This is a genomic window from Denitratisoma sp. (genome assembly GCA_032027165.1).
In the GTDB taxonomy this organism is placed as follows: domain Bacteria; phylum Pseudomonadota; class Gammaproteobacteria; order Burkholderiales; family Rhodocyclaceae; genus Desulfobacillus.
The window spans coordinates 1,579,683-1,799,305 of record JAVSMO010000001.1 but is presented as its reverse complement, the minus strand read 5'-3'; the positions used below and the strand labels follow the sequence as shown (position 1 = coordinate 1,799,305).

Below are 219,623 nucleotides of genomic sequence, written 5' to 3'. Positions count from 1 at the left end.
GTCCGCCTGCGCCTCGCCCGCCTTGCGCGGCACCGGCGACCTCGGCATCGTCATCGAGCGCGCCAGCGGCAGCGTCGCCGTGGTCGACACCAGCGCCCGCGCCATCCTCGGCCGCGTCGAAGGGTTGGGCGACCTCTCGCACGCCTCCGCCGTGTATGGGCGCGACGGCCGCTACGCTTACGTCTTTGGCCGTGACGGCGGACTGACCAAGGTCGACCTGCTCGAGCGCAAGATCGCCAAGCGCATCATCCAGGCCGGCAATTCCATCGGCGGCGCCATCTCGCAGGACGGCCGCCTGGTTGCCGCGCAGAACTATCAGCCCGGGGGCGTGAAGGTATTCGATGCCGAAACGCTGGAGCTCCTTGCCGACATTCCCGCGACCTTCGGCGACGGCAAGCAGCGCGCCAAGGTGGTCGGCCTTGCCGACGTGCCGGGCAACCGGTTCGCCTACGCGCTGTTCGAAGCCGGCGAGATCTGGGTTGCCGATCTGTCGACGCCGCGCGAACCCAAAGTCACGAAGTTCAGCAACATCGGCAACCAGCCCTACGACGGCCTGGTGACGCCGAACGGACGCCACTACATCGCGGGACTCTTCGGCGAGGATGGCCTCGCCCTGGTCGACCTGTGGAAGCCGGAGCAGGGCGCGAAGAAGATCCTCGCCAACTACGGCAAGGGCACCGAGAAGCTGCCGGTGTTCAAGATGCCGCACCTGCGCGGCTGGGCGGTCGCCGGCGGGCGCGCCTACCTGCCCGCCATCGGCAGGCACGAAGTGCTGGTGGTGGACACCACGACATGGCAGGAAGTCGGCCGCATTTCCGTCAAGGGCCAGCCGGTGTTCGTCATGGCGCGGCCGGACGGCCGCCAGGTCTGGGTGAACTTCGCCTTCCCCGACTACGGCCAGGTGCAGGTCATCGACACGCTCGAGCAGAAAGTCGTGCAGACGCTCGCGCCCGGCAAGGCCGTGCTGCACATGGAGTTCACGCCGCGCGGCGAGCATGTCTGGATCTCGGCGCGCGACGACAACCGCGTCGTGGTGTACGACACCGCCAGCTTCGCCAGGCTGACGGAGCTGCCGGTGCAGAACCCCTCGGGCATCTTCTTCACCAGCCGCGCTGCGCGCACCGGATTCTAGCGGACCCTATGGACTCCCTCGACTTCCGCCTGATCAACGAATTCCAGCGCGACTTTCCGCTGGAGCCGCAGCCCTTCGCGGAGATCGCCTGGCGGCTGTGCACGGACGAAGAAACCGTTCTGGCCGCCCTGCAGCGCCTGCGCGGCGAGGGCGTGGTCAGCCGCGTCGGCGCCGTCTTCGCGCCGCGCCGCGTCGGCGCCAGCACGTTGGCCGCGCTGGCGGCGCCGCCCGAGAAACTCGAAGAGATCGCCGCGCGCGTCAGCGCCCGGCCCGAGGTCAACCACAACTACGAGCGCGAGCACCGCTACAACCTGTGGTTCGTCGTCACCGCGCGCGACGAGGCGCACCTGAACGAGGCGCTGGCCGCCGTCGAGCGCGACACCGGCTGCAAGGTCATCTCCCTGCCGCTCGAGCACGAGTTCTACATCGACCTCGGTTTCGACCTCGCCGGCGTCTGCAAGGCGCCGTGCACCACGCGCCGCATCGAGGCCGGCGACCTGCGCGAACTGACTTTGCCCGAGCAGAAGCTGATGGGCGCCCTGCAGCACGGCCTGGAACTGGTGCCGCAGCCCTTCGCCCGCCTCGGCGAGCAGGCCGGCCTCGACGAGCAGGAAGTCATCGCCACGCTCAAGCGCTGGCGCGGCGAGGGGCTGATCAAGCGCTTCGGCGTCGTCGTGCGCCACCATGAGCTCGGCTACACCGCCAACGCCATGGTCGTCTGGGACCTGCCGGACGAGGACGTCGAGCGCGTCGGCAGCCTGCTCGCCGCCGAGCCGGAAGTGACGCTGTGCTACCGCCGCCGCCGTCACGCGCCGGAATGGCCCTACAACCTGTTCTGCATGATCCACGGCCGCGCCCGCGGCGAGGTCGAGGCCGCCGCCGCCCGCCTGCGCGAGCGCCTAGGCCTGACGCAGGTGCCGTACGCCGTACTCTTCTCGCGGCGCCGCTTCAAGCAGCGCGGCGCCCATTACATCCCGCAGGCCGAAGCCGCCCATGGATGAGCTCGACCGCGCCATCGTCAATGCCCTGCAGGGCGGCTTTCCGATCAGCGACGAGCCCTACCGCGAGGTGGCGGACAAGCTCGGCCTGGCGGAAGCCGAACTGATCGCCCGCCTGCAGCGCATGCTGGAATCGAAGACGCTGACGCGCTTCGGCCCGATGTTTCAGGTCGAGCGCATGGGCGGCGCCTTCGTGCTGGCGGCGCTGGCCGTGCCGGAGGCCGATTACGAACGCGTGGCGGAGCAGGTGAATGCCCTGTCCGAGGTGGCGCACAACTACCGCCGCGAGCACACCCTCAACATGTGGTTCGTGCTGGCCACCGAGACGCCGGAAGGCATCCCCGCCGCCATCGAGAAGATCGAACGCGCGACGGGATTGCAGGTCTACGCCTTTCCCAAGCTGAAAGAGTATTTCGTGGAAATGAAGCTGGCGGCGTGATGGACAGCCTGACTCTCGATGCGGACGACCGCCGCCTGATCGTGGCCACCCAGGGCGGCCTGCCGCTGGTGCCGCGGCCCTATCACGCGCTTGCCGAACAGCTCGGTCTGGCGGCGGAGGAGGTGATGGTACGCCTGCGCCGCCTGCTGGAGGGCGGCATCATCCGCCGCATCGGCGCCGTGCCCAACCACTACGCCCTCGGCTACACCGCCAACGGCATGAGCGTGTGGGACGTGCCCGACGAACGGATCGACGCGCTGGGCGAGCAGGTCGGGCAATTGCCCTTCGTCACCCACTGCTACCATCGCCCGCGCGCCTTGCCGCTGTGGCCCTACAACCTGTTCGCCATGGTGCATGGCAAGAGCCGCGACGAGGTCGAGGCGCAGGTGAAGCAGATCGAGGCGCTGCTCGGTGTCGACTGCCGCGCCCACGATGTGCTCTACAGCAGCCGGATTCTGAAGAAGACCGGCCTGCGCATCGGAAGCTGATCATGTTCAGAATCTCGCAGTACATGGAAGAGATCGCCCATCCGACGCCGCTGGGCGAGAAGCGCAATCCGCCCGGGCCGGTGGTGATCTGGAACCTGATCCGCCGCTGCAACCTCACCTGCAAGCACTGCTACTCGATCTCCGCCGACAAGGATTTCCCCGGCGAATTGAGTACGCAGGAGGTCTACGGCGTGATGGACGACCTCAAGCGCTTCCGCGTGCCGGTGCTGATCCTCTCCGGCGGCGAGCCGCTGCTGCGGCCAGACATCTTCGACATCGCGCAGCGCGCCAAGGGCCTGGGCTTCTACGTCGGCCTCTCCTCCAACGGCACGCTGATCGACGAATCCAACATCCGCCGCATCGCGGAGACTGACTTTAACTACGTCGGCGTCAGCCTCGACGGCATCCGCGAGACGCACGACAAGTTCCGCCGCATGCAGGGCGCCTTCGAGAAGTCCCTGCACGGCATCCGCCTCTGCCGCGACGCCGGCCTCAAGATCGGCGTGCGCTTCACCATGACGCAGGACAACGCCCACGACCTGCCGGGGCTGCTGAAACTGGTCGAGGACGAGGGCATCGACCGCTTCTACTTCTCGCACCTCAACTATGCCGGCCGCGGCAACAAGAACCGCAAGGACGACGCCCACCACCAGATGACGCGCCAGGCCATGGATCTCCTCTTCGACACCTGCTGGGAGTACCAGCAGCGCGGATTGAACAAGGAGTTCACCACCGGCAACAACGACGCCGACGGCGTGTACTTCCTGCACTGGGTGGCGAAGCACTTCCCCGACCGGGCGGCGCACCTCCGCGCCAAGCTCGCGCAGTGGGGCGGCAATTCCTCCGGCGTGAACGTCGCCAACATCGACAACCTCGGCAACGTGCACCCCGACACCATGTGGTGGCACCACACCCTGGGCAACGTGCGCGAGCGGCCCTTCTCGGAAATCTGGGTGGATGTCTCCGATCCGATCATGGCCGGCCTCAAGGCCAAGCCGCGCAAGGTCGGCGGCCGCTGCGGCGCCTGCCTGCACTTCGACATCTGCGACGGCAACACCCGCGTGCGCGCCCAGCAGCTCACCGGCGACCCCTGGGCGGAAGACCCGGGCTGCTATCTCACCGACGAGGAAATCGGCATCTCATGAAATACGGATTCATCCTGCGCGGCCTGCTGCCGCTGTTGCTGGCCGTACCGGCGCTGCCAACCCTTGCCGCCGAGCCGGCGCCCGAGCTCTACCGCAAGCATTGTTCGGAATGCCATGGCGCCGACCGCTTCGGCCTGATGGGCCCGGCGCTGTTGCCGGAGAACCTTTCGCGCCTGAGGAAGGACGCCGCCGCCGCGATGATCCGCGACAGCCGCGCCGCCGTGCAGATGCCGGCCTTCAAGGACGTGCTCAAGCCCGAGGAGATCAAGGCGCTCGCCGACTACATCTACACGCCGGTGCCGATGCCGCAGTGGGGCGAGGCGGAGATCCGCGCCTCGCGCATCGTGCATCACGCCCCCGGCACGCTGCCCGACAAGCCGCAGTTCGCCGCCGACATGATGAACCTCTTCATCGTGGTGGAAGGCGGCGACCACCACGTCACGCTGCTCGACGGCGACAAGCTCGAGCCGATCCACCGCTTTCCCTCGCGCTTCGCCCTGCACGGCGGGCCGAAGTTCACGCCGGACGGGCGCTACGTCTTCTTCGCCTCGCGCGACGGCTGGATCTCGAAGTTCGACATCTGGAGCCTGAAGGTGGTGGCCGAGGTGCGCGCCGGCATCAACACGCGCAACGCCGCCGTCTCCGGCGACGGCAAATACGTGGCCGTCGCCAACTACCTGCCGCACAGCCTGGTCATCCTCGACGCCGACCTGAACCCGCTGAAGATCCACGCCGTGCGCGACAAGGACGGCAAGCAGAGCTCGCGCGTCTCCGCCGTGTACACCGCCGAGCCGCGCCACAGCTTCGTCGCGGCACTGAAGGACGTCAAGGAGGCCTGGGAGATCAGCTACGACCCGAAGTCGCCGGAGATTCCCGCCGGCATGATCCACGACTTCCAGTACCGCGAGGGCGCCTTCATCCCGGGCTTCCTCAACCCGCGGCGCTCGATCCTCGACGACTACCTCGACGACTTCTTCTTCACGCAGGACTACAACGAGGTGATGGGCGCGAGCCGGGAAGCCGGCAAGGGGCAGGTGGTGCACCTGGATGTCCGCCGCAGCATCGCCACGCTCGACCTGCCCGGCATGCCGCACCTCGGCTCCGGCATCACCTGGGACTGGCAGGGCCGCCGCGTCATGGCGACGCCGAACCTGAAGGAAGGCGTCGTCAGCATCATCGACATGAAGACCTGGAAGACCATCAAGCAGATCAAGACGCCGGGCCCCGGCTTCTTCATGCGCAGCCACGAGAACTCGCGCTACGCCTGGGTGGACTCCATGATGAGCCGGGAAAACAAGGACACGCTGACGGTGATCGACAAGCAGACGCTGGAAGTCGCCGCCCAGCTCAGGCCCGTGCCGGGCAAGACCCTGGCCCACATCGAGTTCACCAAGGACGGCAAATACGCGCTGGCCAGCCTGTGGGAGAACGACGGTGCCCTCATCGTCTTCGACGCCGCCACGCTGAAGGAAGTCAAGCGCATCCCGGCGAAGAAGCCGGTCGGCAAGTACAACGTCTGGAACAAGATCACCCGTTCCGAGGGCACCAGCCACTAATTCGCCGCCGCCCGCGCCTTGGCGATGCGCTCCTGCGTCACCGGGTGGGTGGACAGGAAGCCCGAGGACGGATCCGCTTCCGCTTCCCCCTCGCCGCAGCTGGCACTGGCGGAGGACATCCGCCCCATGATGTCGGCGAAGGCGTTCGGCGAGATGCCCTTCGCCTTCATCAGCCGGAAGCCGTAGTCGTCGGCCTCCGACTCGAAATCCCGCGAATACTTCGTCTGCGCCAGCAGCACCGGAAAGCCGGCCACCGCCGTGCTCATCGTCGCCGCGTCGCCCGCCAGCGTGGCGGCGATGGCGGCCGTCGCCGAGCCCTGCAGCAGCTGGCGCAGGGCATGGCGCCGCTCGACGTGGCCGATCTCGTGCGCCAGCACCGCCAGCACCTCGTCCGGCGTCTGCGACAGCGCCACCAGTTCGTCGGTGAGGACGATGGTGCCGCCGGGCAGGGCGAGCGCGTTCGGGCCGATGCCGGGCGCGGCGCGGAAGGCGAGCTGCAGGTGCGCCGCCTGCGGCAATCCCTGGCCGAGGCGGGCGAAGCCCTCGCGCAGGACCGCCTGCTTCTTCAACTCCAGCTTGCTCGGCTGCAGCATCCGGTTGTCGTCCAGCCACTGCAGGGCGTGCTTGCCGAGGCGCACTTCATACTCGATCGGCACCCGCTCCGCCATGCCGTCCGCCAGCACCGGCAGCCCGTACTGGTAGAGGGCCGCGAGGCCGCCGATCAGCGCCACCAGCGCGACCAGCGCCACGCCCCACTGGCGCTCCAGCCAGGCCACCGCGCCTTCCGAGCGGCTCTCCTGCGGCAGGGCGTCGAGCAGCGGGCCGTCGGCGCACTGCAGCTGGCCGCCGTCGGGCAGGGCGATGAAGCGGTCGGCCGCGCCCACGCGCGGCGAGACGCGCAGCGTGCCCAGCGCGTAGCGCGCCGCCACGCTGGCGCCGATCAGGGTCGCCTCGCGCCCGCGCCACAGCAGCGTCGCCGGTGCGCCGAGCGGATGGCGGCCGTCGTAATGCGTCACCGTCAGCGTCTGCGTCATAGCGAGAGATCCAGGTCGAAGAACTCGCCCATCTCGGCGCCGGTGGCGCGCACCGCCGAGGCGGCCGCGCCCTCGAACTCCCGCAGGTCGCCTTCCGGCAGCACCTTCATGCAGCTCACGCGGTAGGCCAGGGTGCGCATCACCGCCCAGGGAATCAGCAGCCCGGCCGAGGCGATGATCGCCAGCGCGTTCACCACATACAGCTTCGCCAGCCCGCGCCCGCTCAGCGTCGACGCGAAGCGCAGCGGGCCGAGCCGCGTGCTGTTCCACACCAGGTTGCCGACCTTGGCCTGGGCATAGGCGAAGGCCAGCACGTAGCCGAGGTAGATCGGCAGCAGGAAGGCGGCCATCGACAGCATCGGATTCTTGAAGGCSGCCGTSAGSAYGCCGCCGARCAGCGCCGTCAGCATGCCGAYKCCSGACAGSAYCAGGCCGGCGAYGAAGTAGATGCGGAAGAACTGCCCGCCCTTCGCCGAGAARTCGCCRCGGTGGTCGCCGAAGCTCATGTTGCCGACKAKGAAGGCCTTGGTGCGCCGCTGCCACCAGGGAAAGATCAGRCCGAAGATGCCGAACATSGCSCCGGCSAGSATSGGRTTGTTGCTGTGCGTGGCGTAGCCCAGCCCCACCGCCGCCGCCACCAGCAGGCCGCTGAAGGTGACCGCCCGGAAGGCCGCGCGGTAGTCGCGGTCGAAGGCGAAGGTCATGTTGCGGTAGGCCGAGTAGCGCGCGTTGAAGGCCGCCGAGCCGGCCACCACCCACGGCGCCAGCAGCGCGCCGGCGACCAGCACGTAGGGCAGCAGCGCGGTGAAGAAGTGGCTGGTGAAATAGTAGAAGACGAACAGCACTGCGGCGACGATGCGCCCCTTGAGGATGGGGATCGGCTGGCCGAGGTACTGGAAGGGCGTGCCGTCGAGCGTCGTGTGCGAGTAGAAGTAGCGCTTCTTGCGCACCTTCGCCCACGCCGAGAAGATGCCCAGCGTCGCTAGCGTCAGGAACAGGTTCACCACCCAGATGCGGAAATACTCGCCCGCCCGGCCGTGAAAGCGCAGGGCCAGTTCGGCGGGCGCTGCCGCCGTTTCCAGGGTTGTTGGTTCGGGTGCGTTCATGTTCTCGTGCGGCGCGGCTGCGGCGCCGATTTGCTCGGGCCTTGTCCGGGCCAAGGGCGAGTATAGCCTATGCACAATGGATAGCGGCGGGAAGAATTTCCTCCTCCCCCGCCTAGGCGGGAGGGGGCCGGGGAGAGGGCAGCGGGTGCCTCGTGCATATTCTGGTGGTATATTGGCTGCGGGAATATACAAGGAGCGCAGGTGTCCGGATATGGATACTCGCGGTTGCCACATATAGACACTTGTATCCATATGTGGATGCTTGTATCCACTAATGGCAACCTTTTAATGGTGTCTACTTCATTCATTATGCCCCATGAAGGCCATTGGTCGCTTCGTTTCTAGGCTTGGACTTCGCGCGGTTTTCGCGCGTCCATGCGGTTCATCGGTCGCGCGCTCCGGCGAGGAAGGCGAGAAGGCAAACTGCTTTTTCGTCGCGGTCGATAAAGGCGATCAACCCTACCTTGCCGTTGAGGCAATCGATCAAGACAATCTAAAGTGCCTTGAGTGGAATGGCTCACGTTTCCAAATCGATCGCAGCATTCCGCTGTCTTCCTTCTCTCTAAGAGACTTTCGAATCACCCACTACTACGGCCTATCCACCATCGAGTACCAAGGGATTCTTGATCTCCTGGTGAATCGACTTACCGCTTGGCCATATATTAAGGTTCACGTTGTTCGGACCCTCAGCAGGTTTGACCAATTCCTCTTCAACAAGAAGAAGCTGATCACGAAGCAGAGAATGGAACTCTTGCAGTTCCTCGTTGGCCGTGCGCTTGACGGAAAAACTGAAAGCGAACCCCTTGACCTTATGACCGATCTTTACTCGCTCCGGTGGGTCTTACACCCCGACGGCGAACAGCAGCAACAACGCCTTGAGTTCTATCTTGAGTCGCTGGTTGAGACAGGTGATTTGAAGAAGATCAACTACAAGTACATCGTTGCCGGCCGCGCGCTGAAGACGATCGAAGAATACGAAGAACAGGAACGCAAGCACACCGAGAACGTCAAGATGCAGTGGCGAACATTTTGGCTTGCCTATGCCGTCGCCTTCCTCACTGCGGTGCAGGCCGGTCTCGTGAAGCTACCAACAATCATCGACTGGGCGACCAAGTGACGTCATTCCCCCTGTGGCATAACCCTGCGTATATGGACTCCCCCGCAAAAGCAACCGACTGATCGATGTTTGTGGCGGCAGGATGGCGCATGCAGTCGTATATCCGGCATCGTAAGTGGGCTCTCGTTGGCCCGTGCCGACATGGAATCTGCTCACGGTGCGCCAATCGGTACAAGCGGCAAGCGGTACGCTGCCGGCAGAGTTATCGGCGTCAATCCGTGCGGGTGCGACCCTGTTTGCCATGATGGGCGATCAGTCTCGTTGCAAGCGCGTGAGGGTGGAACGCAGGTTCATTGATTCCTGAAGACCTAGGCGGCGATGGCGAAGGACGTGCGGGCGATCTTGCGCGGCCCGCGCGCTGCCGGCTGCCCGTAGGGCGCACCGTCTCTTAGCGTGGCGTAGCAGATCCGCGCCAGCTTGTTGGCGAGCGCGCAGGCGGCCTTGTTGTGGTTGCTGCGCCCCTCCAGCGCCGTGGCCCAGGTGCGCAGCCCATCGACGGATCGCCCGGCGCGCCGCGCCACCGTGGCGGCGCGCAAGACCGAGCGCGCCCCGTGCGTGAGCAGCATGCGCAGGTAGCGGTCGCCGCGCTTGGAGATGCGCCCGAGCCGGCGCGTGGAACCCGAGGAGGATTCCTTGGGGGTGAGCCCGAACCAGCTGGCGAAGTGGCGCGCGCTCCTGAAATGCCCCACCTCGCCGCCGGTGGCCGCTACCATCGCCGTGGCGGTCAAAAGCCCGATGCCCGGGACCGAGAGCAGCGTGGTGCAGGCGGGACTCTGTTTGGCCAGGATGGAGAGCTCGCGCTCCAGTTGCCCAATTCTCGCCTCAAGCAGTCGGATCTCCTCGACGAGCAGCTGCATCGTGCGGCGGATGAGTGTCGGCACGGGCGAGTTCGGGTCGGCCAGCACCCGGCTGATCGCCTCCACGCCGGTGCGTGCACCCGCCGGGATCGCCAGACCGAACTCGCGGCAGAAGCCGCGCAGGGCGTTGATGCGGGAAGTGCGCGTGCCCATCCACAGGGAGCGGGTGCGGTGCAGGCCCTGCAGCGCCTGCTGTTCGACGGATTTGACGCGCACCGGCACGATGTCGGCGGCGCGCGCCGCTTCCAGCAGCGCCGCGGCGTCGGCCGCGTCGGTCTTGTTGCGCCGGACATAGGCGCGGACATAGGCCGCCGGCAGGAGCTTCACTTCGATGCCCTGGCCGTTCAGCCACCGCGCCCAGTGGTGTGCCGAGCCGCAGGCTTCCATGATGACGAGACCCACCTCGCGGTTGGCAAACCAGCGCTCGAACTGCGTGCGGGTCAGGCGGTGGGTCTCGGTCACGCGCCAATGGGCATCGGCCACGGCCAGTTGGAAGACGGATTTTGCAAGATCGACGGCAACGGTAGTAGTATGCATTCTGGATTCCCCCTCGGAGTTGATAGGTGCTGATCCCCACGTCCAATGAGTCTCAGCTGCGCACAATGTGCGACAACAAAAAGGGGGAGTCCATCCCATCAGTCCACCGGACGCTGCGCGATAAAGCCGCGCAGCGCCGGTGACCTCCACGTTAGCCAGCAATGACAGATCGCGCGAGTCTCAAGGAGATTCTTAAAGCCTCCGAGGCCTTCAAGTCGCTCAGAGCTGAGCAGGAGGTCGCTGCTTGTTTGGCGCGACTGGGGTGGCGTACTACGCAGAGTCCGTACTACCACGATGGAAAGACTGACAAGTTACGAGAGCTAGATGTCGTCGCCTCTGGCTACTGGAAGAAGCCGCGCAAGGCTGGCGATCTCGTGGCGAAAGTGAATCTCTTCATAGAAGTGAAGTCGAACAGTGACTTTCATATTCTTTGCGCAGGATCAACGGCAATGCCCGCTGCCTTCGGAAACAATGAATATTGGATTGGCTACAGCGAGGAAACGCTTAAGCGGGTCGAGGAGCAACTATCAAGGTTTCACATGGAGCATGAAGACGTCTTAGACTTCCTTCACAAGTTAGAAAAAATTGCGTTCCCGCGGAGCACTATGCGTACATCTGTGCTTCGCGTAAAACCGCCTCCGGTAAAACATTGCTTTTCCGCGTTCCGAGAGACGAACGGAAAGTCCGATAAGGGTCTCGACAATTCCGTCCTATGGCGGGCTACTTCAGCACTCCGATCAGCAGTAGCCGCCGCGAAAACCGAAAAAATGGATGGACTGGCAGCTGACCTCGGTACTGATCTCGAAGTTGCTCGGCGCCTAAAGCTACCTTTTCCAAGTGCCATGGGCGCCATTGAGAGCCACACGTGCAGAATAAACCAGTACCTTCCGATTGTTGTTATCCAGAGTCGGCTCTGGTCAGCCGAATTGGCGGATCCAGAGGAGCTCAAGTGGATTAGGTTGATTCAATTTGGAACATTCGGTGACACTCAAGGCTGGGTTGATGTCGTCAATTTCGATCACATTGAAGAATATTTGCGGACGCAAAGCGAACACTTTGAGCAAACCTTTCGAAGGGTGCGTGCGAAACGATGGATGTGACGGGCTGCTGTCTAACATGGCGCTCAATCTCGCTCCCTCCGGTCGCTGGACGCTGCGCGATAAAGCCGCGCAGCGCCGGTGAGCTCTACGTTAGCCGCTCAAATTAAATCTCACACTATGCTAAACACTTACGTCCGTTTTGACAGTTCATCCGTCCCGCCGCAAGTCCTTAATCACCTCATCCCATCATGCGGGTCGCTTGCGCATGTGGTGGAGCATGACTACCTGTTGTCTCTTGATCCTGCCCGCTTCACGCACGCCCACTTGGTGCTTGGGTCAAATCCAAATCGTTTCGGAGCCGACCTCTCTCCTCACCTCGTGACGGTCATGGATTTCTTCTCAAAAGCGCCAAAGAGCAAATTCATAACCCTCAATTTCGGCACATCTGATTTCAAGAGGCGCCACTCTGAAGATCTCGGCGTTGCAATGGCCTCTCTTTTGATGGTGGATTTGTTTGACATTGATTGGTCCACGATTTGCCAAATTCCAGAAAATCGAAAGCTGTCGAAAAAGCGTCCAGATTTTGAGGGGTTCAATAGCAAGGATGAACGATTTCTGTATGAAGCAAAAGGCACATGCCGACTCGAAACCGTAATTCCAACCATTGAAAAAGCAATCGGTCAGGTGAAGAACTACCCTGAGCCAGCGTTACGAAAAATCGCTATTGCCTCATATTTCTGTAGCAACCCGAGGGCGTTTCCGAGCTTCTCTTTTTTTGTTGACCCTGAACTTCCAGATATCGTCCCGCCAGATAAAGGCCACGCGCAACTGCTGCACATTGAGAAAGTCCTTGAGTTTGTAGGCTGCAAGAGCTCAGCCAGTTCTTACCTGAAGTATTTGGCAGCAAAGTTCACGCTTGAGAGAAAGATTGCATCTGAGTACCCCGACATGATTGCGCGTTACGCTCCTCCAACTCGTGGCGACACCAAGATTGAGTCGGCCTTCGACGAATTTAAGGGGAGTTTTCAACGAGAAACGAGTTCGCTTGAGACAGTTTCCGAGGGAAATCGCCGCTATCAAGTACAACGCCGCATCGTCACTCTTGAGGACGTAAAGTACGAGTGCGTTGCAGGAATAGATTCCACGGTCATTGCAGCGATTTTAGAGGACGCCGAGTTTGAAAAGATTGAGTCAGTCAGCTACAGCGAACCCGATAACGCTTTGAGCCAATTCTCGGATGGCACGATCTTTCAACTCCGCAGACTGACCGGTCGGGGTGATAGGTAACAAAAAAGTCTGGGCACATAGGTAACAGATCATTCCTATGTTTTTTGTGCAGCCCCAAGCCAGCAAACCCATCCGCGCCATCCTAGTCCACGGCATGGGCCGCACACCGGCTGCCATGCTGGTGCTGGCGGCGCGCCTGCGGGCGGCGGGGCTGCGTCCCGACCTGTTCGCCTATTCGGCGGCGCTGGAGGGGTGGGAGGGCTGCGTCGGGCGGCTCGGGGCGTTCATCGATCGCCGTGCTGCGGGGACTGACTTTGTGCTCGTCGGTCATTCGCTCGGCACCGTGCTGATCCGCGCCGCCCTGCCGCGGCTGGCCCGTCCGCCGCTCGGCTGCTTCCTGCTGGCGCCGCCGACGCGCGCCAGCCGGGCGGCGCGGAAATTCGCGCCCCGGCGCCTGTACAGGCTTTTCACCGGGGAGATGGGGCAGAAGCTGGCCAGCCCGGACTTCATGGAGGCCTTGCCGGTGCCGGCGGTGCCGACCCGCATCTACGCTGGCACGGGCGGCCCGCGCGGCCGCCTGGGGCCCTTCGGCGACGTGCCGAACGATGGCGTGCTGGCGCTCGACGAGACGCGGCTGCCGGGCGTTCCGCTGCGGACGGTGCCGTCCCTGCATACCTTCATCATGAATTCCCGGGAGGTGGCCGGGGATATTGCGGCGTTCGTACGCGCCGGGCCTCATGGATTTCCGCTTCCGCGGGAATGACGGCGGCCGGATATCCCTTTAGTTAGCATTGAAATTCCGCGTTTTCCGGGTGTAAGCGCCCGGCCATGGCGTAAAATGTCGCCTTTTGCGCCGGGGGTAGTCCGCCCGTTCCGGCTGTATTCCAGAGGCTTCGATGAAATGCGTGGATGATTTCCGCCTGCGGCTCGGCGGACGGGAACTGGTGCCGATCATGATCGGCGGCATGGGCGTGGACATCTCCACGGCGGAACTCGCGCTGGAGGCGGCCCGCCTGGGCGGCGTCGGCCACATCTCGGACGCCATGATCAAGACGGTCTCCGACCGCCGCTACGACACCAAGTTCGTCAGCGTCAAGCAGAAGCGCTACAAGCACAACGTCGCCAACGTCGACAAGTCCGAGGTGAAGTTCGACCTCGCCGACGTCGCCGAAGCGACCCGGCTGCATGTGCAGACCACCATGGAGGCGAAGCGCGGCGACGGGCTGATCTTCATCAACTGCATGGAAAAGCTCACCATGAACGCGCCGAAGGAGACGCTGCGCGTGCGCCTCACGGCCGCCATGGACGCCGGCATCGACGGCATCACGCTCGCCGCCGGCCTGCACCTGGGCTCCTTCGGCCTGATCGAGGACCATCCGCGTTTCAAGGACGTCCAGCTCGGCATCATCGTCTCGTCGCTGCGTGCGCTGCAGCTGTTCCTGCGCAAGAGCGCGCGCACCGGGCGGCTGCCCGACTACGTGGTGGTGGAGGGGCCGCTCGCCGGCGGCCACCTCGGCTTCGGCCTCGACGACTGGATGAAGTACGACCTGCGCGTCATCACGACGGAAATCCTCGACTGGCTGCGCCAGGAGAAGCTGGACATCCCGGTGATCCCGGCCGGCGGCATTTTCACCGGCACGGATGCGGTGAGCTATCTGGACACCGGCTCGGCCGCCGTGCAGGTGGCGACGCGCTTCACCGTCGCCAAGGAATGCGGCCTGCCGGCGAAGGTGCAGCAGGAGTACTTCAAGGCCGGCGAGGAGGACATCGAGGTCAACGGCATTTCGCCGACCGGCTATCCGATGCGCATGCTGAAGAGCAGCCCGGCCATCGGTTCGGGCATCCGGCCGAACTGCGAGGCCTACGGCTACCTGCTCGACTCGAGCGGCCACTGCGCCTACATCGACGCCTACTACCGCGAGGTGGCATTGCATCCCGGGGCCAAGAAGCTCGAGGTGTGGGACAAGACCTGCCTGTGCACCCACATGCGCAACTTCGACTGCTGGACCTGCGGCCACTACACCTACCGGCTGAAGGACACCTCGCGCAAGCTCGAGGACGGCAGCTACCAGCTGCTCAGCGCAGAGCACATCTTCCGCGACTACCAGTACAGCAAGGACGGCAAGGTCGCGCTGCCGGAGTGAAGCCCCGCCTCCTCAAAAGAAAACGGCCTCTTGCGAGGCCGTTTTTCATTTCGGCAATGGCGTCTCAGACCTTCGGTTCCTCCGCCGGCACCTGCAGCGCCATCGAGCGCGCCGAGATCGTGAAGGCATCGGAGAAGCACATGCCTTCCTCGGCGCCCTGGTCCTTCAGCTTCGGGAAGATCGCCTCGACCATCCTCACCGAGCCGCAGGCGTAGATCTCGTTGCCGGCGAGGCTGGGGAAGTCCTGCAGGATGGCCTCGTGCACCAGGCCGGTGCGGCCGGTCCAGGCGTCGTCCGGCCCCGGCTCGGAGAGCACCGGGATGAACTTGAAGTTGTCGTGGTCGCGCTGCCACTGCTCGGGCAGGTCGGCGAGGTACATGTCGCGGCGCTGCTTGACGCCCCAGTAGAGGCGGATCGGCCGCTTCAGGCCGCGGTGGAAGGCGTCCTCGACCATGCTCTTCACCGGGGCGAAGCCGGTGGCGCCGGCGACGAAGATGATCGGCCGGCTCGATTCGCGCAGCACGAAGTCGCCGAGCGGGCCCTCGAAGCGGATCGGGTCGCCCACCTTCATCTTCTCGAAGACGTGGGTGGTGAAGCGTCCGCCCGGCACCAGGCGGATCTGCAGCTCGATGTTCTGCGCTTCGTGCGGCGCGCTGGCGAAGGAGAAGGCGCGGCGCTCGCCGTCCTCGAGGATGATGTTGATGTACTGGCCGGCGGTGAAGGCGATGTGCTGGCCCTCGGGCAGTTTGATCGTCACGCCCATGACGTCGTAGGTCAGCTTCTCCAGCTTGTCGACGACGCCGACGTATTCCTTCACCGGGGCGCGCGCCAGGGCGAACTGCGGCTCGTATTCGATCTCGATGTCGGTGAGCGGGCTGGCGCAGCACATCAGCACCTTGCCCATGGCGCGCTCGGCGGGGCTGAGCACGCTGGGCTGGTAGATGCCGGGGTCGACCTCGCCCTGCAGCACGGAACACTTGCACATGCCGCAGCCGCCGTTGCGGCATTCGTAGGGCAGGTTGATCTCGCCGCGCAGGCCGGCGTCGAGGATGGTCTCGCCGAAGCGGGCCTTCACCGTCCTGTTGTCGGGATGCACGCTGATGTCCAGCTCGGCCTTGGCGCTGCCGCGCCGCTTCGGCGGCAGCCAGGGCGTCAGGTAGAGCAGGCCGGTCAGTCCGAACAGCATGCCCCACAGGTACTCGAGCGGCCAGTCGTAGATGAGCGGGTAGATCGCCAGCAGGAACCAGTCGAAGTCGATCTGGCCGACCTCGACGGACAGGTTGGCCGGCCCCTGGCTCACCACCGGCTTGACCAGCGAGAGCACGACGAAAGTGAGCGTGACCCAGATAGCGATGGCCTTCGGCGGGTTGATGTGGGCGCGCGGCACGCGCTGGACGTGGATCCACATCAGCATCAGCACCAGCAGCGGCGCGCCGAGGTGGATGAAGGCGATCAGGGTGAACAGGCGGTCGTTGACGTGGCCCTCGAAGATGAAGTTGCGGATCACCACGCCCTTGAACATCGGGAACCAGTCGAGCATCTCGGCGGTGGCGACGGTGACGAACTGGGCCAGCTGGTCCCACACCAGCATGAAGCCGTTGATGCCGGTGATGTACATCAGCCAGATGAGGACGACGCCGGTGATCCAGGAGAACCAGCGGAAGCCGCGGTACTTGTCGAAGGCGAAGTGGCGCACCATGTGCAGCAGCATGGTGAGGATCATGCCGTCGGTGGCGTAGCGGTGCACGCTGCGCATGATGCCGCCGGCCCACCACTGGTCATGGGTGAGCTCCTGCACCGACTGGTAGGCGTCGTTGACGCCGGTATCGGTGAACACGAAGAGGTAGAGACCGCTGATGCACACCAGCCAGAACTGCCAGAAGGTGATGGTGCCGAGGTGGTAGAGCGGGTTCAGCTTGTCGCCGAAGGCGATGTTGAAGACGCCTTCGACGCGCATGAAGAACCATTGCAGCGTTCTTTGTATGAGTTTGAGCATTGCGGGCTTCCGGGGTGGGGCGGCGATAACCTTAAGGAATGTGCGGGAATATAAGGGTTTAATAATTTACCTTCCATGATTTGCATCAAGGCCGCTGAAGTATGCGGCAAGGACAATCTCGCCGCCATGCATGCTGCGTGGCGAATAACCCCGACAGGAGAATAGATATGAACCATCCGCACCTGCACCTGCAAGCCGACCAGCTCTATCCCTTCGACGCGCGCGGCATCGCCAAGCGCTTCCGCCATGCCGCCATTTTCGGCGCGCTCGATGCGCTGTTCGCCGGCGAGACCATGCGTTTCTGCAACGACCACGATCCGCTGCCGCTGCTCGACCAGCTGCGCGCCCGCTACGGCGAGAAGGTCGACATCCAGTACGTGCAGCGCGAGCCGGGCGCGATCGTCATCGACTTCATCAAGAAGCAGGCCTGATCGGGGCGGCGCCCCGTGCTGCCGTTTCTCGTCGCCGCCGCCGTCGTCGCCTTCGCGACGGCGCTGGGACTGATCCTCTCCGGCGTGGCATCTCCCGCCGCCGCGGCGCATGTCGCCTTTGCGGCGGGCATCCTGCCGCTGATCTTCGGGGCCATGCTGCATTTCGTGCCGGTGCTCACGCGCAGCGGCGCGCCGGTGCCGGCGATGCGGCGGCTGCCGTTGGCGTTTCTCGCCGCCGGCGTCCTGGCGGCGCTCGCTTTCCTCCAGCCGGCCTGGTTCAACCCGCTGGTGCACGCCGGCGCTGGACTGGCTTTCATCGCCGCGCTCGTCATGGCCGTCTGGATCGTGCGCCGCGGCCGTGCCGCGCTCGGCGCGCCGCATCCCGGCCTGTACTGGTATCTCGCAGCGGTGCTGTGCCTCGCGCTCGCCCTGGCGGCGGTGCTGGCGATGCCGGCGTTGCCCGCGCAGCGCGCTGCATTGCGCCTGCTCCATCTCCACCTCAACACGCTCGGCTTCATCGGCCTCACCGCTCTAGGGACGCTCGCCGTGCTGCTGCCCACCGCCGCCGGGCGGCCCGATCCGGACGCGGCCGGCTGGCTGCGCCGCATGTTGGCGCCGGCGCTGACCGGCGTGCTGCTGATCGCGGCCGGCTCGGCGTGGTGGCAGCCCGCCGCCTATCTCGGCGCGCTGCTGCTGTTCGTGCCGGTGGCACTCCTCGGCACGGCCTGGGTGGCGCGCTTCCCCGCCGAGATCCTGCGCGCGCATGGTGCCGCGCCCTCGTTGGCGCTGGCGCTGGCCGGACTGCTGGCGCTGTTGTCCTTCGGCGCGCTGCACGCGCAGCGCCGCCTCGAAGGAGGCGATGCCGTCTTCGGTTTCTTCCTGGCGTTCCTATTGCCGCTGGTGACGGGCGCCGTGAGCCAACTGCTGCCGATCTGGCTGAGGCCCGGCGTGCAGACCGACTGGCACCGCGCCGCGCGCGTGCGGCTGGGCCGCTTCGCCGTGCTGCGGGGACTGACTTTTGTGGTGGCCGGCTGGCTGGTGGCGTTCGGCTGGGCGCCGGGCGCCTGGCTGGCGGCCGTTGCGCTGGCGGCCTTCGCCGCGCAGGCGCTGCCGGTGTCGGCGAAGCGCTAATCCTTCTTTTCGGCGGCGGCAATCGCCGCCGCGACGTCCAGCGTGCGCACTGCCTCGATGGCGACTTCCCACGCACCCTCGCGGCACAAGCCGCGGATCTGGGCATCCTCGTAGGCTTCCAGCGCCGCCTCGACGCAGGCGCGGCGCACGGCTTCGGCGATGTCCCGCGGCTCGGCCATGGCGCTCAATGCCTGGCGCGGCGGATCGCCATCAGCACGACGACGACGAAGACCAAGCCGCCGATGATGGCGACGAGGCCGCCCATGCCCATGATGCCCATGGCGACGATCTCGCTGGTGCTCCTCAGCGCCTGCTCGGCGCCGGCCACCTTGCGCTGCACGCCGTAGCCGCCCGACCACATCAGGCCGCCGATGTGCATGGCCTGCCCCACCGCATAGCAGTAGGAGGAGAACGTCGCCCACTTGCGCGAAGGCATGCCGTAGCCGAGGCGCGGCAGCAGGTGGTAGACGAGCCCCATCAGCGCCAGCGTCACGCCGACGATGCAGCCGTGGTAGTGCGCCGGGATCTTGACGTTGCTGCCGGCGATGGTGAACCCGATCAGGCCGCCGAAGCAGAACAGGGCGATCGAGGAATACAGCGCGGCGCGCAGCGGGCGCGCCTCGTCGGCGATGGGCTGGCCGGGACGCACCGCCAGCAGCACGGCCAGGGCCACCGGCAGGATCGGCAATCCGCCGCCAAGGCCCATGGCGAAGGTGAGCAGGTTGCGGTGCTCGACGGCATGGGCCGGCCACAGCAGGTAGGCGACGGGAATCGCCAGCGCGCACACCGTGGCAAGCGCGAAGCAGAGCACGGCGACGCGCGGGCTCATCGGCACGCGTGCGCCGCAGGCGCTTGCCAGCCACAGCCAGGCGACCAGCATGAATACCGTCCAGATGAACTGCAGGGCGTGGCCGCCGCCCCAGAAGAGGATCTCGTAATAGGCCTTTCCGTCGAGTCCGCCCGGCATGGTCAGCCAGGACCAGGCGAAGGCGACGATGGCGATGACGGCCGGCAGCAGGCCGAGGGTGAGGCCCGCCTGCAGCGCCTCGGCACCGTTCTGCGGCACCGACCATGCAGGCGCGGCGAGCAGGCTGCGCGCGACCAGCAGCACCGAACCGGCACCGAAGATCACCAGGCCCCAGAGGAACACCGGGTCTTCCAGCACGGGAATGTAGTTGGCCATCACCGGACCGCCGCGGCCGATGAAGGGCGACAGCGTCATGAGCAGGGTGCCCAGTCCGGCGACGGCGAGGGCGGCGCGGTTGAGGCCGAGGGCGCGCGTGCCGCCGGAGAGGGTCCACAGGATGCCGCCGAGGGAGACGAACCACACCAGCACCGAGAGATCGACGTGCACCACCAGGGTGACGCGGAAGAAGTCGCCGGCCGGCAGGAGGTTCTGGAACTGCGGCGCGCGCGAGAGGACGAGGACGATCGAGAGGACGCCGGAGCCGATCAGGGCGAGCAGGCCGAGCCAGAGCCAGCCGCGCGCCACGCCGGCCAGTCGGGCGTCGGCCTCAGGCAGGCTGAAGTCGGTGGTGGCGGAAGCGGGTTGGGCGAGTGCGGCCAGGCTCATTCAAAGAAGATGCCGCCGCGGTCCTTGCGCAGGTCGATGACGAGGATCTGCGCCGGCTTCAGCGTCATCTTCTCTTCGCGCACGTGGTTGAAGTCCGGGATGCGGGCGTTGTCGTTCATCTTTACCGAGATCAGGTGTTCGCCTGCCGGCACCTCGAAGCGCTTGTAGAGGGTCGAGGCGCCGTCCTTGGACAGGCCGGATGGCTGTGCCACGCCTTCGAACAAGGGCTCGCCGTTAAGGGCGATGTTGACCTTGATCGGGGAGCGCTCGCGCGGGCAGATCCTGGTGGCGCGCATGTTCGGCGCCAGCTTGGCGAGTTCCTCCGGCGTGCGTTCGCGGCATTCGCCGACCGGCTCGCCCTGGGTGCTGAAGGAGAGCTTGATGAGGGACTTGCCCGGTTCGATGTGGGTGAAGTCGGGCGAAGTGGAGAAGTAGCCGATGATCACGGCGAACAAGCCATAGAAAAGGGCCTGGCCTGCGAGCACCAGCGGGTTGGTGGGCGATTTGCTAACCATGTTGGGCGATCCTCCGGGGAGTATAAGCGCGCGGGCGTTTTTCGTCCGCGCTTAAAGTCTGCAAATGTTTGCGGAAATCATCGAGTGCCGCCTTGAGGTGGCTCATTTCGTGGCCGTCCGCCCATGCAAGGCGCAGGCGCTCGGACGGCACCGATGGGCGCAGGTGCGGCTCGCGACGGCCGGTGAGGCGCTCCTCCGTCCATTGCGTGCCGAAGCGGTAGGCGCAGCTGCCTTCGCGACATCCTGTGACGAGCACGCCATCGGCGCCGCTGCGCAGGGCGTATTCGACGAAGCTGGGCGGCAGCAGGCCGGTGCACATCAGGTTCAGCACGGCCGTGTCGGCATTTTCGAGACGGGATGCCTGGGCGGCGCACTCGCAGCCGAAGACGGCAATCTTCACCGGGCCGCTGAGGGCGGCGATCTTGCGTTCCATCTCCTCGCGCAATGCGCCGATCGGCTGCTGCGGCATGTCGATGCCGGTGACGAGCTTGTCCACACTGCGGAAGGGGGTGGAGGAGGGGCAGGCGCCGGCGCAGATGCCGCAGGAGGCGCACAGATCCGGAATCACGCGCGCCAGCTCGTGGCCGGGCTTGTCCGGGTGCGGCAGCATGGCGACGGCGCCGTAGGGGCAATCGACGAAGCAGCGGCGGCAGCCGTTGCAGTTGGGCGGATTGACGACGGCGACCGGACCCTGCTTCGGGTGCGGCAGCAGCGGCAGGGCCAGCAGCAGCAGGGTGAGGAGGCCGGCGATGGCCCACAGACCCGCCGGCGAGGTGGCGTACATCAGCGGGTGGATGAACAGGTAGTACCAATCGATGTGGAGCGTGCTGGATGCCATGGAGAGGTCGGCCTTGCCGTGCGAGACGGTCGGCTTGACCAGCGCCAGCACGATCAGCATGGCCAGCGTGCCGAGGGACAGGGCGCGTGCAGGAAAGACGTCGGATTGCGAGACGCGCTGGATGTGCACCCACAGGGCGAGCAGCAGGGACAGCGGAATGCCGATGTGCAGGAACACCAGCAGCGAAAAGAAACGGTCGGTGAGCAGGCCCGGCAGGAAGTTGCGCGTGGCCGGCGTGCTGAAGATCGGCAGCCAGTCGAACCACTCGGCGCTGGCGACGGCGGAGAACAGGCCGAGCTGGTCCCACACCAGCCAGTAGCCGCCGATGCCGGAGGCGTAGACCAGCCAGACCGTCGGCACGCCGGTGATCCAGGAATACCAGCGGAAGCCGTAGAAGCGGCCGTAGAGGAATTCGCGCAGGATGTGCAGCAGCATCACCAGCACGAGGCCGTCGGCGGCATAACGGTGCAGGCTGCGGATGATGCCGCCCAGCCACCATTGCTCGTGGGTGTAGTACTCGATCGAGGTGTGGATCTCCTCGATGCCGGTGTCGAGCACGATGAAAAGGTAGATGCCGGTAGCGAGGGCGATCCAGAGGAAATAGAAGCCGAGCGCGCCCAAGTGGCGCCACGGATTGGCGGCGGTGCCGAAGAAGGCATCGAAGAAGCTTTCGATGCGCTGCATCAGGGCGAGGCCGCCCTGGCGGATGGAACTGGACAGACTCACGTCGGGGCCCGCGGACGGGTTTATTAGAGTTTTATGATATTAACTTGAAGCTTTCGGCGACTTGACCGGAGTCAAACGCCCTCGGATTTCTTGCTGCGCAGGCCTCTCCATATATACCAGCTGATGTAGAGGAAAAAGGTGAGGAAGCCGGCGATCTCGACGATGAGGGCGTAGTCGACCCGATACTGGCCGGTTTTCGGGTCGTAGATCGAGCAGAGGATGCGCACGCGGTCGAGGATGTCGGCAATGGCGCCGGTCTGCGCCACGGGCGCGCCGGTGACGAGCTGCTTGAGCGGCTCGACCAGCAGGTCGGCGCTGGGCGCCTCGCCGTAGATTTGCCGATAGACTTTTCCATTGGCATCGACGATCGTGACCTGCACGATGTGGTCGAAGCCGGCCGGCGTCGGCGCATAGCTGAAGCCGAAGCTTTTCGTCAGATCGTCGACGATGGCGGGCGCCGGACTGAGGAACTCCCAATTCGGAAAGACGATGCCGTTCTGCGCGGCGAACGCCTTCATTGCGGACGGCGAGTCGAAAGGCTGGTTGAAGCCGATGCTGACGACGTTGAAACGGTCGGCACCGAGCACGGCGACGGTGTTGGTGACGGCTTTCTGCAGGTTCCTGGTGGTGGTCGGGCAGACATCGAAGCAGCCGGTGTACATGAAGCTGACCAGCAGTGGCTTGCCGCGGTAATTCGCCAGTCGCACCGGCTTCTCGCTGCGATCGAGCAGGGTGAAATCGCCGATGGGCTGGTTGACGACGGATTGCGACAGCTTGAGCGCCTTTTCCTCGTCGAGCACCGCCACGTTTGGCGCCGCTGCCGGATCGAGCGGGCGCGAGGCGACCTTGCCGTCATGCTGGGCGGCGAGCACCGTGGCGCAGCAGGAAAGCACAAGCGCAGAACAGAAAATCCGCGTGTATCGTGAAATTCGCATGGCCCGCATGATCTCTGTCGTACGTCGCAGCGTCAAGCGAAGAGATCAAATAAAAAAGGGCCGCTTGCGCGGCCCTTTTCCGGATCGCCCGGCCTTGCGGCCGGGGCGGTCGGTATTACGCCAGACCCCACAGGGAGGACAGGTACTTCCAGTTCACGAAGTAGTACAGGATGAAGGCCGTGAGGAAGATCAGGGCCAGCACCAGCGTGCCCGGGGTGGCGGGCGGATGCGCCGCGCCGCCGGGGGTCGGGGCCGGCAGGGTCAGCGGGATCGGCGTGCTGCGCGTCTCGCCTTCCTCCAGCTTCTTGCCGAAGAGGATGGACAGGACGATCTGCAGGATCCAGCCTGCGCCGCCGACGATGGCGATGCAGCTGAAGATGCCCGTCAGGCCCATCATCAGGTAGGCCGCACCCGGCCACTCGTAGGCCATCGGCGCGCCGGCGAAGGCCATGTCCCAGTGACGGCGGGAAACGCCCAGGGTACCGGCGCCCATCATCACCAGCGCCACGACGTACATCGCGAGGCCGAAGAGATAGGGCTGGATCTTGGCGAAGCCGGGGAACAGGACTTCACGCTTGAACAGCACCGGGACCAGGAAGTAGGTCAGGCCCATGAACGCCAGCGTGGTGCCGATGACGACCGTCGCGTGGAAGTGGCCCGGCACGTAGATGGTGTTGTGGATCAGCATGTTCAGCTGTTCCGCGCCCATCATGACGCCGGAGATGCCGCCAAGGAAGCCGAAGCCGATCAGCGAGAGGAACATCGACGAGAAGGCCGGGTTGCCCCAGGGTGCCTTCCGCAGCCACTCGAAGAGGCCCTTGTTGTAGCCCTTCAGGCGCTGCGCCTGCTCGATGGCGCCCGGCACCGTCATGCCGTGGATCATGGAGGCCAGCACCGCGAAGTACATGAAGTACGAGGTGTTGACCACCTTCCACTCGGAGCCCATGCCCGGGTCGGACAGCAGGTGGTGCGCGCAGGCCAGCTGCAGGAACAGGATGTAGAGGAAGTAGGCCGAGCGGCTCACCTTCTCGGACATCGGCTTGGCGCCGAACACGATGGCGGCGATGGCGTACCAGATCGCCACGTGGGCGGAGACGTTGATCTGCTGCGAGCTGTGGCCCATGGCCCACCAGACGACGCGGTACATCAGCGAATCGATCTCGCGGATGTAGCCGAGCGACCAGAGCAGCGTCGGGATCAGGATGATGGCGCCGCCGGCGATGGTGAAGATGGCGATGATGCAGGCGGTCAGCGCGCCGAAGGTCACCAGCGGGATCGAGCCTTCATAGGTCTTCTCCGCCTTGGCGATCACCAGGGTGCCGAGGAAGATGAAGCAGATGATCAGCGCGCCCACGGCGAACAGGATCAGGCCGAGGTAGAAATGCCACTTGGCCTGCATCGGCACGTAGGAGGTGAACATCACGCTCGACTCGCCCTGGAAGATGGCGACGTTGGTCATGATTGCGCCGATGGCCATCAGCACGGATGCGGCCCAGGCCAGCTTCGGCGTCGCCAACCGGCAATGCAGCAGCGTCGAGGAGGCGAAGATCAGCACGGCCATCTCGAAGAAGATGATCCAGAAGATCAGCATGTCGATGCCGTGCGCGGTGAGCACCATGTAGAAGGTGTCGGCCGACAGCAGGTGAACGGCCGGCCAGCGCGTCAGGATGACGCCGAGCGCCATGATGCCGCCGACGAGCAGCGAAAGCACGCCGGCGACGGCGTGGAAGCGCATCAGCTTCTCGGCCTCGGTGTCGAATTGCAGCCCGGAACGCGGGCAGATGCGGTAAGTCGTAGCCATTTACGCGCCCCCTTATTTCACGTAGATGCGACCGACCATCGTGTGATGGCCGATGCCGCAGTATTCGTTGCAGACGATGGAGTAGGTGCCGGCCTGGTTCGGCGTGATCTTGATCACGTGGTCGTAGTTCGGATGCACCTGGATGTTGATGTTCTGCGGCTGCAGCGAGAAGCCGTGCATGTAGTCCATCGCCGAGAGGTGGAGCTTGTAGGTCTTGTCCTTCTCAAGCTCGTAGATCGGCCACCAGTCCCAGAGACGGCCGATCAGGTAGATGTCGGAGCCGGCGGGCGGCTTGACGACGGGAATCTGCTTGTCGGTCTCGGTGCGCACCGTGTACTTGTCGACCACGGCTTGCGTCTTGGCGGCGTACATCTCCTTGGTCGTCTTGTAGGTTTCGTTGGCCAGGTTCTGGTTGCCGTAGATATGCCACCAGATCATCATCACGAACATGGTCAGCGACCAGATCAGCGCGATGGCGATCCAGGTGTACTCCAGCTTGTCGATCGGGTGCTTCCACCAGATCCGGTCTGCGGGCGGCAGGATTGCGCTCATCAGTTTCTCCCTGAAAATGAAAGGCTGCCGGTCAGCTGGCGACCGGAATGTTGGCGATTTCCATCACGCCCCACAGGATGTAGAGCACGGTGGGGATGGTGATACCCAGAAACAGCAGCAGGAACGGATTGTCCAGCACCTGCTGCATGACGGGTACGCGTTCTTCTTGATCAGCCATTTAAGCCTCCTTTTTTTGCGCCGCGGACGGCGGTTTTTCGACAAATTTTCCGAAAGACAAACTACGGGGATTTAACGGGCGATAAGCTACGCCGGAGGTAATATGAATAGTTTGATCTAGGTTAAGAAACGCCCAAATACGCAATCACTTGCATGCGGCAGTGCGGCACGTTGTCGCATATAATTTCGGTTCAAATTTCAAGCCGTAAAATCGCAGAAAAACACCGGTTTCCGAAAAATGAATCCCGTTGCGCGCCGCCAGATCGCGATCTGGCTTTTTCTTTGCTCCGCCATGGTTTTTGCCACCCTGGTCGTCGGTGGCGTAACGCGCCTGACGCACTCCGGGCTGTCCATCGTCGAATGGCAGCCGCTGGTGGGAACCCTGCCGCCCCTGACCCAGGCCGACTGGCTCGAAGTCTTTGAAAAATATAAGCAGACGCCGGAGTACCAGCAGGTCAACCACAGCATGTCCCTCGATGAATTCAAGGGTATTTTCTGGTGGGAATATTTCCATCGCGTGCTCGGCAGGACCATTGGCCTGGTTTTCTTTGTGCCCTTCCTCTATTTCTTGCTGCGGCGCAAGATCGATCGCAAGCTGGTGCCTAAGCTGGTCGGCATCTTCATCCTCGGCGGCCTGCAGGGCGCCATGGGCTGGTACATGGTGAAGAGCGGGTTGGTGGACGATCCGCGCGTCAGCCAGTACCGGCTCACTGCACACCTGTCGCTCGCCTTCATCATTTTTATCGCGATGATGTGGGTGGCGCTGGGACTGATCGAGGAGCGCTCGCATTATTTCGCCCATGAGGGTTACCGCCGGCTGCAGCGCCTCGGCTTCTGGCTGTTCGTGCTGGCCTGCTACATGGTCGTCACCGGCGGCTTCGTCGCCGGCATCCGGGCGGGCAAGGCCTACAACACCTTCCCGCTCATGAATGGCCATTTCGTGCCGCCGGAAATCTTCATGATCGAGCCCTGGTACCTGAACTTCTTCAACAACATGGCGACGGTGCAGTTCGATCACCGGCTCGGCGCCTGGCTGCTGGCCTTCCTCGCGCCCTGGTTCTGGATCAGGCTGCGCCAGTTTCCCGATCGCCTGCGGGCGCAACGGGTCGCCACCCTGATGCTGGCCGTGCTGGCCGGGCAGATCACGCTCGGCATCCTGACGGTGCTGCATGCCGTCCCGGTTGCACTGGGCGCCGCGCATCAGGGAGGGTCCATGGTGCTGATGGCGGCCCTCCTCTGGCTCAACCACGAACTCCGGGTGCCGGCCCAATTGCGGTCTTCCTGAGCCGGATGGGGTTCGCATCCGATACTTCGCTGTACCTGCGCACCCGGCGCATCCGCGCCTTGGCGGTCTTCACCTGCGTGCTGTCCGTTCTGGTCGTGACGGTCAGTGCCTACTTGCGCCTCTCCGGCGCCGGCCTCGGTTGCGCCGACTGGCCCGCCTGCTATGGAAGCGTCCTGGCCGGTGTGTCGAACGCGCCATGGGTGGGCGCGCGGCTCGCGCATCGCATTGTCGCCACGATGGCGCTGCTGGCGGGCATCGTGCTGGTGTGGCGCTGCTGGCGGCCGCAGCCCCTGCAGCCGGCTGCCCGATACGCGACCCTCCTGCTGGCGCTGATGCTGTTCCTGTCGGTCGTCGGTGTCTGGAGTGCGGATCCGCGCATGGCATGGGTGAATTTCATCAACCTGATCGGCGGCCTCGGCCTGGTGACGTTTTCCTGGAGGGTGGCGATCACCTCGGAACCGTCGCGTTGGGTCGATCAGGGGCCGGGCGGGCCGTTTTGCCGGCTTGCGTTGGCGGCACTGACGCTGACGGTGCTGCTCGGTGGCCTCATCGGCGCCCGTTACGCAGCGCCGGCCTGCGGCACGCTGCCCGGCTGCCCGGGCGTATGGTGGCCGGTGGCCGGCTGGTCCGCGCTGAATCCCTTTGTCACGCTGGCGGGGCCGACCGGGCCGGGCGAGGCCGGCGGGGTTACGCTGCACCTGCTGCATCGCTACGCCGCCGTGCTGGCGGCCGCGTTGCTTGCCGTCGTGGCCCTGCGCCTGCGTAACGTGCGGCGGGCGCGCAACACCGCCTTGGCGGTACTGACTTTGCTGCTGCTGGAAGGCCTGCTCGGCGCGCTGACGGTGGCGAGCGGCTTCTCGCTCTGGCTGGCCGTCGCCCACAACGTCGGCGCGGCCCTCCTGCTCGCCGCTGCGGCGAGCCTGATGCACGCAGTCCGGAAATAAAAAAGCCCGCGGGTCGCGCGGGCTTTCACTCCCAAGGGGCCTCGGTCAGGCCAATTGCACGGGAATCTTGTGACGCTGGTTCATCATGCGATTCCGTGAATCGACGTAAACCAGATCCGGCTCGAACTTCGCCAGTTCCGCCTCGTCGTACATCGCATAGGTGGCAATGATGAGCAGGTCGCCGGGCGCGGCCTTGCGGGCCGCAGCGCCGTTCACCGAAATGATGCCGCTGCCGCGCTCGGCGGAGATGGCATAGGTGGTGAAGCGCTCGCCGTTATTGACGTTGTAGATGTCGATCTGCTGGTACTCGCGGATGTCCGCGGCATCGAGCAGATCCTGATCGATCGCGCAGGAACCTTCGTAATGCAGTTCCGAATGCGTAACCGTCACGCGGTGCAGCTTGGATTTCAACATCGTCCGTTGCATCGTGGTCGCTCCTTCTCTCAGTCTCAGTAGCTGGCAGGTTGCGGTTTCCTCTCCCGCAAGGTGCGCTGCTGGTGCACCGACGGCCTGAGCGCAAGACGGTACCCTAAACTTCCAGGTTGTCGATCAGGCGCGTGCTCCCCAGGAGTGCCGCGCCCAGCACCACCAACCTAGAATCGTGAGCGGCTGGCAATTGTAGATCAAGTTGTTTTCGCACCGCAACATACTGCGGAATCCAGCCATGGGCGCGGAGTTCCGCCATGGCCCCCTGCTCAAGCCGCGCCAGATCTCGTTCTCCGGCCTGTATGGCCCGCCGAACGGCTTCCAGAGCCCGATACAGCCGGGGAGCCTCGGCCCGTTCGGCCGCGGACAGGTAGCCGTTGCGCGAGGACAGGGCCAGCCCGTCGTCTGCCCGCACCGTCTCGCCGGGAACGATCTCGATGGGCAGCGCGAACTCGCCCACCATGTTGCGGATGACCATCAGCTGCTGGTAGTCCTTCTTGCCGAAGACGGCCACCTGCGGCTGCACGATGGAGAAGAGCTTCATCACCACCGTGGCGACGCCGCGGAAGAAGCCGGGGCGGAATTCGCCCTCGAGGATGTCGGCCTGGGCCGGGTCGGGCTGCACATGGTAGGCCTGCGGCGTCGGGTACATTTCGCGCTCGTCGGGCGCAAACAGGTGCGACACGCCGGCCGCCGACATCTTCTCGCAGTCGGCCTCGAAGGTGCGGGGGTACTTGTCGAAGTCCTCCTTCGGGCCGAACTGCAGGCGGTTCACGAAGAGGCTGGAGACGACGCAGTCGCCGAGCGGGCCCGCCTGGCGCATGAGGGCGATGTGGCCTTCGTGCAGGTTGCCCATGGTGGGGACAAAGGCGACGCGGCCGGCGCCCTTCAGCGCCGCGCGGAAGCCGGCGATGGTGGTGTGGATCTGCATTTCAGTAGCAGTGTTCGGGGGCGGGGAAGGAGCCGTCCTTGACGGCCGCGACGTAGGCCTTGACGGCGTCGTCGATGCTGGCGGTGCCTTCCATGAAGTTCTTCACGAAGCGCGCCTTCCTGCCCGGATAGATACCGAGCATGTCGTGCAGCACCAGTACTTGTCCGTGGCAGTCCTTGCCGGCGCCGATGCCGATGGTGGCCATCGAGGTCAGGCTCTGCGTGATCTCGGCGGCGAGCGGTGCGGGCACCATCTCCAGCACGATCAGCGCGGCGCCGGCGTCCTGCAGCGCCGCGGCGTCGCGCTTCATCTGCTGCGCGCCGGCATCGGTCTTGCCCTGCACGCGGTAGCCGCCGAGCTGGTGCACCGACTGCGGCGTGAGGCCGATGTGGGCGCACACCGGCACGCCGCGCTCGACGAGGAAGCGCACCGTCTCCGCCATGAAGGCGCCGCCCTCGAGCTTGACCATCTGCGCGCCGGCGGCCATCAGCGGCACCGCCGAGCGCATCGCCTGCGCCGGGCTTTCCTGATACGAGCCGAAGGGCATGTCGGCGACGATGAAGGGGCGCTTTGCCCCGCGTGACACGCAGCCTGTGTGGTAGGCCATCTGCTCCAGCGTCACCGGCAGCGTGGAGGAATGCCCCTGCAGCACGTTGCCGAGGGAATCGCCGACGAGGGCGACGTCCACGCCGCAGCGGTCGAGCAGGGCGGCAAAGCTGGAGTCGTAGCAGGTCAGCACCGCGATCTTCTCGCCCTCGGCGCGCATGCGCGCGAGTTCGGCGAGGGTCACTGGCTTGGTGTTCTCAAGGTAGCTCATGTCAATGCCCGTAGAGGGGTCGAGCGCGCATGATAGCCGTTCGCCGCCTGCAGAAAAACCCCGCAGGATCATGGCGGGCCCCGCCGGAACAACGGACCGGCGTCAGCTTCCCGTCACGGCTTCAAGTCGGGCCAGCACCTGGTCGCTGACGCCGGGCAGCAGCGCGGCGGCCGGCCCATGGCCGGGTATCGTCGCCTCCGGCGCGATCTCGACGAGCGGCTGCAGGACGAAAGCGCGCTCGTGCATGCGCGGGTGCGGCAGCGTCAGCCGCGCCGTGCTGCGCGTTTCGCTGCCGTGGAGAAGGAGGTCGAGATCGAGGGTGCGCGGGGCATGGTGGAACTCCCGCTTGCGTCCGAAGCGCTCCTCGATGGCGAACAATGCGTCGAGCAGGTCTTCGGCGGAGAGTTGCGTATCGAGTGCGGCGACGGCGTTGATGAAGTCCGGTTGGTTCTTCAGGCCGACCGGCGCAGTGCGATAGAGCGAGGAGACCGCCGCCAGTTTGCTGCCGGGCAGCGCCTGCAGCGCCTGCAGCGCCGCCTGGACGGTCGCCTGCGGGTCGCCGAGATTGCTGCCCAGCGCCACATACGCCCGTACCGTCATGCGCCTTCTTCCGGACCGGTGCCTGCCCCGCCGCCCTTGCGTCCCCGCCGCCTCCGGCGGGCTGACTTTTTTTCGGGCGTGAGCATGGCCAGCCGCGCATCGGTGTCGGCGTCGAGGAAGGTCCGCCACCAGTCGGCCAGCTCGCGGTCCAGTTCGCCGCTCTCGGCGCGCAGCAGCAGGAAATCGTAGCCGGCCTTGAAGCGCGGCTGCTCGATCGCCCGCAGCGGACGCCGTCCGCTGCGGTTCTCCAGGCGCGGCTGCAGCGCCCAGATGTCCTTGATGTCGGCGGCGATGCGGCGCGTGATGGCGAGCTTGCCGCCCTGGATGTCGAGGACTTCGTCCATGGCCGCATGCAGCGCCGGGATGGCCGGTTCGCCGTTCTGCTTGCGCGCTTCCCAGGCGGCAAGCACTTCGTGCCAGAGCAGGGTGGCGAAGAGGAAGCCGGGCGAAGTCGGCTTGCCGGCCTTCACCCGCGCATCGGTGCTGGCCAGCGACAGCCAGACGAAGCGCTCGCCCAGCGGCTGCTCCATGATGACGTCGAGCAGCGGCAGCAGGCCGTGGTGCAGGCCTTCCTCGCGCAGCTGCTTGAGGCATTCGACCGAGTGGCCGGAGAGCAGCAGCTTGAGCATCTCGTCGAAGAGGCGCGCCGCCGGCACGTTCTCGAGCAGATCCGCCATCTCGCGGATCGGCGCGCGCGCGGCGGGGTCGATGGCCAGCCCCAGCTTGGCCGCCATGCGCACGGCGCGCAGCATGCGCACGGGATCCTCGCGGTAGCGCTTGCGCGGGTCGCCGATCATGCGCAGGGTCTTCTGCTTCAGGTCGGCGACGCCGTGGTGGTAGTCGGTGATGGTCTCGTCGCCGGGGTTGTAGTAGAGCGCGTTGACGGTGAAGTCGCGCCGCGCCGCATCCTCCTCGACGCTGCCGAAGACGTTGTCGCGCAGCACGCGGCCGTGCTCGTCGGTCTCGGAGTCGACGTCGTTGCCGGCGCGGAAGGTGGACACCTCCATGGTCTCGCCGCCCGCCATGACATGGACGATGCGGAAGCGGCGGCCGATGATGCGCGAGCGGCGGAAGATGCCGCGCACCTGCTCGGGCGTGGCGTCGGTGGCGATGTCGAAATCCTTCGGCACGATGCCGGCGAGCAGGTCGCGCACCGCGCCGCCGACGATGAAGGCGGCGTGGCCGTGCTCCTGCAGGCGCGCGACCGTCTGGCGCGCGCCGGGCGAGATCGACTCGCGGCGGATGTGGTGTTTCTCGACGGGGATCAGCGCCGGTTCGTGCGTGGGCGGGGCCTTGCTGAACACGCGGCGCAACAGCTTGCGGATCATGCTACGTCTTGGATGTTGCGAAAGGGCGCAATGATACAGCAGATCAAGGCGTTATCTCAGGCTGATGATCGGCCAGCCGCGTTCGCGCGCTTGGCGCTCGAGGGTCGGGTCGGGGTCCACCGCGACCGGGTCGGTGACCTTCTCCAGCAGGGGCAGGTCGTTGAGCGAGTCGCTGTAGAACCAGCTGCGCGCGAAGCTGCGCCAGTCATGCCCGAAGCCGGCGAGCCAGGCTTCGACGCGCGCGATCTTGCCCTCGCGGAAGCTGGGGACGCCGCTGACGCCGCCGGTGAATTCGCCGGCCGCCTGTTCCGGCTCGGTGGCGACCAGGTGGACGATGCCGAACTCGCGGGCGATGGGTGCGGTGACGAAGCTGTTGGTGGCGGTGACGATGGCGGTGAGCGCGCCTTCCGCCTGGTGGCGGCGCACCAGCTCGCGGCCCTTGGCGGTGACGATGGGCAGGATGCGCGTGGCCATGAAGTCGGCGTGCCAGGCATCGAGTTCGCGGCGCGGGTGGCGCGACAGCGGCTTCAGCTGGAAATCGAGGAATTCGTGGATGTCGAGCGTGCCGGCCTTGTACTGCTCGTAGAAATCCAGGTTGCGCGCCTCGTACACCTCGCGGTCGAGCACGCCGCGGGAAATCAGGTATTGCGCCCACTCGAAATCCGAGTCGCCGGCGAGGAGCGTGTTGTCGAGGTCGAATAAGGCGAGATTCATGAAGACTTGGGATTCCGGTTGAACTTGTTGAGCATTTCCTTGAGCAGCGGCACTGTGACCGGACGCTTGCGTTCGAGCGAGGCGCGGTCGAGGGCGTCCAGCACCGCCATCAGCGAGGGCAGGTCGCGCGCGGTGTGGCGCAGCATGTAGCCGAACACCTCGTCCTCGACGCGCAGGCCGCGCTGGCTGGCCTGGCTCTGCAGGGTGGCGGCCTTATCCTCGTCGCTGAGCGGCTTGACCTGGTAGACGAGGGCCTGGCCGATGCGCGTGCGCAGGTCCTCGCGCAGCTTCAGTTCCAGCGGTGCCGCCGGTCCGGCGATGAGCAGGGCCAGCCCGGCCAGACGGGCCGAGTTGAAGGCACGGAAGAGGGCAATCTGGGCAGTGTCGTCGAGGCGATCGACGTCGTCGACGATGAGCAGTCCGCCGGGCGGGCAGGGCAGCTCGGCGCCGGCCTCCTCGCCGGCGACCAGGACGACCCGGCGGGCAGCCGCTTCGGCGGCCGCCAGCGCGGCCCGCAGCAGGTGCGTGCGGCCGCTGCCCGGCGGCCCCCACAGGTAGACCGCATCGAAGGCCTTCGGCTGGGCCAGGGCGCGCAGGCGCGCCACCAGCTCGGCGTTGGCGCCGGCGATGAAGTTCTCCAGGGTCGGGTGCTGCTCGGGCCGGATGTCGAGCGTCAGCTGCTGGGGCATGTTCGTGGTGATTGACGGGGGCGGATACGTTAAAATTCGCCCTTTCCTGCGCGAAGCGCAACTTTATCACGAAGCGGACAGCCCCTTGACCTCCCTTACCTACCGCGATGCCGGCGTCGATATCGATGCCGGCGACTCCCTCGTCGAACGCATCAAACCCTTCGCCAAGCGCACCCTGCGGCCCGAGGTGATGGCCGGCATCGGCGGCTTCGGCGCCCTCTTCGAGATCTCGAAGAAATACCGGGAGCCGGTGCTGGTCTCCGGCACCGACGGCGTCGGCACCAAGCTCAAGCTGGCCTTCCAGCTCAACCGCCACGACACCGTTGGCCAGGACCTGGTGGCGATGAGCGTGAACGACATTCTGGTGCAGGGCGCCGAGCCGCTGTTCTTCCTCGACTACTTCGCCTGCGGCCGCCTCGACGTGGACACCGCCGCAAGCGTCATCCAGGGCATCGCGAAAGGCTGCGAGCTGGCCGGCTGCGCGCTGATCGGCGGCGAGACGGCCGAGATGCCCGGCATGTACCCGGACGGCGAGTACGACCTCGCCGGCTTCGCCGTCGGCGCCGTCGAGAAATCGAAGATCATCGACGGCCGCGGCATCGAGCCGGGCGACGTCGTCATCGGGCTGGCCTCCAGCGGCGCGCATTCCAACGGCTATTCCCTGGTGCGCAAGATCCTCGAGCGGGCCAAACCCGACATGAATGCCGATTTCGACGGGCGCCCGCTCGCCGAGGCGGTGATGGCGCCGACGCGCATCTACGTCAAGCCGCTGCTCGCCCTGATGGAGGCCTTGCCGGTGAAGGGCCTCGCCCACATCACCGGCGGCGGCCTGCTCGACAACGTGCCGCGCATCCTCGGCGCCTCGCTGACGGCGACGCTCGACAGCAAGGCGTGGACGCGGCCGAAGCTGTTCGACTGGCTGCAGGAGCAGGGCCAGGTGGCCGACGCCGAGATGCATCGCGTCTTCAACTGCGGCATCGGCATGGTCGTCGTCGTCTCGCAGGCGCACGAGGAGCAGGCCCTCAGGCTGCTGCGCGAGGCCGGCGAGACGGCCTGGAGCATCGGCATGATCTGCCGCCGCGGCGCGGACCAGGCGCAGACGATCGTCGCTTGAGTCCGGCCGCCCGCCCGATCGGCGTTTTCGATTCCGGCGTCGGCGGGCTCACCGTCCTGCGCCACATCCGCGCGGCGCTGCCGGCGGAAGACCTGCTCTACGTCGCCGATTCCGCCCACGCGCCCTATGGCGTCAAGTCGCCGCAGTTCATCGAGGCGCGCGCCTTCGCCATCGCCGAATTCCTCGTCGCCCGCGACGCCAAGGCCCTGGTCGTCGCCTGCAACACCGCCACGGCGGCGGCCATTTCCCGCCTGCGCGAGCGCTTCGACCTGCCCATCGTCGGCATGGAGCCGGCCGTCAAGCCGGCCGCCGAGGCGACGCGCGCCGGCGTCATCGGCGTGCTCGCCACCAGCGGCACGCTGGAGAGCGGCAAGTTCGCCGAACTGGTCGGCCGCTTCGGCTCGCAGGCGCGGGTCATCGTCCAGCCCTGTCCGGGCCTGGTGGAACGGATAGAAGCGGGGGATCTGGCGGGGCCGCTGACGCGCCGCCTGCTGGAAGGCTTCGTCGCGCCGCTGCTGGAAGCGGGGGCGGACACCCTGGTGCTGGGCTGCACGCATTACCCGTTTCTTGCCCCGCTGCTGCGCGAGCTTGTCGGGCCGCAGGCGGAGATCGTCGAATCGGGCGCCGCCGTCGCGCGCCAGCTTGCTCGCCGTCTTGCGGAGACTGACTTTTTATCCGGGCAGCCCCAGGGGACGGAGCGCTTCTTCAGCAGCGGCGAGCCCGCCCGGCTGGAGGCGCTCCTGCCAAGGCTGTGGGGTGCTGCCGCCCCGGTCGAACGGCTTACGGACGGTTGAATTCGGCCAGGCAGTCCTTCAGCGTGCTGCCGATGCTGCCCGGCCGCAGCGTGCAGTCCCCCGCCTTGCCGGGCGGGCCGGCGGCGGCCTGCGCCGGTGCGCCGCGCTCGACGGCTGCAGGCTGCCGCGTCAGGTCGGCCTGGGCCATCGCCAGGCGATTTTCCAGCGCCACCCGCTTGCTTTGCTCCTCTTCCAGCTTTTTCCTGTTCTGCAGGACCAGCTGGTCGTAGCCGGCGACCAGGCCCTTCAGTCGCGCGACTTCCGCCTGCTGCTCGTCGAGTACCGCCGCCTGGCGGGCGATGACCTGGGCCGAGAGCCAATACATTCCGCCGCCGCCGGCACCGGCGCCGGCCAACAGCACCAGGCCGTAGGGCAGCAGGCGGTGCCACCGCGACGGGGCAGCGGGAACCTCCGCTTCCTCATCGCTCTCCTCGCGCCGTGTGTCGCGGCGGTCCGGCACGGCTTCCGTCGCCGCCTCTTCCTCGGTCTCCTCCTTGGGTCGGCGCAGGCGGCGTAGCAGCAGCAGGGGCGCGGCCAGCAGGCGCTTCAGGCGCAGGACGAGGCCCGGCCGGGGCATCGCCTCTTCCCCCGCTTCATCGACGGTTTCGCTGGCAGTGGACAAGCCGGTCTCCGTTATCTCCCGCAACCAGGGAAATAACGGCGGGCTGGAACGGAACTTAAGCCAGCGCCCGCTCGACGGTCCGGGTGACCTGGGCGACGAGATCCGCCGCCAGGCAGTCGAAGGCCTCGACATCCGGCCAGCTGCGCAGCCAGGTCAGCTGGCGCTTGGCCAGCTGGCGCGTGGCGGCGATGCCCTTCTCGCGCAGCGCGGCGCGGTCGCACATCCCCTCGAGGTGGTCCCAGGCCTGGCGGTAGCCGACGCAGCGCATCGACGGCAGCCCGGCGTGCAGGCGGTATTTTTTCCGCAGTGCCCTCACCTCGTCGATCAGCCCGGCTTCCAGCATGGCATCGAATCGCCGGGCGATGCGTTCGTGCAGCACGGCGCGGTCGGAAGGCAGCAGCGCGAGCTGGACGAGGCGGAAGGGCAGGACGGCATCCGGCCTGCGCGCGAGACTCTCCGCCAGCGGCGCACCGGTCAGGCGCACCACCTCGAGTGCGCGCTGGATGCGCTGGGCGTCGGTGGGCTTCAGCCGCGCCGCCGCTTCCGGGTCGAGCGCCGCCAGCTCGGCATGCAGTGCCGGCCAGCCGCGTGTCTGCGCATCCGCGTCGATGGCGCGCCGCAGTTCGGCATCGGCCTGCGGCAAATCGGAGAGGCCCTCGCGCAGCGCCTTGAAGTAGAGCATGGTGCCGCCGGCGAGCAGCGGTATTTTTCCGCGCGCCGCGATTTCCCCCATCGCGCGCAGCGCGTCGGCGCGGAAGCGCGCGGCGGAATAGCTTTCCTCGGGGGAGATCAGGTCGATCAGGTGGTGCGGATACTTCGCCAGCGTGGCGCGATCCGGCTTGGCTGTGCCGATGTCCATGTCGATGAACACCTGCGCCGAATCGACGCTGACGATCTCCAGCGGCAACCGGTCGGCCAATTCGAACACCACGGCGGTCTTGCCGCTCGCCGTCGGCCCCATGAGGCAGATGGCCGGCGGCAGGGATGAGCTAGCGGCCACGGAGGAACAGGCGGTCCAGGTCTTCCATGGAGAGCTGCGCCCACGTCGGCCGGCCGTGGTTGCACTGGTCGGCGCGCTCGGTCTCCTCCATCTGCCGCAGCAGGGCGTTCATCTCCGGCAGGGTCAGTGCGCGGTGTGCGCGCACCGCGCCGTGGCAGGCCATCGTCGCCAGCAGTTCGTTGCGGCGCTCGGCGGCAACGCGGCTGGCACCGAACTTCTCCAGATCGGCGAGAAGGGCGCGCACGAGGTCGGCAATGCGGCCGCTGGCGAGCAGCGCCGGCACGGCGCGCACCACCAGCTCGCGCGGGCCGGCTGCGGCGATTTCGAAGCCGAGGCGCTCGAGCGCCTCGGCGTGTTCCTCCGCAGCGGCGGCCTCCTCGCCGCTGGCCGAGATCACCACCGGCACCAGCAGCGGCTGCACCGCCGGGCGCTCATCCAGCGCCGTCTTCAGCTTCTCGTAGAGGATGCGCTCGTGGGCGGCGTGCATGTCGACCAGCACCAGCCCCTCGGCGTTCTGCGCCAGGATGTAGACGCCGTGCAGCTGGGCGAGGGCGAAACCGAGCGGCGGCGCGCCGGCTTCGGCCTCGGGCATCGGTGTGCTCGGGGCCTGCCGAACGAAGTCGTAGTAGGCAGCGGCCGACTGGGCGACGGCGAGCGTCCGTTGCTGCGGCGCGGCCGCGGCAAAAGTCAGTCCCGCCGGCACGGCGGCGGGCGCGGGTGCGCCGGAGGCGGCATGCGCCAGCGGCGCCGCCAGCGCGCGCTGCAGGGCGTGGAAGACGAACTGGTGCACGGCGCGGCCGTCGCGGAAGCGCACCTCGGTCTTGGCCGGATGCACGTTGACGTCGACGCCGCGCGGGTCGATTTCGAGGAACAGCGCGTAGACCGGGTGACGCTGGCCGTGCAGGATATCGGCGTAGGCTTCGCGCACCGCGTGCGAGAGCAGCTTGTCGCGCACGAAGCGGCCGTTCACGAAGAAGTACTGGGCATCGGCGCGGGCGCGCGAATAGGCCGGCAGGGCGGCGCAACCGGCGAGATGCAGGCTGCCCGCCGCCGCGTCGACCGCACGCGACTGGGCGGCGAATTCCGCGCCGAGGATGTCGGCGATGCGCCGCGCGGGATCGCCGGCGGCCAGGTGCAGCGCCGTGCGTCCGTTGTGCTGCAGCAGGAAGGAAACCTGCGGATGCGCCAGCGCGATGCGGCGCACGGCTTCTTCGCAATGGGCGAACTCGGTGTGCTCGCTCTTGAGGAATTTGCGCCGCGCCGGCGTGTTGAAATAGAGATCGTCGACCTCGATCACGGTGCCGCCTCCGAGCGCGGCCGGGGCGACCTCCTGCTCCGGGCCGATGCGCCAGGCGTGCGGCGCCTCGCGGATGCGGCTCAGCAAAGTCAGCCGCGCCACGGCGGCGATGGAGGCCAGCGCCTCGCCGCGGAAGCCGAGCGAGGCCACGCTTTCGAGGTCCTCGAGGGAGGCGATCTTGCTGGTGGCGTGGCGGGCCAGCGCCAGCGGCAGCTCCTCCTTCGGAATGCCGCCGCCGTCGTCGACGATGCGGATCTGCCGCACGCCGCCCTCGAGCAGTTGGACGGAAATGTTTCGCGCGCCGGCGTCGATGCCGTTTTCCAGCAGCTCCTTCACCACCGAGGCCGGGCGCTCGACCACCTCGCCGGCGGCGATCTGGCTGATGAGGAGGTCGGGAAGCGGCTTGATGGCGGGCATGGGAGCGGGATGAATTATACTCTGCGGGCTTTTTCGCCTTCAGAAACCATGGAATACCTCGCACTCGCCTGGGACATCGCCGTCCACCTCGACAAGCACCTCGCTGCCTTGCTCGCCCAGTATGGCACCTGGGTGTACGCCATCCTCTTCCTGATCGTCTTTGCCGAGACCGGCTTCGTCGTCACGCCCTTCCTGCCGGGCGACTCGCTGCTCTTCGTCGCCGGCGCGCTGTGCGGGGCGGGCAGCATGGACCTGTGGGTACTCAACGCCACGCTCATCGCCGCCGCCATCCTCGGCAACAGCGTGAACTACTCGATCGGCCGCTATCTCGGCCCGAAGGTCTTCCACTGGGAAAACTCGCGTTTCTTCAACAAGGCGGCGCTGATGAAGACCCACGTCTTCTACGAGCAGCATGGCGGCAAGACCCTGGTGATCACGCGCTTCATCCCGATCCTGCGCACCTTCGCCCCCTTTGTCGCCGGCATCGGCGCCATGACCTACGTGCGCTTCCAGGCCTACAACATCGGCGGCGCCGTGCTGTGGGTCGGCTCGCTCTCCGTCGCCGGCTACCTGTTCGGCAACCTGCCGGTCATCCAGAACAACCTCAGCCTGGTGATCCTCGCCATCATCGTCGTGTCGATGCTGCCGGCGGCGATCGCCTGGCTCAAGCACCGCCGCGCCCCCCATTAGCCCTTTGCCGACAGGGGCTTGGCGCGGCACAAGGCCTTTGCGCTATGATGTCGCATGATTTCTCGGCTTATCCCGTTGATTTTCCTGCCCTTGTTGGCGGGCTGCGTGACCACGGGAACGACCCCGCGCAAGCCGGTTTCCGGCTTCGATCCGAACCAGATCGCCAAGTCCGACATCGACCGCGTCGCCGAGGCGCACCAGCGCGAGGTGTTCGCCAGCTTGAAGCTCCTCGCCGAGAAGCTCTACCGGCGCAATCCGCGCGAGTGGAGGAAGGGCGGCCAGCCCAGCCTCGAGGCGGCGGTGGCGCGCATCTTCGAGGCCAACCATGGCTGGGCGTTCAAGGAGTTGGAGAACAGGCGCGGCACCGACGCCATCCACCTCGCCTTCCGCGAGGACTTCGCCGGCGACCGCGTGCTGGCCTTCATCGCCGGCCTCGGCGGCATGGTGCAGACCGCCTTCAACGACAAGACGGAACTGTTCCTCCTCGACGACCTCGATCCGCAGGCGCTGTTCAACGCGGCGCGCAACGTCGAGATCGCCGTGTGGAAGCTCTCCAACGCGGCGACGCCGGGCGGCGAGCCCTACCTGCTCTCCAACGAAGGCGCCGGCCCGGTGAGGAACCTCTCCTTCGAGCGCGAGTTCGGCAAGGTCATCGGCAGCCTCGACCTGCTCTCGAAGATCGTCGCCGACAAGACCAACCGCATCGTGGCGAAAGTGTTCCAGAACCTCGCCAGCGCGATCTTTCTCCCCGTCAAATTCTGACCATGAAGAGCATCGTCATCCTCATCTCCGGCCGCGGCAGCAACATGGAAGCCATGCTCGACGCGAAGTTGCCCTGCCGCATCGCCGCGGTCATCAGCAACAAGGCCGACGCCAAGGGCCTCGAGACCGCCCGCGCCCATGGCATCCATACCGCCGTGGTGGCCCATGCCGAACACGCCTCGCGCGAGCTGTTCGACGCCGCGCTCGCCGCCGAGATCGACCGCCACGCGCCGGACCTCGTCGTCCTGGCCGGCTTCATGCGCATCCTCGGCGAGGATTTCGTGCGGCGCTACGAGGGCCGCCTGATGAACATCCACCCCTCGCTGCTGCCGGCCTTTCCCGGCCTGCACACGCACCGGCGCGCGCTGGAAGCCGGCTGCCGCGTGCACGGCTGCACGGTGCACTTCGTCACGCCGGCGCTCGACAACGGACCCGTCATCATCCAGGCGGCCGTGCCGGTGAGCCCCGACGACAGCGAGGACGCGCTCGCCGCGCGCGTGCTGGCCCAGGAGCACGTCGCCTACCCGCAGGCGGTGCGCTGGTTCGTCGAGGGGCGCCTGAGCCTCGGCGCGGACGGCCGCGTGCGCCTCGCCGGGGAGCGCACGGCCGGCGGTGCCCTGCTGTCGCCACTGCCGGATGCACATTGATCGTCGCCTCCTGGCCGCATTGCTGCTCTCGCTGCTGGTGCATGTGCTGGCGGTGAGCAGCGCGGGCTGGCGCCTGCCTTTCCTCGACGAGCCCGAGGCGAACGGCGTGCTGGAGGCGCGCCTGGCGCCCAAGCCGGCGGCGCGGCTCGAGCCGGCGCCGGTGGCGCCGCCGTCCAGGCCGGCGCCGAAGCCGAAGGCCGAACCCCGGCCGCGTCTGCCGCAGCCGGCGCCAGCGGAACACATGCCGGCCCCGGCGGCAGCCGAGGCGCCTGCATCCGCACCAACTCCCGAGCCGGCGCCTGCCGCTGCGGCCGCTCCGGCCAAGGCCGAGATCGACTGGCCGCGCAAGGGCCGCATCCGCTTCGTCGTCACGCGCGGCGAGGGCGATCAGGGCATGCTGATCGGCGAATCGACGCACACCTGGCGCTATGACGACGGACGCTACGCCTTGCGGACGGTGACGGAAACGACGGGGCTCGTCGCGCTGTTCCGGGAGGTGCGCATCGTGCAGTCGAGCGAAGGCGCGGTCGGGCCCGAGGGACTGGTGCCGCAAATCTTCGAGGTCGAGCGCAAGGGCAAGCCGGCAGAGGGCGTGCGCTTCGACTGGGGCAGCGGCAAGGCGGCGCTGACCGTCGGTGGCCAGCTGCGGCGCGAGGTGGCGCTCACGCCGGGCGCGCAGGACATCCTTTCGCAGATCTACCAGATGGGCCTGGCCGGTGCGGCGGCGCGCCTCGAGATGATGATCGCCACCGGCAAGAATTACGGCCGCTATGCTTACGAGGCGGTCGGCGACGAGACGCTCGCCACGCCGTTCGGAGAGCTGCGCACCTGGCATGTCAAGACGCCGGCGGTGCCGGGGGAACAGGCCATGGAACTGTGGCTGGCGTCGGATTACCGCAACCTGCCGGTGCGCATCCGCTTCATCGACCGCAAGGGCGAGGTGTTCGACCAGAACGCGGTCGAACTGGAAATCGACGGCGCGCGGCTCGCCGCACAGGAGAAATAGAAAGTCAGTATGCGCATTACGGCGAAACTCATCGACGCGGCGACGACGGCACTCAACCTGCTCCTGAAGTTAGAGCATCCGGCCGATGCCGTGCTGTCGAAATTCTTCCGCGATAACCGCCTGCTCGGCCAGAACGACCGCGGCTTCATCGCCGAGACGGCCTACGCCGTGCTGCGGCGCCGGCGCCTGCTGGAACACCTGCTCGGCGCCGAGGCGAATCCGCGCCGGCTGGTGCTGGCGGCGCTGACGCGCCTGTCGGGCGTCAGCCAGCGGCAGCTCGAAGGCGCCATCAGCGAGAAGGAACTGAAGTGGGTGGCCGAACTGAAGGGTCGCCAGGCGGGCGAACTCAGCCTCGCCGAACAGGCCGACTTCCCCGACTGGCTGGCCGAGCGCCTGCTGTCCCACATGGAAGCGGACGCGCTGCTCACACTGGCGCAGGGCCTCAACCAGGCCGCACCGCTCGACCTGCGGGTGAACCCGCTCAAGGCCGGGCGCGACGCCGTGCTGGCGCGCCTCGCCGGGGAGGGCATCGCCGCCGAAGCGGGGAGGCTGTCGCCCCTGTGCATCCGCCTCAAGGCCAAGCCGGCGCTGCAGAAGCACCCGCTCTACCTCGACGGCTCCATCGAGGTGCAGGACGAGGGCAGCCAGCTGCTCGGCATCCTGCTCGCGCCGAAGCGCGGCGAGATGGTCGCCGACTTCTGCGCCGGCGCCGGCGGCAAGACCCTGCTGCTGGGTGCGCTGATGCGTTCGACCGGCCGGCTCTATGCCTTCGACGTCTCCGACAAGCGCCTGGCGCGGCTGAAGGACCGCATGGCGCGCGCCGGCCTCTCCAATGTGCACCCGGTGACGATCGCCAACGAGAACGACATCCGCATCAAGCGTCTCGCCGGCAAGCTCGACCGCGTGCTGGTCGATGCCCCCTGCAGCGGCCTCGGCACGCTGCGCCGCAACCCCGACCTCAAGTGGCGGCAGACGCCGGAGGGCGTGGCCGAACTGTCGCGCAAGCAGCACGACATCCTCAAGGGCGCCTCGCGCCTGGTGAAAAAAGGCGGGCGGCTTGTCTACGCCACCTGCAGCATCCTGCCCGAGGAGAACGAAGCCATCGTCGCCGGCTTCCTCGCCGCGCATCCGGACTTCAGGCAGGTGTCCGCGCAGGATATCCTGGAGAAGCAGGGCATCGCCCTGGCCTGCGGCGAGACGCTGCGCCTGGCGCCGCACACGCACGGGACGGACGGGTTCTTTGCAGCAGTGCTGGAACGCAATCAAGTTGAGGAGAAGCCATGAGATACCCCGATTTCTTCGATCAGGTCCCGAGCATCACGGTCTACGATCCGCTCGCCAGGTTTCTCGGCGCGGCGGAGGGCGGCATCTTCGAATACCGTTATATCGACGCCGTCAAGGCGGCCGGGCATTCCTGTCCCACCGTGGCCTCCGCCTGGCTGATGACGATCCGGGCGCTGGAGGCGCTCTATCCGAAGGACCTGCCCGAACGCGGCGCCATCCGCGTCGATTTCCGCCACGACAGCACCAGCGGCGTCACCGGCGTCATCGCCAACATCGTCACCCTGGTCACCGGGGCGACGCACGACACCGGCTTCAAGGGGCTGGCCGGCCGCTACGACCGGCGCAACCTGCTGTTCTTCAATGCCGCGGTGAGCGAGGAGATCCGCTTCACGCGCAAGGACAACGGCGCGGCGGTGGATGTCGCGGCGCACTTGGAGCACGTGCCGGGCGTGCCGCACATGGGCGAGCTGATGGGCGCCTGCATCACCGGCCGCGCCAGCGAGGAGATGCAACGCGAGTTCGGCCGCCTCTGGCAGGAGCGGGTGCGTGCCATCCTCATTAACCATGCGCGCGATCCGCAGGTCATCAGCATTCGCCCCGCCGGCGCCGCATGACGGGGACTGACTTTTCCCGGCTGCGAAACGATTTCCCGCTGCTCGCCCGCCCGGTGCGCGGCCGGCGCCTCGCCTACCTCGACAGCGCCGCCACGACGCAGAAACCGGCGGAGGTGATCGAGGCGCTGCGCCGCTATTACCTGGAAGACAACGCCAATACCCACCGCGGCGTGCATTTCCTCAGCGACCGCGCCACCGACCTCTACGAGGCGGCGCGTGAGCGGGTGCGGCGTTTCGTCAATGCCGAGCGGGCCGACGAGATCGTCTTCGTGCGCGGCACCACCGAGGCCATCAACCTGGTCGCCGCCACGTTCGGCCGCGCCTTCCTGCGCGCAGGCGACGAGGTCATCGTCTCGGCGATGGAGCATCATTCCAACCTCGTGCCCTGGCAGATCGCCTGCGAGCAGGCCGGTGCCGGGCTGCGCGTCGTGCCGATCGACGACGACGGCGAATTCGACCTCGGCGCCTACGAGCAGCTGATCGGGCCGCGCACCCGCCTGGTGGCGGTGACGCATGTCTCGAATGCGCTGGGCACGGTGACGCCGGTACGGCGCATCGTCGCGCGGGCCCACGCCGCCGGCGTGCCGGTGCTGCTGGATGGCGCCCAGGCGATTGCCCACGCCGCCGTGGATGTGCGGGACATCGGCTGCGACTTCTACGCCTTCTCCGGCCACAAGCTCTATGCGCCGATGGGCATCGGCGTGCTCTACGGCAAGGCGGAGTGGCTGGCGAAGCTGCCGCCGTACCAGGGTGGCGGCCACATGATCCGCGACGTGACCTTCGAGCGCACGACCTACGAGGCGGCGCCGCGCAAGTACGAGGCCGGCACGCCGAACGTGGAAGGCGCAGTGGGGCTGGCCGCGGCGCTGGACTATGTGGACCGCATCGGCATGGAGGCCATCGGCGCGCACGAGCAGGCGCTGCTCGACTATGCCACGGCGCGCGTCGGCGAAATCGACGGGTTGCGCGTCATCGGTACGGCGCGGGAGAAGGGCGCCATCCTGTCCTTCGTCATCGACGGCTTTGCGGCGCAGGAGGTCGGCGCGGCGCTCGACCGCCACGGCGTGGCGGTGAGGAGCGGCCACCATTGCGCGCTGCCGGCGATGCGCCGCTTCGGCGTCGAGGGCACGGCGCGCGCCTCCTTCGCCCTCTATAACGACCGCGCGGACGTCGATCAGCTGATCGAGGCGCTGCGGGCGGTGCGCCAATGACCGAAGGAGGCGCAAGGCCCCGCGGGACGTGGCGGAACGTCGGTTTTGTCGCCGTCCTGGCGGGACTGACTTTCCTGCTGGTGCAGCCGGCCCGGGCCTTCGATCCGCGCCCGGCCGCCTCGCCTGCCGCGCACGGCACGGCCGAGGTGCTGTTCGCCCCGCACGACGACATCGAGGCGGCCATCCTGCGCGTGCTGCGCGGGGCACGCCATAGCATCCACGTGCAGGCATACCTGTTCACCAGCCGTTCATTGGCCGCCGCGCTGATCGAGGCCAGGGCGCGCGGCGTCCACGTCGAGGTGCTGGCCGACCGTGAGCAGACGGCACGGGGGGAGAACAGCCAGATTCCGCGACTGGTCGAGGCCGGCATCCCCGTTGCGCTCGAGGTGCGCTATGCCGCCGCGCACAACAAGGTCATCCTGGTCGATGCGGCCGAGGCCGGTGGTGCGGTCATCACCGGTTCCTACAACTTCACCTGGTCGGCACGGACGCGCAATGCGGAGAACGTGTTGATCCTGCGCCACAATCCGCCGGTGCTGCGCGCCTACCTCGGCAACTGGAAGCGCCATCGCGCCGAGGCCCTGCCCTACGCCGAAGCCATTCTGTCCGATTGACGGGAAGGTTAAGGTGTAAAGTAATACCCGGGTTTTCCAGCATTTCCGGGCTTACCGATGCTTTCAGGCATTTTCAATCTTCCCTGGTGGGGCCATGCCCTCGTCGCACTGGCGCTCACGCACGTCACCATTGCCGGCGTGACCATCTATCTGCACCGCCACCAGGCGCACCGCGCACTCGACCTCGGGCCGGTGCCGAGCCACTTCTTCCGTTTCTGGCTGTGGCTGACCACCGGCATGGTGACGAAGGAATGGGCCGCCATCCACCGCAAGCACCACGCCAAATGCGAGACGGCGGACGACCCGCACAGCCCGCAGGTGCTGGGACTGAACCGCGTGCTGTGGGGCGGCGTCTTCCTCTATGTGAAGGAGTCGCACAACCGGGAGACGATGGAGCGCTATGGCCACGGCACGCCGGACGACTGGCTGGAACGGCATCTCTATACGCCGGGGCAGAAGCTCGGCATCCTGCTGATGCTGGCCATCGATCTCGCCCTGTTCGGGCTGGTACCGGGGGCGCTGATCTGGGGCGTGCAGATGCTCTGGATCCCGTTCTGGGCCGCCGGCGTCATCAACGGCATCGGCCATTTCGTCGGCTACCGCAACTTCGCCTGTGCCGATGCCAGCACCAACCTCCTGCCCTGGGGCATCCTCATCGGCGGCGAGGAACTGCACAACAACCACCATGCCTATGCCACCTCGGCACGGCTGTCGAACAAGTGGTACGAATTCGACATCGGCTGGCTCTACATCCGCCTGCTGGAGATGCTTGGCCAGGCCAAGGTGAAGAAGGTTGCGCCGACGCCGCGCCTGGCTGCGGCGCGTCCGGCCGTCGACCTCGACACCCTGCAGGCGGTCGTCACGCATCGCTACGACGTCATGGCCAAGTATCTGAAGTCGCTGCGGCAGATCTACCGCGAGGAGGCGAAGCAGCTGAAGCCCTCGCTGGATGCGGCTTCGCTCAGGGCGCTCAAGCGCGCGCTGGTGCGCGATGCCGAGGAGTTGCCCGAATCGGAAAGGCAGCGCTGCGCGGCGGCGCTCGAGCACAGCCGCCGCCTGTCGTTGGGGGTCGAGATGCGGCGCGAGCTCGTCGCGCTCTGGCAGCGCTCGACCGCCACGCGCGAGGAACTGCTCGCCCGACTGCAGGACTGGTGCCGTCGCGCCGAGGACTCCGGCGTCCGCCAGCTCGAGGAATTTTCCCTGCGCTTGCGCCGCTACACCATCTAGGTCTAGGCTGCGCCGGCGCAGGCAACAAAAAACCCGCCGAGCGGCGGGTTTTTTGTTGAATCGGGCCAGGCCTACTTCAGCTTGGTTTCCTTGTACGTGACGTGCTTGCGCGCCTTGGGATCGAACTTCTTGATCTCCAGCTTTTCGGGCATGGTGCGCTTGTTCTTGGTCGTCGTGTAGAAGTGGCCGGTGCCGGCCGTGCTTTCCAGCTTGATCTTCTCGCGGGGCATGTCGTATCTCCTTAGATGGTGCCCTTGGCGCGCAGCTCGGCCAGGACGACGTCGATGCCCTTCTTGTCGATGGTGCGCAGGCCGGCGTTGGATACGCGCAGGCTCACCCAGCGGTTTTCGGACTCGACCCAGAAGCGGCGGTTCTGCAGGTTGGGCAGAAAGCGGCGCTTGGTCTTGTTGTTGGCATGGGAAACGTGATTTCCCACCATCGGTGCCTTACCGGTCACTTGGCAAACGCGGGCCATGTTGTGCTCCAGAATTCGGATTTAGCAAAGCCGCGCATTATACGCGATCCTTTCCGGGAAAATCAACTCGATGTTTCTTCTGGGATTTCCCCCTCCGACAGGCGGGGGTGGGAGGCCGCCTGAGCGGGAGGCGACAGGCTTTCAGGAGCGGCGAAGCCGCGCTAGAATCCCGTCATAAGTTCGGCGCGTCCGTCGGGACGTACAAAAAACTGCCGCAAGGGGGAGGGGATGGAAACATTGGGGACGGCCCAGTATGCCTACGCGTTTGCCGTGCTCTCGGCGGCCTATTTCGTGCGCGGCGTCGCCGGCTTCGGTTCCGGGCTCATTGCCATCCCGCTGCTCCTGATGTGGTTTCCCCTGCCGGTGGCGGTCCCGCTGGTGGTGGCATTGGACTACCTGGCCTCCGCCAGCCAGGGCATCCGGGACCGGCAGGCGATCTGCTGGGCCGAGATCTGGCCCATCCTGCCGTTTGCCGTGCTGGGCGTTGCGGCGGCCCTCTACCTGCTGCAAACGGTCGATACGCGGCTGCTGCTGAAGGCCCTGGCCGTCTTCATCATCTTCTACGCCATGTACACCCTGTCGGGGAAGACGCCCGAGGGCGCGCACAGCCGCTGGTGGGCGGTGTCGGCGGGCGGATTGGGCGGGCTGGTCGGCACGGCATTCGGTACCGGCGGACCGTTCTACGTGGCCTATCTGCAGATGCGGAAGCTGGACAAGACGCAGTTCCGCGCCACTTTCGCCGCCATCTTCCTGCTCGACGGCGCAAACCGTCTGGCGGGCTATTTCCTGACGGGGATATTGACACTGGAGTTTCTCAAGATGCTGGCGATGGCGCTGCCGGTGATGTTGGCAGGCATCTATCTCGGGGGCAAGGTGCATGCCTCGATCGGCCAGGAGGCCTTTCGCCGCGGCATCAGCCTCCTGCTGCTCTGCAGCGGCGCTGCCCTGCTGGCGAAGTGAGCGCTATCGTTCGGCCTGCCAGCGTACGCGCAACAGCCTGAGCGCGACGAAAGGCAGGGCCAGCAGGCAGAAGGCGGCCAGAAGTTCCTGGGGTGGAAGGTCGGCGAGGCTGGCGGCAAGGCCATGGCGGGCGATCAGCCGGCCGACATACCAGACCAGCGGAGCGCAAAGGCCGACCATGAGCAGAATCGTTGCCGCTACTTCCTGTTTAGACCGCGGCTCCGGCAGGACCGGCGCCTGCTTGCTCGGGGTTTGACGATCCATGTTTCCTCCTTGCCGCGAACCTGGATATCCGGGTTAACGGCGTGGGGGAGGCCGGCTTTAGAGCAATCCGCGCTCGGCGAAGGAGAGCGGTTCGGCGGCGCCGGCGACGATGAAGTGGTCGAGCAGCTTGACGTCGACCAGGGCGAGGGCCTGCTTCAGCGCCTGGGTGAGGGCCTCGTCGGCGCGGCTCGGCTCGGCGACGCCGGAGGGATGGTTGTGGGCGAGGATGGCGCCGGCGGCGTTGTGCGACAGGGCCAGCTTGACCACCTCGCGCGGATGCACGCTGGTCTGCGTCAGCGTGCCGCGGAAGAGTTCCTCGGCGGCGACCAGACGGTTCTGTGCATCCAGCAGGAGCACCATGAACACCTCGTGCGGCAACGCGGCAAGCGTCAGGCGCAGCCAGTCGCGTACGGCGCGCGGCGAGGAGAGCGCGTCGCCGGCGGCAATCTCTTCGCGCAGGGCGCGGCGCGCCAGTTCCAGCACCGCCTGCAGCTGGGCGTACTTGGCGCTGCCCATGCCGGGGATGGTCGAGAACTCCTGCGCGGAGGCGGCGAACAGGCGGTTGAGGCTGCCGAAATGGCCGAGCAGCGTGCGGGCGAGGTCGACGGCGCTGGCGCCCTTCACGCCGACGCGCAGGAAGATGGCGAGCAGCTCGGCATCGGAGAGCGCGCCGGCGCCGTGCCGCAGGAGCCGCTCGCGCGGGCGTTCGCTTTCCGGCCAGTCCGTGATCGCCATGCTTGGGCCAATCCAGTAGAATCGTTCGTCGGAATTTCGATTCTATCTCATTGTCATGGCTGAACTGAACGGAAAACGGCTGGTGCTCGGCGTCACCGGCGGCATTGCCGCCTACAAGGCGGCGGAGCTGGCGCGGCTGTTCGTCAAGGACGGTGCGGAAGTGCACGCCGTCCTGACGCGCTCAGGCGCGCAGTTCGTCACGCCGGTGACCTTTCAGGCGCTCACCGGAAAGCTGGCCTGGTGCGACCAGTGGGATGCGCGCATGCCCGACAACATGGCGCACATCGAATTGTCGCGCGCGGCCGATGCCGTCGTCGTCGCGCCGGCCTCTGCGGATTTCCTCGCCAAGCTGGCGCACGGCCTCGCCGACGACCTGCTGTCGACGCTGTGCCTGGCGCGCGACTGCCCCTTGATCGTGGCGCCGGCCATGAACCGCCAGATGTGGGAGAACCCCGCCACGCAGCGGAACAAAAGTCAGCTCCTGCAGGACGGCGTGGTCGTGCTTGGGCCGGCCTCGGGTGCGCAGGCCTGCGGCGAGACCGGCATGGGGCGCATGCTGGAGCCGGAGGAGATCCACGATGCGGTGGTCGGCTTCTTCCAGCCCAAGGTGCTGGCGGGCCGGCGCGTCCTGCTCACCGCCGGGCCGACCTTCGAGGCGCTCGACGCGGTGCGCGGCCTGACCAACCTCAGTTCCGGCAAGATGGGCTTCGCGCTGGCGCGCGCGGCGCGCGACGCCGGCGCCGAAGTCACCCTGGTGTGCGGGCCGGTGGCGCAGCCGACGCCGGCCGGCGTGAGCCGCGTCGACGTGACGAGCGCACTGGAAATGCATGCGGCGGTGATGCAGCGCGCCGCCGCCTGCGACATCTTCATCGGCGTGGCGGCGGTGGCCGACTACCGGCCGGCCGAGCCGGTGCAGGAGAAGATCAAGAAGCAAGACAAGCCGTTGCAGATCACGCTGGCGCCCAACCCGGACATCCTGGCCGAGGTGGCGGCGCGCCCGAAGGCGCCGTTCTGCGTCGGCTTTGCCGCGGAGAGCCGCGACCTGGAGAAGTACGCCGAGGGCAAGCGGCAGAAAAAGAAGCTGGCCCTGGTGGTCGGCAACCTGGTGAAGGACGGCCTCGGCGGCGACAGCAACGCGGTGGTCCTGTTCGACGAGCAGGGCCGGCATCCGCTGGGTCCCGCGCCGAAGATCGAAATCGCCCGCGGCATCGTCGCCCACATCGGCGCCATGCTCGCCGGCAACGGCGGAGAGTAAGGCAACCATGCATCGCATCGACGTGCGGATCCTCGATCCGCGGCTGAAGGACAACCCGCCCCATTACGCCACGCCGGGTTCCGCCGGCCTCGACCTGCGCGCCTGCGTCGAGGCGCCGGTCAAGCTGCATCCGGGCGACACCCGGCTGATTCCCTCGGGCATCGCCATCCACCTGGCCGACCCGGGCCTGGCGGCACTGATCCTGCCGCGCTCGGGGCTGGGCCACAAGCACGGCATCGTGCTGGGCAACCTCACCGGCCTGATCGATTCCGACTACCAGGGCGAGATCTTCGTCTCCACCTGGAATCGCGGCCGCGAGACCTTCACCATCAATCCGATGGACCGTCTGGCGCAGATGATCGTCGTGCCGGTGCTGCAGGTGGCGTTCAACATCGTCGATGCGTTCGAGGAAACCCATCGCGGCGAGGGCGGTTTCGGCAGCACCGGCAAGCATTAAGGCCCTTATGTGGGCCTAATGCGGTTTTATCCACGGCCGCCCGACCCTCTGCTAGCATCTTGAGGTTTCAACGATTCCGGAGTTCGACGTGAACAAGACCTTATTCGCAGCCGCCCTCGCGCTTGTACTGCTGACGCCGGCCGCATTTGCCCAGACAGCCAAATCCCAGCCGCAGGCGGCCAAGGCGCCGGCGGCGAACGTGGACCTCAAGCGTGCGCAGGAGATCGTCAATGGCCGCTGCTCGCTGTGCCACGGCGCGGAAGGCGAGAGCGCCAGCCCGATTTTCCCGCGCCTGGCCGGCCAGCATCCCGAATACATCGCCAAGCAGCTTGCCGACTTCAAGAACGGCCGGCGCAAGGGCACCATGAACGACCAGGCCGCCGAACTGACCGAAGACGAGATGAAGGCGCTCGGCGTGTTCTTCGGCGACAAGAAGCCCAAGTCCTACACCGTCCGTGACGAGGACTTCGGTGCCGTCGGCCGCTACATCTACCACAAGGGCAACCCCTTCTCGGGCGTGGCCGCCTGCGCCAGCTGCCACGGGCCGAAGGGCGACGGCACAGTGCAGCTGCCGCGCCTGGCCGGCCAGCATGCCGCCTACCTGGAAGGACAACTGAAGGAGTTCAACAAGCGCGAGCGCACCAACGACAACGCCGTCATGCATGCCATCGCGTCGAAGCTCACCGAACTGGAAGTCAAGGCCGTTTCGCTGTATCTCAGCGGCATGTAACCCGGCCGGCAGAAATGGAAACGGCGGCGGGAGTCCTGCTCCCGCCGCCGTTTCGTTTTCAGACGATGGCTATTTGATGTTCAGCATTTTCGCCAGTTCGTCGTAATCCGAGAGCTTGGCGGACTCGAAGCCGGGGAAGCTGCTGAAGCGAAGGAACTCCTGGGCGTCCTTGTCCTGCGTCGACTTGAGGAGGGCGTCGGTGATCGTCCGCCTCTCCGCTTCGGGCAGGTCGCCGCGCACGGCGAAGGTGAGGTGCGGTACGCCCTTCCCGCTGTGGATCAGGTTCATGTTCTCCCCCTTGTTGGTCCACACGTTGAACAGGCCCGAGTTCGCAACGCCGATGTCGATCAGGTTCATCTGCATGCCGGCCAGCACGCCGTCGGCGTCGTTGTAGTAGGCGATGCTGCTGAAATACTTTTCCGGGTCCTTGATGCCGAGCGCCTGCAGTTCGGCGAAGGCCAGCTTGGTGATCATGGCGTCCTTGCCGGTGAAGCCGATGCGCTTGCCCTTCATGTCCTCGGGGAAGGCGATGTTGGTTCTTCCCGGCGCCATGAAGGCGACCGAGAGCAGGCCGGGCACTTTGGCGACCGGGAGGTAGCCAGCCGACTTGTTCGCCTCGAGGATGGCCGAAGGCGCAGCGAAGATCATGTGGTAGCGCTTGGCCTTGGCGCGCTCGCCGATGGTGGTGAAGTCGCGCGCGCCCTCGACGCGCACGGGGCGCTTGAGCACCTTGCTGAGGTAGACCGTCAGTCCTTCGTATTCCGAGGCGATCATCTGGGCGCTCTCGCCGTAGCTGATGACGCCGAGCAGGTAGGCTCTCTCCTGTGCCCGGGCCGGAAGCCAGGACAAGGCGACGACCAGGAGGCTCGCCAGCAGTATGTGCCTTTTCATGTGCTCTCCCTCACTTCATGTCCGCCGGGGTGAAAAAAACGGCGGCGTGCCTAGCCGGACGCGCCGCCGTGTCTTGCAGACTGACTATTACAGCAGCGAATCGGCCCAGATGTTCTTGGCCCAGGCCATCGCGTACTTCGCCTCCAACTCGTTGCGCGCGGCGGAGACGCCGCCGGCACCCTTCGGCACGGCGAACTCCTTGCCGTTATAGACGTAGGGATGGGCGACGTGGATCACCTCCTTCGCCGAAACGAAGCTGTAGCAGGTGTTGGCGATAACCATGGGCTCGGGGGCCTGCTCGCCCGACATCAGGGCGACGATGGCGCCAGCCGCAACCTTGGCGTGCTGCGTCGTCATGTGTCCCGACTTCGGCATGCCGGCCGTGGCCGCCGTCGAGTCGCCGAGCACATGGACGTTCTTGTGCGCGGTCGACTCGAGCGTCTTCCAGTCGACGCCGCACCAGCGGCCGCCCACGTTGGTCAGGCCGGCGGCGCTGGCGATGAGGCCGGCCTTCTGCGCGGGGACGATGTTGAGCACGTTCGCTTTGACCTTGTCGCCGAACTCGAACTCGACGGTCTGGCTGGCGGCGTCCAGCTTGGTGATGCCGTGGTTGCCGCGATATTCGAGTATGCCGCCGTAGAGGTCCGCCCAAGCCTTCTTGAAGAGCGGGCCCTTCGAGGTGACGTCGGCGTTGGCGTCGAGGATCAGCACCTTGGACTTCGGTTTTTTCGTCTTGAAATAGTGGGCGATCATCGAGGCGCGCTCGTAGGGTCCGGGCGGGCAGCGGTAGGGGGCCTTCGGGATGCACAGGGCATAGACGCCGCCGTCGGGCATCGACTCGAGCTGCTTGCGCAGCGCCACGGTCTGCGGGCCGGCCTTCCAGGCGTGAAGGATCTTGCCGTCGGACAGCGCCGGCGTCAGGCCGGGCACGCTCTCCCACATGAAATCGATGCCGGGGGACACCACCACGCGGTCATAGCTCAGCGTACCGCTCCTGGACAGGGTGACCACGCGCTTGGCCGGATCGATGCCGATGGCCGTGTCGTGGACGATCTTCACGCCGTGCTTCTTGAGGCCGTCGTAGCTGGTGGTGATGTCGGCGATGGTCTTCTCGCCGGCCAGCACCAGGTTGGAGATCGGGCAGGAGACGAAAGCCGGGTTCGGTTCGACCAGGGTGACGTCGATGCCGCCGTTCGACCACATGCGGATGTACTTGGCGACGGTGGCGCCGCCGTAGCCGCCGCCGATCACCACGACATGGCCGGAGCCCTTGCCGCCGCCGGCGCAGCCGTAGAGCGAGCCGAAGGCGACCGTCGCGCCCGCGGCCTTGATGAAATCGCGTCTGTTCAGTGTCATGTTCTCCCCCCTTATTTCTGCGCCGCGAAGTAATTCGCGATCATCTCGATCTGCTGGTCGGTATAGCCCTTGGCCAGTTGATGCATGACGGTTGCAGGCTTGGCGCCGGAACGGAAATCCCTGACCTTGCGGATCATTTCGTCCTTCGGCATGCCGGCGAGGGGATCCATGCCGCCGACGCTGTTGCCGTTGGTGCCGTGGCAGCTGGCACAGGCCGAGGCCATGTTGCGGCTGAGGGTGTGGTTGTCCGCGTACGCTGCACTGGCGAGGCCCAGCAGCGAAACGGCGAGCGCGATCTTGCGATACTTCATCGGCTTCCTCCTTAGTGAATGATGCTTTGGTAAGCGCTGTTCCCGCCCCCATGAGCACGAACTGTGCATGGAAGCTTGTTGTTGTCCCTGCAAATCTAAAGGATATTCCCATGGGTAGCAATTAATTTTCTTATTGTGCCAATCACGGAACATATTTGAGCCTTATCCTATTGGGCGGAAAGTGGTTCTGCCATCCCATGAGCGAATTGATCGAAGTACGCATGCCGAAATACCCGGATTGCTGGGAAACCTGCGGTTCCTGTGCCAGTGGCGACGTCGTGGTTCTTGAGGTCCTGGTCAGGCCCGGCGACAAAATCGGGTTCGATGACAACATCCTGACGCTGGAAACCGGCAAGGTGGCACTGGACATTCCCAGCCCGCATGCCGGACAAGTCGTCGAAGTGTTCGTCGCCGAGGGCGATGCCGTGGCCGAGGGACAGATCCTGTTGACGCTCGAGCTCTCCTGAGAGCCTGTTAAAATTCCCGCTTTCCCCTATTGCAGGTTCAATCGCGCATGGCCCAATACGTTTTCACCATGAACCGCGTGGGCAAGATCGTCCCGCCCAAGCGCCACATCCTCAAGGACATCTCGCTCAGTTTCTTCCCCGGCGCCAAGATCGGCGTGCTCGGCCTGAACGGCTCGGGCAAGTCGACGCTGCTGAAAATCATGGCCGGGGTGGACAAGGACATCGAGGGCGAAGCCACGCCGATGCCGAACCTCTCCATCGGCTACCTGCCGCAGGAACCGCAACTCGATCCGGAAAAGACGGTGCGCCAGTCCGTCGAGGAAGGCCTCGGCGAGGTCTTCGAGGCGCAGCAGAAGCTCGATGCCGTGTACGCCGCCTACGCCGAGCCGGACGCCGATTTCGACGCGCTGGCGGCCGAGCAGGCGCGCCTGGAGGCGATCATCGCCGCCTCCGACGGCCACACCGCCGAGCAGCAGCTGGAAGTCGCCGCCGACGCCCTGCGCCTGCCGCCCTGGGAGGCGAAGATCGGCCATCTCTCCGGAGGCGAGAAGCGCCGCGTCGCGCTGTGCCGCCTCTTGCTCTCCAAGCCGGACATGCTGCTGCTCGACGAGCCGACCAACCACCTCGACGCCGAATCGGTGGACTGGCTGGAGCAGTTCCTGACGCGCTTCCCCGGCACCGTGGTGGCGGTGACCCACGACCGCTACTTCCTCGACAACGCCGCCGAATGGATCCTCGAGCTCGACCGCGGCCACGGCATTCCCTGGAAGGGCAACTACAGTTCCTGGCTTGAGCAGAAGGAGGAGCGCCTCAAGCAGGAGGAGGCCTCCGAGTCCGCGCGCCAGAAGGCGATCAAGAAGGAACTCGAGTGGGTGCGGCAGAACCCGAAGGGCCGCCAGGCGAAGAGCAAGGCGCGCCTGGCGCGCTTCGACGAGCTGTCGAGCCAGGAATACCAGAAGCGCAACGAGACGCAGGAGATCTTCATCCCGGTGGCCGAGCGCCTCGGCGACAAGGTCATCGAGTTCAAGGGCGTCTCGAAAGGCTACGGCGAGCGCCTGCTCATCGACAACCTCAGCTTCCAGATCCCGCCCGGCGCCATCGTCGGCATCATCGGCCCGAACGGCGCCGGCAAGTCGACGCTGTTCCGCATGCTCAGCGGCAAGGAGCAGCCGGATGCCGGCGAGATCGTGACCGGCCCGACCGTCAAGCTGGTCTCGGTGGATCAGTCGCGCGATGCGCTGCCCAACGACAAGAGCGTGTGGGAGGCTATCTCCGGCGGCGCAGACATCCTCACCGTCGGCAAGTTCGAGACGCCCTCGCGCGCCTACATCGGCCGCTTCAACTTCAAGGGCGCCGACCAGCAGAAGATCGTCGGCAACCTCTCCGGCGGCGAGCGCGGCCGCCTGCACCTGGCCAAGACGCTGATCGCCGGCGGCAACGTGCTGCTGCTCGACGAGCCGTCGAACGACCTCGACGTCGAGACCCTGCGCGCGCTGGAGGATGCCCTGCTCGAGTTCGCCGGCTGCGTGCTGGTGATCTCGCACGACCGCTGGTTCCTCGACCGCATCGCCACCCACATCCTGGCCTGCGAGGGCGAGTCGCAGTGGACCTTCTTCAACGGCAACTACCACGAGTACGAGGCCGACAAGGTCAAGCGCCTGGGCGAAGAGGGCGCCAAACCGAAGCGCCTGCGCTACAAACCCTTGAAAGGCTGACATGCGCGACAAACTGCTCGCCGTACTGTGCGGACTGACTTTTTCCGCCATGGCATGGGCCTCCGACGAGGCCGGTCTCGCCGCCGTGCGCGACCTGGGCCGGCTCAACGGCCAGACGCTCGCTTGCGGCCAGAAGGACACCGCCGCCTGGGTGCGCGTGCTCATGCTCAACCACGCGCCGAAGACGCGCGCCTATGGCGAGGCCTACGAGGAGGGCACCAACGAGGCCTTCGCAAGCCACAATCGGGGCAAACCCTGCCTGGCCCCTGCCGAGCTGTCGCTGCGGCTCGAGGAAATCACGCAACGCCTCAAAAAAGTGCTTCCGGCGCCCGGCCAGGTGCCGCAGGGGCACAACGCGGGGGAGTCGATGCCGAACGCCGTCGTGCCGCGCTACCTGCTGCAGGACCCGAACGGCCGGGCGGTGACCAACGAGGATTTCCTCGGCCGTTTCCAGTTGATCGCCTTCGGCTACACCTCCTGCCCGGACGTCTGCCCGACGACGCTGCTGGAAATGAAGGAGGTGCTCAAGCACCTCGGCGACAAGGCGTCGCAGCTGCAGCCGATCTTCATCACCGTCGATCCGGAGCGCGACAGTGCCCAGGTGATGCGCGAGTACACCTCCGCCTTCGACCCGCGCATTCTCGGTCTGCGGGGATCGGAGGATCTGACGCGCCGCGCCGCCACCGAGTTCAGGGTGCGCTACGAGAAGGTGCGCGATCCCGCGGCACCGCCCGGAAGCTATACCGTGGACCACTCCGCCGGCATGATCCTGCTTGGCCCGGACGGGCGCGCCGTCGTCCGCTTCGCTTATGCTTCGCCGTCGAAGCAGGTGGCCGAGCGGATCGATGCCCTGATGCAGGAGCATGGCGCGCGACAGCTGCCGCGCCGGCAGTGAAGGGGCGGACGCCGGTCCTGCCGCAGCGGCAATCGGGGGCTAAAATTCAATCGGTCACTTGATTCGCCAAAGGAGCCCATCATGGCCGCATCGAAATCGCAGCGCTGGCTGGTTGTCGGCCTCGCCGTTCTCATCAGCCTGGTTGTCCTGTTTGCCGCGGGGCTGTACTTCGGCGCCAAGGCGCTGAAGGGCAAGGTGGAGGAAGCGCTTGGACCCGAGAGCGAGGTTGGCGAGATCCGCCTCGGTCTGACTGCCGTCGAGGTGCACAAGCTGCGCATCAAGGCGCCCGCGGGCTGGCCGGCACCCGACACGCTGCGCGCCGAGCGCATCCGCATCGCGCCCGACCTGCTCGTCCTGCTTTCGGCGAGGGTGGGCATTTCCAGCATCGTCGTCGAAGGCGGCTATGTCTCCGCGCTGCGCAGCACCGACGGCAAGCTGCGCGTCGTGCCGAGCCTGCTGGAGAAGAAGGAAGACAAGAAGGAGGCCGGCAAGGGGCCGGAGGTAAGCATCGGCTCCATCGAGCTGAAGGACGGTGTCCTCGAGTTCTTCGACGCCACCGTGAAGCGGCCGGCGCACAAGATCCGCCTCGAGCAGCTGCAGGTGAAAATCACCGACCTCCAGCTGCCGGAACTCAAGGCCAGATCGAATGTGCATCTCGACGGCGTGCTGAAGGGCGTCAGGAGCGACGGCAAGATGCTGATCGACGGCTGGATGGTGTTCGCCAGCAAGGATTCCGAACTGCGCAACAGCATGCGCAGCGTCGACCTGATCGCCCTGCAGCCCTATCTGCTGAAAGCGACCGAGGGCGGCGTGAAGAAGGGGACGCTCGATTTCGATCTGCAGCCCACCGTCAAGGCCAACCATCTCCACGCGCCCGGCACGCTGACGCTGAACGGGCTGGAACTCGAGTCCGGCGGCACCTTCATGGGTATGCCGCGCGCCGCGGTGGTCGGCATGATGAAGGACAAGAACGACCGGATCACCATCAAGTTCACGCTCGACGGCAAGCTCGACGACCCGAACTTCAAGCTGAACGAGGGCTTCTCGAAGCAGATCACCGCCTCGTTCGGCAACGTGCTGGGCGTCAGCGTCGAAGGGCTGGCCAAGGGCGCCGGCGCCATCGGCCAGGCGGCCGGCGGCGTGGCCGAGGGCGTCGGCAAGGCGGTCAAGGGCCTCTTCGGCAAGTAGCAGGCGGAGGAGAGGCTGCGGCCGGCCGCCCCGACCGGAGGGCGCGCCGATCAGGCGGGCGGTGCGATCCCGCGCTGCTTGAGGAATTCGGCCATCGGCCGGTCCGCGGTCCGGATATGCTGCAGCAGCCAGGCTTCCATGTACTCGGCGATCGCCTTGCTGCCCGCGATTTCGTCCTTGCCCATCGCGTCGAGCAGCCCGCCGATCTTGCCTTTGAGAAATTCGTGCTCGGCCTTGTGCCGCTGGAAATCCGGATAACCATGGGCGAGCATGAACTCCTCCTCCACGACAAAATGACGTCCCGTGTAATCGTCGATGGCCTGTATGACTTCGGGCCGGGTGGCGGCGCGATGTTTCAGGCTTTCAATGAAATGAAGAATCTTTTCGTGCTGATAATCAACGACGGGTATGGCCAGCGTCAGTTCGGGACTCATCGTACCTCCGGGGGTCGGCACCCCGCCTAACCTGCGGGGCTCCCTTTAATTTACGACAAGGGCGGGTGATTCTTGAGCCAGCCATTGCCTGATCCGCGCATACACCGCCAGGCTGCCGAGCAGGTCCAGATGACCCGTTTCGCAGGCAATCCATTGCCTGTCCTGCGGGAACATCAGGTTGCGGTCGTGCTCGGCATGGCAGCCTAATGCGCTCGCCAGCGGCACCAGTCCATCGCCGATCAGCCGGTCCTTGAGGTCGCCCGCCTGTTTGCCGGTCGTGGCGGCAATCGCATAACACTGCACGCCTTCCGGCAAGGGAACGGCGGCGTGGCGGATGGCGGAACGGGCGAAGCGGTCGCGGCCGTGCCAGTCCTCGTCCAGCAGAAAGGTGTGGCGCAGGTCCGTGATGCCTGCGCTGCGGATCTTGCCCAGGCGGGACAGGGGCGCGGTATAGGGGCTGGCGCCGAGCAGGGTGTCGATCCAGTTGCCGCCGCGTTCCATCGGCGCGCCGTGGTGGGGCGTGCCGAGGAAGACGAGCTTTTTGAGCTGCCGCGGCCAGGTGTGGCCGGCCGCCGTGCCGTAATGCCAGGCGCTGCGCGCCAGCAGGCCGCCCATGCTGTGGCCGAGGATTGCCAGTTCCTCGACCGGGACCGGCCAGTTGCCGAGCAGGGCCTCCAGCGAATCGGCGAACTCTCGCCCGTTGGTGGAGATATGGCGGCCGCTGTTGTAGTACAGATAAACGGGCGTATAGCCCAGGTCGCGTTGCAGTGCGGCGCCATGGTCATGGCTCTGGCGCGTCCACTGCAGATCGTTCATGCACAATCCGTGCGCCAGGATCAGCAATTTGCCGCCGGCATCCGGGATGGCGGACAGGGCCGCCTTCTCCAGCGACAGCGGGCGGCCGCCGCGGCGCAGGCACATGCGGATGGCCAGCGGGTTCCCGCTGGCTTCGAGGTAATCGCCCAGAACGCCATTCAGAATCGCCAGAACCGCTTCGCGCTCGGGCGAGGACGTCTCTTCGCCGAAGAGGGGCACCAGCCTTCCCAGCACGGCATCGAGTCCGCCGCCCACCAGCCGCGTCACGCCGCGGATGCTCCGGTACACGAATCCGGTGATGCCCCGCGTGCGGCCGGGAGGCATTTTGCCGAGGATGGCCGGCTTGACGGCGATGTTGTGATGCATCGCCTCCACCAGATCGGTCAGTCCGACGACGGCATCGATCGTCATGCGGCCGATGCCGCGAAGATCGGAAGAGCGCAGGTGGGATGGCTTGGCCATGGGTTCGATGGTGCCGTTGTGCAGGCGGACCCCGAATGGAGGGACGTTACATTCTATTGCAATTGCTTACAGCAGCGGCCGGACCGGCCGGCTAGCATGGCGGTGCTGAAAATGAAAATACGGAAGGAGACTCTGATGAAAACGAGGATTCGTGCCACGCTCACTGCTGTTCTTGGCGCCTTTGCCCTGGCGGCGTCGACGGGCGCCCTGGCGCATGATCGTGGAAGGCACGATGGGCACCGCGGTCACGGCTGGGGGCATGCCAAGCACTACTACTCTCACCACCATTACCCTCGCCACCAGGTGATTCGCGAGCGGATCATCGTCCGGCAGCCGCCGCCGGTCTATTACGAGCGCCGTGCCTACTATGCACAACCGGCCATCGTGATCGGCGTCGACATCCCGCCGCTGGTGGTGCGGCTGCGTTAAAGGGGCCGGGTCCGGCGGTCAGGCTTCCCCCGTCCCTTGCAGATGGAGGATGTCGACGGTGTGCTCCGTCACATTGACCTTGGCGTCGAAACGGAATCCGCCGCCGCAGAAGTTCTTCAGGCAATACAGGCCGGGGCTGGCCAGGTCGAACACGTGGCTGCCGGTGCCTTCGGCGGCCTTCCTCGGCGAAAGCCGCTGTCGCTGGCCGGCTTCATCCGCCCGGAAATAGACCTCGGGCGTTCCAGTGCATTTCCCGCAATCGACTGACCAGAAGTATTCCCGGTTGAGAATGGCCGAGCCGATTTTCACATGATCCGTCATCGTTGATGCCAATCCTGCTTTTTGAGTTTCCACCTTCTTGTTATTTTCGTCGGGCATTATCTCCGGTTCGCCGGTGTCGGTGGCGGAAATCCGGTTTTATTTTGACTAAAGTCAATGTGTGGATCAGGCGGGGAAATTTTCGGGTTCAACAATCCGGCACCAAGTGTGTATGATTTCCGCGCCGACATTGAAGGGATCGCCGCCATGGCCGACTGCTCCGACCACACTTCTGCCGCCGCTCCAGCGGGCATCGGCATTCCGCGCCAGAACGCCTTCGATCCTGCCGCCTTCGAGCAGGCGGTGAGCGATTTGCTCGCCGCCTGCGGCATTGCGCCGGACATGAAACACATGGGTCGCACGGCGGAACGGGTGCGCACGCTCTGGCAGCGGCGCCTGCTCGGCGGCTATGACATGGATCCGGCCGAGGCGCTGGGCGAAGGCTTCGAGGATGCGCGCCGCGACATGGTGGTGGTGCGCGGCATCGCCGTGCATGGCGTGTGTCCGCACCACCTGGTGCCCTTTCGCGGCGTGGCGCACGTTGCCTACCTGCCGGGCGGGCGCCTGCACGGCTTCGGCCGCATCGCCCGCATGGTGGATGCCATCGGCCACCGCTTCACCTACCAGGAGTGGATGACGCGCGACATCGCCGAGGCGCTGGTGACGCACGGCAAGGCAGCCGGCGGCGCCTGCGTGATCGAGGCGGAACAATTGTGCCTGCTGCTGGGCGAGGACCGCCGCGGCGACGAGCGCGTGGTGACGCAGGCCTTCACCGGCATCTTCGAGCAATCGGATCAGTTGCGCAGCGAATTCCTGCGCGCCATCGGCGGCAGGATGCCGTGACAGCTAGAGTTTCTTGTGCGAGCCGTCGCAGAGCGGCTTGTTCGCGCTGTGCTTGCAGCCGCAGAACCACACCTTCTCCGTTTTTTCCGCGGTGAATTCGACGGGCGCAAAGGCGGTGCCCTTGTGCGAGCCGTCGCAGAAGGGCTGACTTTTGCTCCTGCCGCAGGCGCACCACCAGTACTTCCTGCCGGCTTCCACCTCCACGGCGTAGGGCGCCTTCTGCGGCATGTCGGGGCTACTCATGTTGGTCTCCTCTTGATGGGGGTATCAGGAAATTGTTTTGACATTGAATAATTCCCGACTAATAATGTCAAGTATAAAAAATATCCCCAACCCCAACAGAGAGAAAACATCATGATCGTCATCAACGGCAAAGAGATCGAAACCGACGCCGAAGGCTATCTGGCCCAGCTCGACGACTGGTCCGAGGACATCGCCAGCCATCTCGCGCAGCAGGACCACCTGCAGCTCACCGAGGACCACTGGAAGCTGCTCAACTGGATCCGTGCCTACTACCAGGAGAACGGCACGGCGCCCAACCTGCGCGTCATGCAGAAGCTGCTGAAGGAAGACCTGGGCGAGGAATGGGCCGACAAGAAGCGGCTGTTCGACCTCTTCCCCTACGGCCCGGCCAAGCAGGGCGCGCGCTACGCCGGCATGCCGAAGCCGACCGGCTGCGTCTGATACCATTCCTGGATGGATTATCTCTGCGACGTCACTGAAGCCGATTTCGAGGAGCGCGTCGTGGCGCGTTCGCATCAGGTCCCGGTGCTGGTGGACATCGGCGCCGGCTGGTGCGGGCCCTGCCGCGTTCTGACGCCGCTGCTCGAGCGCCTGGCGAAGGACTATGCCGGCGCCTTCGTGCTGGCGAACGTGGATGCCGACGAGAACATGAAGCTGGCCGGGCGCCACAAGGTGCGCGGCTTCCCGACCGTGATCGTCTACAGCCGTGGCGTCGAGATCGACCGCTTCCACAGCGCGCAGACCGAAGGCTTCCTGCGCCGCTTCATCGAACGGGCGATCGCCCGGCATGCGTCGGCGGGCGCCGTGGAGATTCCGGCAAGCCTGCCTACACCCTGAAATTCCCTACCGCCAGCTCCAGGTTCCTGGAGAGCTGCTCGAGTTCGAGCACCGCCTGGCTGGTCTGCCGGGTGGCGTTGCTGTTCTCCTCGACCATCCGCGCGATCTCGTCGACATTCCTGGCGATGTCGTTGCTGCCCGTGCTCTGCTCGCGCACGGCCGCGGCGATCTCGTCCATGCCGCGGCTTGCATTGGAGACGGACTCCTTGGCCATCCGGATGATCTGTTCCAGTTCTGCGAGGTGCTTCTGGCTCGACTCCAGCGAGTGCGTGCCTTCGTTCAGCGACTGTTCCACGACCCCCGACTGGCCGCCCAGGGTCCGCGTTACTTCCTCGATGTGAACGGCGGCTTCCGTCGACCGCTCGGCGAGCTTGCGTACCTCGTCCGCCACCACGGCGAAGCCGCGTCCCTGCTCTCCGGCCCGGGCAGCCTCGATCGCCGCGTTCAGCGCGAGCAGGTTGGTCTGATCGGCCAGGTCCTTGACCTGCCGGGTCATGTCGTTGATCGAGGCGGTGCTGCGCACAAATTCCCCAACCGAGGTGTTGATGTCCTTGAAAGCCAGCCCGACGCGGGAAATCTCCTCGAGCAGTTCGACGAGATGGTCGCCGCCCGCCTGGGTGTTCTCCAGGCTGGTGCGCGAGGTGCCCTTGACGTGCTCGGCGTTTTCGGAAATCGACGAAATGCTGACGGTCACCTCCTCCATCGTCGCCGCGACGGCGGAGGTGGCATCCGCCTGGCGGGCCGACCTCTCGGCAACGACCCGAGCCGTCGCCCCCAGCTCCTGCGAGGCGAGCGACACGGCCCGCGCCTCGCCGAGCACCTGGCGCACCGCCTGCTGGAAGCTTGCGATGAGATCGTTGAAGGCATTGGCCGTTTGCGCGATTTCGTCGCTGCCCTCCAGCCCGACGCGCCTGGTCAGGTCGCCGCCCTTCAATTCCATGGCGGCCGACTTGATGCGCTCGACGGCGGCGATCATGTGGCGGCGCACGAAGAAGCTGACCGTGAGCGCCAGGAAAATCGAAACGGCGGCGACCAGCACCAGCATGCCCACGACGAATCCCGAGACTTGTCCGGCCGCGTCATAGGCCGCGTTGCTGAGTTTCTGTTCCAGATCGAGGAGCGCCCTGAAGCGCTTGTCGAGCGCATCGAATTCGTTGGCGGTGAGGCTCATGACGCTGGTGGCGCTGGCGTAATCCACCGCCGCGATATCCAGGACATCCGCCGTTGATTTGCGGAAGCCCGCGAACTGCGCGGCGACCGTCGCCAGCTCCGACCTTTCCGATTCGGCAAGATCCGCGCTGCCGGCGACTTCGTCGAGCAGCCGCTCGACGAGCTTCAGCCGCTCATGGAGATCCTTGACCATGGCTTCGAGGCGCTGGGCGGGGAAATTCGCGGCGGCGGAAGAGAGCAGCTGGTAGGTGTTGCCATATATTCCCTGCGTGACGCCGGACGCTTCCGAAACCAGTCGGTAGTTCTTGAAGCGGACTTGGTAGATATTGTTCAGGGCTTCCTGCTGCCTTTGGATGCCATGATAGGCCGTGATGGCCAGGAGCAGCAGCAGCGCCAGCACGACCATTGGCGCGAGCAGCAGCTTGGCGCCGACGCTGAGTTTGGAGAGGACATTCATCTGGGCCTCCGGGGACGTTCATTGACCGCGGTTCCGGGCGGTCTCGAAAATTGGATCCGTTCGCGAATCCGTCCGATGCGGCTTCGGCCGCGGCGGCGGAGTCGCGAGCGCTTCGGTCGTTGCGCGGGTGCGGCTATTTGTAGATGCCGACGCCGATGAAGCCTTCGTAGCCGGGAATTCTGACGACATACGAGGATTTCGACTCGACCTTCTTGGTCTGCGGGTTGGTCCACATATAATCCACCCAGCTGGTTCCCTTGGTCTTCGCCGCATCGGCCATCGACTTGATGAAGGTCTGTCCGTTGGCATCCTTGAGGTCGAGCATGTTCTTCCCGATCAGGCCCTTGTTGCCGCCGTGCGCGACGGTGACGCCGTCGAACTTGACCACGAAAATGTAGAGGTCCTTTTCCTGCCATTTGCCGTCCTTGGCGGTGAAGTCCTCGAATGCCTTGTCCATCCCGGCCGATTTGATATGGGCCAGGCCCTTGTCTACGAGCGCCTTGGCCTGATCGGCCGTGCCGCGGTCTTGCGCGAACGCGCTGCCGCAGGTGACAAGAATCAGAAGAACTGCTTTTCTTAGGAAGTTCATGATGTTTGCTCCATGCAATATAGTGTGTGGCTGCCTTGCAGAATGACCTCTCCTCCCCACTAGAACGACAATAAATGGAATTTCTTTAGCGATTAAATGCATGAAATATAAATCAGATGAAATATGATGCATGCGAGCTTTGCGCCGACGCAGGAAGGGGCAGTCAGGCGATCTAGTCGCCTACCGGGTGTTGCGGGGAGGTTCTTGCGAGCCTATTTAGACGGATCTTGATAAATCAGGCACGCTGGTGCGACAAGTACGGTGCTCGCGCCATCGGTAAGCCAGGCCTGTCCGTCCTGGATGGTGCATTGCAGACTCATGTTGCGTCGGGCCAGGCCGGCGAGGGCCTGCGTGGCGTCCGCCGGCAGGTTCAGCACACTGAGGTTGCCAAGTTTCTCCAGTCTTTCGCGGTTCTGGTTCCACCAGAGGTCGGCGCCGCGTCCGCCGTAGCACAGCACCACGATGCGATTCGCCTTGCCGCAGGCCTTGCGGATCTCGCGCTCGTCGGGCAGGCCGACCTCGATCCACAGCTCGATGGCGCCGGTGAGATCCTTTCGCCAGAGCGCCGGCTCGTCCTCCGTCGACAGGCCGCGGCCGAACTCGAGCCGTTCGTCGGCGAAGAGGGCGAAGGCGAGCAGGCGCACCATCATGCGCTCGTCGGTTTCGGAGGGGTGGCGGGCCAGCGTGAGGGCGTGCTCCTGGTAGTGGTTGCGGTCCATGTCCGCAATCTGCAAGCTTGCCTTGAAGATGGTTGCCTTGAGTGCCATGCGGCGCATCTTAACGGATCGGACCGCTGCGCGGCCTTGCCTGAGGTCAGGCGCAGCTTAAGAAAGTTTTAGGCTTTGCTTAAGCAGCATTTAACAACGCCTTGTCGCCTGCCCCCCTAAGCTTCCTCCAGCCGAATCGAGGCCGATACCAACCAGATCAAGGAGAGCAAGATGATGGAAGCGATGGAGTTCGTTGCGCAATCGAACATGAGCGAAAACACCCGGGGGGCGGATGCGCGGCGGCATAACATGTACCGCCCCGTGCACAAGGGACTGCGCAGCCTGATGTGCGACGTGCTGGGCCGCGTCGGCCGTCTGGACGCCGATGACGCCGCGGAGACTGCCGAAACGGTCGGCCGCGTGCGTGAAATGCTCTTCCTGTGCCGCAGTCACCTGCATCACGAGAACCAGTTCATCCACCCGGCGCTGGAAGCGCGCTGCGCCGGTTCTGCCGTGGCGACGGCCGGAGACCATGTGCACCACGAAACGGCCCTCGAGCGGCTGGAGGGCAGCCTGCGCCAAGTTGAGCGCGGCGCCGGCGAGGCGCGCCGGCAGGCGGCGCAGGCACTCTACGGCGAACTGACGCTGTTCGTCGCCGAGAACTTCCGCCACATGCAGGTCGAGGAGACGGAGAACAACGCGGCGCTCTGGGAAGCCTATGCGGACGAGGAGCTTGAGGCGATCCACGATGCCCTGGTGGCCTCGATCCCGCCCGAGAAGATGATGGTCTACCTGCGCTGGATGGTGCCGGCGATGGCGCCGGACGAGCGGGCCGAACTGCTTGGCGGCATCCGGCAGAAGCTTCCCGCCGAGGCCTTTGTCGGCGTGCTGGCCACGGTGAAGCCGGTCCTGGCGCTGCGCGACTGGAGCAAGCTGATGGTGGCGTTGGGCGAATTGCCGATGGCCGCGTGAGCCGGTTCAGCCGATTTCGACCAGGCGGAAGGGGCGGCCGACATTGAACCGGAAGCGCCCCCGTCCGGTCTTGTCGATGCGCAAGAAAGTGCAGCGTTCGGCGAGCCGGCGTTCGAGCAGGATCAGGCGGGCTTCCAGGTTGTCGGAGAGATCCGGCAGGCCGATCGAAGGGTCGAGACGCAATTCCCGGTTGGTGAACTCGGTGCGCTGCCCGTCCGTGTAGTCGCGCAGCAGCTTGCAGAAGATGGCGCCGGCCACGCCCTTGATCAGGTAGTCGTCGTCGATGAACACGCTGTCGTCGGCGGCGTAGTGGCGCACGACCATCGGCGCGCCGGCGGCCGGCGCATCATTGCCTGCGGCGGGGGCCGCCTCCTCCGGCGCATCGGAGAATTGCTGCAGGGTGTTGATGGCCATGCCGAGCTGGGCGGCGATCGCGACAAGGGCATCCTCGTCGTCGTACCAGAAGCGCTTGTCCTCCGGGCTTTCGACGTAGAGGACCCCGAGAAGCCTTCCGCCGGCGAGAATGGGAGCCGCCATCTGGCTGCGCGAGTCGGGCAGGCCCGGCAGCGGAATGGCCGTTTCCAGGCGGCCGCCCAACCCCTCCTGCTCCACGCTTTCGCGAATGGCGCGGCCATAGGAGTAGTCGGCGGTCATGTGCATGATGCGTATCGGCGTGCGCTGTTCCGCGGCAACGCCAATGACGCCGCAGCCGATGGCGATCTCCGAGCCGACCCCGGACTGCTCATAACCCCGGCTTGCCACGGTATAGAGCCGTTGGCCGGAGCCGTCGAGCATCAGCACCATGGCATGGTGGACGTCGAACAGGTCGCGCAGGCAGGTGAGCGCGTCGTCGAGCAGCTTCGCCAGGTCGTTGCATTGCGTCAGGCGCTCCGCGCAGACGCGCAAGGCCGAGAGCAGATTACGCCGTGCCGGCGGCAAAGGCAGTTCCCTCCCGGGCACTTTTTCAATGCTGCGCACACGATAGATGTCCGATCCCTGCAGGCGGAATACCCCGGTCATGCCGGTATGCGAGGCGATGCCGGCGAGCTTGGCCTTCATGCGTTCGAACAGCGGACCCTGGGTTTCCGTGTGCAGGTATTCCAGGTCCATGCTGTAGCGCGCGCCGGTGACGGGATGGATCACCTGCACCACGGCATGGGGATTCGCCAGCACGTTTTCCCGTGTCTTGTTGAAGAACTGAAAGGACAGCGCAACGTGCGTGCTGTCCACGAAATGCACGTGCGAAACGATGCTGATGTTGGGCGTGCCGTCCAGCGAGCAGGTGGCGATGCCGGCGGGTATCGTGCCTTCGAGGCACTCGCGGATGGCGTCGAGGGAGATATGCATGTCAGGCCACCAGGGGCTCGCCGGCCCGCGGTCCCGGCGTCTGACTGTAAGCCGTGGATATGGAGAACGTTACTGCGACATAGTCGTCCGACTCGCACGACAATACGGCCCGTATCTGTTCGGGGTGATGGCCGAGCGGCGCGAGTTCCTCGCAGAAGGCGCGCGTGTAAGCGGCAATCAGGTCGCGGTCGCTCTCCTGCGGGGGTGCAAGCTCGGCATCGGTTCCCTTGAACTGGATGGTGCGATGGGTGCTCGGCTGGCTGAATACCGTGGCGATCGCGCGCGTGCTGCGGATGCCTTCCAGGAAGGCAGCAGCCTGCGAGGATGCGACCAGGAGGGTGATCTGGCGCCGGTTCGGCGAAACGCGGCAGCCGACGGCGCGGGCAATGGCCGGCGAGCGCTTGGCTACCCGGGAGGCGGCGAGGATGGAAACCCCTCCCTGCACGAATGCCGCAAGTTCGGCATCGAGGCAGGGCACTTTGTCTTTCGGGGCGGCCATCTGTATTCGCGAGCGGCGGTCATGGCAGTCGAATATGCAATTCTAGCATTTAGTTGAGGTCTAAATCATCCGTGTCGGACCGCCGCTCAGGCGGCGAATGCCGGGACGACGAGCTTTCGGGCGGCTTCTATGATCGCGCCGGGCTGCGGGATGAAGGCTTGCTCGAGGACGTAGCTGGACGGCGCCGGCGCATCGGGGCCGGTCAGGCGCAGCACCGGGGCCTTCAGCGCATCGAAGGCTTTTTCCGCAACGATGGCCGCCACCTCGGCGCCGACGCCGCACATCCGGCTGGCCTCGTGCACCACCACCACGCGCCCCGTCTTGCGGGCGGAGGCGAGGATGGCCTTCTCGTCGAGGGGCTTCAATGAGCGCAGGTCGATCACCTCGGCGGAGATGCCGGCTTTGGCGAGATCGTCAGCGGCCTGCAGGCAGTGGTGCACCGTCTTGGCGTATGAGATGAGCGTGACATCGCGGCCCTCGCGCCGCGTGACCGCCTTGCCGAGGGGGACGATGTGCTCCCCGGCGGGAACTTCGCCGGGCTCGAAGCCCAGGGCCAGGTCGATGAAGAACAGCACCGGGTTGTCGTCGCGGATGGCCGCCTTGAGCAGACCCTTGAAGTCGGCGGCCGTCGACGGCATGACCACCTTGAGGCCGGGGCTGTGCACGAACCAGGACTCGACGTTGTGGTTGTGCTGCGCGCCGACCGTCCAGCCGCCGCCGGTCATGGCGATGGCGACGAGCGGGAAGGCGAACTGGCCGCCCGACATGTAGCGCAGCTTGCCGGCGCTGTTCACGATCTCGTCCATGGAGAAGCAGAGGAAGGGCGCGAAGAGCAGGTCGACCACCGGCCGCAGTCCGGTGGCGGCCGCGCCGACGGCGGTGCCGGCGATGATGCCCTCGGCGAGCGGCGTGTTGCGCACGCGCCGGTCGCCGAACTCCGCGACCAGTTCGCGCCGCTTGGTGGCGACGCCTTCGCCGAACATGACGACGCGGGGGTCGCGGCGCATTTCCTCCGCCAGGGCCTGGCTGACGGCTTCGTTAACGGTGATAGCGGACATGGTGTGTTCCTCAGGCATAAACGTCGGTGGTGAGTTCGGCGGTTTCCGGAAACGGCGAGGCCGCCGCGAAGGCGACGGCATCCTCGATGGCGACGGCAACGCGCTGCCGCATCTCTTGCAGTCCGGCCTCGGTCAGGGCGCCGGCCGCGAGGAGCTGCGTCCGCAGCCTGTCGATCGGATCCCTGGCGCGCCAGCTGGACAGCTCACCCGGGTCGACATACGACTGGTCGTCCGGCTCGTAGTGCCCGCGCAGCCGGTAGGTGTAGGTCTCGAGCAGGAAGGGCTTGCCGGTGCGACGGATGCTCGCGACGGCCTCGGTCGCGGCGGCATGCACGGCTTCCACGTCGTTGCCGTCGACCGTGCGTCCTTCGATGCCGTATGACGCTGCCCGGTCGCTGATGCGGTCGCCGAGCATCGTTTCGCTCCGGTGCACAAAGGCCTGCCACTGGTTGTTCTCGCAGACGTAGAGGATGGGCAGCTTCCATACAGCCGCGAGATTCAGCGACTCGTGGAAGATGCCCTCGCAGGCCGCGCCGTCGCCGAAGAAGCAGGCGACGATGCCCTTCTCGCCAAGCAGCGTATGCGACAGCCCGACGCCGGTGGCGAGCGAGAGTTCGCCGCCGACGATTGTCGACGTCAGGACGACGCCCAGCTCCTTGACGGAGACGTGCAGCGATCCGCTCTTGCCCTTGCAGTAGCCGCCGCTTTTCCCCATCACTTCGGCCATGATGCGGCCGGGATCGGCGCCGCGCGCGAGCAGATGGCCGGCGCTGCGGTGGTTGGTGAGGATACGGTCGTCCGGCCCGAGCGCGCGGACGACGCCGACGGCGGAGGCTTCCTGGCCGACGGAGGTGCAGGTTCCGGCGGCCTGTCCTGCGGCCTGCATCGCCGCCAGCTGTTCTTCGTAGGCCCGGATCAGCATCATGCATTCGAGCATGGCCTCCGGCCGGGTGTCGCTTGCGATCTGTTCCATGGTTGCCTCGCCTTCGTCGTGATTGATTCGCGGCGAAGTCTAAGGCGGATGGCTGACGCCGGAACGCGCTTAAGAAACTCTTAGGGTTTCTTGAGCGAAGATTTAGGGATTCGGGGCAATGACGGCCGGGGATCAGCCGAGCCAGCGCTGCAGCAAGGGGATCAGCAACGGCACCAGCAGCGCGGTGAGGAGGGCGTTCAGGCCCATCGCCAGGCCGGAGAAGGCGCCGGCCTGCTCGCTCACCTGGAAGGCGCGGGCGGTGCCGATGCCGTGCGAGGCGACGCCGATGGCGAAGCCGCGCACGGCGTGGTCGGCGATGCCGAGCGCCTGGTAGATGAAGCGGGCGCTGATCGCGCCGAGGATGCCGGTGCTGATGACCAGCACCGCCGTCAGCGAGGGCAGGCCGCCGATGCGCTCGGCGATGCCCATGGCGATCGGCGTGGTGACGGACTTCGGCGCCAGCGACAGCAGCGAGGCCTCGCTGGCGCCGAACAGCTTGCCGATGGCCACGGCACTGACACTGGCGGTGAGCGAGCCGGCGACGAGCGCCGCCAGCAGCGGGCCCGCCATCGCGCGCAGTTTCGGCAACTGGGTGTAGAGCGGAATCGCCAGCGCCACCGTCGCCGGGCCGAGCAGGAAGTGCGCGAACTGGGCGCCGTCGAAATAGGTCGGATACGGCGTGCCGGTGAGCTGCAACAAGAGCACCAGCGCCGCCACGGCGAGCAGCACCGGGTTGGCGAGCGGATGGAAGCCGGCGCGTCTGTAGAGCCACCAGGCGCCCTGGTAGGCGAGCAGCGTGACGGTCAGGCCCAGCAGCGGCGAGGCCGACAGGTAGACCCAGATCTCGGCGAGTTGGGCGGGGGCGCGCATGGCTACTTGCCGCCTTCCGTGCGCCGCATCAGGGCGCGCAGGACGAGGGCGGTGACGGCGATGGTGAGGAACGTGCTGCCGACCAGCGAAGCCGCCAGCGGCAGCCATTCGTCGCCGATGCGATGGAAGTGCAGCATGACGCCGACGCCGGCCGGCACGAACAGCAGCGACAGGTGCTGCAGCAGGTTCTGCGCCGTGTCGCGCAGTTCCGGCGACGGCCCGCCGCGCAGCGCCAGCGCGGCGAACAGCAGCGCCATGCCGATCACCGGCCCCGGGATCGGCAGCGCGAACAGCTGGGCGATCACTTCGCCGATCAGCTGGAAGACGAGCAGCAGGGTGAGGGCGCCGAGCATGATCGCGTCTCCAAGAAAACACGGCGGCACACTGGCCGCCGTGTTGCAGGGACTGACTTTTCCCGCTTACTCCATCGCCTCGTACAGCGGCAGGGTGAGGAACTCCGGGTAGTCGGGCGACAGGCTCATCTTCTCGAAGATGCCCGCGGCCTGGTCGTAGGTCTCCGTCTTCTCGCCGGCGGCGGAGACGGTGGCCTTGACCTTGGCGAGTTCCTCGACGATGAAGCCCTTCACCATCTCGGCGGTGACCTTGCGGCCATCGTCGAGTTTGCCCTTCGGGCTGACCACCCACTGCCACACCTGCGAGCGCGAGATCTCGGCGGTGGCGGCGTCTTCCATCAGGTTGTGGATGGGCACGCAGCCGTTGCCGGCGAGCCAGGAGCCGAGGTAGTGGATGCCGACGTTGATGTTGTTGCGCACGCCGGCCTCGGTGATGGGCTGTTCGGGCTGGAAGTTGAGCCAGTCCTTCGGGCCGTAGGTGTCGGTGCGCTGCTTCTCCCACTGGTTGGGCTTGTCGCCGAGCACCTTGACGAACTCTTCCATGGCGATGGAGACGAGGCCCGGGTGGGCCACCCAGCCGCCGTCGTAGCCGTCGTTGGCGTCGCGCGTCTTGTCGTGGCGGATGCCGGCGAGCGCCTTCTCGTTGGCGGCCGGATCGTTCTTGATCGGGATCAGCGCGCTCATGCCGCCGATGGCCGGCGCGCCGCGCTTGTGGCAGGCCTTCACCAGCGCCAGGGCGTAGCTGCGCATGAAGGGCACTTCCATGGTGATGGCGCCGCGGTTGGCCAGGCAAAAATCCTTGTTCTTCTTGAACTTCTTGATGCAGGAGAAGATGTAGTCCCAGCGCCCGGCGTTGAGGCCGGCGGAATGCTCGCGCAGTTCGTAGAGGATCTCTTCCAGTTCGAAGGTGGCGAGGATGGTCTCCACCAGCACGGTGGCCTTGATGGTGCCGCGCGGCAGGCCGATCTCGTCCTGCGCCATGCAGAAGATGTCGTTCCACAGGCGCGCCTCGAGGTGCGATTCCATCTTCGGCAGGTAGTAGAAGGGGCCGGCGCCGCGGGCGATCTGCTCCTTGGCGTTGTGGAAGAACACCAGGCCGAAGTCGAAGATGCCGCCGGAGACGCGCTGGCCGTCGACCAGCACGTGCTTCTCGTCGAGGTGCCAGCCGCGCGGGCGGATCTGCAGGACGGCGATCTTGTCGTTGAGCTTGTAGGTCTTGCCGCCGGACTCCAGGCTGATGGTGCGGCGGATGGCGTCCTTCAGGTTCACCTGGCCCTGCACCTGGTTGAACCAGTTCGGGCTGTTGGAATCCTCGAAGTCGGTCATGTAGGAGTCGGCGCCGGAGTTGAAGGCGTTGATGATCATCTTGCGCTCGACCGGGCCGGTGATCTCGACGCGGCGGCACTCCAGTGCCTTCGGCAGCGGCGCGACCTTCCAGTCGCCTTCGCGGATGTGCTTGGTCTCGGGCAGGAAGTCCGGCATCTCGCCGGCGTCGATGCGCGCCTGGCGCTCGACGCGCTTGGCGAGCAGCTCCTTGCGGCGCGGCTCGAAGGCGCGGTGCAGCTTGGCGACGAAGGCCAGCGCCTCGGGCGTGAGGATTTCGTCGAAGCGGGGATGCAGGGGGGCGTTGATCTGAACGCCTGAAGGGAGGTTGAGGCTCATGTCGGCTCCTTGATTGAATTTTTCACGTACGCAACCACATCGGTCAGCAGGCGGCCCTGGGCCGCGGGTTGCGCGCCCAGTTCCTCGAGCGGCTGGCCGCTGCGGTTGATCCAGAAAGTCGTGTAGCCGAACCAGGCGGCGCCGATGGCGTCCCAGCAGTTCGACGACACGAAGAGAATCTCCCTCGTGGGGAGCTTGAAGGCATCCGGCCCGAGCTGGTAGGCCTCGGGCGCGGTCTTGTACTTTTTCACCGCTTCGACCGAGAGGATGTGGTCGAAGAGGCCGCTCATGCCGGCGCTCTTCACGGCGATGTCGAGCATGTCGGGCGTGCCGTTGGACAGGATGGCCAGCGGCACGCCCATTTTCTTCAGTTCCTTCAGCGCGCCGAGGTTCTCCGGGAAGGCGGAGAGGCAGGCGTACTGGCTCATCAGGCGCCGGCGCGAGTCGTCCGTCAGGTCGAGCCCCAGCTTGCGCGCGGAGAAGACCAGCGCGTCCTCCGTAACCTGCCAGAACGGCACGTAACGGTTCGACAGGGTGCGCAGGCGCGTGTAGCCGACCTGCACGTCGCGCCACAGCGCGGCGAGTTCCGCACCCTTGCCGGGGAAGAGCTGCTCGGCGAGCGCACCGACGGAATACACGTCGAACAGCGTGCCGTAGGCGTCGAAGGCGATGGCGCGGATCATGATTTGTTCATCCAGCCGAGGCCGGCTTCGGTGGTGGCGGCGGGCTTGTATTCGCAGCCCACCCATCCTTTATAGCCGATGCGGTCGAGGTGGGCGAAAAGGAAATCGAAATTGATCTCGCCCGTGCCCGGCTCGTGGCGGCCCGGGTTGTCGGCGATCTGGATGTGGGCGATTTTTCCGAGGTTCGCGGCGAGCGTGTGGGCGAGGTCGCCCTCCATGCGCTGCATGTGGTAGACGTCGTATTGCAGGAACAGGTTGTCGGCGTCGACTTCCTTGATCAATTCGAACGCTTGCCGCGTGCCGTTCAGGAAAAAGCCGGGGATGTCGTGCGTGTTGATCGGCTCGATCAGCAGTTTCATCCCGTGGGCCTGCAGCCTCAAGGCAGCGTAACGCAGGTTGCCGAGCAGCACGTGGCGCGCGGTGTCGGCCGGCACGTTCGCCGGCCTGATTCCGGCGAGGCAGTTCAACTGCGGCGTGCCGAGCGCGGCAGCGTAGGCGAGGGCGGCATCGATGCCCTGCCTGAATTCGTCGACGCGGTCGGGATGGCAGGCGATGCCGCGCTCGCCCGCGGCCCAGTCGCCGGCCGGCAGGTTGTGCAGCACCAGCGTGAGCTTGTTGCGGAACAGCGCCTGCTGCAGTTGCTCGGCCGGAGTGTCGTAGGGGAACTGGATTTCCACCGCCGTGAAGCCGGCGCGCGCGGCCCGCTCGAAACGCTCGAGCAGGGGCGCCTCGGTGAACAGCATCGACAGGTTGGCGGCGAATTGGGGCATGGAAGGAAGATACCCCGGTTGGTTTGTCAATAAAATACCGTTAAAATCAAATCATTGTTGCTTTTTGAGCAAAAATCCCATGAGCCGCCTGAAGCAGATCGAAACCTTCGTTTCCGTCGCCAGCCGTGGCAGCCTGACCGCCGCCGCCGCCGCCGAGGGCGTGGCGCCGGGCGTGGTGAGCCGGCGGCTGGATGCGCTGGAAGCGAGACTGGGGGTGAAGCTGCTGCTGCGCACGACGCGGCGCGTGACCCTCACCTTCGAGGGCAGCGCCTACCTGGAGGACTGCCAGCGCATCCTGCGCGAGCTGGGCGATGCCGAGGCCTCGGTGAGCCTCGGCGGCGTCAAGGCGCGCGGTCATTTGCGCATTTCGGCGCCGGCCGGCTTCGGCCGCCGGCACGTCGCGCCGCTGGTCATGCAGTTCCTCGACGCCCATCCCGAGGTCACGGTGAACCTCGATCTGACGGACCGGCTGGTCGACCTGGTGAACGAGGGCGTCGACTGCGCCATCCGCGTCGGCGAGTTGTCCGATTCCAGCCTGGTCAGCATCCGCCTGGCGGAGAACCGGCGCGTGGTGGTGGCGAGCCCCGAGTACCTGGCGCGCCATGTCACGCCGCGCACGCTGGCGGACCTCGCCGGCCACAACTGCCTGTCGCTCGGCCAGCAGCGCGGCTGGCTGTTCCGCGACGGCGAAGAAATCGTCAGCATCAAGGTCTCCGGCCAGCTCGAATGCAACGACGGCGCCGTGCTGCACGAGTGGGCGCTGGCGGGCCGGGGACTCGCCTGGCGCTCGATGTGGGAAGTGGGCGAGGACCTGCAGCGCGGTGCGCTGGTGCCTGTGCTGGACGAATTCGCCGCGCCGCCGACCGGCATCTATGCGGTGTTCCCGCAGCGCAAGTACCTGCCGCTGCGCGTGCGCCTGCTCATCGACCACCTGAAGCACAGCTACGGCAATCCCGACTACTGGGGCTTGGCGAATGCTACCTGAACGGTCGCCGTATCAGCGCGACTGACTTTTTTCCGCGAGCTTTGCCTTCTCGTAAAGCGGCATCACCGCGGGCAGGTGACGCTCGATTTCGCCGATGCGATTTTTACCTGAAGGGTGGGTCGACAGCCACTGCGGCGGCGCGCCCTTGTTGGCGGCCGTCATCTTCTGCCACAGCGTGATGCCGGCGCGCGGGTCGTATCCGGCGCGGGCGGCGAGCTCCAGGCCGACGGTGTCGGCCTCGGTCTCGTCGTCGCGCGAAAACTTCAGGGTCATCAGCTGGCCCCCCGCGCTGAACAGCCCGGAATACTTGCCGCCGCCGACGAACTCGCTGAGCACGCTGGCGCCGAGGCGCGTCAGCTCCGTCTTGGCAATGCGCTCGCGCGCATGCTCGCGCAAGGCGTGGGCGATCTCGTGGCCCATCACCATGGCGGCTTCGTCGTCGGTCAGCTGCAGGCCGAGCAGCAGGCCGCTGAAGACGGCGATCTTGCCGCCCGGCATGCAGAAAGCGTTGACCTGCTGCGAGCCGATGAGGATGACCTCCCACTGCCACTGCTGCGCCCGCGAATTGAAACGGGCGGCATGGGGAACCAGGCGGGCGGCGATCTGACGCAGCCGGCGTGTCTGCGGATGGTCGTCGGGCGCCAGCGCCTTCTTCGCCGCGGCCTGCTGCTTGAGCTGGGAGAATTCCTGGACGGCCTGGCGCTCGAGGCCTTCGGCCGGCACGAGCTTGCGCACCGCCGAGGGCTGGCCGACGTTCACGCCTTCGCGCGGTTCGGCCGCGGCGAGCGGGCCGGCGGCGAGGCCGCAAAGAAAAAGGGCGATGAGGCTGCGCGCGTTCATCGCCCTATCTTAACGCAAGCGGACAGCGGCTCAGGCGGCGGCTTGGTTCTCCAGCCGGACTTCATCCTGCGCCGCGGCCTTGGCCGGGCGTTCGATCGATACCTCGGCCAGGCGGTTGGCGATGTGGGCGAGCGCTTCCTCGACCTGGTCGATGAGGATCAGGCACAGTTCGCCGGGCTGGATGCGCGCCAGCGCCGTGTCGATGGCGAGGAACTCGCCGCGGATCTCTTCCACCGCGGTGGTGCGCTTGGCACGTGCCAGACCGGCGCGCAGCAGGCCGAGCACCTCGCCGTCGGCGCGGCCGCGCTGGCACTGGTCCTGGTAGAGGATGACTTCGTCGAAGGCGTCGCCGAGGATCTCGGTCTGCTTGCGGATGTCCTCGTCGCGGCGGTCGCCGGCGCCGCTGATGACGATCATGCGCCGCTCGGCCGGCATGGCCTCGACGGCGCGCACCAGCGCCAGGATGGCGTCGGGGTTGTGGCCGTAGTCGGCGATCAGCGTGGCGCCGCGGTAGCTGAAGACGTTGAAGCGGCCCGGCGCCGTGTCGGCGTCGCTGGCGAAGGATTTCAGGGCGGCACGCACCGCGCTCCAGTCGAGGTTCAACGCCCAGGCGGCGGCGACGGAGGCCATGGCGTTCTCCACCTGGAAGCTGATGGTGCCCTTGCGCGTGAGCGGCACGTTGTCGAGGGGGATCTGCTGCACGACCTCGCCGCTCTCGGCACAGACGATGGACTGGCCGTCGATGTAGACGACGCGCTTGCCCTGGGCGTTGTGCGTGGCCATCACCGGGTGGTGGCGGTCGGCGGCGAAGAAGGTCACCGCGCCGGGGCAGTTTTTCGCCATCCTGGCGACGATCGGGTCGGCGGCGTTGAGCACCGCCATGCCGTCCGGCGCAACGTTCTGCACGATGACGCGCTTGAGCACGGCGAGGTCTTCCACCGTGGTGATGTAGTTGAGGCCGAGGTGGTCGCCCTCGCCGATGTTGGTGACGACCGCCACCTTGCAGCGGTCGAAGGCGAGGCCCTCGCGCAGCAGGCCGCCGCGCGCGGTCTCGAACACCGCGGCGTCGACGTCCGGGTGCATCAGTACGTTGCGCGCGCTCTTCGGGCCGCTGCAGTCGCCGGTGTCGAGGCGGCGCTCGCCGACGTAAACGCCGTCGGTGCAGGTCATGCCGGTGCGCAGCCCCGTGCCTTCGAGCAGGTGGGCGATCAGGCGCACGGTGGTGGTCTTGCCGTTGGTGCCGGTCACCGCCACCACCGGGATGCGGCCGTCTTCGTTGCCCGGGTACATGTCGGCAATCACCGCCTCGCCGACGGCGCGGCCCTTGCCGAAGGAGGGCGCCAGGTGCATGCGCAGGCCAGGGGCGGCGTTCACCTCGACCACGGCGCCGGCCTGCTCCTCGAGCGGCTTCTGCATGGTTTCGCAGACGACGTCGACGCCGGCGATGTCGAGGCCGATCATCTGCGCCGCGGCGACGGCGCGCGCCGCCACCTCGGGATGGACTTCGTCGGTGACGTCGGTGGCGGTGCCGCCGGTGGAGAGATTCGCGTTGTTGCGCAGGACGACGCGCGTGCCCTGCGGCGGCACGGATTCGGCGGTGAGGCCCTGCAGGGCCAGGCGGCCGAGGGCGATGTCGTCGAAGCGGATTTTCGTCAGGGAGGTGGCATGGCCGTCGCCGCGGCGCGGGTCGCTGTTCACTTCGTCGACCAGCTGGCGCACGGTATGCACGCCGTCGCCGATGACGTGCGGCGGGTCGCGCCGCGCGGCGGCCACCAGCTTGTTGCCGACCACCAGCAGGCGGAAGTCGTGGCCGGGCACGAAGCGCTCGACCATCACGGTCGAGCCGTATTCGGCGGCGGTGGCGAAGGCGGCGTCGAGCTGCTCGCGCGTGGTGACGTTCACCGTGACGCCCTTGCCCTGGTTGCCGTCCTGCGGCTTGACGACGACGGCGGAGCCGATGTCCTGCATGGCGGCCCAGGCGTCGTCGGCGTCGACGACCGGCCGGCCCTGCGGCACCGGCACGCCGGCGGCTTCCAGCAGGTGCTTGGTGAGCTGCTTGTCCTGGGCGATGGTTTCGGCGATGGCGCCGGTGCGGTCGACCTCGGCAGCCTGGATGCGGCGCTGCTTGGAGCCCCAGCCGAACTGCACCAGGCTGCCTTGCGTCAGGCGGCGGAAGGGAATGCCGCGCGCGGCAGCGGCATGCACGATGGCCCCGGTGCTGGGGCCGAGGCGCACGTCCTCGTCTAGTTCGCGCAGCTGGGCGAGGGCGGCAGCGAGGTCGAAGGACACGTCGTCGAGGGCAGCGCGGCAGAGCTGCTCGGCCAGTTCGACGGCGAGGCGGCCGACTTCCTCCTCGGAATATTCGACGACGACCTGGAAGATGCAGCGCTCGATGGTCTGCGTGACGCGTGTGAAGGTGACCGGGCAGCCGGCCTGGGCCTGCAGGCCGAGGGCGGCGAAAGCGAGGGCATGGGCGACGGAGATCTCGCCCTCGTGGCCGATCGGACGCATCGGCCCGATGTTCGGGAAGCGCGCGCGCAGGCGGTCCTCGAAGTCGGGCAGGGCGCTGATGGCGCATTCGGCGCCGTCGCAGCGCACCACCGCCTCGATCGCGGTGTGGCGGCTCCACAGGTTGGGGCCGCGCAGGGCTCGGATACGGGAGACTTCCATGATGGATTTCCTGAGAGAAATGTCGGTTACTGGTTGGCCACCCGGCGCGGGCGGCTGCGTGCAGGGCGCTTGCGGTCCTGCTCGAAGGTTTCGATGCCGACGCGGATCATCTCGACCGGAATGTCGAGGGCCACGGCGGCGCCCACCGCGGCCAGCAGGCTGGCATTGCGGTCGGCGTCGGTTTCGTCCTTGCGGGCGGTGAATACGGGCAGTTCGAGGAAGGGGCCCTCCACGGCGCCGGTCGCCAGCATGATGCGGTTGTCGCGCAGGTATAGCGCGCGGCCGCCCCGGGCGCGGTGCTCGGCGATGGCCGGCAACTCCGGCCCAAGGCCGTAGAAGATCACTTCGCCGTCGCACAGCTCGGCCATGCGCACGACGTGGGGATCGGCGGCATTCAGCACGGCCGTGCCTTCCGGCAGGACGATGTCCACCTGGGTGCGCAGCACATGGTAGAGCTGCTCGGCGGTGTGGATGTCGAAGTGGCCGAGCGCTTCCGCGCCTTCTGTGTCGGTGACGATGCCGACCTGGCAGCGGTCGTAGGCGATGCCCTCGCCGAGAATCATGGCTGCGCCGTTCTCGAACACGGCGGCATCGACCGAGCGGTTGATGAGCAGGCGCTGGCCGGCCGCCCAGTTGGCGCTGTCCTTCTTGTCCACCGGCCGCTTGTCGAGGAACAGGCCGTCGCGGCAGGCCAGGCCGACATGCTTGCCGGTGAGCTGGAGCAGCCAGGAGACGAGGCGTCCGATCAGGGCCGTGCCCTGGGTGCCGGCGATGCCGACGATGGGGATGCGGCCCTTGTCGCCGGCCGGGAACAGGTTGTCCACGATGGCCTGGCCGACCGGGCGCGGCTTGCCCCGCGCCGGCTTGAGGTGCATCAGCAGGCCGGGGCCGGCATTCACTTCGACGATGGCGCCGCGCTGCGCTTCCAGCGGGCGGGAAATGTCCTCGGCGACGATGTCGATGCCGGCGATGTCGAGGCCGACGACGCGGGCGGCGAGGGTGGCGGCTTCGGCGACTTCCGGATGCACTTCGTCGGTGACGTCGTCGGCGAGGTTGCCGTAGCGGATGATGAGGACCTTCTTGCCGGCCGGCGGGATCGATTCGGGGCCGAAGCCCTGGCGCTGCAGTTCAAGCTGCACGGCGGGTTCGCGCTCCACCCGCACCGGCTCGAGCGGGAACGACTCGTCCTCGCCGCAGCGCGGGTCGCTGTTGATCTGGGTTTCGATGAGCTGCGCAATGGTCGACTTGCCGTCGCCGACGACCGATGCGGTCTCGCCGCGCGAGGCGGCGACGAGGCGGTTGCCGACCACCAGCAGGCGGTGCTCGACGCCGGGGACGTAGCGCTCCACCATGACCTCGCTGCCTTCCTCCTCGGCCACGCGATAGGCGGCCTCGACCTGCTCGCGCAAAGTCAGTTCCAGCGAGACGCCGCGGGCATGGTTGGCGTCGGTCGGCTTGACCGCCACCGGCACGCCGATCTCCTCGGCGGCTTCCCAGGCGTCCTCGGGGCTGGTGACGACGCGGCCTTCCGGCACCGGCAGGCCGCAGGAGGTGAGCAGGGTCTTGGTGAGGTCCTTGTCGCGCGAGATGCTTTCGGCGATGGCGGAGGTGGAATCGGTCTCGGCGGTCCAGATGCGGCGCTGGCGGGCGCCGTGGCCGAGCTGCACCAGGTTGCCTTCATTCAGGCGGATGAAGGGGATGCCGCGTTCGACGGCGCCGTCCACGATGCTGCTGGTGCTGGGGCCGAGGCAGAGCTTGTCGGCCAGCTCGCGCAGTTTCTCGATGGCGCCCGGCACGTCGTAGTGCGTGTCGTTGATGGCGGCCATGACGAGGTCGCGGCCGGCGGCGAGGCAGGCGCGCGTCACCTGTTCCTGGCGCGAGCGCACGACGACTTTATAGACGCCGTGCTGCGAGGTCTGGCGGGCCTTGCCGAAGCCGGTGCGCTGGCCGGCCAGGTTCTGCAGTTCGAGGGTGACGTGTTCGAGGATGTGGGCGGCCCAGGTACCTTCGCGCAGGCGCTGCAGGAAGCCGCCGCGCTCGCCCTCGCTGCAGCGGTGCTCGATGAGGGAAGGCAGCCAGGCGGAGAGGCGTTCGTAGAAGCCGGGGATCTTGTTGGAGGGGGCTTCCTCCAGTTCGCCGATGTCGACCCAGGCCTCGATGATCGGGCGGTAGGTCCAGATGTTTGGCCCGCGGAGCGGGGTGATGCGCAGGAATTCGATGTCTCTGTATTTCATATATCCCTGCCGCAAAGCCGGTCGCTCCGGCAGGGGATGTGTCAAGCTTGGGGTGAATAACGAGGCATTTGGTATTAGGTTTACTTGGGCAATGAAAAATCTTGCTTTCACCCCTGGGGCTTGTATCCCTGCCAGGGGCCGGCTGCGTTACTAACGATATACTTGTTCCGGCGCATTTATGCTGCGCCGCAGCAAGACATTATCAAAGCCCGCCAGAAGGCAATATAACCATATGAATTCAAATAATTATGATTTGGCGAGCAATGGCCCGCCAGTCGAACCGTGGCGCGCCGAGGCGGTTGCCCGGCTGGCTTCCGGAGAAGCCCTGGAAGCCGGGCTGGCACTCGATCTGGACGAGTCTTTGCATTTTGGTGAAGGCGTGCTGGCCGTCACCGACAGGCGGCTGCTGGCCCGATCGCCGGGAGAATCGGACTGGCGGGAATGGCCTTACCGGGCCGGATTGCAGCTGTTGCACCACGACCACGCCGGCGTCGGCAGCCTGGAGTTGCTGGACGAAACGGGCCGGCTGGGCGGCTGGCGCTTCACCATCGGGCACAACCCTGCCGCCCTGCGGCTGGTCGATGCCTTCGAACGGCAGTTGGCAAGCCATCTGACCGGCCAGCCGGTCGAACGGCCGGAAGCGGATGTTTGCCCGAAATGCGGTGCCCCCCTCGATGGCGAAGAGGAATGCCCGGTCTGCGCCCGGGAGATCCATGCGCCGCCGTCGCCGCGCACCCTGCTGCGCCTGGGACGGTTCGCCCGGCCCTATCGCTGGCAACTGTTCTGGGGATTCACCCTCACCCTGGTGTCGACGGGCGCCGCCATGGTGCCGCCCTACCTGACCATGCCGCTGATGGACGATGTGCTGATTCCCTACCAGAACGGCAAGCCGATCGACATCGATCTCGTCATGCTGCTGCTGGGCGGCCTGCTCGGCGCGGCGCTCGTGGCCTGGGGCCTGGGCTGGGCGCGCACCTACATCCTGTCGCTGGTGGCCGAGCACATCGGCAAGGACTTGCGCACCGTCACTTTCGAGCACCTGATGGGGCTGTCGCTGGAATACTACGGCGGCAAGCGCACCGGCGACCTGATGGCGCGCATCGGCTCCGAATCGGACCGCATCTGCCAGTTCCTCTCGGTGCAGGTGCTCGACTTCGCCACCGACGTGCTGATGATCGCGATGACCGCCGTCATCCTGTTCTCCATCAGCCCCTGGCTGGCGCTGGTGACGCTGCTGCCGCTGCCCTTCATCGCCTGGATGATCCAACTGGTGCGCGACCGCCTGCGCACCGGCTTCGAGAAGGCCGACCGCATCTGGTCGGAGATCTCCAACGTGCTGGCCGACACCATTCCGGGCGTGCGCGTCGTCAAGGCTTTCGCCCAGGAGCGACGCGAGACCCAGCGCTTCCGCGCCGCCAACGAAATCAACCTGGCGGTGAACGACCGCGTGAACCGCGTCTGGTCGCTGTTCTCGCCGTCGGTGACCCTGCTCACGGAAATCGGCCTGCTGGTGGTGTGGGCCTTCGGCATCTGGCAGGTGTCGAAGGACCAGATCACGGTGGGCGTGCTGACGGCCTTCCTTGCCTACATCACGCGCTTCTACACGCGGCTGGACTCGATGAGCCGCATCGTCTCCTCGACCCAGCGCGCCGCCGCCGGCGCCAAGCGCCTGTTCGACATCCTCGACCATGTGTCGAGCGTGCCCGAGCCGACCAGCCCGGTGCGCCTGCCCGAGGTGAAGGGCCGCATCGAACTGAGCGATGTCGCCTTCCGCTACGGCAACCGCTCGGTGCTGCGCGGCGTCGACCTCGAGATCGCGCCGGGCGAGATGATCGGCCTGGTCGGCCACAGCGGCTCGGGCAAGACCACGCTGGTCAACCTCATCTGCCGCTTCTACGACGTGACCGAGGGCGCCATCCGCCTGGAGGGCGTGGACATCCGCCAGCTGGCGGTGGCCGACTACCGGCGCAACATCGGGCTGGTGCTGCAGGAGCCCTTCCTCTTCTTCGGCACCATCGCCGAGAACATCGCCTATGGCAAGCCGGAGGCCACGCGCGCGGAGGTCGTCGCCGCGGCGCGCGCCGCGCATGCCCACGAGTTCATCCTGCGCCTGCCGCAGGGCTACGATTCTCTGGTCGGCGAGCGCGGCCAGGGACTCTCCGGCGGCGAGCGCCAGCGCATCTCCATCGCCCGCGCGCTGCTCATCGATCCGCGCATCCTCATCCTCGACGAAGCCACTTCGTCGGTGGATACCGAGACGGAGAAGGAAATCCAGAAGGCGCTCGACAACCTGGTGCGCGGGCGCACCACCATCGCCATCGCCCACCGGCTGTCCACGCTGCGCAAGGCCGATCGCCTGGTGGTGATGGACCGCGGTCGCATCGTCGAGGTCGGCAACCACGACGAATTGATGGCGCGCGAAGGCGCCTACTACCGCCTCTATCAGGCACAGGCGCGCAACGTCGACACCGACATAGGGGAAACGGGCGAGGAAGTGCCGCGCCTCGAACACAAGGCGAAGGGACAGTGACCATGGAAACGGATTTTCAGCTCACGCGCAACGCCTTCGGCCGCCTGGTGCTCACCACCGCCGCGGGCGACGTCTGCGAAGGCGTCGTGCCGGTGCGCGCCTTTCCCATCGCCGCGCCCGGCGAGGGCATCTCGCTGGTCGGGCCGGACGGCCACGAGGCCGGCTGGATCGAGCGCCTCGACCGGCTGCCTGCGCCGCAGCGGCAGCTGGTGGAAGAAGAACTCGACCGGCGCGAATTCATGCCGGAGATCCGCCGCATCCGCAACGTCTCCAGCTTCGCCACGCCGAGCACCTGGCAGGTCGACACCGACCGCGGCGAGACGAGCCTCGTGCTGTGGGGCGAGGAGTTCATCCGCCGCCTCGGCAAGTCCGGCCTGCTGATCGAGGACAGCCACGGCATCCATTTCCTGGTGCGCGACCTCAATGGCCTCGATGTCGCCAGCCGCAAATTGCTTGATCGTTTCTTATAGGAGTACGCACATGACACAGCATTTCGTTCGTCCGCTTCGATTTGCCGTACTGGCCCTGTCTGCCGCACTTGCCGCAGGATCGGCGCTCGCCGACAAGCCCGACTGGGCCGGCAACGGCAAGGGCAAGGGAAAGAAAAACGAGGATCGCGTCGAGCAGCGCGGCGGCTCCTCGGCTTCCCGCTTCACCGACCAGCACCGCCGCCTGATCGCCGAGTATTACGGCGGGCAACAGGCACAGCCGGGCAGGAAATGCCCGCCGGGCCTGGCCAAGAAGAACAACGGCTGCCTGCCGCCGGGCCAGGCGAAGAAATGGGGCATGGGGCGTCCGCTGCCGGGCGACCTGCGCTACTACGACCTGCCGGGCGACCTGCTGCGGCGCCTGCCACCTGCGCCCGCCGGCCACCGCTACGTGCGCGTCGCCGCCGACATCCTGCTCATCGCCGTCGGCAGCAGCATGGTCATCGACGCCGTCGAGGATCTCGTGCGCTGATCGTCGCCTGCCCCTCTCCCCTCCAGTGGGACGGGGGCTCCCTGTTTCGTCGCCGTGCTGCAGGGACTGACTTTTAGTTCCGGCATAACGCCCGCATCTCGGGCATTAGTCTCCTCTGAAACGCGGGGGCGTTTTCCTGCGCCGACCTAGCTTCTTTTCACGAGCTTCACTGCTCCCCATAGCGCCAGCCCGGCGAGGGCGGCCGCGGCGCACAGCACGTGCAGGCCGTCCACCGACAGCCAGCCATGCCAGGGATTCGTGCCGACGGCGGGCCAGAGGGGGCGCACGTCGACGTGCATCGCCATGTCGAGGATGAGGTGGCTCCAGGCGCCAAGCAGGGCGCCGATGAGTGCCTGCCTGACGCCGATCGACGGCGCACAGCCAAGCCACCGCGCCTGCGCCGGACTGAGTTGCCGGTTCCAGAAGCGCAGCCAGGACTCGCAGGCGATCCGCCCCGGCCAGACGGCGGCGAGGGCGGCCAGCGTGGCGCCGGGCAGGGTGTGGAAGAAACGGTGCGCCGGCTCCCCGGTGAAGAGAAAGAGCAGGATGGGTTCGAGGTCGATGAGCCCGTTGGCCAGCGCGAAGGCCGTCCAGCTGACCTGTTGCGGCGCGATCGCCTTGAGGAGGGCGCCCGGTCCGAAGTGAAAGGGTGTGATCGGCATGGGCCTGAGGCAGCCTGTGGCCGGATCAGCCGCCGCCCAAGGCCTTGTACAGGCTGGCGCCGGTGGCGGCGAGCGCCCGCCGCGCCGCCAGCGCCGACTGCTGCGCAGCGTAGAGTTCGCGCTGCGCATCGAGCAGTTCGAGATAGCTCGACATGCCGACCTTGTAGCGGGCATCGACCCGCTGCAGGCGCTCGCCCTGCGCCGCGCTGGCGGCTTCCAGCGCCTGCATCTGCTCGGCGTAGCGCTGGCGCGCGTCGAGCAGGTCGGCGACTTCGCGGAAGGCCTGCTGGATCGTCTTCTCGTATTCGGCCACGGCGATGTGCTTGCGCGCCTCTGCGAGGTCGACGTTGCTCTCGGCGCGGCCGGCGTCGAACAGCGGGTACTTCAGCAGAGGCACGAAATTCCATGCGCTGCTGCCGCCCTGGAAGAGGCCGGAGAGGGCCGGGCTGGCGCTGCCGGCGACGATGGTGAGCAGGATGCGCGGCAGGAAGGCGGCGCGCGCGGCGCCGATGTTGGCGTTGGCGGCGATCAGCTTCTGTTCGGCCGCCAGCACGTCGGGACGCCGCAGCAGCACCTCGGAGGGCAGGCCGACGCGCAGCGCCGGCGCTTCCGCCACGGCGGCGGATCCCGCAGGCGACGGTGGCAGGCTGGTGCCGGCCAGGAGGTTCAGGGCGTTTTCGGCGGCGGCCTTCTGCCGCGCGAGATTGGCGGCCTCGGCGCGGGCGCCGGCCCAGGCGCCGTCGGCGGCGTAGTAGTCGAGGTCGCCGGCGAGGCCGACGTCGCGCCGCTGCTCGATCAGCTTGCGGCTCTCGGCGCGGCTGGCGACGGTGGCCTCGGCCAGCGCGCTGCGCGCCTCCAGCTCCCGCAGGGCGTACCAGGCCGACGCCACGTCGCTGATCAGCGTCAGGCGGAAGGCGCGCTGGGCGTATTCGCTGGCGAGGAAGTTCGCGCGCGCCGCCTCGTCGAGGTTCTTCACGCGCCCCCAGAAATCAAGTTCGAAGGCGGCGATGCCGAGGTTGGCGTCGAAGCGCTGGCTGAAAGTCCGGCGACCTGTCGGCGCCAGGTCGCCGGGGGTTAGCGAAGCCTGGCGCTGCAGGTTGGCGTCGACGGCCGGGAAGCGGTCCGCGCGGGCGAGGCCGGCCAAGGCGCGCGCCTCGTCCACGCGGCCAATTGCGATCTTCAGGTCGCGGTTGTGCTCGAGCGCAGCGGCGATCGGCGCCTGCAGGCGCGCATCCGTGAAATAGGCGCGCCAGTCTTCCGGCACCGGCTGCGCGGCGGCGCTGTCGGCGACCTGCGTCGGCCAGGCGACGGGCACGGGTGCTGCGGGGCGCAGAAAGTCGGGCGCCAGCGAACAGCCGGCGAGGGCAATGGAGAGGCTCAGGGCGAGCGGCAGGGGCTTAGTCATGGCTGGATTCCGCATGATGGCGCGCATGGCCGGGGAAGAAGCGCCGGACGACGACGAAGAACACCGGCACGAGGAACACCGCCAGCGCGGTGGCGGCGAGCATGCCGCCGATGACGCCGGTGCCGATGGCGTGGCGGCTGTTGGCGCCGGCGCCGGTGGATACCGCCAGGGGCAGCACGCCGAACATGAAGGCGATGGAGGTCATCAGGATCGGCCGGAAGCGCAGGCGGCAGGCTTCGAGCGTGGCCTCGACCAGTTCCTTGCCCTGCTCCTGCAGCTCGCGGGCGAACTCGATGATCAGGATGGCGTTCTTCGCCGACAGGCCGATGATGGCGATCAGCCCCACCTTGAAGTAGACGTCGTTGGGCAGGCCGCGCAGGGTGACGGCCAGCACGGCGCCGAAGATGCCCAGCGGCACCACCAGCATCACCGCGAAGGGCACCGACCAGCTTTCGTACAGCGCCGCCAGACAGAGGAAGACCACGAACAGCGAGACGGCGAAGAGGAAGGGCGCCTGCGCGCCGGAGAGCCGTTCCTCGAAGGAACTGCCCGACCATTCGAAGCCGATGCCGGGCGGCAGCTTGGCGGCGATTTCCTCCATCGCCGACAGGGCGTCGCCAGTGGAACGGCCGGGCGCCGGGTTGCCGGCGATCTTCATCGACGGCAGGCCGTTGTAGCGGTCGAGCTTCGGACTGCCGACGATCCACTTCGCCGTCGCGATCTCGGCGAGCGGGATCATGTCGCCGCGCGCGTTCTTCACCGGCAGCCGCAGGAGGTCCTCCGGCGTGCGCCGCGTGTCGGCTTCGGCCTGCATCTGCACGCGCAGGATGCGGCCCTCGCGCACGAAGTCGTTGATGTAGGCGGCGCCGAGGGTGGCCTGCAGCGTGTCGTTGAGCTCGCCCAGGTCGATGCCCAGTGCGCGCGCCTTGACGCGGTCGACGCCGAGATAAATCTGCGGGGCGGGCTCCTGGCCTTCCGGTCGCACGCCCGCCAGCGCCGGATGCTGGCCGGCCAGGCCGAGCGCCATGTTGCGCGCTTCCATCAGCTTGTCGCGGCCCAGGCCGCCGCGGTCCTGAAGGCGGAAGTCGAAGCCGCCGACGGCGGCCAGCTCGGGGATCGGCGGCACGTTGATGGCGAAGATCATCGCCTGCTTGATGCGGAAGAAGGCCATGTTGGCGCGCTGCACCACCGAGTCGGCCTCGTTTTCCTTGTTCGGCCGCTCGTCCCAGCTTTTCAGGCGGATGAAGGCGATGGCGGCGTTCTGGCCGCGCCCGAAGAAGGAGAAGCCGGCGACGCCGATGACGTGGGCGACTTCCTCCTGCGCCAGATAGTGCTTCTCGACGGTGTCGAGCACCTCGAGGGTCCGCTCGCGCGTCGCGCCGGCAGGCAGCTGGACGATGCTGAGGAAGTAGCCCTGGTCCTCGCTCGGCAGGAAGCTGCCCGGCAGCCGGGCGAACAGCCAGCCGGTCGCGGCGAGGATCGCCGCATACACGATGAGCCAGCGGCCGGGCCGGCCGAGGATGCGGCGCGTGGCGCCGACGTAGCGCTGCACGGTGGCGGCGAAGAAGCGGTTGAACCAGCCGAAGAAGCCGGTCGAGGGCATCACGTCCTTGCCGGGCTGGTGCTTGAGCATCGAGGCGCACAGGGCCGGCGTCAGCGTCAGCGCCATCATGGCCGAGAAGGCCATGGTCAGGATCAGGGTCACGGCGAACTGGCGGTAGATGGCGCCCACCGAGCCGCCGAAGAAGAGCAGGGGCACGAACACCGCCGTCAGCACCAGGGTGATGGCGATGACGGCGTTGATGATCTGTCCCATCGCCTTGCGCGTGGCGGCGCGCGGGTCGAGGCCCTCCTCGCTCATGATGCGCTCGACGTTCTCGATCACCACGATGGCGTCGTCCACCACGATGGCGATCGCCAGCACCATAGCGAACAGGGTCAGCACGTTGATCGAATAGCCGAGCAGGTAGAGCCCGATCATCGCGCCGAACAGCGACACCGGCACGACGACGGTGGGGATGAATGTGGCGCGCACGTTCTCGAGGAACAGGTACATCACCAGCACCACCAGGATCATCGCCTCGATCAGCGTCTTGACCACTTCGCGGATGGAGATGTCGACGAAGGTCGAGGTGTCGTAGGGCACCATCCAGGAGATGTTGGACGGGAAATACCGGGCCAGCTCGGCCATCCTGTCCTTGACCGCCTTGGCGGTGTCGAGCGCGTTGGCCCCGGGCGCCATGCGCACGGCGATGGCCGCGGTGGGCTGGCCGTCGACCCGCGCGGCAATCGTGTAGTCCTGCGCGCCGAGCTCGACGCGGGCGACGTCCTTCACGCGCACGGAGGCGCCGCGCTCGTCGCTCTTGATGATGATGTTGCCGAACTCGGCCGGGGTGGCCAGGCGGCCCTGCGTGATGATGGTGGCGCTGTATTCCTGGCCGGGCACCGCCGGCACCTGGCCGAGCTCGCCGGTGGCGATCTGCGCGTTCTGCGCGCGCACCGCCTTCGCCACGTCGGCCGGCGTCAGGCCGAAGGCCTGCAGGCGCTCCGGCTTGAGCCACAGGCGCATCGAGTACTCGGTGCCGAACAGGATCGCCTCGCCCACGCCCGGCGTGCGGCGGATGCTCTCCAGCACGTTGGCGGCGGCGAAGCTGCCGAGCGCCACGTTGTCGAGCGACTTGTCCGGCGAGAACAGGGTGAGGAACAGCAGGTAGTTGCGCGCCGATTTGACGACCGTGACGCCGAGGCGCCGCGCTTCCTCGGGCAGGCGCGGCTCGGCGCGCTTGATGCGGTTCTGCGTTTCCACCGAGGCCAGGTCGAGGTTGGTGCCGGCCTTGAAAGTCAGCGTGATGGTGCCGAGGTTCTGCTCGGAGGCCGAATCCATGTAGAGCAGGTTCTCGATGCCGTTCAGCTCCTGCTCGATGAGCGCCACCGCGGTTTCCTCGACGACCTTGGCGGAGGCGCCGGGGTAGTTGACGGTGATGGCCAGCGCGGGCGGTGCTACGGCCGGATAGCTGGCCACCGGCAGCTGGCGCAGGGCGAGGGCGCCGCCGAGCAGGATCATGATGGCGATGACCCAGGCGAAGATGGGCCGGTCGATGAAGAAGTTGGCGAACATGGCTTACTTCTTTTCGGCTGCCGGCGGCGCAGTCGGCGCTCCTGGCAGGAGGGGCGTGCCGGGGTTCCACGGCACCGGCTTCACGATGCTGCCGGGGCGCGCCTTCTGCAGGCCGTTGACGATCACCTGTTCGCCGCCCTGGAGGCCGCCGGTGACGATGAAGTCGGGACCGGCCATCGTGCCGGTCGTGATCGGCCGCGGGACCACCTTGCCCTCGGCGTCGACGGTCATCACCATCTGGCCGCCGGGACCGCCCTGCACGGCGCGCTGCGGCACGCGGATGGCCTTGTCGAGATCGGCCTGCGGGAAGCGCACGCGCACGAAGGTGCCGGGCAGCAGTTCGCGCCTTGGGTTCGGGAACTCGGCGCGCAGCACCACGGCGCCGCTGGCCGGGTCGACGGCCATGTCGGCGAACAGCAGCCGGCCCTTTTCCGGGTAGATCGAGCCGTCCTCCAGCAGCAACTGGACCTCGGCCGAATCCGATTTCTTTTGCGTGCCGGCCTTCACCGCCTGCTGCAACCGCAGCACGTCGGAATAGGTTTGCGAGAACTCGACGCGGACCGGGTCGAGTTGCTCGATGGTGACCAGATGTGTGGCTTCGCCCTTGCCGACGAGGGCGCCCTCGGTGACCAGTGCGCGGCCGGCGCGGCCCGAGATGGGCGCGCGCGGCACGGCATTCTCGAGGTCGAGCCGGGCGCGCGCCAGCGCCGCCTCGGCCTGCTTGTAGCGCGCCAGTGCCCCGTCGTATTCCTGCTGGCTGACCGCCCGTGTCTCCAGCAGCGGCTTGTAGCGTTCGAAGGTGGCCTTGGCCGCCGCCACGTCGGCGGCAGCCGCAGCGGCGGCCGCCTGGTAGGTACGGGCGTCGATCTGGAACAGCGGCGTCCCGGCGGCGATGTCGCTGCCCTCCTTGTAGAGCCGCTTTTCCAGTACGCCTTCGACGCGTGCACGGACCTGTGCCGAGCGGACCGCCTGCAGCCGCCCCGGCAGGTCCTGGGTGAGTGTGGCGCTGCCGACGGACACGGTGATCACGTCGACCTCGGGGGGCGGCGGCATGCCGCCGGCGGGCGCGGCGGCGGCCGGCGCCTTGTTGTCGCCGTTGCCGCAGGCGGCCGCGAGCAGCGCGGCGGTCAGCAGAGCGAGCAAGGTGTGCTTGTTTCTCATGGAATGTTCCGTTCGGCGGCGAGGGGGGAGTTTTCCGGCGCGAAGGCGCGCAGGAAGCAATCGACGATTTCACCGGCGCGCATTGAATTCGTGCGCGGCGGTTGTTCGCCGGAAAAGAGGAAGCGGGTGCGCTCGGCGCCCACCAGCATCGACAGCAGGGTGGTGGCGGCGAAGTCGGCATCGGTGTCGCGCAGTTCGCCGCGGTCCATGGCGGCCTGCAGGACGGCGGCGAGTCGCGCGGTGGTGCGCGCCGGTCCGGTCCGGTAGACCGTCTTCGCGAGGTCGGGAAAGCGCGCCGCCTCTGCGGCGAGCACGCGGAACAATCCGAGTCCGGCGGCGCTCAGCGCCTTGTCGCGATAGACGATGCCGAAGCGGGTCAGTCGTTCGCGCAGGTTCCGGCCGTCGTCGTCGAGCGCGATCAGCAGGTCGGCTGTCGCCTGGCGGATCACCTCGCCGAACAGGTCGGCCTTGTGCGGGAAGTGGTTGTAGAAAGTCTGCTTCGCCACGCCGGCACGGGCGGCGATGCGATCGACGCTGGCGCGATAGCCTTCCTCGAGGAAGGCCGCATGGGCCGCGGACAACAGGCGCGAGCGGCAATCATCGGGAGCAGCTGCGGGAGGAGCGGCCATACCTGGCAGGCATACATGCGGAGTGATTGGACTGCGCAGTCTACTCGCGCACGAATTGGCTCGCAACCCTTTGTTCCGTATGGTCGGCCCGTTATACCAGGCTCAATTGCAGTCGGCCTGGCAGGCGGCCGGATCGACGGCGCAGTTGCCGTCGCCCCGCACCTTGCATTCGGCCTTGGTGCGGTAGGTGAAGGTCACGCCTTCCGGGTAGCTGCAGGCGAGGCGCGTCAGCTTGCCTTGCCGGGTGGCGGCGATGGACATGGGCTTGAGCCTGTTCAGCGTGCCGGCCGGCAGGTCGCAAGATATATAGGCCTGGAAGGCGCCGTCCTTCGACTCCCACAGCGCGATGTTCTTCGCCTTGCGGTAGCTCTCGTAGGTGGCGCAGGTTTCCTTGTCCTTGCCGTACATGCGCGCGTTGTCGGCGCAAAAGCCGGTGTAGGTGTATTTCAACTCCTCTTCCGAAGGACAGGTGGCGACCTGCACGGCGGCGGCCGCATCGGGGCAGGCGAGGGTTTCGGCGCGGGCGGGGAGCGCCGCGCCAAGCGCCATGGCGAGTGCAAGCAGGGTGCGTTTCATCGGGACTCCTTTCGGCTGCCATTCTACCTGCGAAAAAAAGCCACCCCGCAGGGTGGCTTTTTCCCGAAGCGTACGAGACTCAGTGGCTGGCAGCCTTCTTGTCGAAGAACTGCTCGTCTTCCGTCGAGCCCTTGAGGGCGGCGGTGGAGGCGTCGCGCTCGATGGTCGTGGTGACGGCGTCGAAGTAGCCGGTGCCGACTTCGCGCTGGTGCTTGACGGCCGTGAAGCCCTTCTCGGCGGCGGCGAACTCGGCCTCCTGCAACTCGACGAATGCACTCATCTGGTTGCGGGCATAGCCGTGGGCCAGGTTGAACATCGAGTAGTTGAGGCTGTGGAAGCCGGCCAGGGTGATGAACTGGAACTTGTAGCCCATGGCGCCGAGTTCCTTCTGGAACTTGGCGATGGTGGCGTCGTCCAGATTCTTCTTCCAGTTGAAGGAAGGCGAGCAGTTGTAGGCGAGCAGCTTGCCGGGGAACTGCTTGTGGATGCCTTCGGCGAATTTCTTGGCGAAGGCGAGGTCCGGCTTGCCGGTCTCGCACCACACCAGGTCGGCATAGGGTGCGTAGGCGAGGCCGCGCGAGATGGCCTGGTCGATGCCGGGCTTGGTCTTGTAGAAACCCTCGACGGTGCGCTCGCCGGTGCAGAACGGCTTGTCGTTGGCGTCGACGTCGGAGGTCAGCAGGTCGGCGGCCTCGGCGTCGGTGCGGGCGATGACCAGGGTCGGCACGCCCATGACGTCGGCAGCGAGGCGCGCGGCGACCAGCTTGGCGACGGCTTCGCGCGAGGGCACGAGCACCTTGCCGCCCATGTGGCCGCACTTCTTCACGGAGGCGAGTTGGTCTTCCCAGTGCACGCCGGCGGCGCCGGCTTCGATCATGGCCTTCATCAGTTCGAAGGCGTTCAGCACGCCTCCGAAGCCGGCTTCGGCGTCGGCGACGATTGGCGCGAAGAAGTCGAGGTAGCCTTCATCGCCCGGGCGCTTGCCCTCGGACCACTGGATCTGGTCGCAGCGCTGGAAGGTGTTGTTGATGCGCTTGACCACCAGCGGCACCGAGTTGGCCGGGTAGAGCGACTGGTCGGGATACATCTCGCCGGCAATGTTGGCGTCGCCGGCGACCTGCCAGCCCGAGAGGTAGATGGCCTTCAGGCCGGCCTTGACCTGCTGCATGGCCTGGTTGCCGGTGAGGGCGCCCAAGGCGTTGACGAAGGGCTCGCTGTTCACCAGGTTCCACAGCTTCTCGGCGCCGCGACGGGCCAGGGTGTGCTCGATCTGCAGGGAGCCGCGCAGCCTGACGACATCCTCTGCGGTGTAGCCGCGCTTGATGTTCTTCCAGCGGGGGTTCTCGGCCCATTCCTTCTTGAGCTTGGCAACTTCGAGTTCGTTGTTCATCGCAATCCTCTTCGTCAGTGCGTGGGTGTTTGAAAAAGGCCCGCCCGGAGGGGCGCCGGACGGCGGTTGTTTCAGGGCGAAAGTATAGAGGGGATTTTGCGCAGCAACAACAGAAAACCAAGTCTTATATATAATTTATTTTTCTTTAATTAACATAGTATTGCAAGAAATTTACCGGATTATAAAACTCCGTTCATTTCGTGAAATGAAACGCCTGCTGCGTCGCAGCAAAACGAAGTTTCAGGCATGGCAAACGCCCGCGTGAGCAAGCGTTTGCCGGAACCAGAAGTCAGTCCCCACGGTACGGCGGGGAGGGGGTCAGGGCTGGAGTTCGGTCGGCGACACCAGGATGCCGTCCTCGTCGGCATACAGGTAGTGGCCGGGTGTGAAGGTGGTGCCGCCGAAGCTGACGGCGATTTCGGTCTCGCCCACATTTTTCTTGATGCTCTTCAGCGGATGCGTGTCGAGCGCCATCACGCCGATGTCCATCTCGCCGATGGCGCGTGAATCGCGGATGCAGCCGTACACGACGATGCCGGCCCAGCCGTTCTTCACGCCGAGCGCCGCCAGCTGGTCGCCGACCAGGGCGCAGCGCAGGCTGCCGCCGCCGTCGATGACCAGCACGCGGCCTCCGCCATCGGATTCCAGCGCCTTGCGCACGAGGGAGTTGTCCTCGAAGAGTTTCAGCGTGGCGATGCGGCCGTGGAAGGCATCGCGCCCGCCGTAGGCATTCAGCATCGGCTCGATTACGCGCACCTGGCCGGCACGCACTTGTTCTTCGTATTTGTCGCAGAGATCGGCGGTTTGGAAATCCATTTGCGGCTCCGAAAAAAGAAACGGCGGCATTCTAGCCGCCGTTGGTCAAGGCGTGGCGGAAATCAGGCGACCGGTTCGGCCACCTCGTCGAAGAGCAGCTGCACCTTCTGGCTGTCGTCGAGGTCGATGGTGACGCGCCCGCCGCTGGACAGCCGGCCGAACAGCAGCTCGTCGGCGAGCGCGGAGCGGATGGTGTCCTGGATCAGGCGCGCCATCGGCCGCGCGCCCATGAGCGGGTCGAAACCTTTCTCGGCCAGCCAGTCCTTGAGCTTGTCGGTGAACACCGCCTCGACCTTCTTCTCGTGCAGCTGCGCCTCCAGCTGCATGAGGAACTTGTCCACCACGCGCAGGATGACCTCGTGGTCGAGCGCCGCGAAGGAAATGATGGCGTCGAGCCGGTTGCGGAATTCCGGCGAGAACATGCGCTTGATCTCCGCCATCTCGTCGCCCGCCTCGCGCGAGATCGAGAAGCCGATGCCGCCCTTCTGCAGCATCTCGGCGCCGGCGTTGGTGGTCATGACGATGACGACGTTGCGGAAATCGGTCTGGCGGCCGTTGTTGTCCGTCAGCGTGCCGTGGTCCATCACCTGCAGCAGGATGTTGTAGATGTCCGGGTGCGCCTTTTCGATCTCGTCGAGCAGCAGCACCGCATGCGGCTTCTTGGTGATGGCCTCGGTGAGCTGGCCGCCCTGGTCGAAGCCGACGTAGCCGGGCGGCGCGCCGATCAGGCGCGAGACGGCATGCCGCTCCATGTATTCGGACATGTCGAAGCGCACCAGCTCGATGCCCATGCAGTAGGCGAGCTGGCGGGCGACCTCGGTCTTGCCGACGCCGGTCGGGCCGGAGAAGAGGAAGCTGCCGATCGGCTTGGTCGGATTGCCGAGGCCGGAGCGCGACATCTTGATCGCCTTGGCGAGCGCCTCGATGGCCTTGTCCTGGCCGAAGACGACCGACTTCAGGTCGCGGTCGAGGTTTTTCAGCGCGGCGCGGTCGTCCGAGGAAACGTGCTGCGAGGGCACGCGGGCGATCTTGGCGACGATCTCCTCGATCTCGGTCTTGCCGATGACCTTCTTCTGCTTCGACTTCGGCAGGATGCGCTGCGCGGCGCCGGCCTCGTCGATGACATCGATGGCCTTGTCCGGCAGGTGGCGGTCGCCAATGTAGCGCGCGGAGAGCTCGGCGGCGCTGGAGATGGCCTGCGTCGAATACTTCACGCCGTGGTGCTGCTCGAAGCGCGTCTTCAGCCCCTTCAGGATGGAGACGGTCTCCTCGACGGAAGGCTCGTTGACGTCGATCTTCTGGAAGCGTCGCGACAGGGCGTGATCCTTCTCGAAGACGCCGCGGTATTCGGTATAGGTGGTCGCTCCGATGCACTTCATCTGGCCGGAGGCGAGCGCCGGCTTGAGCAGGTTGGAAGCGTCGAGCGTGCCGCCTGAAGCGGCGCCGGCGCCGATCAGGGTGTGGATCTCGTCGATGAAGAGGATGGCGTTGTGGTTGTCCACCAGCTGCTTCAGCACCGCCTTCAGTCGCTGTTCGAAATCGCCGCGGTACTTCGTGCCGGCCAGCAGCGCGCCCATGTCGAGGGCGTAGATCTGGGCGTGCGCCAGGATTTCCGGCACGCGGCCCTCGACGATGCGCCGCGCCAGGCCCTCGGCGATGGCGGTTTTGCCGACGCCGGCCTCGCCGACCAGCAGCGGGTTGTTCTTGCGACGGCGGCAGAGCGTCTGGATGACGCGCTCGAGCTCCTTGTCGCGACCGATGAGCGGGTCGATCTTGCCCATCAGGGCCTGGGCGTTGAGGTTCTGCGTGTAGTTCTCTAGCGCACCGCCGGCCTGCTGGCCCTCTGGCTCCTGCTCCTGCTGTTCGCCTTCGCTGCGCGGGCTGCCCTGGGCAGGCGCCTTGGTGATGCCGTGCGAGATGAAGTTGACCACGTCGAGTCGGGTGATGCCCTGGCGCTGCAGGAAATAGACGGCATGCGAATCCTTTTCGCCGAAGATGGCGACGAGGACGTTGGCGCCGGTGACCTCCTTCTTGCCGGAGGATTGCACATGCAGGATGGCGCGCTGTATCACCCGTTGGAAGCCCAGCGTCGGCTGGGTGTCGATCTCGTCCGTGCCGGCGACCGTGGGCGTGTGCTCGGTGATGAAGGCGATGAGTTCCTTGCGCAGTTCCTCGATGTTGGCGGCGCAGGCGCGCAAAACCTCGGCGGCAGAAGGGTTGTCGAGCAGCGCCAGCAGCAGATGCTCCACGGTAATGAACTCGTGGCGCTTCTGCCTCGCCTCGACGAAGGCCATGTGCAAACTGACTTCCAGTTCCTGCGCAATCATCTCAACTTTCCTCCATGACGCACGCCAGCGGATGCTGGTGCTCCCGGGCGAAGCCGGTCACCAGTTCGACCTTGGTGGCGGCCACATCCCGCGGGAAGATGCCGCAGGTGCCGACACCTTCCTTATGCACTTTGAGCATGATCCGCGTCGCTTGTTCGCGATTCATGCCGAAAAATCTTTGCAGCACGACGACCACGAAGTCCATGGGCGTGTAATCGTCATTTAACAGCAAAACCTTGAACAGCGGCGGCGGCTTGGTCTTGGTCCGCTCCGCTTCGAGCACCGATTCGCTCTGCTTGCGCGTAGCCATGATTCAATTCTAATCAGAAAAAGCGAATCTGCAACACGCCGCGAGGAACGGCAGCGGATGCGGGATGCGGGGCGGCTCGCACATGCGTAAAAGTGCAGCCGCGCGTGGGCGTGTCAAAAAGCTACAAATTGCTGTTATGCAGCATGAAAAAAGCCGGCAAAGGTCTTGACGCGCCATATTTGTTTGGCGTAAAAATCAATGCGTGTTTGTCACAAAGTCTATGCAATACCGCTGGTTGGACGCCGTGTTTCTTCCCGAATCCCGCTTCGCTCCCGTGGTTGTCGCGTGCTTTCAAAACAAACATCCGGGCTCATCGAATTGATGATGCCCGGCCAAGACGTTTAACACGAGGAAAGAGCTTTATGGCAACAGGTACTGTCAAGTGGTTCAACGACGCCAAGGGTTACGGATTCATCACGCCGGATGACGGCAGCGAGGATCTGTTCGCCCATTTCTCGGCGATCCAGATGGGCGGCTTCAAGACGCTCAAGGAGGGGCAGAAAGTCTCCTTCGAGGTGACGCAGGGTCCGAAAGGCAAGCAAGCCTCGAACATCCAGGCTGCCTAAGGCGGCTTTGGGCCGGTTGCGGGTGCGCCCGCAGCCGGTTGGCAATCCGGATTTGCGGAAGCCCGTTCCCTTGCGGGATGCGGGCTTTTTCTTTTTTTCTGTTTGCCGCGGCCAACAAAAAGGGCCGGCGGAGGCCGGCCCTTTTTGTTGGCGTGACGGGCCTCAGGCGACGCCGGCCCCCCAGCCGGACTGCTCGACGAGGCGGAACAGGTCCGCCTCGGTGACGATGCCGAGCGGCACGCCTTGTTCCATCACGACGATGCGGCGGATGCCGTTGTTCATCATCTGCCGCGCGACATGGAGCAGGGGGGTGTCGCGCGTGCAGGTGATGAGATAGCGGTTGGCGATCTCGTCGACCGTCATGCCGCCCGGCCGGCGGTTGGGCACGATGATCTTGCGCAGCACGTCGCGCTTGGTCATGATGCCCCACTCGCCTTCGGCGTTCGGCTCGACCAGGATGGCGTTCAGGCCGTGCTCGCGCATGACGTGCATGGCCGAATCCACGGTTTCGCCGCCGCCCACCATCTGGAAGGGCGACATGATGGCGCCGACGCTGCGCTCGGTCTTCATCGCCAGACTTACATCCTGTCGATCATCGCCTGGCCGAAGGCCGAGCACTTGACCTCGGTGGCGCCTTCCATCAGGCGCGCGAAGTCGTAGGTGACGATCTTGTCGGCGATGGCGGCTTCCATGGAGCGGATGATGAGGTCGGCGGCTTCCTTCCAGCCCAGGTGGCGCAGCATCATTTCCGCGGAGAGGATCAGCGAACCGGGGTTCACGTAGTCCTTGCCGGCGTACTTCGGCGCCGTGCCGTGGGTGGCCTCGAAGCAGGCGTACTGGTCGGAGATGTTGGCGCCGGGGGCGATGCCGATGCCGCCGACCTGGGCCGCCAGCGCGTCGGAGATGTAGTCGCCGTTGAGGTTCAGCGTGGCGATCACGTCGTACTCGGCCGGGCGCAACAGGATCTGCTGCAGGAAGGCGTCGGCGATCATGTCCTTGATAATGATCTCGCGCCCGGTATTCGGGTTCTTGAAGGAGCACCACGGGCCGCCATCGAGTAGCTTGGCGCCGAACTCCTTCTGCGCCACTTCGTAGCCCCAGTCGCGGAAGGCGCCCTCGGTGTACTTCTGGATGTTGCCCTTGTGCACGATCGTCACCGACTTGCGGTCATTGTCGATGGCGTACTTGATGGCGGCTCGCATCAGGCGGGAAGTGCCCTCGCGCGAAACCGGCTTGATGCCGATGCCGGAGGTGTTCGGGAAGCGGATCTTCTTGACCCCCATCTCCTCCTGCAGGAACTTGATTATTTTCTTGCAGGCATCCGTCTCGGCGGCCCATTCGATGCCGGCGTAGATGTCTTCGGTGTTCTCGCGGTAGATCACCATGTCGACCTTGCTCGGGTCCTTGAGCGGGCTGGGCACGCCCTTGAAATAGCGCACGGGCCGCACGCACTGGTAGAGGTCGAGTTCCTGGCGCAGGGCGACGTTGAGGGAGCGGATGCCGCCGCCGACCGGGGTGGTCATCGGGCCCTTGATCGAGACGGAGTATTCCTTGAGCAGGCTCAGCGTCTCCTCGGACAGCCAGACGTCGCCGCCGTATTTCTGCGTCGATTTTTCGCCCGCGTAAACTTCCATCCAATGGATCTTCTTCTTGCCGCCGTAGGCCTTGGCCACCGCGGCGTCGACCACCTTGAGCATCACCGGCGTGATGTCCACGCCGATGCCGTCGCCCTCGATGTAGGGGATGATCGGATTGTCCGGCACCGGCTGGCCGGGGACGATTTTCTTGCCATCCTGGGGAATCTTGATCAGAGAACTCGCGCCCATTGCAACTCCATCAGTAGTGGTGAGACGAAAAAGCAGGCCATAAAATAATATTATCCGCCTTTCTGAATCTTTGTGCCAGTTCGCCCCTTCGTTGCTCCAAGCCGGGCTTTCCCGCTATTCTCCGCAGTGCAGCATCATTGATTCATAGGTAAAAACGAAATGGATATTCCATCCGGCGAAAATCCGGTTGCTCAGTCGATTGCCCAGACCCTGGTCGATGGTTTCAACAAGCATTACCGCCTGTTTCGAGAAAGCAGCGCCCAGGCCAAGATGCGTTTCGAGACGGGCGACTGGCTGACGGCGCAACGCGCCGTGCGCGAGCGCATTGCCTTCTACGACGAGCGCGTCGACGAGACGGTGCAACTCCTGCAGGACCAGTATCGTGCGGACAGGATCGACGCCAATACCTGGCAGCTGGCCAAGCTGCTCTACATCGGCCTGCTGATCAACCACAAGCAGCCGGAGCTTGCGGAAACCTTTTTCAATTCGGTTTTCTGCAAGATCATGCACCGGACGTATTTCCATAACGACTTCATTTTCGTGCGACCGGGCGTGTCGACCGACTTCATCGAGGCGGACCCCCCGGTCTATCGCAGCTACTACCCGAACAAGACCGGCCTGCGCCAGGTCATTCGCGACATCTGCAAGGATTTCGCCTGGCAGTGCCCATTCGCCGACCTGGATCGCGATGTCGAGTACATCATCCAGGCCGTCATGCTGCAGATGGGGGGCAGGCTGCCCACCGCGGAGGCCAACTTCCAGTTGCAGGTGTTGCACTCGGCCTTTTATCGCAACAAGGGCGCCTACATCGTCGGCAAGGCCATCAACGGCGATTACGAATACCCCTTCGTCGTGCCGGTCCTGCATGACGACCGCGGACAGTTGTTCGTGGATGCGATATTGATGGATCCGGCGCAGATCCGAACCCTGTTCAGCCTCAGTCGCGCCTATTTCATGACGGACATGGAGGTGCCTTCCGCCTACGTAAAGTTCCTCTCCGGGCTGATGCCGCACAAGCCGCAGGCGGAGCTATACACCATGCTCGGCCTGGCGAAGCAGGGCAAGACGATGTTCTATCGCGACCTCATGCATCACCTGCGGCATTCGCAGGACGAGTTCATCGTTGCACCCGGCATTCGCGGCCTGGTGATGGCAGTGTTTACCCTGCCCTCCTTTCCCTACGTCTTCAAGGTGATCAAGGACGTCTTTGCGCCGCCGAAGGAAGTCGACCATGCCACCGTCAAGGCAAAGTACCTGCTGGTGAAGCAGCACGACCGGGTCGGGCGCATGGCCGACACCCTGGAGTTTTCCAACGTCGCCCTGCCGAAAGCCCGCTTCAGCCGGGAGCTTGTCGAGGAATTGCGGCGGGATTGCCCATCGCTCCTCGAGGAGGATGAGAACGAGATTGTCATCAAGCATGCGTATATCGAGCGGCGGATGAAGCCACTCAACCTCTATCTGGACAATGCCGACGAGGAGAAGCGGGAAGCGGCCGTCATGGAATACGGCAACGCCATCAAGGAACTGGCCTACGCCAACATCTTCCCCGGCGACATGCTCTTCAAGAATTTCGGCGTGACCCGCTTTGGCCGCGTGGTGTTCTACGACTACGACGAGATCGAGTACATGACGGACTGCAATTTCCGCCGCATCCCGCCGGCGCCCACCCCGGAGGCGGAGATGTCCGGCGAGCCCTGGTATTCGGTGGCCCGCAACGACGTCTTCCCGGAGGAGTTCGGCACCTTCCTGCTCGGCAACCCGGAAACGCGGCGGATGTTCCTGAAACACCATGCCGACTTGCTTGAGCCGGAGTTCTGGCAGCTGACCAAGCAAAAGATCCTGGACGGCTTCGTGCCCGACTTCTTTCCTTATCCGGAAGAAATGCGCTTCTGCAGGATGTTTGCCGGCGGATCCGAGCAGGCGTCGCAGAAGCGAGAGGTCGAGGCGGCGTGAGCCGTCTTGTCCTTTTCAACAAGCCCTACGGCGTCCTTAGCCAGTTCACGCCGGAAGCGGGGCACCGTTGCCTGGCCGACTTCATTCCCATTCCCGGCGTCTATGCAGCCGGTCGGCTGGATGCCGACAGCGAGGGTCTGCTGGTGCTGACCGACGATGGCCGCCTGCAGAAGCGCATCGCCGATCCGCAGCACAAGCTGCCGAAGACTTACTGGGCGCAGGTGGAAGGCGAGCCGACTGAGGCGGCGCTGCAGCGGCTGCGGCAGGGCGTCGACCTCGGCGACTTCGTCACGCGGCCCTGCGAAGCCGCGCGCATCGACGAGCCGGCCGGCTTGTGGCCGCGCGATCCGCCGATCCGCCGACGCAAGCACATCCCGACCGCCTGGCTTCGGATCGTCCTGCGCGAGGGCAAGAACCGCCAGGTGCGGCGCATGACGGCCAAGGTCGGGTTGCCGACCCTGCGTCTGGTGCGCGCTTCGATCGGGCCGTTTCCCCTGGCAGGATTGCAGCCCGGCGAATGGCGCGAGGCGGATGCCGCTCAGCTTTGACATGCGTCAATATGGCAGTCGCGACGGCTCTCAGAATGCAATGAAGGAACATACGGAACGGAGCGAATGAAGCAAGCCTTGGCCGCCGCCGCGTTGACTTTCCTCGTCAGCGTCGGTTTCTTGCTGTGGATCGCCGAGGACATGGCGCCGCGGGCGGAGTTCGTTCCCCATGTCGAGCCGCCGCAGGCAACCGAGTCCGACTATCTGCGCGCCGTCTACAGTCCGCTGCACTTCCGGCCGGCGATCGAGACGGCAAGCGATGCGCAATGCCTGGCCTGCCACCGTGAGGTGATCGAGGACAAGGTGCGCCCGGCCTCGCCTTCGGGACTGAAGACCGAAACGTTGCGCGCCTGGTACCAGGAGACGCCGACCTATGCCGGCGAGCAGGACACCTTCCATCGCCGCCATCTCGTCACGCCGCTGGCCAAGCGGCTGATGGACCTGCGCTGCAACACCTGCCACCAGGGCCACGAGCCGCGCGAGGAGGCGCAGGGCGCCGCGGCCGATTCGGCACGGCAGGACGATGTTGGGTTCACGCTGCGCAAGCAGGTGAATCCGGAAACCACCTGCCTGAAGTGCCATGGCCAGTTTCCCTGGCAGTTGATGGGCCTGCCCGGTCCGTGGGAAACGCACAAGGCCGCCTTCGGCGACAACTGCCTGACCTGTCATGCCGCCATCCGCACCAAGCGGCACGAAGTGAGCTACCTGAATGCGGCAGCGATCGAACAGGCCGGCAAGGAGGGCGCAGACGCCTGTTACGGCTGCCACGGCGGGCGCGCCTGGTACCGCATCGGCTATCCCTATCCGCGCACGCCCTGGCCGGACATGCCGGCCGAAGTGCCGGAGTGGGCAAAGAACCGTCCGACGCAATCCGAGGCACGTTTCCTCAGGAGCGTTGCGCAAGGAACCCGCCCATGAACGACAGCGACAAGAACGCTCACGATCCTTTGCTGAATCCGCAGCGGCGCAGCTTCCTCAGGACGGCCGCCGCCGGCGGTGCCGTCGCGGCAGCCGGCGGGTTGACGGGACTGACTTTCGTGAGCAAGGAAGCGCAGGCCCACGCCTACGAGCCCTATCCGACCGACGACCAGCTGACGACGGTGGTGACGAGCTGCGACCACAACTGCGGCTCGCGCCACATGCTGGTGGCGCACAAGAAGGGCGATGTCATCGTGCGCCTGTCGACCGACGACGGCCGCTATCAGGCCGGCGGCGCTTCCGGCTTCGAGAACGAGCAGGTGCCGCAGTTGCGCGCCTGCCTGCGCGGCCGTTCCTACCGCTCGCGCATCTATTCGCCGGAGCGCCTGCTTTACCCGATGCTGCGCGTCGGGGCGCGCGGCGAGGGCAAGTTCAAGCGCGTCTCCTGGGACGAGGCGCTCGATTTCATCGCGAAGAAGATGGTCGAACTGAAGGCCAAGTACGGCCCGACGGCGATCCTCGACCAGGCTTATGCCGGCACCTCCTACTGCGTGCTGCACAAGTCCGACCAGATCGAGGGCCTGCTGGCGCGCTTCCTCGGCATGTTCGGCTGCCGCACCAATTCCTGGTCGGTGCCGTCCTACCAGGGCACCACCTTCTCCAGTCGCATCACCTTCGGCACCATCGACGACGGCAACGAGGACGATGCCTTCGCCCACTCCAAGCTCATCATCATGTGGGGCTGGAACCCGGCCTACACCTTCCACGGCGGCAACACCTTCTACTACATGCGGCTGGCCAAGCAGCGCGGCTGCAAGTTCGTGTTGGTCGATCCGCAATACACGGACTCCGCCGCCAGCTACGACGCCTGGTGGATTCCCATCAAGCCGGGCACCGACGCCGCCATGCTGGCCGGCATGGCGCACCACATCTTCGCTAATAATCTCCAGGACCAGACCTTCATCGACAAGTTCGTGCAGGGCATGGATGCCGGCACCATGCCGGACTGGGCCAAGGGCAAGGAAAGCTTCAAGGATTACATCCTCGGCACTTCCGACGGCACGCCGAAGACGCCGGAGTGGGCCGAGCGGATCTGCGGCGTGAAGGCGGATGACATCCGGAAGCTTGCGCAGATGTACGCCACCACCAAGCCGGCGGCGTTGAAAGCCTCCTGGGCGCCGGGGCGTGCCGCCTACGGCGAGCAGTACAACCGCATGGCGGCGGCGCTGCAGGCGATGACGGGCAACATCGGCATCCTCGGCGGCAGCGCCGAGGGCGTCGGCAAGGGCTGGCACGCCGAGAGCGTCGCCTATCCCTACGACGAGTACGCCAACGTCTGGTACGCCTCGATCAAGTCCGACCGCTGGGCGCACTGCGTGCTGAACTACCCGAACGTCAAGCGCGAGGAAGTCGGCCTGTGGCCGCGCACCGACAAGCTCGATGGAGTGATCCCGAACATCAAGGCGATCTGGTGGCACGGCTCCGACTGGTTCAACCAGCTCACCAACATCAACAAGGAAATCGAGGCGATCAAGAAGCTGGAGCTGGTGGTCTGCCAGGATTCCACCATCACGCCCTCCGGGCTGTGGGCCGACGTGCTGCTGCCGATCGCCACGCACTTCGAGCGCCACGGCGTGGCGCTGCCCTGGTACAAGGGGCATTACTACATCCATCGGCCCAAGGCGATCGCGCCGCTCGGTGAGTCGAAGACCGACATCCAGGTGTTCACCGAGCTGGCCTGGCGGCTGGAGAAGCTCGATCCTTCGCTGAAGGACTTCGGCAAGCGCTACAACCCGCGCGCCGACCGCAGCTATTTCGACGACCCGGATGCGGTCGACGAGGCCTATCTCGCCGCCTGGTGGAAGGACAAGGTGCAGGTCCACCAGGGGGTGACGATGTCCTGGGAGGAGTTCAAGCGCCGCGGCGTCTACAAGTTCGTATTCAAGGAGCCGCTGGTGGCCTTCCGCGAGCAGGTCGAGCGGGGCAAGCCGTTCCGGACGCCTTCCGGCAAGATCGAGGTCTTCTCGACGACGCTGGCCAAGGTCACCGACTGGACGAAGACGCAGTGGGGCTACGCGATCCCCGCCATCCCGAAATGGATCGAGCCCTTCGAATCGCTCAACCACCCGCTGGCGAAGATCTACCCCTTCCACATGATCACGCCGCATCCGCGCTGGCGCACTCATTCGATCTTCCACAACATTCCCTGGCTGCGCGAGACCTACCAGCAGGAGATCACGCTGAATGCCAGCGATGCGAAACGGCTCGGCATCCGCACCGGCGACACCGTCGAGGTGTGGAACGCGCGCGGCCGCATCGTGCTGCCGGCCTATGTCACCGAGCGCTGCATGCCGGGCGTGGTGGTGGTGTACGAGGGCGCCTGGATGGACCGCGACGCCGCGGGCATCGACCGCGCCGGCAACCCGGATTTCCTCACCCTGGACGAGCCTTCGCCGGCCGGCGCCTTCGCCTACAACACCATCCTGTGCAACGTGAAGAAGACGGAGCGGGCGCACAAGCCGGGCTGGGACGTGCAGGCCACCTCCCGTTCGCACGTTTTCCGCCGGGATTACTGACATGGCGAAGAAACTCGACAAGGCCGAAGTCAAGAAAGCGCTGGAGCGCAAGGTCGCTCAGACCCGGCAGCCGGTGCAGCCGAAGACCCAGCTCGGCTTCATCCACCACAACGTCGACTGCATCGGCTGCCGCGCCTGCGAGATCGCCTGCAAGGACAAGAACAACCTGCCGCCCGGGCCGCGCTTCCGCCGGGTGATGTACGTCGAGGGCGGCAGCTTCCCCGACGTGTACGCCTACAAGGTGAACATGTCCTGCAACCATTGCGCCGATCCTGCCTGCCTGCCGGCCTGTCCCTCAGGGGCCATCTGGAAGCGGGCCGACAACGGCGTGGTCGACATCGACTCGACGCTGTGCATCGGCTGCCGCCGCTGCGAGGCGGCCTGCCCCTACGGCGCGCCGCAATGGGACCCGAAGGAGCAGATCATCAAGAAGTGCAACATGTGCATCGACGAACTGGAGGCCGGCCGCAAGCCCTATTGCGTGATGGCCTGCATGATGCGCGTGCTCGACATCGGTCCGATTGACGAGCTCGCCGCCGGTACCTGGAAGACCACCGCCCTGGGACCGGACGACAAGCCGGTGCGCCAGGTAAAGAACATGGCCGATCCCGCGCTGACCCGGCCTTCCATCGTCTTCATCCCGCACAGCAAGGGTCGGGTGGAGGGCAAGTCGTGAGTGGCGAATTGTCGCGCGAGCTGGCCGAGGCCCTGGCGGAGGATGCCGAGGCACTGGCCGCCCTGCACGACCGCGAACTGACGAGGGGTACGATCGCCGCCCTGCGCGAGGTCGGTTTTCCGGCGAATCTCGGCCTGCTGCCGGCGAACGAGCGCGGGCGGCAGACCTGGCGGATGATGGCCGCCGCCCTGCCGCGCGAAGCGGACCCGGCGACGCTGGACCGGCTGGCCGCCGACTACGCGGCGATCTACCTCACCGGCGCCTATGGCGCCTCGCCCTGCGAGTCAGTGTGGCTGGACGACGACCACCTGGCCTGCCAGGGGCCGATGTTCGCATTGCGCCAGCTGTATGCCGCGGCGGGGCTGGCGGCAGAGAACTGGCGCAAGCGGCCGGATGATCACCTCGTCCTGCAACTGCTCTACCTGGCCCACGCGGTGCGACGGGCGGCCGGGCCGGACGATCTGCGCCGACTGGCAGCAATGATGGACGAACATCTGCTGCGCTGGCTGCCGGATTTCGCCGAGCGCGTGTCGGTGCGCTGCGAACAACCTTTCTTCGCCGTGCTGGCGGGACTGACTTTGCTCTGGTGCGAACAGTTGCGCGACCTGCTCGCCGAACGCCTCGGCGAGCCGCGTCCCACGCGCGAGGAGATCGAGGTCCGGCTCAGACCGTCGCAGCGCACCGAGGCCGTACCGCTCGCCTACATGCCTGGCACTGCGCCAAGCTGGTAAGCTCTCGCTCCTTGATCCGGGAGCACCTCACGATGACCTTGCGATTCTTGCTTGCGGCCGCGATCGGCCTGATGACCTTCGGCGCAGCGCTGGCCGCGCCGACCATCGAGCTTTCCGCCGGCATGCATCGCATCGAGGCGGAGGTGGCGAGCACGCCGGGCGACCGCGCCACCGGCCTGATGAACCGGCCGTCGATGCCCGCCCATCGCGGCATGCTGTTCGTTTTCCCCGAGGCCGGCGTGCAGTGCTTCTGGATGAAGAACACCCTGATCCCACTGAGCATCGCCTTCCTCGACGACGACGGGCGCATCGTGCAGATCGCCGACATGCAGCCGCAGTCGCTCGACAATCATTGCTCGTCGAAGCCGGTGCGGTTCGCGCTGGAGATGAACGCCGGGTGGTTCAAAAGCCGCGGCCTGGCCGCCGGCGCCAAGATCAACGGCATTGGCAAGGCGCCGCCGGCCAGATACTGAAAACCCGAAAAGTCAGTCCCTGGAGAACGGCGCTTCCGTGCCGCTGCCTGCCGGGTCGTAGCCGGGCAGGGCGCGCACGGCGCGGCGGAAGCCGTTCCCCTTCAGCAGCGCGATCAGCGATTCGAAGGCCGGTTGGCGCAGCTGGTCGCGCCGCGTGACGAGGAAGTAATCCTCCTTCAGCAAGGGCACGAAGCCGAGGTCGAACTGGCGGGCCGCCGCCTCGACGCCAAGACCGGCGTCGGCATGGCCGCTGGCGATCATCGCCGCGACGGCCGAGTGGGTGAGTTCGACATCGCCATAGCCGGCGATGGTCCGCGCCGCGATGCCGTTCTCCCGCAGCAGCCAGTCGAGCAGCAGGCGCGTGCCGGCGCCGCTTTGGCGGTTGAGGAAGCGCACGTTCGGCCGCGTCAGGTCTCGGATGCCGCGCAGCTTCTTCGGATTGCCGGGCGCGACCATGATGCCCTGGGTGCGCTTCGCCACCCGGATGAGCACCTGCTGGCGCGGCCTGAGGTAGGGTTTGTACTGCTGCCACAGCGTCGCGCCGACGGCACCTTCAGGGCAATGGAAACCGGCCATTTCGCAGCGGCCCTCTGAGAAGGAGGCCAGGCTTTCCAGGCTGCCATGGAACTGCAGATCGACCTGCTGCTCCAGCTTGGCCAGGCGCGCGGGAAGCAGCGCCAGCGCCAGATCGTGGCTGGCATGGATGCGCGGCACCGTCCGGCCGGGCGTGACGGCCTCGGCCAATCCCTGCGCCATCTTTTCGGCAGCGGCCGCCAGTTGGGGCGCCAGCTGCTCGCGGATCTGTGCATCGAGCTCGAGCAGGCGCGTGGAGAACGGCGTCAACCGGGTGCCCAGCCCGCGCGCCGGGATCAGCAGCGGATGGCCGAAGTTCGCCTCCCAGCGCGCCAGCATGCCCCATGCATTGCGGTAGGAGATGCCGGCTTCACGCGCCGCCGAAGCGATGGAGCCGGTACGCCGGATGCGCTCAAGCAACCCCAGCAGCCGCGCCTCCTCGGGCTGCACCGGGCTGCCTCCGAAGGTCCAGCTGCAGGCCAGTGCCAGGCCTTTTATGCTGTCTGACGACATATTTGTGTCTCCAACGACTTTGGCTATTGTACGGGACGGCTGGCGAGCCACCATATGCAGAGATGTGCATATTAGACGGACCCGTCCGACACCCACAAGGAGACCTTACCCATGAGAAGCACAAACCTTTGGCGAGGCTTGCTGCTCGGCTTTCTGGTGGCGGCACTGCAGCCGGCACTGGCGCGCGACATCCGACTGTCTACCACCACCAGCACGGAGAATTCCGGGCTGCTCAAAACCCTGCTGCCGGCGTTCGAGAAGAAGCACGGGGTCAAGGTGCACGTCATTTCGGTCGGCACCGGCAAGGCGCTCGAACTGGGCAAGAACGGCGACGTCGACGTCGTGCTGGTGCATGCGCGGCCGTCCGAGGACAAGTTCGTCGCCGAAGGCCACGGCGTGAACCGCCGCGACGTGATGTACAACGACTTCATCCTGGTGGGCGCGCAGGAGGATCCGCTTGGTCTGCGGGGCATGCGCGACGTCATTGCCGCCTTCCGCAAACTGGGCGAGGGACGCGCCAAGTTCATCTCGCGCGGCGACAACTCCGGCACGGATCTGATGGAGAAGGCCTACTGGAAGGAAGCGGGCGTTGTACCAAGGGGGACCTGGTTTGTTTCCGCCGGCCTCGGCATGGGTGAGGTGCTCACCATGGCCGGCGAGATGAAGGCCTACACGCTGAGCGATCGCGCTACCTTCGGCGCCTATCGTGCCAAGACCGGCCTGGGAATCCTCGTGCAGGGCGACAAGAGAATGTTCAACCCCTACGGCATCATCGCCGTCAGCCCGAAGAAATATCCGGACATCAATTACGACGGGGCCATGAAGCTGATCGAGTGGATCACCTCGCCCGAGGGTCAGAATCTCATCGCCGGCTTCAAGGTGAACGGCGAGCAACTGTTCTTCCCTTCTTACGGAAAATAGGCAACAAAAAACCGCAGCTGCAAGTGTTTCGCAGCTGCGGTTCGGGTGAGGCAGGAGGTCAACCGGCGAAATTCTTCGCCGCGAAGTCCCAGTTGGCCAGGCTGGCGAGGAAGGTTTCGACGAACTTCGGACGGGCATTGCGGTAGTCGATGTAGTAGGCGTGCTCCCACACGTCTACGGTGAGCAGCGCCTTGCTGTCGCTGGTCAGCGGGGTGGCGGCATTGCTGGTGTTGACGATGTCCAACGAGCCGTCCGGCTTCTTCACCAGCCAGGTCCAGCCGGAGCCGAAGTTGCCGACGGCCGAGGCCTGGAACGCCTTTTTGAACTCGTCGAAGCTGCCCCACTTCTTGTTGATGGCCTCGGCCAGGGCGCCGGTCGGTGCGCCGCCGCCGGCAGGCTTCATGCTGCTCCAGAAGAAAGTGTGGTTCCAAACCTGAGCGGCGTTGTTGAAGATGCCGCCGGACGCTTTCTTGACGATCGTCTCGAGGCCGGCATTCTCGAACTCGGTGCCCTTGATCAGGTTGTTCAGGTTGGTCACGTAGGCCTGGTGGTGCTTGCCATAGTGGTATTCGAAGGTCTCCTTCGAGATGTGCGGCGCGAGCGCGTCCATCGCGTAGGGAAGCGGCGGAAGGGTGTGTTCCATGGTAGGTCTCCGATTTCAGTCAGGGTTGCTAAAACCCGAGCATTTTAGTCGGGTTAAATTCATTTGGCAATAATTGCGTTTTCAACTTTCCATTTTCCGGGTGACCTGCGCATCGGCTTCGCCCTCGCCGAATGTGAGGTGCAGCGCATCGCCTGCGGTCAGTTGCGTGCTGGTGCGGACAATGCTGCCGTCCGCTTTGCGGACGAGGCTGTAGCCGCGCAGCAGGACGGCCCGCGGGCTGAGGTGGGCGAGGCTGGCGGAAAGGTTTTCCAGTCGGGTGACTCGTCGCGACAGTCCCGCTGCAGCCGATGAGCGCAGGCGTGCAGCAAACTCATCCAGGTCGCGCCGTGCGTGGCGCAAATCCGGCCGGCGAAGGGCCAGGCGCGACTGGAGACGCTGCAAGTCGCCGGCACTTGCACCGACTCGCTGGCGCAGGCCGGCATCGAGCCGGGTGGAGAGGTGCGCCGTCTCTGCGCGCAAACGGCCCAGGCGCTCACCAGGATGCGTCAGTCTGCGCGCCAGCAGGTCGACGCGCTGCATGCGCTCCTGCAGGCGCTGCCGCATTTCCGTGCGCAGGAGAGCGGCAAGGCGCGACAACTCGCCTTGCGCCTCAAAATAGCCTGCGCTCGCCAGTTCGGCAGCCGCGGTGGGTGTGGCGGCGCGGCAGTCGGCCACCAGGTCGGCGATGGTGGTATCCGTTTCGTGGCCGATCCCGGTTATGACCGGCAGGGGACAGTCGTCGATGGCACGGGCAACCGTTTCTTCGTTGAAGGCCCAGAGATCCTCGATGCTGCCGCCCCCGCGAACGACGATGAGGACATCGCATTCGCCGCGGCTTGCCGCCGTTCGGATGGCTTCTGCGATATTCGCGGCGGCCCCATCGCCCTGCACGAGGGTGGGGTAGATCATTACGGGAAGATGCGGTGCGCGTCGCGCAAGGGCGGCCAGCACGTCGCGGAGGGCGGCTGCCTGCAGCGAGGTAACGACGCCGACGCGATACGGGAAGCGCGGCAACGGCCGCCTGCGTTCCGGCGCAAACAGTCCTTCCGTCTCCAGCTGGGTGCGCAGGCGGACGAATGCCTCGAACAGTGCGCCAATGCCGGCATGACGCAGAGCTTCGACGCTGAGTTGAAAGCCCCCACGCGCTTCATAAAGCGTGACGAGGGCGTGCGCTTCGACGCGCATGCCGTCCTGCAGCCGGAAAGGCAACAACTGAGCCCGGCTGCGGAACATGACGCAATCGACTTGCGCACATTCATCCTTCATTGCGAAGTAAAGATGGCCGGAAGCCGGCCGTCGCAGGTTGGAAATTTCGCCGCTGACCCAAAGCAGCGGAAAACGGCTTTCGAGCGTCTGGCGAGCCATGCGATTGAGCGCCGACACGCTAAGAATCTCTGCGCCTGAACTCGCTGTATCGTCTGTTTCCGCGGGCATTTGAGGATTCTAGCCGACGCCTGCCATTGCCTCCGTTATTCGCAGATGCCGATAGATAAGCCCCCTCTGGCGTATTGCTGCAACATGTTGATATTCATGAACAAAAAATTAAGCTTCATTTTGTATCGAAGTAAGAAAAAGTCTTATGGGTGGCCGACTTACTCAAAACACCCACGCATAATTCACACACTTATCCACAAGATTTGTGGATAAAGAAATCGAGTTTCCTGTGGAGCCGGAAGCCAGCCTGGTTTTGGTGCCGTCAAGCGCAGTTGCCGCAACTTTTATGTCGCCATGCACCGACAACGTGTCCGCGGTTTTTCTTGCCGAAACAGGATCGCCAAGATAAAGTTCGCCGTTATTAAAAAAGGAGCCTTGCGTGTTCGCCATCATCCAAGCTGCAGGCTGGCCCATCTGGCCGCTCTTGCTCGCCTCGATTCTCGCCGTCGCCTTCATCATCGAGCGATCAATCGCGCTGCGCCGAAGCAAGGTTGTGCCGGAAGGATTGCTGCAGAGCATCGTGGCCGACTATCGCCAGGGTGGCGCAACGGAGGAGCTGATTGCGCGCGTGGCCAAGCACTCGCCACTGGGACGTGTGCTGGCAGCAGGTCTGCGCAACGTCAAGAGCACGCGTGAGGCCATGAAGGAAGCCATCGAAGAAGCGGGACGCGGCGTCACGCATGAGCTTGAGCGCTTCCTCACCAGCCTGGGCACCATCGCTTCAATCGCGCCGCTGATGGGCCTGTTCGGCACGATCGTCGGCATGATCGAGATTTTTGGCGCGCAAAGCCCGGCAACGGCGAATCCTCAGCAACTTGCCCATGGCATCTCGATAGCGCTGTATAACGCAGGCTTCGGCATCCTCATCGCCATACCTGCGATGATTTTCTATCGGCATTTCCGCGCCTTGGTGGACAGCCTCGTGATTGAAATGGAGCAGCAGGCGGTGAAGCTGGTCGAGCTGGTACATGGCCAACGGGCGAACTGAGGACGAAGCGGCATGAACTTCCAGCGCGGGCATTTCCGGGAGGAGCCGGAAATCAACCTGATTCCGATGATCGACGTGCTGCTCGTCATACTCATCTTCCTGATGATCACGACGACGTACTCGAAGTTTTCCGGCTTGGAAATCAACCTGCCCACGGCGGATGCCACACAGTCGCCGGACAAGCCGAATGAAATCAATGTCGTGGTGAGCGCGAACGGCGATGTCATGGTCAACCGCGTAGCCGTCGGAGCCAAGGATGTCGAAGCCATCAGTGTGGCGTTGCGCCGCGCTGGCGGCAGCGAGAAGGAACCGGTGGTGGTGATCAATGCCGATGCGAAGGCGGCCCATCAGAGCGTGATCGATGTCATGCAGGCAGCGCAGCAATCCGGATACAGCCACATCTCCTTCGCTACGCAGAATCCTTTGCGTTGAGCGCCGGGGCAGTATCATGCGCCACACGCTAGCGTGTGGCGTTTTCATTTCTGGCGGAATAGTCATGGAAGTGCAGCGGCGGATAGCGGCAGGATGGCAGAAGCGGGGCATTCCCGCTGTTCTGTTGCTGCCGCCTGCCTTGCTGTTTGCGCTTTTCGTCAATATTCGTCGGATGGCGTATCGCCTGGGTTGGTTGTCATCCGTGAAGTTGCCTGTGCCCGTGGTGGTGGTCGGCAATGTCACCGTTGGCGGCAGCGGCAAGACGCCTTTGGTCCTGCATCTGGCGCAGGAACTGACCAAGCGCGGTTGGCGGCCGGGCATCGTCAGCCGCGGTCACGGCGGCACCGCCATGGGTGTCGAGGCCGTGTCTGCCGCAAGCGCCCCAGTACGCGTTGGTGACGAGCCGTTGCTGCTGGCGCGCCGCGCAGGTTGCCCGGTTTTCGTTGGCCGCGACCGCGTCGCCGCCGCACGCGCCCTGCTGGCAACACACGCCGACTGCAATGTCCTGATTGCTGATGACGGGCTGCAGCATCTGCGTCTTGCGCGCGATGTCGAGATAGTCGTGATGGATGAGCGCGGCATCGGCAACGGCTGGCCGCTGCCTGCTGGCCCTTTGCGCGAGTGCCCGGCACGCGCCGCCGAAGCACACGCCCTGGTAATGAATGGCGAGGCACCGCTTCCGCCGGATGTGCGTCCTCAGCGCGTATTCCGCATGCGCCTGACCGGGGAACGATTCTTCAATCTGCATGATCCCCAGCGCAGCTGCAGTGCGGAGGAGTTGCGTGGCCGGCGCCTGCATGCACTGGCCGGCATTGGTCATCCTGATCGTTTCTTTCGCCAACTTGAGCGGATGGGCCTGCAAGCTGAGACGCATGCTTTCCCCGATCACCATGACTTTCAGCCGTCCGACCTCGCGTTTGCCGGCGCCGATGTGCTGCTGATGACGGAGAAAGATGCGGTAAAATGCAAAGAGTTTGCGCCGCAGGAAGCCTGGGTGCTTCCAGTCGAGGCGCGACTGGAACCCGATCTTGCACAATGGGTAGTGGAGAAACTCAATGGACAGCCGCCTGCTTGAAATCCTCGTCTGCCCGGTCTGCAAGGGACCGCTCGATGTCCGCAAGGCCAATCAGGAACTGGTATGCAAGGCCTGTAAGCTGGCCTATCCGATCCGCGATGACATCCCGGTGATGCTGGAAGAGGAGGCGCGCCAGTTGAGTCAGGAGGAAGCAGCGGGCTGACTTTCCCGCGGCGGGCGCAAGATGTCTTTCAAGGTCGTCATTCCCGCCCGCTACGCTTCCAGCCGACTTCCCGGCAAGCCGCTGGCGGATATCGCCGGCAAACCCATGGTGGTGAGAGTGGTGGAGCGCGCCAAGCAAAGCGGTGCGACGGAAGTGCTGGTCGCGACCGACCACGAGAAAGTGCGCGTTGCCGTCGAACGGCATGGATTTTCCGCAGTAATGACGCGCGCCGATCACGCCAGCGGGACGGATCGCATTGCCGAAGTCGCCACGCAGCTTGGCTGGAGCGACAATGTCCTTGTCGTCAATGTTCAGGGTGACGAACCCTTCATCGAGCCAGAATTGATCAAGCAGGTGGCGGAAGAACTTGCGGCCGATGCCGACGCTGCCGTCGCCACCGCCTGCCATCCTGTCGGCAGTGCGGAGGAGTTCTTCAATCCCAACGTCGTCAAGGTCGTCTGCGATGTCCGTGGCCGTGCGCTGTATTTCAGTCGCGCGCCGATTCCCTGGCCGCGCGATGCCTTCGCTGCGGACCGCACGCAGTTGCCGGCGGACTTGCCGGCCAAGCGCCACATCGGAATTTATGCCTATCGCTGCGGCTTCCTGCGTCGCTACAGTGCCCTGTCGCCGTCGCCGCTGGAGCGGCTCGAGGCGCTGGAGCAGTTGCGCGTGCTCTGGCATGGCTTCCACATCCGCGTTGCGGAATGCAAGCAGGCACCCGAAGCCGGTGTGGATACGCCGGAGGATTTGCAGCGCGCTCGCCAGCGATTCACCGAAGTTTGACCAAGCCGGAAAAACACGGTATCGTTTTCGAAACATAAAAAAACAATATAAATCAACTGGTTAATAAAATCACCTTGGGGGAGTAGTTATGAAATTAATTCTGCTCGGCGCACCCGGCGCCGGGAAGGGTACGCAGGCCGCTTTCATCACCGAGAAATACGGTATTCCGCAAATTTCCACTGGCGACATGTTGCGTGCCGCAGTCAAGGCGGGCACGCCGCTGGGACTGGAGGCCAAGAAGGTGATGGATGCCGGCCAACTTGTGTCCGATGAAATCATCCTCGGGCTTATCAAGGAACGTCTGCAGCAGCCCGATTGCGCCAAGGGCTTCCTTTTCGATGGCTTTCCGCGCACCATTCCGCAAGCTGAAGCCTTGCGTACGCAAGGCGTCGATCTCGACCTCGTACTGGAGATCGACGTTCCCGACGAAGAGATCATCAAGCGGATGAGCGGACGGCGGGTGCATACGGCCTCGGGCCGCACTTACCATACCGTGTTCAATCCGCCCAAAGTTGCCGGAAAGGATGATGTCACCGGCGAAGACCTGATTCAGCGCGAGGACGACAAGGAGGAGACCGTGAGGAAGCGTTTGGACGTCTATCACAGCCAGACCAAGCCGCTGGTCGAGTTCTATTCCAAGTGGGCCGCTACGGGCGATGCGCGTGCGCCGAAATACCGCAGAGTGAATGGCGTCGGTCCCCTTGACGGGATTCGCGAGGCGATCCTAGCTGCACTGAAATAACTAAACAAATCAAATAAATCAAATGATTCCGATCCCTTGCCCACGCAGACAGGGGACGCCCACACTGGTATAATTAGGAGTTAAGGCATGAAAAACGCTTTTTATGCCCAGTCGGGCGGAGTGACTTCGGTCATCAACGCCAGCGCCTGCGGGGTCATCGAAACGGCGCGCAAGCACAAGGGCAAGATTGGCAAGGTATTTGCGGGGCGAAACGGCATCATAGGTGCCCTAGCGGAAGACCTGATCGACACGAGCAAGGAATCGGCTAAGGCCATTGCGGCGTTACGCCACACGCCGGCAGGTGCCTTCGGCTCCTGCCGCTACAAGCTGAAGAGCATCGAGGAGCACAGGGCACAGTACGAACGCCTGATCGAGGTGTTCAGGGCGCACAACATCGGCTACTTCTTCTACAACGGCGGCGGCGATTCCGCCGACACCTGCCTCAAGGTGTCGCAGCTGTCGGAGACGCTGGGGTACCCGATCACCGCGGTGCACGTGCCGAAGACGGTCGACAACGACCTGCCGATCACGGACAACTGCCCCGGCTTCGGCTCGGTGGCGAAGTACATCGCGGTATCCACACGCGAGGCCACGCTTGACGTGGCGAGCATGGCGAAGACCTCGACCAAGGTGTTCGTCATCGAGGTGATGGGGCGCCATGCCGGCTGGATTGCCGCGGCGGGTGCGCTGGCTTCGGACAAGGACATGGAGTTGCCGATCGTCGTCCTGTTCCCGGAGATTGCCTTCAACCAGGCGAAATTCCTGGCCAAGGTGGATGCGACGGTGAAGAAGTTCGGTTACTGCACCGTGGTGGTGTCGGAGGGCGTGAAGGGGGCGGATGGCAAGTTCCTCTCCGACCAGGGTTTGCGTGACGCCTTCGGCCATGCCCAGCTGGGGGGGGTGGCGCCGGTGATCGCCGGCCTGGTGAAGAACGAGCTGAATTTGAAGTACCACTGGGCGGTGGCGGATTATTTGCAGCGGGCGGCGCGTCATATTGCCTCGAAGACGGACGTGCTGCAGGCCTACGCCACGGGCAAGGCTGCGGTGGAGGTGGCGCTGAAGGGGCGCAATTCGGTGATGCCGGCGATCAGGCGGGTGTCGAACCGCCCCTACAAGTGGAAGATCGACATTGCCGAACTGAAGGACGTGGCCAACAAGGAGAAATTCATGCCGCGGGACTTCATCAGCGACGACGGCTTCGGCATTACGGCCAAGTGCCGGCAGTACCTGACGCCGCTGATCCAGGGCGAGGATTACCCGCCCTACAGGAACGGCCTGCCGCAGTACGTGCGGCTGAAGAATGTGGGTGTGAAGAAGAAGCTGGGCGAGTTCAAGGTTTGAAAGCGTTGATGGGCGTGCGCCGCGCCCGCATAACAATTTTGGCGCATGGATAAAGGGTTGAGCAGTTCGGGAGGCGGCGGCGACGCCGTCTCGAAGTTTTCTCGTTAAGGAGGGAGTTCATGTCAGTAGCTTTGATGCTTGCGCTGGTATGCGCAGTGCTGGCCGTGGCCTACGGGGCTATATCCAGCAAATGGATCCTCTCGTTGCCGGCAGGCAACGAGAAGATGCAGGAGATCGCCAAGGCGATCCAGGAAGGCGCTTCCGCCTACCTGAACCGCCAGTACAAGACCATCGGCATGGTCGGGGCGGCGCTGTTCCTGGTAATCGGCCTCGTGCCGCAACTCGGCTGGAAGACTGCCATCGGCTTTCTGATCGGCGCGGTGCTTTCCGGCGCGGCCGGCTACATCGGCATGAACGTCTCGGTGCGTGCCAACGTGCGCACGGCCGAGGCGGCGCGCGGCGGCATTGCCCCCGCCCTCAACGTCGCCTTCAAGGGCGGCGCCATCACCGGCATGCTGGTGGTCGGACTCGGCCTGCTCGGCGTCGCCGGCTACTACGCCGCGCTGAAGGCGATGGGCGGTGCGAATGCCGATCTGCACCACATGATCGAGCCGCTGATCGGCCTGGCCTTCGGTTCCTCGCTGATCTCCATCTTCGCCCGTCTCGGCGGCGGCATCTTCACCAAGGGCGCCGACGTCGGTGCCGACCTGGTGGGCAAGGTCGAAGCCGGCATTCCCGAAGACGATCCGCGCAACCCGGCGGTGATCGCCGACAACGTCGGCGACAACGTCGGCGACTGCGCCGGCATGGCGGCCGACCTGTTCGAGACCTACGCCGTGACCATCGTTGCGACCATGGTGCTCGCCGCACTGGTGATCAAGACCTCGCCGGGCTTGGGCGAGAACCTGCTGCTCTATCCGCTGGCGCTGGGCGGCGTGTCAATCATCGCATCGATCGTCGGCTGCGCCTTCGTCAAGGCCGCTGAAGGCGGCAAGATCATGAACGCCCTGTATCGCGGCCTGATCGTCGCCGGCGTGTTGGCGCTGATCGCCTACTATCCGGTCACCCAGTGGCTGATCGGCGCGGGGGATCCGGCCGCCAAGATCACCACCATGAGCATGTTCGGCTGCTCGGTCGTCGGCCTCGCCCTGACCGCTGCCTTGGTGTGGATCACCGAGTACTACACCGGCACCGATTTTGCGCCGGTGAAGCACGTCGCCTCCGCCTGCCAGACCGGCCATGCCACCAACATCATTGCCGGCATCGGCGTTTCGATGAAGGCCTGTGCCCTGCCGGTGCTCTCCGTGTGCGCCTCGATCTACGCCGCTTACGCCATGGGCGGCCTGTTCGGCATCGCCATCGCCGCGACATCCATGCTGTCGATGGCCGGCATCGTGGTGGCGCTCGACGCCTACGGCCCGATCACCGACAACGCCGGCGGCATCGCCGAGATGTCCGGCCTGCCGAAGGAAGTGCGCAACGTGACCGATCCGCTGGACGCCGTCGGCAACACCACCAAGGCGGTGACCAAGGGCTACGCCATCGGCTCCGCCGGCCTCGCCGCGCTGGTGCTCTTCGCCGACTACACCCACGGCCTGGAAGCGGCCGGCCTGAGGGGCATCTCCTTCGACCTCTCCAACCACATGGTCATCATCGGCCTCTTCATCGGCGGCCTGATTCCCTACCTCTTCGCCGCCATGGCGATGGAGGCGGTGGGGCGCTCGGCCGGCGCGGTGGTGGTCGAAGTGCGACGCCAGTTCAAGGAAATTCCCGGAATCATGGAGGGGACGGCCAAGCCGGACTATTCCCGCGCCGTCGACATGCTGACCGTGGCCGCCATCAAGGAAATGATGATCCCGTCGATCCTGCCCGTGGCGGTGCCCATCGTCGTCGGCCTGGCCCTCGGCCCGCAGGCGCTCGGCGGCCTGCTGGTCGGCACCATCGTCACCGGACTCTTCGTCGCCATCTCGATGACGACCGGCGGCGGTGCCTGGGACAACGCCAAGAAGTACATCGAGGACGGCCACTACGGCGGCAAGGGCTCCGATGCGCACAAGGCGGCGGTAACCGGCGACACCGTGGGCGACCCGTACAAGGATACGGCCGGCCCGGCGGTGAACCCGCTGATCAAGATCATCAACCTGGTGGCGCTGCTGATCGTGCCGCTGATGGCTTGATTGCCAAATCGCTGCAACAATACGGGCAACCTGCGGGTTGCCCGTTTTTTTTTGAGTCGAAGACATGAACAGGCTGATCGGAATTTCTCTGGCGGCGCTTTGGGCAGGTATTGCCGCGGGCGCCTTGGCCGAGGTGCCCGCGCAGCCCGAAGCAGCCAGCGGTTTTGCTGCAACCCAGGAAGCGCGCGGGCGCCTTTTCATGGCGGTGACGGCGAATCCGCTGGCGACCGATGCGGCGGTGGAGATCCTGCGCGCCGGCGGCACGTCGGCAGATGCGGCGATCGCCGCGCAACTGGTGCTGGGGCTCGTCGAGCCTCAGTCCTCGGGGCTTGGTGGTGGCGGTTTTCTGCTCTACCACGATGCGCGCGAAAACCGGCTGCGCGCCTACGACGGGCGCGAGACGGCGCCGGCGGCGGCGCAGCCCGGGCGCTTCCTTGGGGCGGACGGCAAGCCGCTGGCCTTCTTCGAAGCGGCTGTGGGCGGCCGCTCGGTCGGCGTGCCCGGCCTGCCGGCGCTGCTCGATCTGGTCTATCGCAATCACGGCCGCACGCTCTGGCCGAAGCTGTTCGGGCCGGCATTACGGCTTGCGGTGGAAGGTTTTCCGATGTCGCCGCGACTGCACAAGCTGCTGGCGGAGGATCGCTTCCTGCGCGAGGACCCGGCGGCGCGCCGGCTCTACTATGAAGCCGACGGTCGGCCCAAGCCCGTCGGCACGATGATCGTCAACCGTGCCTACGGCTTTACCCTGCTGGCGCTGGCGCAGCATGGCACGAGAATTTTCTACGAAGGGCCGATCGGGCGCGATATCGCGCCAGCGGTGCGTGGCCACAGAAATAATCCAGGCGACCTGAGCGAAGCAGATATGGCCGCCTATCGGCCGCAGGAGCGCGAGCCCATCTGCGCCGTGCGGCTCGGTGGTTATCGCGTCTGCGGCATGCCGCCGCCCAGTTCCGGCGGCATCGCCGTTCTGCAGATGCTGACTTTTACCGAGCCCGTTTCGCAACAGGCGCCGCTGGCGCCGGAAAGCGTGCATCGCTTCGCCGAGTCAGGGAGACTGACTTTTGCCGATCGCGCACGCTACCTGGCCGATCCTGCCTTCGTCGACGTCCCGGTGAAGGCATTGCTCGCCCCGGCCTATCTGGCGGCGCGCGCGCAGTCGATTCGCGCCGATGCCAGCATGGGACGAGCCGCGGCAGGCGAGTTGGCTGTGAAACAAAGTCTTGGCGAGGACACTTCTGCCGAATTGCCGGCGACCACCCACCTGTCCATCGTCGACACCGAAGGCAATGCCGTCTCGCTGACCAGTTCGGTCGAGGCGGCCTTCGGCAGCCGAATCATGGTGCACGGCTTCCTGCTCAACAACCAGCTTACCGATTTTTCCTTCAGGCCCGAGATGGATGGCAAGCCGGTCGCCAACCGCGTCGAGGCGAACAAGCGACCGCTTTCCTCGATGGCGCCGACCATCATCTACGACAAGGCAGGGCGTGTCGCCGCCATTCTCGGTTCACCGGGCGGCAGTCAGATCATCAACTACGTGGCGAAAACGATTCTGGCGCTGCTGGTCTGGAATCTCACGCCCGGCGAGGCGGTGGCGCTGCCGCATTACGGCAGCCGCAACGGCCCGACGGAACTTGAGCGCGGCACGCAGGCCGAGCAGCTGCGGCCGGCGCTGGAACGGCTCGGCCACACCGTGTCGGTGCTGGACATGACCAGCGGACTGTCGGTGATCCTGCGACGTGGTGACGACTGGGTCGGCGCCGCCGACCCGCGCCGCGAGGGCGCGGCGCGAGGCGAGTGACTTACAGCTTCACGTTCGGGTTAAGGGAATACACGCCCGTGATGCTGGCTTCGGCCAGGACGCGGCCCTTGATCGCCTCGCGCACCTGCTTTCCGGTGAACTTGCCTTCAACAGGGCAGTGCGCGACGCCCAGGGCGTAGAGAGTGAACACGTAGCGGTGCGGAATCTCGTCGTTCCACGGCGGGCAGGGGCCGTCGTAGCCGAAATAGTCGCCGGCCATGTCCTTGTCGTTGGCAAACCAGCCGGTATAGTCGTTGAGTCCCTGTCGTGCCCCGCGTGCCGTGCCCGGGCCGTTCTTGCCGCGTGGCATGACGTCCTGCGAAAACTCCCCGGCCTCGATTTGTGACGGTTGCGGCGGCAGGTCGACCATGACCCAATGGAAGAAATCCACCCGAGGCAGCGAGGCCGGAACAGTGCGTCCCTCCTGGTTCACGTCGTCGCCGCGACTTGGCACATCGGGATCATGGCAGATCAATACCAGCGATTTCGTGCCTGTCGGCAGATCCGACCAGGCGAGATGGGGATTGTGATTGCCGCCGAAGCTGACGTGGTTTTGTGCATGGGGAATGCACAGGGCGTTGTCGCCATGGATGATGCGAGTGAAGCTGTCGGTCCAGAACTTCATGTTCCACTCCTTTAGGTTATGTTCGTCCTTTCTTCGTGAAATCCCTCAGCCTGAATCCCAGCAGCCAAAGCGTGCCGAAGTAGGCTGTGCCGCCGCCAGCGACCAGTGCCGCCAGGCGCAGCACGCGCTCCAGCGGGGGGGCGCCGATCCAGTTTGCCTCTCCGCCCATGCCGAGCCACAGCACCGTGCCCATGACGGCCAGTGCGGCGATGAGCCTCAGCCCGAAAATCTTCCAGCCCGGCTGCGGCATATAGTCGCCGCGGCGATGCAGGCCGCGCCAGAGCAGCGCAGCATTAAGGCAGGAAGCCAGCCCTATCGAAAGCGCCAGTCCGGCATGCTGCAACGGCACGATGAATGCGGCGTTCATCACCTGCGTGGCGGCCAGCGTGACGAGGGCGATCTTCACCGGGGTGCGGATATTCTGCCGGGCGTAAAAGCCCGGCGCCAGCACCTTGACCAGGATGAGGCCGGTGAGGCCGACGCTGTAGGCGACCAGGGCATCGCGCGTCTTCAGCACGTCGTCGGCCTGGAAGGCGCCATAGTTGAACAGCGTGGACAGCAGCGGTACGGCGAGCAGCGCCAAAGCGAGTGCGGCAGGCAGGGTGAGCAGGAAGGTCAGCCGCAGCCCCCAGTCGAGGAGGGCGGAGAACTCATTCGGGTCGTTGTCGGCATGACTCCTTGCAAGGCTCGGCAGCAGGATCGTGCCCAGTGCGGCACCGAGCAGTCCGGCGGGAAATTCCATCAGTCGATCGGCGTAGTAGAGCCAGGAGACGCTGCCTGTCGGCAGGAAAGAGGCGAAGATGGTGTTGATGAGCAGCGAGATCTGCGACACCGAGACGCCGAGCAGTGCCGGCAGCATCAACTTGAGGATGCGCCTGACGCCCTCGTCCTGGAGCGAGATGGAAAAGCGCGGCAGCATGCCGATCTTTGCCAGGAAGGGCAATTGCAGGCCAAGCTGCAGCACGCCACCGATGACTACGGCCCATGCCAGCGCCAGCACCGGCGGGTCGAAATACGGCGCGGCGAACAACGCCATTCCGATAAAGGAGAGATTCAGCAGCACTGGCGTGAAGGCCGGCACTGCGAAGCGGCTCCAGGTGTTGAGGATGCCGCCGGCCAGCGATACCAGCGAGATGAACAGGATATACGGAAAGGCGATGCGGGTGAGTTGCACCGTCAGCTCGAACTTGGCGATATCGGCGGCGAAGCCCGGAGCCGAGATGTAGATCAGGATCGGTGTCAGGGCGATGCCGAGCAGGGTTACCGCCAGCAAAGCCAGGAAGAGCAGGGTGGCGACATGGTCGGCCAGACGCCGCGTGTCCCCTGACTCCCGCTTGTTCTTGTATTCGGCCAGGACCGGCACGAAGGCCTGGGAGAAGGCGCCCTCGGCGAACATCCGGCGCAACAGGTTGGGCAGGCGGAAGGCGACGAAAAAGGCGTCGGTAGCAGCCCCTGCGCCGAAGGTTCTGGCGATGACGAAATCGCGCACAAAGCCCAGAATGCGCGACAGAAGCGTCATGCTGCTGACCGTAGCGAGGGCCCCGAGGAGGTTCATGACGCAATGGTATCGGCTTTGAGGGGGCGTCGCGCAGCTTGCATTCCGGCTGGAAAAGGCCTAAAATGCGCCCCTTTTCCAAGCCTTAGCAGAATTCACATGGCCAATACCGCACAAGCACGCAAGCGTGCCCGCCAGGCGATCAAGCGCCGCGGACGCAATTTCAGCCAGCGCTCCGAGCTGCGCACTGCCATCAAGAGCGTACGCAAGGCGATTGTTGCCGGCGACAAGGCGGCCGCACAGAAGGTCCTAAGCGAATCGATGGGGACCATCGATAGCATTGCCGACAAGAAGATCATTCACAAGAACAAGGCGGCTCGCCACAAGAGCCGCCTGTCTGCCGCCATCAAGGCGCTGTAAGACCAGCAAGTCCCTGCGAATGGCGGCCGGTTCCGGCCGCCATTTTGTTTTCGGCCGCGCCTTTGGCGCTCAACTTCGCCCAAAGCGAAGTTGGCCTTCAATGCAACAAGCCCGCTTTTGCGGGCTTGTTGTCTTTCAGTCGTCCGACTTTGCATCCGGGCGTCCCGTGTTGATGACCTGGAGTTCGTTGTCCTTGGCGAAGCTACCGAGGAAATTGTAGGCCATCGGTTCAACCTCATGGAGACGAGCGGCGACATACACGCATTTCTCGCCCTGATGGAGGCCGGGTCGCACATAGGGGGAATAGCTCATGCGATGGTCGGCACCGAAGGCCGACATGATGCCGCACAGGCGTTCGGCCCAGTCGCTCGGGCGGAATATTTGCCCGCCCAGGGTCCGGCCGACGATGATGAAATTTTCCGGGCGCTTCTCTGACATGGGCCTGGCGACCGGTGTGCTTGTGGCACCCGACGCGATGGCGTTTTGTATTCCGGCATGCTGTGCCGTCTGCCGCAACGAAGGCGAAATTCTATCAGATAACCCATGTTCCCTTATGCCTACATCAGTCGATTTGAGACGTTGTGCATGAAATGTGAGCTCCGCTTAAAAAATAGGCGTGATGACAAAATGCATGGGGAAATAACAAGCTAGCTTGCATTTTTAAGAACGAGTGCATATACTTGGCCAATCCCATTGACCTATATGGGGTTTTACATGCAAACACCCTTGCTGACGAAATATGGTTTCCGCATCAGGACGCGGGTCGGTCTTGTTGTGGATAACCTGTTGATACCCGGGCGCGATGCGGCCGAGGCGGAGCGCAAGCTACGCCAGATTTATCGCGATTGTGAAATTCTTGCCCGCAGCTGCCAGCAGCCCGCCACCAAGGCGGTACCGGCCAGCTATGAAGACGTGATCGCCCTGATCACGCGCTAGAAAAAGCCCTTCAGCGTCAATTCTTCCGCCAGCGCAGCGTAGTCCTGTGCGCCACGCGAGGAGGCGGCGTGATCGAAGATGTCCCGATTACAGGCTGGCGCCTCCGCCACCGCCACGTTTTCCGAGATTACCGTTTCGCAGACTTCTTCGCTGAATTGCTCGTTGAGGCGCTTCTGGATTTCGAAGCACATGTTGCGGCGCCGGTCGAAGCGGGTGAGCACATATCGGCGCTCGACGCGACGCTTTAGCACCGGCTCCAGCGCATGCAGGGTGCGCTCCACCTGCAGCGCGCCGCGCAGTGCAAGGAAATCCGACGAGATCGGCACCAGCAGGCGGTCGGCGGCGAACACGGCATTGAGTGACAGTACGCCAAGGAAAGGGCAGCAGTCGATGACTACACTGCGTTCCTCGCGGTCGGTGCCGAGATCGTTGAGCCCCTGGTTCAGGCGATTGAGGATGGTCGGCCCCTTGCCGAAGACCGAGTCGACCTTGATAAGTTCGGCATGAGCCGGAATCAAGTGGCCGATATTTTCCCAGGCGATTTCCAGTTCGGCCAGCGGGCGGCCGTCCTGGTAGAAAGCAAAGATGCTATCGGAGACATCGCCCAGTGCCCCGCCATGCACCGCCGAGAGGTGGGCCTGGGGATCGAGATCGACCATCAGTACAGGCTGTTCCCTGCGCGCCAGGGCAGCGGCAAGATTGAGCGCGGTCGTCGTCTTGCCGACCCCGCCTTTCTGATTGAAAACGGCGATGCGTGCCATGCCGGCCAGTATATACAAGCAGGGCAATTTCACTTAAGATGCGCATGTGAGCAAGGCGGCGCAAGCCGCCTTTCGCTTTTTGCAGTGGTTACTGCTTGCTGTCACGATTGCCGTCACGATCATGTCGCACCTGATGAACACCTATACCCGGCTCCCCGTGGCCTTTACGCACGGGCAGGGGGCCCGGGTTTTCGATGAGGCCGGGCGCAGCTACCTCGATGCGCTGGCGGGCATTGCTGTCTCAACGCTGGGCCACGCCCATCCGCGCCTGGTCAAGGCGATTGCCGACCAGGCGGGACGGCTCCTGCACACCTCGAACATTTATCGTATCCGCGAGCAGGAGCAGTTGGGCGACCGGCTGGCCACCCTGTCCGGCATGGACGAGGTCTTCCTCTGCAACTCCGGCTGCGAGGCCAATGAAGCCGCCATCAAGCTGGCGCGCATGTTCGGCCACCAGAAGGGCGTCGGCACGCCCGCCATCGTCGTCATGGAAAAGGCCTTCCATGGCCGCACCCTGGCCACGCTGTCCGCCACCGGCAACCGCAAGGTGCAGGCAGGTTTCGAGCCGCTGGTCGGTGGTTTCGTGCGCGTGCCCTTCGACGACCTTGCCGCCGTAGAGCACGTCGCCGCCAACAACCAGAACGTCGTCGCCGTGCTGATCGAGCCGATCCAGGGCGAGGGCGGCATCCATGTCGCCCATGCCGAATATCTGCAGGGCCTGCGCCGCATCTGCGACGAGCGTGGCTGGCTGCTGATGTTCGACGAGGTGCAGTGCGGCATCGGCCGTACCGGTTTCTGGTTCGCTTGCCAGCATGCCGGCGTCAAGCCGGACGTGATGACCCTGGCCAAGGGGCTAGGCTCGGGCGTGCCCATCGGCGCCTGCCTCGCCGCCGGGGCGGCTGCGGGCGTATTCAAGCCGGGCAACCATGGCTCCACCTTCGGCGGCAACCCGCTTGCCTGCACGGCGGCGCTGACTACTCTGGCGGTAGTCGAAGAGGATGGCCTGCTCAAGCGTGCTGCTGCCCTCGGCGAGCGGCTCCGTGCAGACTTTGCGCGGGCGCTGGAGGGACAGGCTGGCGTGGTTGCCATCCGCGGCGATGGCCTGATGATCGGCATCGAACTGGATCGCCCCTGCGTCGAGCTGGTGACGCGGGCACTCGAGCGCGGCCTGCTCATCAACGTCACCGCAGACAAGGTTGTGCGCCTGCTGCCTGCGCTCGTCTTCAGCGATGCGGACGCCAATGAGTTGGTGTCGGTTCTTTCCGCACTCATTCGCGAATTCCTGGCCTGAGGACGGTCCGCCATGGCCGCACCGAAGCACTTCCTGCAACTGAAGGACTTTTCCCGCGACGAGCTGGAGCACGTCTTCGCCCGCACGCGCTGGATCAAGGACCAGTTCAAGCGCTACGAACCGTATCACCCGCTGTTCGACCGCACCCTGGTGATGATCTTCGAGAAGCAGAGCACGCGCACGCGGCTCTCCTTCGAGGCCGGCATGCACCAGCTCGGCGGCTCGGCGATCTTCCTCAGCACGCGCGATTCGCAACTCGGCCGTGGCGAGCCGGTGGAGGACGCCGCCCAGGTCATCTCTCGCATGTGCGACATCGTCATGATCCGCACCTTCGAGCAGGACATCATCGAACGCTTTGCGCGGCACTCGCGCGTACCGGTCATCAACGGCCTGACCAACGAGTACCACCCCTGCCAGATACTCGCCGACATCTTCACCTTCATCGAGCACCGCGGCTCGATCGAAGGCAAGACGGTGGCGTGGATCGGCGATTCCAACAACGTCTGCAACACCTGGCTGCAGGCCGCGGAAGTGTTCGGCTTCAACGTGCACGTGTCGACGCCCCCAGGATACGAGGTCGAGCCCGAGCGTGCCGGCCTCTACGGCACCGATCACTACGAGGAGTTTGCCGATCCGATGCAGGCCGTGTGCGGCGCCGATCTCGTCACCACCGACGTGTGGACATCGATGGGCTTCGAGGCCGAGAACGAGACGCGCCGCCGCGACTTCGGGGACTGGCAGGTCGACACCGAGATGATGCGGCAGGCTAAGCCGGACGCCCTCTTCATGCACTGCCTGCCTGCCCACCGCGGCGAGGAGGTCGCAGCCGACGTGATCGACGGCCCGCAAAGCGTGGTGTGGGACGAGGCGGAGAACCGGCTGCACACCCAAAAGGCCCTGATGGAGTACCTGCTCCTCGGGCGCGTGAATTCCTGATCTTTCCAAGCATGCAACCATGAGCAAAGCGAAAAAGAAACCATCGCCCGGCATCAAGAAAGTCGTGCTCGCCTACTCGGGCGGCCTCGACACCTCCGTCATCCTCAAGTGGCTGCAGGACACCTACGGCTGTGAGGTCGTCACTTTCACCGCCGACCTCGGCCAGGGCGAGGAGCTCGAGCCGGCGCGCGCCAAGGCGCTCAAATTCGGCATCAAGAAGCAGAACATCTTCATCGACGACCTGCGCGAGGAATTCGTGCGCGACTTCGTCTTCCCGATGTTCCGCTGCAACACCCTCTACGAGGGCGAGTACCTGCTTGGCACCTCGATCGCCCGGCCGCTCATTGCCAAGCGGCTGGTGGAGATCGCGAAGAAGACCGGCGCCGACGCCATCTCGCACGGCGCCACCGGCAAGGGCAACGATCAGGTGCGCTTCGAATTGGGCGCCTACGCCCTGATGCCCAACGTCAAGGTCATCGCCCCGTGGCGCGAATGGGACCTGCTCTCGCGCGAGAAGCTGATGGCCTACGCCGAAACGCACGGCATCCCGGTTGACATGAAGCACAGGAAGGGCGGCTCGCCCTATTCGATGGACGCCAACCTGCTGCACATCTCCTACGAGGGGCGCCACCTGGAAGATCCGGCTGCCGAGGCCGAGGAGTCGATGTGGCGCTGGACGGTGTCGCCGGAGAAGGCGCCGAACAAGGGCGAGTACCTCGACCTCGAGTTCAGGCAGGGCGACCTCGTCGCCATCAACGGCAGGAAGATGAAGGCCCATGAACTGCTGGCGACGCTCAATCAGCTTGGCGGCAAGCATGGCATCGGCCGCCTCGACCTGGTCGAGAACCGCTACGTCGGCATGAAGTCGCGCGGCTGCTACGAAACCCCCGGCGGCACCATCCTGCTCAAGGCGCACCGCGCCATCGAGTCGGTGTGCCTCGACCGCGAGGTGGCGCACCTCAAGGACGACTTGATGCCGCGCTATGCCAGCCTGATCTACAACGGCTACTGGTGGAGCCCGGAGCGCCGCGCGCTGCAGGCGCTGATCGACCACACCCAGCAGACCGTGAACGGCTGGGTGCGCCTCAAGCTTTACAAGGGCAACGTCATCCTCGTCGGCCGCGATTCGAAGACCGATTCGCTGTTCGACCCGACCATCGCCACCTTCGAGGACGATGCCGGCGCCTATGACCAGCGCGACGCGGGCGGCTTCATCAAGCTCAATGCCCTGCGCATGCGCATCGCGGCGAATCGGGCGAAAAAGAAGCGCTGATTCATGCAGGGGACGCTGTTCGGTTTCACCGAGCAGGAGGTGGCCGATTTCGGTCTGACCTTCCTGCTCGGCGCCTTCATGCTGTACATGCTGTTCATCATCGGCGAACTGGCATGGAAGTCGAAGGCCGGCAAGATGGGGACATTCATTCTGTTTTTCGTACTGGCCTTCGGCATGCTCGGCTTCATCGCCAAGGCCATCATCAAGAAAATGTGGGGGATCTGAGATGTCGCAGTTCGACAACGTGTCCGTGTTGAAGAAGGCCAACGTCTATTTCGACGGCAAGTGCGTCAGCCACACCGTGCTCTTCGCCGACGGCACGAAGAAGACCGTCGGCGTGATCTTTCCCTCGCAGCTCATCTTCAACACCGCGGCGCCGGAAGTCATGGAGCTCAACGCGGGGCGCTGCCGCGTCCGCCTGAAGGGGGAAAGTCAGTGGCGGGAATACGGCGCCGGAGAGCAGTTCAGCGTGCCGGGCAACAGCAGTTTCGACATCGAGACGCTCGAACTGCTCGACTACGTCTGCCACTTCAAGTAGGCGGGGCCGTCTCGTCAGTCAGCGGAGGAAGCCATGCCGTCGTTCGATATCGTTTCCGAAGTCAATCAGGTAGAGCTGCGCAATGCCGTCGAGCAATCGAACAAGGAGATCGCCAACCGCTTCGATTTCAAGGGCTCCGATGCCCGTATCGAGCAGGGCGAGGGGACGCTGGCCCTTTTCGCAGACGACGAGTTCAAGCTCGACCAGGTTGGCGACGTCCTGACCGCCAAGCTTGCCAAGCGCAACGTCGATGTGCGCTACCTTGATCGCGGCGACATCGAGAAGGTGAGCGGCAACAAGGTCAAGCAGGTCGTCACGGTGAAGGAGGGTGTCACCGGCGATCTGGCCAAGAAGATTGTCAAGGCCATCAAGGACAGCAAGCTCAAGGCGCAGGCCAGCATCCAGGGCGAGGCGGTGCGCGTCTCCGGCGCCAAGAAGGACGTGCTGCAGGAGGTCATCGCCCTGGTGAGGAAATCCGTCACTGACGTGCCGTTGCAGTTCAACAACTTCCGGGACTGATCAGTCCCGCTTCAGGCCCTCGATCCAGCGCGTGTAGATGCGGTCGGCGACGGCGTTGAGTGCCGCCACCTTCGGGGCCATGCCTGCCTGCATGGTCGCCGGTTCCTGCACCGCGGGGCTCCGGGCGGCGGCGATTTCCCCGGCGCCGTCGATGCACCACTGCCGGATCATCTCCTCAGTCATTTCGACGTGGCACTGCATGCCGAAGGTCTTGCCCAGGGCGTAGGCCTGGTTGGCGCAATGTGCGCTCTCCAGCAGGCGTGCGGCGCCGGGCGGGATACTGAAGGTCTCGCCGTGCCAGTGGAAGGTCTCGAAGCCGGCGAGGTCGCCGAACCAGTCGCGTGCCACCGGATGGTCGAGTACGCGCACCGGTCCCCAGCCGATCTCCTTCACCGGATTCCGCGTGATGGTGCCGCCGAGCGCCTTGGCGATGAGCTGGCCGCCCAGGCAATGGCCGAGCACCGGCAGGCCGGCGGCGACGGCGGTACGGATCAGCGTGCACGATTGCGCTATCCAGGGCAGCGGGTCATTGACGCTCATCGGGCCGCCCATGAAGACGAGCCCGGAGAAGCCGTCGATGCCGGCCGGAACGGTATCCCGTTCGTCGATGCGGATAAGCGTCCAGGGGATCGAGTGGCGGTCGAGGAATGTGGCAAAATAGCCCGGTCCCTCTGTATGGAAATGGCGGAAGATGGCGACGGGTTTCATGATGAAAAAATCGGCAAGGCGCATGGTGCATTCTAGCCTGTCGATGCTGTGCTGCGCATTCCTTGCTTTGCCGGCCTGGGCCGTCGAGGTCGGCGTGGTCGGCCTGTTTCCCGGCAAGGCGGTGCTGGTCATCGATGGCGGCGCGCCGCGCACCGTCGCGGTGGGAGCCAGCGTCGGCGGCGTCAGGCTGATTGCTGTCGACCAGGGCAGCGCCACGGTCGACATCGCCGGCAAGCGCCAGCGCCTGGCCATCGGCCAGCATGCCCATTCCGGCGGTGACGGCGGCGGCGCCCAGGCCACCAGCCTGACGGCGGACGGCCGTGGCCATTTCATCACTACCGGCACGGTCAATGGCGCGACAGTCCGCTTCATGGTCGATACCGGAGCCACCAGCGTTGCCCTTGGCGCTTCCGATGCGCGCCGCGCCAACGTGAATCTCGCCAATGGGCGGCCGATCTTGGTGCAGACCGCCAATGGCGTCACCCAGGCCTGGCTGGTGACGCTCAACAGCGTACGCATCGGTGACGTCACCCTGAACGAGGTGGAGGGCACGGTGCACCAGCAGGACATGCCGGTGGCGCTGCTCGGCATGAGCTTCCTCAATCGCATGGAAATGAAGCGCGACGGCCAGACCATGACGCTGCGCAAGCGCTACTGAATTGAACGCCAAGCCGCACGCTCCAGGGCAAGAACGGCACGCACCGACGGCAGACTGGCTGCGGCAGCGCCTTGCCGGTCCGCGCCGGCTGCAGGCAGTGGCCGAGGACGCCGTGCCGGAGAAGCTGACGCCTGCCGCGGTGCTGGTGCCGGTCATCGAACGGCCGGAAGGCCTGACCGTACTGTTCACCCAGCGTACCGCCCACCTCAACGACCATGCCGGACAGGTGAGCTTTCCCGGCGGCCGCTGCGAGCCGACCGACGCCTCGCCCGTGTTCACGGCGCTGCGCGAGACCGAGGAGGAAATCGGCCTCGATCCGGCCTTGATCGAGGTGCTGGGGCTCCTGCCCGAATACCGCACCGGCACCGGTTTTACCGTGACCCCGGTGGTCGGCCTGGTGCGGCCGCCTTTCAAGCTTAACCCCGACAGCTTCGAGGTGGCCGAGGTGTTCGAGACGCCCCTGGCCTTCCTGCTCGATCCGGCCAATCACCAGCGCCACAGCATGGAGATTGCCGGCATCGTGCGCAACTATTACGCCATGCCCTACGAGGGCTATTTCATCTGGGGCGCCACCGCCGGCATGCTGGTGAGCCTGCATCGCCTGCTCTACGGCGAGTAGTGCGATAATCGGGCTGTTTCCTCCGTCGTACCGCTTTCGCGCTTTTCATGACCGTCATCTCCCTCATCGTCGTCCTGCTGCTGGAACAGGTGCGTCCCCTCGCCGAGCGCAAGGTGGTCGCCGTGCCGCTGTCGCATTACGCGCGCTTCTTCGAGGGGCACTTCAACGATGGCCAGGAGCGCCATGGCATGATCGCCTGGCTGCTGGCCGTGCTGCCGTCAACGATCGTCTGCGCCGCCGTCTATCTGGCGCTGATGACGGTGAATCCGCTGCTCGGCTTCGCCTGGAACGTGGCCATCCTCTATCTGGCGCTGGGTTTCCGCCAGTTCAGCCACTACTACACCGACATCCACCTGGCCCTGCGCATGGGCGAGACGGAACGCGCCCGCGCCCTCCTCGGCGAGTGGCGCGGTCGCTCGGCCGACGGCCTCAACGCCACCGAGATCGCCCGCCTGGCGATGGAGGAGGCGCTGGTCGCCTCGCATCGCCATGTTTTCGCCGTGGTGGTCTGGTTCGTCCTGCTGCCCGGGCCGGCCGGCGCCCTCATGTACCGCCTGGCCTATTATTTTTCCCGCCACTGGGGCGCGCGACGCGACGCCGAGTTCGGCGCTTTCGGCCGCTTTGCCGACCGGGCCTTTGCCGTCATCGACTGGCTGCCGGTGCGCATCACGGCGTCCTTCTTCGCCATCGTCGGCGATTTCGAGGATGCAGTTTATTGCTGGCGCACCCAGGCTGCGCGCTGGCCGGACGAGGCAACGGGTATACTGTTGGCAAGCGGGGCCGGGGCACTGGGGGTGCGCCTGGGGCTGCCGATCGTCGAATCGGGCGAAGTGACGGAGAGACCCGAACTGGGGCTGGGAGAGGAGGCCGACGCCGATTTCATGCAGAGCGGAATCGGACTGGTCTGGCGCACATTGGTGCTCTGTCTGTTGTTGCTGGCGCTGCTGGGCGTTGCCAGCTGGGCAGGTTGATTTCCTTTCAGGAGTGACGAAATGGCTGACAAAAGAGAAGTGGTGGTTCTGAGCGCCGTGCGCAGTGCGGTGGGTACCTTCAACGGCGCGCTTGCCGGCATGGAGCCGGCTGAACTTGGCGGCGCGGTGTTCAAAGAGGCGATTGCCCGTTCCGGCGTGGATCCGAAGCAGATCAGCTTCGCCACGGTCGGCAACTGCATTCCGACCGAATCGCGCTATGCCTATGTGGCGCGGGTGTCGACCATCCAGGCCGGCATGTCGATGGACTCGGTCGCGTTCGCGGTCAACCGCCTGTGCGGCTCGTCGCAGCAGGCCATCGTCAGCTCGGCGCAGGCCATCCTGCTCGGCGACGCCGATTTCGCCCTCGGCGGCGGCGTCGAGGTGATGTCGCGCGGCGCCTACCTGATGCCGACACTGCGTTCTGGCGCCCGCATGGGCGACACCCAGGCGATCGATGCCATGGTCGCCGTGCTGACCGATCCGTTCGGCGTCGGCCACATGGGCATCACCGCCGAGAACTTGGCGGTCAAGCACGGCATCACGCGCGAGCAGCAGGACGCCTTCGCCGTCGAGTCGCAGAACCGCGCGGCGAAAGCCATCGCCGAGGGACGCTTCAAGTCGCAGATCGCGCCGATCACCCTGAAGACCCGAAAGGGCGACGTGGTGTTCGACACCGACGAGCATCCGCGCGCCGGCACGACGATGGAAACGCTGGCCAAGATGAAGCCGGCCTTCAAGAAGGACGGCACGGTGACGGCCGGCAACGCCTCGGGCATCAACGATGCCGCCGCGGCGCTGATTCTGGCCGATGCCGCCAAGGCGGCGGCCGGCGGCCACAAGCCGATCGCCCGTCTGGTCGCCTACGCCATCGCCGGCGTGCCCAACGACGTGATGGGGGAGGGTCCGATTCCCTCGACCAAGGTGGCCCTGCAGAAGGCCGGTCTCACGCTCGACAAGATCGACGTCATCGAGTCCAACGAAGCCTTCGCCGTGCAGTCGCTGACCGTGGCCAAGGGGCTCGGCTTCGACCCGGCCAGGACCAACGTCAACGGCGGCGCCATCGCGCTCGGCCACCCGGTCGGCGCCACCGGCGCGGTGATCGTGACCAAGCTGCTGCACGAGCTGATCCGCATCAACGGCCGCTACGGCCTCGCCACCATGTGCATCGGTGGCGGCCAGGGCATCACGACGATCTGGGAACGCGTGTAACGCGGTTCCACGGACAGCAGTACGAAACGGGCCGGGCGACCGGCCCGTTTTCGTTTGCCCACAGGATTATTTGCGCTCGGAATAGGTGGGCAGGGTGATGCGGAAGGCCATGGCGAGCAGGCGCATGGCGAGTACGACGGCCATGCCGCTCCAGGCGGCGGCGACCTCGGATACCCCGAGCATCTGGAGGCCGATCAGCGCCAGCGCGCCGGAAAAGGCGGCGGAGGCGTAGAGCTCTCCGCGCACGAAGACCAGCGGCACCTGGTTGCAGAGCACGTCGCGCAGCACGCCGCCGACGACGCCGGTGATGACGCCGAGCAGGCAGGCCACCAGCCAGGGTGCCTGCCATTCCAGCGAGACCTGCGTGCCGACGATGGTGAACAGCGCCAGGCCCACCGCATCCGGAATCAGGAACAGGCGCGGCGGCAGGCGCAGGCCGCGCACGGCGAAGAAGACGACAAGCGTCGTCGCCAGCGCGACGACCAGGTAGGTCTGGTCGGCGATCCAGAACACCTGTCGGTCCAGCAGGAGGTCGCGCACCGTGCCGCCGCCCAGCGCGGTGGCGCTGCCGACCATGACCACGCCGACGAGGTCCATCTGCTTGCGGCCGGCGTCGAGGACGCCGGTCAGGGCGTTCACCGCGACGGCGGCCAGGCCGATCCAGTAGAGGAGGTTTTCCATGCGAGGCCGAGTTTAGCGTTTTCGCCGCCGTGCTGCAGCGACTGACTTTCGGCTTCGGCCGCCGCTTCGCGGCCAGACCGCGGCCCTGCCGAGGTTGGCCTGCGCCGAAAGTCAGCCGGGCCCCGTTCGCCGAGTCGGAGCGGCTGACTTTTTCCGGCTACTTCCCGCAGGAAGTGCAAAGCGCATGAAACTGCTCCAGGCGGCGTGGCGCGATGCTCCCCGCGGCGACGGCGGCGCGCAGGGCGCAATCGGGCTCGCGGTCGTGGCGGCAGTCGCGGAAGCGGCACTTGTCGAGATGCGGATGGAACTCGCGGAAGCCCTGCTCGATCTCGGCGCGTGTGAGGTGGGCCAGGCCGAATTCCTGCATGCCGGGACTGTCGATGAGGCTGGTGTCCGCGTCCAGACGGTAGAGCCGGGCGTGGGTGGTGGTGTGCTTGCCGGAGTCGAGCGCCTCGGAGATCTCGCGCACGGCGGCCTGCGCCTCGGGCAGCAGGGCGTTGATGAGGGTGGACTTTCCCATGCCGGATTGCCCCACCAGCACGCTGCACTGCCCGGCCAGGTGGGGACGCAGCGCCTCCGCGCCCCGCCTGGCGCTCAGCTCGATCACCGGATAGCCGAGATCGCGGAAAGGGGCGAGCTGCCGTCGCGCCGCATCGAGGCGGTCGGCAAGGTCGGCCTTGTTCAGCACGATCACCACGCACAGGTGCTGTTGCTCGGCGGCGACGATGCAGCGCGTCACCAGCTCGTCGCTGAAGCTCGGCTCGGTGGCGACGACGATGACAGCCTGCGTGGCGTTGGCTGCGAAGAGCTTCTGGCGGAAGGCATCGCTGCGGTAGAGCAGGCTGCGGCGCGGCATGACGGCGGCGATGACGCCGTGGTCCGGCGCCGACAGTTCCACCGTGACGCGGTCGCCGCAGGCGACGTGGCTCTTCTTGCCGCGCGGGTAGCACAGGGCGAGGCCGCCGTCGTCCAGTGCGATTTCGTATTGCCTGCCGAAGGCGGCGACGACGGTGCCGGCCTGGCTCAAGGGCGGGGCAGCGCTTCGATCTTCGCCGCGCAGATGAGGTCGTTGAGGGAGATGCCACCGACGGAATGCGTCGAATAGGCGATGCGGCAGCGGCTGTAGCCGAAGGCGATGTCGGGGTGGTGGTCCTGCTCCTGCGCGATGCGCGCGACGGCATTGACGAAGGCCAGCGTCTCCTCGTAGCCGGCAAAATCGAAGGACCTGGCGATGGCCTCGCCGTCCCGTGCCCAGCCGGGCAGCAGGGCGAGCAGGGCGTCCAGCCGTGCCGCGTCGAGGCGATGGCCGGCGCCGGAGAGCGGCACGCACTGGCCTTGGGCGAGTTCCTCGCGGGTCATGCTACTTGAACTTGTAGTACTGCCGGTTGAGATAGGCGGCGGCATGCTCCTCCTCCTCGGGGAACCAGCCGGCATTCACCTGTGCATTGCAGGCGGCGATGCGCTGCAGCAGCGCCTTCGGCGTCTGGATCTTGCGGTCGATGCGCGTGTAGATGTCGGAACCATTGCCGCCGGCGAGGCGCTGGTGGCAGGCGATGCACTTGGCGTCGTGCAGCTTCTTGCCGGCTGCGGCGTCGCCCTTGGGAAAAGGATCGGCCGTCGCCGTCAGCGGCAGCAACAGCAGGAGCAACAGGGACGTTCTGTTCATGGGCTTCTCCTACGCGGTCTGCAGGCGGGCGATGCGTGCCGCCGCCGGCGGGTGGGAATCGTAGAACGAGGAGTAGAGCGGATCCGGCGTCAGCGTCGCCGCGTTGTCCCGATAGAGCTTGACCAGTGCGGCGACGAGGTCGCCCGCGCGGGTCTGTTCGGCGGCGTAGGCATCGGCCTCGTATTCATGGCGGCGCGACAGTGCGCTCATCAGCGGCGATAAGGGAAAGGCGAACACCGGAATCGCCAGCGAGAACAGCACCAGCGCCGGCGCGGTGCCCTGCGAACGCATGCCGAGCCCCTCGTAGAACCAGGACGCATCGATCAGGCTGCCGAGCAGCCAGAGGAAGGCGAAGCTCGCCAGCGCCAGCAGGCCGACGCGCTTCCAGACGTGGCGGCGCTTGTAGTGTCCCAGCTCGTGGGCCAGCACTGCCTCGATTTCCTCCGGTGCCAGCTTGTCCAGCAGGGTGTCGAAGAAGACGATGCGCTTGGCGCGGCCGAAACCGGTGAAGTAGGCGTTGCCGTGGGCCGAGCGCTTGGAGCCGTCCATGACGAAGAGCCCGCTCGAGCGGAAGCCGCAGCGCGTCAGCAGCGCTTCAATGCGGCTGCGCAGGGATTCGTCGACGAGCGGCGTGAACTTGTTGAAGAGCGGCGCGATCACGGTCGGATAGATGAGCAGGACCAGCAGGTTGAAGCCGAGCCAGAACAGCCAGACGTAGAGCCACCAGTAGGCCCCCATCCTTTCCGTCAGCCACAGCACCGCCGCGACCACCGGCAGGCCGATGAGTGCGCCGAGCAGCGCACCCTTGGCGAGGTCGACGAGGAAGAGGCGCAGGGTCATCTTGTTGAAGCCGAAGCGCGCCTCTACGACGAAGGTGCGATAAAGCGAGAAGGGCAGGTCGACGAGGGAACTCAGCACGGCGAGGCCGGCGATGAAGGCCAGGCCGTGCGCGAGGCCGCCGAGGCCAAGCGTTGTCCAGCCGTCATGCATGTCTTGCAGGAGACCGCCCAAGGTAAGTGCCAGCACGAAGATCGCGCCGGTTACGACATCCGCCATCGCCAGGCGCACCCTGGCCGTGGTGTAGTCGGCGGCGCGCTGGTGGGCTTCCAGGGTGATGGTGTCGTGGAAGGCTGCCGGCACCGCGCCGCGATGGGCAGCGACGTGACGGACGTGACGCCGTGCCAGCCAAAGGCGCAGTGCGGTGGTCAGGCCGAGGGCAGCCAGGAACAGCGAGGTGAAGGCGTCGGTCATCGCGGGGCCATGAAAGGATATGAACTGTGACAGAATGCGGGCTTTCCAGTTCTCGCGAAATTATGGCACAGGACCCCAACAACCTCATCTGGCTGGACATGGAAATGACCGGCCTCGACCCCGACCGCGACAGGGTCATCGAGATCGCCATGGTGGCGACCGACAGCGCGCTCAACACCCTGGCCGAGTCGCCGGTGGTGGTGCTCCACCAGCCCGACGCGGTCCTCGATGCCATGGACGACTGGAACAAGAGCACCCACGGCAAGTCGGGGCTGATCGACAAGGTGCGCGCCTCGGCGACCGACGAGGTGGCGGCGACGGAGATCCTGCTGGCCTTCATGCGCGAATACGTGCCCGAGCGTACCTCGCCGATGTGCGGCAACTCGATCTGCCAGGATCGCCGCTTCATGGCACGCTGGCTGCCCGGCCTGGAGGCGTATTTCCATTACCGCAACCTCGACGTCAGCACGTTGAAGGAGCTGGCGCGGCGCTGGAAGCCGGAGGTCTACAAGGGCGTGGTGAAGAAGGGCGCGCACACGGCGTTGGCGGACATCCACGAGTCTATCGAAGAATTGCGCTACTACCGCGACAATTTCATCAAGTTGTAATTACGTTTTCCGCCAGGCGCGGATGGCGGCGAGCAGGCCGGCGGTGGAGGCGTCGAACGCCCCTTCGCCCGATAGCAGCTTTGGCAGGATTTCGCGCGCCATCTGCTTGCCGTGCTCGACCCCCCACTGGTCGAAGCTGTTGATCCCCCAGAGGCAGCCCTGCACCGCCACCTTGTGCTCATAGAGGGCGACCAGGCTGCCCAGGGTGCGCGGCGTGAGATCCGGCATCAGCAGCGTCGTGCTGGGCTGGTTGCCGGGGCAGGCAAGATGTGGCGCCAGGCGCACTGCTTCCGTTTCGGGTTTTCCGACGGCGATCAACTGGCGTTTCACTTCCTCGATCGTTTTGCCTTTCATTACGGCGGCGCTTTGCGCCAGCGCATTGGCGACCAGGGCTTCCTGCTCCGGATTGGCGTCGCCGACCGGAACGATGAAGTCGATCGGCGTCAGCCGTGTCCCTTGATAGAAGAGCTGATGGAAGGCGTGCTGGCCGACCGAGCCGGCCATGCCCCAGAGGATGGGGGCGGTGTCGCAGCCGACATCAGCGTTGTCGAGGGTGACGCGCTTGCCGTTGCTCTCCATCTCGAGCTGCTGCAGGTAAGCCGGCAACAGACCGAGGCGGTGGGCGTAGGGAATGACGGCGAGCGATTCGGCGCCGAGGAAGTCGATGTTCCACAGGCCGACGAGGGCCATCAACACGGGCAGGTTTTCGGCGAAGGGTGCAGACAGGAAATGCTCGTCCATCGCGCGCGCGCCGGCGAGCAGGTCCAGGAAGGCGTCCATGCCGATCGCGCAGGCGATCGGCATGCCGATGGCCGACCACATCGAGAAGCGCCCGCCGACCCACTCCGCCATGGCGAGGCAGTTCTCCGCCGGGATGCCGAAGGACTGCGCCGCGGCGAGGTTGTTGCTGACGGCGAGGAAATGCCGCGCCGGGTCGGCGCCGTCGAGCCAGGCCTTGGCGGCGCGGGCGTTGGCCAGCGTCTCTTGCGTCGTGAAGGTCTTCGAGGAGACGATGAACAGCGTGCGCGCCGGGTCGAGGTCGCGCACCGTGTCGGCGAACTCCGCCGGATCGATGTTGGCGACGAAGCGAACGGCGAGCTTTGGATCGGCATAGGTGCCGAGCGCCTGGACGGCCATGCGCGGGCCGAGGTCGGAGCCGCCGATGCCGAGATTGACCACGGCATTGATGGGCTCTCCGCCGCTACCGCGCCAGGCGCCGGAGCGGATGGCTTCGCTGAGTTCGCGCATGCGCTTGCGCGTGGCGGCCACCTCGGGCAGCACATCCTTGCCACCCACGCGGCAGGAGCGCTCGGCGCGCAGGGCGATGTGCAGGGCGGCGCGGTTTTCCGTGGCGTTGATGGCCTCTCCGGCGATCATGCGGCGCAGGAAGCCGGCCAGATCGCGCGCCTCGGCCAACATGACGAGCAGAGCGAGCGTTTCGGCGGTGAGGCGCTGCTTGGAGAAGTCCGCCAGCAGATCGCCGCAGCGCAGCGACAGGCGAGCGAAGCGCTGCGGATCGGCGGCGAAAAATTCGTTGAGATGCCGCCCCGCCAGCGCCTTGCGATGCGTGGCGAGCGCCTGCCATTGCGGGGTCTGGGTGAGCGGCGTCATTTCCTGGCGTAGAGTCGGAAGCGTTCGTTGCGGTCGCTGGGGCGGCCGCCTTCCCAAATCTTGCGCCAGCCCGCGCCCGGCGGCAAGACTTCCTTTTGCGCCGTGCCCTGGATCAGGAAGAGCCGGCATTGCGCGGCGGCACGGCTGCCTTCGCGCAGCGTTTGTATTCCGGCGAAGTAGTGGAAGGCGGCCCGCTGGGTGCTGCCGAGTCCGCGGCCGGCGATGCAATTGCTCCCCGCCGGCACGGCAGCCTTGAGGGCCGCGGCAGCGCCGCGGTAACTCCTGTCGTAATCAAGCAAGGGTAACCACAAGGCCATGAGCAGCCCCCAGCAGAGCGTGACGCCGGCGGCCCAATGTGCCGTGCCGCGCTGGGGCGTGCGTGGGCTGCGAAAGATCAGCCAGAGCCAGGCAAAAGTCAGTCCCAGCGAGACGGCGAAGGCGGGAACCGAGAAGTGGGCGACGAAGCCGGGCTCCAACCTGGCGAAATTCTTGGCGATCTGCGCCGGTATACCAGTGACCATTGCAAGCCAGCCCAGCCAGATCAGGCCGGCCAGCAGGGTGAAGGTCATCATGCCGAACCAGTCGAAGGCGTTGGCGGCGCCGCGCCGCAGCGACAGCGTGGCGGGTGCGGCGAGCAGCATCAGCGGCGGCAGCAGCGGCAGTGCGTTGAGGCTGCGCGGGTCGGAAAAGACGCTCTGAACGGCGAGCAGGACCAGGAAAGAGGTCAGCGGAATGAGCGTGCGCGGCTCGCGCAGCCGGCGCCGCTCCTTCCAAAGCGTCCATAGCGCCAGGGGCAGGGCCGGCCAGGCGAACCAGCCGATCAGCTTGAGGAAATTCCACAGAACCTGCGGCACATTGGAGGCCGTCCGAAGCTCCGCCAATTCGTAGTACCACCAGTGGCCGAGGGAGGCAGGGTGCTGCCAATGCAGCGCCAGCGGCCAGGAGAGGATCAGCGGAGCCGCCACTGCCAGCGCGGTGAGCATCCCGCGCGCGGACTGCGCTGTGCGCAAATGCGAAGAGATCAGGGGCAGCAGCATGAGCAGCGGCCCGAGCATGATCAGGGCGGGCAGGCCGGCGGCGAGGAAGCCGAGTCCCAGCGCGGCACCGGCAACGACGCCGCCGCGAAGCGGGCGCTGCGGCAGCAGTGCCAGGCCGTAGTAGATTGCGGCGGTGGCGGCGAGGAAGGCGATGGCTGGCTGCGTTTCGTGGGCATGCACCAGCAATCCCAGACAGCCGATGGCGACCAGGGCGGCGCCGCGTGCGGCTTCGGCGCCGATGAAATGGCGCGCTGCACCCGCGAGGCAGAGGATCATGAGGCCGGCGTACAGGCCCGAGGCGAGGCGTGCGGCATCGTGCAGGGGCAGGATGAAGCCAAAAAGCCAGCCGAGCAGCGCGGCCGTCCAGTGGTAAAGCGGAGGCGAATCCAGCCAGATTTCCCCGGCCATGCGCGGCAGCAGCCAGTGGCCGTCGTCAAGCATGGAATACACCACGCCGATATGCGTGACGTCATCGCCTTTCCAGGGGTCGTGGCCGACCAGTCCGGGCAGGAGATAGAGCGCGCAGAAGGCGATCAGTACGGCGCCGCGCGGCGGGAAGGCGAAGGGCAGGCGCGGCAGGGGCATTGTCGTCGGTTTCGGGTTGTTATACGCCGGCGATGGGATTTTACCTGCTCCGAAAAGAAAGAAAGGCAGCCGAAGCTGCCTTTTCGCTGCCTAGCCGCCAGATCAGGCGGCGGCCTGCTTCTTCGTGCCGTATTTCTGGCGGAAGCGCTCGACGCGGCCGGCGGTGTCGACGATCTTCTGCTTGCCGGTGTAGAAGGGATGGCAGGCGGAGCAGACTTCGACATGCAGCGGCTTGCCGCTGGTGGAGCGGGTCTTGAACTTGTTGCCGCAGCTGCAGGCGACATCGATCTCGACGTAATTCGGATGGGTATCGGCTTTCATGGGGTTCCTCTGTCAAACAGGGGGACGGCGAATGTGGCCGTCCGAAAATCAAGCATTATCCCTCAAAATCATGGGCTTTGCAATCCGGGGCTCAGCCTCTGCGCATGGCGTCGAAGAATTCCGCGTTGTTCTTCGTTGCCCGGATCTTGTCGAGCAGGAATTCCATCGCCTCGAGGTCGTCCATGTTGTAGAGCAGCTTGCGCAGTACCCAGACCTTTTGCAGGATCTCCGGCTTGAGAAGGAGTTCCTCGCGGCGCGTGCCCGAGCGGTTGACGTTGATGGCCGGGTAGACGCGCTTTTCCGCCATGCGCCGCTCGAGGTGGATCTCCATGTTGCCGGTGCCCTTGAACTCCTCGTAGATGACGTCGTCCATGCGGCTGCCGGTGTCGATCAGGGCGGTGGCGATGATGGTGAGCGAGCCGCCTTCCTCGATGTTGCGGGCGGCACCGAAGAAGCGCTTCGGTTTCTGCAGGGCGTTGGCGTCCACGCCACCGGTCAGCACCTTGCCGGAGGCCGGCACCACGGTGTTGTAGGCGCGCGCGAGGCGGGTGATGGAGTCGAGCAGGATGACGACGTCCTTCTTGTGCTCGACCAGGCGCTTGGCTTTCTCGATGACCATTTCGGCGACCTGGACGTGGCGCGAAGCCGGCTCGTCGAAGGTCGAGGCGACCACCTCGCCCTTCACCGAACGTGTCATCTCCGTCACTTCCTCGGGGCGCTCGTCGATGAGCAGCACGATCAGGGCGACGTCGGGGTAGTTGGCGGTGATGGCGTGGGCGATGTGCTGCATCATCACCGTCTTGCCGCTCTTCGGGCTGGCCACCAGCAGGCCGCGCTGGCCCTTGCCGATCGGCGCGATCATGTCGATGACGCGCGAGGTGATGTTCTCCTCGGCGCGGATCTCGCGCTCCAGCTTGAGCACCTCGGTCGGATGCAGCGGCGTCAGGTTCTCGAAGAGGATCTTGTTCTTCGAGTTCTCCGGCGGCTCGTTGTTGACCTTGTCCACCTTGACCAGGGCGAAGTAGCGCTCGCCATCCTTCGGCGTGCGGATCTCGCCCTCGATGGAGTCGCCCGTGTGCAGGTTGAAACGGCGGATCTGCGAGGGGGAGACGTAGATGTCGTCGGTGCCGGCCAGATAGGAGGTGTCGGGCGAGCGCAGGAAGCCGAAGCCGTCGGGCAGCACCTCCAGGGTGCCGTCGCCGAAGATGCTCTCGCCCTTCTTGGCGCGGTTCTTGAGAAGAGCGAAGATCAGTTCCTGCTTGCGCAGCCGGCTGGCGCCGTCGATCTCGCTGGCAATGGCCATGTCGAGCAACTGGCTGACGTGGAGAGTTTTGAGCTCCGATAAGTGCATAAGGACCCAGAGGTGGTGATGTAGCGAAACGGAAAGGAGAACTTGGAAAGTTCGGGGGAAAAGGTTTGGGGTTTGAAACCGAATCCGCGCCGCCGTAGAACCGTTTTTTTTCTGCCGCGGCGCGGGGAAGACTTAGGCGGACTGTAAGTCTTTCAGAGGTTGCTGTCAATAAAGGCGGTCAACTGCGATTTGGAGAGGGCGCCGACCTTGGTCGCCTCGACGTTGCCGTTCTTGAACAGCATCAGCGTCGGGATGCCGCGAATGCCGAACTTGGCCGGCGTCTCCTGATTGTCGTCGATGTTGAGCTTGGCCACCTTGAGCTTGCCGGCATACTCCTTGGAGACGTCGTCCAGGATCGGGGCGATCATCTTGCACGGACCGCACCATTCGGCCCAGTAGTCCACCAGGACGGGAGTGGCCGATTGCAGCACCTCGGACTCGAAGTTGGCGTCGGTGACGTAATGAATGTGCTCGCTCATTGTTTCCTCGCAATGGTATTGGGTGGCCGGCCGCCTGTGCGCCGGGAAAGATCAAGGGTCGTGATGCGGTAGTGCAGGAATAAAAGCCGGGGTTTGCTAGGCTGCTTTTTGCTTGTGCCGGCTATCGTAGCGAAAAAGCCGCCGCAAGGGAAGAGAAAGGGAATCGACGCCGGAGGGGCGCCTTGCCCTATGCTAATATCCGCATACACAATCCTGATTCCGCCATCCCTTAGAACACGAAGGAACACCGCCATGACTTATGTGGTGACCGAAGCCTGTATCAAGTGCAAGTACACCGACTGCGTGGATGTCTGCCCGGTCGATTGCTTTCGTGAAGGTCCCAATTTTCTGGTCATCGACCCCGATGAGTGCATCGATTGCACCCTTTGCGTGGCCGAATGCCCGGTCGAGGCCATCTATGCCGAGGACGACGTGCCCGATGCGCAGAAGCATTTCACGGCGCTGAATGCGGAGCTGGCCAAGCTGTGGAAGCCCATCGTCGAACGCAAGGATCCCTTGCCCGATGCGGACGAGTGGGCCAAGGCGAAGGACAAGCTGGACAAGCTGGAACGCTGAATTTCCGCGCTGGCCATGCCCGAGGCCGCGCGCCCCGTCATCACCCATCGCATCCCCGCCTCGGCGGACTTCGTCGCTGACTGCGCTTTTCGCATCGTCGAGGTCTGCCGGGCGCAACTGCCTGACCTGTCCCCGCTCCTGATCGTATTGCCCAGCCCGGCCCTGGCGCCCCCTTTGCGCCAGGCCTTGGCGGCGGCCTCCGGCTGCGCCCTGCTGCTGCCGCGCATCGCTACCCTGGCCCAGCTGGCGGCCGTCGCCAATGCCGGCGGCCAGCCGGACAGCCAGCGCCAGCTGACGCTCTACCGGCTGCTGCGCGAGCGCGGCTGGTTTGCCGACAGCGCCCTGTGGGAGATCTGCGCTGAACTGATCTCGCTCTTCGACGAGCTGAACGAGCGGGCCATCGGCCTGCCGCAGAACGAGGACGAATTCCTTGCCCGCCTTGAGCAGGCCTACGATGCACGCGGCTCGCAACCCCTGCGCTTCGAGGCTGAGGTGGTGCACCGTCTCTGGCGGGCAGAGGCCTCCGGCCCCCCTGGCCGCCATGCCGCCATGGCGCAGGCGCTGGCGCAGCTTGCCGGGAAGGCGGCAGCACCGCTGTTTATGCTGTGCGAGGGTGAGCCGCGGCCGGTCGAGGCGGCCTTCTGCCAGGCATGGGCGGTGCGGCAGGCCGTGACGGTTTTCCAGCCGCAGCGGGATGATGTCGCCGAACCGCTGATGCGGGCGCTGAATTTCGTCTGGCCGCCCGGTACAGACGAACCGCTGCCGCTGGCTGCGCGGGCCGAGGTCGCGCGCACGGCCCTGCCGGAGAGCTCGCTGGCAGGACGCCTGCGGCTGATCGGCGCCGCCAGCCTGGAAGAGGAAGCTGCGGCCGTTGCCGCCGAGGTGCGTCGCTGGCTGGCCGCCGGCCGGAAATCCATAGCCCTGGTGGCGGCCGATCGCGTGGCGGCAAGGCGTGCGCGGGCGCTGCTCGAGCGCGACGGCATTCTGGTGCAGGACGAAACAGGATGGAAGCTTTCCACCACGCGGGCGGCAGCTCTCGTTGATGCCTGGCTGGAGGTGGTGGCGGCCGACGCCTATCATCGCGACCTGCTCGACCTCCTCAAATCCCCCTTTGTCTTCGCAGACCAGCCGGAGGAGTCGCGGCAGGCCGGCCTGCTGCAGCTCGAGGATGGGCTGGCGCGCCACAACCTGGCCTATGGCCTCGGCCGCTATGAGGCGGTGCTGGCGCGGCAAGCCGGCTACGGCGCTGCGGTCGACCTGATCAAGCGCGTGGCGGCGGCGCGCCGCCCCATGCCGCGCGGCAGCGCCCCGGTTGCCGACTGGCTTGCCGGGCTGGAACAGGCGCTGGATGCGCTCGGCGCCTTGCCCGGACTGGCGTGCGACGAAGCCGGGGCGGCCCTGCTCGAGTTGCTGCGCACGCGGCGAGAGGAGCTGTCCGCCGTATCGGCGCGACTGACTTTCGGCGAGTGGCGCGAGTGGCTGAATCGCGAACTCGAAAGCGCGGCCTTCGTCGACCGCAGCATCGACAGCCCGCTCGTCATGACCCATTTGGCGGCCACCCGGCTGCGTCGCTTCGATGCGGCCGTCCTCATCGGTGCCGACCGCGACAATCTGGCACCCGTGCGCTCCCGCGCCGTGTTCGGCAGCCAGGCGGTGCGCGTCGAACTCGGACTGTCGCTGCCGGCAGAAGCGGTGGCGCGCCTGCGCGATGACCTCGCCGGCCTCATCGTCTCCAGCGGCGAGGTGACGGCCACCTGGCAGACGATGCGCGGCGACGAAGCCAACCTGCTGTGCCCGGAGCTGAGCCTGCTGTCGGTGCTGCACCGGCGCGCCTGGGGCGACGACCTGATGGCCGCGCCGGATGCCGGGATCAATGCATTCGGACCGCAACCTGGCGGCGGCACGAGCATGCCGCGCCCCGCTGCGCCGCAACGGGTGCCGCTGCGCCTGTCGGCCAGCGCCTATGCCAGCCTGGTGGCTTGCCCCTACCAGTTCTTCGCGCGCCGCATGCTCGGCCTCGTCGAGGTCGAGGAAGTGCGCGAGGCGCTGGAAAAGCGCGATTACGGCGAATTCGTCCACCGCATCCTGCAGCGCTTCCATGCCGCGCATCCACGGCTGTCAGGGCAGTTGGATGAGGCGCTGGCGGCTGAACTGGAAGCGGTCAGCCACGAGGTGTTTGCGCCCGAAATCGAGGAAAACTTCCTCGAGCACGCCTGGCTGGCGCGCTGGCTCAAGTGCGCGCCCGGCTACCTCGGCTGGCAGAAGGCGCGCGAGGCCGCCGGCTGGCGCTACGCCGGGGGCGAACTGGTACGCGAAATCGCCCTGCCCCTGGGCGACGGCGGCGAGGTGGTGCTGCACGGCCGCGTCGACCGCCTGGATCGCCGGGCCGACGGCAGCGAGGCGGTACTCGACTACAAGACAAAGAATGCACAGGGACTGAAGCAGCGTCTCGCCGACCCGGCAGAGGACGTACAACTGGCGTGTTACGCCCTCCTGCAGGGCGTACGGGTGGACGAGGCGGCCTACGTTGCCCTGGACGGCGACAAGCCCGTCGACGTGCCTCTGCCCGACGTGCAAAACATGGCTCGCGCGCAAGCAGCGCGGCTGGCGGCCGCCATCGAGGCGCTGCGGGCCGGCGCCGCGCTGCCGGCGCATGGCGTCGATGCGGCCTGCGCCTGGTGCGAGATGCGAGGCCTGTGCCGCCGGGATTACCACATCGGGGAGCCGTCATGAGCGGCGCGGACCTGATTCGCCAGGCCCTCGACCCGCGCCAGTCCGTGGTGGTGGAGGCCTGCGCCGGCAGCGGCAAGACCTGGCTGCTGGTGTCGCGCATCCTGCGCCTGCTCCTCGACGGCGCCGCTCCGGGCGAGATACTCGCCATCACCTACACGCGCAAGGCGGCGCGCGAAATCGAGGAACGCCTCTCGGACTGGCTGCGCCTGCTCGCTGTCGGCAGCGACGACGAAGTGCGCGACTTCCTGCGCCAGCGTGCGGTGCCGCCGGAGGAGATCGATGCTGCGCTGGCGCGCGCGCGCGGCCTCTATGAGCGGATGCTGTCCGCCCAGCCACCGCTGACCGTCAGCACCTTTCACGGCTGGTTCGCGCGCCTGGTGCAGGGCGCGCCGCTGTCCAGCGACCTGGCCGGCTTCGTCCTGCATGAGGCCGGCGCCCGCCTGAAGGACGAGGTGTGGCAGCTCTTCGCGGCGGCCTGCGGCCGGCGCAACGATGCGGCGGCGGCCTCCCTGCTGTGGCTGCTGCAGCATCTCGGCCTGGAGGCGACCCGCAAGCTGCTGTTCCACCTGTCCGACCGGCGCGCCGAATGGCATGCCTATGCGGGGGAGGGCGAGGCCGCGCCGGCGCGGGCCCTGGCCGGCCTGCGCGAGTGCCTCGGCGTCGGGGAGACGCCCGCCGCCATCGACGGACTGCTGGCCGACGAGTTGTTCATGCGCAAGCTGCACGAGTACGCCGGCATCCTGCGGCGCAGCGACCTCGACAGCGAGTTGCAGGTGGCGGCCCGACTGGAATCGGCGTTTGCCACCGACGACAATGCAGCGCGATTCAACTTGGTCGCCGCCGCCCTGCTGACCGAGAAAGGCACGCTTCGCAAGCGCAAAGAAAGCAAGGAGGCGAACAAGCGTTTCGGCGCCGCCGCCGCCCGCCTGCTCGAGCTGCATGCATGGCTGGGCGAGCGGGTGCTGGCGACAGCGGATGCCCGACGCGAGGAGCAGGCCTACGAGCTGAACGTGCACGCCTTTACCGCCGGCATGGCCTGGATGGAGGCGCTCGAACAATACAAGCGGGAACGCCGGCTGATGGACTTCGCCGACCTCGAATGGCATGTCTCGCGCATGCTCGCCGATGCGTCATACGCCGCCTTCCTGCAGGCGCGGCTGGATGCGCGCTACCGGCACATCCTTCTCGACGAGTTCCAGGACACCAATCCGCTGCAGTGGCAGATCCTGCTGGCCTGGCTGGCCGCCTACGGCGCGCCGGACGCGGCCCGGCCGCGCGTCTTCGTCGTGGGGGATCCGAAACAGTCGATCTACCGTTTCCGCCGTGCCGAGCCGCGCGTCTTCGACTGCGCCGCCGATTTCCTGCGGGCCGATTATGGCGCGCGGATGCTGGCCAACGACACGACGCGGCGCAATGCGCCGAGCCTCATCGAGGTGGTGAACCGCGTCTTTGCCGACGCGCCGCAGTTCGCCCATTTCAGGACGCATCGCAGCCTGAACGAAACCCTGCCCGGCCGCGTGGAATTGCTGCCCCTGTGCGCACGGGAAGCGGGCGAGTCCTTGTCCGCCCAACTGCGCGATCCCCTGGTTTCACCGCAGGCGGTGGCGGAAGATGGCCGCCGCCGCGACGAGGCGGCTCTGCTGGCGAGGCGCGTCGGGGAGATGGTCGGCCGCTGGGCTGTGATCGATCAGAACAGCGGGCGTCCGCGTCCGGCGCGCTACGGCGACATCATGGTGCTGACGCGCCGGCGCGGCGTCCTGCCCGAATTCGAGCGGGCGCTGCGCGCCGCGGGCATTCCCTATCTCAGCGTCGGCCGCGGCGGCCTGCTGCGCACGCTCGAAGCCGCCGACCTGACGGCACTCATGCGTTGCCTGGTGGCCACGGCGGACGACCTGTCCCTCGCCCACGCCCTGCGCTCGCCCACGCTGGGGGCGAGCGACGAAGACCTGCTGCACCTGGCCGGGCGCGATGAGCCGAACTGGTGGCAGCGTCTGCAGACGAGCGCGCAGGAGGGCGCGGCTTCGGCGGTGCTGGCCCGTGCCGCCCGCCTGCTGGCCGGCTGGCGGGAAGCCGCCGCGCATCTTCCGGTGCATGATCTGCTCGACCGCGTCTACCACGAAGGCGACGTCGTTGCGCGCTATCGCGCCGCGGCACCGGAAGCCATGTGGCCGGGCGTGGCGGCCAACCTCGAGGCCTTCATCGCCCTGGCGCTGCGCCTCGATGCCGGGCGCTATCCGAGCCTGCCGCGCTTCCTCGATGAACTGGCGCGGCTGGGCGGGGCGGGAGACGAGGAGGCGCCGGACGAGGGAACGATCCAGGCAGCGGAAGCCGGCGACCGCGTGCGCATCCTGACCATCCATGGCGCCAAGGGGCTGGAGGCGCCGATCGTCTGGCTGATCGACGCCCACAACGCGCACCAGCCGCCGGAGGCCTGGTCGCTGCTGCTCGACTGGCCGCCGGAATCGGCGCGGCCGGCGCACCTGTCGGTGCTCGGGCGCAAGGATGAATGCGGTGCGCGCCGGTCGGCGTTGATCGAAGCCGAGGCGGACTTTGCCGCGCGCGAGGAACTCAACCTGCTGTATGTGGCGATGACGCGGGCACGCCAGTTCTTCATTGCCAGCGGCGTTGCCGCCGAGCGCAGCAGGACAAAAACCAGTTTCTGGGAACGCATCGGGGCGGCGCTTGCCGCCCTCGGCAGCGGCGAGGGTGTGCACGGCGAGGCGCCGGCGCTGGCGCACGCGCCCCCCCCTGCCGTGTCGCCCCCGACCGCGCCGCCGCAGCATTTGGCCTTTGGCCCTGCGGGACGGAGACGTGAGGCGGCCAGTCCCGGCATGGCCTACGGTACGCAACTTCATGCGGCCCTCGACTGGCTCAGTTCCGGAGGCGATGACGGTCGGCCGCCGCAGGGCATCCCGGCGGCCGACTGGCCGGCGTTCCGCTCGGCAGCCCGGGCCATCCTCGATGCGCCTCGGTTGAAGGCATTCTTCGATCCGGCAGCTTACCGGCGGGCGCTCAACGAGGCCGAATTTGCACTGCCCGACGGGAGCGTGGGGCGGATCGACCGGCTGGTCGAGATGCCGGATGGCTTCTGGGTGCTCGACTACAAGAGCGGCCGACCGGAAGCGGCCCTGCAGGAAGCCTATCGTGCGCAGATGGAAGGGTACCGGGCTGCAGTCGGTGCGCTCTTCCCGGGCCGTCCGGTGCGCTGCGGGCTGGTTTTCAGCGACGGCGGGTTCGTGGAAATTTAGAGTAAATACTCTTTCCCGGCCGGTCGCAATCGACTAAGATGAAATTTCTATAAAGCCATAAAAAACCAAGAGGACAGCATGCAAGTCAGCGAAATTCTTGCGGTAAAGGGCCAGGCCCTGTTCACGATCGCGCCAGGCAAGACGCTGGCCGATGCTGTGGCGATCATGACTGGCCAGGACGTGGGCTCGCTCGTCGTCTTCGATGCGGGGCGCATGGTCGGCATGCTGACCTTCCGCGAGGTGCTCAAGGCTGTACAGCAGGGCGGTGCAGCCTGGGGCGGCATGGCCATTTCGGGCGTCATGGTGCGCGAGCCCGTCGTGGCCGGTCCGGGGATGGAAGTCGACGATCTGCGCCGCCTGATGATCGAGCATCACATGCGCTACCTGCCGGTCATGGACGGCGGCACGCTGATGGGCGTCATTTCCTTCCACGACGTGGCGCGGGCGGTGCTCGAGGAGCAGAGCTTCGAGAACCGCATGCTGAAGGCCTACATCCGCGACTGGCCTGCCGAGGCCGGCGGCAGTTGATTCTCGATGTTTTGTCCTGCGCGCCGCCACCGGCGCGCAGGGTTGTCTCGTTACCTGTCAAATAAACCGATACCAAGTCTCAGGAGGGGAAATGGAGAAAGCCTGGCTCAAGAGCTATCCCGCCGGCGTGCCGGCGGAGATCGACGTCAATGAATTCAAGTCGATCGGCCAGTTGTTCGACCGCAGCGTGCGCACTTTCCGCGACCGCGTCGCTTATACCAACATGGGCAAGTCGATCACCTACGGCGAACTGGACGGGCATACGCGCGACTTTGCCGCCTACCTGCAGTCGCTGGGCCTGGCCAAGGGTGCGCGCGTCGCCGTGATGATGCCCAACCTGCTGCAGGACCCGGTGAGCATCTACGGCATCCTGCGCGGCGGCTACACGGTGGTGAACTGCAATCCCCTCTATACGGCGCGCGAGCTCGAGCACCAGTTGAAGGATTCCGGCGCCGAGGCGATCGTCATCGTCGAGAACTTCGCCAGCGTGCTGCAGGAATGCATCGCCAAAACCCCCGTCAAGCACGTCATCGTCACCAGCCTGGGCGACATGCTCGGTTTTCCCAAGGGCGCCATCGTCAACTTCGTCGTCAGGCACGTAAAGAAGATGGTACCGGCCTGGAGCCTGCCGGGATCGGTGCGCTTCAATGACATCCTGGCGCGCGGCGCCCGGCTTGACTTCAAGGAGGTGGAGGTCGGCCACGAGGACATCGCCTTCCTGCAGTACACCGGCGGGACGACGGGCGTTTCCAAGGGCGCCATGCTGACCCACCGCAACATCATCGCCAACCTGCAGCAGGCACACGCCTGGCTGAAGCCCTTCCTGCCCGAGCAGGGCACCATCGTCACGGCGCTGCCGCTGTATCATATCTTCGCCCTGACGGCGAACTGCCTGACCTTCTTCAAGATCGGCTGGAGCAACCTGCTCATCACCAACCCGCGCGACATCCCGGGCTTCGTCAAGGAACTGTCCAAGCATCCCTTCGAGGCCATCACCGGCGTGAATACCCTGTTCAACGCCCTGCTCAACGACCCGGATTTCGCCAAGCTCGACTTCTCCAGGCTGAGCATCACTCTTGGTGGCGGCATGGCCGTGCAGAAGGCGGTGGCGGACAAATGGAAACAGGTCACCGGGGTGCCATTGATCGAGGCTTATGGCCTGACGGAAACCTCGCCGGCGGCGACCATCAACCCGCTCGACCTGAAGGAGTACAACGGTGCCATCGGCCTGCCGGTGTCCTCGACCGAGGTCGCCATCCGCGACGATGCCGGCAACGACCTGCCGATCGGGGAAGCCGGCGAAATCTGTGTCCACGGCCCGCAGGTGATGCGCGGCTACTACAATCGCCCCGAGGAGACCGCGAAGGTCATCATGTCTGACGGCTTCCTGCGTACGGGCGACGTCGGCGTGATGGACGAGAAGGGCTTCGTGCGCATCGTCGATCGCAAGAAGGACATGATCCTGGTCTCCGGCTTCAACGTCTATCCGAACGAGATCGAGGCGGTTGTCGCCATGCACCCGGGCGTGCTGGAGGTGGCGGCGGTGGGCGTGCCGGACGAGAAGTCGGGGGAGGCGGTGAAGATCTTCATTGTCAAGAAAGACCCGGCCCTCAGCGCAGAGGCGGTGATCGCCCACTGCAAGGAAAACCTTACCGGCTACAAAGTGCCGAAATTGGTCGAGTTCCGCGCCGAGCTGCCGAAGACCAACGTCGGCAAGATCCTGCGCCGGGCACTGCGCGACGAAACAGTGGCCAAGTAATCAAGAGGCTGCATGGGGAAAGGCCGCCTGCAGCGGCCTTTTTCATTTTCGCCCGCCTTTGGCGCCCCCTTTGTCCCAGGCATAGCGCTGCGTGCGCTGCCACCGCGTTGCCGGCTGGATGGCGGAATTCGGCACAGGCTGATCGGGTGCGGGTTTCTTGGGGCCTTTGGCGCCGTGCCGCCGGGACTGACTTTTGCTCATGGCTACCGGGGAAGCGAATGATGTCCCTATGATAAACTCGCGCTTGAATTCACTCCAGCCAGCCCCATGTCCGGCAACACCCTCGGCACACTGTTCTGCGTCACTTCCTTTGGCGAGTCGCACGGCCCGGCGATCGGCTGTGTCGTCGACGGCTGTCCGCCGGGTCTGGCGCTCAGCGAGGCAGACATCCAGGTCGAACTGGACCGGCGCAAGCCCGGCACCTCGCGCCACGTCACGCAGCGGCGCGAATCCGACACCGTCGAGATCCTCTCCGGGGTTTTCGAGGGCCGTACCACCGGCACGCCGATTGCGCTGCTCATCCGCAACGAGGATCAGCGCAGCAAGGACTACGGCAACATCGCCGAGACTTTCCGGCCGGGGCACGCCGACTACACCTACTGGCAGAAATACGGCATCCGTGACTACCGCGGCGGTGGCCGCGCCTCGGCGCGCGAGACGGCGGTGCGCGTGGCGGCCGGCGCCATCGCCCGGAAATGGCTGCGCGAGCGCTATGGCATCGTCGTGCGCGGCTGCCTGTCGCAACTCGGGCCGATCGGGATAACGTTCAAGTCGTGGGAGGGCGTGTACGCCAATCCCTTCTTTGTCGCCGATCCGGACTGCGTGACGAAGCTTGAAGACTACATGGACCAATTGCGCAAGTCGGGCGATTCGGTCGGCGGCAAGGTCACCGTGGTGGCCGAGGGCGTGCCGGTCGGCTGGGGCGAGCCGGTGTATGACCGGCTGGACGCGGACATCGCCTATGCGATGATGGGCATCAATGCCGTGAAGGGCGTCGAAATTGGCGCCGGCTTTGCCAGTGTTGCGCAAAGGGGCACCGAGCATTCGGACGAAATGACGCCGGAGGGCTATCTCTCGAACAATGCCGGCGGTACCCTGGGAGGCATCTCGAGCGGACAGGAAGTCGTCGTGCATGTCGCCGTCAAGCCGACTTCCAGCATCCGCCTGCCGCGCCGGTCGATCGACAAGCAGGGCCGGCCCGTGACGGTGGAAACCCATGGACGCCACGATCCCTGCGTTGCCATTCGTGCCACGCCGGTGGCCGAAGCCATGCTGGCGCTGGTGCTGATGGACCACGCGCTGCGCCACCGCGCGCAATGCGGCGACGTCAGCTGCCCGACGCCGAAGATCGCCGCGCGCGCACCGAAAACGGCAGCTCCGATCGGTGCCGCCGTGGAAAATCCCGAACCGGACGAGGCCTGAGCGCCACGACCGGTGATTTCATTTCAATCAAGGAAAGCATCATGGAATTGCAGCAGCACGACCTGCACCACGAATTCCCCGAGTACAAGGACGCCATCCACCAGTTGAAGACCGGCAATCACCACTTTGCCAAGCTCTTCGACGAGTACCACCGCGTAAACAAGGATATCCGGCGCATCGAGGAAAACGAGGAACCAGTGATGGATGAGGCCCTAGAGGACATGAAGAAGGAACGCCTCAGGCTGAAGGACGAGTTGCACGCCATGCTGCGCGCCTACAAGGCATAAGGCGGTGACCCGGGGCGCTGTGCGCCCCGTCCGCATTTCACGCCTGATGGTTCCCTACTGGCGCCTGTCGGCGTACTACTTCTTCTACTTCGCCTTCATCGGCGCCTTTTCCCCCTACTTCACGCTCTACCTGAAGTCGCTGGAGTTCTCGGCCTGGGACATCGGCGTGCTGATGTCGCTGATGCAGGTCATGCGCCTGCTGGCGCCGAACCTGTGGGGCTGGCTGGCGGACCGGCTCGGCGCCAAGACGCCGATCGTGCGCGGCGCGGCGCTGATGAGCCTCTTCGGCTTTTCCTGCTTTTTCTTCACGCAGAGCTTCGCCGGGTTCTTTATCGGCATGACGCTGCTGGCCTTCTTCTGGAGTGCTTCGCTGCCGCTGGTCGAGGCGCTGACTTTCACGCACCTCGGCGCGCAGGCCAGCCGCTACGGCGCGATCCGCCTGTGGGGCTCGGTCGGCTTCATCACCGCGGTTCTGGGACTGGGTTGGCTGCTCGACCGCCTGCCGCTTTCGGCGACCTTGTGGGTTTCGGTGGCGATCCTGGGCGGCATTCTCGCCTGCGCCCTGGTGCTTCCGGAAAAACGGGAAGAAAGGCACGAGACCGACCGCCTGCCGATCGGCGACATCCTGCGCCGACGGGAAGTGAAGGCCCTGTTCGCCGCCTGCTTCTTCATGGCGGCGGCGCACGGCGCGCTGTATGTGTTCTATTCGATCTACCTCGTCAGCCGCGGCTACGGCACGACCATGGTCGGCTTTTTGTGGACGCTGGGTGTGGTGGCCGAAATCGTCGTCTTCCTGTACCTGCCGCGCCTGCTACACGCTTTTCCGCTGCGCGCCATCCTGCTGTTCAGCTTTGCCTGCGCATTCGTGCGCTTTCTCTTGATTGGCTGGGGCGTCGAATGGCTGGCGGTCGTTTTGGTCGCGCAGTTGCTGCATGCGGCGACGTTCGGCGCTTATCACGCGGCGGCGGTAGCCGCGGTTAATCGCTGGTTTGCCGGCCGTCACCAGGCGCGCGGGCAGGCGCTCTACGGCAGCGTGTCTTTCGGTGCCGGCGGTATGCTGGGAGGGCTGCTCAGCGGTTGGGCCTGGGATGCAACGGGTGCCGAGCTGACATATACGATGAGTTCCGCCTTCGCCTTGGCCGGCATGATTATCCTCTGGCGCGGCTGGCGGCCTGCCTAGCTAAGGCTACTCTCCCCGATCGTTCTTGCCGTCTCCGGCAGAAGAATGAGGCGTTGCGTCTTCACCCTGCTGCTGCGCCTTCTCGAACTGATCCCAGGAATCCTCCGCGACATGATATTCGGGATTGGCCTTGGCCTGGCGGATGCCCTGGGAGACGTATTCGTCCTCCCGTGTAGCGGGTTTGATGTCGGCCGTATCCTGGGGGGATGAGGTGCCAATGGGCAGGGGAAAGCGCCAGAAAACGCGGTCGACCTGAAGCCCGAGCGCCTTTTCGACATGACTGATGAGGGAGGCTTCGACGATGTGGGAATAACGAAAGCGCTTGAGGGGCTCTGATTCGACCAGGACCAGGAGCTTGTCTTGTACAGGATGGCACTGGGCAACAACCTGAGCGCCGCTGCGTGCGAAATAATCCTTTACGGCTGCAGCAATGCGGTCGGCGTTGGCGGCTGCCATGCGTTGCTTTCGCTGTGTTGTGTATGTATAGAACCCAGCGCCGGCCGCAACCAGGATTACCAGGCCGATAGCGAGAATTGACGTATTCATAAAGCACCCCCGAGCCTGCTGCGGTGCGGCAAGGCTGGACCGATTTCGATATAATTCAAAAGGTTTCAGTAGGAATCATACTATGCCGCAAATGCCCTATGGCATGACGACGTTGGTTCGCCGTGCTTTTCATGGCGTGGCATTGAGCGCAGGTGCTTGAAATTACTCGAAGCGGGGATGTGATCATGAAACGACTGAATCTGTTACTGGCCTTTATCGCCATGCTTGCGCTGGCAGCCTGCAATACTGTCCAGGGCGTGGGCAAGGACATCCAGGCGGGCGGCAAGGCGGTGGAGAAGGTGGCCAAGTAAGTCAGCACCAAGTGCCACCGGGGCGTCATGACGGCGCTGCGGCGGCGGTTTCCGGAGAAGAGAGGACTCGAATGAAAGTTTGTGTATTGCCGGGCGATGGCATCGGCCCCGAAATCGTTGACCAGGCCGTGCGTGTCCTCGAGGCGCTGCGCCAGGATGGCATCAAGCTGGAGATGGAGACGGCGCTGCTGGGCGGCTGCGCGGTGGATGCCGCCGGAGATCCCTACCCGGAAGCGACCCGCAAGCTGGCGCGCGAGGCCGACGCGGTGCTGCTCGGCGCCGTCGGCGGCCCGCAATACGACACGCTGCCGCGTGAGAAGCGTCCGGAGCGCGGCCTGCTCGGCATCCGCAAAGATCTTGGGCTATTCGCCAACTTGCGGCCGGCAGTGCTTTACCCAGAGCTTGCCAATGCCTCCAGCCTCAAGCCCGAAGTGGTGGCAGGATTGGATATCCTCATCGTGCGCGAGCTGACCGGCGACATCTATTTCGGTGAACCGCGCGGCATCGAGACGCGCAACGGCGAGAAGGTCGGCATCAACACCATGATCTACTCGGAGTCCGAGATCCGCCGCATCGCCAAGGTGTCGTTCGAAGCGGCGCGCAAGCGCAACCGCAAGCTCTGCTCGGTGGACAAGATGAACGTGCTGGAGTGCACCCAGCTGTGGCGCGACGTGGTGACCGACGAGGCGAAGAACTATCCCGACGTCGAGCTGTCGCACATGCTGGTGGATAACGCCGCCATGCAGCTGGTGCGCAACCCCAAGCAGTTCGACGTCATGGTGACGGGCAACATGTTCGGCGACATCCTGTCCGACGAGGCATCGATGCTGACCGGCTCCATCGGCATGCTGCCCTCGGCTTCGCTCGACGAAAAGGGCAAGGGGCTGTACGAGCCGATCCACGGCTCGGCACCGGACATCGCGGGACAAGGCGTCGCCAACCCGCTGGCGACCATCCTGTCGGCGGCGATGATGCTGCGCTACACCTTCGGCCAGGAGGCCGCCGCCCAGCGCATCGAGGGCGCGGTGAAGAAGGTGCTGCAGCAGGGCCTGCGCACCGGCGATATCTTCGAGGCGGGCATGAAGAAGGTGGGCACCAGGGAGATGGGCGACGCGGTGATCGCGGCGCTGTAGGCGACGACAACATTATCTAGGCAGGGTTTTCAAATGAAACGAGTGGGTCTGGTGGGCTGGCGCGGCATGGTCGGCTCCGTGCTGATGCAGCGCATGATGGAAGAGCGGGATTTCGACCTGATCGATCCGGTTTTCTTCACGACCTCGCAGGTGGGTGGCAAAGGCCCGGCCATCGGCCGCGACGTGCCGGCATTGCAGGATGCGCGTGACGTCGGCGCGCTGAAGGCAATGGACATCATCATTTCCTGCCAGGGCGGCGATTACACAACCGAAGTATTCCCCAAGCTGCGCGCGGCCGGCTGGAACGGCCACTGGATCGATGCCGCCTCGTCGCTGCGCATGAAAGACGACGCCGTGATCATCCTCGATCCGGTCAACCTCGATGTCATCAAGAGTGCCCTGGCGCGCGGCGGCCGCAGCTGGATCGGCGGCAACTGCACCGTCAGCCTGATGCTGATGGCGGTCGGCGCGCTCTACCAGCACGACCTCGTCGAGTGGATGAGCGCCATGACCTACCAGGCGGCTTCCGGCGCCGGCGCGCAGAACATGCGCGAATTGCTGACGCAGATGGGCGAAGTGCACCGTGTGGCGAAGGGCCTGCTCGACGATCCTGCCTCGGCGATCCTCGACATCGACCGCGAGGTGGCGGGCATTCTGCGCCAGGAAAACTTTCCAACCTCGAATTTCGGCGTGCCGCTGGCAGGCAGCCTGATCCCCTGGATCGACAAGGAGCTTGAGAACGGCCAGAGCCGGGAGGAGTGGAAAGGGCAGGCCGAAACCAACAAGATCCTTGGCCGCGAAGCCAGTCCGGTGCCGATCGACGGCATATGTGTCCGCGTCGGCGCCATGCGATGCCACAGCCAGGCGCTCACCCTCAAACTGAAAAGGGACGTGCCGCTCGACGAGATCGAAGGCATGATCGCCGAATCGAATGGCTGGGTGCGGGTGGTGCCGAACCACCGTGATGTCACTATCCGGGAGTTGACGCCGACCGCAGTGACCGGCACGCTGACGGTTCCGGTGGGGCGCCTGCGCAAGCTCAATATGGGGCCGCACTACCTGGGGGCATTCACCTGTGGCGACCAGTTGTTGTGGGGCGCAGCCGAACCGTTGCGGCGCATGCTAAGGATATTGCTCGAAGCCTAGGCCAGTCGCACCGAGGCCGGACTCGCTCAACGGCCTTTTCAAAACAACATCAATAGGATGGCAGGCCCGTCACGACAGGCCTTTGCCATCAGAAACCGGTTGATTTCCCGCCGGATTTGGCCAGAATGTGATGAGGAAGTTTAGCTTGCATAGCTAAGCTCATGATGTTATGTTACTTGTTCGGAAACTCTCCGCGAGGGGGACGCGGTGCATAAAAAAATCCTGAGACTCTCATTCAAGGCATCCATATTGGCGATGGCTCTGGCTGTGCTGCCGATGGGTGCGAACGCGGCGGGGCTGGGCCGGATCACGGTGCTTTCCGCATTGGGACAACCTCTGCGTGCCGAAGTCGAGCTGACGGCATCCCGCGAGGAGCTTTCCTCACTGTCGGCACGCCTTGCTTCGCATGATGCGTTCAAGCAGGCGGGCATCGAATTCGTTCCCGCCCTATCCAGCATCAAGCTGGTGATCGATAAACGTACGGCGGGGAAGCCGGTGATCCGGATGACAACGGATCGCCCGATCAATGAGCCATTTCTCGACCTGCTGATTGAATTGAACTGGACCGCCGGTCGCCTGGTACGGGAGTACACCTTTCTGCTGGATCCGGCACCTGATGTCCTGGCCCGCAAGCCTGTCGCCTCTCCTGCGGCGAAGAGCGATAGCACTTCCATAGCGCAGCCTTCCCCGGTTGCCTCCCCCAAACAGCCGGAGTTGCGCGCAGACGACAAACCGCGGACGGAGAAACCCGGAGAAGCGAAACCGGCCGGCGAAGCTCAGGGCCGCGAAGTACAGAAGGGCGAATACCTGCGCAAGATAGCTGCGGAAGCCCAATACGATGGCGTCAGCCTCGACCAGATGCTGGTCGCTATCTTCCGCAGCAACAAGGATGCCTTCATTGACAACAACATGCACCGCTTGAAGGCGGGCAGGATCCTGAACATCCCCGATCGGGAAGCCGTAGCGGCGGTGGATGGCCGAGAAGCCCGGAAAACCATCTCGGCGCATACCGCCGACTTCAATGCCTATCGCCAGAAATTGGCCTCGGCAGTTGCCGGCGCGGAGGCTCCGAAAGAAGATGCAGCCAAACAGGTTGCCACGGGCAAGATTGGCGCGAAGGTCGAGGACAAGGCCCCGGCCCCGACTGAAGCGAAGGACCAGTTGAAGGTATCCAAGGCGGAATCCGCCAAGGATGCCCGCTTGGCGCAAGGCAAGATTGCGGCACTGGAAGAAGACTTGGCAGCCAAGGATCGGGCGCTCAAGGAGGCACAGTCGCGCCAGGTCGAGTTGGAAAAGAACCTGAGGGATCTGGAGAAACTTGTCGAGTTGAAGAACCAGAACCTTGCCGAGCTGCAGAAACAGGCTGCTGCGAAGGCGGCCCCTGTGCCTGCCGCGCCGGCCAAGGCCCCGGAACCCGCTCCTGCTGCGGCCGCCGTGCCGGCTGCTGCGGAGAAGCCGGCTGAACCGGTGAAACCTGTCGAAGCCGCTCCTCCGGCCAAGCCGGTCGAGTCGGCCAAACCGGCTGAGGCGCCGAAACCGGCACCCAAGAAGGCGCCGCCGCCACCGCCGCCGCCACCCGAGCCGGATTTCATCGACGAAGTGATGGGGAATCCGGCCATTCTTGGCGGTGGCGTGCTGGTGCTGGGCCTGCTGGGTTTCGTTGCCTATCGCCAGCGGCAGAAAAAAAAACAACATGAAGACGGAGAAGCACCGCCGACAACGACAGCCAACCTGACGGCCAACTCCGTCTTCGGCGCTACCGGCGGTCAGAGCGTTGATACCACCGGCAGTTCGATGGCGACGGATTTCAGCCAGGCTTCCATCAGTGCCATCGATGCGGACGAGGGGGTTGATCCGGTGGCCGAGGCCGATGTGTATATGGCCTACGGTCGCGACGCGCAGGCCGAGGAGATCCTGCTTGACGCGTTGAAGACGGATCCGACCCGTACGGCGATCCACGTCAAGCTGCTGGAAATCTACGCCGGCCGCAAGAACAACAAGCAGTTCGAAACCCTGGCAAGCGATCTTTATGCCCAGACGGGCGGCGTCGGCGGCGATTGGGAAAAGGCCGCTGCGATGGGCTTGAAGCTTGACCCGGCCAATCCGCTATTTGGCGGGGCCACCGGGGACAAGCAGTCCGTCAATACCGATACGACCATCATCGTGCCGGCCGGCGAAACCAAGCAAATGCGCGACACCTGGACCATGCCGGGGGAATTGAGCCAGATTTCCGAGGCGGTGGAAAAGGGCGGTGCAGCAACGGTGATCCTGGAAAAACCGGTCGAGGCGTCGCTCGAGGCGCCTGCGACAGCGGCGGCACCCGCGCTGGATTTCGATCTCGACTTGGGTGCGCCTGCAGCGGCCCCGGCCGCGCCGGCGCCTGCTGCCGCCGCCCCCGCTGCTGCGGAGGCGGCCGGCTTGGACTTCGATCTTGGCCTGGATTTCAAACCGGCGGAGAGCAAGCCGGCCGCTGCCGAGTACAACCCCGAAGCGACCATGATTATGGATGTGGCGAAGGCGTCGAAGCCGCCTGCCGCCGACTTGGCGCTCGACATCAAGCTAGACGAGCCTGCTGCGGCACAGGCGGCCGACGAAGGTCTGCATTTCGATCTGGATCTGGGGGAACCGGCTGCGCCGGCGACTCCGGCTTCCCAACCGATCGATCTCGAAAAGACCCTTGCTGGCGGGAATGCCCTCGATTTCGATTTCAACATTGGCGCGCCGGCTGCTCCGCAGACCGCGCCTCAGGCCGAGCCCGATATCGATCTTGGTTCCATCAGTCTCGATCTTGGAGAGCCGGCTTCTCCCGCCGCCGAGCCTGCCGCGGGAGACGAAGTGACGACCAAGCTCGAACTGGCCAAGGCTTACGAAGAGATGGGCGACAAGGAAGGTGCGCGCGAACTGCTGACGGAAGTCGCCAAGGAAGGCAACGCCGAACAGCAGGCCAAGGCGCAGAGCATGCTCGCCAAGCTGGGCTGAACCGCCTGACGGAGGGCGCAATGCCCTCCGTCGTTTCCCTCCATCCTCGATGCTGCATCCAACCGTCCGTCTCATCGTTTGGGGCGTGATGACCGTACTTGTCCAATGGTTGCCGCTGGGCGGGCTGTTACTGGCTTGCGTCCTCGCCCTTGGCGCGGGTGTCTGGCTTTCGCCAGGGCGGCTGGGGTTGCTGATGAAGCGCACCCGTTGGCTGATCGTCTCGCTGGTGCTGCTCTTTGCCCTGGCTACACCAGGTGTCTATCTGCTACCTTCACTGGGCAGCCTCGGTCCGACGGACGAGGGGATGCGGCTTGGCTTCGAGCATCTGCTGCGGCTGGTCTTCGTGCTGGCGAGTCTGGCCGTGCTGCTGCTGTTCACAGGGCTGGAAGGCCTGGTGTCGGGCCTATATGGCCTGATATGGCCCTTGTCTTGGCTGGGGCTCGACCGCGGCCGAGTGGCGCTGCGCCTGATGCTGGTGATGCATTATGTCGAGCAGTCTCCGCCGGGCAGGCATTGGCGCGAGTGGTTGCAGGGCGAAGTCGCCTCCGGCGATCCAATGCGGCTGCGCTTGCAGGTTGTGCCCCTGCGCACCGTCGATTTCGCCGTGCTGGCGGGACTGACTATTGCCGTGGCCGTATTCATCGGAGCCGCAACATGAGGATTGCCCTGGGGCTGGAATACGATGGCGCCGTCTTTTCCGGCTGGCAGACGCAGCCGCAGGGCAATACCGTCCAGGATGCACTGGAGCGGGCGCTGGCTGAAATCGCCGGCTCGCCGGTTCGCGTGATGTGTGCCGGCCGTACCGATGCCGGCGTACACGCGGCAGCCCAGGTGGTGCATTTCGACGCGCCGGCTGCCAGGCCGGAGAATGCCTGGGTGCGCGGCGTGAATGCGCACCTGCCGGTCAGCATCGCCGTTCGCTGGTCACGCGAGCTGGCGGACGATTTCCATGCGCGCTTTTCCGCGCGTTCGCGCAGCTATCGCTATGTTTTGTACAACCATGCCGTGCGTCCCGCGCTGTTGCATGGCCGGGTCGGCTGGTTTCATCTTCCCCTTGATCTCGAAGCCATGCGCGCAGGTGCGGCATTGCTGGTGGGAGAGCAGGACTTCTCCGCCTTTCGCGCCGCCGAGTGCCAGGCCAAGACGCCAGTGAAAACGCTGCACCAGGCGGAGGTGCGGCGCGAGGGCGACTGCATCGTCTTCGATTTCCGCGCCAGCGCCTTCCTGCACCACATGGTGCGCAACATGGTTGGCGCGCTCGTCTATGTCGGCAAGGGCGCGCATGCGCCGGAATGGATCGCAGAGCTGATCGCCAGCCGCGACCGCAGCCTGGCGGCGCCGACCTTCTCGCCGCATGGGCTGTATCTGTCCGGCGTCGAGTACGAGGCGCGCTGGCAGTTGCCCATGAATGGCCGTATCATCGCGCCTTTCCCACCGACGGCCTTTTAGCTTGCCAAGAACCCGCGTCAAGATTTGCGGCATCACCCGACCCGAGGATGCGCGCACGGCGGTCGAACTGGGCGCCGACGCGCTCGGCCTGGTCTTTTACGCGCCCAGCCCGCGCTGCGTCAGCGTCGAGCAGGCCTGGGAGATCGCCCGCGTCGTGCCGCCCTTCGTCACCCTGGTCGGCCTGTTCGTGAACGAGACCAAGCTCACGGTGCGGCGCGTCATGGAGGCGGTGCCGATCCAGTTGCTGCAGTTCCATGGCGACGAAGAGGAGTCCTTCTGCCGTTCCTTCCATGCCCCGTACATAAAGGCGGCGCGGGTGAGACCGGGCCTCGATTTGGTAAAATATGCGGAGACCTATCCTTCCGCCCAGGGGCTGTTGCTCGACGCCTACGTCGAGGGCTACGGCGGCGGCGGCAAGACCTTCGACTGGTCGCTGATCCCGCCGCGCCTGCCTTTGCCGCAGATCCTGTCGGGCGGCCTGGATGCCGGCAATGTGGCCGAGGCAGTGCATGCCGTGCGGCCGTGGGCGGTGGATGTCAGCAGCGGGGTGGAAGCCGCCAAGGGAATCAAGGACGCGGGGAAGGTCGCCGCGTTCATAGCCGGAGTAAGAGATGGGGATGTACGACTTACCTGATGCGCGCGGCCATTTCGGCCCCTACGGCGGCACCTTCGTCGCCGAGACGCTGATCGAGGCGCTCGACGAGCTCAAGCGCGCCTACGCCGAAGCTCGCGCCGATCCCGCCTTCAAGGCCGAGTTCGAGTACGAGCTCAAGCACTACGTCGGCCGTCCCAGCCCGATCTATCACGCGAAACGCTGGTCGGAGTTGCTCGGCGGGGCGCAGATCTACCTCAAGCGCGAGGATCTCAACCACACCGGCGCGCACAAGGTCAACAACTGCATCGGCCAAGCCATGCTGGCGCGCCGCATGGGCAAGCCGCGCGTCATCGCCGAGACCGGCGCCGGCCAGCACGGCGTCGCCACCGCCACCGTCGCCGCGCGCTACGGCATGGAGTGCGTGGTCTATATGGGCTCGGAGGACGTCAAGCGCCAAGCCGCCAACGTCTATCGCATGAAGCTGCTCGGCGCCAGCGTGGTGCCGGTCGAGTCCGGCTCGAAGACGCTGAAAGATGCCTTGAACGAGGCGATGCGAGACTGGGTTACCAACGTCGGTAACACCTTCTACATCATCGGCACGGTGGCCGGCCCGCATCCCTACCCGATGATGGTGCGCGACTTCCAGTCGGTGATCGGCGAGGAGTGCCGCGTACAGATGCCGGAACTGGCGGGGCGCCAGCCGGACGTCGTTATCGCCTGCGTCGGCGGCGGCTCCAACGCCATGGGCATTTTCTACGATTACATTCCCGACGAATCCGTGAAGCTGGTCGGCGTCGAGGCGGCCGGCTACGGCCTTGCCAGCGGCCACCACTCCGCCTCGCTCATCGCCGGCCGGCCCGGCGTGCTGCACGGCAACCGCACCTACCTCCTGCAGGACGAGAACGGCCAGATCATCGAAACGCACTCGATCTCCGCCGGCCTCGACTATCCCGGCGTCGGTCCCGAGCATGCCTGGCTCAAGGACAGTCATCGCGCTGACTACGTCGCCGTCACGGACGACGAGGCCTTGGCCGCCTTCCACGCCTTGTGCCGCAACGAGGGCATCATTCCTGCATTGGAGTCCTCGCATGCGCTGGCCTATGCCGCCAAGCTGGCGCCGACGCTGCCGAAGGACAAGCTCCTGCTGGTTAACCTCTCCGGCCGCGGCGACAAGGACATGCACACCGTGGCGGAGAAGTCGGGGATCCAATTCTGATGTCGCGCATCAAGAGCACTTTCGAGAAACTTGCCGGTCAGGGACGCAAGGCCCTGATTCCCTTCATCACCGCCGGCGATCCCGACCCCGCCCTGACGCTGCCGCTGATGCGCGCGCTGGTGACGGGCGGCGCCGACATCATCGAGCTGGGCGTGCCCTTCTCCGACCCGATGGCGGACGGCCCGACCATCCAGCGCGCCTCCGAGCGGGCGCTCAAGCACGGCGTCTCGCTGCGCCAGGTGCTGGCCATCGTGCGTGAATTCCGCGCCGGCGATGCCAATACGCCGGTGGTGCTGATGGGCTACGCCAACCCGATCGAGGCGATGGGGATCGGCGCCTTCGCCGCCGAGGCGAAGCAGGCAGGCGTCGATGGCGTCCTTGTGGTGGACTATCCTCCCGAGGAGTGCACCGACTTCGCGGCGAAGATCAAGGTGGCCGGTATCGATCCGATCTTTTTGCTGGCGCCGACCTCGACGGACGAACGCTTCGGCCAGGTGGCCGAAGTGGGCAGCGGCTATATATATTACGTCTCGTTGAAGGGTGTCACCGGTGCAGGCCATCTCGACCTGGACGAGGTGTCCCGGCGAATCCCGGGCATTCGCAAGAAAGTCGGCATGCCGGTCGGCGTAGGCTTTGGCATCCGCGACGCCGAGAGCGCGCGGCGCATCGCCGCGGTGGCCGATGCGGTGGTGATCGGCAGCCGCATCATTGAAGAGATCGAGAAGAGTCCGCGCGAGCAGGTCATTGCCAATGTGACGGGGTTCCTGCGCGGCATCCGTAGCGCACTGGATGAACAGGCCGTTGCCAGGGAGATGACGCGATGAGCTGGTTGCAGAAGCTGCTGCCGCCCAAGATCAAGCGCGCAGAGGGCGCCAAGAAGTCGATTCCCGAGGGGCTCTGGTGCAAGTGCCCCAGTTGCGAGGCGACGCTCTACAGTTCGGATCTCGAGAAGAACCTCAACGTCTGCCCCAAGTGCGGTCATCACCACCGCCTGCGCGCCCGCGCCCGGCTCGACTTGCTGCTCGATGCGGAAGGCCGCTTCGAGATCGGCGCCGAGGTACTACCGGTCGACCCGCTCAAGTTCAAGGACAGCAGGCGTTACCCGGAACGGCTCAATGCCGCCGTGGACGAGACGGAGGAGGGCGATGCGCTGGTGGTGATGCAGGGCGCGGTGAAAACTCTGCCGGTGGTGATCGCCGCTTTCGAATTCGATTTCATGGGCGGTTCGATGGGATCGGTAGTGGGCGAGCGCTTCGTGCGCGGTGTGCGCGTGGCCGTCGAGCAGCAGATGCCCTTCATCTGCATCACGGCCACCGGCGGCGCGCGCATGCAGGAGGGCCTGTTCTCGCTGATGCAGATGGCCAAGACCACAGCGGCCGTCACGCAGCTCTCGGCCAACCGGCTGCCCTTCATTTCCATCCTCACCGACCCGACCATGGGCGGCGTCTCGGCCAGTTTCGCCTTCGTCGGCGACGTGGTCATGGCTGAACCGGGCGCGCTGATCGGCTTCGCCGGCCCGCGCGTCATCGAGCAGACGGTGCGCGAGAAGCTGCCGGAAGGCTTCCAGCGCGCCGAATTCCTGCTCGAAAAGGGCGCCATCGACATGATCGTCGACAGGCGCGAGATGCGCGACAAGCTGGCGTCGCTGTTGACCCTGCTGCAAAAAATTCCCGCGGTCTGATCCTGGCGCTCACCTCTCGCAATTCCCTGCAGGACTGGCTGGCCCATATCGAGCGGCTGCATGCCCAGCCGATCGCGCTGGGGCTGGAGCGCGTCCTCGCCGTGAGGCGCACACTCCGTGCGGAGCAGACGGTGCCTGTCATCACCGTCGGCGGCACCAACGGCAAGGGCTCCACCTGTGCGATGCTGGAGCGCATCCTGCTCAGCGCCGGCTATCGCGTCGGCTTGTACACCTCGCCGCATCTGCTCGACTACAACGAGCGGGTGCGCATCGATGGCAGGTCGGCTTCCGTTGATGCGCTATGTGAATCTTTTGCCAGGGTGGAGGCGACGCGCGGCGATATACCGCTGACCTATTTCGAGTTCGGCACCCTGGCGGCCTGGCAGGCATTCTCCGCGGCCGGTGTCGACGCCGTCGTCCTCGAGGTCGGGCTGGGCGGCCGGCTGGACGCGGTGAACATCTTCGATGCCGATTGCGCCATCGTTACCTCGATCGATCTCGACCACATGGACTACCTCGGCGAGACACGTGAGGCGATCGGTTTCGAGAAGGCGGGAATTTTCCGCGCCGGCTGTCCGGCCGTTGTCGGCGACGCCAAGCCGCCGCAGAGCCTGCTTGAGCACGCGGGCAACATTGGTGCCGACCTGCAGGTACTCGGCAGGGATTTCGGCTACCTTGCCGAGCAGGGGCAATGGACATATTGGGGGCGCCGCGGCCGGCGGAGTGGGCTGGCCTACCCGGCCCTGCGCGGCGCCATCCAACTGGCGAACGCCAGCACGGCAATTGCCGGACTGGAGGCGCTGGCGGACCGGTTGCCGGTGTCCATGCAGGACATCCGCCGCGGCTTGATCGAGGTCGAGTTGACTGGACGCTTTCAGGTGCTGCCGGGACGTCCGACGGTAGTGCTGGACGTCGGCCACAATCCGCAGGCCGCCGGCGTGCTGGCCGACAACCTCGGCAGTATGGCCTTCCATCCGGAAACTTGGGCGGTGTTCGGCATGCTGGCCGACAAGGACATCGCCGGAGTGATCGAGCGCGTCAAGGGCCGTATCGACCACTGGCTCACGGCTGGCCTGCCGGGTCCGCGTGGCATGGATGGCGAGGCGCTGGCTGGCATCCTGGCAGGCCAAGGCATTCGCGCCGATGCGTGTTTCGCTTCGCCCGCTGACGCCTATCGCGCAGCCAAGGATCGGGCAGGGGAAAATGATAGAATTATTGCCTTCGGTTCCTTCCTCACCGTGGCCGGTGTGCTGTACGCGATAGACGATGAGCGAAAACGACGCACAACTTGAGCTGAAGAAGCGCGCACGCCGCCGTCTGGTGGGTGCCGTTGCCTTGGCAATACTGGCGGCCGTCGTGCTGCCGATGGTCATGGATCAGGCTCCCAAGCAGCAACCGGTGCAGGATATCCAGATACGCATTCCCGCACAGGATGCCGGCGCCTTTACTTCCCGCATTCTGCCGGTCAAGCCGGGGGCGACCCCGACGCCCTTGCCGCCGGCTGCCGTTTCGGAAGCGAAGTCCGCCGAACCGGCCAAGCCTGAGCCGAAAGTCGAGACCAAGGCTGGACAAAAGACGGTCGCCAAGGCAGAAGTCAGTCCTGGCAATACGGCGAGCAAGCCAGCCGAGGCCAGGCAGACGACAAAAAAGCCTGAGGAAGCCAAGGCCAAGCCGGCACCTGCTGCGGCGAGCGGCGAGCAATGGGTGGTCCAGCTTGGCGCCTATCGCGACCAGGCCAATGTGCGCAATTTGACGGCAAAGCTCAAGCAGCAGGGCTACAATTTTTATACGGAAGCGCTGTCTTCCCCGGATGGCAGCGACAGGACGCGCGTGCGGGCCGGTCCATTCCCGAGCAAGGAAGCGGCCGAGGCGGCGCGCGATCGCATCAGGCGCATCGGCGTGGATGGCGTCGTCGCGCAGAAATAGCGGCGGTGACGGTATTTGATTACGCGGTAGTGGCGATTGTCGTCGCCTCGGTCTTGCTCGGCGCCTGGCGCGGGCTGGTGAGCGAAGTGCTCGCCCTGGTGGCCTGGGTGGCGGCGCTTCTGGCGGGACGTGAGCTGTCGCCCGGAATGGCGCCGGTCTTCAGCGAGTGGCTGAAGGAGCCGGCACTCCAGTATGCGGCGGCCTTTGCCGTTATAGTCGTGGCAGTACTGGTAGCGGTGGCGTTGACCCGCCTGGCCCTTTCCAAGCTGCTGCGCGCGATCGGGCTGGGGCCGCTGGATAGATTTCTCGGCTCCGTGTTCGGCGTCGCGCGGGGCGTGTTGGTGGTATTGCTGTGTGTTCTGGTCGGCGGCCTGACGATGTTGCCGCAGCAGGCGTGGTGGCGGCAAGCCTGGCTGGCACCGCCGCTGGAAACCGCGGTGCTGGCGTCCAAGCCCTGGCTGCCTGCCGCCGTGGCGAAGCGCATACGCTATAGGTGAAACATGTGCGGAATCCTGGGCGTCGTCGCGACGACGCCGGTAAACCAGCTTCTCTATGACGGTCTGCAGGTGCTGCAGCACCGTGGCCAGGACGCGGCCGGCATTGCCACCGCCGAGGCCGGCGTGTTCCACATGCACAAGGGTCCTGGGCTGGTGCGAGATGTCTTCCGCACGCGCAACATGCGCAACCTGCAGGGCAACTGGGGCATCGCCCATTGCCGCTACCCGACAGCGGGTTCGGCCTACAACTCCGCCGAATCGCAGCCCTTTTATGTGAATTCCCCCTTCGGCCTGATGCTCGCGCACAACGGCAACCTGACCAATGCCGAAGAGCTCAAGCGCGAGATGTTCCTGCAGGACCTGCGCCACATCAACACCAATTCCGATTCTGAAGTGCTGCTTAATGTCCTGGCGCACGAACTGCAGGCGGCGGCGACCAAGTACCAGCTCGATCCCGAGACCATCTTCAAGGCGGTGGCCGGCGTGCACCGCCGCGTGCGCGGCGCCTACGCCGTGGTGGCCATGATTGCCGGCTACGGCCTGCTCGCCTTCCGCGATCCCTACGGCATCCGCCCCCTGATCGTCGGCCGCAACGTCACGCCGGCCGGCAACGAATATCTGGTGGCTTCGGAGAGCGTCGCCCTCGACACGCTCGGCTTCCAGATTCTGCGCGACGTGGCGCCGGGAGAAGCGGTGCTCATCGACATCCAGGGCAATTTCCACAGCAAGCCCTGCGCCGAACACACCTTGCGCGCGCCCTGCATTTTCGAGTTCGTCTACCTGGCCCGCCCGGACTCTCTGATCGATGGCATCTCCGTCTACGAGAGCCGCGTCAAGATGGGCGAGCATCTGGCGGAGAAGATCCGCCACACCCTGCCGCACATCGACATCGATTCCGTCATTCCGATTCCCGATTCCAGCCGTCCTTCGGCCATGGAACTGGCCACGCGCCTCAACCTTCCCTACCGCGAGGGCTTCGTCAAGAACCGCTACATCGGCCGCACCTTCATCATGCCCGGACAGGCGCAGCGGCGGAAATCGGTGCGGCAGAAGCTCAACACCATCGCCCAGGAATTCCGCGGCAAGAGCGTGCTGCTGGTGGACGACTCCATCGTGCGCGGCACGACCAGCAAGGAGATCGTGCAGATGGCCCGCGATGCCGGGGCGCGCAAGGTGTACTTCGCTTCGGCGGCGCCGCCGGTGCGCTATGCCAACGTCTATGGCATCGACATGCCGTCGCGCCACGAGCTCATTGCCAGCGACCGCAACGACGAGGAAATCTGCCGGGAGATCGGCGCCGACGGACTGATTTACCAGGACCTGGATGCGCTGAAGGCGGCGGTGCATTCGCTGAATCCCTCGATCACGGTATTCGAAACCTCATGCTTCGACGGTTGTTACGTCACGGGCGACGTCAGTGCCGAATACCTCAATAGTGTCGAGAACCAGCGTAGCGATGGCAACCTGAGCGGGGAGGATGGCGAAGTGGCCCAGCTCGACCTCAATCTCGTCGTGGCGGATTGACAGGAAACCGAACCGCGTGTAGCTTCCGAACTGCGCCGATTTGATATCAGCTTGCGGGCGCTTAATAAATGCGGCTAAAGCGAGGGGAAAACCCGGTCGCTCAGCTGCGCCGGGTTTTTTGTTTTGGGGCCTGAATTATGGACAAGGAATTCGATTTGGACACGCTGGCAGTGCGCGCGGGCATACAGCGCAGCCAGTTCAACGAGCACGCCGAGGCGCTCTATCTCACCTCGAGCTTCGTCTTCGAGAATGCAGCGCAGGCGGCGGCCCGCTTCTCCGGCGAGGAAGCCGGCTTCGTCTACGGCCGTTTCTCCAATCCCACGGTCAGCATGCTGCAGGAGCGCCTGGCGGCGCTGGAAGGCGGCGAGGCCTGCATCGCCACGGCCAGCGGCATGGCGGCGATTCTGTCGACCGTGATGGCGCTCATGAAGGCGGGCGAGCACATCGTCGCCTCGCAGGGCATCTTTGGCGCGACGCAACAGTTGTTCGGCGGCATCCTGTCGAAGTTCGGTGTCGATACCACCTTCGTCGCCTCGAGCGATCCAGCGGCCTTCAGGGCGGCGTTGCGGCCACAGACGAAGCTGGTCTTTATCGAAACACCATCCAACCCTCTTACCGAAGTCTTCGACATCGCCGCGCTGGCGGAAGTCGCCCATGCGGGCGGCGCGCTGCTGGCGGTGGACAACTGCTTCTGTTCGCCGGCCTTGCAGCGTCCGCTGGTCCTTGGCGCCGACCTGGTGATTCATTCCGCCACCAAGTATCTCGACGGACAGGGCCGCGTCCTGGGCGGTGCAGTGGTCGGACGCAGGGCGCTGACCGAGGAAATCTTCAAGTTCCTGCGCACGGCAGGACCGTCCATTTCCCCATTCAACGCCTGGGTGATCCTGAAGGGGCTGGAAACGCTGCGCATCCGCATGGAGGCGCAATCGGCAACGGCGCTTGAACTGGCGCGCTGGCTTGAGCGGCAGCCGCAGGTGGCGCGGGTGTACTACCCCGGGTTGCCCTCGCATCCGCAGCATGCGCTGGCGATGCGTCAGCAGAAAACGGGCGGCGCCATCGTCTCCTTCGAAGTGAAGGGCGGCCGCGAGCAGGCCTGGAGGGTGGTGGATGCGACGCGCCTGATTTCGATCACGGCGAACCTGGGCGACACCAAGAGCACCATCACCCATCCGGCCAGCACCACGCACGGACGCATCAGCGCCGAGGCGCGCACCGCTTCGGGGATACAGGAGAGCCTGCTGCGCGTGGCCGTGGGCCTGGAGTCCATTGCGGACCTCCAGGCCGATCTGGCGCGTGGGCTGGTAGCGATTTAGGCGGGGACAGCCGGCCATTCAAGCAGCCGGCAGCCGGCCGCATCGCAGGCGAGGTAGCCGCCCTTTTCGTACCAGTCCGGCAGCACCCAGCGCTCGCAGGCAAGGCCATCGATTTCCAGCCGGTGATGGGCGGGACGGTGCGTGTGGCCGTGGATGAGCCGCTGGCTGCGGTGAAAAGTCAGTGCCCGCAGGACGGCGGCCGGATTCACGTCCATGATCTCCATCGGCTTGACGCGTTTCTGTGCTTCGCTTTCGCGGCGTAGGGCTTCGATCTGCGCCTTGCGCTGGGCCAGCGGCAGGGCGAGGAAGGCCTGCCGCCATTCGGGCGAGCGCACCTCGCTGCGAAAGGCCTGATAGGCGCCGTCGTCGGTGCATAGCATGTCGCCGTGCATGAGCAGGGTGGTTGCGCCGGCGATCTCGGTCAGCGCCGGATCGGGCAACAGTTTCAACCCGGCGGCACGAGCAAAGGTTTCGCCCGCGAGAAAATCGCGGTTGCCCGCCATGAAGCAAATCGGGACGCCGGATGCGGACAGCTTCTGCAGGGAGGCGCAGACGCCGGCATTGAAGTCATCGCCGAGATCATCATCGCCGGCCCAGTATTCGAACAGATCGCCGAGGATATAGAGCGCCTCGGCCTCACTCGCCGGGCCGGAGAGAAAATCCAGGAAGAGCCGACTGATCTTCGGCCGGCTCGGGCAAAGATGGAGGTCGGAGATGAACAGGGTCGTCATCGCCGTCCCCGCCGATGTCAGGCGACCTCGGCCTTCTGGATGATCACGTCCTCGACCGGCACATCCTGATGGAATCCCTTGCTGCCGGTCTTGACACCCTTGATTTTGTCGACGACGTCCATGCCTTCGACCACCTTGCCGAAGACGCAGTAGCCCCAGCCCTGGCCACTCGGTGCGGTGTGGTTGAGGAAGGCGTTGTCCTTGACGTTGATGAAGAACTGCGCGGTGGCCGAATGTGGATCGCCGGTGCGCGCCATGGCGATGGTGTAGCGGTCGTTCTTCAGGCCGTTGGCGGCTTCGTTCTGGATCGGCGCATTGGTCGGCTTCTGGTTCATGCCCGGCTCGAAGCCGCCGCCCTGGATCATGAAGCCGTCGATGACGCGGTGGAAGATCGTGTTGTCGTAGTGGCCGGCCTCGACATAGGCGAGGAAGTTCTTCACCGTCTCGGGCGCCCTGGCGGCGTCCAGTTCGAGGACGATGGTGCCGAAATTGGTGTGCAGCTTGACCATGTTGTCTCCTGATTATTTGACGGGTTTGGCTTCCGGCAGCAGCCGGGCGGATTCGATGATGACGGGGGCGATCGGGACATTCTGGTGGAAGCCGGCATTGCCGGTCTTTACCTTGGCGATCTTCTGGACGATGTCGAAGCCCTGGACGACCTTGCCGAACACCGCATAGCCCCAGCCGTCGCGCGAAGGGTAGTCGAGGAGGGCGTTGTCGACGAGATTGATGAAGAACTGCGCCGAGGCGGAATGCGGATCCTGGGTGCGCGCCATGGCCAGCGTGCCGGTGGCGTTCTTCAGGCCGTTCTTCGCCTCGTTCTCGATCGGCGCGCGCGTCGGCTTCTGCTTCATGCCCGGCTCGAAGCCGCCGCCCTGGATCATGAAGCCGTCGATGACACGGTGGAAGATCGTGCCGTTGTAGAAGCCGTCCTTGACGTATTGCAGGAAATTCTCGACGGTCTTCGGCGCCTTGTCGGCATACAGTTCGATGACGATGAGCCCCTGGTTCGTCTTCATTTCGACGACCGGGTTGGCGGCAAGAACGGACAGGCTCAAAAGCAGGCCGGCGGCCAGCGCGAACAGCTTCTTCATTGCAGGATTTCCTTAAAAAAGAGAAGCGGGCTTATGCGCCGCCTTCGTAGACGATCTTCCACGCGCCGTCTTCCTTCATCCAGTACTGGCGCTTCTTCATGGTGTTGCTGAGGTTGCTGCTACGGTAGTCCTGGTCGAAGGTGACGACCACCATTTCTTCCTTGCCGGGATCTCGGAACATGCTGATGTTGTCCGTGCCGACCCTGATCCACTGCTTGCCGGCGTTGACCTGGCGCTTCTGCGCCGACCATTGCTCGAAGCTCTGGTTGCCGGACTGAAAGCGCTTCGAGTAGTGGCGCAGGTACTTGTCCGTGTCAAGGCTTTCCCAGTCGCCGCGCCATGCTTCGATGCTTCTGGACAGCGCGGCGCGCTCGGCCTGCCAGTCGTCGAGCGAGAGCCATTCGATGCTGTTGGAGATGATTACCGGGGTGGTGCCGATCTGCAGGTTCTTCGCCAGGGCATCGAGATCCTGGTTGGCCAGCACGACGCAGCCGTCAGAGGCCTTCGGAGGCCGGGAGAAAGTGTCGGAGGGCGTGCCATGCAGCCAGATGCCGTGGCCGTTGCGGCCCTGGCGCTTGTCCCACTCGTTCGGATAGCTGATGGGGAAGGCGCCGCTGCCGTAGAAGTCGGTCAGCTTCTGCCGTGGCAGGCTGGCGGTGACATGGTAGACGCCGATGGGCGTCTTCTTGTCTCCTTCGCGCACCTTTTCCGAACCGGCCTTGCCGTGCGAGATGTAGTAGTCGGCAACGAAGCGTGGCTGGCCGTCCATGTTGCGGTAGAGATAGAGGCGGGCCTTCTGCGTGTCGACCACAACGGCAAACTTCTGCTCGGGATGCATTTGCAGGAGGTAGCGTGGCACGTAATCGGCCGGCGGCTTGTCTCGATAGGCCTTCAGGCGGGCAACGGCCTCCTCGCGCAGATCGGCGAGTTTGTCCTGCGGCGCATTGGCGGCATTGCCAAGCGTCCTGAGCGGCCGTGCACGGGCCAGGAGAAGGTCGCCCTTGATCAAATGCCCAAGCCGGAAATTGGGGTAGGCCTTGAGCAGCTTTTCGGTCTGGGTGAGCGCAGCATCGAGTCGGTTCTGCTCGATATGGGCGAAGACTAGGGCCAGCATCGGCTCCGGGCCCGAGTCTGAATAGGTTTGCTCGGGGGCGGCGGCGCCTACCGTAGCAGTGGCCGCCAAGCAGAGAGCTGCAGCGAGGCTTCGAAAGCGCGTGCGGCCGAGCATCAGTTGGCGACCCGTTCCTGCTGGATCAGCCACCTGCCATCGCGCCTGACCATCACCATCGCCTTGGTGGCGGCGGTCTTCAGTTTGCCTGACTTGTAGTGCTGACGGAACTTGACGGTGGCCCGGTCGCCGTCCACCGCGACCTGAATGCTCTCGACGCCGACCTGGATCGGCTCGGGCTTATTGATGCGGCGTGCGCGTTCTGCTTCCCACGCGCTGCGAGGCTCGCCGCCCGGCGTCTGGAAGTCATGCGCATAGGAGGCGAGGTAGGCCTTGATATCCTTTTTCGACCAGGCGGCCGCCCAGTCTCGGATTGCCTTTTCCACGTCCTGCCTGCCGCCGGCAGCAGGTTTGGAATCGGTTGCCGGGACCGGCTTTGGTTCAGCAGCGGGCTGGACGGCAGAGGCTGCCGGCTCAGGCTTGGCGACTGGAGCCGGCTCGGATTTGGCAACCGGCGCGACTACCGCCTTTGCCGCCGGGGCAGCGGCCACCTGCGCCTTGCTTGCCGGGTTGTGTGATGCCAGAGTCGTCGGGTGGGCAGAGACGCTCATCAGGTCGCGGATCAGGGCCAGCTTCGATTGTGCGCTGGCGTTCGAGGAATCGATCTGCAGTGCCTTGTCGTAGGCCTGGCTGGCCATGCGGGCGTAGATGTCGCCGAGGTTCTCGTGCGCCGTAGCGTAGGAGGGGTGGGTGCGGATGGCCATTTCCAGTGCGTTCTTGGCCTTTTCGAACTGGCGCTGCTGGGCGTAGAGCACGGCGAGGTTGTTGTAGGGTTCCGGCAGTTCCGGGTAATCCTCGGTCAGCTTGGTGAAGACGGCGATGGCGTCGTTGTGGCGGTTCATTTCCGTCAGGATCAGGCCCTTCATAAAACGCGCCTGGGCGTCCTTCGGTTTGGCCGCCAGGACCTGGTCGGTTTTCTCCAGGGCCGGGCCGAACTGGCCCTGTTTCATGAGCCGGCTGGCTTCCTGCAGGGCGTCGGCGCGGACGACGGTCGGCGTCAGGGTGAGAATGCCTGCGCAAAGCAGCGCAGCAAGGGCGTGCGGGAGGGCGAAAAAGCGACGTAGTGTCATTATGTTATACTTCTCGGCCATAGGCATTTGAATAGTCTGGCATTCTAGCAAGAACGGCAGCAGATCAACAATAATCGCCGTTTTCCAATCGATCCGTCCCCGATGTTGAAAATCCACAATACCCTGCTCCGCGACAAGCAGGTGTTCGCTCCCATCGAGCCTGGTCTCGTCCGCATGTATGTCTGCGGCATGACCGTGTACGACTATTGCCACCTCGGCCACGCCCGCGTGCTGGTGGTGTTCGACATGGTGGCGCGCTGGTTGCGCGCCAGCGGATACAAAGTCGTCTACGTGCGCAACATCACCGACATCGACGACAAGATCATCCGGCGGGCGCAGGAGAACGGCGAGCCCATCCAGGCACTGACCGACCGCTATATCGCCTACATGCATGAGGATGCCGCGGCGCTGGGTGTCCTCAAGCCCGACCACGAACCGCGTGCGACGCAGCACGTGGCCGCCATGCAGCGGCTGATCGCAGCGCTGGAGCGAAACGGCTATGCCTACGTTGCCGCCAATCGGGACGTCTGCTACAGCGTACGCAAGTTCGAGGGCTACGGCCGTCTTTCGGGCAAATCATTGGAGGATCTGCGCGCCGGCGAACGGGTCGACATCGTCGAAGGCAAGCATGACCCGCTCGATTTTGTCCTCTGGAAGCACGCCAAGGAGGGGGAGCCGGCCGAGGCGAAATGGGATTCGCCCTGGGGCAGCGGCAGGCCCGGCTGGCACATCGAGTGCTCGGCCATGAGCTCGGAACTGCTGGGGCCTCATTTCGACATCCACGGCGGCGGACAGGACCTGCAGTTTCCCCACCACGAGAACGAGATCGCGCAGAGCGAGGGCGCGCACGGCTGCCGCTTTGTGAACTACTGGATGCACAACGGCTTCGTGCGGGTGGACGACGAGAAGATGTCGAAATCTCTCGGCAACTTCTTCACCATCCGCGAGGTGCTGAAGCAGTACGATGCCGAGGTGGTGCGCTTCTTCATTCTGCGAGCCCATTACCGCAGCCCGCTCAACTACTCTGATGCTCACCTGGACGATGCACGCGGGGCACTCACCCGGTTGTATACCGCGCTCAAGGGAGTTATTCCGGAAGCCGCGATCGTCGACTGGAGCGAGTCGCATGCGGCGAAATTCCGCGAGGCGATGGACGATGATTTCAACACGCCCGAGGCGATCGCCATCCTGTTCGAACTGGCCAACGAGGTGAATCGCTCGCGATCGGCCCGGGCAGCCGGCCAGCTCAAGGCACTGGGGGCCGTGCTGGGCCTGCTCGAACGCGACCCGGTGGCGTTTCTCCAGGGGGCGCCGATAGCGGGCGGCCAGCCTGATGTCGCCGCGATCGAGGCACGCATCGCGGCACGCGTTGCAGCGAAAAAGGCCAAGGATTACGCCGAGGCAGATCGCATCCGAGCGGAACTGCTGGCCGAGGGCATCGTCCTGGAAGACAAGCCGGGCGGCGCCACGGAGTGGCGCCGCGCCTGAGAGGATTTACGGTCAGTGCAGGAACTGGCCGGTTTTGCTGATGATCGAGAGATCGACGAAGCTGGTCCCGGCGCGCCTGCCGTTCGAGTAGTCGATCACGAAGCCGCCCAGGTCGTAGTTGCTCAAGGTTTCCAGCGCGGCAATGAGTTTTTCCCGAGACAAGTCTTTGCCGGCGCGGCGTAGCGCCTCCACGAAGACCTTCGCCGTCAGATAGCCTTCCAGGCTGTTGTAAGTGATGTCCTTGCTGTTGGCTTTCTGGGCGGCTTCCAGGAATTCCTTGGAGATGCCGTAACTGGTCCGCTGAGGCGATGGCACTACTTGGGCGATGACGATGCCGTGGGCGTTCGCCCCGAGATCGGCGAGCAGGGCCTTGGCGCTGAGTACCGAGACACCGAAGAATTGCGGGCGCTCACCGGTTTTCAGGTATTCGCGGATGAAGGCGGTCGACGCCTTGCCGGCGGTTACCATGATGATGGCGCCCGGCTGGGTCTGCGCCACTTTGGCCACGGTAGACGCAAGCGTGTCCAGCTTGTTCATATCGATGGGCGCTTCAATGACCGGCTTGACGCCCTGGCGCTCAAAGGCTCCCTGTGCCGACTTCAGTCCCGCCTTGCCGAAAGGATCGTCCTGATAGACCACCGCAATGGATTTCACCCCGGTGGACTTGAGTTGCTCCACCATTTTTCCGGTCTCGTCGCTGTAGCTGGCGCGCGTATGGAAGAGCAGTTTCAGTTTCTGATCGCGCAACCCGTCCGAGCCGCTCAAGGAACCGACCACTGGTACCCGGTGCTCGCCGACGAGGGGCATCGAGGCGGCCGTAGCGCCGGTTCCGATAAGGCCGAAGAGAGTAAAAACCTTGTCCTCGAGCAGCAGTTTTCTTGCATTTTCCGCCGCCAGCTTTGGATCGAACTTGTCATCGTACGAGAGTAGTTTGATCTTGCGGCCGTGGATGCCACCCTTGGCGTTAACCATGTCGAAGTAAATCTGTGCGCCTGCACGATACTGCAGGGCCGGTTCGGCCACCGGGCCGGTGAATACGCCAGTCTGGCCGATCAGTATGCTGCCCGCAGTGATGCCGGGATCTGCTGCTCCTGCGGGCTGAATGTGGCTCAGTGCGACAAGCAACAGGGGAAAGAACGCGATGCACAACCGCTTCAGGGTTGAGTTCATGTGTGACCTCCTCCAAGTCATTGAGAATGCATCGGTCTGCGGAGGCCGTATTTCCTCTCCCAAGGATATTAAAGCGATACCCAGCGGGAAAACCAAGCTCTGATGTCGTATCAGCAGAAATAGCCGCTGCTGACAGAGAATGGTTCTTAAGGAACGGCTAGCATCCGTGCCTGTCTTTTTTGATCATGATACATAAAAACACGGAATAAGCCTATTAGATGTATTTGAATCGCGGATGGAACTTGATGGGCGGATGGGCGAGGGGCGCCATGCCGCCTTTCCGGCTTGCGTCTGCCGCGCGGAGGCGGTTTGGGGTTATCCGCCGAAGAAGTCCTTGACCTTGTCCATCCAGGACTTGGCGCGCGGGTTGTGTCGGGAACCATCCTTGACGTTGATCGCCTCCAACTCGCGCAGGAGTTCCTTCTGGCGCTCGGTGAGGTTGACCGGCGTTTCCACCACCACGTGGCACATCAGGTCGCCATATCCGTGGCTGCGCACGCCCTTGATGCCCTTGCCGCGCAGGCGGAATACCTTGCCGCTCTGGGTCTCGGCCGGGATCTTGATCTTGGCCAGCCCGTCGAGGGTGGGAATCTCGATCTCGCCGCCCAGCGCGGCAATGGTGAAGCTAACCGGCATTTCACAATGCAGGTCGTCGTGGTCGCGCTGGAAGACCTGGTGGGGCTTGATGTGGATCTGCACATAGAGGTCGCCTGACGGGCCGCCGCCCACGCCGTGCTCACCCTCGCCGGAGAGGCGGATGCGATCGCCCTCGTCGACCCCCGCCGGGATTTTCACCGACAGTGTCTTGTGCTGCTTGACGCGCCCGGCGCCGTGACAGGTCTGGCAGGGGTCGGCCACGAAGCGCCCGCTGCCGTGGCATTTCGGGCAGGTCTGCTGGATGGAGAAGAAGCCCTGCTGCATGCGCACTTGGCCGTGGCCGTGGCAGGTCGGGCAGGTCGAAGGCGTGGTGCCCTTCTTGGCGCCGCTGCCGCCGCAGGCGTCGCATTGTTCCATGGTCGGGATACGAATGCGCGTCTCGGTGCCGCGTGCCGCGTCTTCCAGCGATATCTCCAGGTTGTAGCGCAGGTCGGCGCCGCGATAGACGCCGCCGCGGCCGCCGCCGCGACCGCCGCCGAAAATGTCGCCGAATATGTCGCTGAAGGCATCGGCGAAACCGCCCATGTTGCCCGGACCGCCGGGACCGAAGCCGCCCGCTTGCGGGTCGACGCCGGCGTGTCCGTACTGATCGTAGGCGGCACGCTTTTGTGCGTCGGAAAGGATTTCGTAGGCTTCCTTGGCTTCCTTGAAGTGTTCTTCGGCCTTGGGGTTGTCCGGATTGCGGTCCGGATGGTGCTTCATGGCCAGTTTGCGGTAGGCCTTCTTGATCTCGTCATCCGACGCATCGCGATTGACGCCGAGCACTTCGTAAAAATCCCTTTTTGCCATGTCTGCTCACCGGCTGGTCTTTGTCGTGCAAAGGCCGAGTCAAGTCACGCGAGAGCGCCTGCTTGAACTCGGCCGGCTAAAACGGTGCCTTGGCGTCCGCCTTAACCCTTCTTGTCCTTCACTTCCGTAAACTCGGCGTCGACCACGTCGCCTTCGTCCTTCTTGCCACCGGCATCGCCAGCCGGTGCGCCGCCCGCCGCACCGGCCGCCGCCTGCTGTTCGGCATAGATTTTCTCGCCGAGTTTCTGGCTGGCCTGGGCCAGGGCGGTGGTCTTGGCCTCGATGGCGTCCTTGTCGTTGCCCTTCATGGCTTCCTCAGCTTCCTTCAGGGCGGCCTCGATTCTGCCCTTCTCGTCGGCGTCGATCTTGTCGCCATAATCGGCCAAGGCCTTCTTCACCGAGTGGATCATGGCGTCGCAGCCATTGCGCGCGGTGACGATTTCGAGCGCTTTCTTGTCTTCCTCGGCATGCGACTCGGCGTCCTTCACCATGCGGTTGATCTCGTCCTCGCTGAGGCCCGAACTCGCCTGGATCTTGATCTTGTTCTCCTTGCCGGTGGCCTTGTCCTTGGCCGAGACGTGCAGGATGCCGTTGGCATCGATATCGAAGGTGACTTCGATCTGCGGCATGCCGCGCGGCGCCGGCGGGATGTCGGTCAGGTTGAACTGGCCCAGACTCTTGTTGCCGGAGGCCACCTCGCGCTCACCCTGGAGGACGTGGATGGTCACGGCAGACTGGTTGTCGTCGGCGGTGGAGAAGACCTGGCTCTGCTTGGTCGGGATGGTGGTGTTCTTGGCAATCAGCTTGGTCATGACGCCGCCCAGCGTCTCGATGCCGAGCGACAGCGGCGTGACGTCGAGCAGCAGCACGTCCTTCACTTCGCCCTGCAGTACGCCGCCCTGGATGGAAGCGCCAATGGCGACGGCTTCGTCCGGGTTCACGTCCTTGCGCGGCTCCTTGCCGAAGAACTCCTTCACCTTTTCCTGCACCTTGGGCATGCGGGTCATGCCGCCGACGAGGATCACGTCGGCAATGTCGCCGACCTTGACGCCGGCATCCTTGATGGCGGTGCGGCAGGGCTCGATGGTGCGGGCGATGAGGTCCTCCACCAGCGATTCGAGCTTGGCGCGGGTGATTTTCATGGTCAGGTGCTTCGGGCCCGAGGCGTCCGCCGTGATGTAGGGCAGGTTGATCTCGGTCTGGGTGGAGGAGGACAGTTCGATCTTGGCCTTTTCCGCCGATTCCTTCAGGCGCTGCAGGGCGAGCACGTCGTTCTTCAGGTCGACGCCCTGCTCCTTTTTGAACTCGGTGACGATGTAGTCGATCAGGCGCTGATCGAAGTCCTCGCCACCGAGGAAGGTGTCGCCGTTGGTCGACAGCACCTCGAACTGGTGTTCGCCGTCGATTTCGGCGATATCGATGATGGAAATGTCGAAGGTGCCGCCGCCCAGGTCATACACCGCGATCTTGCGGTCGCCTTCCTTCTTGTCGAGGCCGAAGGAGATGGCCGCCGCGGTCGGCTCGTTGATGATGCGCTTGACCTCCAGGCCGGCGATCTTGCCGGCGTCCTTGGTGGCCTGGCGCTGGCTGTCGTTGAAGTAGGCCGGCACGGTGATGACGGCCTCGGTGACTTCCTCGCCGAGGTAGTCTTCCGCCGTCTTCTTCATCTTGCGCAGCACCTCGGCGGACACCTGCGGCGGCGCCATCTTCTGGCCGCGCGCTTCCACCCAGGCGTCGCCGTTGTCCGCCTTGACGATCTTGAAGGGCATCAGGTCGATGTCCTTTTGCACTTCCTTTTCCTCGAAGCGGCGGCCGATCAGGCGCTTCACCGCGAAGAGGGTGTTCTTGGCGTTGGTCACCGCCTGGCGCTTGGCCGAGGCGCCGACCAGGATTTCGCCGTCGTCGGTGTAGGCGACGATGGAGGGCGTCGTGCGTGCGCCTTCGGAGTTCTCGATGACCTTGGGCTTGCCGCCCTCCATGATGGCCACGCAGGAGTTGGTGGTGCCGAGGTCGATGCCGATGATCTTTCCCATGATGGTTCCTTGAATGCGTTGTTAAGCTTGTGTTCGATATGGGGTTTTCGTCCTGGTTTTCAAGCGCTTTTGGCTTTCGAGACGACGACCAGCGCCGGACGGATCACCCGGTCGTTGAGCCCGTAGCCTTTTTGCAGGACGTTGAGCACCCGGTTCGGCTCCCCTTCGTCCTCGATGGCGCTGATGGCCTGATGCTTGTGCGGGTCGAATTTCTCGCCAAGCGGGTTGATTTCGGCCAAGCCGGATTTCTCGAAGGCGGCAATGAGCTGCTTCAGGGTCAGTTCGACGCCATTTCGCAGGCTTTCGGCTGTGCTGTTTTCGGCGGTCAGCGCCGCCTCCAGGCTATCCTTGACCGGCAGCATTTCGCTGGCGAATTTCTCGGCGGCATACTTGTGCGCCTTGGCGATGTCCTCCTGGGCGCGGCGGCGCAGGTTTTCCGTTTCCGCCTTGGCGCGCAGCCAGGCATCGTGGTGTTCCTCGGCCTTCAGTTCGGCTTGACGCAGCAGCTCCTCCTGGCTGGGCATGGCGTCGATCTGGCCATCCTGGCGTGCGGCAGCGGGGGAGGGCTGCCCGCCCGTCGGGGTCTGCTCGATATTGGGCGAGGCTGGTGGCGTGTCTTGCATGCGTCTTCTCCCTGTGACGATCTCTGCAGGTTTGAGGCGGATTTGGCTTTTTCAAGGGGGCGGATTGTAATTCATGAGAGCCGTTCGTGCCCGGTGCCCTTGCTGCCCGATTCCGGCTGGCCTAGCATGCTCGGATGGGCAAGACGGATCAGATCGAGGCGATTGACCAGTACCGGGTTCTCCGGGTACTGGGACGTGGCGCCACGGCCACCGTTTACTTGGCCGAGGCGCCGGGGCGACCCGAGCCGGTGGCGATCAAGCTGGTGCGTTTCGACGGGAGTGCGGACGAAGCGCAATGGACGCGCCGGCTGAAAAAACTGTTCGCCACCGAAGGGGCGATGGCCAGGAAGCTTGATCACCCCAATATCATTCGGATCTACGATACCGTTCTCGATGAGGACCAAGCCTACATCGTGATGGAGTACGTCACGGGACGGGAGTTGTCCGAGTTCTGCTCCTTCGACAAGCTGCTGCCCCTGCATCGCGTGGTCGGCATCGTCTTCAAGTGCTGCCTAGCCCTGGACTATGCCTTCAAGCAGGGCATCGTCCACCGCGACATCAAGCCGGCCAACATCCTTGTCGACGACCAGGACAACGTCAAGATCATGGATTTCGGGCTGGCGCTTAACACTGCCAAGAAGAGCGAAACCGATTCGACCTTCATCATGGGCGTCGGCTCGCCGGCCTATATGTCGCCGGAGCAGATCAAGGGCTATCCGCTCAACCAGAAGACCGACCTCTATTCGCTGGGTGTCGTCCTGTTTCACCTGCTCACCGGGCGGCTGCCTTTCCGCGCTGCCAATTCGGCCCAGCTGGTCTACAAGATCGTCAATGCCGATCCGCCGATGCCGAGCCAGATCAACCCGAACGTGCCCGCATCCATGGACAACATCATCCGGAGGGCGCTGGAAAAGGATCTGTATTCGCGTTACCGCAATGGCGCGGAAATGGCGCAGGACCTCTCGGCGGTGCGCTTTCAGGTCGTCGACGACAATTGGGTCGCGCTCGACACCTCGCGGCTGGATACGCTGAAGAGGCTGGAGTTCTTCCGCGGCTTCGAGGAGGTAGAGTTGTGGGAAGTGCTGCGAATCAGCACCTGGCGCGAGATCCCGGCGGACGTTCTGCTCATGAACGAGGGCGACGAGGAATCGGGCTTTGGCATCATCATCGAGGGCGAGGTGGAGGTGTCGGTGGAGGATCGTGCCATCTGCCGTCTGGGCGCGGGCGAGGTGGTCGGCGAGATGGCCTACCTCAACCAGGATGCGCCGCGCCGCTGCGCCTCGATCGTCACCCTGACACCGATCGTCTATCTGGATGTGAACAACGCAGCGCTGGCCCTGGCCACCGAGGAGTGCTTCGAGCGATTCCAGAAGCGGCTGGTGTCCACCGCGATCCGGCGGTTGGCCGCCGCGGACCAGAGCCTGGCAAGCCACGGCGAACAGGCCCACAAGCCGGCTGCGAGCGACAAGCTGGAAATCGAACTCGACCTGGAACCCTTGGACGAAACGCCGACGGCCATCGAGCCTCTGAAGAGAAGCTGATTAGACCGTCAGGTCGATCTGCTGCGTTGTGCCGGCCTGGCCATTCTCGGTGAGGTAGACGCCGCTCGAACGCACGGCGCCCAGGGAGTCGTTGCCGGGGCTGCGCAGATCGAAGGGGGTGGACAGGCGATCCAGGGAGAGGGCGCCGACATTGCGTTGCCGCAGCGTCGCCATCGTGCCGCCGGTGCCGGCCGCGGGCGACCAGATGCGCAGGCGGTCGAATACGGCATCGTTTTCGTCGATCCAGCGATTGCCGTCGGCATCGTACTTCGCCAGATCGGCGTAACCGTCGCCGCTTAGCGGGCCGAACAGTTCCGCACCGGAGGTGATTTTCCCGTCGCCATTCAGATCCAGGGCGAGGTAGCCGCTGCCGCGGCCCAGCAGCGGCACGTCTTCCGCCGTCCCGTTGGCATCCAGGTCGAAGCGGAAGCGGGTGGACGACAGTTCCGCTGCCTTGCCATCGAAGTTCAGCACGAGCGGATCCTTGCGGCGGGCATCTCCGGCGCGCAAGGAGATGCTGCTTTCCTCATGCCAGACACGCTCCATGGCTAGCTTCAGGTCGAAGCGGATTTCCCGTCCGTCCGCCGTGCGCACGGTGCCTTGCGCGGAGAAGGCGGTGTGCTCGGCTTCGTCGCGGATTTCGCGGTAATCGTATTCCACGCCCCAGCCGGCATTGCCGCGCGCCGGCGGCTGTTTCGGGTCCTGCACATCCGGCGCTTCGGCGCCACCCCGGATGTCTGCCGCCGAGACAACCCTGATCCGGCGTCCCGTCAGCATTTCGATCATGGATTTGATGAGCTGCAGCTCAGGTCTGCCTTCCGCTGCTCCCTCCATGTCCTCGACGGCTTCCGCCTCGGCAGACTGGCTCGCCCGGGCGGCTGCGGAGACGTCGACAAGCGCGGACGGCGAGTTCCCGCCCTCGAAGTCAGGGCGCTGCGGACCGACCCAGGTGCGCAGCGATTCGCGCACCTGCCGGTGCGAAATTTCGGCGTGGCCGGATTCCATCTGAAGACTGGCGTTGGCGATTTTCACGCGGGCTCCCATCCAAAAGTCAGTCGCCAGGGGACGGCGATTTGCCGGTTGTTGCAGCGAAATCGTGCAATCCGAAGAGATGGTGAGACGCGCCTGGCGCGGCGAAAGAAGCTGGCCCGGGAACGGAGCTTTCGCAGAAAGTAAATGTTCGCGGCGCGATTCGTGCGTCAGGGCGTCTCAGGAATCAGTAACGGCACGAACGGCAAAAACTTGAGCCTTTTCGGACTTTCCCGCCCCATGGCGAAGGGGGCTCAGGATTGGGTGGTGATCCAGCGCACCAGATTACCCGTATCCATGGCGCCGGACTGGCGCGCGATTTCACGGCCGTTGCGGAAGACGATGATCGTCGGGATGCTGCGGATGCCGAAGCGGGCGGCGATCTCCTGCGCTTCCTCGGTGTTCAACTTGGCGAGGCGGCAGTGCGGCTCGAGCTGGTGGGCGGCCTGGGCGTAGGCCGGTGCCATCATGCGGCAGGGCCCGCACCAGGGCGCCCAGAAATCCACGACCACCGGGATGTCGCTGCGGCCGACATGACTGTCGAAGGAGTCGGCATTCAGTTCGACGGGGTGGCCGGAAAACAGGCGCTGCCTGCACTTGCCGCAGGTGGGCTGATCGGCCAGGCGTTCGGCCGGAACGCGGTTGGCGGTGCTGCAATGGGGGCAGACGATCACGAGCGGGCTGGACATGGGTGGGCTCCATAATCAGGTTCGCTATCCACATGAAGGCGCGGTGCGGGGAATTCAAGGCGGATTTCGCGTTTCACGATGCCGTGTACGCTAAAGTTTTATCCGGAACTGCCGAGAAAGCACTTCGACGACCCATCATGGAGAGCGAAGTGAAGCAAAAGTCCCCGATCTACGGCGTTACCCGTGTCGATAACGAAAGCAGCCGCACCCACGGTTGGCTGGTGACCATCCAGAGGCGGGGTGTCATTTTCCGCAAGCAGTTCAGTGATGGCGTGCTCGGCGGTAAGGCGAGGTCGCTGGCGGCGGCCAAGGCCTATCGCGACGAAATCGTCGCGAAGCATCCGCCGCTTTCCAGGCGGGAGCACGCCGAGATCGTCAAGAAGAACAATAAGTCCGGCGTGGTCGGCGTGTGCCGCTACTGCGCGTCCGAAACAAGCCAGAAGCCGAGCGCGGAGAAGCGCTGGTTCTGGGTCGCTTCCTGGGTGCTGCCAGACGGACGCGCCAAGCGGGTCAAGTTTTCCGTGAAGAAATACGGCGAGGAAGGCGCCTTCAAGATGGCGGTCAAGGCCCGCCGCGGCGCGGTCAAGCAGATGGCCGGAAATTTTGATCCCGGCGCAACGCGTCGCAAGAGACGCATGTCGCGGGTGTGATTCGGGCTGTATTCAAGCCGCCGGGTGGTCTCGGATCAGGCCGGAGAGGGCTTCGATCCATTCGTGCCGTTCGTTCAGGCAGGGAATGTAGCGAAACTCCGTTCCGCCCGCGGCAATAAAGGCCTCCTTGCATTCCATCGCAATTTCTTCGAGGGTTTCAAGGCAGTCGGAGACGAAGCCCGGGCAGATCACGTCGACCCGTCTTACGCCGTCCCGCGCCAATGACTCGAGGGTCGCCTGGGTGTAGGGCTGCAGCCATTCTGCCGGCCCGAAGCGGGACTGGAAGGTGATCGCGTAATCCGATTCGACCAGCCCGAGTTCCGCCGCGAGCAGCCGTCCGCTTTCGAGGCATTGCCCGTAATAGGGGTCGCCGCGTTCGATGCTGACCTTGGGCAGGCCGTGAAAGCTCATTACGAGTTTTTCGGGGCGCCCATAGTCCATCCAGTGGGCATTGATTCTGGCGGCCAGCGCCGAAATGTAGCCGGCGTTGTCGTGGAAGCTTTCTACCGCGTCGATCTTCGCAGTCCGTGGATTGCGCCGGAGCCATTCGTTTACGGCATCCATCGCACTGGCCGTGGTGCTGACGGAATATTGCGGATAGAGCGGCAGAACCAGAATCCGCGCGCACCCCAGCGACTTCAGGCGGTCCAACTTGCCTGCCACAGAAGGCTCCCCATAGCGCATGGCCCACTCGATGACGACGTTGCTTTGCCCGGACTGGCCCAGATAACCGCGCAGGAGCTTGGCCTGGCGCTCGGTGTGCACCTTGAGCGGCGAGCCTTCCGCCATCCAGACCTTGGCGTATTTTTCTGCGGATCGCTTTGGCCGGGTGTTGAGGATGACCAGGTGGAGCACCAGCCACCAGAGTGCCCGCGGCAGTCCGACGACGCGCGGATCCCATAGGAATTGCTTCAGGTACTTGCGCAGTGCGGGCGGCGTCGGCGCCTCGGGCGTGCCGAGGTTGATGAGCAGGACCGCCGTCTTCCCGGCCATCCCGTCCGGCTTGGCTTGGGTCATGGTGCGGACAGGGCGCTCGAGAGCAGCTTGGCGGTGATGTCGACGATGGGGATGACGCGTTCGTAGGCCATGCGTGTCGGGCCGATGACGCCGACCGAGCCGACGATGCGGCCGTCGACCTCATAGGGCGCGGTGATGACACTGCACTCGTCCAGCGGCGCCAGCCCCGACTCGCCCCCGATGAACACCTGCACGCCTTCGGCGCGGTTGCTCATGTCGAGCAGTTGCACCAGGCCGGTGCGCTGCTCGAAAAGGGCGAACAGTTCGCGCAGGCGGTTCATGTTGGAAGAAATATCCTCCACTTCCAGTAGGTTCTTCTCGCCGGAGATGACGTACTGTTCCGAGGTGTCGGCGACCGCTTGGTTGCCCGCTTCCATGGCAGCCGTCATCAGTTCGGTCATGTCTGCGCGCAACTGGCGCAACTCCTCATGCACCCGGCTGCGGATTTCGCCGAAGTCCAGGCCGGCGAAGTTCTGGTTGAGGTAGTTGGCCGCGCTGACCAGTTCGGCCGGGGTGTAGGTCCGCTGCGTGAACAGGATGCGGTTCTGCACATCGCCGTCCGCCGTCACGATGATCAGCAGGATGCGCTTCTCGGAGAGACTGAGGAATTCGATCTGGCGGATCTTCGGCGTGACGCGCCGCGGCGCGATCACCACCCCGGCGAAGCGTGTCAGTTCGGAGAGTAGTTGGGAGGCGGAACTGATCAGGCGCTGCGGCTGGTTGGGCTGCAGTTGCTCCTCGAGTTCGTGGATCTGCGCTTCTGGCAGCGGCTGCACGGTGAGCAGGCTGTCCACGAAGAAGCGGTAGCCGCGCGGCGTCGGCACGCGCCCGGCCGAGGTATGCGGGCTGGCGATGAAGCCCAACTCCTCCAGGTCCGACATGACGTTGCGCACGGTGGCCGGCGAAAGCTCGAGTCCGGAGTATTTCGACAGGGCGCGCGAACCCACCGGCTGGCCTTCCGCCACATAGCGTTCGATCAGCGTCTTCAGGAGAATCTGGGAGCGTTGGTCCAGCATTGGCTTCATTTTATTGAAAATGGAGGCTTCGTGCCGCAATCGCAAGGGGGGATTTGTGGTTAAATTCCGCCCATGAGTCCTGCCTTCCGCACTATCGCCCTGATCGGCAAGTACAAAAGCCCGGAGATCGCCGAATCCCTGATGTCGCTGGCGGAATTCCTCAAGAGCCGCGGCGTCGATGTGCTGGTCGAGGAGGGCACGGCCGACCTGGTGGGGGCCGACGGCTTTCCCGTTGTATCCTACGCCAGCATCGGCGAGCGCGCCGATCTGGCCATCGTGCTTGGCGGCGATGGCTCCATGCTGACCGCCGCACGCAAGCTGGCCGAATCGGATGTGCCGCTGGTGGGGGTGAATCAGGGGCGCCTCGGCTTCATGACCGACTTGGCCCGCGACGACATGCTGGATGGCATGGCCGACCTCCTGGAGGGCAAGTTCAAGGGCGAGCAGCGCTTCCTCCTCGATGCCTCGGTGCGGCGTGGCGATGCCGTCCTCTTCCAGACGCAGGCGCTCAACGACGTGGTGGTCAACAAGGGCGACCTCGGCCGCATGATCGAATTCGCCGTGTCCATCGACGGCGAATTCATCTACAACCAGCGCTCCGACGGCCTCATCATCGCCACGCCGACCGGCTCGACCGCGTATGCGCTGTCGGCCAATGGCCCGATCCTGCATCCCTCCGTGCCCGGCATTGCCCTGGTGCCGCTTTGCCCGCATGCCCTTTCGAACCGGCCGATCACCGTGAGCGACGACAGCCGCATCGAGATCGTCCTGCATGCGCCCCACCGCGCCCGCGTGCATGCCGACGGGCAGGAGAAGTTCGAACTCGAGGCGGGCGATCGCGTCAGCGTGGCCCGGTCGGGCCGCTCGATCCGCTTCCTGCATCCGCTCGGCTACAGCTATTTCGCCATGCTGCGCGAGAAGCTGCACTGGAGCGAAACGCCGCGCAGTTACTGATCCGCTGCCCGATGCTGCGCCGTCTCTACATCCGCAATTACGTCATTGTCGACCAGCTCGAACTGGAGTTCGCCACCGGCTTCGGCGCGCTGACCGGGGAAACCGGCGCGGGCAAGTCCATCCTGGTCGACGCGCTTACCCTGGTGCTGGGGGAACGTGCTGACGCGAACTCGGTGCGTAGCGGCTGCGAGAAGGCCGAGATCAGCGCCGAGTTTGCAGTGTCCACCGGCAGCCCGCTGGCCACATGGCTGCGCGCCAACGATTTTGATGACGATGCCTGCCTGCTGCGTCGGGTGATCGAATCGAGCGGCCGTTCCCGCGGCTACATCAACGGCGTACCGGCAACGCTGACCCAGATGCGCGAAGCCGCCGACTTCCTCGCCGACATCCATGGACAGCATGCCCATCACAGCCTGCTGCGCAGCGACGCGCAGCGCCAGCTGCTCGACGGCCTGGCCGGGCAGCGCCCCCAAGCCGACGAAGTGGCGGCCCTGCATGCGGCCTGGCGCAAGGCGAGGGAGGCAAGACTGACGGCGGAAAAGAATGCCGAGGCCAATACCCGCGAACGCGAGATGCTGGTCTGGCAGGTGAAGGAGGTCTCGGCGCTCGGCTTCGATGCCGGCACCTGGGCCGAGACCACTATTGAGCACAAGCGGCTGGCTCATGCCGCATCACTGCAGGCGGGCGTCGAGGAAGCGCTCGAAGGACTGTCCGAAGGCGAACTGGCGGCGATGTGGCAGGTCGAGCGCATGGGCGCCAGACTGCGCCAGTTGATCGACTATGACCCCTCCCTCAAGGACGCGCTGGAAACCATCGAGGGCGCCCAGATCCAGTTGCAGGAAGCCGCCCATGCCCTGCGCCATTATCGCGACCGCATCGACATCGATCCGGCGCGTCTGGCCGAGATCGAGGGCCGCATCCAGGCGGTGCACGACGCCGCGCGGAAATACCGCGTGCAGCCGGAAGAACTGCCGCATCTGCTGGCCGGCTGGGGCGCGCGCCTGGTCGAACTGGAAACCCTGCAGGATGCTGCCGCTCTCGCTGAACGCGAGGCGCAGGCGCAACGGGATTATTTGGCCCGTGCGGAAGCGCTGAGCAAGGGGCGCAGAAAGGCCGCCGCCGCCCTCGGCAAGGCGGTGACCGAAGCCATGCAGCAGTTGGCCATGCCCGGCGGCCGCTTTGAGGTGGCGCTGGAGAAATTGCCGGAGGGCGCCTCTTACGGTCTGGAGAATGTCGATTTCCGCGTCAGTGCGCATCCAGGCCAGCCTGGCGGCCCGCTCTCGAAAGTGGCTTCCGGCGGCGAACTCTCCCGCATCGGACTGTCCATCCAGGTCATCGCCTCGGCGGCGGGCAACGTGCCGACGCTGGTCTTCGACGAGGTCGATGTCGGCATCGGCGGCGGCGTTGCCGAGATCGTCGGGCGCCTGCTCAAGCAGCTCGGCGCCGAGCGCCAGGTGTTGTGCGTGACCCACCTGCCGCAGGTGGCGGCGCAGGCCGACTGGCAATGGACGATCGCCAAGGAAGGCAGTGGTGAGGGGGTCGTCAGCCGCGTCACGCCGCTGGACCGCGACGGCCGCATCGAGGAGATCGCCCGCATGCTGGGCGGCGTGAAGATCACTCCGACCACCCGCAAGCACGCGGCGGAAATGCTCGGCTACTGAGCCGTACCCGGGACGCCGAACATCGTCACGAGGCCGGTGACGATGAACATCCCTGCCGCGGCGATGCGGATCGCCTTCATCGGCAGCTTCTGCGCCAGCGCCTCGCCCACCAGCACTGCCGGAATGTTGGCGACCAGCATGCCCAGCGTCGTGCCGGCCACTACCGCAGCCAGCATGTCGAAGCGCGCGCTCAGCGCCACCGTCGCCAGTTGCGTCTTGTCGCCCATCTCCGCGATGAAGAAGGCGATCGCCGTGGTGACGAAGGCACCGGCCTTGCGCAGCTTAGGGTCGTCATCGAGGGAGTCCGGGTGCAGGGTCCACAGGCCGAAGCCGACGAAGAGCAGCCCGGTGGCCCAAGGCAGCACCTGCGGCGCAACCAGGCTGGCCAGCCAGACGCCGACCGAGCCGGCCAGCATGTGATTGAGAAGCGTGGCGACGAAAATCCCCAATATGATCGCGCCCGGCTTCCGCAGCCGGGCGGCGAGGACGAAGGACAACAGCTGCGTCTTGTCGCCGATCTCCGCCAGCGCGACGAGCAGTGTCGACGTCAGGAAGGCTTCCATCGATGCGGAAGGGTCAGCTATCCTGCTTTTTGTTCGGGCAGTTCGTCTTGGTGCAGTCGGCGTAGAGATAGAGGGCATGCTCGTGCACCTCGAAGCCGCGCTCCTTGGCTATCCTGGCCTGACGTTTCTCGATCTCCGGGTCATAGAACTCCTCGACCTTGCCGCACTGCAGGCAGACGAGGTGGTCGTGGTGCTTGCCCTCGTTCAACTCGAATACCGCCTTGCCGGACTCGAAGTAGTGCCGCTCGAGCAGCCCGGCCTGCTCGAATTGCGTCAGCACGCGATAGACAGTCGCCAGGCCGATATCCATGTCTTCGGCGATGAGCGCGCGGTAGACGTCCTCGGCGGTCATGTGGCGGCTGCCGGTATTGGCCTGGGCTTTCTGAAAGAGATCGAGAATCTTCAAGCGCGGGAAGGTCGCCTTGAGACCCATGCTTTTCAGATCTTGCGAGTTGCTCATGGTGGCAGCGGGGCAGGGAGGAATTCTCAGTATGATATAGTCTTGCGCGTTCGTTGAGAATTCCCGGCCTTCGATTCCGCATGAGATTCCTGCGCTACCTCTCTGTCCTGCTGCCCTTGGCGGCCTGTTCGAACGTGAAGATGCCCGACGTGGCATCCGCCATCACGCCCTACCGCATCGATATCCGCCAGGGCAATTACATTACCCAAGACATGGTTGCCCAGCTGAAACCCGGCATGACCCGCGACCAGGTCCGCTTCATTCTCGGCACGCCGCTGGTGGCGGATATCTTCCATGCCGAGCGCTGGGACTACATCTACAGCTTCAAGCCGGGCCGGGGCGAGCTACAGTTGCGGCGTTTCGCTGTCTTTTTCGTGGACAATAAGCTGGCGCGGGTGGCCGGGGACGTGGTCGGGGCCGAGCCGGGCGAGGAGGAAGCGGCGGCAACCGCCGCCGGCGCGCGTTCCCGCGTGATCGAGATCGCGCCGGATGCATCGGAGAAGAAGAAAGAAGAAGCCCGGGAAGGTGAGCAGAAGGCCGGGGCCGAGGCGAAACCCGATGGCGCGGCTCAGCCCGCCGAGAAAAATTGATCATCGCCGGACGTCCTGTCCGGCGTAGCGGCAAACCAGGAGCAGAACAATGAAGATCGCGATTGCCGGAAGTGCCGGCCGCATGGGGCGCACTCTGATCGAAGCCGTCTTGTCGGCAGGCGACATGCAGTTGGTTGCAGCGCTGGAACACGCGAACAGCCCCTTCCTCGGCAAGGATGCCGGCGAGCTCGTCGGCGCGCCCTGCGGAGTGAGCATCACGGCCGATTTCGACACGGCGCTTGCGAATGCAGACTGCCTGATCGATTTCACCCGCCCTGCGGGTACCTTGGCCCATCTAGCAAGCTGTCATAAGCGCGGTGTGGCGATGGTCATAGGGACAACCGGCCTCGAGACCGAACAGAAACTTGTGATCCAGGATGCCTCGCACAGCATTCCCATCGTCTTCGCACCGAACATGGCCGTCGGCGTCAATCTGGTCTTCAAGCTGCTCGACACCGCCGCCCGCGTACTCAGCCAAGGCTACGACATCGAGGTGATCGAGGCGCATCATCGCCATAAGGTCGATGCGCCTTCCGGTACGGCCTTGCGCATGGGGGAGGTGGTGGCGGAAGCGCTCGGACGCGACCTGTCGAAGTGCGCCGTCTACGGCCGTGAAGGCCTCACCGGGGAGCGTGACGCGTCAACCATCGGCTTTGCCACGGTGCGCGGCGGTGACATCGTCGGCGACCATACCGTCCTTTTTGCCGGCACCGGCGAGCGAGTCGAGATCACCCACAAAGCCGCTTCGCGCATGCCCTATGCGCTGGGCAGCCTGAGGGCGGCACGATTTCTGAAGGGACGGAAAAACGGCCTCTACGATATGCAGGATGTCTTGGGATTGCGTTGAGCGGGCCTTGCGCGTTTGCAGGACAAGCTCTTCCTAGGGTAAAATTCGAAAGTTTTATCCCGAGCGGGTCAGGCGCACAGCCTGCCCCGCTTCGCATATCTACAACAATCCGCAGCATTGCCCGTGTGTTGTCCCGGCATGCCTGCGCAGTGCCGACAGGAGCGCTTAAGTGTCTGATTTTCCGAAAGCCATCCTCGCCTTAGCGGATGGGACGGTATTTCGCGGAATCGGCATTGGTGCAACGGGTAGCAGTGTCGGCGAGGTGGTGTTCAATACCGCCATGACCGGTTACCAGGAAATCCTCACGGATCCCTCCTATTGCCGGCAGATCGTTACCCTCACCTATCCCCATATTGGCAACACGGGTATCAACCGCGAGGATTGCGAGGCGGCAAAAGTGCATGCCGCCGGCCTGGTGATCCGTGATCTGCCGCTGGTGGCCTCGAATTTCCGCTCCGAACAGACCCTGTCCGATTACCTGAAGGCCGAAAACGTCATCGCCATCGCCGGCATCGACACGCGCAAGCTGACCCGGATCCTGCGCGAGAAGGGGGCCCAGAACGGCTGCCTCATGAGCGGCGAGGTGGATGAGGAAAAGTCAGTCGCTGCGGCACGGCGTTTTCCCGGCCTGGCCGGCATGGATCTCGCCAAGGTGGTGAGCACGGAAGAATCCTATGAGTGGCGCGAGGGCGAGTGGCAGCTCGGCAAGGGCTATGTCGCGCAGGAGGCTTCGCGCTTTCACGTCGTCGCCTACGACTACGGCGTCAAGCGCAACATCCTGCGCATGCTGTCGAGCCGCGGCTGCCGCGTCACCGTGCTGCCTGCCCAGGCCACGGCGGCGGAAGCCCTGGCTCTGAATCCCGACGGCGTGTTCCTCTCCAACGGCCCGGGCGACCCCGAGCCCTGCGATTACGCCATTGCCGCCATCCGCGAAATCCTGTCGCGCGGCATCCCGACCTTCGGCATCTGCCTCGGCCACCAGTTGATGGGCCTGGCCTCGGGCGCTCGCACCGTGAAAATGAAGTTCGGACACCATGGAGCCAACCACCCGGTGAAGGATCTCGACACCGGCCAGGTGCTTATCACCAGCCAGAACCACGGCTTCGCCGTCGATGCTGACGCCTTACCGGCCAGCCTGCGCGTGACCCACGTCTCGCTCTTCGACGGCAGCCTGCAGGGCCTGGCGCGCACCGACGTGCCGGCCTTCTGCTTCCAGGGGCATCCCGAGGCGAGCCCGGGGCCACACGACGTGTCGTACCTGTTCGACCGTTTCATCAAGATGATGCAGGAAAATAAGGCGCAACATGCCTAAGCGCAGCGACATCCACTCGATCCTCATCATCGGCGCCGGTCCGATCATCATCGGTCAGGCCTGCGAGTTCGATTATTCCGGCGCCCAGGCCTGCAAGGCGCTGCGCGACGAGGGCTACAAGGTCATCCTGGTCAACTCCAACCCGGCGACGATCATGACGGATCCGGAGATGGCCGACGTCACCTACATCGAGCCGATCCACTGGACCGTCATCGAGAAGATCATCGCCAAGGAACGCCCCGACGCGTTGCTGCCGACGATGGGCGGCCAGACGGCGCTCAATTGCGCCCTCGACCTCGCCCGCCACGGCGTGCTGGAGAAATACGGCGTCGAGATGATCGGCGCCTCGCGCGAGGCCATCGACAAGGCCGAGGACCGCGAAAAGTTCAAGGCGGCGATGACCAAGATCGGGCTCGGCAGCGCGCGTTCCGCCATCGCACATAGCATGGAGGAAGCCTTGCAGGTGCAGGCCGCCCTCGGTTTCCCCTCGATCATCCGCCCGTCCTTCACCATGGGCGGCAGCGGCGGCGGCATCGCCTACAATCGCGAAGAGTTCGTCACCATCTGCGAGCGCGGCCTCGAGGCCAGCCCGACCAAGGAACTCCTCATCGAGGAGTCGCTGATCGGCTGGAAGGAATTCGAGATGGAGGTGGTGCGCGACCGCAAGGACAACTGCATCATCGTCTGCTCGATCGAGAACCTCGACCCGATGGGCGTGCACACCGGCGACTCCATCACCGTGGCGCCGGCGCAGACGCTGACGGACAAGGAATACCAGATCATGCGCGACGCCTCGATCGCCGTCCTGCGCGAGATCGGCGTCGATACCGGCGGCTCCAACGTGCAGTTTGCCATCAACCCGGCCGACGGCCGCATGATCGTCATCGAGATGAATCCGCGCGTGTCGCGCTCATCGGCGCTGGCATCGAAGGCCACCGGCTTCCCGATCGCCAAGGTGGCGGCCAAGCTGGCGGTGGGCTTCACGCTCGATGAGCTGCGAAATGAAATCACCGGCGGCGCCACGCCGGCCTCCTTCGAGCCGTCCATCGACTACGTCGTCACCAAGGTGCCGCGCTTCGCCTTCGAGAAGTTCCCCCAGGCCAACGACCGCCTGACCACCCAGATGAAATCGGTGGGCGAGGTGATGGCCATCGGCCGCACCTTCCAGGAGTCATTCCAGAAGGCCCTGCGCGGCCTGGAGGTCAGCGTCTACGGACTGGACGAGATCGAGGCCGACGAGGACACCATCGAGCAGGAGATCGCCAATCCCGGCGCCCAGCGCATGTGGTACCTCGGCCAGGCCTTCCGCGACGGCATGAACCTGGACAAGGCCTTCCAGCTGACGAAGATCGACCCCTGGTTCCTCGTCCAGATCGAAGACATCGTGCGCGAGGAAGCGGCGATGGCCGGGCAGAAGCTGCACGACCTCGACGCCGACGAGATGCGCCGCCTCAAGCGCAAGGGCTTCTCCGACCGGCGACTGGCGAAGCTGCTCGACACCACGGAAACCGCCGTGCGCTTGCATCGCCAGGCGCTCGGCGTGCGGCCGGTGTTCAAGCGCGTCGACACCTGCGCCGCGGAGTTCGCCACGCACACTGCCTACATGTATTCCACCTACGAGGAGGAATGCGAGGCGAATCCGACTTCGCGCAAGAAGATCATGGTGCTTGGCGGCGGACCCAACCGCATCGGCCAGGGCATCGAGTTCGACTACTGCTGCGTGCATGCGGCGCTGGCCATGCGCGAGGACGGCTATGAGACCATCATGGTCAATTGCAACCCGGAGACGGTGTCGACCGACTACGACACCTCCGACCGCCTGTATTTCGAGCCGCTCTCGCTGGAGGACATCCTCGAGATCGTGAACGTCGAGCAGCCCACGGGCGTCATCGTGCAGTTCGGCGGCCAGACGCCGTTGAAGCGCGCCCTCGACCTCGAGGCCAACGGCGTGCCGATCATCGGCACCAGCCCGGACATGATCGACGCCGCCGAGGACCGCGAGCGCTTCCAGCAGATGCTGCACGAGCTTGGCCTCAAGCAGCCGCCCAACCGCACGGCGCGCACCGAGGAGGATGCCATCCGCCTCGCCGCCGAGATCGGCTACCCGCTGGTGGTGCGACCGAGCTACGTTCTGGGCGGCCGCGCCATGGAGATCGTGCACGAGCAGAAGGATCTCGAGCGCTACATGCGCGACGCCATCAAGGTGTCCAACGACTCGCCGGTGCTGCTCGACCGCTTCCTCAACGACGCCACCGAGGTGGACGTCGACGCGCTGTCCGACGGCAGGCAGGTGATCATCGGCGGCATCATGCAGCACATCGAACAGGCCGGCGTGCATTCGGGCGACTCAGCCTGCTCGCTGCCGCCCTACACGCTGACGAAGGAAGTCCAGGACGTGCTTCGCGACCAGACCGAGAAGATGGCCAGGGCGCTCAACGTCGTCGGCCTGATGAACGTCCAGTTCGCCATCCAGGACGGCACGGTGTACGTGCTCGAAGTGAACCCGCGCGCCTCCCGCACCGTGCCCTTCGTCTCCAAGGCGACGGGGCTGCCGCTGGCCAAGGTGGCGGCGCGCTGCATGGCCGGCCGCTCGCTGGCCGAGCAGGGGGTTAACCGCGAAATCGTGCCACCCTACTATTCGGTCAAGGAAGCGGTGTTTCCCTTCAACAAGTTCCCCGGCGTCGACACCATCCTCGGTCCCGAGATGAAGTCCACCGGCGAGGTGATGGGCGTCGGTCGCAGCTTCGCCGAGGCTTTCGTCAAGTCGCAGCTGGCCGGCGGCACCCGGCTGCCGAAATCTGGCAAGGTCTTCGTCAGCGTCAAGGAACAGGACCGTGCCAAGGCGGTCGAAGTGGCAAAGGACCTGGCCGAGCTCGGCTTCACGCTGCTCGCCACGCGCGGCACCGGCGCGGCCATCGAGGCCACCGGCCTCAAGGTGCAGATCGTGAACAAGGTCGCCGAGGGGCGGCCGCACATCGTGGACATGATCAAGAACAACGAGGTGGCGCTGATCATCAACACCGTCGAGGAGAAGCGCCAGGCCATCGCCGATTCGCGTTCCATCCGCACCAGCGCCCTGGCCCAGCGCGTCACGGTCTTCACTACGATCGAGGGCGCCCGCGCCGCCTGTGCCGGCATGCACCATCTGGCCGAGCTGGAAACCTACGCCTTGCAGTCGCTGCACGCTGAGTTAGGATAAGCGACATGAGCAAGGTCCCCATCACCAAGGCGGGTGCGGAAATGCTGCGGCTGGAGCTGCACCGCCTGAAGACTGTCGATCGGCCGAACGTCGTGGCGGCCATCGCCGAGGCGCGCGCCCACGGCGACCTGTCCGAAAACGCGGAGTATGCCGCTGCGCGCGAGCGCCAGAGCTTCATCGAGGGGCGCATCCAGGAAATCGAGGGCAAGCTGGGCAATGCCCAGATCATCGATCCGAAACTGCTGGATGCCGACGGCCGTTGCGTCTTCGGCGCGACGGTCGACCTGGAAGACCAGGAAAGCGGCGACAAGGTCACCTACCAGATCGTCGGCGATGACGAAGCCGACCTGAAGCGCAACAAGATTTCCATCTCCTCGCCCATCGCACGCGCCCTGATCGGCAAGTACGCCGGCGACATCGCAGAGGTGAAGGCTCCCGGCGGCACGCGCGAGTACGAAATCCTCGACGTCCGCTACCTCTGAGTTTTACCGTGCGCCAGCTGGCGGAAAGCCTCTATGTTCTCGCCACTACCCTGTGGGTAGGCGGGCTCTGGGCCATCGGATTCATCGCTGCCCCCTCGTTGTTCGCTTCGCTGAAGGATCGCGTCCTCGCCGGAGAACTGGCGGGCAACCTGTTCGGCTTCATGGCGTGGGTGGGAATCACTTGCGCGACCTATTTGCTGGCCTATCTTGTCGTGCGGCGGGGGCAGGCCGTGCTCCGGTCGGGCGTATTCTGGCTGGTGCTGTCAATGCTGGTGCTGGCCTTGGTCGGGCATTTCGGCATCCAGCCGATACTGGTCGAGTTGAAAGCTGAGGCCTGGCCGCACAGCGTCATGGAAAGTGCGGTGAAGAGCCGTTTTGCCGCTTGGCATGGCTTTGCCGGCGGCCTCTATGTATTGCAAAGCCTGCTGGGCGCAGCCCTGGTGCTGCTGCAGGGTCGGGTGCGTTGAGCTATTTTTTTAGGCGCCGGCGCGGGTTTGCAGGGTTGGCGAGAGTTTTCGGCTTGGTACGGGAGGCGGTTTTTTTCACCGGCTTTGCGGTTGTGGCCGGCGCTTCGGGATTGGCACGGTATACCACCAGGACATTGCCGATGTGCTGAACCGGTGCGGCGTCCAGGCGGTTGCAGATTTCAGCAAGCAGGGCTTCGCGTTCGTCGCGCTCGACGTCATAGACGCGCACCTTGATCAGTTCGTGCGCCCTGAGGCTGCGGTCGATCTCGGCGAGGACGGCGTTGCTGAGGCCGTTCTGACTGATGCTGGCGACGGGATGCAGGCTGTGGGCGCGGGCGCGAAGTGCGCTGCGCTGGGATGAAGTCAGTTCGATCATTGGCGGATTTTACGCGGTGAAGAAGCACAAGACCAGCAAGGCCTGGATGCACGAGCATGTCACCGACCATTACGTCCAGCGGGCGAAGGCGGAAGGCTGGCGTTCGCGTGCCGCCTTCAAGCTGATGGAAATCGATGAATGGGACAAGGGCGGGAGCCGTCTGTTGCATCCGGGCATGGTGGTAGTCGACCTTGGCGCTGCGCCGGGCGGCTGGTCGCAGGTGGCGGCTGAACGTGTCGGCAGTGGTGGCCGGGTGCTGGCGCTCGATCTGCTGGAGATGGGGCCAGTCGCCGGTGTCGAGTTCATCCAGGGTGATTTTCGCGAGGACGCCGTGCTGTCGGAACTGACTTTGCGGCTCGGCGGCCGGCCGGTCGACCTTGTGATTTCCGATATGGCCCCCAATATCTCAGGTATCGCCGTCTCGGACCAGGCCCGTGTCATGCACCTAGCCGAACTGGCACTGGACTTCGCCGCCGCGCATTTGAAGCCCGGCGGAAATTTCCTGGTGAAGACCTTCCAGGGCGAGGGCTTTGATGCCTTCCGCAGGGCGATGGCAGCGGCGTTCGACAAGGTGGTCGTGCGCAAGCCGAAATCCTCGCGCGACCGCAGCAGCGAGGTGTATCTCCTCGGCCTGGGCAGCCGCCCCCATTCGCGGGAGGGGTAATGCCGTCCTTGCCCCGGTTTGCGCCGGGCGGGGAACGGTCTTAGAATGCATCGGTCGTATTGTTTGTCGGGCCCCTGACGGGCCATAGAGGAACCGCTTGAACAATCTTTTCAAGAATCTCGCAATCTGGCTGGTCATCGGCGTCGTGCTGATGACCGTCTTCAACCAGTTCAGCACGCGCCAGGTGGCGCAGAACACGCTCGAATACTCCCAGTTCCTCGACGAGGTCAAGGCCGGGCGCATCGCCAAGGTGGTGATCCAGGGCCGCACGCTCGAGGCGACTACCACGGAAGGCAAGAAGATCATCTCCTACGCGCCGGCCGACCTGTGGATGGTGAGCGACCTGCTCAAGAACAACGTCAAGGTGGTGGCAAAGCCCGAGGAGGAACAGTCCTTCCTCATGAACCTCTTCGTCTCCTGGTTCCCGATGCTGTTGCTGATCGGCGTCTGGATTTTCTTCATGCGCCAGATGCAGGGCGGCGGCAAGGGCGGCGCCTTCTCCTTCGGCAAGTCGCGCGCCCGCATGATGGACGAGTCGGCCAACACCGTAACCTTCGCCGACGTCGCCGGCTGCGACGAGGCCAAGGAGGACGTCTCCGAGTTGGTCGACTTCCTGCGCGACCCGACCAAGTTCCAGAAGCTGGGCGGGCGCATCCCGCGCGGCGTGCTGATGGTCGGCAACCCCGGCACGGGCAAGACCCTGCTGGCGAAGGCCATTGCCGGCGAGGCGAAGGTGCCGTTCTTCTCGATTTCCGGCTCCGACTTCGTCGAGATGTTCGTCGGCGTCGGCGCCGCCCGCGTGCGCGACATGTTCGAGCAGGCCAAGAAACACGCGCCGTGCATCATCTTCATCGACGAAATCGATGCGGTCGGCCGCCAGCGCGGCGCCGGCCTGGGCGGCGGCAACGACGAGCGCGAGCAGACGCTCAACCAGCTGCTGGTCGAGATGGATGGCTTCGAGGGTACCGCCGGCGTCATCGTCATTGCCGCCACCAACCGTCCGGACGTGCTCGACCCGGCACTCTTGCGCCCCGGCCGTTTCGACCGCCAGGTGGTGGTGCCGCTGCCGGACATCCGCGGCCGCGAGCAGATTCTCATGGTGCACATGCGCAAGGTGCCTGTGGCGCCGGACGTCAAGGCCGACATCATCGCCCGCGGCACGCCAGGCTTCTCCGGCGCCGACCTCGCCAACCTGGTGAACGAGGCGGCGCTGTTCGCCGCGCGCGGCAACAAGCGCCTGGTCGACATGGAAGACTTCGAGCGCGCCAAGGACAAGATCATGATGGGCGCCGAGCGGCGCTCCATGGTCATGCCCGAGGAGGAGCGCAGGAACACCGCCTACCACGAGTCGGGCCACGTACTGGTCGCCAAGCTGCTGCCGAAGACCGACCCGGTGCACAAGGTCACCATCATCCCGCGCGGCCGCGCCTTGGGCGTGACCATGCAGCTGCCCGAGCAGGACCGCTACAGCCAGGACCGCGATCGCCTGCTGAACACCATCGCGGTGCTCTTCGGCGGCCGCATCGCCGAAGAGATTTTCATGAACCAGATGACCACCGGTGCATCGAACGACTTCGAGCGCGCCACCGACATTGCCCGCCGCATGGTGACGCAGTGGGGCATGTCGGACGCCCTCGGCACGATGGTGTATGGCGAGAACGAAGGAGAGGTCTTCCTCGGCCGCTCGATCACCACGCACAAGAACGTTTCGGAAGCGACCATGCAGCAGGTCGATGCCGAGATCCGCCGCATCATCGACCAGCAGTACGGCTTGGCGCGGCGCCTGATCGAGGAGAATCGCGACAAGGTCGAGGCCATGACCCAGGCCCTGCTCGAGTGGGAGACCCTCGACGCCGACCAGATCAACGACATCATGGCCGGCAAGCCGCCGCGCGAGCCCAAGCGCACCACGCCGCCGGCCAGCACGCCGGCCGACAATTCTCCGGGCGCGGCGCCCAACGCGGCTGCACCGGCGTAATCCGATTCTATTGACAAGAGGCCGGATCGGGCAACCGATCCGGCCTTGTTTTATGCCCACTCATCTCGTTTGCGGCACGTTCCGCCTGTCCCTCGCGCGTCCGCTCGTGATGGGCATCGTCAACGTCACGCCGGACTCGTTTTCCGACGGCGGGCGCTACTTCGATCCGGCGCAGGCCGTCGCGCATGCGCGGCAACTGGTCGAGGAGGGGGCCGACATCCTCGATATCGGCGGCGAATCCTCGCGGCCGGGCGCGCAATCCGTCACTGTGGAAGAAGAGCTGCGCCGAGTCCTGCCGGTGGTCGAGGCGTTGGCCGGCGACGGCATCCCGCTCTCGATCGACACGATGAAACCCGAGGTGATGCGCCGGGCCGTCGCAGCGGGCGCTTCAATCATCAACGATATCGCCGCCTTGCAGGCGCCCGGGGCACAGGAGGCGGCGGCGGAATCGGGCGCGGCCGTCTGCCTGATGCACATGCAGGGCGAGCCGCGCACCATGCAGGCCGACCCGCGCTACGGCGATGTCGTGGCGGAGGTGCGCGATTTTCTCGGGCTGCGTGTGGCGGCGGCACAGGCGGCGGGCATCGCCGCCGAGCGCATCATCGTCGACCCCGGCTTCGGCTTCGGCAAGCGGCTAGAGCACAATCTGGCCCTGCTGCGGCAACTGGCGCGCTTCGGCAACCTGGGCGCCTGCGTGCTGGCCGGCCTGTCGCGCAAGTCCATGCTCGGCGAGATCACCGGGAGGAAAGTCAGCCAGCGCGACACGGCGAGCTTGGCGGCGGCGCTCCTCGCCGCGCAGAATGGGGCTAAAATCCTGCGCGTTCATGATGTGGCGGCAACGCGAGATGCATTGGCGGTTTGGCAGGCCGTCGCGGCGAAGGATTGAAGGCATGACCAGAAAATATTTCGGCACGGACGGCGTGCGCGGCACGGTGGGAGAAGCGCCCATCACGCCCGACTTTGTCATGCGCCTGGGCTACGCCGCCGGCACCACATTGGTGGCGCGCGAACATCTTCCTTCAGGGGAACATCCGGCCGTACTGATCGGCAAGGACACGCGCATTTCCGGTTATATGCTGGAAGCGGCGCTGGAAGCCGGCTTCGCCGCGGCCGGGGTGGACGTCATGCTGACGGGCCCGCTGCCGACGCCGGCCATCGCCTACCTGACCCGCGCCCTCAGATTGCAGGCCGGCGTGGTCATCTCTGCCTCGCACAATCCTTATCCAGACAACGGCATCAAGTTCTTCTCCGCCGCCGGCACCAAGCTGCCCGACGCGGTGGAGGCGGAGATCGAGTCGCGCCTGGAGCAGCCGATGGGCTGCGCTGCTCCGGCACAACTCGGCAAGGCGCGACGCGTCGAAGATGCCGCCGGACGCTACATCGAGTTCTGCAAGAGCACCTTTCCCGCCGAGCTCGACCTGCGCGGCTTGAAGATCGTGGTCGACTGTGCCCACGGCGCGGCCTACCACATCGCACCGAAGGTGTTCCACGAACTGGGCGCCGAAGTGCATGCCATCGGCGCCGAGCCGGACGGCCTCAACATCAACGACCAGGTTGGCGCCACATCGCCGCAGGCACTGCAGCAGGCGGTGGTGGCGCAGGGCGCCGATCTCGGCATCGCGCTCGACGGAGACGGCGACCGGGTCATGATGGTGGACGGAAAAGGACGCCTCTACGACGGTGACCAGCTGCTCTACGTCATTGCCCGTAGCCGTCTGGAGAACGGCGGACTGGTCGGCGTGGTGGGTACGCTGATGACCAACCTGGGCATGGAACATGCGCTGGCCAGGTTGGGGGTGCCGATCGTGCGCGCCAGGGTCGGCGACCGCTATGTCCTGGAAACGCTGATCGAGCGCGGCTGGAAGCTGGGCGGCGAGAATTCCGGCCACATCATCTGCCTCGACCGCCATACCACGGGGGATGGCATCGTCTCCGCCCTGCAGGTGTTGGCGGCGCTGCGGTTGCAGCATGCCACCCTGGAGGCGGCTTGCGCCGACCTGGCGCTGTATCCACAGACTCTGGTGAACGTCAGGTTGCCCAACGGCTTCGACTGGCAGGATCGCCCCGAGATCGAATCGGCGCGGCTCGCCGCGGAAAGAGAGCTGGGCGATTCCGGGCGCGTGCTGCTGCGTGCCTCCGGTACCGAGCCGCTGTTGCGCGTGATGGTCGAAGGGCGCGAGGCGCAGCAGGTGGCGAGCCTGGCGAGGGGCATCGCCGAAGTCATCCAGCGCGCAGTGGCGTGATCGGCCTGCTGCAGCGCGTCTCCTCGGCGCGCATCGATATCGGCGGTGAAACCGTCGGCGTCATCGGTCGGGGCCTTCTGGTGCTGGTCTGCGCCGAGCGGGGCGACGACGAGGCGAGCGCTGGCCGCCTGCTCGAACGCCTGCTCAACTACCGTGTCTTCTCCGATAAGCTGGGCAAGATGAACCTGAGCCTGCGAGACGTCGGCGGCGGTCTTCTGTTGGTGCCGCAATTTACCCTCGCCGCCGATACCAACAGCGGCAACCGCCCCAGCTTTACCCCTGCAGCGCCGCCGAAGGAGGGCCGGCGGCTGTTCGACTTCCTCGTGTCCCGCGCGGCCGGAATCCATGCAGGGACCGCCAGCGGACGCTTTGGTGCCGAAATGCAGGTCAGTCTGACCAACGACGGCCCCGCCACCTTCTGGCTGCGCGTGCCCCCCGCTGCCTGATCGGGTTTTGATTTGACCGAAGAGTGTCAAGGCGCTAAAATCTCAGGCTTTTGACGAACTTGGGATCGGGCTGTTTCATGCGACGCAAACTCGTGGCAGGCAACTGGAAAATGCACGGCGGCCTGGCCCGCAATCGCGATCTGTTGCAGAGCCTGGTTCAGGCCATCGGCAAGGGCGGCAAGGCCGACTGCGCCGTCTGCGTCCCCTTTCCCTATCTGGCCCAGACGCAGGAACTGCTGAAGGGTACGGCGATCGCCTGGGGTGGTCAGACACTGTCGGAGCATGTCCAGGGCGCCTATACCGGTGAAGTCAGCGCAGCCATGCTGGTCGATTTCGGCTGTCGTTACGTCATCGTCGGCCACTCCGAGAGGCGCAGTCTGTATGGCGAGAGCAACGAAGCCGTGGCGGCGAAATTCGTCGCGGCGGTGCAGGGCGGTCTGACGCCGATCCTCTGCCTGGGAGAGACGCTGGAGCAGCGTGAGGGGAATGTCACCGAGCAGGTGATTGCCGCCCAGTTTGACGCTGTACTTCAGGCGGCCGGCGTGCGCGGTTTTGCCAATGCCGTCATCGCCTACGAACCGGTATGGGCTATTGGAACGGGGCGTACCGCTTCGCCGCAGCAAGCCCAGGACGTGCACGCCTTCATCCGCGAACGGCTGGCCCAGAGCGATGCGATCCTGGCGCAGCGCATGCAGATTCTTTATGGCGGCAGCGTCAAGCCGCAGAATGCCGCCGAGTTGTTCGGCATGGCCGACATCGACGGCGGCCTGATCGGCGGCGCTTCCCTGGTGGCGCAGGATTTTCTGGCGATCTGCCTGGCGGCAGCCTAACTTAACGATCGGATTGGCAATGGACGGTATTCTTTTCCCCCTGATCCTCACGGTGCATATTCTGGTGGGAGCAGCCATCATCGGCCTGGTGCTTTTGCAGCACGGCAAGGGGGCCGACATGGGTGCGGCCTTCGGCAGCGGCTCTTCGGGCAGCCTGTTTGGCGCCTCGGGCTCGGCCAATTTCCTGAGCCGTACGACGGGCATACTGGCCACGGTTTTCTTCCTGACCAGCCTGGGCCTGAGCTATATCGCAACGAATCGCACCCAGGCGCCCACCAGCGTCATGGAGCAGGTGAATACCCAGCCTGCAGCGCCGGCTACTCCGGCTCCAGCCCAGCCGGTGGGCGATGCGGGCTCGAAAGCAAAGGAAATTCCGAAGTAGGTGATGTTGCGGCGCAAAAAGAGGGTATAATTTCTTTTTGCGTCGTCATAAGAATTAGTGGCTTTGCCACATAGAGTGGCGGAACCGCGGATTAGATGCCGACGTGGTGAAATTGGTAGACACGCTATCTTGAGGGGGTAGTGGCGAAAGCCGTGTGAGTTCGAGTCTCACCGTCGGCACCAGGAATCCTCTGAGACCTGTCCGGCATTCAGCCGGCAGGCTCGATTTGCAGCAGGAACGCGAAGGGCTCGGCGGAATGGTTGGAAGGACCTTCCGCGCAGATTATGTTGGAAAACTACTTTCCTGTCCTCGTTTTCATACTCGTCGGCCTGGCCTTCGGGTGTGCCCCCATCCTCCTCGGCTGGCTCGTTGCCCCGAATCGTCCCGACAGCGAGAAACTCTCCCCTTTCGAATGCGGTTTCGAGGCCTTCGAAGACGCGCGCATGAAGTTCGACGTGCGCTTCTACCTGATCGCCATCATATTTATTCTGTTCGACCTGGAAATCGCCTTCCTCTTTCCCTGGGCGGTAATCTTCAAGGATATCGTTGCCTCGGACACGATGCGGATGTTCGGTTTCTTCGAGATGATGATTTTCGTCGGCATCCTGGCCATCGGCTACGTCTACGCCTGGGCCAAGGGCGCACTGGACTGGGAGTGAGCAGGCCATGAGTATCGAAGGCGTACTGGAAAAGGGCTTCGTCACCACCACCCTCGATACTGTCATCAACTGGACGCGCACCGGCTCGATGTGGCCGATGACCTTCGGCCTCGCCTGTTGCGCCGTCGAGATGATCCACGCCGGTTGCTCGCGCTACGACCTCGACCGCTTCGGCATCGTCTTCCGCCCCAGCCCGCGCCAGTCCGACGTGATGATCGTTGCCGGCACCCTGACCAACAAGATGGCGCCGGCCCTGCGCAAGGTGTACGACCAGATGGCCGAGCCGCGCTGGGTGTTGTCGATGGGTTCCTGCGCCAACGGCGGCGGCTATTACCACTATTCCTACTCCGTCGTGCGCGGCTGCGACCGCATCGTGCCGGTAGACGTGTACGTGCCGGGCTGTCCGCCGACGGCGGAAGCGCTGCTCTACGGTCTTATTCAGTTGCAGAACAAGATCAAGCGCACTTCCACCATAGCCCGCTGAAAACAATCGACGCCGAATAACATGAGCGCCAAGCTGGAAGCCCTTTGCCAGAACCTGCATAACGTGCTTGGCGACCGTATCGCCAGCCTCAGGACAGCCCTCGGCGAAGTCACCCTCGAAGTGGCTGCAGGGCATTACCTCGAGACCGCGCGCATCCTGCGCGACCACCCCGATCTTCGTTTCGAGCAGCTGATGGACCTCACCGGCGTCGACTACTCGACCTGGGGCGAAGGCGCCTGGAGCGGCCCGCGCTTCGCCGCGGTATGCCACCTGACTTCGGTGTCGAAGAACTGGCGCCTGCGGCTGCGCGTCTTCGCACCGGACGACGGCTTCCCGGTGCTGCCCTCGGTGGTCGGCCTGTGGAACAGTGCCAACTGGTACGAGCGCGAGGCCTTCGACCTCTATGGCATCCTCTTCGAGGGCCACCCCGACCTGCGCCGCATTCTTTCCGACTACGGCTTCGTCGGCCACCCCTTCCGCAAGGACTTCCCGATTTCCGGCTACGTCGAGATGCGCTACGACCCCGACCAGCGCCGCGTCGTCTACCAGCCGGTGACCATCGAGCCGCGCGAGAACACGCCGCGAATCATCCGCGAGGACAGCTATGGGGATGTCGGCCATGGCTGAAATCAGAAACTACACCATCAACTTCGGGCCCCAGCATCCGGCGGCGCACGGTGTGCTGCGACTGGTGCTCGAACTCGACGGCGAAGTGATCGTCCGCGCCGACCCGCACATCGGCCTACTGCACCGCGCCACCGAGAAGCTTGCCGAGACCAAGACCTGGCTGCAGACAGTGCCTTACCTGGACCGCCTCGACTACGTCTCGATGATGTGCAACGAGCACGCTTACGTGATGGCGGTGGAGAAGCTGCTCGGCATCGAGGTGCCGATCCGCGCCCAGTACATCCGCGTCATGATGGACGAGGTGACGCGCATCCTGAACCACCTGCTGAACATCGGCACCCACGCCCTCGACATCGGCGCCATGACCATGGTGTTGTACACCTTCCGCGAGCGGGAGGACCTGATGGATGTGTACGAGGCCGTCTCCGGCGCCCGGCTGCACGCCGCCTACTACCGGCCGGGCGGCGTCTATCGCGACCTGCCCGACCGCATGCCGCAGTACGAAGAGAACAAGTTCAAGAACGCAGAGACCGTGAAGCGTCTGAACGAGGCGCGCCAGGGCTCGCTGCTCGACTTCCTCGAGGACTTCACCAACCGGTTCCCGGCCTACGTCGACGAATACGAGACGCTGCTTACCGACAACCGCATCTGGAAGCAGCGCACCGTCGGCATCGGCGTGGTTTCGCCCGAGCGTGCGCTGGCGCTCGGCTTCTCCGGGCCCATGCTGCGCGGCTCCGGCGTCGAGTGGGACCTCCGCAAGAAGCAGCCCTACGAGGTCTATGACCGCATGGAGTTCGACGTGCCGGTCGGCGTGAACGGCGACTGCTACGACCGTTATCTCGTGCGCATCGAAGAGATGCGCCAGGCCAACCGCATCGTCAGGCAGTGCATTGACTGGCTGCGCCAGAACCCCGGTCCGGTGATCACCGACAACCACAAGGTGGCGCCCCCCCCGCGCGAGAAGATGAAGGCCAGCATGGAAGAGCTGATCCATCACTTCAAGCTGTTCACCGAAGGTATGCACGTGCCGCCCGGCGAGGCCTATGCCGCGATCGAGCACCCGAAGGGCGAGTTCGGCGTGTACGCCATCTCCGACGGTGGCAACAAGCCCTACCGCATCAAGCTGCGCTCGCCCGGTTTCCCGCACCTCGCCGCCACCGACGAGATGGCGAAGGGACACATGATCGCCGATGCGACGGCCATCATCGGCACCATCGACCTGGTGCTGGGCGACACGGACCGATAGCCTTGAGAAGACCATGCTGAGCCAGGACGCACTGCAGAAAATCGACCGCGAGATCGCCAAGTACCCGGCGGACCAGAAACAGTCTGCCGTGATGGGCGCGCTGGCCATCGCCCAGATGGAGCTGGGCTGGCTGTCCACCGAGACCATGGAGGAGGTGGCGCGATACCTCGGCATGGCGCCGGTGGCGGTCTACGAGGTGGCGAGCTTCTACAACATGTACGACCTCGCCCCGGTCGGAAAGTACAAGATCACCGTGTGCACCAACCTGCCTTGCGCGCTGTCAGGCGGCGTGCATGCCGCCGACTATCTCAAGCAGAAGCTCGGCATCGGCTTCAACGAGACCACCGCCGACGGCAGGTTCACCCTGAAGGAGGGCGAGTGCATGGGCGCCTGCGGCGACGCGCCGGTGATGCTGGTGAACAACGTGCGCATGTGCAGCTTCATGCAGCCGGAGCAGATCGACGCGCTGCTCGGGGAGTGCAAGTGATGGGCGCCCTCGGCTTCATCCTGAATGCGGAAGAGGGCGAGCGCAGCTGGCGACTCGCCGAGTACGTCAAGCGCGGCGGCTACGCGGCATTGAAGAAGATCATCAACGAGAAGATTCCCGCCGACCAGATCGTCGGCGAGTTGAAGAAGTCCTCGCTGCGCGGCCGCGGCGGCGCCGGCTTTCCGACCGGCCTGAAGTGGAGCTTCATGCCGCGCCAGTTCCCCGGCGCCAAGTACGTCGTCTGCAACTCCGACGAGGGCGAGCCGGGCACCTTCAAGGATCGCGACATCCTGCGCTGGAACCCGCACATGGTGATCGAGGGCATGATCATCGCCGGCTACGCCATGGGCTGCGCACGCGGCTACAACTACATACACGGCGAGATCTGGGAGATCTACAAGCGCTTCGAGGAGGCCCTCGATGAGGCGCGCGCCGCGAAGCTGCTTGGGGATAACATCCTCGGCTCCGATTTCAGCTTCGAGCTGCAGGCGCACCACGGCTACGGCGCCTACATCTGCGGCGAGGAAACCGCGCTGCTCGAGTCCATCGAGGGCAAGAAGGGCCAGCCGCGCTTCAAGCCGCCGTTTCCGGCCAGCTTCGGCCTCTACGGCAAGCCGACCACCATCAACAACACCGAGACCTTCGCCTCGGTGCCGTACATCATCAACGAGGGCGGCGACAAGTTCCTCGAGCTGGGCAAGCCGAACAACGGCGGCACCAAGCTGTTCTCCGTTTCCGGCCACGTCAACCGGCCCGGCAATTTCGAGGTGCCGATGGGCACGCCGTTCAAGGACCTGCTCGCGTTGGCGGGCGGCATGCGAGGCGGCCGCAAGCTGAAGGCGGTGATCCCCGGCGGCTCCTCCGCGCCGGTGCTTCCGGCCGAGGTCATCATGGAGTGCACGCTCGACTACGACTCGATCGCCAAAGCCGGCTCGATGCTCGGCTCCGGCGCCGTCATCGTCATGGACGAGACCACCTGCATGGTGAAGGCGCTCGAGCGCCTGTCCTACTTCTACTTCGAGGAATCCTGCGGCCAGTGCACGCCATGCCGCGAGGGCACCGGCTGGCTCTACCGCGTCGTGCACCGCATCGAGCACGGCGAGGGGCGCCCCGAGGACCTCGACCTCCTCAACAGCGTCACCGACAACATCATGGGCCGCACCATCTGCGCCCTCGGCGACGCGGCCTCCATGCCGGTGAAGAGCTTCATCAAGCACTTCGGCGCGGAATTCGAATACCACATCCAGAACAAGAAATGCCTGGTGCCCGAGGACGTGCAGCGCGCGGGCAGCGGCTTCTTCAAGGCGGCGTAGCGAAATGCTGGAAATCGAGATCGACGGCAGGAAAACCGAGGTGACCGACGGCAGCACCGTGATGGATGCCGCCCACCAGCTCGGCATCTTCATTCCGCACTTCTGCTACCACAAGAAGCTGTCCATCGCCGCCAACTGCCGCATGTGCCTGGTGCAGGTGGAGAAGGCGCCGAAGCCCCTGCCGGCCTGCGCCACGCCGGTGACCAACGGCATGAAGGTGTTCACGCACTCGGAAGCCGCCGTCAAGGCGCAGAAGGGCGTGATGGAGTTCCTCCTCATCAACCACCCGCTCGACTGCCCGATCTGCGACCAGGGCGGCGAGTGCCAGCTGCAGGATCTCTCCGTCGGCTATGGCCAGAGCGCCTCGCGCTACCAGGAAGAGAAGCGCGTGGTGGTGAACAAGAATCTCGGCCCGCTCATCTCGACCGACATGACGCGCTGCATCCACTGCACGCGCTGCGTGCGCTTCACGCAGGAGATTGCCGGCTGGATGGAGCTCGGCCAGGCCTTCCGCGGCGAGCACGCCGAGATCATGCCCTTCATCGAGAAGACGGTGGATTCGGAACTGTCCGGCAACGTCATCGACCTCTGCCCGGTCGGCGCATTGACCTCGAAGCCCTTCCGCTTTGCCGCCCGCACCTGGGAGTTGTCGCGCCGCAAGTCGGTCAGCCCGCACGACGGTCTCGGCGCCAACCTGATCGTCCAGGTCAAGCACGACAAGGTGCTGCGCGTCCTGCCGCTGGAGAACGAGGACGTCAACGAGTGCTGGCTGTCGGACAAGGACCGCTTCTCCTACGAGGCGCTGAATTCGGAAGCGCGCCTGACGAAGCCGATGTTGAAGCAGTGCGGCGAATGGCGGGAGGTCGATTGGCAGACGGCGCTGGAATTCATCGGCACCGACCTCAAGCGCGTGGTGCGCGAGCACGGTGCCGCCGCAATCGGCGCGCTGGCCTCGCCGCACGCCACGCTGGAAGAACTCCACCTGCTGCAGAAGTTCATCCGTGGCGCCGGCAGCGAGAACGTCGACTGCCGTCTCCGCCAGACTGACTTTTCCCTTGACGGCAAGGGCGCGACGCCCTGGCTGGGCCTGCCCGTCGCCGACATTCCGTCGCTCGACCGCGTGCTGGTCGTCGGCAGCTTCCTGCGCAAGGACCATCCGCTGCTCGCCCAGCGCCTGCGCCAGGCGGCGAAGAAGTACACCAGCGTCTGCCTGCTGCATGTCGCCGACGACGACCAGCTGATCAATCTGCACACGAAGTCGATCGTCGCACCGTCGGCGCTGGCGACGGAACTGGCCGGCATTGTCAAGGCGGCCGCCGAGGCGAAGGGTGCGGCGGTCGATGCCGCGCTGGCCGGTGTGCAGCCGACGGCCGCGGCGAAGGCCATCGCCGAGAGCTTGCTATCCGGCGAGAAGACCGCCATCTTCCTCGGCAACTTCGCCCAGCAGCATGCACAGTCCGCAACGCTGCATGGCCTGGCGCAGAAACTGGCCGAACTGACCGGCGCGCGCTTCGGCTATCTCGGCGAGGCGGCCAACTCGGTCGGCGGCTACATCGCCAACGCCGTGCCGGGCGCCTCGGGCCTCAACGCCGCGCGCATGCTGGCCGAGCCGCGCAAGGCGTATTTCGTCCTGCACGCCGAGCCCGAGCTCGACTGTGTCAATCCGCAGCAGGCGCTGGCCGCGCTGAAGGGCGCCGACCTCGTCGTAGCGCTGACGCCGTTTAAGACCCGAGCCGTCGACTACGCCCATGTGATCCTGCCGATCGCGCCATTCACGGAAACCTCCGGCACCTTCATCAGCACCGAGGGCCGCGTGCAGAGTTTCAATGCCGTGGTCAAGCCGCTGGGAGATACGCGCCCCGCCTGGAAGGTGCTGCGCGTGCTGGGTAACCTGCTCGGACTACCCGGGTTCGAGCAGGAGAGTTCGGAAGCCGTGCGTGCCGAAATCCTGGGCGGCAAGCCGGCCTCGGTGGCCGAGCGCCTGAGCAACCGGGCCGACGGCATCGCTCTCGATCTGGCCGCGACTGCGCCTGCGTTGCAACGCGTGGCCGACGTGCCGATCCATTTCGCCGATCCGCTGGCGCGCCGCGCGCCCTCGCTGCAGAAGACACGCGACGCGGCGCCGCCTGCCGCGCGCATGAACGCCGCCACGCTGGCGAAGCTCGGACTTTCCGCCGGCGTGCAGGTGAAAGTCAGTCTCGGCGGCACGGCGACACTCCTCGTGCAGCTGGATACCGGATTGCCCGACGGCTGCGTGCGTGTCGCCGCCGGCCACGAACTGACTTCCGGCCTCGGCCCGATGCAGGGCGAGATCAAAGTGGAGCGCGCCTGATGGAAGCCCTGGTCCTGCAATTCTTCCAGTGGTTCTGGAACCTGTTCGGCGTGTGGGACCCGCTGTGGTCCGCCGTCCAGCCGGTCTGGCCGCTGGTTTGGGTGCTGATGAAGATCGTCGCCATCCTGGTGCCGCTGATGCTGTCGGTGGCCTACCTGACGCTGGCCGAGCGCAAGGTCATCGGCTACATGCAGGTGCGCATCGGCCCCAACCGCGTCGGTCCGTGGGGGTTGTTGCAGCCGATCGCCGACGGCATGAAGCTGTTCTTCAAGGAAGTGCTGGTGCCGACCGGCGCCAACAAGGCGCTGTTCTTCGTCGGACCGGTGATGGCCATCGCCCCAGCCCTGGCCGCCTGGGCGGTGGTGCCATTTTTCGACGGCGGCGCGCTGGCCAATATCGACGCCGGGCTGTTCTACATCCTGGCCATGACCTCGATGGGCATTTACGGCGTGATCATCGCCGGCTGGGCTTCCAACTCCAAGTATCCCTTCCTCGGCGCCATGCGCGCCTCGGCACAAATGGTGTCCTACGAGATCGCCATGGGCATGGCCTTGGTGACGGTGCTGATGATTTCCAACAGTCTCAACCTCTCCGACATCGTCCGTGCCCAGGGCCGCGGCTGGTTCGCCGAGCACGGAGCCGGCTTCCTGTCCTGGAACTGGATTCCGCTGCTACCGATGTTCGTCGTGTATTTCATTTCCGGCGTGGCCGAGACCAACCGCGCGCCCTTCGACGTCGTCGAAGGCGAATCCGAAATCGTCGCTGGCCACATGGTCGAGTTCTCCGGCATGGCCTTCGCCATGTTCTTCCTCGCCGAGTACGCCAACATGATTCTGGTGGCGACCCTCACCTCGATCCTGTTCCTCGGCGGCTGGCTGTCGCCGGTCGGCTTCCTGCCCGACGGTTTCCACTGGCTGGCGGTGAAGATTTCGTTGTTCCTGTTCCTGTTCCTGTGGTTCCGCGCCACCTTCCCGCGCTATCGCTACGACCAGATCATGCGCCTGGGCTGGAAGGTTTTCGTGCCGCTGACCCTGGTGTGGATCGTCGTCATCGGCTCCTGGATGGTGTCGCCATGGAACATCTTCAAGTGAGGGAGTAGACAATGGGTGCCAAGGACTTCCTCAACAGCCTGCTGCTCAAGGAGCTTTTCAAGGGCCTGTCCGTCACCGGGCGCTATCTGTTTGCGCCGAAGATCACTGTGCAGTACCCCGAGGAGAAGACGCCGCAGAGCAACCGCTTTCGCGGCTTGCACGCCCTGCGCCGCTACCCGAACGGGGAAGAGCGCTGCATCGCCTGCAAGCTGTGCGAGGCGGTGTGCCCGGCGATGGCCATCACCATCGAATCGGCCGAGCGCGAGGACGGCTCGCGCCGCACCACGCGCTACGACATCGACCTGACGAAGTGCATCTTCTGCGGCTTCTGCGAGGAAGCCTGCCCGGTCGATGCCATCGTCGAGACGCGCGTGCTGGAGTACCACGGCGAGAAGCGCGGCGACCTCTACTACACCAAGCAGATGCTGCTGGCGGTGGGCGACAAGTATGAAGCCCAGATCGCCGCCGACCGCGAGCAGGATGCCAGGTTCCGGTGACGCCCATGGACTTCAAGACCGCGCTTTTCTACATCCTCTCTGCGATCCTGGTGATCGCGGCGCTGCGCGTCGTCACCGCGCGCAACCCGGTGCACGCCGTGCTGTTCCTGGTACTCGCCTTCTTCAACGCAAGCGGCCTCTGGCTGCTGCTGCAGGCGGAATTCCTCGCCATCGCGCTGATCGTCGTTTATGTCGGCGCGGTCATGGTGCTGTTCCTGTTCGTCGTCATGATGCTCGATATCAACCTTGAGCGGCTGCGCCAGGGCTTCTGGAGCAACCTCTGGCTTGGCGGCCCGATCGCCGTGCTGATGGTGATTGAGATGGTGGCGGTGCTCTCCGCCCGCAGTTTCGGACTGGAGGCCATGCCTGAGCCTGCGGCACCGGCGGCCGGCTACTCCAACACCAAGGCGCTGGGCATGGCCATCTATACGGACTATGTCTACCCATTCGAACTGGCCTCGGTGATCCTGCTGGTGGCGCTGATCGCCGCCGTCGTGCTGAACCTGCGCCAGCGCCGCGACAACAAACAGCTGAATCCTGCCGATCAGATCGCCATCAAGCGCAAGGACCGGGTGCGCATCGTGTCCATGCCAGCGGAGAAGGAATAAGCCATGCCCGGCCTGAACCACTTCCTGATTCTCGGCGCCATCCTCTTTTCGATCGGCGTGGTCGGCGTCTTCCTGAACCGGAAGAACCTCATCGTGCTGCTGATGGCCATCGAACTGATGCTGCTTGCCGTCAACATGAACTTCGTCGCCTTCTCGCATTTCCTCGGCGACATGGGCGGGCAGGTCTTCGTCTTCTTCATCCTGACGGTCGCCGCGGCGGAAGCCGCCATCGGCCTTGCCATCCTGGTCGTGCTGTTTCGCAACCTGCGCACGATCCACGTGGACGACCTCGATAGCCTGCAGGGATAACCATGAGCGAAATGCATCCCCTTGCCTTGTACGTGCCGCTGGCGCCGCTGGCCGGCGCCCTTGTTGCCGGCCTGTTCGGCAGGACCATCGGCCGCGCAGGCTCCCACTGGGTCACCAGCCTCGGCGTGGCCGTCTCGCTGATCCTGTCCTGGCTTATCTTCCAGGACGTCGATGCCGGCAAGATCTACAACGCCGCGGTCTATACCTGGGCCACCAGCGGCGGCATCAGCTTCCAGGTCGGCTTCCTCATCGACAAGCTGACGGTGACCATGATGCTGGTGGTCACCTTTGTTTCCCTGATGGTGCACATCTACACCATCGGCTACATGGCCCACGACGAGGAGAACTGGCCGGCTGACAGCCTGGCCGGCAAGAACAGCTACCAGCGCTTCTTCGCCTACATTTCGCTGTTCACCTTCTCGATGCTGATGCTGGTGATGAGCAACAACTTCCTCCAGCTGTTTTTCGGCTGGGAAGCCGTGGGCCTGGTCTCCTACCTGCTGATCGGCTTCTGGTCCAACCGGCCGACCGCGATCTACGCCAACCTGAAGGCCTTCCTGGTCAACCGCGTCGGCGACTTCGGCTTCCTGCTCGGCATCGGCCTGATCGCTGCCTACTGCGGCTCGCTCAACTACAGCGACGTCTTCGCCCTGTCGCAGAAGCTGGCCGGCACCACGATCGAGCTGATCCCGGGCTCGCCCTGGGTGCTGGTCTCAGTCGTATGCATCTGTCTGTTCATCGGCGCCATGGGCAAGTCGGCGCAGTTCCCGTTGCACGTCTGGCTGCCCGATTCGATGGAGGGCCCGACGCCGATCTCCGCGCTGATCCATGCCGCCACGATGGTGACGGCCGGCATCTTCATGGTCTCGCGCATGTCGCCGCTGTTCGAGCTGTCGGACACGGCGCTGTCCTTCGTCATCGTCATCGGCGCCATCACCGCCTTCTTCATGGCGCTGATCGCCATCGTGCAGACCGACATCAAGCGCGTCGTCGCCTACTCGACGCTGTCGCAACTCGGCTACATGACCACCGCCCTGGGCGCCTCGGCCTACTCGGCGGCGATGTTCCACCTCGCCACCCACGCCTTCTTCAAGGCGGTGCTGTTCCTCGGCGCCGGCTCGGTGATCATCGCCATGCACCACGAGCAGGACATGCGCAGGATGGGCGGCCTGAGGAAGTACATGCCGATCACGTATGTCACGGTGCTGATCGGCGCGCTGGCCAACGCCGGCTTCCCGCCCTTCGCCGGCTTCTTCTCCAAGGACTCGATCATCGAAGCGGTACACCTGTCGACCACGGCGGGCGCCGGTTTCGCCTATGCGCTGCTCCTCGCCGGCGTATTCGTCGGCGGCTTCTATTCCTTCCGCCTGGTGTTCTTCGCCTTCCACGGCAAGGAGCGTTTCCGCGAAGCTTCCGCGCATGGCGGGCACGATGCCCACGATGCCGTACATGGTTCGCACGGCCATGATGATCACGGCCATCACGGCCCAGTCGAGCCGAAGGAGTCGCCGTGGGTGGTGACCGTACCGCTGGTCCTGCTGGCGATCCCCTCCGTCATCGCCGGCTGGACGATGATCGGCCCGGCGCTGTTCGGCAACTATTTCGGCGGCGCGGTCTTCATCGCCCCCGAGCATCCGGCCATCGCCAGCATGAAGGCCGGCTTCCACGGCGCCTTCGGCATGATCACGCACGGCCTGATGACGCCGCCGTTCTGGCTGGCGCTGGCCGGTGCGGCGACGGCCTGGTACCTCTACATCGTGCGGCCAGACCTGCCGGCCGTGATCAAGGGGAAATCGGGCGTGCTGGCCCGTATCCTGGAGGAGAAATACGGCTTCGACCGCTTCAACGACTGGTTCTTCGCAGGCGGCGCCCGCCTGCTCGGGCGCGGCCTGTGGAAGGGCGGCGACCAGGCGCTGATCGACGGCCTGGCGGTGAACGGCTCGGCCAAGGTGGTCGGCTGGATCGCCTCGATCGTCCGCCTGTTCCAGTCGGGCTACATCTACCAGTATGCGTTCTCCATGATCATCGGCGTATTCGTGCTGCTGACTTTGTGGATGAACCGGGCCTAGGAAAACAAGAATGTCAGGTCTACCCTTATTGAGTCTTGCGATCTGGCTGCCCATCGTCGGCGGCCTGCTGGTGCTCGCCACCGGTTCCGACCGCAACGCGGGACTGGCGCGGCCGCTCGCCCTGGTGGTGGCCGTGGCCGGCTTCCTCGTCACGATCCCGCTCTATACCGGCTTTGACAACGGCACCAGCGCGATGCAGTTCGAAGAGCTGCGGCCATGGATCCAGCGCTTCAACATCAACTACCAGCTCGGCGTGGACGGCATCTCGGTGCTGTTCATCCTGCTCAACAGCTTCATCACGCCGCTGGTGGTGTTGGCCGGCTGGAAGGTTATCGAGGAGAAGGTGGCCCAGTATATGGCCGCCTTCCTGATCATGTCCGGCCTCATGAACGGCATCTTCTCGGCGCTCGACGCCGTGCTGTTCTACGTTTTCTTCGAGGCCTCGCTGATCCCGATGTACATCATCATCGGCGTCTGGGGCGGGCCGAACCGAGTCTATGCCGCATTCAAGTTCTTCCTCTACACGCTACTCGGCTCGCTGTTGATGCTGGTCGCGCTGATCTGGCTCTTTTTCCAGTCCGGCTACAGCTTCAACCTGCTCGAATGGCACGCGCTGCGCATCCCGCTCGCGGCGCAGATCCTGCTGTTCCTCGCCTTCCTGGTCGCCTTCGCCGTCAAGGTGCCGATGTGGCCGGTACACACCTGGCTGCCGGATGCCCACGTCGAGGCGCCGACCGGCGGCTCGGTGGTGCTGGCCGCCATCATGCTGAAGCTGGGCGCCTACGGCTTCCTGCGGTTCTCGCTGCCGATCGCGCCCGACGCCTCGCGCGAACTGGCCTGGCTGATGATTGTGCTGTCGCTCACGGCCGTGGTGTACATCGGCTTCGTTGCCCTGGTGCAGGCCGACATGAAGAAGCTGATCGCCTACTCGTCGATTTCCCACATGGGCTTCGTCACGCTCGGCTTCTTCATCTTCAACTCGCTCGGCGTTGAGGGTGCCCTGGTGCAGATGATCTCGCACGGCTTTGTCTCAGGCGCCATGTTTCTCTGCGTCGGCGTGCTCTACGACCGTGTGCACAGCCGCCAGATCGCCGACTACGGCGGCGTGGTCCACACCATGCCGAAATTTGCCGCCTTCATGGTCCTGTTCGCCATGGCCAACTCCGGGCTCCCCGCTACCAGCGGTTTCGTCGGCGAGTTCATGGTGATCCTTGGCGCAGTGCAGTACAACTTCTGGATCGGCTTCGCCGCCGCCACCACGCTGATCCTCGGTGCCGCCTACACGCTTTGGATGGTCAAGCGTGTGGTGTTCGGCGCGGTGGCCAACCACCATGTTGCCGAGCTCGCAGACATCAACGCGCGGGAGTTCGCCATCCTGGCGTTGCTGGCGCTGTGCGTGCTGGGCATGGGCCTCTACCCGCTGCCGTTCACCGAAGTGATGCACGCTTCGGTAGACAACCTGCTGAAGCACGTTGCCGTGCCGAAACTCTGAGGACGGACAAGACATGAACTTCGTTATGCCCGATCTCTACCCCGCCTCGGCGGAGATCTTCATCCTGCTGATGGCCTGCGTGCTGTTGCTGGTCGATCTCTTCGTCGGCAAAGGCCGCCGCTGGCTGGTTTATCTGCTGGCCCAGTTGACCCTGGCCGGCTGCTTCGGCATTACCTTGCTTACCCTCGACGGGCAGGGTGTGACGACCTTCAGCAATATGTTCGTCGACGACCTGCTTGCCGACTTTCTCAAGCTGGCGCTCTATCCGGCAGTCGCCGTCATGCTGGTCTACAGCCGTGGATATCTCGCAGCCCGCAACCTCGATCGCGGCGAGTTCTACGTGCTGGTGC

Annotated in this window: 225 protein-coding genes and 1 tRNA gene (2 of these 226 cut by a window edge); 130 read left to right on the top strand and 96 right to left on the bottom strand. The window is 65.3% G+C overall.

What is annotated here, in order from left to right:
- The 6 genes in view from ROZ00_08880 to ROZ00_08855 are tightly spaced (at most 8 nt apart) and all read left to right on the top strand, a layout consistent with a single transcriptional unit that may run on beyond the window.
- Positions 1 to 1,132: the 3' portion of a cytochrome D1 domain-containing protein gene (locus ROZ00_08880; GenBank protein MDT3736325.1), read on the top strand. The gene continues 38 nt to the left of window position 1, outside the view; the window shows 1,132 of its 1,170 coding nt (coding positions 39-1,170); the start codon falls outside the window, past its left edge; the stop codon is at positions 1,130 to 1,132.
- A gap of 8 nt (positions 1,133 to 1,140) precedes the next feature.
- On the top strand, positions 1,141 to 2,133 hold the full coding sequence (locus tag ROZ00_08875; protein MDT3736324.1) for an Lrp/AsnC family transcriptional regulator: 993 nt from the start codon (positions 1,141 to 1,143) through the stop codon (positions 2,131 to 2,133).
- On the top strand, positions 2,126 to 2,569 hold the full coding sequence (locus ROZ00_08870) for an AsnC family transcriptional regulator (GenBank protein MDT3736323.1): 444 nt from the start codon (positions 2,126 to 2,128) through the stop codon (positions 2,567 to 2,569). Before ROZ00_08875 ends, ROZ00_08870 begins: the two co-directional genes overlap by 8 nt.
- The gene (locus ROZ00_08865; GenBank protein MDT3736322.1) at positions 2,569 to 3,057 is read left to right on the top strand and encodes an AsnC family transcriptional regulator; all 489 of its coding nucleotides are present in this window, start codon (positions 2,569 to 2,571) and stop codon (positions 3,055 to 3,057) included. The genes ROZ00_08870 and ROZ00_08865 overlap by 1 nt, the downstream gene beginning before the upstream one ends.
- A 2-nt stretch (positions 3,058 to 3,059) precedes the next feature.
- Complete coding sequence (gene nirJ, locus ROZ00_08860; GenBank protein MDT3736321.1) at positions 3,060 to 4,202, top strand: heme d1 biosynthesis radical SAM protein NirJ; 1,143 nt, start codon at positions 3,060 to 3,062, stop codon at positions 4,200 to 4,202.
- Positions 4,199 to 5,758: a cytochrome D1 domain-containing protein gene (locus tag ROZ00_08855; GenBank protein MDT3736320.1), complete on the top strand. Its 1,560-nt coding sequence runs from the start codon at positions 4,199 to 4,201 to the stop codon at positions 5,756 to 5,758. Before nirJ ends, ROZ00_08855 begins: the two co-directional genes overlap by 4 nt.
- On the opposite strand, the gene ROZ00_08850 is transcribed toward ROZ00_08855, so the two are convergent.
- Together ROZ00_08850 and ROZ00_08845 are read right to left on the bottom strand one after the other, a co-directional pair.
- The gene (locus ROZ00_08850; GenBank protein ID MDT3736319.1) at positions 5,755 to 6,792 is read right to left on the bottom strand and encodes a M48 family metallopeptidase; all 1,038 of its coding nucleotides are present in this window, start codon (positions 6,790 to 6,792) and stop codon (positions 5,755 to 5,757) included. The genes ROZ00_08855 and ROZ00_08850 overlap by 4 nt on opposite strands.
- Positions 6,789 to 7,898 carry a YjgN family protein gene (locus tag ROZ00_08845; protein ID MDT3736318.1) on the bottom strand — a complete coding sequence of 370 codons (1,110 nt, stop codon included), beginning with the start codon at positions 7,896 to 7,898 and terminating at the stop codon, positions 6,789 to 6,791. The genes ROZ00_08850 and ROZ00_08845 overlap by 4 nt, the downstream gene beginning before the upstream one ends.
- Before the next feature lie 316 nt (positions 7,899 to 8,214).
- On the opposite strand from ROZ00_08845, the gene ROZ00_08840 reads away from it, so the two are divergent.
- Positions 8,215 to 9,015 (top strand): hypothetical protein, encoded by an 801-nt coding sequence (locus ROZ00_08840; GenBank protein MDT3736317.1) that lies wholly within the window; start codon positions 8,215 to 8,217, stop codon positions 9,013 to 9,015.
- A 308-nt stretch (positions 9,016 to 9,323) separates the two neighbouring features.
- On the opposite strand, the gene ROZ00_08835 is transcribed toward ROZ00_08840, so the two are convergent.
- Positions 9,324 to 10,409, bottom strand: coding sequence for an IS110 family transposase (locus ROZ00_08835; protein MDT3736316.1), 1,086 nt, complete (start codon positions 10,407 to 10,409; stop codon positions 9,324 to 9,326).
- A 161-nt stretch (positions 10,410 to 10,570) separates the two neighbouring features.
- Here ROZ00_08835 and ROZ00_08830 point away from each other — a divergent pair, with 161 nt between their 5' ends.
- From ROZ00_08830 to ROZ00_08815, 4 genes are all read left to right on the top strand, one after another.
- Positions 10,571 to 11,509 carry a hypothetical protein gene (locus tag ROZ00_08830; protein ID MDT3736315.1) on the top strand — a complete coding sequence of 313 codons (939 nt, stop codon included), beginning with the start codon at positions 10,571 to 10,573 and terminating at the stop codon, positions 11,507 to 11,509.
- Positions 11,510 to 11,719: 210 nt separating this feature from the next.
- Entirely contained in the window at positions 11,720 to 12,736 is a 1,017-nt protein-coding gene (locus ROZ00_08825) for a hypothetical protein (GenBank protein ID MDT3736314.1), read from the top strand.
- 37 nt (positions 12,737 to 12,773) lie between these two features.
- Entirely contained in the window at positions 12,774 to 13,439 is a 666-nt protein-coding gene (locus ROZ00_08820) for an alpha/beta hydrolase (protein ID MDT3736313.1), read from the top strand.
- 133 nt (positions 13,440 to 13,572) lie between these two features.
- Complete coding sequence (locus ROZ00_08815) at positions 13,573 to 14,820, top strand: nitronate monooxygenase (GenBank protein ID MDT3736312.1); 1,248 nt, start codon at positions 13,573 to 13,575, stop codon at positions 14,818 to 14,820.
- 64 nt (positions 14,821 to 14,884) lie between these two features.
- On the opposite strand, the gene ROZ00_08810 is transcribed toward ROZ00_08815, so the two are convergent.
- Complete coding sequence (locus ROZ00_08810) at positions 14,885 to 16,816, bottom strand: FAD-binding oxidoreductase (protein ID MDT3736311.1); 1,932 nt, start codon at positions 16,814 to 16,816, stop codon at positions 14,885 to 14,887.
- Between the two features lie 167 nt (positions 16,817 to 16,983).
- Here ROZ00_08810 and ROZ00_08805 point away from each other — a divergent pair, with 167 nt between their 5' ends.
- Both ROZ00_08805 and ROZ00_08800 read left to right on the top strand, forming a co-directional pair.
- Positions 16,984 to 17,247 carry a DUF2249 domain-containing protein gene (locus ROZ00_08805; protein MDT3736310.1) on the top strand — a complete coding sequence of 88 codons (264 nt, stop codon included), beginning with the start codon at positions 16,984 to 16,986 and terminating at the stop codon, positions 17,245 to 17,247.
- Between the two features lie 15 nt (positions 17,248 to 17,262).
- Positions 17,263 to 18,378 (top strand): hypothetical protein, encoded by a 1,116-nt coding sequence (locus ROZ00_08800; protein ID MDT3736309.1) that lies wholly within the window; start codon positions 17,263 to 17,265, stop codon positions 18,376 to 18,378.
- On the opposite strand, the gene ROZ00_08795 is transcribed toward ROZ00_08800, so the two are convergent.
- From ROZ00_08795 to ROZ00_08760, 8 genes are all read right to left on the bottom strand, one after another.
- The gene (locus ROZ00_08795) at positions 18,375 to 18,557 is read right to left on the bottom strand and encodes a hypothetical protein (protein ID MDT3736308.1); all 183 of its coding nucleotides are present in this window, start codon (positions 18,555 to 18,557) and stop codon (positions 18,375 to 18,377) included. The two genes, ROZ00_08800 and ROZ00_08795, sit on opposite strands and share 4 nt — an antisense overlap.
- A 5-nt stretch (positions 18,558 to 18,562) precedes the next feature.
- Positions 18,563 to 19,951 carry a cbb3-type cytochrome c oxidase subunit I gene (locus ROZ00_08790; protein MDT3736307.1) on the bottom strand — a complete coding sequence of 463 codons (1,389 nt, stop codon included), beginning with the start codon at positions 19,949 to 19,951 and terminating at the stop codon, positions 18,563 to 18,565.
- The gene (locus ROZ00_08785; GenBank protein ID MDT3736306.1) at positions 19,948 to 20,466 is read right to left on the bottom strand and encodes a hypothetical protein; all 519 of its coding nucleotides are present in this window, start codon (positions 20,464 to 20,466) and stop codon (positions 19,948 to 19,950) included. Before ROZ00_08785 ends, ROZ00_08790 begins: the two co-directional genes overlap by 4 nt.
- Entirely contained in the window at positions 20,459 to 22,030 is a 1,572-nt protein-coding gene (locus ROZ00_08780) for a hydrogenase iron-sulfur subunit (GenBank protein MDT3736305.1), read from the bottom strand. Before ROZ00_08780 ends, ROZ00_08785 begins: the two co-directional genes overlap by 8 nt.
- Positions 22,031 to 22,101: 71 nt before the next feature.
- Positions 22,102 to 22,965: an SCO family protein gene (locus tag ROZ00_08775; GenBank protein MDT3736304.1), complete on the bottom strand. Its 864-nt coding sequence runs from the start codon at positions 22,963 to 22,965 to the stop codon at positions 22,102 to 22,104.
- A 115-nt stretch (positions 22,966 to 23,080) separates the two neighbouring features.
- Positions 23,081 to 24,766: a cbb3-type cytochrome c oxidase subunit I gene (locus tag ROZ00_08770; protein ID MDT3736303.1), complete on the bottom strand. Its 1,686-nt coding sequence runs from the start codon at positions 24,764 to 24,766 to the stop codon at positions 23,081 to 23,083.
- Positions 24,767 to 24,778: 12 nt separating this feature from the next.
- Positions 24,779 to 25,318, bottom strand: coding sequence for a hypothetical protein (locus ROZ00_08765; GenBank protein MDT3736302.1), 540 nt, complete (start codon positions 25,316 to 25,318; stop codon positions 24,779 to 24,781).
- 31 nt (positions 25,319 to 25,349) lie between these two features.
- A complete protein-coding gene (locus tag ROZ00_08760) occupies positions 25,350 to 25,496 on the bottom strand; it encodes a hypothetical protein (GenBank protein MDT3736301.1) in 147 nt (48 codons plus the stop codon).
- A 237-nt stretch (positions 25,497 to 25,733) separates the two neighbouring features.
- Here ROZ00_08760 and ROZ00_08755 point away from each other — a divergent pair, with 237 nt between their 5' ends.
- Complete coding sequence (locus ROZ00_08755; GenBank protein ID MDT3736300.1) at positions 25,734 to 26,780, top strand: COX15/CtaA family protein; 1,047 nt, start codon at positions 25,734 to 25,736, stop codon at positions 26,778 to 26,780.
- A gap of 5 nt (positions 26,781 to 26,785) precedes the next feature.
- Positions 26,786 to 27,724: a COX15/CtaA family protein gene (locus ROZ00_08750; GenBank protein ID MDT3736299.1), complete on the top strand. Its 939-nt coding sequence runs from the start codon at positions 26,786 to 26,788 to the stop codon at positions 27,722 to 27,724.
- A 45-nt stretch (positions 27,725 to 27,769) separates the two neighbouring features.
- Here ROZ00_08750 and ROZ00_08745 read toward each other — a convergent pair whose 3' ends face one another.
- The 7 genes from ROZ00_08745 to hda form a co-directional block, all read right to left on the bottom strand.
- Complete coding sequence (locus tag ROZ00_08745; GenBank protein ID MDT3736298.1) at positions 27,770 to 28,150, bottom strand: aspartate 1-decarboxylase; 381 nt, start codon at positions 28,148 to 28,150, stop codon at positions 27,770 to 27,772.
- Positions 28,151 to 28,253: 103 nt separating this feature from the next.
- Positions 28,254 to 29,081, bottom strand: a complete 828-nt coding sequence (panC, locus tag ROZ00_08740; protein ID MDT3736297.1) for a pantoate--beta-alanine ligase — start codon at positions 29,079 to 29,081, stop codon at positions 28,254 to 28,256.
- Position 29,082: 1 nt separating this feature from the next.
- Positions 29,083 to 29,898, bottom strand: coding sequence for a 3-methyl-2-oxobutanoate hydroxymethyltransferase (gene panB, locus ROZ00_08735; GenBank protein ID MDT3736296.1), 816 nt, complete (start codon positions 29,896 to 29,898; stop codon positions 29,083 to 29,085).
- 102 nt (positions 29,899 to 30,000) lie between these two features.
- On the bottom strand, positions 30,001 to 30,498 hold the full coding sequence (folK, locus tag ROZ00_08730) for a 2-amino-4-hydroxy-6-hydroxymethyldihydropteridine diphosphokinase (protein MDT3736295.1): 498 nt from the start codon (positions 30,496 to 30,498) through the stop codon (positions 30,001 to 30,003).
- Positions 30,495 to 31,826 (bottom strand): polynucleotide adenylyltransferase PcnB, encoded by a 1,332-nt coding sequence (gene pcnB / locus ROZ00_08725; protein ID MDT3736294.1) that lies wholly within the window; start codon positions 31,824 to 31,826, stop codon positions 30,495 to 30,497. The genes folK and pcnB overlap by 4 nt, the downstream gene beginning before the upstream one ends.
- Before the next feature lie 51 nt (positions 31,827 to 31,877).
- Positions 31,878 to 32,540, bottom strand: coding sequence for an HAD family hydrolase (locus ROZ00_08720; GenBank protein MDT3736293.1), 663 nt, complete (start codon positions 32,538 to 32,540; stop codon positions 31,878 to 31,880).
- Positions 32,537 to 33,229, bottom strand: a complete 693-nt coding sequence (hda, locus tag ROZ00_08715; GenBank protein MDT3736292.1) for a DnaA regulatory inactivator Hda — start codon at positions 33,227 to 33,229, stop codon at positions 32,537 to 32,539. The genes ROZ00_08720 and hda overlap by 4 nt, the downstream gene beginning before the upstream one ends.
- Before the next feature lie 85 nt (positions 33,230 to 33,314).
- Here hda and purM point away from each other — a divergent pair, with 85 nt between their 5' ends.
- Both purM and murI read left to right on the top strand, forming a co-directional pair.
- Entirely contained in the window at positions 33,315 to 34,343 is a 1,029-nt protein-coding gene (purM, locus tag ROZ00_08710; GenBank protein MDT3736291.1) for a phosphoribosylformylglycinamidine cyclo-ligase, read from the top strand.
- Positions 34,340 to 35,137, top strand: a complete 798-nt coding sequence (gene murI / locus ROZ00_08705) for a glutamate racemase (GenBank protein ID MDT3736290.1) — start codon at positions 34,340 to 34,342, stop codon at positions 35,135 to 35,137. Before purM ends, murI begins: the two co-directional genes overlap by 4 nt.
- Here the strand turns inward: murI and ROZ00_08700 are convergent.
- From ROZ00_08700 to mutL, 3 genes are read right to left on the bottom strand one after another with little or no spacing between them, the layout of a single operon-like run.
- The gene (locus ROZ00_08700; GenBank protein ID MDT3736289.1) at positions 35,124 to 35,759 is read right to left on the bottom strand and encodes a hypothetical protein; all 636 of its coding nucleotides are present in this window, start codon (positions 35,757 to 35,759) and stop codon (positions 35,124 to 35,126) included. The genes murI and ROZ00_08700 overlap by 14 nt on opposite strands.
- A 55-nt stretch (positions 35,760 to 35,814) precedes the next feature.
- Positions 35,815 to 36,720, bottom strand: a complete 906-nt coding sequence (gene miaA, locus ROZ00_08695; GenBank protein ID MDT3736288.1) for a tRNA (adenosine(37)-N6)-dimethylallyltransferase MiaA — start codon at positions 36,718 to 36,720, stop codon at positions 35,815 to 35,817.
- Between the two features lie 28 nt (positions 36,721 to 36,748).
- The gene (mutL, locus tag ROZ00_08690; protein ID MDT3736287.1) at positions 36,749 to 38,473 is read right to left on the bottom strand and encodes a DNA mismatch repair endonuclease MutL; all 1,725 of its coding nucleotides are present in this window, start codon (positions 38,471 to 38,473) and stop codon (positions 36,749 to 36,751) included.
- Between the two features lie 48 nt (positions 38,474 to 38,521).
- On the opposite strand from mutL, the gene ROZ00_08685 reads away from it, so the two are divergent.
- The 9 genes from ROZ00_08685 (at position 38,522) to ROZ00_08645 (ending at position 46,528) form a co-directional block, all read left to right on the top strand.
- A complete protein-coding gene (locus ROZ00_08685) occupies positions 38,522 to 39,163 on the top strand; it encodes a DedA family protein (protein ID MDT3736286.1) in 642 nt (213 codons plus the stop codon).
- 105 nt (positions 39,164 to 39,268) lie between these two features.
- A complete protein-coding gene (locus ROZ00_08680) occupies positions 39,269 to 39,925 on the top strand; it encodes a hypothetical protein (protein MDT3736285.1) in 657 nt (218 codons plus the stop codon).
- 2 nt (positions 39,926 to 39,927) lie between these two features.
- Entirely contained in the window at positions 39,928 to 40,572 is a 645-nt protein-coding gene (gene purN / locus ROZ00_08675; GenBank protein ID MDT3736284.1) for a phosphoribosylglycinamide formyltransferase, read from the top strand.
- The gene (locus ROZ00_08670; protein MDT3736283.1) at positions 40,562 to 41,578 is read left to right on the top strand and encodes a DUF3108 domain-containing protein; all 1,017 of its coding nucleotides are present in this window, start codon (positions 40,562 to 40,564) and stop codon (positions 41,576 to 41,578) included. The genes purN and ROZ00_08670 overlap by 11 nt, the downstream gene beginning before the upstream one ends.
- 9 nt (positions 41,579 to 41,587) lie before the next feature.
- Entirely contained in the window at positions 41,588 to 42,862 is a 1,275-nt protein-coding gene (locus tag ROZ00_08665; GenBank protein ID MDT3736282.1) for an RsmB/NOP family class I SAM-dependent RNA methyltransferase, read from the top strand.
- Positions 42,859 to 43,476, top strand: a complete 618-nt coding sequence (locus ROZ00_08660) for an FmdE family protein (GenBank protein ID MDT3736281.1) — start codon at positions 42,859 to 42,861, stop codon at positions 43,474 to 43,476. The genes ROZ00_08665 and ROZ00_08660 overlap by 4 nt, the downstream gene beginning before the upstream one ends.
- Positions 43,473 to 44,687: a cysteine desulfurase gene (locus tag ROZ00_08655; GenBank protein MDT3736280.1), complete on the top strand. Its 1,215-nt coding sequence runs from the start codon at positions 43,473 to 43,475 to the stop codon at positions 44,685 to 44,687. The genes ROZ00_08660 and ROZ00_08655 overlap by 4 nt, the downstream gene beginning before the upstream one ends.
- On the top strand, positions 44,684 to 45,301 hold the full coding sequence (locus tag ROZ00_08650) for a phospholipase D family protein (protein MDT3736279.1): 618 nt from the start codon (positions 44,684 to 44,686) through the stop codon (positions 45,299 to 45,301). Before ROZ00_08655 ends, ROZ00_08650 begins: the two co-directional genes overlap by 4 nt.
- 57 nt (positions 45,302 to 45,358) lie before the next feature.
- Complete coding sequence (locus tag ROZ00_08645) at positions 45,359 to 46,528, top strand: fatty acid desaturase (protein MDT3736278.1); 1,170 nt, start codon at positions 45,359 to 45,361, stop codon at positions 46,526 to 46,528.
- 71 nt (positions 46,529 to 46,599) lie between these two features.
- Here ROZ00_08645 and rpmG read toward each other — a convergent pair whose 3' ends face one another.
- Entirely contained in the window at positions 46,600 to 46,758 is a 159-nt protein-coding gene (rpmG, locus tag ROZ00_08640; protein ID MDT3736277.1) for a 50S ribosomal protein L33, read from the bottom strand.
- 11 nt (positions 46,759 to 46,769) lie between these two features.
- On the bottom strand, positions 46,770 to 47,003 hold the full coding sequence (rpmB, locus tag ROZ00_08635) for a 50S ribosomal protein L28 (GenBank protein ID MDT3736276.1): 234 nt from the start codon (positions 47,001 to 47,003) through the stop codon (positions 46,770 to 46,772).
- Positions 47,004 to 47,231: 228 nt separating this feature from the next.
- On the opposite strand from rpmB, the gene ROZ00_08630 reads away from it, so the two are divergent.
- A complete protein-coding gene (locus ROZ00_08630) occupies positions 47,232 to 47,963 on the top strand; it encodes a sulfite exporter TauE/SafE family protein (GenBank protein MDT3736275.1) in 732 nt (243 codons plus the stop codon).
- 3 nt (positions 47,964 to 47,966) lie between these two features.
- Here ROZ00_08630 and ROZ00_08625 read toward each other — a convergent pair whose 3' ends face one another.
- Both ROZ00_08625 and radC read right to left on the bottom strand, forming a co-directional pair.
- Entirely contained in the window at positions 47,967 to 48,227 is a 261-nt protein-coding gene (locus ROZ00_08625; protein ID MDT3736274.1) for a hypothetical protein, read from the bottom strand.
- A 57-nt stretch (positions 48,228 to 48,284) separates the two neighbouring features.
- On the bottom strand, positions 48,285 to 48,962 hold the full coding sequence (gene radC / locus ROZ00_08620) for a DNA repair protein RadC (GenBank protein MDT3736273.1): 678 nt from the start codon (positions 48,960 to 48,962) through the stop codon (positions 48,285 to 48,287).
- A 55-nt stretch (positions 48,963 to 49,017) separates the two neighbouring features.
- On the opposite strand from radC, the gene coaBC reads away from it, so the two are divergent.
- From coaBC to ROZ00_08605, 3 genes are all read left to right on the top strand, one after another.
- Entirely contained in the window at positions 49,018 to 50,217 is a 1,200-nt protein-coding gene (gene coaBC, locus ROZ00_08615) for a bifunctional phosphopantothenoylcysteine decarboxylase/phosphopantothenate--cysteine ligase CoaBC (protein ID MDT3736272.1), read from the top strand.
- A 7-nt stretch (positions 50,218 to 50,224) separates the two neighbouring features.
- A complete protein-coding gene (gene dut, locus ROZ00_08610) occupies positions 50,225 to 50,674 on the top strand; it encodes a dUTP diphosphatase (GenBank protein ID MDT3736271.1) in 450 nt (149 codons plus the stop codon).
- Positions 50,675 to 50,762: 88 nt separating this feature from the next.
- Positions 50,763 to 51,404 carry a c-type cytochrome gene (locus ROZ00_08605; GenBank protein MDT3736270.1) on the top strand — a complete coding sequence of 214 codons (642 nt, stop codon included), beginning with the start codon at positions 50,763 to 50,765 and terminating at the stop codon, positions 51,402 to 51,404.
- Between the two features lie 69 nt (positions 51,405 to 51,473).
- Here ROZ00_08605 and ROZ00_08600 read toward each other — a convergent pair whose 3' ends face one another.
- The 3 genes from ROZ00_08600 to ROZ00_08590 all read right to left on the bottom strand — a co-directional run bounded on the left by ROZ00_08600 (position 51,474) and on the right by ROZ00_08590 (position 53,962).
- A complete protein-coding gene (locus ROZ00_08600; protein MDT3736269.1) occupies positions 51,474 to 52,295 on the bottom strand; it encodes a PhnD/SsuA/transferrin family substrate-binding protein in 822 nt (273 codons plus the stop codon).
- 87 nt (positions 52,296 to 52,382) lie between these two features.
- On the bottom strand, positions 52,383 to 53,651 hold the full coding sequence (locus ROZ00_08595) for an NAD(P)/FAD-dependent oxidoreductase (GenBank protein ID MDT3736268.1): 1,269 nt from the start codon (positions 53,649 to 53,651) through the stop codon (positions 52,383 to 52,385).
- Between the two features lie 11 nt (positions 53,652 to 53,662).
- Positions 53,663 to 53,962 (bottom strand): c-type cytochrome, encoded by a 300-nt coding sequence (locus ROZ00_08590; protein MDT3736267.1) that lies wholly within the window; start codon positions 53,960 to 53,962, stop codon positions 53,663 to 53,665.
- A gap of 197 nt (positions 53,963 to 54,159) precedes the next feature.
- Here ROZ00_08590 and ROZ00_08585 point away from each other — a divergent pair, with 197 nt between their 5' ends.
- From ROZ00_08585 to ROZ00_08570, 4 genes are all read left to right on the top strand, one after another.
- A complete protein-coding gene (locus ROZ00_08585; protein ID MDT3736266.1) occupies positions 54,160 to 54,429 on the top strand; it encodes a biotin/lipoyl-containing protein in 270 nt (89 codons plus the stop codon).
- Between the two features lie 47 nt (positions 54,430 to 54,476).
- On the top strand, positions 54,477 to 56,144 hold the full coding sequence (ettA, locus tag ROZ00_08580) for an energy-dependent translational throttle protein EttA (protein MDT3736265.1): 1,668 nt from the start codon (positions 54,477 to 54,479) through the stop codon (positions 56,142 to 56,144).
- A 1-nt stretch (position 56,145) separates the two neighbouring features.
- Positions 56,146 to 57,039, top strand: coding sequence for an SCO family protein (locus tag ROZ00_08575; GenBank protein MDT3736264.1), 894 nt, complete (start codon positions 56,146 to 56,148; stop codon positions 57,037 to 57,039).
- An 81-nt stretch (positions 57,040 to 57,120) separates the two neighbouring features.
- The gene (locus tag ROZ00_08570; GenBank protein MDT3736263.1) at positions 57,121 to 58,227 is read left to right on the top strand and encodes a DUF748 domain-containing protein; all 1,107 of its coding nucleotides are present in this window, start codon (positions 57,121 to 57,123) and stop codon (positions 58,225 to 58,227) included.
- A gap of 50 nt (positions 58,228 to 58,277) precedes the next feature.
- Here ROZ00_08570 and ROZ00_08565 read toward each other — a convergent pair whose 3' ends face one another.
- Together ROZ00_08565 and ROZ00_08560 are read right to left on the bottom strand one after the other, a co-directional pair.
- Positions 58,278 to 58,661: a hemerythrin domain-containing protein gene (locus ROZ00_08565; protein ID MDT3736262.1), complete on the bottom strand. Its 384-nt coding sequence runs from the start codon at positions 58,659 to 58,661 to the stop codon at positions 58,278 to 58,280.
- Between the two features lie 45 nt (positions 58,662 to 58,706).
- Positions 58,707 to 59,939, bottom strand: coding sequence for a hypothetical protein (locus ROZ00_08560; GenBank protein MDT3736261.1), 1,233 nt, complete (start codon positions 59,937 to 59,939; stop codon positions 58,707 to 58,709).
- Positions 59,940 to 60,035: 96 nt separating this feature from the next.
- Between ROZ00_08560 and ROZ00_08555 the strand changes: the two genes are divergently transcribed.
- Entirely contained in the window at positions 60,036 to 60,368 is a 333-nt protein-coding gene (locus ROZ00_08555; protein ID MDT3736260.1) for a hypothetical protein, read from the top strand.
- 18 nt (positions 60,369 to 60,386) lie between these two features.
- Here ROZ00_08555 and ROZ00_08550 read toward each other — a convergent pair whose 3' ends face one another.
- The gene (locus ROZ00_08550; protein ID MDT3736259.1) at positions 60,387 to 60,746 is read right to left on the bottom strand and encodes a hypothetical protein; all 360 of its coding nucleotides are present in this window, start codon (positions 60,744 to 60,746) and stop codon (positions 60,387 to 60,389) included.
- Positions 60,747 to 60,893: 147 nt separating this feature from the next.
- Between ROZ00_08550 and folE the strand changes: the two genes are divergently transcribed.
- Complete coding sequence (gene folE, locus ROZ00_08545) at positions 60,894 to 61,529, top strand: GTP cyclohydrolase I FolE (protein MDT3736258.1); 636 nt, start codon at positions 60,894 to 60,896, stop codon at positions 61,527 to 61,529.
- Between the two features lie 3 nt (positions 61,530 to 61,532).
- Here the strand turns inward: folE and ROZ00_08540 are convergent, their stop codons facing one another.
- Positions 61,533 to 61,772, bottom strand: coding sequence for a CDGSH iron-sulfur domain-containing protein (locus tag ROZ00_08540; GenBank protein MDT3736257.1), 240 nt, complete (start codon positions 61,770 to 61,772; stop codon positions 61,533 to 61,535).
- Positions 61,773 to 61,883: 111 nt separating this feature from the next.
- Between ROZ00_08540 and ROZ00_08535 the strand changes: the two genes are divergently transcribed.
- The gene (locus ROZ00_08535) at positions 61,884 to 62,213 is read left to right on the top strand and encodes a TusE/DsrC/DsvC family sulfur relay protein (GenBank protein ID MDT3736256.1); all 330 of its coding nucleotides are present in this window, start codon (positions 61,884 to 61,886) and stop codon (positions 62,211 to 62,213) included.
- Between the two features lie 12 nt (positions 62,214 to 62,225).
- Positions 62,226 to 62,609 carry a thioredoxin domain-containing protein gene (locus tag ROZ00_08530; protein ID MDT3736255.1) on the top strand — a complete coding sequence of 128 codons (384 nt, stop codon included), beginning with the start codon at positions 62,226 to 62,228 and terminating at the stop codon, positions 62,607 to 62,609.
- Here the strand turns inward: ROZ00_08530 and ROZ00_08525 are convergent.
- The 3 genes from ROZ00_08525 to ROZ00_08515 all read right to left on the bottom strand — a co-directional run bounded on the left by ROZ00_08525 (position 62,599) and on the right by ROZ00_08515 (position 65,592).
- Positions 62,599 to 64,236, bottom strand: a complete 1,638-nt coding sequence (locus tag ROZ00_08525; GenBank protein ID MDT3736254.1) for a methyl-accepting chemotaxis protein — start codon at positions 64,234 to 64,236, stop codon at positions 62,599 to 62,601. The genes ROZ00_08530 and ROZ00_08525 overlap by 11 nt on opposite strands.
- A 133-nt stretch (positions 64,237 to 64,369) precedes the next feature.
- Positions 64,370 to 64,825: a cache domain-containing protein gene (locus ROZ00_08520; GenBank protein ID MDT3736253.1), complete on the bottom strand. Its 456-nt coding sequence runs from the start codon at positions 64,823 to 64,825 to the stop codon at positions 64,370 to 64,372.
- A gap of 212 nt (positions 64,826 to 65,037) precedes the next feature.
- The gene (locus ROZ00_08515) at positions 65,038 to 65,592 is read right to left on the bottom strand and encodes a YaeQ family protein (GenBank protein MDT3736252.1); all 555 of its coding nucleotides are present in this window, start codon (positions 65,590 to 65,592) and stop codon (positions 65,038 to 65,040) included.
- A 171-nt stretch (positions 65,593 to 65,763) separates the two neighbouring features.
- Here ROZ00_08515 and ROZ00_08510 point away from each other — a divergent pair, with 171 nt between their 5' ends.
- Complete coding sequence (locus tag ROZ00_08510; GenBank protein ID MDT3736251.1) at positions 65,764 to 66,504, top strand: hypothetical protein; 741 nt, start codon at positions 65,764 to 65,766, stop codon at positions 66,502 to 66,504.
- A 6-nt stretch (positions 66,505 to 66,510) separates the two neighbouring features.
- Here ROZ00_08510 and ROZ00_08505 read toward each other — a convergent pair whose 3' ends face one another.
- From ROZ00_08505 to hyi, 9 genes are all read right to left on the bottom strand, one after another.
- Positions 66,511 to 67,851 (bottom strand): GAF domain-containing protein, encoded by a 1,341-nt coding sequence (locus tag ROZ00_08505; GenBank protein MDT3736250.1) that lies wholly within the window; start codon positions 67,849 to 67,851, stop codon positions 66,511 to 66,513.
- Position 67,852: 1 nt separating this feature from the next.
- Positions 67,853 to 68,350, bottom strand: coding sequence for a hypothetical protein (locus ROZ00_08500; protein MDT3736249.1), 498 nt, complete (start codon positions 68,348 to 68,350; stop codon positions 67,853 to 67,855).
- An 86-nt stretch (positions 68,351 to 68,436) separates the two neighbouring features.
- The gene (locus ROZ00_08495; protein ID MDT3736248.1) at positions 68,437 to 69,408 is read right to left on the bottom strand and encodes an alpha-ketoacid dehydrogenase subunit beta; all 972 of its coding nucleotides are present in this window, start codon (positions 69,406 to 69,408) and stop codon (positions 68,437 to 68,439) included.
- A 10-nt stretch (positions 69,409 to 69,418) separates the two neighbouring features.
- Complete coding sequence (locus tag ROZ00_08490) at positions 69,419 to 70,381, bottom strand: thiamine pyrophosphate-dependent dehydrogenase E1 component subunit alpha (GenBank protein MDT3736247.1); 963 nt, start codon at positions 70,379 to 70,381, stop codon at positions 69,419 to 69,421.
- A 132-nt stretch (positions 70,382 to 70,513) separates the two neighbouring features.
- Positions 70,514 to 71,251 carry an LrgB family protein gene (locus ROZ00_08485; GenBank protein MDT3736246.1) on the bottom strand — a complete coding sequence of 246 codons (738 nt, stop codon included), beginning with the start codon at positions 71,249 to 71,251 and terminating at the stop codon, positions 70,514 to 70,516.
- Positions 71,252 to 71,253: 2 nt separating this feature from the next.
- Positions 71,254 to 71,604, bottom strand: coding sequence for a CidA/LrgA family protein (locus ROZ00_08480; protein MDT3736245.1), 351 nt, complete (start codon positions 71,602 to 71,604; stop codon positions 71,254 to 71,256).
- A 66-nt stretch (positions 71,605 to 71,670) separates the two neighbouring features.
- Positions 71,671 to 73,266 (bottom strand): malate synthase A, encoded by a 1,596-nt coding sequence (gene aceB, locus ROZ00_08475; GenBank protein ID MDT3736244.1) that lies wholly within the window; start codon positions 73,264 to 73,266, stop codon positions 71,671 to 71,673.
- Entirely contained in the window at positions 73,263 to 73,949 is a 687-nt protein-coding gene (locus ROZ00_08470) for a haloacid dehalogenase type II (protein ID MDT3736243.1), read from the bottom strand. Before ROZ00_08470 ends, aceB begins: the two co-directional genes overlap by 4 nt.
- Entirely contained in the window at positions 73,946 to 74,719 is a 774-nt protein-coding gene (gene hyi, locus ROZ00_08465; protein MDT3736242.1) for a hydroxypyruvate isomerase, read from the bottom strand. The genes ROZ00_08470 and hyi overlap by 4 nt, the downstream gene beginning before the upstream one ends.
- A 79-nt stretch (positions 74,720 to 74,798) precedes the next feature.
- Between hyi and ROZ00_08460 the strand changes: the two genes are divergently transcribed.
- The gene (locus ROZ00_08460; GenBank protein ID MDT3736241.1) at positions 74,799 to 75,704 is read left to right on the top strand and encodes a LysR family transcriptional regulator; all 906 of its coding nucleotides are present in this window, start codon (positions 74,799 to 74,801) and stop codon (positions 75,702 to 75,704) included.
- A 12-nt stretch (positions 75,705 to 75,716) separates the two neighbouring features.
- Here ROZ00_08460 and ROZ00_08455 read toward each other — a convergent pair whose 3' ends face one another.
- The 3 genes from ROZ00_08455 to cphA (ROZ00_08445) are packed head-to-tail and all read right to left on the bottom strand — an operon-like array spanning position 75,717 to position 81,448.
- Positions 75,717 to 76,544 (bottom strand): M48 family metallopeptidase, encoded by an 828-nt coding sequence (locus tag ROZ00_08455; GenBank protein MDT3736240.1) that lies wholly within the window; start codon positions 76,542 to 76,544, stop codon positions 75,717 to 75,719.
- A 30-nt stretch (positions 76,545 to 76,574) separates the two neighbouring features.
- The gene (cphA, locus tag ROZ00_08450) at positions 76,575 to 79,214 is read right to left on the bottom strand and encodes a cyanophycin synthetase (GenBank protein ID MDT3736239.1); all 2,640 of its coding nucleotides are present in this window, start codon (positions 79,212 to 79,214) and stop codon (positions 76,575 to 76,577) included.
- Between the two features lie 26 nt (positions 79,215 to 79,240).
- The gene (gene cphA / locus ROZ00_08445; protein ID MDT3736238.1) at positions 79,241 to 81,448 is read right to left on the bottom strand and encodes a cyanophycin synthetase; all 2,208 of its coding nucleotides are present in this window, start codon (positions 81,446 to 81,448) and stop codon (positions 79,241 to 79,243) included.
- Positions 81,449 to 81,701: 253 nt separating this feature from the next.
- Between cphA (ROZ00_08445) and ROZ00_08440 the strand changes: the two genes are divergently transcribed.
- Genes ROZ00_08440 through ROZ00_08430 form a run of 3 tightly spaced genes read left to right on the top strand, consistent with a single transcriptional unit; the run spans position 81,702 to position 84,938 of the window.
- Positions 81,702 to 83,978 (top strand): ABC transporter transmembrane domain-containing protein, encoded by a 2,277-nt coding sequence (locus ROZ00_08440; protein MDT3736237.1) that lies wholly within the window; start codon positions 81,702 to 81,704, stop codon positions 83,976 to 83,978.
- Between the two features lie 2 nt (positions 83,979 to 83,980).
- Positions 83,981 to 84,448, top strand: a complete 468-nt coding sequence (locus tag ROZ00_08435; protein MDT3736236.1) for a DUF1854 domain-containing protein — start codon at positions 83,981 to 83,983, stop codon at positions 84,446 to 84,448.
- Between the two features lie 10 nt (positions 84,449 to 84,458).
- Positions 84,459 to 84,938 (top strand): hypothetical protein, encoded by a 480-nt coding sequence (locus ROZ00_08430; protein MDT3736235.1) that lies wholly within the window; start codon positions 84,459 to 84,461, stop codon positions 84,936 to 84,938.
- 146 nt (positions 84,939 to 85,084) lie between these two features.
- Here the strand turns inward: ROZ00_08430 and ROZ00_08425 are convergent, their stop codons facing one another.
- From ROZ00_08425 to clpS, 10 genes are all read right to left on the bottom strand, one after another.
- Entirely contained in the window at positions 85,085 to 85,600 is a 516-nt protein-coding gene (locus ROZ00_08425) for a hypothetical protein (protein ID MDT3736234.1), read from the bottom strand.
- A gap of 25 nt (positions 85,601 to 85,625) precedes the next feature.
- On the bottom strand, positions 85,626 to 87,005 hold the full coding sequence (locus ROZ00_08420) for an efflux transporter outer membrane subunit (protein MDT3736233.1): 1,380 nt from the start codon (positions 87,003 to 87,005) through the stop codon (positions 85,626 to 85,628).
- The gene (locus ROZ00_08415) at positions 86,998 to 90,123 is read right to left on the bottom strand and encodes an efflux RND transporter permease subunit (GenBank protein MDT3736232.1); all 3,126 of its coding nucleotides are present in this window, start codon (positions 90,121 to 90,123) and stop codon (positions 86,998 to 87,000) included. Before ROZ00_08415 ends, ROZ00_08420 begins: the two co-directional genes overlap by 8 nt.
- Positions 90,124 to 90,126: 3 nt before the next feature.
- A complete protein-coding gene (locus ROZ00_08410) occupies positions 90,127 to 91,284 on the bottom strand; it encodes an efflux RND transporter periplasmic adaptor subunit (protein ID MDT3736231.1) in 1,158 nt (385 codons plus the stop codon).
- A complete protein-coding gene (locus tag ROZ00_08405; GenBank protein MDT3736230.1) occupies positions 91,281 to 91,913 on the bottom strand; it encodes a TetR/AcrR family transcriptional regulator in 633 nt (210 codons plus the stop codon). The genes ROZ00_08410 and ROZ00_08405 overlap by 4 nt, the downstream gene beginning before the upstream one ends.
- Before the next feature lie 102 nt (positions 91,914 to 92,015).
- Positions 92,016 to 92,489 (bottom strand): hypothetical protein, encoded by a 474-nt coding sequence (locus tag ROZ00_08400; GenBank protein ID MDT3736229.1) that lies wholly within the window; start codon positions 92,487 to 92,489, stop codon positions 92,016 to 92,018.
- A 79-nt stretch (positions 92,490 to 92,568) separates the two neighbouring features.
- Positions 92,569 to 93,879 carry an isocitrate lyase gene (aceA, locus tag ROZ00_08395; protein MDT3736228.1) on the bottom strand — a complete coding sequence of 437 codons (1,311 nt, stop codon included), beginning with the start codon at positions 93,877 to 93,879 and terminating at the stop codon, positions 92,569 to 92,571.
- 318 nt (positions 93,880 to 94,197) lie between these two features.
- Complete coding sequence (gene rraA / locus ROZ00_08390; protein ID MDT3736227.1) at positions 94,198 to 94,695, bottom strand: ribonuclease E activity regulator RraA; 498 nt, start codon at positions 94,693 to 94,695, stop codon at positions 94,198 to 94,200.
- 62 nt (positions 94,696 to 94,757) lie between these two features.
- A complete protein-coding gene (gene clpA, locus ROZ00_08385) occupies positions 94,758 to 97,022 on the bottom strand; it encodes an ATP-dependent Clp protease ATP-binding subunit ClpA (GenBank protein MDT3736226.1) in 2,265 nt (754 codons plus the stop codon).
- A gap of 1 nt (position 97,023) precedes the next feature.
- Entirely contained in the window at positions 97,024 to 97,332 is a 309-nt protein-coding gene (clpS, locus tag ROZ00_08380; protein MDT3736225.1) for an ATP-dependent Clp protease adapter ClpS, read from the bottom strand.
- A gap of 362 nt (positions 97,333 to 97,694) precedes the next feature.
- Between clpS and ROZ00_08375 the strand changes: the two genes are divergently transcribed.
- The gene (locus tag ROZ00_08375) at positions 97,695 to 97,898 is read left to right on the top strand and encodes a cold-shock protein (GenBank protein MDT3736224.1); all 204 of its coding nucleotides are present in this window, start codon (positions 97,695 to 97,697) and stop codon (positions 97,896 to 97,898) included.
- A 162-nt stretch (positions 97,899 to 98,060) separates the two neighbouring features.
- On the opposite strand, the gene ROZ00_08370 is transcribed toward ROZ00_08375, so the two are convergent.
- The gene (locus ROZ00_08370; GenBank protein MDT3736223.1) at positions 98,061 to 98,468 is read right to left on the bottom strand and encodes a CBS domain-containing protein; all 408 of its coding nucleotides are present in this window, start codon (positions 98,466 to 98,468) and stop codon (positions 98,061 to 98,063) included.
- Between the two features lie 8 nt (positions 98,469 to 98,476).
- Complete coding sequence (gene icd, locus ROZ00_08365; protein MDT3736222.1) at positions 98,477 to 99,724, bottom strand: NADP-dependent isocitrate dehydrogenase; 1,248 nt, start codon at positions 99,722 to 99,724, stop codon at positions 98,477 to 98,479.
- Positions 99,725 to 99,883: 159 nt separating this feature from the next.
- On the opposite strand from icd, the gene aceK reads away from it, so the two are divergent.
- The 7 genes from aceK (at position 99,884) to ROZ00_08330 (ending at position 107,599) form a co-directional block, all read left to right on the top strand.
- Positions 99,884 to 101,677 (top strand): bifunctional isocitrate dehydrogenase kinase/phosphatase, encoded by a 1,794-nt coding sequence (aceK, locus tag ROZ00_08360; GenBank protein ID MDT3736221.1) that lies wholly within the window; start codon positions 99,884 to 99,886, stop codon positions 101,675 to 101,677.
- Positions 101,674 to 102,225 carry an rRNA large subunit pseudouridine synthase E gene (locus tag ROZ00_08355; protein ID MDT3736220.1) on the top strand — a complete coding sequence of 184 codons (552 nt, stop codon included), beginning with the start codon at positions 101,674 to 101,676 and terminating at the stop codon, positions 102,223 to 102,225. The genes aceK and ROZ00_08355 overlap by 4 nt, the downstream gene beginning before the upstream one ends.
- 66 nt (positions 102,226 to 102,291) lie before the next feature.
- A complete protein-coding gene (locus ROZ00_08350; protein MDT3736219.1) occupies positions 102,292 to 103,143 on the top strand; it encodes a cytochrome c3 family protein in 852 nt (283 codons plus the stop codon).
- Positions 103,140 to 105,719 carry a molybdopterin-dependent oxidoreductase gene (locus ROZ00_08345; protein ID MDT3736218.1) on the top strand — a complete coding sequence of 860 codons (2,580 nt, stop codon included), beginning with the start codon at positions 103,140 to 103,142 and terminating at the stop codon, positions 105,717 to 105,719. Before ROZ00_08350 ends, ROZ00_08345 begins: the two co-directional genes overlap by 4 nt.
- Position 105,720: 1 nt before the next feature.
- On the top strand, positions 105,721 to 106,395 hold the full coding sequence (locus ROZ00_08340; GenBank protein ID MDT3736217.1) for a 4Fe-4S dicluster domain-containing protein: 675 nt from the start codon (positions 105,721 to 105,723) through the stop codon (positions 106,393 to 106,395).
- Positions 106,392 to 107,126 carry a molecular chaperone TorD family protein gene (locus ROZ00_08335; GenBank protein MDT3736216.1) on the top strand — a complete coding sequence of 245 codons (735 nt, stop codon included), beginning with the start codon at positions 106,392 to 106,394 and terminating at the stop codon, positions 107,124 to 107,126. Before ROZ00_08340 ends, ROZ00_08335 begins: the two co-directional genes overlap by 4 nt.
- Positions 107,127 to 107,158: 32 nt before the next feature.
- Positions 107,159 to 107,599 carry a DUF192 domain-containing protein gene (locus ROZ00_08330; GenBank protein MDT3736215.1) on the top strand — a complete coding sequence of 147 codons (441 nt, stop codon included), beginning with the start codon at positions 107,159 to 107,161 and terminating at the stop codon, positions 107,597 to 107,599.
- A 12-nt stretch (positions 107,600 to 107,611) separates the two neighbouring features.
- Here ROZ00_08330 and ROZ00_08325 read toward each other — a convergent pair whose 3' ends face one another.
- Positions 107,612 to 108,685, bottom strand: a complete 1,074-nt coding sequence (locus ROZ00_08325) for a substrate-binding domain-containing protein (protein ID MDT3736214.1) — start codon at positions 108,683 to 108,685, stop codon at positions 107,612 to 107,614.
- A 111-nt stretch (positions 108,686 to 108,796) separates the two neighbouring features.
- Here ROZ00_08325 and ROZ00_08320 point away from each other — a divergent pair, with 111 nt between their 5' ends.
- A complete protein-coding gene (locus ROZ00_08320; protein MDT3736213.1) occupies positions 108,797 to 109,606 on the top strand; it encodes a substrate-binding domain-containing protein in 810 nt (269 codons plus the stop codon).
- A 58-nt stretch (positions 109,607 to 109,664) separates the two neighbouring features.
- On the opposite strand, the gene ROZ00_08315 is transcribed toward ROZ00_08320, so the two are convergent.
- From ROZ00_08315 to ROZ00_08305, 3 genes are all read right to left on the bottom strand, one after another.
- Entirely contained in the window at positions 109,665 to 110,249 is a 585-nt protein-coding gene (locus tag ROZ00_08315; protein MDT3736212.1) for a Fe-Mn family superoxide dismutase, read from the bottom strand.
- A gap of 81 nt (positions 110,250 to 110,330) precedes the next feature.
- Positions 110,331 to 111,683 carry an exodeoxyribonuclease VII large subunit gene (gene xseA / locus ROZ00_08310; protein MDT3736211.1) on the bottom strand — a complete coding sequence of 451 codons (1,353 nt, stop codon included), beginning with the start codon at positions 111,681 to 111,683 and terminating at the stop codon, positions 110,331 to 110,333.
- Positions 111,684 to 111,845: 162 nt separating this feature from the next.
- A complete protein-coding gene (locus tag ROZ00_08305; GenBank protein ID MDT3736210.1) occupies positions 111,846 to 112,076 on the bottom strand; it encodes a hypothetical protein in 231 nt (76 codons plus the stop codon).
- On the opposite strand from ROZ00_08305, the gene ROZ00_08300 reads away from it, so the two are divergent.
- From ROZ00_08300 to ROZ00_08260, 9 genes are all read left to right on the top strand, one after another.
- Positions 112,063 to 112,671: a MotA/TolQ/ExbB proton channel family protein gene (locus tag ROZ00_08300; protein MDT3736209.1), complete on the top strand. Its 609-nt coding sequence runs from the start codon at positions 112,063 to 112,065 to the stop codon at positions 112,669 to 112,671. The genes ROZ00_08305 and ROZ00_08300 overlap by 14 nt on opposite strands.
- A gap of 12 nt (positions 112,672 to 112,683) precedes the next feature.
- Positions 112,684 to 113,103, top strand: a complete 420-nt coding sequence (locus ROZ00_08295; GenBank protein MDT3736208.1) for a biopolymer transporter ExbD — start codon at positions 112,684 to 112,686, stop codon at positions 113,101 to 113,103.
- Between the two features lie 64 nt (positions 113,104 to 113,167).
- The gene (lpxK, locus tag ROZ00_08290; GenBank protein MDT3736207.1) at positions 113,168 to 114,178 is read left to right on the top strand and encodes a tetraacyldisaccharide 4'-kinase; all 1,011 of its coding nucleotides are present in this window, start codon (positions 113,168 to 113,170) and stop codon (positions 114,176 to 114,178) included.
- Complete coding sequence (locus ROZ00_08285) at positions 114,159 to 114,341, top strand: Trm112 family protein (GenBank protein ID MDT3736206.1); 183 nt, start codon at positions 114,159 to 114,161, stop codon at positions 114,339 to 114,341. Before lpxK ends, ROZ00_08285 begins: the two co-directional genes overlap by 20 nt.
- 21 nt (positions 114,342 to 114,362) lie before the next feature.
- Positions 114,363 to 115,124 carry a 3-deoxy-manno-octulosonate cytidylyltransferase gene (gene kdsB / locus ROZ00_08280; protein MDT3736205.1) on the top strand — a complete coding sequence of 254 codons (762 nt, stop codon included), beginning with the start codon at positions 114,363 to 114,365 and terminating at the stop codon, positions 115,122 to 115,124.
- A gap of 88 nt (positions 115,125 to 115,212) precedes the next feature.
- Entirely contained in the window at positions 115,213 to 115,866 is a 654-nt protein-coding gene (gene adk, locus ROZ00_08275) for an adenylate kinase (protein MDT3736204.1), read from the top strand.
- A gap of 87 nt (positions 115,867 to 115,953) precedes the next feature.
- Complete coding sequence (locus ROZ00_08270) at positions 115,954 to 117,207, top strand: 6-phosphofructokinase (protein MDT3736203.1); 1,254 nt, start codon at positions 115,954 to 115,956, stop codon at positions 117,205 to 117,207.
- 119 nt (positions 117,208 to 117,326) lie between these two features.
- Complete coding sequence (locus ROZ00_08265; protein MDT3736202.1) at positions 117,327 to 119,384, top strand: sodium-translocating pyrophosphatase; 2,058 nt, start codon at positions 117,327 to 117,329, stop codon at positions 119,382 to 119,384.
- A gap of 64 nt (positions 119,385 to 119,448) precedes the next feature.
- Complete coding sequence (locus tag ROZ00_08260; GenBank protein MDT3736201.1) at positions 119,449 to 121,182, top strand: gamma-glutamyltransferase family protein; 1,734 nt, start codon at positions 119,449 to 119,451, stop codon at positions 121,180 to 121,182.
- Between the two features lies 1 nt (position 121,183).
- Here the strand turns inward: ROZ00_08260 and ROZ00_08255 are convergent, their stop codons facing one another.
- Both ROZ00_08255 and murJ read right to left on the bottom strand, forming a co-directional pair.
- A complete protein-coding gene (locus ROZ00_08255) occupies positions 121,184 to 121,807 on the bottom strand; it encodes a YbhB/YbcL family Raf kinase inhibitor-like protein (protein MDT3736200.1) in 624 nt (207 codons plus the stop codon).
- A 16-nt stretch (positions 121,808 to 121,823) separates the two neighbouring features.
- Positions 121,824 to 123,362, bottom strand: coding sequence for a murein biosynthesis integral membrane protein MurJ (gene murJ / locus ROZ00_08250; GenBank protein MDT3736199.1), 1,539 nt, complete (start codon positions 123,360 to 123,362; stop codon positions 121,824 to 121,826).
- 99 nt (positions 123,363 to 123,461) lie between these two features.
- Here murJ and rpsT point away from each other — a divergent pair, with 99 nt between their 5' ends.
- On the top strand, positions 123,462 to 123,722 hold the full coding sequence (gene rpsT / locus ROZ00_08245) for a 30S ribosomal protein S20 (protein ID MDT3736198.1): 261 nt from the start codon (positions 123,462 to 123,464) through the stop codon (positions 123,720 to 123,722).
- A 135-nt stretch (positions 123,723 to 123,857) separates the two neighbouring features.
- Here the strand turns inward: rpsT and ROZ00_08240 are convergent, their stop codons facing one another.
- Positions 123,858 to 124,160, bottom strand: coding sequence for a DUF3579 domain-containing protein (locus ROZ00_08240; protein ID MDT3736197.1), 303 nt, complete (start codon positions 124,158 to 124,160; stop codon positions 123,858 to 123,860).
- 276 nt (positions 124,161 to 124,436) lie between these two features.
- On the opposite strand from ROZ00_08240, the gene ROZ00_08235 reads away from it, so the two are divergent.
- Complete coding sequence (locus ROZ00_08235) at positions 124,437 to 124,658, top strand: hypothetical protein (GenBank protein ID MDT3736196.1); 222 nt, start codon at positions 124,437 to 124,439, stop codon at positions 124,656 to 124,658.
- Here ROZ00_08235 and ROZ00_08230 read toward each other — a convergent pair.
- A complete protein-coding gene (locus ROZ00_08230; protein MDT3736195.1) occupies positions 124,655 to 125,452 on the bottom strand; it encodes a ParA family protein in 798 nt (265 codons plus the stop codon). The two genes, ROZ00_08235 and ROZ00_08230, sit on opposite strands and share 4 nt — an antisense overlap.
- Positions 125,453 to 125,540: 88 nt before the next feature.
- Between ROZ00_08230 and ROZ00_08225 the strand changes: the two genes are divergently transcribed.
- Genes ROZ00_08225 through ROZ00_08200 form a run of 6 tightly spaced genes read left to right on the top strand, consistent with a single transcriptional unit; the run spans position 125,541 to position 129,976 of the window.
- The gene (locus ROZ00_08225) at positions 125,541 to 126,710 is read left to right on the top strand and encodes an aspartate aminotransferase family protein (GenBank protein ID MDT3736194.1); all 1,170 of its coding nucleotides are present in this window, start codon (positions 125,541 to 125,543) and stop codon (positions 126,708 to 126,710) included.
- A gap of 12 nt (positions 126,711 to 126,722) precedes the next feature.
- Positions 126,723 to 127,646: an ornithine carbamoyltransferase gene (gene argF / locus ROZ00_08220; protein ID MDT3736193.1), complete on the top strand. Its 924-nt coding sequence runs from the start codon at positions 126,723 to 126,725 to the stop codon at positions 127,644 to 127,646.
- A gap of 19 nt (positions 127,647 to 127,665) precedes the next feature.
- Positions 127,666 to 128,919 carry an argininosuccinate synthase gene (locus tag ROZ00_08215; protein ID MDT3736192.1) on the top strand — a complete coding sequence of 418 codons (1,254 nt, stop codon included), beginning with the start codon at positions 127,666 to 127,668 and terminating at the stop codon, positions 128,917 to 128,919.
- Between the two features lie 3 nt (positions 128,920 to 128,922).
- On the top strand, positions 128,923 to 129,144 hold the full coding sequence (locus tag ROZ00_08210) for a DUF2788 domain-containing protein (GenBank protein ID MDT3736191.1): 222 nt from the start codon (positions 128,923 to 128,925) through the stop codon (positions 129,142 to 129,144).
- A 1-nt stretch (position 129,145) separates the two neighbouring features.
- Positions 129,146 to 129,457: a pyrimidine/purine nucleoside phosphorylase gene (locus ROZ00_08205; protein ID MDT3736190.1), complete on the top strand. Its 312-nt coding sequence runs from the start codon at positions 129,146 to 129,148 to the stop codon at positions 129,455 to 129,457.
- Positions 129,458 to 129,490: 33 nt separating this feature from the next.
- The gene (locus tag ROZ00_08200) at positions 129,491 to 129,976 is read left to right on the top strand and encodes a YajQ family cyclic di-GMP-binding protein (protein MDT3736189.1); all 486 of its coding nucleotides are present in this window, start codon (positions 129,491 to 129,493) and stop codon (positions 129,974 to 129,976) included.
- On the opposite strand, the gene ROZ00_08195 is transcribed toward ROZ00_08200, so the two are convergent.
- A complete protein-coding gene (locus tag ROZ00_08195) occupies positions 129,977 to 130,684 on the bottom strand; it encodes a type 1 glutamine amidotransferase (protein MDT3736188.1) in 708 nt (235 codons plus the stop codon).
- A 22-nt stretch (positions 130,685 to 130,706) separates the two neighbouring features.
- On the opposite strand from ROZ00_08195, the gene ROZ00_08190 reads away from it, so the two are divergent.
- From ROZ00_08190 to ROZ00_08175, 4 genes are all read left to right on the top strand, one after another.
- Positions 130,707 to 131,342 carry a TIGR02281 family clan AA aspartic protease gene (locus ROZ00_08190; protein MDT3736187.1) on the top strand — a complete coding sequence of 212 codons (636 nt, stop codon included), beginning with the start codon at positions 130,707 to 130,709 and terminating at the stop codon, positions 131,340 to 131,342.
- A 97-nt stretch (positions 131,343 to 131,439) separates the two neighbouring features.
- The gene (locus ROZ00_08185; protein MDT3736186.1) at positions 131,440 to 131,961 is read left to right on the top strand and encodes a CoA pyrophosphatase; all 522 of its coding nucleotides are present in this window, start codon (positions 131,440 to 131,442) and stop codon (positions 131,959 to 131,961) included.
- A 47-nt stretch (positions 131,962 to 132,008) separates the two neighbouring features.
- A complete protein-coding gene (locus ROZ00_08180; protein MDT3736185.1) occupies positions 132,009 to 132,932 on the top strand; it encodes a CobD/CbiB family protein in 924 nt (307 codons plus the stop codon).
- Between the two features lie 21 nt (positions 132,933 to 132,953).
- Entirely contained in the window at positions 132,954 to 134,141 is a 1,188-nt protein-coding gene (locus ROZ00_08175) for an acetyl-CoA C-acyltransferase family protein (GenBank protein ID MDT3736184.1), read from the top strand.
- A 66-nt stretch (positions 134,142 to 134,207) separates the two neighbouring features.
- On the opposite strand, the gene ROZ00_08170 is transcribed toward ROZ00_08175, so the two are convergent.
- From ROZ00_08170 to ROZ00_08150, 5 genes are all read right to left on the bottom strand, one after another.
- Entirely contained in the window at positions 134,208 to 134,822 is a 615-nt protein-coding gene (locus ROZ00_08170; protein MDT3736183.1) for a trimeric intracellular cation channel family protein, read from the bottom strand.
- A gap of 157 nt (positions 134,823 to 134,979) precedes the next feature.
- A complete protein-coding gene (rsgA, locus tag ROZ00_08165) occupies positions 134,980 to 135,849 on the bottom strand; it encodes a ribosome small subunit-dependent GTPase A (GenBank protein MDT3736182.1) in 870 nt (289 codons plus the stop codon).
- Complete coding sequence (locus ROZ00_08160) at positions 135,846 to 136,181, bottom strand: 4a-hydroxytetrahydrobiopterin dehydratase (GenBank protein MDT3736181.1); 336 nt, start codon at positions 136,179 to 136,181, stop codon at positions 135,846 to 135,848. Before ROZ00_08160 ends, rsgA begins: the two co-directional genes overlap by 4 nt.
- Position 136,182: 1 nt before the next feature.
- Positions 136,183 to 136,488: a c-type cytochrome gene (locus ROZ00_08155; protein ID MDT3736180.1), complete on the bottom strand. Its 306-nt coding sequence runs from the start codon at positions 136,486 to 136,488 to the stop codon at positions 136,183 to 136,185.
- A 9-nt stretch (positions 136,489 to 136,497) separates the two neighbouring features.
- On the bottom strand, positions 136,498 to 137,739 hold the full coding sequence (locus ROZ00_08150) for a M48 family metallopeptidase (GenBank protein ID MDT3736179.1): 1,242 nt from the start codon (positions 137,737 to 137,739) through the stop codon (positions 136,498 to 136,500).
- 62 nt (positions 137,740 to 137,801) lie between these two features.
- Here ROZ00_08150 and orn point away from each other — a divergent pair, with 62 nt between their 5' ends.
- A complete protein-coding gene (gene orn / locus ROZ00_08145) occupies positions 137,802 to 138,347 on the top strand; it encodes an oligoribonuclease (protein MDT3736178.1) in 546 nt (181 codons plus the stop codon).
- Here orn and pgi read toward each other — a convergent pair whose 3' ends face one another.
- The 5 genes from pgi to trxA form a co-directional block, all read right to left on the bottom strand.
- The gene (gene pgi, locus ROZ00_08140) at positions 138,348 to 139,958 is read right to left on the bottom strand and encodes a glucose-6-phosphate isomerase (protein MDT3736177.1); all 1,611 of its coding nucleotides are present in this window, start codon (positions 139,956 to 139,958) and stop codon (positions 138,348 to 138,350) included.
- Positions 139,955 to 141,580, bottom strand: a complete 1,626-nt coding sequence (locus ROZ00_08135; GenBank protein ID MDT3736176.1) for a glycosyltransferase family 39 protein — start codon at positions 141,578 to 141,580, stop codon at positions 139,955 to 139,957. Before ROZ00_08135 ends, pgi begins: the two co-directional genes overlap by 4 nt.
- A gap of 102 nt (positions 141,581 to 141,682) precedes the next feature.
- The gene (gene rpmE, locus ROZ00_08130) at positions 141,683 to 141,901 is read right to left on the bottom strand and encodes a 50S ribosomal protein L31 (GenBank protein ID MDT3736175.1); all 219 of its coding nucleotides are present in this window, start codon (positions 141,899 to 141,901) and stop codon (positions 141,683 to 141,685) included.
- A 91-nt stretch (positions 141,902 to 141,992) separates the two neighbouring features.
- Positions 141,993 to 143,252, bottom strand: coding sequence for a transcription termination factor Rho (gene rho, locus ROZ00_08125; protein MDT3736174.1), 1,260 nt, complete (start codon positions 143,250 to 143,252; stop codon positions 141,993 to 141,995).
- Between the two features lie 152 nt (positions 143,253 to 143,404).
- Entirely contained in the window at positions 143,405 to 143,731 is a 327-nt protein-coding gene (gene trxA / locus ROZ00_08120) for a thioredoxin TrxA (protein ID MDT3736173.1), read from the bottom strand.
- A 252-nt stretch (positions 143,732 to 143,983) separates the two neighbouring features.
- Between trxA and ROZ00_08115 the strand changes: the two genes are divergently transcribed.
- The 8 genes from ROZ00_08115 to ROZ00_08080 all read left to right on the top strand — a co-directional run bounded on the left by ROZ00_08115 (position 143,984) and on the right by ROZ00_08080 (position 155,464).
- Positions 143,984 to 144,307 carry a ferredoxin family protein gene (locus ROZ00_08115; GenBank protein MDT3736172.1) on the top strand — a complete coding sequence of 108 codons (324 nt, stop codon included), beginning with the start codon at positions 143,984 to 143,986 and terminating at the stop codon, positions 144,305 to 144,307.
- 15 nt (positions 144,308 to 144,322) lie between these two features.
- A complete protein-coding gene (locus ROZ00_08110) occupies positions 144,323 to 147,040 on the top strand; it encodes a PD-(D/E)XK nuclease family protein (GenBank protein ID MDT3736171.1) in 2,718 nt (905 codons plus the stop codon).
- Positions 147,037 to 150,288, top strand: coding sequence for a UvrD-helicase domain-containing protein (locus tag ROZ00_08105; GenBank protein MDT3736170.1), 3,252 nt, complete (start codon positions 147,037 to 147,039; stop codon positions 150,286 to 150,288). Before ROZ00_08110 ends, ROZ00_08105 begins: the two co-directional genes overlap by 4 nt.
- A 78-nt stretch (positions 150,289 to 150,366) precedes the next feature.
- On the top strand, positions 150,367 to 150,816 hold the full coding sequence (locus ROZ00_08100) for a CBS domain-containing protein (protein MDT3736169.1): 450 nt from the start codon (positions 150,367 to 150,369) through the stop codon (positions 150,814 to 150,816).
- A 91-nt stretch (positions 150,817 to 150,907) separates the two neighbouring features.
- Positions 150,908 to 152,575: a long-chain-fatty-acid--CoA ligase gene (locus tag ROZ00_08095; protein MDT3736168.1), complete on the top strand. Its 1,668-nt coding sequence runs from the start codon at positions 150,908 to 150,910 to the stop codon at positions 152,573 to 152,575.
- 267 nt (positions 152,576 to 152,842) lie between these two features.
- Entirely contained in the window at positions 152,843 to 153,997 is a 1,155-nt protein-coding gene (gene aroC / locus ROZ00_08090; GenBank protein ID MDT3736167.1) for a chorismate synthase, read from the top strand.
- Between the two features lie 41 nt (positions 153,998 to 154,038).
- On the top strand, positions 154,039 to 154,284 hold the full coding sequence (locus ROZ00_08085; GenBank protein MDT3736166.1) for a YdcH family protein: 246 nt from the start codon (positions 154,039 to 154,041) through the stop codon (positions 154,282 to 154,284).
- 43 nt (positions 154,285 to 154,327) lie between these two features.
- Entirely contained in the window at positions 154,328 to 155,464 is a 1,137-nt protein-coding gene (locus ROZ00_08080; protein ID MDT3736165.1) for an MFS transporter, read from the top strand.
- A gap of 6 nt (positions 155,465 to 155,470) precedes the next feature.
- On the opposite strand, the gene ROZ00_08075 is transcribed toward ROZ00_08080, so the two are convergent.
- Positions 155,471 to 155,920: a hypothetical protein gene (locus tag ROZ00_08075; protein ID MDT3736164.1), complete on the bottom strand. Its 450-nt coding sequence runs from the start codon at positions 155,918 to 155,920 to the stop codon at positions 155,471 to 155,473.
- A 275-nt stretch (positions 155,921 to 156,195) separates the two neighbouring features.
- On the opposite strand from ROZ00_08075, the gene ROZ00_08070 reads away from it, so the two are divergent.
- The 15 genes from ROZ00_08070 to ROZ00_08000 all read left to right on the top strand — a co-directional run bounded on the left by ROZ00_08070 (position 156,196) and on the right by ROZ00_08000 (position 171,780).
- Positions 156,196 to 156,321, top strand: a complete 126-nt coding sequence (locus tag ROZ00_08070; GenBank protein ID MDT3736163.1) for an entericidin A/B family lipoprotein — start codon at positions 156,196 to 156,198, stop codon at positions 156,319 to 156,321.
- Between the two features lie 71 nt (positions 156,322 to 156,392).
- A complete protein-coding gene (gene leuB, locus ROZ00_08065; GenBank protein MDT3736162.1) occupies positions 156,393 to 157,454 on the top strand; it encodes a 3-isopropylmalate dehydrogenase in 1,062 nt (353 codons plus the stop codon).
- A gap of 33 nt (positions 157,455 to 157,487) precedes the next feature.
- Positions 157,488 to 158,600: an aspartate-semialdehyde dehydrogenase gene (gene asd, locus ROZ00_08060; GenBank protein ID MDT3736161.1), complete on the top strand. Its 1,113-nt coding sequence runs from the start codon at positions 157,488 to 157,490 to the stop codon at positions 158,598 to 158,600.
- A gap of 207 nt (positions 158,601 to 158,807) precedes the next feature.
- Positions 158,808 to 161,579, top strand: a complete 2,772-nt coding sequence (locus ROZ00_08055; protein MDT3736160.1) for a FimV/HubP family polar landmark protein — start codon at positions 158,808 to 158,810, stop codon at positions 161,577 to 161,579.
- Positions 161,580 to 161,628: 49 nt separating this feature from the next.
- On the top strand, positions 161,629 to 162,237 hold the full coding sequence (locus ROZ00_08050) for a hypothetical protein (GenBank protein ID MDT3736159.1): 609 nt from the start codon (positions 161,629 to 161,631) through the stop codon (positions 162,235 to 162,237).
- Positions 162,234 to 163,028, top strand: coding sequence for a tRNA pseudouridine(38-40) synthase TruA (gene truA, locus ROZ00_08045; protein MDT3736158.1), 795 nt, complete (start codon positions 162,234 to 162,236; stop codon positions 163,026 to 163,028). Before ROZ00_08050 ends, truA begins: the two co-directional genes overlap by 4 nt.
- Complete coding sequence (locus ROZ00_08040) at positions 162,988 to 163,662, top strand: phosphoribosylanthranilate isomerase (GenBank protein MDT3736157.1); 675 nt, start codon at positions 162,988 to 162,990, stop codon at positions 163,660 to 163,662. The genes truA and ROZ00_08040 overlap by 41 nt, the downstream gene beginning before the upstream one ends.
- The gene (trpB, locus tag ROZ00_08035) at positions 163,640 to 164,839 is read left to right on the top strand and encodes a tryptophan synthase subunit beta (protein ID MDT3736156.1); all 1,200 of its coding nucleotides are present in this window, start codon (positions 163,640 to 163,642) and stop codon (positions 164,837 to 164,839) included. The genes ROZ00_08040 and trpB overlap by 23 nt, the downstream gene beginning before the upstream one ends.
- Positions 164,839 to 165,663, top strand: a complete 825-nt coding sequence (trpA, locus tag ROZ00_08030) for a tryptophan synthase subunit alpha (protein ID MDT3736155.1) — start codon at positions 164,839 to 164,841, stop codon at positions 165,661 to 165,663. The genes trpB and trpA overlap by 1 nt, the downstream gene beginning before the upstream one ends.
- Positions 165,660 to 166,520, top strand: a complete 861-nt coding sequence (gene accD / locus ROZ00_08025; GenBank protein MDT3736154.1) for an acetyl-CoA carboxylase, carboxyltransferase subunit beta — start codon at positions 165,660 to 165,662, stop codon at positions 166,518 to 166,520. Before trpA ends, accD begins: the two co-directional genes overlap by 4 nt.
- Before the next feature lie 2 nt (positions 166,521 to 166,522).
- A complete protein-coding gene (gene folC / locus ROZ00_08020) occupies positions 166,523 to 167,812 on the top strand; it encodes a bifunctional tetrahydrofolate synthase/dihydrofolate synthase (protein MDT3736153.1) in 1,290 nt (429 codons plus the stop codon).
- A complete protein-coding gene (locus ROZ00_08015) occupies positions 167,787 to 168,446 on the top strand; it encodes an SPOR domain-containing protein (GenBank protein MDT3736152.1) in 660 nt (219 codons plus the stop codon). The genes folC and ROZ00_08015 overlap by 26 nt, the downstream gene beginning before the upstream one ends.
- Before the next feature lie 5 nt (positions 168,447 to 168,451).
- Positions 168,452 to 168,943, top strand: a complete 492-nt coding sequence (locus tag ROZ00_08010; protein ID MDT3736151.1) for a CvpA family protein — start codon at positions 168,452 to 168,454, stop codon at positions 168,941 to 168,943.
- Positions 168,944 to 168,946: 3 nt separating this feature from the next.
- On the top strand, positions 168,947 to 170,467 hold the full coding sequence (gene purF, locus ROZ00_08005; protein ID MDT3736150.1) for an amidophosphoribosyltransferase: 1,521 nt from the start codon (positions 168,947 to 168,949) through the stop codon (positions 170,465 to 170,467).
- Positions 170,468 to 170,604: 137 nt separating this feature from the next.
- The gene (locus tag ROZ00_08000; GenBank protein MDT3736149.1) at positions 170,605 to 171,780 is read left to right on the top strand and encodes an O-succinylhomoserine sulfhydrylase; all 1,176 of its coding nucleotides are present in this window, start codon (positions 170,605 to 170,607) and stop codon (positions 171,778 to 171,780) included.
- Here the strand turns inward: ROZ00_08000 and ROZ00_07995 are convergent.
- The 5 genes from ROZ00_07995 to ROZ00_07975 form a co-directional block, all read right to left on the bottom strand.
- The gene (locus ROZ00_07995; protein MDT3736148.1) at positions 171,777 to 172,511 is read right to left on the bottom strand and encodes a UDP-2,3-diacylglucosamine diphosphatase; all 735 of its coding nucleotides are present in this window, start codon (positions 172,509 to 172,511) and stop codon (positions 171,777 to 171,779) included. The two genes, ROZ00_08000 and ROZ00_07995, sit on opposite strands and share 4 nt — an antisense overlap.
- 17 nt (positions 172,512 to 172,528) lie before the next feature.
- Positions 172,529 to 173,020, bottom strand: coding sequence for a peptidylprolyl isomerase (locus ROZ00_07990; GenBank protein MDT3736147.1), 492 nt, complete (start codon positions 173,018 to 173,020; stop codon positions 172,529 to 172,531).
- 12 nt (positions 173,021 to 173,032) lie between these two features.
- The gene (locus ROZ00_07985; protein ID MDT3736146.1) at positions 173,033 to 173,605 is read right to left on the bottom strand and encodes a peptidylprolyl isomerase; all 573 of its coding nucleotides are present in this window, start codon (positions 173,603 to 173,605) and stop codon (positions 173,033 to 173,035) included.
- A 31-nt stretch (positions 173,606 to 173,636) separates the two neighbouring features.
- A complete protein-coding gene (locus tag ROZ00_07980) occupies positions 173,637 to 174,719 on the bottom strand; it encodes a L,D-transpeptidase family protein (protein MDT3736145.1) in 1,083 nt (360 codons plus the stop codon).
- A gap of 113 nt (positions 174,720 to 174,832) precedes the next feature.
- Complete coding sequence (locus ROZ00_07975) at positions 174,833 to 175,903, bottom strand: tetratricopeptide repeat protein (protein MDT3736144.1); 1,071 nt, start codon at positions 175,901 to 175,903, stop codon at positions 174,833 to 174,835.
- A 102-nt stretch (positions 175,904 to 176,005) separates the two neighbouring features.
- Between ROZ00_07975 and cysS the strand changes: the two genes are divergently transcribed.
- Positions 176,006 to 177,391 (top strand): cysteine--tRNA ligase, encoded by a 1,386-nt coding sequence (gene cysS, locus ROZ00_07970; protein MDT3736143.1) that lies wholly within the window; start codon positions 176,006 to 176,008, stop codon positions 177,389 to 177,391.
- 12 nt (positions 177,392 to 177,403) lie between these two features.
- Here the strand turns inward: cysS and ROZ00_07965 are convergent, their stop codons facing one another.
- The 4 genes from ROZ00_07965 to grpE all read right to left on the bottom strand — a co-directional run bounded on the left by ROZ00_07965 (position 177,404) and on the right by grpE (position 182,663).
- Complete coding sequence (locus ROZ00_07965) at positions 177,404 to 178,561, bottom strand: ABC transporter substrate-binding protein (protein ID MDT3736142.1); 1,158 nt, start codon at positions 178,559 to 178,561, stop codon at positions 177,404 to 177,406.
- 315 nt (positions 178,562 to 178,876) lie between these two features.
- Positions 178,877 to 180,007 (bottom strand): molecular chaperone DnaJ, encoded by a 1,131-nt coding sequence (gene dnaJ, locus ROZ00_07960; protein ID MDT3736141.1) that lies wholly within the window; start codon positions 180,005 to 180,007, stop codon positions 178,877 to 178,879.
- A gap of 101 nt (positions 180,008 to 180,108) precedes the next feature.
- Entirely contained in the window at positions 180,109 to 182,040 is a 1,932-nt protein-coding gene (dnaK, locus tag ROZ00_07955) for a molecular chaperone DnaK (protein MDT3736140.1), read from the bottom strand.
- Positions 182,041 to 182,099: 59 nt separating this feature from the next.
- The gene (grpE, locus tag ROZ00_07950; GenBank protein MDT3736139.1) at positions 182,100 to 182,663 is read right to left on the bottom strand and encodes a nucleotide exchange factor GrpE; all 564 of its coding nucleotides are present in this window, start codon (positions 182,661 to 182,663) and stop codon (positions 182,100 to 182,102) included.
- 134 nt (positions 182,664 to 182,797) lie between these two features.
- On the opposite strand from grpE, the gene ROZ00_07945 reads away from it, so the two are divergent.
- Positions 182,798 to 184,204, top strand: coding sequence for a serine/threonine-protein kinase (locus tag ROZ00_07945; GenBank protein ID MDT3736138.1), 1,407 nt, complete (start codon positions 182,798 to 182,800; stop codon positions 184,202 to 184,204).
- On the opposite strand, the gene ROZ00_07940 is transcribed toward ROZ00_07945, so the two are convergent.
- Positions 184,205 to 185,236, bottom strand: a complete 1,032-nt coding sequence (locus tag ROZ00_07940; protein ID MDT3736137.1) for a hypothetical protein — start codon at positions 185,234 to 185,236, stop codon at positions 184,205 to 184,207.
- Positions 185,237 to 185,487: 251 nt separating this feature from the next.
- Positions 185,488 to 185,922 carry a thioredoxin TrxC gene (trxC, locus tag ROZ00_07935; protein ID MDT3736136.1) on the bottom strand — a complete coding sequence of 145 codons (435 nt, stop codon included), beginning with the start codon at positions 185,920 to 185,922 and terminating at the stop codon, positions 185,488 to 185,490.
- Positions 185,923 to 185,954: 32 nt separating this feature from the next.
- Here trxC and ROZ00_07930 point away from each other — a divergent pair, with 32 nt between their 5' ends.
- Positions 185,955 to 186,572 carry an AP2 domain-containing protein gene (locus ROZ00_07930; GenBank protein ID MDT3736135.1) on the top strand — a complete coding sequence of 206 codons (618 nt, stop codon included), beginning with the start codon at positions 185,955 to 185,957 and terminating at the stop codon, positions 186,570 to 186,572.
- A gap of 12 nt (positions 186,573 to 186,584) precedes the next feature.
- On the opposite strand, the gene hemH is transcribed toward ROZ00_07930, so the two are convergent.
- On the bottom strand, positions 186,585 to 187,589 hold the full coding sequence (gene hemH, locus ROZ00_07925) for a ferrochelatase (protein MDT3736134.1): 1,005 nt from the start codon (positions 187,587 to 187,589) through the stop codon (positions 186,585 to 186,587).
- Entirely contained in the window at positions 187,586 to 188,605 is a 1,020-nt protein-coding gene (gene hrcA, locus ROZ00_07920; GenBank protein MDT3736133.1) for a heat-inducible transcriptional repressor HrcA, read from the bottom strand. The genes hemH and hrcA overlap by 4 nt, the downstream gene beginning before the upstream one ends.
- A gap of 72 nt (positions 188,606 to 188,677) precedes the next feature.
- Between hrcA and ROZ00_07915 the strand changes: the two genes are divergently transcribed.
- Together ROZ00_07915 and recN are read left to right on the top strand one after the other, a co-directional pair.
- Positions 188,678 to 189,559: an NAD kinase gene (locus ROZ00_07915; GenBank protein MDT3736132.1), complete on the top strand. Its 882-nt coding sequence runs from the start codon at positions 188,678 to 188,680 to the stop codon at positions 189,557 to 189,559.
- Between the two features lie 11 nt (positions 189,560 to 189,570).
- The gene (gene recN / locus ROZ00_07910) at positions 189,571 to 191,220 is read left to right on the top strand and encodes a DNA repair protein RecN (GenBank protein ID MDT3736131.1); all 1,650 of its coding nucleotides are present in this window, start codon (positions 189,571 to 189,573) and stop codon (positions 191,218 to 191,220) included.
- On the opposite strand, the gene ROZ00_07905 is transcribed toward recN, so the two are convergent.
- Together ROZ00_07905 and fur are read right to left on the bottom strand one after the other, a co-directional pair.
- Positions 191,214 to 191,783, bottom strand: a complete 570-nt coding sequence (locus tag ROZ00_07905; protein MDT3736130.1) for a TMEM165/GDT1 family protein — start codon at positions 191,781 to 191,783, stop codon at positions 191,214 to 191,216. The two genes, recN and ROZ00_07905, sit on opposite strands and share 7 nt — an antisense overlap.
- A 13-nt stretch (positions 191,784 to 191,796) precedes the next feature.
- Positions 191,797 to 192,243 carry a ferric iron uptake transcriptional regulator gene (gene fur / locus ROZ00_07900; GenBank protein MDT3736129.1) on the bottom strand — a complete coding sequence of 149 codons (447 nt, stop codon included), beginning with the start codon at positions 192,241 to 192,243 and terminating at the stop codon, positions 191,797 to 191,799.
- Positions 192,244 to 192,323: 80 nt separating this feature from the next.
- Here fur and ROZ00_07895 point away from each other — a divergent pair, with 80 nt between their 5' ends.
- From ROZ00_07895 to ROZ00_07870, 6 genes are all read left to right on the top strand, one after another.
- Positions 192,324 to 192,833, top strand: a complete 510-nt coding sequence (locus tag ROZ00_07895) for an outer membrane protein assembly factor BamE (GenBank protein ID MDT3736128.1) — start codon at positions 192,324 to 192,326, stop codon at positions 192,831 to 192,833.
- A gap of 49 nt (positions 192,834 to 192,882) precedes the next feature.
- Positions 192,883 to 193,680 (top strand): 4-hydroxy-tetrahydrodipicolinate reductase, encoded by a 798-nt coding sequence (dapB, locus tag ROZ00_07890; GenBank protein MDT3736127.1) that lies wholly within the window; start codon positions 192,883 to 192,885, stop codon positions 193,678 to 193,680.
- A 169-nt stretch (positions 193,681 to 193,849) separates the two neighbouring features.
- On the top strand, positions 193,850 to 194,992 hold the full coding sequence (gene carA / locus ROZ00_07885; GenBank protein ID MDT3736126.1) for a glutamine-hydrolyzing carbamoyl-phosphate synthase small subunit: 1,143 nt from the start codon (positions 193,850 to 193,852) through the stop codon (positions 194,990 to 194,992).
- On the top strand, positions 194,985 to 198,191 hold the full coding sequence (gene carB, locus ROZ00_07880; GenBank protein ID MDT3736125.1) for a carbamoyl-phosphate synthase large subunit: 3,207 nt from the start codon (positions 194,985 to 194,987) through the stop codon (positions 198,189 to 198,191). Before carA ends, carB begins: the two co-directional genes overlap by 8 nt.
- A 5-nt stretch (positions 198,192 to 198,196) precedes the next feature.
- On the top strand, positions 198,197 to 198,673 hold the full coding sequence (gene greA / locus ROZ00_07875) for a transcription elongation factor GreA (GenBank protein MDT3736124.1): 477 nt from the start codon (positions 198,197 to 198,199) through the stop codon (positions 198,671 to 198,673).
- A gap of 8 nt (positions 198,674 to 198,681) precedes the next feature.
- Positions 198,682 to 199,140, top strand: coding sequence for a DUF4149 domain-containing protein (locus tag ROZ00_07870; GenBank protein MDT3736123.1), 459 nt, complete (start codon positions 198,682 to 198,684; stop codon positions 199,138 to 199,140).
- A gap of 1 nt (position 199,141) precedes the next feature.
- Here ROZ00_07870 and ROZ00_07865 read toward each other — a convergent pair whose 3' ends face one another.
- Positions 199,142 to 199,516: a YhbY family RNA-binding protein gene (locus ROZ00_07865; protein MDT3736122.1), complete on the bottom strand. Its 375-nt coding sequence runs from the start codon at positions 199,514 to 199,516 to the stop codon at positions 199,142 to 199,144.
- A 16-nt stretch (positions 199,517 to 199,532) separates the two neighbouring features.
- On the opposite strand from ROZ00_07865, the gene ROZ00_07860 reads away from it, so the two are divergent.
- The 22 genes from ROZ00_07860 to nuoN form a co-directional block, all read left to right on the top strand.
- A complete protein-coding gene (locus tag ROZ00_07860) occupies positions 199,533 to 200,180 on the top strand; it encodes an RlmE family RNA methyltransferase (protein ID MDT3736121.1) in 648 nt (215 codons plus the stop codon).
- Positions 200,181 to 200,277: 97 nt separating this feature from the next.
- Positions 200,278 to 202,158: an ATP-dependent zinc metalloprotease FtsH gene (gene ftsH, locus ROZ00_07855; protein MDT3736120.1), complete on the top strand. Its 1,881-nt coding sequence runs from the start codon at positions 200,278 to 200,280 to the stop codon at positions 202,156 to 202,158.
- 52 nt (positions 202,159 to 202,210) lie between these two features.
- Positions 202,211 to 203,044: a dihydropteroate synthase gene (gene folP, locus ROZ00_07850; protein MDT3736119.1), complete on the top strand. Its 834-nt coding sequence runs from the start codon at positions 202,211 to 202,213 to the stop codon at positions 203,042 to 203,044.
- Between the two features lie 4 nt (positions 203,045 to 203,048).
- Positions 203,049 to 204,401, top strand: coding sequence for a phosphoglucosamine mutase (gene glmM / locus ROZ00_07845; GenBank protein ID MDT3736118.1), 1,353 nt, complete (start codon positions 203,049 to 203,051; stop codon positions 204,399 to 204,401).
- Complete coding sequence (gene dtd, locus ROZ00_07840) at positions 204,398 to 204,847, top strand: D-aminoacyl-tRNA deacylase (GenBank protein MDT3736117.1); 450 nt, start codon at positions 204,398 to 204,400, stop codon at positions 204,845 to 204,847. The genes glmM and dtd overlap by 4 nt, the downstream gene beginning before the upstream one ends.
- 77 nt (positions 204,848 to 204,924) lie before the next feature.
- Complete coding sequence (tpiA, locus tag ROZ00_07835; GenBank protein MDT3736116.1) at positions 204,925 to 205,677, top strand: triose-phosphate isomerase; 753 nt, start codon at positions 204,925 to 204,927, stop codon at positions 205,675 to 205,677.
- 19 nt (positions 205,678 to 205,696) lie between these two features.
- Positions 205,697 to 206,059 (top strand): preprotein translocase subunit SecG, encoded by a 363-nt coding sequence (gene secG / locus ROZ00_07830; protein MDT3736115.1) that lies wholly within the window; start codon positions 205,697 to 205,699, stop codon positions 206,057 to 206,059.
- A 97-nt stretch (positions 206,060 to 206,156) separates the two neighbouring features.
- Positions 206,157 to 206,241: transfer RNA gene (locus tag ROZ00_07825), tRNA-Leu, on the top strand.
- Positions 206,242 to 206,343: 102 nt separating this feature from the next.
- Positions 206,344 to 206,718, top strand: coding sequence for an NADH-quinone oxidoreductase subunit A (locus tag ROZ00_07820; GenBank protein MDT3736114.1), 375 nt, complete (start codon positions 206,344 to 206,346; stop codon positions 206,716 to 206,718).
- Positions 206,719 to 206,725: 7 nt separating this feature from the next.
- Positions 206,726 to 207,202 (top strand): NADH-quinone oxidoreductase subunit B family protein, encoded by a 477-nt coding sequence (locus ROZ00_07815; protein ID MDT3736113.1) that lies wholly within the window; start codon positions 206,726 to 206,728, stop codon positions 207,200 to 207,202.
- Positions 207,203 to 207,223: 21 nt separating this feature from the next.
- Positions 207,224 to 207,829, top strand: coding sequence for an NADH-quinone oxidoreductase subunit C (locus ROZ00_07810; protein MDT3736112.1), 606 nt, complete (start codon positions 207,224 to 207,226; stop codon positions 207,827 to 207,829).
- Positions 207,822 to 209,075, top strand: a complete 1,254-nt coding sequence (locus ROZ00_07805) for an NADH-quinone oxidoreductase subunit D (protein ID MDT3736111.1) — start codon at positions 207,822 to 207,824, stop codon at positions 209,073 to 209,075. The genes ROZ00_07810 and ROZ00_07805 overlap by 8 nt, the downstream gene beginning before the upstream one ends.
- Positions 209,076 to 209,088: 13 nt before the next feature.
- Positions 209,089 to 209,562 (top strand): NADH-quinone oxidoreductase subunit NuoE, encoded by a 474-nt coding sequence (nuoE, locus tag ROZ00_07800; GenBank protein MDT3736110.1) that lies wholly within the window; start codon positions 209,089 to 209,091, stop codon positions 209,560 to 209,562.
- Positions 209,562 to 210,875: an NADH-quinone oxidoreductase subunit NuoF gene (nuoF, locus tag ROZ00_07795; protein ID MDT3736109.1), complete on the top strand. Its 1,314-nt coding sequence runs from the start codon at positions 209,562 to 209,564 to the stop codon at positions 210,873 to 210,875. Before nuoE ends, nuoF begins: the two co-directional genes overlap by 1 nt.
- A gap of 4 nt (positions 210,876 to 210,879) precedes the next feature.
- Complete coding sequence (nuoG, locus tag ROZ00_07790; GenBank protein ID MDT3736108.1) at positions 210,880 to 213,207, top strand: NADH-quinone oxidoreductase subunit NuoG; 2,328 nt, start codon at positions 210,880 to 210,882, stop codon at positions 213,205 to 213,207.
- Entirely contained in the window at positions 213,207 to 214,298 is a 1,092-nt protein-coding gene (gene nuoH / locus ROZ00_07785; GenBank protein MDT3736107.1) for an NADH-quinone oxidoreductase subunit NuoH, read from the top strand. Before nuoG ends, nuoH begins: the two co-directional genes overlap by 1 nt.
- A gap of 11 nt (positions 214,299 to 214,309) precedes the next feature.
- Positions 214,310 to 214,795, top strand: a complete 486-nt coding sequence (nuoI, locus tag ROZ00_07780; protein MDT3736106.1) for an NADH-quinone oxidoreductase subunit NuoI — start codon at positions 214,310 to 214,312, stop codon at positions 214,793 to 214,795.
- 5 nt (positions 214,796 to 214,800) lie between these two features.
- The gene (locus ROZ00_07775; protein MDT3736105.1) at positions 214,801 to 215,403 is read left to right on the top strand and encodes an NADH-quinone oxidoreductase subunit J; all 603 of its coding nucleotides are present in this window, start codon (positions 214,801 to 214,803) and stop codon (positions 215,401 to 215,403) included.
- Positions 215,404 to 215,406: 3 nt separating this feature from the next.
- Positions 215,407 to 215,712: an NADH-quinone oxidoreductase subunit NuoK gene (gene nuoK / locus ROZ00_07770; protein MDT3736104.1), complete on the top strand. Its 306-nt coding sequence runs from the start codon at positions 215,407 to 215,409 to the stop codon at positions 215,710 to 215,712.
- A 2-nt stretch (positions 215,713 to 215,714) separates the two neighbouring features.
- Positions 215,715 to 217,781, top strand: a complete 2,067-nt coding sequence (nuoL, locus tag ROZ00_07765; GenBank protein MDT3736103.1) for an NADH-quinone oxidoreductase subunit L — start codon at positions 215,715 to 215,717, stop codon at positions 217,779 to 217,781.
- A gap of 10 nt (positions 217,782 to 217,791) precedes the next feature.
- Positions 217,792 to 219,273, top strand: a complete 1,482-nt coding sequence (locus tag ROZ00_07760) for an NADH-quinone oxidoreductase subunit M (GenBank protein MDT3736102.1) — start codon at positions 217,792 to 217,794, stop codon at positions 219,271 to 219,273.
- A 13-nt stretch (positions 219,274 to 219,286) separates the two neighbouring features.
- Positions 219,287 to 219,623: the 5' portion of an NADH-quinone oxidoreductase subunit NuoN gene (gene nuoN / locus ROZ00_07755; protein MDT3736101.1), read on the top strand. 1,142 nt of this gene lie beyond the right edge of the window; 337 of the gene's 1,479 nt are visible here — the first part of the coding sequence; the start codon lies at positions 219,287 to 219,289; the stop codon falls past the right edge of the window.

What these genes read in the sequence shown, in the direction of transcription:
- ROZ00_08875 (MDT3736324.1), top strand. Translation starts at nt 1,141, where the DNA reads ATGGACTCCCTCGACTTCCGCCTGATCAACGAATTCCAGCGCGACTTT.
- ROZ00_08870 (MDT3736323.1), top strand. Translation starts at nt 2,126, where the DNA reads ATGGATGAGCTCGACCGCGCCATCGTCAATGCCCTGCAGGGCGGCTTT.
- ROZ00_08865 (MDT3736322.1), top strand. Translation starts at nt 2,569, where the DNA reads ATGGACAGCCTGACTCTCGATGCGGACGACCGCCGCCTGATCGTGGCC.
- nirJ (MDT3736321.1), top strand. Translation starts at nt 3,060, where the DNA reads ATGTTCAGAATCTCGCAGTACATGGAAGAGATCGCCCATCCGACGCCG.
- ROZ00_08855 (MDT3736320.1), top strand. Translation starts at nt 4,199, where the DNA reads ATGAAATACGGATTCATCCTGCGCGGCCTGCTGCCGCTGTTGCTGGCC.
- ROZ00_08850 (MDT3736319.1), bottom strand. Translation starts at nt 6,792, where the DNA reads ATGACGCAGACGCTGACGGTGACGCATTACGACGGCCGCCATCCGCTC.
- ROZ00_08840 (MDT3736317.1), top strand. Translation starts at nt 8,215, where the DNA reads ATGAAGGCCATTGGTCGCTTCGTTTCTAGGCTTGGACTTCGCGCGGTT.
- ROZ00_08835 (MDT3736316.1), bottom strand. Translation starts at nt 10,409, where the DNA reads ATGCATACTACTACCGTTGCCGTCGATCTTGCAAAATCCGTCTTCCAA.
- ROZ00_08830 (MDT3736315.1), top strand. Translation starts at nt 10,571, where the DNA reads ATGACAGATCGCGCGAGTCTCAAGGAGATTCTTAAAGCCTCCGAGGCC.
- ROZ00_08820 (MDT3736313.1), top strand. Translation starts at nt 12,774, where the DNA reads ATGTTTTTTGTGCAGCCCCAAGCCAGCAAACCCATCCGCGCCATCCTA.
- ROZ00_08815 (MDT3736312.1), top strand. Translation starts at nt 13,573, where the DNA reads ATGAAATGCGTGGATGATTTCCGCCTGCGGCTCGGCGGACGGGAACTG.
- ROZ00_08810 (MDT3736311.1), bottom strand. Translation starts at nt 16,816, where the DNA reads ATGCTCAAACTCATACAAAGAACGCTGCAATGGTTCTTCATGCGCGTC.
- ROZ00_08805 (MDT3736310.1), top strand. Translation starts at nt 16,984, where the DNA reads ATGAACCATCCGCACCTGCACCTGCAAGCCGACCAGCTCTATCCCTTC.
- ROZ00_08795 (MDT3736308.1), bottom strand. Translation starts at nt 18,557, where the DNA reads ATGGCCGAGCCGCGGGACATCGCCGAAGCCGTGCGCCGCGCCTGCGTC.
- ROZ00_08790 (MDT3736307.1), bottom strand. Translation starts at nt 19,951, where the DNA reads ATGAGCCTGGCCGCACTCGCCCAACCCGCTTCCGCCACCACCGACTTC.
- ROZ00_08785 (MDT3736306.1), bottom strand. Translation starts at nt 20,466, where the DNA reads ATGGTTAGCAAATCGCCCACCAACCCGCTGGTGCTCGCAGGCCAGGCC.
- ROZ00_08775 (MDT3736304.1), bottom strand. Translation starts at nt 22,965, where the DNA reads ATGCGAATTTCACGATACACGCGGATTTTCTGTTCTGCGCTTGTGCTT.
- ROZ00_08770 (MDT3736303.1), bottom strand. Translation starts at nt 24,766, where the DNA reads ATGGCTACGACTTACCGCATCTGCCCGCGTTCCGGGCTGCAATTCGAC.
- ROZ00_08765 (MDT3736302.1), bottom strand. Translation starts at nt 25,318, where the DNA reads ATGAGCGCAATCCTGCCGCCCGCAGACCGGATCTGGTGGAAGCACCCG.
- ROZ00_08760 (MDT3736301.1), bottom strand. Translation starts at nt 25,496, where the DNA reads ATGGCTGATCAAGAAGAACGCGTACCCGTCATGCAGCAGGTGCTGGAC.
- ROZ00_08755 (MDT3736300.1), top strand. Translation starts at nt 25,734, where the DNA reads ATGAATCCCGTTGCGCGCCGCCAGATCGCGATCTGGCTTTTTCTTTGC.
- ROZ00_08750 (MDT3736299.1), top strand. Translation starts at nt 26,786, where the DNA reads ATGGGGTTCGCATCCGATACTTCGCTGTACCTGCGCACCCGGCGCATC.
- ROZ00_08745 (MDT3736298.1), bottom strand. Translation starts at nt 28,150, where the DNA reads ATGCAACGGACGATGTTGAAATCCAAGCTGCACCGCGTGACGGTTACG.
- panC (MDT3736297.1), bottom strand. Translation starts at nt 29,081, where the DNA reads ATGCAGATCCACACCACCATCGCCGGCTTCCGCGCGGCGCTGAAGGGC.
- panB (MDT3736296.1), bottom strand. Translation starts at nt 29,898, where the DNA reads ATGAGCTACCTTGAGAACACCAAGCCAGTGACCCTCGCCGAACTCGCG.
- folK (MDT3736295.1), bottom strand. Translation starts at nt 30,498, where the DNA reads ATGACGGTACGGGCGTATGTGGCGCTGGGCAGCAATCTCGGCGACCCG.
- pcnB (MDT3736294.1), bottom strand. Translation starts at nt 31,826, where the DNA reads ATGATCCGCAAGCTGTTGCGCCGCGTGTTCAGCAAGGCCCCGCCCACG.
- ROZ00_08720 (MDT3736293.1), bottom strand. Translation starts at nt 32,540, where the DNA reads ATGAATCTCGCCTTATTCGACCTCGACAACACGCTCCTCGCCGGCGAC.
- hda (MDT3736292.1), bottom strand. Translation starts at nt 33,229, where the DNA reads ATGCCCCAGCAGCTGACGCTCGACATCCGGCCCGAGCAGCACCCGACC.
- miaA (MDT3736288.1), bottom strand. Translation starts at nt 36,720, where the DNA reads ATGGGGCCGACGGCGAGCGGCAAGACCGCCGTGGTGTTCGAATTGGCC.
- mutL (MDT3736287.1), bottom strand. Translation starts at nt 38,473, where the DNA reads ATGCCCGCCATCAAGCCGCTTCCCGACCTCCTCATCAGCCAGATCGCC.
- ROZ00_08685 (MDT3736286.1), top strand. Translation starts at nt 38,522, where the DNA reads ATGGAATACCTCGCACTCGCCTGGGACATCGCCGTCCACCTCGACAAG.
- purN (MDT3736284.1), top strand. Translation starts at nt 39,928, where the DNA reads ATGAAGAGCATCGTCATCCTCATCTCCGGCCGCGGCAGCAACATGGAA.
- ROZ00_08670 (MDT3736283.1), top strand. Translation starts at nt 40,562, where the DNA reads ATGCACATTGATCGTCGCCTCCTGGCCGCATTGCTGCTCTCGCTGCTG.
- ROZ00_08665 (MDT3736282.1), top strand. Translation starts at nt 41,588, where the DNA reads ATGCGCATTACGGCGAAACTCATCGACGCGGCGACGACGGCACTCAAC.
- ROZ00_08660 (MDT3736281.1), top strand. Translation starts at nt 42,859, where the DNA reads ATGAGATACCCCGATTTCTTCGATCAGGTCCCGAGCATCACGGTCTAC.
- ROZ00_08655 (MDT3736280.1), top strand. Translation starts at nt 43,473, where the DNA reads ATGACGGGGACTGACTTTTCCCGGCTGCGAAACGATTTCCCGCTGCTC.
- ROZ00_08650 (MDT3736279.1), top strand. Translation starts at nt 44,684, where the DNA reads ATGACCGAAGGAGGCGCAAGGCCCCGCGGGACGTGGCGGAACGTCGGT.
- ROZ00_08645 (MDT3736278.1), top strand. Translation starts at nt 45,359, where the DNA reads ATGCTTTCAGGCATTTTCAATCTTCCCTGGTGGGGCCATGCCCTCGTC.
- rpmG (MDT3736277.1), bottom strand. Translation starts at nt 46,758, where the DNA reads ATGCCCCGCGAGAAGATCAAGCTGGAAAGCACGGCCGGCACCGGCCAC.
- rpmB (MDT3736276.1), bottom strand. Translation starts at nt 47,003, where the DNA reads ATGGCCCGCGTTTGCCAAGTGACCGGTAAGGCACCGATGGTGGGAAAT.
- ROZ00_08630 (MDT3736275.1), top strand. Translation starts at nt 47,232, where the DNA reads ATGGAAACATTGGGGACGGCCCAGTATGCCTACGCGTTTGCCGTGCTC.
- ROZ00_08625 (MDT3736274.1), bottom strand. Translation starts at nt 48,227, where the DNA reads ATGGATCGTCAAACCCCGAGCAAGCAGGCGCCGGTCCTGCCGGAGCCG.
- radC (MDT3736273.1), bottom strand. Translation starts at nt 48,962, where the DNA reads ATGGCGATCACGGACTGGCCGGAAAGCGAACGCCCGCGCGAGCGGCTC.
- coaBC (MDT3736272.1), top strand. Translation starts at nt 49,018, where the DNA reads ATGGCTGAACTGAACGGAAAACGGCTGGTGCTCGGCGTCACCGGCGGC.
- dut (MDT3736271.1), top strand. Translation starts at nt 50,225, where the DNA reads ATGCATCGCATCGACGTGCGGATCCTCGATCCGCGGCTGAAGGACAAC.
- ROZ00_08600 (MDT3736269.1), bottom strand. Translation starts at nt 52,295, where the DNA reads ATGAAAAGGCACATACTGCTGGCGAGCCTCCTGGTCGTCGCCTTGTCC.
- ROZ00_08595 (MDT3736268.1), bottom strand. Translation starts at nt 53,651, where the DNA reads ATGACACTGAACAGACGCGATTTCATCAAGGCCGCGGGCGCGACGGTC.
- ROZ00_08590 (MDT3736267.1), bottom strand. Translation starts at nt 53,962, where the DNA reads ATGAAGTATCGCAAGATCGCGCTCGCCGTTTCGCTGCTGGGCCTCGCC.
- ROZ00_08585 (MDT3736266.1), top strand. Translation starts at nt 54,160, where the DNA reads ATGAGCGAATTGATCGAAGTACGCATGCCGAAATACCCGGATTGCTGG.
- ettA (MDT3736265.1), top strand. Translation starts at nt 54,477, where the DNA reads ATGGCCCAATACGTTTTCACCATGAACCGCGTGGGCAAGATCGTCCCG.
- ROZ00_08575 (MDT3736264.1), top strand. Translation starts at nt 56,146, where the DNA reads ATGCGCGACAAACTGCTCGCCGTACTGTGCGGACTGACTTTTTCCGCC.
- ROZ00_08570 (MDT3736263.1), top strand. Translation starts at nt 57,121, where the DNA reads ATGGCCGCATCGAAATCGCAGCGCTGGCTGGTTGTCGGCCTCGCCGTT.
- ROZ00_08565 (MDT3736262.1), bottom strand. Translation starts at nt 58,661, where the DNA reads ATGAGTCCCGAACTGACGCTGGCCATACCCGTCGTTGATTATCAGCAC.
- ROZ00_08560 (MDT3736261.1), bottom strand. Translation starts at nt 59,939, where the DNA reads ATGGCCAAGCCATCCCACCTGCGCTCTTCCGATCTTCGCGGCATCGGC.
- ROZ00_08555 (MDT3736260.1), top strand. Translation starts at nt 60,036, where the DNA reads ATGGCGGTGCTGAAAATGAAAATACGGAAGGAGACTCTGATGAAAACG.
- ROZ00_08550 (MDT3736259.1), bottom strand. Translation starts at nt 60,746, where the DNA reads ATGCCCGACGAAAATAACAAGAAGGTGGAAACTCAAAAAGCAGGATTG.
- folE (MDT3736258.1), top strand. Translation starts at nt 60,894, where the DNA reads ATGGCCGACTGCTCCGACCACACTTCTGCCGCCGCTCCAGCGGGCATC.
- ROZ00_08540 (MDT3736257.1), bottom strand. Translation starts at nt 61,772, where the DNA reads ATGAGTAGCCCCGACATGCCGCAGAAGGCGCCCTACGCCGTGGAGGTG.
- ROZ00_08535 (MDT3736256.1), top strand. Translation starts at nt 61,884, where the DNA reads ATGATCGTCATCAACGGCAAAGAGATCGAAACCGACGCCGAAGGCTAT.
- ROZ00_08530 (MDT3736255.1), top strand. Translation starts at nt 62,226, where the DNA reads ATGGATTATCTCTGCGACGTCACTGAAGCCGATTTCGAGGAGCGCGTC.
- ROZ00_08525 (MDT3736254.1), bottom strand. Translation starts at nt 64,236, where the DNA reads ATGAATGTCCTCTCCAAACTCAGCGTCGGCGCCAAGCTGCTGCTCGCG.
- ROZ00_08520 (MDT3736253.1), bottom strand. Translation starts at nt 64,825, where the DNA reads ATGAACTTCCTAAGAAAAGCAGTTCTTCTGATTCTTGTCACCTGCGGC.
- ROZ00_08515 (MDT3736252.1), bottom strand. Translation starts at nt 65,592, where the DNA reads ATGGCACTCAAGGCAACCATCTTCAAGGCAAGCTTGCAGATTGCGGAC.
- ROZ00_08510 (MDT3736251.1), top strand. Translation starts at nt 65,764, where the DNA reads ATGATGGAAGCGATGGAGTTCGTTGCGCAATCGAACATGAGCGAAAAC.
- ROZ00_08505 (MDT3736250.1), bottom strand. Translation starts at nt 67,851, where the DNA reads ATGCATATCTCCCTCGACGCCATCCGCGAGTGCCTCGAAGGCACGATA.
- ROZ00_08500 (MDT3736249.1), bottom strand. Translation starts at nt 68,350, where the DNA reads ATGGCCGCCCCGAAAGACAAAGTGCCCTGCCTCGATGCCGAACTTGCG.
- ROZ00_08495 (MDT3736248.1), bottom strand. Translation starts at nt 69,408, where the DNA reads ATGTCCGCTATCACCGTTAACGAAGCCGTCAGCCAGGCCCTGGCGGAG.
- ROZ00_08490 (MDT3736247.1), bottom strand. Translation starts at nt 70,381, where the DNA reads ATGGAACAGATCGCAAGCGACACCCGGCCGGAGGCCATGCTCGAATGC.
- ROZ00_08485 (MDT3736246.1), bottom strand. Translation starts at nt 71,251, where the DNA reads ATGCGCGCCCCCGCCCAACTCGCCGAGATCTGGGTCTACCTGTCGGCC.
- ROZ00_08480 (MDT3736245.1), bottom strand. Translation starts at nt 71,604, where the DNA reads ATGCTCGGCGCCCTCACCCTGCTGCTCGTCTTCCAGCTGATCGGCGAA.
- aceB (MDT3736244.1), bottom strand. Translation starts at nt 73,266, where the DNA reads ATGAGCCTCAACCTCCCTTCAGGCGTTCAGATCAACGCCCCCCTGCAT.
- ROZ00_08470 (MDT3736243.1), bottom strand. Translation starts at nt 73,949, where the DNA reads ATGATCCGCGCCATCGCCTTCGACGCCTACGGCACGCTGTTCGACGTG.
- hyi (MDT3736242.1), bottom strand. Translation starts at nt 74,719, where the DNA reads ATGCCCCAATTCGCCGCCAACCTGTCGATGCTGTTCACCGAGGCGCCC.
- ROZ00_08460 (MDT3736241.1), top strand. Translation starts at nt 74,799, where the DNA reads ATGAGCCGCCTGAAGCAGATCGAAACCTTCGTTTCCGTCGCCAGCCGT.
- ROZ00_08455 (MDT3736240.1), bottom strand. Translation starts at nt 76,544, where the DNA reads ATGAACGCGCGCAGCCTCATCGCCCTTTTTCTTTGCGGCCTCGCCGCC.
- cphA (MDT3736239.1), bottom strand. Translation starts at nt 79,214, where the DNA reads ATGGAAGTCTCCCGTATCCGAGCCCTGCGCGGCCCCAACCTGTGGAGC.
- cphA (MDT3736238.1), bottom strand. Translation starts at nt 81,448, where the DNA reads ATGAAATACAGAGACATCGAATTCCTGCGCATCACCCCGCTCCGCGGG.
- ROZ00_08435 (MDT3736236.1), top strand. Translation starts at nt 83,981, where the DNA reads ATGGAAACGGATTTTCAGCTCACGCGCAACGCCTTCGGCCGCCTGGTG.
- ROZ00_08430 (MDT3736235.1), top strand. Translation starts at nt 84,459, where the DNA reads ATGACACAGCATTTCGTTCGTCCGCTTCGATTTGCCGTACTGGCCCTG.
- ROZ00_08425 (MDT3736234.1), bottom strand. Translation starts at nt 85,600, where the DNA reads ATGCCGATCACACCCTTTCACTTCGGACCGGGCGCCCTCCTCAAGGCG.
- ROZ00_08420 (MDT3736233.1), bottom strand. Translation starts at nt 87,005, where the DNA reads ATGACTAAGCCCCTGCCGCTCGCCCTGAGCCTCTCCATTGCCCTCGCC.
- ROZ00_08415 (MDT3736232.1), bottom strand. Translation starts at nt 90,123, where the DNA reads ATGTTCGCCAACTTCTTCATCGACCGGCCCATCTTCGCCTGGGTCATC.
- ROZ00_08410 (MDT3736231.1), bottom strand. Translation starts at nt 91,284, where the DNA reads ATGAGAAACAAGCACACCTTGCTCGCTCTGCTGACCGCCGCGCTGCTC.
- ROZ00_08405 (MDT3736230.1), bottom strand. Translation starts at nt 91,913, where the DNA reads ATGGCCGCTCCTCCCGCAGCTGCTCCCGATGATTGCCGCTCGCGCCTG.
- ROZ00_08400 (MDT3736229.1), bottom strand. Translation starts at nt 92,489, where the DNA reads ATGAAACGCACCCTGCTTGCACTCGCCATGGCGCTTGGCGCGGCGCTC.
- aceA (MDT3736228.1), bottom strand. Translation starts at nt 93,879, where the DNA reads ATGAACAACGAACTCGAAGTTGCCAAGCTCAAGAAGGAATGGGCCGAG.
- rraA (MDT3736227.1), bottom strand. Translation starts at nt 94,695, where the DNA reads ATGGATTTCCAAACCGCCGATCTCTGCGACAAATACGAAGAACAAGTG.
- clpA (MDT3736226.1), bottom strand. Translation starts at nt 97,022, where the DNA reads ATGATTGCGCAGGAACTGGAAGTCAGTTTGCACATGGCCTTCGTCGAG.
- clpS (MDT3736225.1), bottom strand. Translation starts at nt 97,332, where the DNA reads ATGGCTACGCGCAAGCAGAGCGAATCGGTGCTCGAAGCGGAGCGGACC.
- ROZ00_08375 (MDT3736224.1), top strand. Translation starts at nt 97,695, where the DNA reads ATGGCAACAGGTACTGTCAAGTGGTTCAACGACGCCAAGGGTTACGGA.
- ROZ00_08370 (MDT3736223.1), bottom strand. Translation starts at nt 98,468, where the DNA reads ATGAAGACCGAGCGCAGCGTCGGCGCCATCATGTCGCCCTTCCAGATG.
- icd (MDT3736222.1), bottom strand. Translation starts at nt 99,724, where the DNA reads ATGGGCGCGAGTTCTCTGATCAAGATTCCCCAGGATGGCAAGAAAATC.
- aceK (MDT3736221.1), top strand. Translation starts at nt 99,884, where the DNA reads ATGGATATTCCATCCGGCGAAAATCCGGTTGCTCAGTCGATTGCCCAG.
- ROZ00_08350 (MDT3736219.1), top strand. Translation starts at nt 102,292, where the DNA reads ATGAAGCAAGCCTTGGCCGCCGCCGCGTTGACTTTCCTCGTCAGCGTC.
- ROZ00_08345 (MDT3736218.1), top strand. Translation starts at nt 103,140, where the DNA reads ATGAACGACAGCGACAAGAACGCTCACGATCCTTTGCTGAATCCGCAG.
- ROZ00_08340 (MDT3736217.1), top strand. Translation starts at nt 105,721, where the DNA reads ATGGCGAAGAAACTCGACAAGGCCGAAGTCAAGAAAGCGCTGGAGCGC.
- ROZ00_08330 (MDT3736215.1), top strand. Translation starts at nt 107,159, where the DNA reads ATGACCTTGCGATTCTTGCTTGCGGCCGCGATCGGCCTGATGACCTTC.
- ROZ00_08325 (MDT3736214.1), bottom strand. Translation starts at nt 108,685, where the DNA reads ATGTCGTCAGACAGCATAAAAGGCCTGGCACTGGCCTGCAGCTGGACC.
- ROZ00_08320 (MDT3736213.1), top strand. Translation starts at nt 108,797, where the DNA reads ATGAGAAGCACAAACCTTTGGCGAGGCTTGCTGCTCGGCTTTCTGGTG.
- ROZ00_08315 (MDT3736212.1), bottom strand. Translation starts at nt 110,249, where the DNA reads ATGGAACACACCCTTCCGCCGCTTCCCTACGCGATGGACGCGCTCGCG.
- xseA (MDT3736211.1), bottom strand. Translation starts at nt 111,683, where the DNA reads ATGCCCGCGGAAACAGACGATACAGCGAGTTCAGGCGCAGAGATTCTT.
- ROZ00_08305 (MDT3736210.1), bottom strand. Translation starts at nt 112,076, where the DNA reads ATGATGGCGAACACGCAAGGCTCCTTTTTTAATAACGGCGAACTTTAT.
- ROZ00_08295 (MDT3736208.1), top strand. Translation starts at nt 112,684, where the DNA reads ATGAACTTCCAGCGCGGGCATTTCCGGGAGGAGCCGGAAATCAACCTG.
- lpxK (MDT3736207.1), top strand. Translation starts at nt 113,168, where the DNA reads ATGGAAGTGCAGCGGCGGATAGCGGCAGGATGGCAGAAGCGGGGCATT.
- ROZ00_08285 (MDT3736206.1), top strand. Translation starts at nt 114,159, where the DNA reads ATGGACAGCCGCCTGCTTGAAATCCTCGTCTGCCCGGTCTGCAAGGGA.
- kdsB (MDT3736205.1), top strand. Translation starts at nt 114,363, where the DNA reads ATGTCTTTCAAGGTCGTCATTCCCGCCCGCTACGCTTCCAGCCGACTT.
- adk (MDT3736204.1), top strand. Translation starts at nt 115,213, where the DNA reads ATGAAATTAATTCTGCTCGGCGCACCCGGCGCCGGGAAGGGTACGCAG.
- ROZ00_08270 (MDT3736203.1), top strand. Translation starts at nt 115,954, where the DNA reads ATGAAAAACGCTTTTTATGCCCAGTCGGGCGGAGTGACTTCGGTCATC.
- ROZ00_08265 (MDT3736202.1), top strand. Translation starts at nt 117,327, where the DNA reads ATGTCAGTAGCTTTGATGCTTGCGCTGGTATGCGCAGTGCTGGCCGTG.
- ROZ00_08260 (MDT3736201.1), top strand. Translation starts at nt 119,449, where the DNA reads ATGAACAGGCTGATCGGAATTTCTCTGGCGGCGCTTTGGGCAGGTATT.
- ROZ00_08255 (MDT3736200.1), bottom strand. Translation starts at nt 121,807, where the DNA reads ATGAAGTTCTGGACCGACAGCTTCACTCGCATCATCCATGGCGACAAC.
- murJ (MDT3736199.1), bottom strand. Translation starts at nt 123,362, where the DNA reads ATGAACCTCCTCGGGGCCCTCGCTACGGTCAGCAGCATGACGCTTCTG.
- rpsT (MDT3736198.1), top strand. Translation starts at nt 123,462, where the DNA reads ATGGCCAATACCGCACAAGCACGCAAGCGTGCCCGCCAGGCGATCAAG.
- ROZ00_08240 (MDT3736197.1), bottom strand. Translation starts at nt 124,160, where the DNA reads ATGTCAGAGAAGCGCCCGGAAAATTTCATCATCGTCGGCCGGACCCTG.
- ROZ00_08235 (MDT3736196.1), top strand. Translation starts at nt 124,437, where the DNA reads ATGCAAACACCCTTGCTGACGAAATATGGTTTCCGCATCAGGACGCGG.
- ROZ00_08225 (MDT3736194.1), top strand. Translation starts at nt 125,541, where the DNA reads ATGTCGCACCTGATGAACACCTATACCCGGCTCCCCGTGGCCTTTACG.
- argF (MDT3736193.1), top strand. Translation starts at nt 126,723, where the DNA reads ATGGCCGCACCGAAGCACTTCCTGCAACTGAAGGACTTTTCCCGCGAC.
- ROZ00_08215 (MDT3736192.1), top strand. Translation starts at nt 127,666, where the DNA reads ATGAGCAAAGCGAAAAAGAAACCATCGCCCGGCATCAAGAAAGTCGTG.
- ROZ00_08210 (MDT3736191.1), top strand. Translation starts at nt 128,923, where the DNA reads ATGCAGGGGACGCTGTTCGGTTTCACCGAGCAGGAGGTGGCCGATTTC.
- ROZ00_08205 (MDT3736190.1), top strand. Translation starts at nt 129,146, where the DNA reads ATGTCGCAGTTCGACAACGTGTCCGTGTTGAAGAAGGCCAACGTCTAT.
- ROZ00_08200 (MDT3736189.1), top strand. Translation starts at nt 129,491, where the DNA reads ATGCCGTCGTTCGATATCGTTTCCGAAGTCAATCAGGTAGAGCTGCGC.
- ROZ00_08195 (MDT3736188.1), bottom strand. Translation starts at nt 130,684, where the DNA reads ATGAAACCCGTCGCCATCTTCCGCCATTTCCATACAGAGGGACCGGGC.
- ROZ00_08190 (MDT3736187.1), top strand. Translation starts at nt 130,707, where the DNA reads ATGGTGCATTCTAGCCTGTCGATGCTGTGCTGCGCATTCCTTGCTTTG.
- ROZ00_08180 (MDT3736185.1), top strand. Translation starts at nt 132,009, where the DNA reads ATGACCGTCATCTCCCTCATCGTCGTCCTGCTGCTGGAACAGGTGCGT.
- ROZ00_08175 (MDT3736184.1), top strand. Translation starts at nt 132,954, where the DNA reads ATGGCTGACAAAAGAGAAGTGGTGGTTCTGAGCGCCGTGCGCAGTGCG.
- ROZ00_08170 (MDT3736183.1), bottom strand. Translation starts at nt 134,822, where the DNA reads ATGGAAAACCTCCTCTACTGGATCGGCCTGGCCGCCGTCGCGGTGAAC.
- ROZ00_08160 (MDT3736181.1), bottom strand. Translation starts at nt 136,181, where the DNA reads ATGACCCGCGAGGAACTCGCCCAAGGCCAGTGCGTGCCGCTCTCCGGC.
- ROZ00_08155 (MDT3736180.1), bottom strand. Translation starts at nt 136,488, where the DNA reads ATGAACAGAACGTCCCTGTTGCTCCTGCTGTTGCTGCCGCTGACGGCG.
- ROZ00_08150 (MDT3736179.1), bottom strand. Translation starts at nt 137,739, where the DNA reads ATGACCGACGCCTTCACCTCGCTGTTCCTGGCTGCCCTCGGCCTGACC.
- orn (MDT3736178.1), top strand. Translation starts at nt 137,802, where the DNA reads ATGGCACAGGACCCCAACAACCTCATCTGGCTGGACATGGAAATGACC.
- pgi (MDT3736177.1), bottom strand. Translation starts at nt 139,958, where the DNA reads ATGACGCCGCTCACCCAGACCCCGCAATGGCAGGCGCTCGCCACGCAT.
- ROZ00_08135 (MDT3736176.1), bottom strand. Translation starts at nt 141,580, where the DNA reads ATGCCCCTGCCGCGCCTGCCCTTCGCCTTCCCGCCGCGCGGCGCCGTA.
- rpmE (MDT3736175.1), bottom strand. Translation starts at nt 141,901, where the DNA reads ATGAAAGCCGATACCCATCCGAATTACGTCGAGATCGATGTCGCCTGC.
- rho (MDT3736174.1), bottom strand. Translation starts at nt 143,252, where the DNA reads ATGCACTTATCGGAGCTCAAAACTCTCCACGTCAGCCAGTTGCTCGAC.
- trxA (MDT3736173.1), bottom strand. Translation starts at nt 143,731, where the DNA reads ATGAGCGAGCACATTCATTACGTCACCGACGCCAACTTCGAGTCCGAG.
- ROZ00_08115 (MDT3736172.1), top strand. Translation starts at nt 143,984, where the DNA reads ATGACTTATGTGGTGACCGAAGCCTGTATCAAGTGCAAGTACACCGAC.
- ROZ00_08110 (MDT3736171.1), top strand. Translation starts at nt 144,323, where the DNA reads ATGCCCGAGGCCGCGCGCCCCGTCATCACCCATCGCATCCCCGCCTCG.
- ROZ00_08105 (MDT3736170.1), top strand. Translation starts at nt 147,037, where the DNA reads ATGAGCGGCGCGGACCTGATTCGCCAGGCCCTCGACCCGCGCCAGTCC.
- ROZ00_08100 (MDT3736169.1), top strand. Translation starts at nt 150,367, where the DNA reads ATGCAAGTCAGCGAAATTCTTGCGGTAAAGGGCCAGGCCCTGTTCACG.
- ROZ00_08095 (MDT3736168.1), top strand. Translation starts at nt 150,908, where the DNA reads ATGGAGAAAGCCTGGCTCAAGAGCTATCCCGCCGGCGTGCCGGCGGAG.
- aroC (MDT3736167.1), top strand. Translation starts at nt 152,843, where the DNA reads ATGTCCGGCAACACCCTCGGCACACTGTTCTGCGTCACTTCCTTTGGC.
- ROZ00_08085 (MDT3736166.1), top strand. Translation starts at nt 154,039, where the DNA reads ATGGAATTGCAGCAGCACGACCTGCACCACGAATTCCCCGAGTACAAG.
- ROZ00_08075 (MDT3736164.1), bottom strand. Translation starts at nt 155,920, where the DNA reads ATGGCAGCCGCCAACGCCGACCGCATTGCTGCAGCCGTAAAGGATTAT.
- ROZ00_08070 (MDT3736163.1), top strand. Translation starts at nt 156,196, where the DNA reads ATGAAACGACTGAATCTGTTACTGGCCTTTATCGCCATGCTTGCGCTG.
- leuB (MDT3736162.1), top strand. Translation starts at nt 156,393, where the DNA reads ATGAAAGTTTGTGTATTGCCGGGCGATGGCATCGGCCCCGAAATCGTT.
- asd (MDT3736161.1), top strand. Translation starts at nt 157,488, where the DNA reads ATGAAACGAGTGGGTCTGGTGGGCTGGCGCGGCATGGTCGGCTCCGTG.
- ROZ00_08050 (MDT3736159.1), top strand. Translation starts at nt 161,629, where the DNA reads ATGCTGCATCCAACCGTCCGTCTCATCGTTTGGGGCGTGATGACCGTA.
- truA (MDT3736158.1), top strand. Translation starts at nt 162,234, where the DNA reads ATGAGGATTGCCCTGGGGCTGGAATACGATGGCGCCGTCTTTTCCGGC.
- ROZ00_08040 (MDT3736157.1), top strand. Translation starts at nt 162,988, where the DNA reads ATGGCCGTATCATCGCGCCTTTCCCACCGACGGCCTTTTAGCTTGCCA.
- trpB (MDT3736156.1), top strand. Translation starts at nt 163,640, where the DNA reads ATGGGGATGTACGACTTACCTGATGCGCGCGGCCATTTCGGCCCCTAC.
- trpA (MDT3736155.1), top strand. Translation starts at nt 164,839, where the DNA reads ATGTCGCGCATCAAGAGCACTTTCGAGAAACTTGCCGGTCAGGGACGC.
- accD (MDT3736154.1), top strand. Translation starts at nt 165,660, where the DNA reads ATGAGCTGGTTGCAGAAGCTGCTGCCGCCCAAGATCAAGCGCGCAGAG.
- ROZ00_08015 (MDT3736152.1), top strand. Translation starts at nt 167,787, where the DNA reads ATGAGCGAAAACGACGCACAACTTGAGCTGAAGAAGCGCGCACGCCGC.
- purF (MDT3736150.1), top strand. Translation starts at nt 168,947, where the DNA reads ATGTGCGGAATCCTGGGCGTCGTCGCGACGACGCCGGTAAACCAGCTT.
- ROZ00_08000 (MDT3736149.1), top strand. Translation starts at nt 170,605, where the DNA reads ATGGACAAGGAATTCGATTTGGACACGCTGGCAGTGCGCGCGGGCATA.
- ROZ00_07995 (MDT3736148.1), bottom strand. Translation starts at nt 172,511, where the DNA reads ATGACGACCCTGTTCATCTCCGACCTCCATCTTTGCCCGAGCCGGCCG.
- ROZ00_07990 (MDT3736147.1), bottom strand. Translation starts at nt 173,020, where the DNA reads ATGGTCAAGCTGCACACCAATTTCGGCACCATCGTCCTCGAACTGGAC.
- ROZ00_07985 (MDT3736146.1), bottom strand. Translation starts at nt 173,605, where the DNA reads ATGAAGAAGCTGTTCGCGCTGGCCGCCGGCCTGCTTTTGAGCCTGTCC.
- ROZ00_07980 (MDT3736145.1), bottom strand. Translation starts at nt 174,719, where the DNA reads ATGCTGGCCCTAGTCTTCGCCCATATCGAGCAGAACCGACTCGATGCT.
- ROZ00_07975 (MDT3736144.1), bottom strand. Translation starts at nt 175,903, where the DNA reads ATGACACTACGTCGCTTTTTCGCCCTCCCGCACGCCCTTGCTGCGCTG.
- cysS (MDT3736143.1), top strand. Translation starts at nt 176,006, where the DNA reads ATGTTGAAAATCCACAATACCCTGCTCCGCGACAAGCAGGTGTTCGCT.
- ROZ00_07965 (MDT3736142.1), bottom strand. Translation starts at nt 178,561, where the DNA reads ATGAACTCAACCCTGAAGCGGTTGTGCATCGCGTTCTTTCCCCTGTTG.
- dnaJ (MDT3736141.1), bottom strand. Translation starts at nt 180,007, where the DNA reads ATGGCAAAAAGGGATTTTTACGAAGTGCTCGGCGTCAATCGCGATGCG.
- dnaK (MDT3736140.1), bottom strand. Translation starts at nt 182,040, where the DNA reads ATGGGAAAGATCATCGGCATCGACCTCGGCACCACCAACTCCTGCGTG.
- grpE (MDT3736139.1), bottom strand. Translation starts at nt 182,663, where the DNA reads ATGCAAGACACGCCACCAGCCTCGCCCAATATCGAGCAGACCCCGACG.
- ROZ00_07945 (MDT3736138.1), top strand. Translation starts at nt 182,798, where the DNA reads ATGGGCAAGACGGATCAGATCGAGGCGATTGACCAGTACCGGGTTCTC.
- trxC (MDT3736136.1), bottom strand. Translation starts at nt 185,922, where the DNA reads ATGTCCAGCCCGCTCGTGATCGTCTGCCCCCATTGCAGCACCGCCAAC.
- ROZ00_07930 (MDT3736135.1), top strand. Translation starts at nt 185,955, where the DNA reads ATGAAGGCGCGGTGCGGGGAATTCAAGGCGGATTTCGCGTTTCACGAT.
- hemH (MDT3736134.1), bottom strand. Translation starts at nt 187,589, where the DNA reads ATGACCCAAGCCAAGCCGGACGGGATGGCCGGGAAGACGGCGGTCCTG.
- hrcA (MDT3736133.1), bottom strand. Translation starts at nt 188,605, where the DNA reads ATGCTGGACCAACGCTCCCAGATTCTCCTGAAGACGCTGATCGAACGC.
- ROZ00_07915 (MDT3736132.1), top strand. Translation starts at nt 188,678, where the DNA reads ATGAGTCCTGCCTTCCGCACTATCGCCCTGATCGGCAAGTACAAAAGC.
- recN (MDT3736131.1), top strand. Translation starts at nt 189,571, where the DNA reads ATGCTGCGCCGTCTCTACATCCGCAATTACGTCATTGTCGACCAGCTC.
- ROZ00_07905 (MDT3736130.1), bottom strand. Translation starts at nt 191,783, where the DNA reads ATGGAAGCCTTCCTGACGTCGACACTGCTCGTCGCGCTGGCGGAGATC.
- fur (MDT3736129.1), bottom strand. Translation starts at nt 192,243, where the DNA reads ATGAGCAACTCGCAAGATCTGAAAAGCATGGGTCTCAAGGCGACCTTC.
- ROZ00_07895 (MDT3736128.1), top strand. Translation starts at nt 192,324, where the DNA reads ATGAGATTCCTGCGCTACCTCTCTGTCCTGCTGCCCTTGGCGGCCTGT.
- dapB (MDT3736127.1), top strand. Translation starts at nt 192,883, where the DNA reads ATGAAGATCGCGATTGCCGGAAGTGCCGGCCGCATGGGGCGCACTCTG.
- carB (MDT3736125.1), top strand. Translation starts at nt 194,985, where the DNA reads ATGCCTAAGCGCAGCGACATCCACTCGATCCTCATCATCGGCGCCGGT.
- greA (MDT3736124.1), top strand. Translation starts at nt 198,197, where the DNA reads ATGAGCAAGGTCCCCATCACCAAGGCGGGTGCGGAAATGCTGCGGCTG.
- ROZ00_07865 (MDT3736122.1), bottom strand. Translation starts at nt 199,516, where the DNA reads ATGATCGAACTGACTTCATCCCAGCGCAGCGCACTTCGCGCCCGCGCC.
- folP (MDT3736119.1), top strand. Translation starts at nt 202,211, where the DNA reads ATGCCCACTCATCTCGTTTGCGGCACGTTCCGCCTGTCCCTCGCGCGT.
- glmM (MDT3736118.1), top strand. Translation starts at nt 203,049, where the DNA reads ATGACCAGAAAATATTTCGGCACGGACGGCGTGCGCGGCACGGTGGGA.
- tpiA (MDT3736116.1), top strand. Translation starts at nt 204,925, where the DNA reads ATGCGACGCAAACTCGTGGCAGGCAACTGGAAAATGCACGGCGGCCTG.
- secG (MDT3736115.1), top strand. Translation starts at nt 205,697, where the DNA reads ATGGACGGTATTCTTTTCCCCCTGATCCTCACGGTGCATATTCTGGTG.
- ROZ00_07820 (MDT3736114.1), top strand. Translation starts at nt 206,344, where the DNA reads ATGTTGGAAAACTACTTTCCTGTCCTCGTTTTCATACTCGTCGGCCTG.
- ROZ00_07815 (MDT3736113.1), top strand. Translation starts at nt 206,726, where the DNA reads ATGAGTATCGAAGGCGTACTGGAAAAGGGCTTCGTCACCACCACCCTC.
- ROZ00_07810 (MDT3736112.1), top strand. Translation starts at nt 207,224, where the DNA reads ATGAGCGCCAAGCTGGAAGCCCTTTGCCAGAACCTGCATAACGTGCTT.
- ROZ00_07805 (MDT3736111.1), top strand. Translation starts at nt 207,822, where the DNA reads ATGGCTGAAATCAGAAACTACACCATCAACTTCGGGCCCCAGCATCCG.
- nuoE (MDT3736110.1), top strand. Translation starts at nt 209,089, where the DNA reads ATGCTGAGCCAGGACGCACTGCAGAAAATCGACCGCGAGATCGCCAAG.
- nuoF (MDT3736109.1), top strand. Translation starts at nt 209,562, where the DNA reads ATGGGCGCCCTCGGCTTCATCCTGAATGCGGAAGAGGGCGAGCGCAGC.
- nuoG (MDT3736108.1), top strand. Translation starts at nt 210,880, where the DNA reads ATGCTGGAAATCGAGATCGACGGCAGGAAAACCGAGGTGACCGACGGC.
- nuoH (MDT3736107.1), top strand. Translation starts at nt 213,207, where the DNA reads ATGGAAGCCCTGGTCCTGCAATTCTTCCAGTGGTTCTGGAACCTGTTC.
- nuoI (MDT3736106.1), top strand. Translation starts at nt 214,310, where the DNA reads ATGGGTGCCAAGGACTTCCTCAACAGCCTGCTGCTCAAGGAGCTTTTC.
- ROZ00_07775 (MDT3736105.1), top strand. Translation starts at nt 214,801, where the DNA reads ATGGACTTCAAGACCGCGCTTTTCTACATCCTCTCTGCGATCCTGGTG.
- nuoK (MDT3736104.1), top strand. Translation starts at nt 215,407, where the DNA reads ATGCCCGGCCTGAACCACTTCCTGATTCTCGGCGCCATCCTCTTTTCG.
- nuoL (MDT3736103.1), top strand. Translation starts at nt 215,715, where the DNA reads ATGAGCGAAATGCATCCCCTTGCCTTGTACGTGCCGCTGGCGCCGCTG.
- ROZ00_07760 (MDT3736102.1), top strand. Translation starts at nt 217,792, where the DNA reads ATGTCAGGTCTACCCTTATTGAGTCTTGCGATCTGGCTGCCCATCGTC.